This is a genomic window from Rhodococcus sp. NPDC076796 (assembly GCF_040702765.1).
Lineage (GTDB): Bacteria > Actinomycetota > Actinomycetes > Mycobacteriales > Mycobacteriaceae > Rhodococcoides.
This window is the reverse complement of record NZ_JBFBMS010000008.1, coordinates 1-201223: the sequence shown is the minus strand read 5'-3', so window position 1 is coordinate 201223 and position 201223 is coordinate 1. Positions and strand designations below refer to the sequence as shown.

The following is a 201223-nucleotide window of genomic DNA, read 5'->3' as shown; positions in this document are numbered from 1 at the left end:
TACGCCTCGACGGCCTGAGCCCGGTGCGATACCGAGCGCAGGCCCTCGCGGCCTAGGATTTCTATTAACGGTCCAACCCACGGGGTCCAGTGCAACTGGAATCCACATTGATCCCGGGGGAGACGGGCGTACCGGTCAGATGTTGACCGGGTACTCCGGTTCGGCGATCTGCGGCACGATGCGCTTCTCGACGAAGATCCCGTGCCACACCATGAAGATCAGCAGCGTCCACAGTCGACGGCTGTGATCGGACTTGCCGGCGCGGTGGTCGTCGAGCATGGCGACGACGGCGGCCTTGTTCAGCAGGTGATCGGTCTGCGAATCGGCGATCTGCTGGTGCGCCCAGTCGAAGAGTTCCGTGCCACGCAGCCAATGGCGCAGTGGCACAGGGAATCCCAGCTTGGCGCGATGCAGTACATGACCGGGAACGATTCCCTCGAGTGCCTGACGCAGAGCGTACTTGGTGGTGCTCTTGGTGATCTTCTGCTCGAGCGGGAGCTTCTCGGCGACCTTGTAAACCTCGGAGTCCAGGAACGGGACTCGCAGCTCGAGTGAGTTCGCCATGGTGATCTTGTCTGCCTTGACCAGAATGTCGCCGCGCAACCAGGTGAACAGATCCAGGTGCTGCATACGAGCCACCGGATCCCATCCCTGCGACTGCGCGTAGATCGGCGCGGTGACGTCCTGATGGGTCCACTCGGATCGGAACTCGCGCAACACCGAACGCAACTGCGCGTCGTTGAAGCTGCGAGCGTTGCCGTAGTACCGCTCTTCGAGAGTCATCGACCCACGGTTGAGCAGGCTCTTGCCGCGCGTGCCCTCCGGGATTCGCTCGCTCAACGAGCCGGCCGCACGTCGAAGGAAGGCGGGAAGCGACTCGAACGGCTTCAACGACAGCGGTTCGCGGTAGATGGTGTAGCCGCCGAACAACTCGTCCGCACCTTCACCGGAGAGCACGACCTTCACGTGCTTGCGTGCTTCCTTGGCGACGAAGTACAGCGGCACCAACGCGGGGTCGGCCACAGGATCGTCCAGATACCAGACGATCTCGGGGATGGACGCTGCGAACTCTTCGGGCCCGACGACCTTCACGATGTGCCGGGCACCGATGGCGGCCGCCGACTCCGCTGCCACGTCGACCTCGGAGTAGCCCTCGCGCTCGAATCCGGTGGTGAACGTGATCAGGTCGGGATTGTGACGAATCGCCAGAGCCGCGATGGCCGTCGAATCGATGCCGCCGGAGAGAAACGAGCCGACGGTGACGTCGGCGCGCATGTGTTTGGCAACCGAGTCCTCTAGTGCCTCGGCGATCTCCTGGTAGCGCGCCTTCTCGCTGCCGGGCGCGAAGGGCTGCACCGGAAACTTCGGTGTGAAGTACCGGGTGACCTTCGCCGGTGTACCGGGGGACAGGGTGGCATAGCAGCCGGATTCGAGCCGACGAACGCCTGCGTGCAGGGTTTCGGGCTCGGGGACGTACTGCAGCACGGTGTAGTGCTCGATGGCGCGCGGGTCGAGATCTGTGTCGACTCCGAGCAGCTCCATCAGCTCGAGCACGCTCTTCTTCTCACTACCGAACGCGGTGCCGCCAGGCCCGGTGGCCAGGAACAGCGGCTTGATGCCGAAGGGATCGCGGGCGATGAACATCTCGCGGGTCTCGGTGTCCCAGACGGCGAATGCGAACATGCCTCGCAGTCGCTGTACTGCAGCAGGGCCCCAGTAGTGGAACGCCGCGACGATCGACTCGCTGTCACCCTCGGTGGTGAACTCGGCACCGTGGTCGCGAGCCAGTTCGGCACGCAGTTCCAGATAGTTGTAGATCTCGCCGTTGAAGACGAGTGCGTACCGGTTCGGGGACTCGGGCGGACCCCAACGCATCGGCTGATGGGAGTGTTCGATGTCGATGAAGGACAACCGATTGAAGCCGTAGACGACGTCGTCGTCATGCCAGGTGCCACCGGGCTCGTCCGGACCGCGGTGTCGCATGCAATGGGTCGCCGAAGCGACGAGTTCGACTCCGGCGGCGGTCGTTCCGTGAGACGTGAGTACTCCGAGCAGTCCACACACAGCGTCTGCTACCTCTTCTCGCAGTTGGGGACAGTGCAGGGGTCCTGGTCTCCGCGAGTGTCGTCAGCGGGACTGTAGATCAGGATCCGAGTATGCCGCAGACACGCTCGGACGTAGGTAACGACCCAAGGGTGGTTCTCCGGCGGCTTTGGTCTACGCTGCGTAGTACTCGGGCATCTCCATGTGGAAGCCCTTATTCTTCAGTGGTGGGCAATCAGGAAGGCGTGAACGTGGCGCAGAGTCGGATCCTTCGGCGAGCGGGGCTGACAGCATTTCTCGGTGTAGCCGCGTTGATGCTGTCGGGCTGTTCCATCAGCAGCGACAACGTACTCAATTTCGGTTTCGCCTCGGGCGTCACCCCTCAGGGGCGACGCATCGGCGACCTGTGGACGTGGTCGGTCATTGCAGCCCTGGTCATGGGCATCATCGTGTGGGTTCTCATCTTCTGGGTGGTGCTGTTCCACCGCAAGAAGAAGAGCTCACCGGAGTTCCCCCGCCAGACGGCCTACAACGTACCGCTCGAGCTGTTCTACACGGCGGTTCCGTTCGTGATCATCGCCGTGCTGTTCTACTTCACCGTCGTGGTGCAGAACTACGTCGACGAGAAGCAGGCCGATCCCGACGTCCAGGTCGACGTCACGGCGTACCAGTGGAACTGGAAGTTCGGGTACCGGACCATCGACCTCAAGGACGGTGCCGCGAAGTACGAGGGCACCGACGAGGAAGAGCAGGCTGCCGCCGAGGCCGCCGCCACCCCGGGTGAAGGTGCCGAGGGCAGCGAGGACGGCGAGTTCGTTCCAGGACCGATCAACGGAGCATCCACGCAGGATCTGTCGTACCTGCACTACAACAAGATCGAAACGGTCGGCTCCAGCGAAGAGATCCCGGTGCTGGTTCTGCCGACCGGCAAGCGCATCGAGTTCGTGCTCGCGTCCTCGGACGTCATCCACGGATTCTGGGTTCCGGAATTCCTGTTCAAGCGTGACGTTCTCCCGAACCCCGAGGAGAACCACTCCGACAACGTCTTCCAGATCAGCGAAATCGAACGCGAAGGCTCCTTCGTCGGACGGTGCACCGAGATGTGTGGCACCTTCCACTCGATGATGAACTTCGAGGTTCGTGCCGTCTCTCCGGAGCGGTTCGAGCAGTACATCGAGCTTCGCAAGCCCCTGTCCGAAGGCGGAGAAGCGCTGACCAACGCGCAGGCACTCGAAGCCATCGGCGAGAGCCCCCTCGCAACGAGCACCGCGCCGTTCGCGACCGACCGCACCCTCCGAACAGCCGCTGTCGCTGAAGGCAACTGACCAAGGAAGCATGCTGATATGAAAATCGAAGCCAAGATCTTCGAAATCCTCACTGTCTTCTTCCTCCTGGTCGGCATCGTGTACACGTTGTTCACGGGCCTGAGCCGCACAGGAGTGGAGTGGGCAGGAGTCACCGCGATCTTCCTGTCGGTGGGTCTGACACTGATCATCGGTACCTACTTCAGGTTCGTCGCCCGACGCCTCGACACACGTCCCGAGGACTTCGACGACGCCGAGGTGAGCGACGGTGCAGGCGACTTGGGCTTCTTCAGCCCCGGCAGCTTCTGGCCGATCGTGCTGGCAGCCTTCGCAGCCGTCACCGCCATCGGCTTCGCCTTCTTCCAGCCGTGGCTCATCGCGCTGGGCGTCGTGTGCGTCATCGTTGCGGCGGCAGGTTTGGTCTTCGAGTACCACGTAGGTGCCGAGCGCCACTGACTCCACCAGTTGCACCCGAAAAGGGCCCCGGTCGTTCTCACGAGCGACCGGGGCCCTTTTCTGCTGTATGGACCACGGGCCGACGGAATGGCCGACTCACGGCGCTGTGAGGTGAACGGGAGAGGTGGGGCCCTCAGGAGACGTCGGCCTCCGAGTGGGGCCGAACGGAGCTGGACGTCGAATCGGCAAGCGAATCGAGAGAGATGTTCAGCGCACCGCACAACGCGGCGACGGTGAAGAATGCAGGCGTCGGAATTCGGCCGGTCTCGATCTTCCGCAGAGTTTCGACCGAGATGCCGGCCGTATCGGCGACGTCGGTCATGGTTCGGCCACCACGGGCATGACGGAGAGCAGAGCCGAGCCTGGCACCTCGGGCGAGTTCGCCGGGGGTGAGGGGAATACGGACCATGAGACCGATAGTAATACCGGTTGTCGCGAACCCCTGAGCCGAGATCGGTCGATACACCGGGCGGGTCATCCGCCGGTGGGGGAGGGGAGGGGCCGTCAGGTCTTCCCGCCCACGTGGAGCCGTACTGCCCCAGAGGGTTCGCGAGGGGTCGACCCCGGAATGATGTTCGTAGACAAGAAAAGAGGGCGACACCGTTGCCGGTGTCGCCCTCTTTTCGGACTCTGTCAGATGTCAGCGTTCTCTGTCGTTGTCGCTTCGGCCCGAAGCGATTGCAGTGTCCTCGTCCGAGTGGAGTCCATTGCCGTTGCCGTTCGAGTGGCCGTTGCCGTTCGAGTGACCGTTACCGTTCGCGTGGCCATTACCGTGAATGCCCGCCTGGTAGTTGCGGAGCATCGTGAGCTGCTCGTGTTCGCCCTTGTGAAGGGCGTCTTCGAGAGCCTTGCTCTGTGCCACCGGATCCGGACTGAACAGCGATCCCGAGCCGGGCTTTCCGGCCGAGCCGAGCTTGTTCATCTTCTTGGGAACGGGTGCGCCCTGGTAATCGAGGGGGATCGGGTGTCCGTGATCGTCGACCGGTCCGAGCGGCTGGTGGATTTCCACGTACTGGCCGTGCGGGAGTCGCTTGATGATTCCGGTTTCGATGCCGTGCTCGAGAACTGCCCGGTCACTGCGCTGCAAGCCGATGCAGAATCGGTATGCGATGAAGTACGCGAGCGGAGGCATGGTGAGAATTCCGATACGACCGATCCACGTCATCGCGTTGAGCGAGATGTCGAACTTGTACGCGATGAGGTCGTTGATGCACGAGAGCGTGAGGATCACGTAGAACGTGAGAGCCATCGCGCCGATCGCGGTACGCACCGGAACGTCGCGGGGACGCTGCAGCAGGTTGTGATGCGCAGTGTCTCCGGTGAGACGCTTCTCGATCCACGGGTAGGCGATCATCACGGCGAAGACGAGACCCATGATCACGGCCACCCAGAACACTGCTGGGATCGTGTAGCGGCCGGCGATGTATATCTCCCAGGCAGGCCACAGTCGCGCCATACCGTCGGTCCACATCAGATAGAAGTCGGGCTGAACACCTGCCGACACTTGCGACGGGTTGTACGGTCCGAGATTCCAGATCGGGTTGATCTGAAGCAGTCCGCCCATTGCTGCCAGCACACCGAAGGTGACGGCGAAGAAGGCACCGGACTTGACTGCGAAGACCGGGAGAATACGAACGCCGACGACGTTCTGCTCTGTGCGGCCGGGTCCGGGGAACTGGGTGTGCTTCTGGTACCAGACCAGGGCCAGGTGGGCTGCGATCAGCGCCAGAATGATGGCCGGTAGAAGAAGAACGTGAGCGACGTACAGGCGCGGGATGATGATCGTGCCGGGGAAGTCGCCGTCGAAGATGAGCCAGTGCATCCACGTACCGATGATCGGGATGCTCATCGTGATGCCACCGAGAGCTGCGCGGAGGCCGGTGCCGGAGAGCAGATCGTCGGGGAGCGAGTAGCCGAAGAAGCCCTCGAACATCGCGAGGATGAGCAGCAGGCAGCCGATGACCCAGTTGGCCTCACGCGGGCGACGGAACGCGCCGGTGAAGAAGATGCGCATCATGTGCACGATGATCGAGGCCGCGAACATCAGGGCGGCCCAGTGGTGAATCTGCCGCATGAACAGACCGCCGCGAACCTCGAACGTGATGTCGAGAGCGGTCGCGTATGCCTTGGACATCGTCACGCCGTTGAGCGGGGTGTACGCACCTTCGTACACGACCTCGCTGAGCGACGGATCGAAGAACAGGGTGAGGAACACGCCCGAGATCAGCAGGATGACGAAGCTGTACAGCGCGATCTCACCGAGCAGGAACGACCAGTGGGTGGGGAACACCTTGTTGATCTGGCGTCGCAGTCCAGGTGCCAGGTGATAGCGACTGTCTACGCCGTCGGCCTGCTTGGCGGCGAGGGTTTGCAATGTACTCATGAGTCACGCTCCGGACGACGTTCCCAGAAGGCGGGTCCCAGTGCTTCGGTGAAGTCTCCCGAAGCGACGAGGAATCCCTCTTCGTTGACAGTGATGGGAAGTTGGGGCAGCGCACGCGCAGCCGGTCCGAAGATCGGCTTGCCGTACTCGAGCGCGTTGAACTGCGACTGGTGGCAAGGGCACAGAATTCGGTTGGTCTGCTGCTCGTACAACGATGTCGGGCAACCCAGGTGCGTGCAGATCTTGGAGTAGGCGAAGTAATCGCCGTAATTGAAGCTTTCCTGGCCCTTGCGTTTGACGACCGTGCTGGCGTCGTCCGAGCGAAGGCGGATGAGCATGACCGAGTTACGAATTCCACGCAGAGAAACGAGCAGATCGTGCTCGCTCTCGCGGTCCGCTTCACGGAACGGGAATACGGTCTCCATGGCACCAGCGTCCAAGTCCTCGGGCCGAACGAGAACGACATCTTCCGGTCGCCCGGTGTCTCGTCGGAGGTAGATGGTCTCTCCATCGTAGCGAGGAGTCCAACCGGATACCCACAACGGCGAATCTTCGCCCTTGGCCCAGGGGTTCTTGATCAGTCCGCCGAGGGGAAGCAGTGCCATGATGCCCAGCGCGCCGCCGCCGAAGTAGAGCGAGCGCTTGATCACCTTGCGACGACCGATGGTCGACGTGTCGAGGGAGTCGCCGAGCTGCGCCACGAGCGTCTTGCGGTCCGTCTCCGACGAACCGCCGTCGTGACGGTCCTGGATGGAGACCTCTTCGGGGATGAACTTCTTGGTGAACTGCACCGCACCGATACCGACGGCGAGGATCGCCAGGCCCATCGTTCCGCCGATGAGCGGGGTGTACAGCGAGTACGCGATGTAGTTCTCTTCGCCGATACCGGCGTACTGCCACGGCCAGAACAGGTAGATGCCGATGAAAGCGACTGCGGCGAGGCCGGCGATCGCGAACCAGATCGCGACGCTGCGCTCGGCACGCTTCTCGGCGCGAGTACCTTCCACAGCCCAACGGTTACGGCGGAAAGCGACGTCGACACCGTCGAGGTTGGTGCCGAGTTTGACCAGGTCGTCGCGGCTGAGCGCGGCGAGTTCCTCGTCGGTGTACTTCTTGTCCGCGTTCACGCCCTCGGCGCCGGGTGCGTCCTTGCGTCCGGCTTCGTCGTCGTTGTTCGCGTCCTTACGGCCGGAATCGCCGTCGGTCATGATCTAGCTCCGATCCACAAAGTTGCTCCGACGACGGCGATGATGCCGACCGTCCAGATAGCGATCATCTCGGTACCGGGACCGAATCCGCCGATGCTCCAACCGCCTGCGGGCAGCGTCTCGGTGGACGACTTGATGTAGGCGATGATGTCCGACTTCTCTTCCAGCGTCAGCTGGCGATCGGAGAACTTCGGCATGTTCTGCGGACCGGTGACCATCGCGGTGTAGATCTCCTGCTCGTTCGCGGGTCCGAGCGGGGGTGCGAACTTGCCCGAGGAGAGAGCTCCGCCGAGGCCGGTGAAGTTGTGGCAGGAGGCGCAGTTGAGACGGAACAACTCGCTTCCGCGTCCGATGTCGTTGCCGCGCAGCGACTCCTGAGCGATCTCGCCGTTCTCGTCGAGGAGCACCGTCGGTCCGCCACCGTTGGCCTGGATATAGGCACCGAGGGCGTCGATCTGCTTGTCGTCGAACTTCGGTGGCTTGCGGATCGCCTGTGCCTCGTTGCGAACGGCAGGCATACGACCACTCGACACCTGGAAGTACACGGCCGCTTCGCCGACGCCGATGAGGCTCGGTCCGCGATCCTGAACACCCTGCAGGTTGGCACCGTGGCACGTGACGCAGGACGTGTCGTAGAGCTGCTTGCCCTCGCGGATCAGCGCTGCCGAATCGGTATCGGCGGTCGCGACCTGCGGAGTCGGCGTCAGAGCCGAAGCGAGGAATCCTGCGCTCAGAAGGCCCATCATCAGAACGAGCGCACCGGTGATGCGTCGGCGCGTCTTACGCTGCCGTCTCGTCTTGGAGGCGGCGTTGTCGTCGGATGCTGCTGGGGGAGATGAACTCATCTTCTATCCCTTGTCGTGTCGGGACGGACCGAACGTCGGGGGCTGAATCCGGTCGCTCGTTATCTTTGGCGTGCTGACTGTCACTAGCGGATGAAGTAGATAGTTGCGAAGAGGGCAATCCAGACGATGTCGACGAAGTGCCAGTAGTACGAAACGACGATGGCGGCGGTGGCCTGCGCGGGCGTGAACTTGCTGACCAGAGTTCTGGTGATCAGGAAGACGAAGGCGATGAGTCCGCCGATCACGTGCAGTCCGTGGAAGCCGGTCGTGATGTAGAAGACCGAGCCGTACACGCTGCTCGAGATCGTCGTGCCCTCGTGGACCATGTGGTAGTACTCGTACGCCTGGCCGGCCACGAAGAACGTGCCCATCACCAGAGTGATGATGTACCAGCGGCGCAGTCCGAAGACGTCACCTCGCTCGGCGGCGAACACACCCAGCTGGCAGGTGAACGACGATGCGATCAGCACCGCAGTCACCGGCACAGCGAGAGCGAGGTTCAGCTCCGTCGGCTCCGGCGGCCAGATTCCATTCGCTTGGGCGCGTGCGACGAAGTACATCGCAAACAGCCCGGCGAAGAACATGAGTTCACTCGACAGCCACACGATCGTGCCGACGCTGACCATATTGGGACGGTTCAGCGAGTGCACGCGTTGGGTGATTGCCGATCCTTGAGTCCCTACAGCGCTCGTCACAAAGAGAAGTATGACCCGTCGTAGTACGGAAGGCATATCCGGGTCCGCTCTTGGCGCGTCGCGTCGGAACGAATCCGGGTGCGTCCTTGTTCCCGTGCTGGTCAGAGGACCTGTACGGGCCGGTAGGGTCCAGTCGTGCAAGGCTGGCCTCATGGCAAAGCGCACCGAGGGTGGATGGTTTCGGAGACTGTTCTCGCGATCGACGGTAGAACCTCTGGACCCCGCCCGCGACGACCTCGTGACAGTGGCGAGTTGCTTCGACGATGCACAGGCATGTTCGGCCGTGCTCGATGAAGCAGCGAGGACCCAGCCGGCGTGGACGGAAGCGGCAGACGTGGTGCTCCGCCATCATCTGGTGTTGCCCTCCAACCAAGTCGAGGACGCTGCGGCGGTTGCGGCTCAGGACGGCTACGAAGTGGGACCGGCCGCCGAACTACCGGAGAGCACCGGCTACCGCCCTCGGGTGGACGACGGTGTGCCTCTGGTTCTGCAACGGGTTCAAGTGCTCGACGCCTTGCACTGCTCGCAGGAGCGTTCTCGCATGGCGGGCCTCGCCCAGCGTCGAGGGGGAGCCGTGCTCGGGTGGGACGCACTGCAGCCCGCACAGCCCGACGCGGCGTCTGGCTAAGCTTCCACGGCACCGAGTGCATCGACGGCAGAAGGGCACGGCAGAACCACCATGACCGCAGCGATCAGCGACGAACAGCCGCGTACCTGGCGTCGAATTCTCGGCGCGTTGACGACGCACACCGACCTGTCCAGCGCCGACACCGGCTGGGCCATGGACGAGATCATGGCCGACAATGCGAGCGCCGCCCAGATCGCTGCCTTCGGGGTCGCACTCAGGATGAAAGGGCCGACTCCGGCCGAGGTGAGCGGTCTGGCCGAGTCCATGCTCGCGCATGCGGTGCTGGTGGATACCGACACCGACGCCGTCGACGTCGTGGGCACCGGAGGTGACGGGGCAGACACCGTCAACATCTCCACGATGGCCGCGATCGTCGTGGCCGCCAGCGGGGTGCGAGTGGTCAAGCACGGCAACCGCGCAGCGTCGTCCAAGAGCGGCACGACCGATGTCCTCGAAGCACTGGGTGTGCGGGTGACTCTCGGAGCCGACGCGGTCGCGTCGAGCGTCGAACAGGTCGGTATCGGATTCTGCTTCGCGCCGATCCACCATCCTGCACTGCGCTTCGCCGCGGCACCGCGCAAAGAGATCGGCATCCCGACGGTGTTCAACGTGCTGGGGCCACTGACCAACCCCGGCCGCCCGCGCGCAGGCCTGATCGGCTGCGCGTTCGAGAGTCTGGCTCCCGTGATGGCGGACGTGTTCGCCGGACGCGGCAGCTCGGTCCTGGTCGTCCGCGGCGACGACGGACTGGACGAGATCACCCTGTCCACCACCACGACCGTGCACGTGGTGTCCGGTGGTTCGGTGACCGTCGAGACGATCGACCCCCTCGATTACGGCATCGCCCGAGCGCCCATCGAAGCACTCAGAGGCGGAGACGCAGAATTCAACGCGGCCGTGGCGCACCGCGTGTTCGCCGGTGAGCACGGCCCCGTCCGCGACGCAGTACTGCTCAATGCCGCCGCAGCGATGGCAGCGCACCATGGCGTGTCCGACGACCTCCACGCCCGGATCGAAGCCGGATTGGCCACTGCCGCAAAGGCAGTCGATTCAGGCGCGGCAGCACGGTTACTCGCCGACTGGGGTCGGTGCACCACCGAACTCGCCGACTGACACCTCACCGACCGACACAGAGCGCGCCTACTCGCCTATCGAGAACCCCGCATCGACATCGGAACTCGAATAGGACTGGAACGCAATGTGAGTGGTGGTGCTGCGTACACCCCGCACACGATTGATGTGCTTGGTGATGACCTCTGCGATCGAAGCATGATCGCGAACCTTGACGATGGCGATCAAATCGACATCCCCAGCACACGAATAGACCTCCGACACCCCGTCGACATCGGCAACGGCCTGGGCCGCCTCCGGAATCAAGTCGGCCTCGGCGTCGATCAAGACGATGGCATTGATCATCTGTGCTCCTCAAGCATCTCGAGCTCGGTGTCCGACGCGAGCTACCCCAGACCCTAGTGGCTGCCATTCCCCGAGAGCTGCTCCACAGGCTCCACTCCTGCCCTGAATGGTCGTTCCGCAGGCTCCACTCCTGCCCTCGCTGCTTCTCTCGCCGTCCGACACCACGACTCCCACGAACCCGCCGACCGTGCCGGGCTGCAGTACCCACTGCTCGTCCGCACGATCCGGACTCCGTCCGTGCGCAGCCAGGCCGCGATCAGTCCCACTTCCTCCGGCGGCGCGCCGCGAAGCGGGGTCGTATCGGGCAGCACCGTTTCGGCCGACGCGGTGATGGCGTCGACAACGGGCATCGGATGCACTCCGCGCGGTGCGACGGCAGCGCCGGCCAGACGGCCGAAGCGCACCACGATCAACTCCCACCCGCCGTCGGCCGTCCGCTTCGCCGCAACGAGTTCGGCAATGGCGGCCACCGCTGCCGATCGGTGCATCCTGCGCAGTGCATCGACGGTGATCGCGATTCGATCGCGCAGACGAGCAGCCGTCTCGTACAGCTCCTTGTCCGCGAGCTCGGCGACGCGGCGGCGCATGGAATAGAGAACGGCGTCGTCCTGACCGCACACGAGCGCGAGAAACTGCGTCGGGGCATCCGAGTACTCGTCGGCCGTCAACGGGCCGGACAGAGCCGCAGGGCAGCCTCCGACGTCGATTGCCGGGCAGTGGTCACCGTGACGAACCGAGCGAGCCAGACGGCGCGTGCACGTTCGTAGGCGGCAGAACTCCGCGACGAGCGCCGCGGCCTCTGCGGCGTCGCCGCGAACCGAGAACGGTCCGAGACTGTTCGGTGCCGGTGTGCGAACGATCGACAGGCGAGGGAACGCCTCGTCGGTCAGCGTGATCCACCACCCCTTCCTGGGGAACTTCGAGCGGCGGTTGTACGGCGGAACGTGCGCCGAGAGCAGGCGTAGCTCGCGGACCCCGGCCTCGAGCGCGTGCGCACACTCGACGTGGTCGACGCGGGTGGCCAGTGCGACCATCTCCTTCATCCGGCCTCTCGTCTCCGAGCCGGTGAAGTAGTTGCGCACGCGTCGCTTGAGGTTGTTGGACGTACCGACGTAGAGGACCTCGTCGGACGGGCCGCGGAACAGATAGACGCCGGGCGTACCGGGAAGATGAGCAGCCAGCCCACGTTTGGCGCGCTGGCCGGCCGACACCGCGGGAAGGTAGTCGACCAACTCGGCGTAGCTGTGAACCCCCTGATTGCCCACCCGTTCGATGAGGCCGTGCAGGACGTCGACGGTCGCCCGGGCGTCGTCGAGTGCGCGGTGGGTCGGCCTGGTGCCGGATCGGAACAGAGTCGAGAGTGCGGACAGCTTCACCGACGGGGCTTCGTCGCGGGTCAGAACTCGACGAGCCAGCTTGACCGTGCACAGCACCTGAAACCGTGGCCACGCAATGTCGAGACGACTTGCGGCGGCCTTGAGGAATCCCGTGTCGAAGCCGGCGTTGTGTGCCACCAGCACCGAACCTCGGGCGAATTCGAGGAAACCGGGGAGAACCCGCTCGATGCGCGGCGCGCCGATGAGCATCGCCGATGTGATGCCGGTCAGCTCCACGATGTACGGCGGGATGGACCTGCCCGGGTCGATCAGGGTGGCGAACTCACCGAGAATTTCGCCGCCTCGAACCTTGACTGCCCCGATTTCGGTGATGGCCTCGGTGTCTGCGCTGCCGCCGGTGGTCTCGAGGTCGACGACGACGAACGTGGTCTCGTGCAGCGGAGTATCGAGTTCGTCGAACGTCAGCTGGATGGGCAGGCTCACCGGGACGACGTTAGGGCCGACCTCCGACAAGAACGCGCATCGCGCCCTCGAACGTCGTCGTGTCACGAAACCTGTCGGTGCCCGACGTTATCTTTCGCTTCGTCGGCCGATTCGGCCGCCGGAAACCGCAAAGAGACAAGGATCACAATGATCATCGACTGCAGTGACTGCCTGGTCCGTGACATCGCCTGCGCGGACTGCGTCGTGACGGTGCTTCTGGGGGCTCCGGGGATGCCGTCGAGATCGGACGGGCGGTGGGTCGGACCGCCGTCTCGTATCACTCTCGAGCAGGAAGAACTCGGTGCCATGGGTGTGCTCGCCGATGTCGGTCTCGTGCCGACCCTCAAGCTCGTGGTGAACGACGACGACACCGCCGAGGTTCCGTTGTTATCGACTCGTGACACACCGGGAGATCAGCGCGCCGGCTAGCGAGAATCGAGCCGAATCCGCTCGCCTCGGCGAGTTGGGGTCGACACGGGGGTATGCCATTTCGTAACCTTCCTGAGACCTTGCGGAGTCTCGCCAATCCAAACCGGAGTGGCGTCGCAAGTCACCGCCTAATCGTTCACTCGCGAGAGTGTTCGTACCGGGAACCCGATATCTACTGGGGTGAATCCCGCTGAGCCACCACACGGTGGCCGGTGGGTAGGGCTGCTCTTCCCAGCCCGAACCCGTCAGCTAACTCGGTCGGCGGACGATAGGAAGAAACGGAGCACCATCTTTCGTGGCGTCACAACTTTCCAACCGATCATTGCGGCGAGTCCTCGTAGCCGGAGCGCTCACGGCAGGCGTGGTCATCCTTCCCGCTGCACCCGCAATGGCGGCCCCCCTCACCATTCCCGGCGTCGGAACCTTCGAGATTCCTGACATCCCGGGCCTCCCTCCCCTCAACATTCCGGGTGCGCCTGCACCGGGTGCGCCATTGGCACCGCAGGTCACCCCGGCAGCGAAGGCCGTTCAGGCCGCAGAATCCAAGATCGGAGCACCGTATGTGTACGGCGCTTCGGGTCCGGATTCGTTCGACTGCTCGGGGCTGATTCAGTGGGCCTACAAGCAGGCCGGCGTCAGCCTGCCCCGTACGAGCTACGACCAGGCAGCCGCGGGCACTCCGGTCTCGCGCGACAGCCTGGCCCCCGGTGACGTCGTCTCGTTCTACGACGGCTCGCACTCGGGCATGTACATCGGCAACGGCAACGTTGTGCACGCATCCACCTCCGGTGTGCCGGTCAAGGTCGCGCCCGTCGACTCGATGCCGTTCGACGGTGCTCGCCGTTACTGACTCGAGCAACCGACGTTCGTTGTGAACCGACCGACAGGGTCGAGCCGTGTATCGGCTCGACCCTGTCGTCGTATCCGGACACGGACCGCGCGACACGCCGGTCCGGTGGACAGGGAAGCATCCAGTTCGTAATCTGATCGAGACCTGGTCGATGTTTACTTTGTGACCTGTCACCTAGAACCCCCATCGATTTCGGACCGTGTTCACGTCCGCGCCCGTAAGAGCATGGGTATGGTTCGTTTTCGGTCTACTTTTCAAGCCGTTGCCTCGGACGAGGTGACATGTGTGAGGACGGAGAGTCGCTTTCCGTGGCGATATCGAGATCTACCCGTGCGTTGCGGCTTGCCCGCAATTCGGCGGTTGCTGTCGCACTGACCGCATGCATGGCCGTGGTGCCGATGACGCCGGCGACCGCACAGCCGGGATTCGACTCCGCGTCCGACGCGCAGACCGAGCTCGCCGAGCTTTCTCGCCAGTCCGAACAGACCACCGAATCTCTGCACAATGCTCAGATCGATCTCGACGCCAAGAACCAGCAGCAACTCGACGCACAGGTCGCCGTCGACCAGAGCCGTGCAGCCCTGGACGCAGCGCAAGCGCAGTTGGCGCAGCTCAAACCGGCCATGGACAAGGTTGCCAACGTCAACTATCAGGGTGCGCGGACCAACCGACTGTTCGCCGTCATGGTCAGCGACTCGCCACAGCAGTTGCTCGACCAGATGTCGGCACTGGACGTGATCTCTGCGGAGACCGCCGACCAGGTCGCTCGATTCAAGCAGGCCAGCTCGGATGCAGTGACGGCCGAGCAGGCCGCAACGACGGCCGCAGACCAGGCACGCGTCGCCGCCGAACAGGCCAAGGCCGTCAGCGACGACCTTCAGGCCAAACAGAGCGAGCTGCAGGGTCAGATAGCCGAGGTCATGGCCGCCTACAGTGCGCTCTCGTCCTCGGAGCAACTGGCTCTGGCCGGTTCGGCCCTGCCCGACGGCTTCGACCCCTCGACGATTCTGCAGAACCTGACGCCAGGATCGGGGGCCAGCGCGTTGCAGGCCGGCCTGACGCAGATCGGCAAGCCGTACGTCTGGGGCGCAACCGGCCCGGATGGCTTCGACTGCTCCGGTTTGGTCGTCTGGGCGTACAAGCAGGTGGGCAAGACGTTGCCGCGGTCGAGCCAGGCGCAGGCAGCAGGCGGAACTCCGGTGGATCAGAAGGATCTGCAGCCGGGTGACGTCGTCCTGTTCTATCCGGACATCTCACACGTCGGTATCTACGCCGGAAACGGCAACGTGCTGCATGCCTCCACGTTCGGTGTTCCCGTGAAGGTGCAATCGATGGCCTCGTTCCCGTACTACGGGGCACGCCGATACTGAGGGTGTGTCTCGACGATCGACGAATGGCGGCATGAGCGCCTCCAACCGGCCATCCGGGTTGCATGTTCTCCTCCGATCGTCACGGTTGCGCTGGCTTGCAGTCGTGGTCGTCGTGGTCGTGGCCGCCTCGGTCGTCCTGATTCACCGATTCGACGGCACGTCCAGCACTGGGACCGCCGACGTGACAGCCGCTCCGAACCCGCCGACCTACGATCAGCAGCGCCGTGCCGATGTGACCGTTCTCCTCGACCAATGGGCGCGTGCGGTTCGCTCCGGCGATCTCGATGCACTGCGTGAATCGATGGATCCGCAGGCCGACCCCGACTTCGTGGAGGCACAGATGCGCCGGGCTGCGGTGGTGCCGGGCGTCCCCTTCTCCGAGTTCGGCTACGACCTGGGTGACGAGCCCGAAACTCCGGTTCCGCCGCCGATCGCCGAGGCGCTGGATGCCACCGATGTCTGGGCACCCCCTGTGTATCTGCGGTACGCGGTCACCGGGCCGGACGCATCGCCGACGCGTCGGCCGGTCTCACTCGTCGTCGCCGAGCGGGACGGTCGATGGCGGCTGGTCGACGATGCGGACCTGACCGAGTACCGCCGCCACACCTGGCGTGGGCCGTGGGATTTCGGTCCTTTGACCGTTCGTTCGGTGCCCACCGCGGCCGGGACATCGGTGGTCATGGGGCATCCGGACCGCGAGCAGTTCGTCGAGAGCCTCGCGGCCGAACTTCCGTCGGCAATCGCGGCCGTCACCGATTTCTGGGGAGACGACTGGGCGCGCGACGGGCTGGTGTTCGTCGCGTCCTCCGCGCAGGAGTTCGCCGAACTGACGGGGTCCGATCCGTCCACCGACGTGGCCGCGGTGACGGTGTCCGACGCGGTTGCGGGCGACGGCTCCCGTCCGACGGGTCAGCGGGTGGTGTTCGGTCCTGACGCCGCGACGCGGTTGACGCCGTTCACCGTGCGCTCGGTTCTGCGACACGAGTTGACCCATGTGGCGGCGAGGGCGCAGACGTCCGACGGTACGGAGTTGTGGGTGTCGGAGGGGTTCGCAGACTATTCCGGGTACCGAAATTCCGGTGCCGAGTTCGCGCAACTCGCGCCCACTCTCGCGGCGATCGTGGCGGCCGGTGGGCCGCCGACGGTGCTGCCGAAGAACGAGGATTTCGGTGCCGGGGGTGCCAGGTCGAGTGTGGCCTACGAATCGGCGTGGTCGGTGTTCGCATTCGTGGCCGATCGGTTCGGGGAGCCGACGCTGCGCACTCTGTACGAAGCGCTCGTGTCCGAGAGCTCCACCGACTCTGCCTTCGCGTCGGTGTTGGGGATGAGCCAGGCGCAATTCGTGGCCGCGTGGGGCGACTGGGTGGCTCTCCAGGCCCGCTGAGACGGGGCGCTACGGTTGACGCCATGCGTCGTACTCTGCTCGTGACGAACGACTTTCCTCCTCGCCCGGGTGGTATTCAGTCCTATCTGCACAGCTTCGCCTCGCAGCTCCCGGCCGACGAGCTGGTGGTGTACGCACCTCGGTGGCGCGGCGACTCGCACGAGAAGTTCGACGCCAGACAGCCTTTCGAGGTGATCAGGCATCCGACGACACTGATGTTGCCGACTCCGCTCGTTGCGCGTCGTGCGGCTCGAATCCTGAAGTCCCGAGGCTGCGATTCGGTGTGGTTCGGTGCCTCGGCTCCGCTGGCGGTGATGTCGTCGTACCTGCGCAAGGCCGGGGCCGACCGCATCGTCGCGAGTACACACGGTCACGAGGTCGGTTGGTCGATGGTGCCGGGCGGGCGGGCGACCCTGCGCACGATCGGCGAGAACACCGACGTGGTGACCTACGTCAGCAAGTACACCCGGGGGCGCTTCAGCTCGGCGTTCGGTCGGTCTGCCGCCCTCGAACATCTGCCGCCCGGTGTCGATACCGATCGCTTCGTGCCCGACGACGCCGCGCGAGCGGAATTACGCGCGCGCTACGGCCTCGGTGATCGCCCCACAATTCTGTGCCTGTCCCGGCTCGTTCCGCGCAAGGGTCAGGATTTCCTGATCCGGGCGCTCCCGGGGATCCGCCGAGCCGTCGACGGAGCGGTCCTGGTGATCGTCGGCGGCGGGCCGTACGAGAAGACTCTGCGCGAGCTCGTTCGATCCACCGGGATGGAACAACACGTGGTGTTCACCGGCACCGTGCCGTCGGCGGAGCTCGCCGCCCACCACACCATCGCCGACGTGTTCGCGATGCCGAGCCGAACCCGAGGCGCAGGCCTCGATGTAGAAGGTCTCGGCATCGTCTACCTCGAAGCGTCCTCCTGCGGTGTACCCGTCGTTGCCGGCATGTCCGGGGGTGCGCCGGAAGCGGTGCAGCACAACAAGACCGGCCTCGTCGTCGACGGGACGTCGGTCTCGGACATCACCGACGCGATCGTGAAGATCCTCTCCGATCGCACGCTGGCCACGCAGATGGGCAACGCCGGCCGCGCATGGGTGGACGCGGAATGGCGCTGGGACGTGCTGACCGAGAAGCTGCGGTCGCTGATCTGACGTTCGTCACCGCGATGCGGTGCACCTACCGGGCGTAGATCGATTCGATCTCGTCGGCGTAGGCCGCGGTGATGACGTTGCGCTTGAGCTTCATGGTGGGAGTCAGCTCGCCGTTCTCCTCCGAGAAGTCGTGGGGGAGAAGTCGATACTTCTTGATCGACTCTGCATGCGAGACGGACTTGTTCGCGTCGGCGACGGCGGCGTCGATCTCCGCGACGAGCTCGGGGTCGGTCTGCAGATCGGCTGCGGTGGCGTCGGCGGCCTTGCCGTGGGAGGACTTCCAGCGATCGAACGCATCCGGATCCAGGGTGATGAGCGCGCCGATGAAGGGCTTCTGATCGCCCACGACGACTGCCTGGCTGATCAGCGCGCCCGCCCGCAACTGGTCTTCCAGTCCGGCCGGTGAGACGTTCTTGCCGCCTGCGGTGACGATCAGTTCCTTCTTGCGACCCGAGATGGTGATGTATCCGTCGTCGTCGACGGAACCGAGATCGCCGGTGCGGAACCAGCCGTCGTCCAGCGACTCGGCGGTCGCGACCTCGTTGCGCCAATAGCCGTCGAACACGACCGGTCCGCGGAGTTGGATCTCTCCGTCCTCGGCGATACGCACGGTGTTGCCGGGCAAGGGGCGCCCGACGCTGCCCACGCGCTGGAATCCGATGGTGTTGACCGCGAACGCCGCGGTGGTTTCGGTCAGCCCGTAGCCCTCGTAGATCGTCACGCCGATGCCCCGGTAGAAATGGCCCAGACGGGAACCGAGAGGCGCTCCGCCGGAGATGGCGAGTTCGCACTTGCCGCCGAGCGCTGCCCGAAGCTTGCCGTAGACCAACTTGTCGAACACGGTGTGCTTGGCGCGCAACACGATTCCCGGTCCGCCGGTGTCCTGGGCTTCACTCCATGCCACTGCGCATTCGGTGGCGAGGTCGAAGATCTTTCCCTTGCCGTCTGCGTGCGCCTTTTGCTTTGCGGTGTTGAAGACCTTCTCGAACACTCGCGGAACCGAGAGGATGAAGTCCGGCTGGAACGTGCCGAACGTCGCGACGAGGTTCGGGATGTCGTTGGTGTGGCCGAGAGTGACTCCGGCGTCGAACGACGCGATGCTCACTGCGCGTGCGAGAACATGCGCGAGCGGAAGGAACATCAGCGTGCTACGGCCCTGCCTCATCAGTGATTTCAGTGAGGTCTCGCGAATCCCGAGTGATTCGGCGAGCAGATTGGCATGGGTGAGTTGGACGCCCTTGGGGCGACCGGTGGTTCCCGAGGTGTAGATCAAGGTTGCCGGGTCCGACGAGGCGAGTGCTGAAACACGTTGATGCACCTGGTCTTCGGAGACCGCAGCACCGCCGTCGATCAGCGCCTGCACTGCGTCCGTGCCTGATGCGTTCTCGATGACGAACGTCGTGCGGACCGACGGGGCCGCTGCCACAACGTCCTTCGTCTCCAGCACGTGTGCGTCGTTCTCGAGGATCAGCAGGACCGGCTCGGCGTCTTCGAGAATCCATTCCACCTGCCCGGCCGAGGACGTCTCGTAGATCGGTACCGTCACGCCGCCCGCGGCCCAGATCGCGTAGTCGAGAACCGACCACTCGAATCGCGTCGACGACATCAGAGCGACGCGATCGCCCTGCTCGATGCCGGCGGCGATCAGGCCCTGTGCCACTCCCACCACCAGTTGCTCGAACTCGGCGGCGGTGACGTCGAGCCACTGCTCATCGACCTGGCGGCGGAACACTGTTGCGTTCGGTGAGTTGCGGGCGCGGACGAAGACGGTATCGACAGCCGAGTCGGTGTCCGCGATGTCGTATTTTGCGGCGACGGTGAACTCGCGCACGGGATTACCTCCGGATAGAACGGGGAGAACGAAAGTCGATAGCTCGGCTTCACAGATACTCTAGACCCGGGCTCGGGGCCTTCGAAGACACCTCGACGCGCACGGCCGGGGACGCGGTATGTGAAGCTCTGTCGATGAGCAGTATTCAAGTTGCGGATCAGACGTTCGTGGCCGCCCCCGGCGAGCGGGTGGCTCACGCGTTCGCCTCGCCCGAGCGGTGGCGTCGATGGTGGCCCGATCTGAATCTGACCGTAACCGAGGACCGGGGTGAGAAGGGGATCCGCTGGGCGGTGCGCGGCGGTGTCGTCGGAACGATGGAACTGTGGCTCGAGCCTGCGCTGGACGGTGTGATCGTGCATTACTTCCTGCACGCCGAACCCACCGCAGACGCCGACGTCGCGGCGCATCAGCACGCCCGGCGGGTGGCCGGACGTGCGATGACATTCGAGCTCAAACGAGAGCTCGAGGCCGGTCGGTCGGCAGGTGAGGCACCCCACCACGTAGCGTCGACTTCGACTCGCGAATGAACCGCGCGGTACGGTCGGCCGGTTCGCGTTGTGCGTCGGCGGACCGATCGTGTGAGATAGGCCTGCGCGAGTTCGACGGCACCGAAGCGAACCGAGCTGATCGATGTACCCGAGAGGAAGCGGACCAGTAGTCATGGCGGAGAAAACCCAGAGGTCGATCGTCGTCGAAGCCCCACCGAGCCGGGTCATGGACGTCATCGCCGATTTCGACGCGTACCCCACGTGGGTGTCGGCCGCGAAATCCGTCGAGGTCCTCGAGGTCGGTGCGGACGGCCGCGGAAAGCGCGTCAAGTTCGTGTTGGACGCAGGGATGGTGAAGGACACCTACGAGCTCGAGTACGACTGGGCTGCCGACGGCAATTCGGTCTCGTGGAACCTCGTATCGGGTGAGATGCAGAAGTCGCAGAACGGCTCGTACACGTTGAAGGAGACCGGCAGCGGCACCGACGTGACGTACGAGCTCACCGTCGATCTCAACATCCCGATGATCGGTCTGTTCAAGCGCAAGGCAGAGAAGGTCATCACCGACACCGCGCTCAAGGAATTGAAGAAGCGGGTCGAAGGCTGAGCGAAGCTCGCACCGAAGCCCGCACCACGGTGTTGCTGTTCCTCGGCAAAGGTGGCGCGGGTAAGACGACGCTGGCGGCTGCGTCCGGGCTGCGACTGGCCCAGGCCGGTGAACGGGTACTGATCGCCTCCGTCGACCAGGCGCACTCGCTGGCCGACGCATTCGCGGGGGACGCCGAGGCCGAGGGCCCGTCCGGTGTTCGTTCGATCGCGCCCGGCCTCGACATCGTCGAGATCGACACGTTGACGTTGCTCGAAGCGCGGTACCGGGGGTTGGGCTCGTTGATGGCCGTGGCGTCCACGGGACACGAGCACGGGGTGAGCTTCGGAGCGATCGAACCGGAGGAGCTGCTCGGTCTGCCCGGAGTCGAAGAGCTGCTCGGAATGCACGAGATCTGCCGTCTTGCCGACGAGAATCGCTGGGACACAGTGATAGTCGACCTTCCCGCGTCGGCGGATGCCCTGCGAACGCTGCAGCTGCCCGATACCGTCGCCGCGTACGTCGAGCGGATCTGGCCCCTGCATGCTCGAATGGTCGCCGGCACCGGCTCCGATGTACGTCTGACCCTCGTGGTGGCGATGATCGAGCGAATCCTCGCGCAGGTCGACTCCGTCCGGTCCCTGATCACCGACTCCGCCCGTACCGGGGCGACCGTGGTCGTCACTGCCGAACAGCTCTCCATCGTCGACGCGGAAAGAACGCTGTCGGCAGCTGCTCTGCTCGGAATCAGAATCGATCGTGTTCTGGTCAACAGAATCCTGCCGAAGCTCAACGCGTCGTCGATCGGTCTGGTGGGCGCTCATCCGGCGGTGTTCTGGTTCGAGAGGTGGCGGGCGGCGCAGCTCGACGCGGTCGCCGAGCTGCGCCGACGCATCGGTACGGTGCCGGTCGTGGAGGTGGAGCACGCTCCCGGTGAACCGGTAGGGTTGGGGCCCTTGCAAGATGTGGCCGATCGCCTCGAACCGGACTCCCTCGAACGGCGCGCGCCGGGCTGGGGTGAGCAGCCTTCGGTGGTACTCGAGTCGGGTAGCGGACTCGAATCCGTGTACGCGATGAGAATGCTGCTGCCGGTGGTGGATTCGACGACCTTGGGCCTGGGGCGAGTGGAGGACGACTTGATAGTGAGTGCCGACGGGAGGCGACGGCGCATCAGATTGGCGTCGGTGCTGCGTCGGTGCGTCGCCGACTCCGCCGAACTCGACGGACCGTGCCTGGTGGTGCGTTTTCGTCCGAACCCCGACGTGTGGCCACTGTGACTCCTACGACCCTGGCGGCCGGGGTGTGTCGATGAACTCGGACCATTCCGAGCTGGGGGCGGACCTGCTGGCCCTGGCCGACACCGTGCTGACGCGACTCGAGCCCATTATGCGTCGCGTCGCCGAGACGCAGCAGGATCGGGACCAACAGGGATGCAGTTGGTGCCCGGTCTGCGCACTCGCGGCTCTGGTGCGCGGGGAGCGCCACGATCTCGTCGAGCTGGTGGCCTCCGAGAGCGCCGTGGTGATCGCGCTGTTGCGTCAGCTGCTCGCCGATCACACGACCTCCGGGGCGGCGCACTCCGCAGCGCAGGCTCAGACCACCCCGCCGTCATCTGGGACCGCGGCCGAATCCGGGCCCGGCAGTGCCGGCACCCCCGCGGACCCGGCGGAGGTCGCGGACGTGTCGGTCGACACGAAACTTCAGGATGACCGCCCCGCGTCGTTCGTTCCGATTACCGTTCGAGTGAAGAATTCGCGTTCGGACGAGCAGGAGCGTCCGTGAGCGGAGCGACTCGGGTGCAGGCCGCGTGGGGGACGGCCGAGGAAGGCATGAACGAATGAAGCGGCACCACCAGCGGCTGACGGTAGGCATCGACGTGGGCGGGACCAGCTTGCGGGCGTCCGTCGTCGACGAGGACGGTCAGGTGCTCGACTCGACGGCCGCTCCTACTCCGCACACTGCTCGCGCGCTCGAACGCGGTCTCGACCGGGCCGTGCAGGAGCTGGCCGGGCGACACGACATCGCGGCCGTCGGGCTCGCCGTCGCCGGGTTCATCGACTCCGATCGCACGACGGTTCTCTTCGCCCCGCACCTGCCGTGGGTGAACACCCCCGTGGCGACGGAGATGAGCATGCGCATCGGTCTGCCGGTGCTGCTCGAGCACGACGCCAATTCTGCGGCGTGGGCCGAGTATCGCTTCGGTGCCGCGTCCGGGGGCCGCAACGTGGTGATGGTGGCCATCGGTACCGGCATCGGTGCGGCGCTGCTGATCGACGGCAGGATCTATCGGGGTAGCCACGGCGTGGCACCGGAACTCGGTCACATCCAGGTCGTGCCGGACGGGCGGGCATGCCCGTGCGGCAAGCGCGGTTGTTGGGAGCGGTACTGCAGCGGCACCGCTCTGGTGGACACCGCAGTCGAGTTGCTGGCGGCGGACCCGGCGTCGTCGACGACCCTGGCACGGGAGGTGTTTCTCGATCCGGGTTCTCTGACCGGCCGCCGAATTGCCAGTGCTGCGCACGAGGGTGACTCGATCGCCCGCCGCACCATGGAAGACTTCGCGCAGTGGCTCGGAGTCGGGCTCTCGATGGTCAGCGACGTGTACGACCCCGATCTGATCGTGTTGGCCGGTGGAGTGGCGACGTCGTCGAGTCAGTTCCTGGCCCGCGCGACCGACAAGTACGCGGAGCTGGTGACCGGTGCGGGGCATCGACCCCTCGCCCGAATCCGCAGTACTCAACTCGGTGAGGCAGCAGGCATGATCGGGGCCGCGGAGTTGGCCCGGACGGTGTTCGTCACCGGGGTTCGCTGACCGTTCTTCGCTCGCTTCCTGTGACCTCTGTCCCGGTGTCGGAGATGATGTGGCTGGTGTCATAAACCGTGGGTACAGTTCACTACGCGGCACGGTTCGAGGATGCACGACCGCAGTCGATTCGCTCCAGGGCGAGGCGGCACCAAACGATTTCCCGACCACCATCAGGGAGCATGTCAATGTGGTACTGGCTGGTTAAGTACATTTTCGTCGGCCCCCTTCTCATCGCCCTGGGTCGGCCCACGATCGAGGGTGCGGAGAACATCCCGACGGAGGGTCCGGTCATTCTGGCCAGCAACCACAAGGCTGTTCTCGATTCTTTCTATCTCCCGCTCAAGACGCCCAGGCGCATCACGTTCCTCGCCAAGAGCGAGTACTTCACCGGACCGGGCCTCAAGGGCGCGTTCCAGAAGTGGTTCTTCACCGCGGTCGGGCAGGTACCGATCGATCGCACCGGAGCCGACGCGGCACAGGACGCACTCAACGCAGGCGTGCGCGTGATCGAAGCAGGCAAGGTTCTCGGTATCTACCCCGAGGGCACGCGGTCACCCGACGCTCGGCTGTACAAGGGCAAGACCGGGATGGCGCGTCTGGCACTGCAGACCGGGGTCCAGGTGATTCCGGTCGCGATGATCGGTACCGAGAAGATGAACCCGATCGGTTCGCGTGTGTGGCGTCCGGCGAAGGTCACCATTCGGATCGGAAAGCCCATCGACTTCTCGCGCTTCGAAGGTATGGCCGGCAACCGTTTCGTCGAGCGCGCCGTCACCGACGAGGTGATGTACGACCTGATGTTGCTCTCCGGTCAGGAGTACGTGGACGTGTACGCCGCATCTCTGAAGAAGACTGCACCCGAAGCGGAGTCGGCTCCGACGGCGCAGCGTATCCCGGATTCCAAGGCCAGCTGAATCTCTGCCGGCCAGCTCCGCGATCAGAGTGCGGAACGGGTGCCGGCTGTCGTATCGGTTCGGTCGGTCCACCCGATCGCGGCCAGCGCGACGATCGACGCGAGCGCCCACCACACGTAGCCCGAGGCAGCGAACTGATCCACGAGCGGCCAGCCCAGACCGCTCCATCGGCCCTCGCCGAGCTTCCAGTGCGGCGGATAGAGCATCAACGCCAGCCCGACGGCCACCAGAGTCGCCAGCAACGCACTGCGGCGGCGGTAGCCGAGGACGGCGAGCACCACTGTGAACGGGATGGCCCACACCCAGTGGTGTGACCACGAGACCGGCGAGACCAGCAGACCGAACATGGCGTTGATCGTCAGCGCGAGCGCAGTCTCGCCTGCGGCGAACGCTTTTCGCATCGCCACCGCCGCAATGGCGAGTACCACCACCGACAACGCGAGCCACAGGATCGACCGGGGCAATTCGTCCAACCCGAGCCGCGCGAGCACTCCGGTGATCGACTGGTTGGGCGGGTAGGCCGGGCCGCCGATTCGGTCGGAATCGACGATCGTCTCGGTCCAGTACTTCACCGAGTCGGACCACGTCAGCGCGAAACCGATCGCGGTGAACACCGCAAAACTCAGTACCGACACCACTGCAGCTCGAAAGTCCTTGCGCAACAAGAAGAACAGTACGAACACCGCGGGTGTGAGCTTGACGGCGGCCACGAGACCGATCAGCACTCCTCGGGGCCACGGCGTCTTCTTCGGCAGGCAGTCCAGTGCAACGAACGCCATCAGCACGATGTTGATCTGCCCGTAGTTCAGCGTCGAGGTGACCGGCTCGAGCAGCAGCACGGCCACCGCGAACACCGCTCCGGCAGACCACCATACGAGCGTGCGGGGACGCAGACCCAGCGAGGTGAGGGTCACCACGACGGTCACCAGCAGCAAGAGCATCGACAGCACGGTGACCGCGATCGACGCGGCGTACAGCGACACCGACGACAGCGGGCTGAAGATCGCCGCGGCGATCGGGGGATAGGTGAACGGCAGCGTCGTACCGGTCGCGATCGGTGGCAGCTGACCGTAGAGATCCCCGCCCTCGGCGAACACCTGACCGCCGAGTCGATACACGTCCAGATCGAGTCGGTAATGCTCACCGATCGTGCGCAGACCCGGAAAGCCGTTGAGATGGAACAGCACACCGACGACGGCACCGATCAGGACCAGGACCCTGCTCGACGCCACCGCCCAACTCGGCCACCGGCGTCGCGTCGGCGCGGCAGGCTCCGATGCTTCGGCGACCGGACGGTTGGTGTCGGGCGAGGTCACAACGTTCCCTTTCAGGGCTGTTCGGATCGGGGCTACCGGTACGTGGGGGGCGTGTCGGGTACGCGCTAGGGTGAGCCGCGTGCGCTACTTCTACGACACAGAGTTCATCGAGGATGGTCGCACAATCGAGTTGGTCTCGATCGGTGTGGTGTCGGAGGACGGTCGCGAGTTCTATGCGGTGTCCTCCGAGTTCGATCCCGAGCGCGCCGGCCGCTGGGTCCGCCGCAACGTGCTTCCCAAGCTGCCACCGTACTCGTCGCCGCTGTGGATGAGCCGGTCACGAATCCGAGACGAACTGCTCGAATTTCTCGTTCCGCACTACGGTGCCGAGGTCGAACTGTGGGCGTGGGTGGCGGCTTACGACCACGTGGCGCTCTGCCAGCTGTGGGGCTCGATGACCGAATTGCCGCGTTCGTTGCCACGGTTCACCCGTGAGCTGCGCCAGCACTGGGAGGATCGCGGCAGTCCCGAGCTGCCGTCGGTGCCGGACGACGCGCACGACGCCCTCGCCGACGCGCGGCACAATCTGGCGAAGTTCCAGGCGATCGAGGAGTACTCGTACCGCGGGTGAACACCCGTTGTCCTGCGGCTTCGGCGGTGCGAATATCCTGTAGCGGTGAACTGGACTGTCGACGTACCCATCGATCGCTTGCCCGACCTGCCGCCGTTGTCACCGACGTTGCGCTCTCGATTGGACGATGCGTTGGCCAAGCCGGCTGCGCAGCAACCGCAGTGGGATCCCGAGCATGCTGCCGACATGCGCAAGGTGCTCGAGAGCGTTCCGCCGATCACCGTCGCTGGTGAGGTGGAGGCGTTGTCGGACAAGCTCGCCGCCGTCGCTCGCGGTGAGGCCTTCCTGCTGCAGGGTGGCGATTGCGCCGAGACGTTCGTCGACAACACCGAGCCGCACATCAAGGGCAACATCCGCACGCTGCTGCAGATGGCGGTGGTGCTCACCTACGGCGCGAGCATGCCGGTGGTCAAGGTCGCCCGTATCGCCGGGCAGTACGCCAAGCCGCGTTCGTCGAACATCGACGCGCTCGGTCTGCAGTCCTACCGCGGCGACATGATCAACTCCCTCGTCGCCGACGAGAGCGTCCGCGGCCACGATCCGTCGCGACTGGTGCGCGCCTACGCCAATGCAAGCGCGGCGATGAACCTGGTCCGCGCACTGACCGGTGCCGGTATGGCGGATCTGCACAAGGTGCACGACTGGAACCGCGAGTTCGTCGCCCAGTCGCCCGCCGGTGCCCGCTACGAGGCGCTCGCGGGGGAGATCGATCGCGGACTGCGCTTCATGGATGCCTGCGGCGTCTCGGACCCCAACCTGCACACCGCGCAGATCTTCGCCAGTCACGAAGCACTCGTGCTCGACTACGAGCGTGCGATGCTGCGCCTGGACAACACCGACGATCACCCCAAGCTGTACGACCTGTCCGCGCACTTCCTGTGGATCGGCGACCGCACCCGCCAGCTCGACGGGGCGCACATCGCGCTGGCCGAGCTGATCTCCAACCCGATCGGTCTCAAGATCGGGCCCACGACCACGCCCGAGATGGCCGTCGAGTACGTCGAGCGTCTCGACCCGACCAACAAGCCGGGACGTCTGACGCTGATTTCACGCATGGGCAACGGCAAGGTGCGCGACATCCTGCCCGCCATCATCGAGAAGGTTCAGGCCACCGGCCACCAGGTCATCTGGCAGTGCGATCCGATGCACGGCAACACCCACGAGGCCTCGACCGGCTACAAGACGCGGCACTTCGACCGCATCGTCGACGAGGTGCAGGGATTCTTCGAGGTGCACAACGGCCTCGGAACGCATCCGGGCGGAATTCACGTCGAATTGACCGGCGACAACGTCACCGAGTGCCTCGGTGGCGCCCAGGACATCTCGGACCTCGACCTCGCCGGTCGGTACGAGACCGCCTGCGACCCGCGCCTGAACACGCAGCAGAGCATCGAACTGGCGTTCCTCGTAGCCGAGATGCTCCGCGACTGATCAAGGCAGTGAGACGACTCAGGGCAGTGAGACGACCATGACCTCGGAGCCCGGTTCCACCCGAGAACCGGCTCCGGGGCTCTGGGTGATGACCAGAGACCCGTCGGTGTCCACCACCTGACGGACGTCGATCGTCAGGCCCAACGTCTCTAGGGTGGTCCGGGCCGACCCGACCGACCGGCCCAGCAGCGACGGCACCGTGACGGCGTTGGACACCTCGAGCACCGCGGTTGACCCGGATCGTACGGTCTGTCCGGCTTCGGGCGTCGATCCGATCGCCTTGCCGCCGTCGGTGTCCTCGTCGAAGGTCTCCCGAACCTCGCCGACGGTGATGCCCACCGATTCCAGCGTCGTTCGGGCCTGGTCGACGCTCTGCCCGCGTACGTCGGGAACTTCGACCGGCGGTGCTCCCTTGCTGCGCAGCACCGTGACCGCGGTACCGGTCGACAGCACGGTGCCGGGCGGTGGGTCCAGTGCTGCGACTCCGCCGATCGGTGCGGAGGTGCTGAAGGCCTCGCCGCCGTCGACGGGTGTGAAAGTCCGGTCTCGCAATTGTTGTTCCATGTCTTCGACGGATGCGTCCGCGTCGATGGAGGGAACGGTGGGGCGACCCAGCGATACCAAGAGAGACACCGTGTCGCCCTTGGCGATTCGCGATCCGCCGGTGGGGTCGGTGCCGATGAGAAGATCGGTGTCCACCGAGTCGGAGTAGGTTCCGCGCACCGCGGCCTCGAGACCGGCGGCTTCCACAGCGCTGGTGGCACCGGTGGTGTCGAGTCCGTCCACCATCGGGACGGCGGTGTAACGACCCGAGCCCATCCACCATCCGCCGAGCCCGACGAGTACGGCGAGCAGGGCGACGACGAGGAGCCAGATGACGATCGCTCGGCGCGAGCGTTGGCGATCGGCGTCGAAGTCGGGGAATTCGTAGTGTCGTCGGCCGGTCGGGGGTGGTCCGGCGGGCGGCGCATCGAACGGTTCCTGGCGGTCGTCTACGCCTCGGGACGTCGGCGAGGTGACCACTCGGGTGTGCTGCACCCCGTGTTGCGGAGGTGGGGGCGGCGAAGTGTCCACGACCTGGGTGCGAGCGGACGGCGGACGGTTTCCTGCGACCGTCGTCGGTGCTCCGGCTGCGGCCGAGCTCAGGTGCTCCGCCGAGCGCTTGGGTGCGGGCACTCGGTACTCGGGCAGCGCGAGCGCCGACGCGGCAGCGCGTAGGGCGCGGGCCATGTCGTCGGCATTGCGGTACCGGTGTTCCGGGGCGCGGACGGTGGCGCGTTGGACCACCTCGTCGAACTGCGGGGGGACGCCGGCGATGAGGGTGGAGGGGAGCGGTACGTCGTTGTCGATGCGCTGGTAGGCGATGGACAGTGAGGTGTCGCCGGTGAACGGTGTGCGTCCGGTCAGCAGCTCGAACAGCACGACACCGACGCCGTAGACGTCGCTGCTCGCGGACGCGGATCCGGTGGTGACCTGCTCGGGAGACAGGTACGCGGCGGTGCCCAGAATCACACTGCTCGATGTCACGGTGGAGGCCGCTATGGCTCGGACGAGGCCGAAGTCGGCGATCTTGACGTCGCCGTCGTCGCTGATCAGGATGTTCTCGGGCTTGATGTCGCGGTGCACCAGACCGGCTCGATGGGCGACGGCGAGTGCGTCGAGAACCGGCCGGATGACGGCCGCTGCAGCATGCGGGGGCATCGGTCCACGCTCGCGCAGCAGTTCACGCAGCGTTCCGCCCTCGACGAGTTCCATGACGAGGAAGGCGTGTTCGCCGTCGCGCCCGTGGTCGTAAACGGCGACGAGGCCCGGGTGGCTGAGCCTGGCCACTGCCCGCGCCTCGAACTCGAAGCGCTGGACGAACTGCGGGTCCTCGGCGAACTTCGGGTCCATGATCTTCACCGCTACGGGGCGGTCGAGCCTGGTGTCGAGTCCGCGGTAGACCGTCGACATACCGCCGCGCGCGATCGGTGCGTCTATTCGGTATCGACGATCGAGCATCGAACCCGGTATCACCGAACCTCCCCTCGTCGTCCACTCGTCTTCCGGCTCGGTCGCCGGACGCTGAAGACGATCGTATCGGTGCCGGGGATGCCGACCGACGATCGTGGCTTGTGTCTTCGGTCCGGCGTGGCCGGCTGCACAGGAGTGGAGCCTGCGGAACGACCCGGCGGCAGGAGTGGAGCCTCCGGAACGACCCGGCTGTCACGCTTTTGAAGTCTGGACGCCGGACCCGTTAACGTTACCTGCGTGAGTGCCATTCCCTATGCCGACGACGTGCTCGATCCGTCGGAGTCTGTGCTGCAGTTCGCCGATGTCGCGAAGATCCTCGACATCCCCAAGACCCGCGTCGAACAGCTCGTTCGAGATCGCCAGTTGCTCGCCCTGAAGCGCTCGCGCGTGCCCGTCGTGCCGGAGCAGTTCCTGGATACGAGCAAGGGCACCATCGTCAAGGGGCTGCCCGGTCTGCTGGCCGTGCTGCACGACGGCGGGTACGAGGACGAGGAGATCCTGCGGTGGCTGTTCACCGAGGACGAGAGCCTGCCCGGTGCACCCGTCGCCGCTCTGCACGGCGACCTGATGCGCGAAGTGATCAGGCGCGCACAGGCGATGGCCTTCTAGCGAACCGTCGCGCGCTTCCAGCCGGTGACGGCGAACTGCGGAAGCGCGATGCGCGCTCGGGTCCACTGCGGCACCGTCGCCCGCTGGGAGAGCACCCGGTAACCCTGTGCCTCGACCTCTGCGAGTATGCGGCCGTACAGGATCGACGCCGTGCGCATCGACGGTCGCACTCGCGGATCCAGCATCTCGATGCCTGCATCGGACGTGCGGTAGATCGAGCGGGTGACGGCGATCAGGTGTGCGAGGGCGCGGGTGACCCGGGCGTCGACGTTCCCCGTGGTGCGGCACCACCGGAGTAGTTCCTCGTCGACGCCGAACGCCGCGAGTTCGTCGGTGGGCAAATAGATGCGGTCGCGGTCGAGGTCCTCACCCATGTCGCGGATGAAGTTGGTGAGCTGGAACGCCTCGCCCAGGGCTGCGGCGGGGGGCTCGGCCTCGGACCGCTCGACGACCGTTCCCAGGATCGGCAACATCTGCAGTCCGATCACCGCAGCGGAGCCGTACATGTACTCGCGCAACTGCTCCATCGTGCGGTAGCGCGAGACGAACATCGGGCTCCCCGGAATGTCCATGCGCATCGAGTGCATGAACGCGAAGAAGTAGTCGTGCGGAATGTCGTAGCGCGCCACGGTGTCGCACAAGGCGCTCAATACCTGATCGGACACGCTGTCGGACAACGGTTTTCCCGCCAAGGCGTCGCGCACCCGGGATTCGATCACGTCGAGTTCGACGATGCGACGGGCGTTGAGCTCGTCCGATCCCACGGCGATGTCGGTGCCCTCGAGGTCGACGATGTCGTCGACCATCCGGGCGAACCCGTACAGCGCGTGCACGCCGGCTCGCTTGTCGGTGGGGAGCAGGCGAGTGGCGAGGAAGTATGTCTTGCCGTGCTGAGCGTTGAGTTCACGACAGATGCGGTACGCCTCGTGCAGCTCCGGATCGATACCGTCCAGTTCTCTCATCACGTGGGCCTTCATGACGTGGATTCGTCTCCGGTCGGTTCCGTTGCTGGGGTCTTGGGTGCGTTCGGCACGGCACGGTGTTCCCTGGATCGGTCCGATCGTAAACGCAGCGGATCGACGCGCGTCAGAGCCAGAGCTGCGACGACCGCGGCGAAGATCGCCAGTGCGACGTGTCCGAACGTGTACAGGCCGATCGATCCGTCGGGTTGGAAGACGAGCATGAGCCACGTCGACAGACCCGTCAGGATCATCAGGGTCGTGCGCGAGAGTGCGAAGCCTGCGGCGATCGCCAGTGGCCACGAGTAGTACCAGGGCAGGGCTGCGGGGGAGAGGACGACGGTGGCGACCAGGGCGATCAGGATGCCCTTGACTGCATCGCGTTCGGATCTGCGGCCCAACCACCAGGCCGCCGCAAGAACGACCACCAGTGCGATCGCGCACAGCAGACGGGTGACATCCAGAACGGGTCCGAGGCGAAGATCGAGGAACCACGAGGTGCTGACGGTCACCAGGTGCGCCAGGATCGTGGGCAGCGAGAGCCAATTGATGATCTTTGCCGATCCGGAAAGCGCCGTCAGCCAACCGATTCCGACTCCGGCGATCACCGATGCCACGACGAACACGGCGACGAAGACGGCGGCACCGATACCTGCGGTCTTGATGAATGCGAGGCCGGGCGACATCGGCGTTCGACCCTCCGCCCGCGCCTTCTCGCGCAGATGGAGCATCCAGATCCACACCAGGAAAGGCAGCGCCAGGCCTGCTGTGGCCTTGATCGCCACCGCGATCGCAACCAGTGCGATGCCGCCCACGTGTCGATGTTCGAGCGTCAGCACGATCCCCGCGGTCATCAGGCCCACCATGAGTAACTCGTTGTGCACTCCGCCGATCAGGTGGATCAGAACCAGAGGGTTGAGTACGGCGAGCCACACCGCGGTGGTCGCTCGGCCGCCGAGGTGCTTCGCCAGCCGCGGAACCGCCCACATCATCAGGGCCAGGCCGGGCAACATCGTCAGGCGCAGCAGCATGGTTCCGGCGATGACGTTGTCACCGGTGAGGCTGGTGATTCCGCGAGCGAGCAGTAGGAACAACGGACCGTACGGCGCAGTGGTCGTGGTCCACACATTGCTGACGTTGTCGAGTAGAACTCCCGGATTGGCAACGGGGCCAACGGCATACGGGTCGAATCCGTCGCGGAGCAGAGCGCCCTGCGCCAGGTAGGAGTACGCGTCGCGGCTGAACATCGGCACCGACAGCAGCAGTGGTGCGGTCCATGCCGGGACGATCCAGCGCAGTTCGCCAACCGTGGTGCGGCCGTGCAGGGTCGCGCGTCCGAGTCGAACCCAGGCGGTGATCATCAGCAGTACGCCGACCCAGACGATGATGGTCGAGAGTACGAATCCGTGGCCGAATCGCAGCCACGACAGGTGCATCTCCTCGAGCAACGGATCGCGTCGGCGCACGCTGCCCGCACCGAATCCGCCGAACACGATGCAGACGGCACCGACCACACCGAGCAGTGCGGCCTTGCCCTCGGGACTGCGCAGGAAATTGCCCGTTGCGGTCAGTCTCGACGGTCGTCGCGAAGCCGAGGACGGGGGGTCGCCGTCCGACGATCGATCCTCGGAGGTGGAGTGCGACGAAATCGAAGACATTGCCGCCTGCTCCTCCTCTGCAACGAGTTGTGGGTCGAGATCTGTACGCCGGCCGCTGGTTCACGCCGATCACCGAACGATCATGGTCGCAGCAATGAGCGCGACCGGCAAACGATCGCGCTCAGCTTAGTTGGTCGACGCAGTGAATCGAACGAACCTACCGTCCCGTGCGCCCCGTCACCCGCTCTGCGGCGAGCTTTCCCGACACCAGAACCGTGGGAACGCCCACTCCGGGCGTCGTGCCCGAGCCGGCGAGAACCACGTTGTCGAGCCCGGCGACCATGTTCTTGCGTCGGAACGGCCCGGTCTGCCGAAACACGTGGGCGGACGAGAACGGAGAACCCTCGATCATGCCCTTGCGTGCCCAGGTCTCGGGTGTGTCGATGTGGTCGAGCGTGAATCCGTCGAGCAGGCCCTTGTATCCGCGAGCCTCCAGAGTCGTCAGGATTTCACGGAGGTACGGCTGCGCCAGCTCGTTCCACGGCAGTGGAGCGCTGTCGAGATTGGGGCACGGTGCGAGGATGGACACCGGCTCGCTGCGGACTCCGCCGCGCACCACTTCGAGATCGGGATCGCTCACCGACGGTCGGGTTATCAGCAGGGACGGATCGGCCATCAAGGATCCCTTGCCCGATCGTGCGGTGATGCGGCGGAAGGTCTCGGCCCATTCGTCGCCGAAGTCGATGGTGTGGTGCGCGCGAGCGGGCCACGTCTCCGTCAGCTCTACGGGAACGGTTCCGTGCGCGACGACCGCCGACGGCGAGACGACGCCGTAACCGTTGCGTCGGCCCTTCTTCGATACCGACGCCCGGTCGAGGAGTCGATCGACGACGGGCAGGTCTGCGGTGAGAACGAGTGCGTCGCAGGCGATTCGGCTGCCGGCTGCAGTGATCACGGAGTCGGTACGACCTCGATCGACGGTGATGTCGACGATCTCGGTGCCGAGTTCGAGTGTGCCGCCCGCGGTGACGAACGCGTCGGCCATCGCCCTGGCGATGGCTGCCATGCCGCCTTCGGGGAAGAACACCCCGAGGGAGGTGTCCATGTGCGCGATGGCTCCGTAGACCGCGAGGGCCTTCTGGGGTGCCATGCCTGCGTAGAGCGCCTGGAACGTGAACACGCGGCGCAGGCGGGTGTCCTTCAGGAACTTGTCGACGCGTGGGCCGAGGCGGCCGAAGCCGCCCAGTTTCGTCAGCGTCGCGGTGTCGGAGATCGCGGCTTTCGATCCCACGAGATCGAGCGGTGAATCGAAGTTCGAGTCGATGAAGCGGTCGAACTCGGCGTCGAATATGTCGGCGAGCCAACGCCGCAGTTCGCGATATCCCTGCGCCTCGGCTGGACCACAGGTGCGTTCGACCTCGGCCGCCATCGCCTCGGGATCGGAGTAGACGTCGATGGACGTGCCGTCGGCGTAGCGCGTGTGATAGGACGGCGACAGCGTGGTCAGCCGAATCGGCGGCGTGGTCGACTCGAAGTCGGCACCCACGGCGGCGAGCGCCTCGAGCACCAGGTTCGGCATCGTGAGCACGCTTGCGCCGTTGTCGATGTCGTACAGGTGCGATCCATCGGCGTCCGATACCGGGTACACCCCGACGCGGCCGCCCACGGTCCCGTCGCGCTCGACGATGGTGACTTTCCTGCCTGCTCCCAGCAGATGCAGACCGGCGGCCAGGCCTGCCAATCCGGCTCCCACGACGACGACGGTGTCGGTGGTGCCGGAGACCGTGCGGATCGAAGACATGACGCTCTCTTTCAGTACTGCCGTTGGATGGCGGCGGTTGCCATGGCGCGCAGGTGCGCGGCAGCGACCGGTTCGATCGAACTGTTGTCGAGGGCTGCGACGGCCCGGGTCCCGAGCTCGTCGATCTGCTTCTCGACCGCGTCCACCGCGCCGAGTTCGACGAGGATGGAACGGATGTCGGCCACTTCGTTAGCGTCGAGTTCGGTTCCGAGACTGGCCCGGATCGTGGCTGCACGATCCGGCCGGGTCTCGTCCGCTCTCTGCAGTGCCAGCGCGATCAGCACGGTGCGTTTGCCCTCGGTAATGTCGTCTCCCGACGGTTTGCCGGTCACCTCGGGATCGCCGAACACTCCGAGGAGGTCGTCGCGCAGTTGGAACGCGATTCCGATGTCTGCACCGAAGTTGCGGTAGGCCGAGATCAGGTTCTCGTCGGCATCGGCGAGGGCTGCACCGAGATGCAGTGGCCGCTCGACGGTGTAGGCAGCGGTCTTGTAGCGGTTCACGCGCATTGCAGCGGCGACACTTTCGTCGGTACCTGCCTCGGCTTCGATGTCGAGCAACTGGCCGCCGAGAACCTCTGTGCGCATAGCCGACCACACCGGCTGGACTCGCCGCGCGGCATCGGCGTCGATGCCCGACTCGCGCAGTAGATCGTCGGCCCAACACAGGGCGAGATCGCCGACGAGGATCGCTGCCGATTCGCCGAAATGGTCCGCGCAGCCGGACCAGCCCGCCTCCCGGTGCCGCTGAGCGAAGCCGACGTGCACGGTCGGGAAACCGCGTCGTGTGCTGGACGAGTCGATGATGTCGTCGTGGATCAGGGCGCAGGCCTGGATCAGTTCGAGCGCCGAGCACGCCCGCAGCACTGACTCCGCGCGGGCACCGGTGGATTCACCGCCTGCGCCGAGCCACGCGGTCCAGGCGAACGCGGGACGCATGCGCTTGCCGCCGCGAAGCACGAACGCCTCGAGGTCGGCCACCGCGGCGGGATAGCCGCCGCCGACGGTGTCGACGACCTCTCTGCGTGAGGCGAAGAACTCGGCGAGCGTCGCGTCGACCGCCGTGCGCATCGCCTTCGGGTCGTTCGCGGCGGCGGGGGTGTCGACTACGGGCGAAGAAAAGTCTCCGGACAGGACGATCCTCCAAGGTTGCTGTGGATTGCGTGGACCTACGATTCCCACAGTAATAGCCGTGGAAACCCTGGACCGACGTCCAGCGAACATCTTTCGTCAGGGAGGCCCGACGGGCTTCGGTGGGGCGCAACCTATGATCTTCGGGTGAGCGAAGAATCCGTCAGGGGGCGGTCGAGTCGAGGATTCGTGACGAGAACGCCGTCCATCGTCGACCGGCTACGGACAGAACCCGAGGCCAGGATCCCGTTCTCGGTGGAGTTCTCGCCTCCACGAGACGCGGCCGCCGAGGCCAGGCTGTGGCGGGCGGTTCGTGAGTTCGAACAACTTCAACCCGCATTCGTGTCGATGACCTACGGCGCGGGCGGCTCCACCCGCGATCGGACGGTGCGCGTCACCGGGCAGATCGCCGAGGAGACCACCCTTCTTCCTGTGGCGCATCTCACTGCCGTCTCGCACAGTGTGGACGAACTCCGATCCATGGTCGGGTCGTACGCGGACCGCGGCATCACCAACATTCTCGTGCTGCGCGGAGATCCCCCCGGAGATCCACTCGGCGACTGGGAGAAGCATCCGGACGGCGTCGAGTACGCGGAGGAGCTCGTCCGGCTTGTGCGCGATCTCGGCGACTTTCACGTCGGCGTGGCGTCGTTCCCCGAAGGACACCACCGCGCCGCCGACCTCGAGCAGGACACCCGATGCCTGGTCGGCAAGTTGCGGGCGGGGGCGGAGTACTCGATCACCCAGATGTTCTTCGATGTGGACGACTACCTGCGCCTACGGGATCGCGTGTGTGCGTTCGACGCCGAGCAGGGTGCCAAGCCGATCATTCCCGAGATCATGCCCATCACCTCGCTTCGGTCGGTTCGCCGGATGCTCGAGCTCTCGGGTACGACGCTCCCGTCGCACCTGGACGAGAAGTTCACTCGCGCAGCGGGGTTCGGTCCCGAAGAGGACCGCGCCGCCGTTCGAGAGGTGGGCATCGAACTCGCGACGAACATCGGCGAGCGCTTGATCTCCGAGGGTGCGCCCGGACTGCACTTCATCACTTTGAACTTCGCGCGCGCGACGCGTGAGGTGCTGAGCAACCTGGGGCTTGCGGCCGCGCGAGTGTGAGACGGGTCAGGTGTGCGGCGCGGGCATCGGGCGGGACTTCCACGACAGCGAGCCGCGACGCCTGCGCACATGGGATTCCGCCACGAGTCCGACGAACGCGAAAATCGACACCGGGTGCAGTGCAGCGTCGACGGCGTCGCCCACCCCGAACCGCGATCCCACCTCGCGCCGCCGCACGGCCACCCGCGACCCTGCCCCCGCGAGGTAGCCGGCCCAGCCGAGGCGACGCGCAGAACCCGAGCCGGTGAGCGCCGCGACCGGTGGCAACACGTATACGGCGGTCAGTGCCAGGGCCGCCGCAGTCGAACCGGCCGGTCCACCGAACTCGTTCCACAGCCACCTGCTGTACCCGGACCGCAACTCCGCGGCCGAGCGGTACATCCGGCAGCGGACGAACCCCGCACCCGACGCCACCGCCGTCGAAAAACCCCGCCGACGCAGAGCGCGTGCCAGATCCAGGTCCTCGGTTGCGCTCGCCGCAACGCAGCCGTGGCCTCCGACGGCGCGATAGGCAGCGGCGTCGAACGCCATGAACTGCCCGCAGGCGACCGCCATCGACGGTGCGAGCGTCGCGTTGCCCAGAGGTACGGGAAGCGTGGACATCCACGACCACGCGAGCAGGGGCTGGACGAGTCGCTCGACGGTGCTCTCGGCCAGTTGCTCCGGCCACGGGCACAGCAGCGAGGCGCCGCGCCGTCGCAGCATCCGGGCCGCCGCCGCCACGGCCTCCGGTTCCAGTCGCACATCGGCATCGACGAACACGATCAGCGACGTCATCGTGTCGTCCTCGTCGGCCAGTCTCGCGAGCTCGGCGCACGCTGCGGCCTTGCCGGTCCAGCCGGCCGGGGGAGCGGCACCGGAGGTCACGACGCGAATCCTCGGATCACCGTTCGCAGCCGCGCGGGCAGCGGACGCCGTTCCGTCGGTCGAGTCGTCGTCGAGGACGATGACTCGCAGATCTGTGCACGATCGTTGCTGCGCGAGATCGCCGATCAGCGCAGGAAGCGTCGCGACCTCGTTGCGGGCGGGAATGCAGACGACGACGCGCTCGGTGACGTCCTGCTCCGGAGATCGCAGGCTCGGCATGAACCGAGAGTTGAACACCGATACCGCGGCCGACGCCGTCGCGAGGACGGTTGCGGTCTCCGTCATTCGCGCGAGCAGGCGGTCTCTCACACAGACGTTCTGTCGCTGGAGCTTCCGGACTCGGTTCCGCGCGCCCCGCGGCCCCGCAGCGGTGGGTTGCGCGACACCCAGGCCATGGCCCCGACGATTGCTGCGACGCCGACGGTCACGCCGCCCACGATGCCGGCCCAGCCGGCGAAGCTTCGGGTGTTGGGATCGGGATAGTTGACCTCGGCGCGCATCGAGGTGACCTCGCCTGCCGGCAACTTCCACGAGATCGAGTTGTCGCTCTCGCGAGTGCCGTTGGTGGTGCCGATGCGGGCCGGGAACGCGATGGTGAACTGTACGTCCGAGCCTTGAACCGGAACGGAGGACAGATCGGCGTTGCCTGCCAGAGTGACGGTGTCACCCGAGCGCTGCAGCGTCAGCTGGAACGATCCGGCCGCGTTCTGGAAGATCGAGCCGAGGGTCTGCACGTCGCCGAACGAGAGATCGTCGAAGATCGCCTGCGACCCGACGTATCCGTCCTGGTTGTACGGCTCGACGCGAACCTTGTCCTCGATCGAGGAGGGAACCACCAGTTCCGGGCCGGTGTCGGAGTCCGAAGTCGGCACATTGGCAGCCACGATCTGACCTGCGACACGGTCGTTCGCCGACACGCCCATCGTGACCTGCACGCGCAGGCAACCGGCCAGCAACGGCGCGACCAGCAGCGCCAGTGCGACCACCGAGAGAACACGGCGGCGGTGGGTTCGATGAGATGTTCGCGATGTCGACTGCACAGCGACATCGTGCCAGGGCATCGAGGTGCTGTCAGTCAGCAGGGGTTGTCAGCGAGGCGCGTCGGGCATTCCACCACAGGCGGGCATTCCACAACAGGGGTATGCCGACGACGCCCATGACGACGAACCCGTACACCGCCGAGTAGCGAAGCTCCGGACCGTCGAGGAATACCGCGTGCGCGAGCGCCGACCCGAGCCACGTCCACAGGAACAAGCCGATGGGCACCGCGTCGTTGGACGGCCGTGGGCGACCGACGGCGCGGTCGAGCGATTCCATCACCGCAGCCATCAGCGTGGCCACCACCAGCCAGCCGAGGTAGTTGGTCAACGGAATCGACGGCACTCCTGGTAGCCCGACGGAACCGGCGGTCCAGGTCCACTGTCCGTCGGTGACCATCTGTGGATCGAGGTAGAGGTCCCAGCCGACCATCCCCACTGCCACCGCCACGATTCGGAGTGCGGTGGCGCGCGCCTGCGTCGTGTCGAGACGTCCGACGACGAAGGTCACTGCGCACCAGATCGGGTAAAACCCCGCCGTCCAGGCCAGGGGAACCACGACAGGCACCTCGAACAGGCTCGGGCCCAAGCGATTCTGCGCGTAGAAGTACTCGCCGAACGGGATGCCGGTGGCCGTGCCGACGAGTTCGGATGCGAACCCGGTTCCGGCGGTCACGACGACGAGAATGGTGGCCCACACGACACCGCGGTTCAGCGCCGCGTGCAGGATCGACGCGAGCGCGAGCAGCGCCACCACCGCCACCGTCACTGCGTCCCTCGTCGACCCCGACACCAGTGGGTAGACGATCTGGCAGCCGACAGCAGCGGCCGCGACGACGATCGGAACGACCTTCATTCCCGTTTCCTTCCGAAGAACGTGCGACGGCGGGCTGCGCGGGCGTCGGCAATCGCGATTCGCGCCGCCGACCGACCACTGGCCGCAGTGACTCCTCCGCCGGGGTGGGTCGATGCGCCGGTGAGATAGAGCCGGTCGGCACCGGGGACCCGATGCCCGGCCAGTTGAGGATGCGGCCGCCACATCATCATCTGGTCCAACGACATGTCCAGGTGCATGATGTTGCCTCCGATCAGACCGAGCTCACGCTCGATGTCCGGCGGCGATTGAACGAACCGATCCAACACCGATGCCGCGAAACCGGGTGCGTACCGGTCCAGTTCGGCGACGATCCGATCCGCCTCGAACTCGGCCAACGAGCGCTCGCCCGGGACGTTCGATCGCCACTGTCTGCCGTCGGCGAGGGTGTGGGGATGCCACTGCGACCACAGTGAGATCTGGTGCTGTCCCGGCGGCGCGATGGTGGGATCGAGTGCGCTGAAGGACATCCCCAGCACAGCCGGGGTGGGCGGCAGGTCGCCGGCCAGCGCGTGCCCGTGCGCCAACCGCAACTGGCTGCGGTCGCGTACCAGCAGCGCCAGACCATGGGTGCCGTCCTCGATCCGGTCGGCGCTCGGGTACGTCGGTAGGGCGTCGGTGGCCAGCCTGACCGCGGTACCTATTCCTGGCCCAACCCGAATCGTGCTGCGCCACCGCGCGATCTGCGCCGAGTCGTGTCCGCCGGCTTCGAGAAGGTCGAGGGTGGTCACGATGTGGCAACCGGCCACGACGATGCGGCTGTCTATCTCCCGTCCCGACGCGGTCCTGGTGGTCCAGCCGTGCGGTCGGCGTACGAGCGAGGTCACGGCGTCGTCGAGTGTCAGTTCGGCACCGTCGCGCTGCAGCCGAGCGATCATCGCCTCGGTCAGTGCGCCACTGCCGCCGACCGCGCGGCCCGGCGGAAGGGTGTGCATGAGGGCAGCGAAGCCGACCATCGGAGCGGTACCCGGCTCGGACATCGGCGGACCCGACTGTGCGCCGAACCAGGCGAGCGCGGCCTTGAGTCGTTCGCTCGAGAACATCTCGTCCAGCAGGGAATCGCCGGTGGCAAGAAATTCACGCGAGAGCATGCTGCCGCCGTCGGGCGCGCCGAGGCCCCAGAAGGATCGGAGCAGTTTCGGGCCGGTGGGTGGCCCACCGAACGCACGCATGGTGCGTTCGCTGCGGGGACCCCACACGGAGACGAAGGTGCGGTAGGCGCGCGCGTCGGCTGCGCCGCAGGCGGCCGCGATGGAGTCGCAGGTTCGGTCGAGGTTGCGGTGGAAGACGATGCCGCGTTCGTCGGTGTCGACGGCTCCGGGCGCGAACGCCCAGGGATCGCAGTCGATGTAGCGAAGTCCGAACTCGGCGAGTCCGAGCTCCTCGATGATGCCGGTGTGCCGAATCATGATGTGCGCCGACGAACCACGGTCGACCCGGTGGCCGGGAAAGCGCTCCACCGTCGAGACCGCGCCACCCGCGACGGAGTCGCGCTCGAGAACCTCCACCGACATACCGGCATCGGTCAGGTAACAGGCAGAGGTCAGGGCATTGTGGCCGGAGCCCACCACCACAGCATCGATCACATCTTCAGGCTACTGGCCCGTCGAGGGGCAACCGGCGGCCCAGGACGGCGAAGGGGCGTCGGTCGCCGGCGAAGGTGAAGTCGCGCAGCACGTCTGCGAAGCCGAGCCGCCGGTACAGCCGCCAGGCTCGGTTGTCCTCTTCCGCCACCTCGGGTGTGGACAACATCACTTTGTCCGCGGAGACGCCGCCCAGCAGTCGGCTGCACAGTCGTCCGCCGAGGCCGTGCCCCTGAGCGCTCGGGAGGACGTGCAACTCGGTGAGTTCGAAGTAGTCGCCGAGGGTGGCTTCGACGCTGTGCGGAGAATGCCCCGTGCGCCGCAATCCCTCGCGAACCTGTTGATGCCACCACTGGTGCGCGGCACCGTGATAGCCGTAGGCGACGGCCACCAGAGAATCGGGCTGTGTCGGGTCGGTGTTCGGCAGCAGCGCACCGACTGCTCGCCAGCCCGGCCGGTGCAGGTGTTCGCTCCACATCGGGGCTCTGCTCTGTTCGGTTCCGCGCGGATAGCCCATGGCCTCGACGTAGATGGACAGTGCCTCGAACAGCCGCTGGCGGAATTCCGGGGGCGTCAGATCGACCAGGTACGGCGTTGTCTGCGCATCGGTGACGACTGTTCTCAACCTTTCTTCGGCAACTTGTCGGTGGGCACGGCTATATTGAATGTGTCGAACGGGTGTTCGACAATCGGGGCCGAGTGCACCGGTGGCTTCGGCTCGGATCGTCGAGTCGGATTCTCCGGAGTTCGACTGTAAGGCTTCGCCACGGTTCCGGCCGCGCCAGGTGCGCGCCGGAGATTCGAACTGGAGGTGTTCGAGTATGACGATCACGAAGGCATTCGATGCCGGAGTGCGGTCGCCGGTGTCGCGTCAGGCTCAGGTTCTGCTGGGCCGGGCCGATGCTCTGCTGTCCGAGTCCATCGGGGAGAGCGATGCCGGAGATCGATTTCTCGGCAGCTATGCCGCCGCACTGAAAGGCGCGGCAGCTGTGTTGGCGTCGTTGCCGAATTCGATCGGAGCGCGTCCTCGTTCACGCAGTGCTTGGGTGTTGATGGCAAAGGCGGCACCGGATCTCGCTGTCTGGGCCGACTATTTCGCGTCCTTCTCGGCCACCCGGGCGGCGGTCGAGGCCGGTGCGTCGAGCACGATCGCCGATCTCGATTCCGACGATTTCCATCGCCACGTCGGTCGTTTTCTGAACTCGGTCGAGGATCGACTCGGCGGGCAGGCTCGATTCGCGTCCGTAGATCCGATGACGGCACCCTTGTCGGCGTAGCTCACCGAGCTGGACTCCAGGTGACAATCGCCACGTCATACGGTGTTCGCTGGAAGTTTTCGGGACGTGCGTCTCGAAAACTTCGGTGTTTCTCAGGAACACATCGACCGAGTAGGTGGTAAGCGGCCGATTCAGCTCGTATCATCGACAGTAGGTAGCCGCCAAGGTCAGCTTCCCGTCGTTTCGCAACCGAAATGACCTTCAATATCTGTGCAGGGGGAGGTACCGTGCCACTCTCCGAGCACGAGCAGCGCATGCTCGATCAAATCGAGAGCGCTCTCTACGCCGAGGATCCCAAATTCGCGTCTCATGTGAGGGGCGGTCGCGTACGCGCGGCGTCGAGCAGGAGGCGCTTTCAGGCTGCCGCGCTGTTCGTAGTGGGACTCGTGTTGCTCGTCGCCGGTGTTGCATTGTCGACGAACAGTCTGGCTTTTCTCGTCGTCAGTCTCATCGGCTTTTTGTTCATGTTCGGTGCCGGGGCACTGTTCCTGTTCGGCGGTTCCGACAAGGGAGCCGCAGCGTCGCAGGACGAAGGCAGCACAGCCAACGATGCTGCCGAAACGTCCGGGCGTAGTACCGGGCAGAAATCGAAGGGTGGTCGCAAGGGCGGCAGCTTCACCTCTCGCATGGAAGATCGGTTCCGTAAGAGGTTCGAGCAGGACTGAGTCGACCGGGTTTCACCGAACCGACCCATACCGGCTCGTCTCCACAACTTCACGCGTCAACGTAGAACAGCATCTCACCTTCGGGTGAGGTGCTGTTGTCGTTTCTGCCCTGGAGCAGACGCCGCTCGATCGCCCGCAGCCCTCCGCTCCGCGTCGAGGGCCGGCTCGACTGTCCCCGCACGGGAGTTCTGGGATGCCGCGCCCCACTTCGACCCACTTCCCCCACTTCTCCCCACCTGGGCCCCACTGGAGGGCTGAGTTCGAGCGTCGCTCACCACTCCACGTGCTGAGCTGCTGCTCAGGCCGATGCGGTGCTGGACTCGTGATTCGTGGCCTCCGAACGGAAGCTGCGACGTCGCCCGCGGCATCGCCGTCGAAAGTATCGATCTTCTGCTCTTGACCAGCACAGATATCGGATTCTCCAAAGTTTTCCGGCCGTGGATGGTTCGAAGTGGGGGAGAGTGGGGTAAAGTGGTCCGCAGCGGAGAGTCGAGGCTGGAGGTGGCGAGTGTTTCTCGGTACCTACACGCCGAAGCTCGACGACAAGGGTCGACTCACGTTGCCGGCCAAGTTTCGGGACGCGCTTGCAGGAGGGGTCATGGTGAGCAAGGGGCAGGATTTCAGCCTCGCTGTCTACACCGCGGCCGACTTCGCGGAGCGCTCTCGGAAGTTGACGGCGGCTTCTCGTGCCAACCCCAAAGCCCGTGCCTACGTTCGCCAGTTCTTTTCGGGAACCGACGAACAGCGGCCGGACGGACAGGGTCGAATCACCATCAGTCCCGAGCATCGCCGCTATGCGGGGCTCGAACGAAACTGCGTGGTGATCGGTTCGATGGATTTCATCGAGATCTGGAACGACGAAGCGTGGGCGCGCTACTCCGCTGAGAACGAGCAGGATTTCTCCGACGCTTTCGACGAGTCCCTCGGAGGGATCTTGTAGCCCGACCAGGTCGCCTGCGAGTGCAGCGAGGCCTCTGCCCGATCAGAACCCTGACGTTCTTCCCCAACGCCAGGTTTCGCAGATCAGGACCCTGACGTTCTTCCCCAACGCCAGGTTCCCTATCGGACAGGGACCTCGATGCATTCGCACCGGCTTCGGTGGGCGACCCGCACGGCCCGGACCCGGGCGAGAAGTACGTACGCGCGACCGGGAGGAACCATGACGGAGGGCACCGGACCGGACGAGAGCGACTCGTCCGCCGACCGAACCCACCGTCGGTCCGCAGGCCCGGTCCACGTTCCGGTTCGTCTCGAACGAGCCGACGAATTGCTCGGACCCGCAATCGAATCCACTGGCGCTACCCGAGTCATGATCGACGCAACACTCGGACTCGGCGGTCACGCCGAACACTTCCTACGGACCTATCCGCACCTGCATCTCATCGGACTCGACCGGGATCCCGACGCGCTCGAGCTGGCCGGAGCCCGGTTGGCTCCGTTCGCCGATCGAATCACGTTGGTGCACACGACCTACGACGGCATCGCCGAAGCGCTCGACGAGGCCGACCTGCCTGCGGTCGACTCCGTTCACGCCATCCTGTTCGATCTCGGAGTCTCGTCCATGCAGTTGGACGAATCCGATCGCGGATTCGCGTACTCCATCGACGCCCCACTGGACATGCGAATGAATCCGACCGTGGGAATCACCGCAGCAGACGTCCTCAACACGTACTCCCACGGCGACATCGCACGGGTCCTGAGCATCTACGGCGAGGAACGGTTCGCCGGCAAGATCGCCTCCGCTGTACTGCGTCGCCGCGAGCACACGCCCTTCACCACGAGCGGCCCGTTGGTCGAATTGCTCTATGCCGCAATTCCGGCCGCAACGCGGCGTACCGGCGGACACCCCGCCAAGCGCACCTTCCAAGCCCTGCGCATCGAGGTCAACGGTGAGCTGGAGTCGTTGAAGGCGGCGGTTCCTGCCGGGCTCGACGCGTTGGCTGTCGGAGGTCGGGTGGTCTTCATGTCGTATCAGTCGCTCGAAGACCGAGTTGTGAAGCAGGAGTTGGCACCTCGAATCAAGTCGCGCAGTCCCGAGGGACTGCCGGTCGAGCTACCCGGAATGGGTCCGGAGTTCCGGCTCCTGACCAGAGGTGCCGAGCGTGCCTCGGATGCAGAAATAGACGTCAACCCACGCTCGGCTCCGGTGAGATTGCGCGCCGCCGAACGGATTGCAAGGAGAGCGGAATGACGGTTCCAGACACAACCGTTGGAACACAACGCAATCGGGTTCCGGCCCCGCGGCGCAGGGGCGTTCCGCAGGCTCCACTCTCGCGCCCCGAGCGTACGGGTAAGGGCGGTGGACGATCCGGTGCAGCACTGCGCGCATACGAGCGCAGGCAGCAGCGCGCGTCGATCCACACCTCGGATTCTGCGCATGGTTCCGGAGCCGGTGCGCGGCCCTCGCTGAACGGAAGCGCTATTGCTGCGCGAATTCCGTTCGTCGCCTTGATCATCGGCCTGCTCGCCATCGGTCTCGGTCTGACGTTGCTCCTGACCACTCGGTCCGCCGGAGACTCCTACGATCTGAGCGCCGCCAAGGCCGTCAACGCCGAACTGGCTCAGCAGCGGGCGTCGTTGCAGCGTGATGTGGAGTTGGCGGAGTCGGCTCCGGAGTTGGCGCGCAAGGCCGCCGAGCTCGGAATGGTCCCGGCGAAGAACCCCGCGCGTCTGATCGTCGCGCCGGACGGCGGCGTCCAGGTCGTCGGTACCCCGGCTCCGGCCGACGGTGCACCGGTGGCACCGCTCGATCCGGTGTCGCCGGCGGCCGCAGGCGAGGGCACCGTCGCGAATCCGAGCACGCAGTCACCGCAGCAGCAGACGCCGAGAAGTGCGTCGCAGCCGAATCGAACGTCGGGCACGATCGACACCCGCGCCGCCACGCCGAATTCGAGCAATGGAGCTGGAAACACCGCGCTTGCTGAACAATTGGTTCCCATGAGCATCCCCTCGCTCGAAACACCTGCGGTCGAAGCCCCCGAGCCCACCGGCGAAGCATCGGGTGACGGGCAGTGACCAGGCCTTCGCCTGCTCCACGCCGTCGGCCACCGAGCCGAAAGCGTCTCGACTCCTCCACCTTTCGGTTTCGTCACGGCACCGGCCGCGTCCTGATGTATCTGGCGCTGGCCGTCGCGGCGGCACAGCTGCTGTGGATTCAGGGATTCGATGCACCGAGGTTGTCCGCCGAGTCGGCGTCGCAACGCACCACCACTCTCGTCGATCCGGCGATGCGTGGATCCATCCTGGACCGCAACGGCAATCCGATCGCGTTCACTATGGAAGCCAAAGCGTTGACGTTCCAACCGGTTCGGGTTCGCAAGGAACTCGACGAGGCCCGGGCGAAGGACCCGACCGAGCCGGAGACCGAGCAGTACCTCGAGGACATCGCCGCCCGCATCCACAGCGACCTCGGCGACGTGATCAGCGAGAAGGATCTGCTCGCGAAGCTGAAGAGCAACGACGAATTCACCTACCTCGCCCGCGGAGTGGACGCCACCGTGGCGTCGAAGATCAGCAAGGATTTCAAGCAGGTCGGACTCGAGCGTCAGGACATCCGTGAGTACCCGGGCGGATCACTGGCCGGCAACATCGTCGGTGCCACCGGATGGGACGGACACGGTCTGCTCGGTCTGGAGGATTCGCTCGACGCCACCCTGGCCGGAACCGACGGTTCGCAGACCTACGACCGCGGATCCGACGGTGCCGTCATCCCCGGAAGCTGGCGGGACAAGCAGCCGGCGGTCAACGGTTCGAGCGTAGAACTGACCATCGATGCAGATCTGCAGTACTACGTGCAGCAGCAGGTGCAGTTGGCGAAAGACCTTTCGGGAGCGAAGAACGCCTCGGCGTACGTGCAGGATTCGCACACCGGCGAGGTGCTCGCCATGTCGAACGACAACACCTTCAACCCCGGCATCGGAGTCGGCAACAACGAGCGCACCAAGGAAATGGGCAATCTGCCCGTCACCACGCCGTTCGAGCCCGGTTCGGTGAACAAGATCATCACCGCGGCCGCCGCCATCGAGTACGGACTCACGACTCCCGACGAGGTACTTCAGGTACCGGGCAGCATCTTCATGTCCGGCGTGTCGGTCAAGGATGCGTGGGACCACGGTGTCGCGCCGTACACGACGACCGGCGTGTTCGGTAAGTCGTCCAACGTCGGCACGCTGATGCTGGCGCAGCGCGTCGGTGAGGACCGCTATGCGGACATGCTCACCAAGTTCGGTCTCGGCCAACGCAGCGACGTCGGTCTGCCCGGCGAGAGCGCGGGAAATGTACCGAGCCGCGATCAGTGGTCGGGCGGTACGTTCGCCAACCTCCCCATCGGCCAGGGACTGTCCATGACGCTGCTGCAGATGACCGGGATGTATCAGGCCATCGCCAACGACGGGGTTCGCATCCCGCCGCGGATCGTCGAAGCGACGGTGGACGCCAACGGTCAGCGAACCGAGACCCAGCAGCCCGACGGGGTGTACGTGGTCAGTCCCGATACCGCGAAGACGGTCCGCAACATGTTCCGATCCGTCACCCAGGACGACACCGGAAACCAGCGCGGTACCGGAGTTGCCGCAGGGGTCGAGGGTTACCAGATCAGTGGCAAGACAGGTACGGCTCAGCAGGTCGACCCCGAGTGCAAGTGCTACTCGAACTCGAACTACTGGATCACCTTCGCCGGCATCGCGCCCGCCGACGATCCCCGCTACGTGATCGGGATCATGCTCGACGCCCCGACCCGCAGCGCCGACGGTTCCGGCGGCCAGTCGGCAGCACCGCTGTTCCACAACATCGCCAGCTGGATGCTGCAGCGGGACAGCGTGCCGATGTCAGCCGACCCCGGACCCAAGCTGGTTTTGCAGGCGGACTGAGATCCCGACCCGCCGGTCCGCGAGTCGGGGCGGCGACATCATGATCCCGGACGCCGGTAATCTGACACATCGGCTCGGGCGTGTTCGTTCGGCTGCCGCCACGGCGTGATCGAGCTGTGGCAGGCGCGCGGCCGGCAGTAGAGAGGAAGGGAGCAGGAGTGACTGTGTCATCGGATTCACAACCGGCTCCGGGTTCACGTCCGGCGCATCCACCGCACACCGAAGTCCGGGAGGTGGCGTCCGCGGTCGGTGCAACGATCGGCGAGGGCGACCCCGCCGGTGTGAGCGTGACCGGTATCGATCTGCGCGCACAGTCCGTTCTTCCCGGCGATCTCTTCGCAGCACTGCCCGGATCGTCACGACACGGTGCCGAGTTCGTCGCCGACGCAGTAGAGCGTGGTGCGGTGGCGGTGTTCACCGACCCGGCCGGACTCGAGATCGTGCGGGGAGCCCTCGCAGGTACGGATCGACAGGTTCCGGTACTCGTGCACGATCGTCCGCGCCAGGTGTTAGGGGCGGTCTCCGCTCTGGTCTACGGCAACCCGTCGTCGAAGATGACCGTCATCGGCATCACCGGTACGTCGGGAAAGACGACGACGTCCTATCTGCTCGAAGCCGGCCTGACCGCAGCCGGTCGTCGGTGCGGTCTGATCGGCACCATCGAGACACGGGTGCTGGGCCGGCATGTTCCGAGCGCGCTCACCACGCCCGAGGCTCCGCAACTGCATGCGCTCTTCGCCGTCATGGTCGAGGAGGGTGTCGACACGGTGGTGATGGAAGTGTCCTCGCACGCGTTGTCACTCGGCCGGGTCGACGGCACGCGCTTCGCGATCGGCGCGTTCACCAATCTTTCGCAGGACCACCTCGATTTCCACGATTCTCTCGAGGACTACTTCTCGGCCAAGAGTCGCCTGTTCGCGGCCGACTCGGCGGTTCGTGCCGACACCGCCGTCGTCTGTGTCGACGACGCGTGGGGCGTGCGGATGGCAGACATCGCTCGATCGGCCGGTTCGACCGTGGTGACCGCGTCGACCGGTGCCGATTCACAGTGGACGGTCTCGGACTGGGCCAAGCACGACGACGGCACGCAGTCGTTCACCGTCGCCGATCCGCAGGGTGCGTCGCTGCCGGTCTCGGTCCGGTTGCCGGGTCGCTACAACGTCGCGAACACCGTGCTGGCCTTGGCTACCTGCGCGGTGGCCGGGGCCGATGTGCGCAGCGCCGTGACCGGGGTCGCGACGGTCGACGTGCCGGGTCGCGTACAGCGGATCGATCGTGGGCAGAACTTTCTGGCGGTGGTCGACTACGCGCACAAGCCTGCGGCCGTCGAGGCCGTGCTGGCGACCCTGCGCGAATCCTCGCGCGGACGGATCGCAGTGGTGCTCGGAGCAGGTGGCGACCGCGACACCGCGAAGCGTCCCCTGATGGGTGCCGCCGGAGCACGCGGTGCCGAGCTGTTGGTGGTGACCGACGACAACCCGCGAAGCGAGGATCCGGCCACCATTCGGCAGGCCGTCGAGGACGGCGCGCTGTCGGTGCCGGACGAGGCCCGCGGTGAAGTACGGAACGTGGCAGGCCGCGCAGCGGCGATCGAACAGGCCGTGGCGTGGGCACGCGAAGGGGATGTTGTGTTGATCGCAGGTAAAGGGCACGAAACCGGCCAAGAGGTAGCGGGCGTGAAGCATCCGTTCGACGACCGAGTGATACTCGCCTCGGCCATCGATGCGCGCCGGGTCGGCACGAGCGCGGGCGTACGGTGATCCCGCTCTCGATCGACCGCATCGCCGAGATCGTCGGAGGCACGGTGCACGACGTGCCTGATCCGGCGGTCGTGGTGCCGGGACCGGTGGAGTTCGACTCCCGCAAGGTGACCCCCGGCAGTATCTTCCTGGCCCTTCCCGGAGCCAAGGTGGACGGTCACGACCATGCCGCCGACGCGGTGGCCGCAGGTGCGGCACTGGTGTTGGCCGCGCGCCCGGTGGGCGTACCGGCCGTGGTCGTGCGTCCGGTTCCGCACGACAGTCGCGCGATGGCACTCGAGAACGACCCGGACGGCTCCGGTTCGGCAGTGTTGACCGCACTCGGCGCTCTGGCCAGGGCATCGGTGGTCGAGCTGACCGCCGAGCACGGCCTGACCGTCGTCGGCGTGACGGGATCCTCGGGGAAGACCTCCACCAAGGATCTGATCTCTGCAGTTCTCGAGCCCCTGGGCTCGGTGGTGGCACCGCCCGGATCGTTCAACAACGAACTGGGACATCCTTGGACGGCGCTGCGAGCGGATGCCGAGACCGATTTCCTCTGTCTCGAGTTGTCGGCCCGAGGAATCGGTCACATCGCCGAACTCGCCACGCTCGCCCCGCCCCGGATCGGGGTGGTCCTCAACGTCGGAACCGCGCACCTGGGCGAGTTCGGCTCTCGCGCGGCCATCGCACTGGCGAAAGGCGAACTGGTCGAAGCTCTGCCGAGTGCTGCCGACGGGGGAGTGGCGATTCTCAACATCGACGACCGACTCGTCGCCGAAATGGCAACGCGCACAACGGCATCCGTCGTCACGGTGGGACGCAACGCAGATGCCGACATCAGAGCACTCGACGTGCAGGTCGACACCGACGCCAGGGCGTCGTTCACGCTCGAATGTGCAGCGGGCTCGGTACCGATCACCCTGGCGGTCCACGGCGAGCATCAGGTCGGCAACGCCCTTGCGGCAGCAGCCGTCGCACTCGAGTGTGGAGCGACGCTGACCCAGGTTGCCCAGGCGCTCGGGGCCGCCGCACCGACGTCGATCAGGCGGATGGACGTGCGCACCCGCGCCGACGGCGTCACCGTCGTCAACGATTCGTACAACGCCAACCCCGATTCGATGCGCGCCGCACTCAAGGCTCTGGTGTCGATGTCGCGTCGCGACGACGGACCGAAACGCCGCAGCTGGGCTGTGCTGGGGGAGATGGGCGAACTCGGTTCGGACTCGGTGGTCGAGCACGACGCGATCGGCCGCCTCGCCGTCCGCCTCGACGTCGATCGCCTGATCATCGTCGATTCCGGCCGTCCCACTCGGGCGCTGCACCAGGGTGCGGTCATGGAGGGTTCGTGGGGCGAGGAATCGATGCTGGTCCCCGACCGGGAATCGGCGATCGAAGTGCTGCACGAGGAGGTGCGTCCAGGCGACATCGTGCTGGTGAAGGCCTCGCAGTCCGGGGCGATGTGGACCGTCGCAGACGCCCTGCTGGCCGATGCGTCGAACGGCACTGCGGAGGGTGAGCAGTGAGGCAGATCCTGTTCGCCGGAGGTATCGCACTCGCGGTCGCGATCCTGCTGACCCCGGTGCTGATCAAGACCTTCTCGAAACAGGGCTTCGGCCAGGAAATTCGAGTGGAGGGCCCGGCGAGCCACCAGTCCAAGCGGGGCACACCGACAATGGGCGGCGTCGCAATTCTGGTCGGCATCTGGGCCGGCTACTGGGGCTCGCACCTGATCGGCATCGGCTACGACGCAGACGGTCCGTCGGCCTCGGCCTTGCTCGTTCTCGGCCTGACCACGGTGCTCGGTCTCGTCGGCTTTCTCGACGACTTCATCAAGATCCGCAAACAGCGCAACCTGGGACTGAACGCCACCGGCAAGTACGTCGGTCAGATAACGGCGGCCGTGCTCTTCGCGATCCTGGTGTTGCAGTTCCGTAGTGAGAGCGGGCTCACGCCGGGCAGCACCCAACTGTCGTACGTTCGCGACATCGCCACCTGGTCGATGTCCGCGGTGGTCTTCGTGTTCTTCGTCTGCTTGCTCGTGATCGCGTGGTCCAACTCGGTCAACCTCACCGACGGACTCGACGGACTCGCCGCCGGGTCCATGACGCTTGTGCTCGGTGCATACACCGTCATCACCTTCTGGCAGTATCGCCAGGCGTGCGCAGGCCCAGCCGGGCCTGCCCCCGGCTGCTACGACGTTCGAGACCCCCTCGACCTGGCCCTGGTCTGTGCGTCGGCCGCGGGAGCCTGCATCGGCTTCCTGTGGTGGAACGCCGCGCCGGCCAAGATCTTCATGGGTGACACCGGATCCCTGGCCCTCGGCGGTCTGATCGCAGGCCTGTCGGTGGTGACCAAGACCGAGCTGATCATGGTGGTCATCGGTGCGCTGTTCGTCGCCGAGGCCGCGTCGGTCGTGATCCAGGTCGCGGTGTTCCGATCCAGTCGCCGACGCGTGTTCCGCATGGCACCGTTCCATCATCACTTCGAGTTGGCCGGATGGGCCGAGACGACGGTGATCATCCGGTTCTGGTTGTTGGCCGCCATCTCGTCGGCCGTCGGACTCGCCCTGTTCTACAGCGAGTATCTCGCTGCTGTCGGCGGATAGGGCATGGACGAATCTGTGCACGACTCTCGGACCGACCTGACCTGGTTGCGTGGCAGTTCGGTGCTGGTGACCGGAGCCCGCATCTCGGGACTCGCCGTCGTGCAACCACTGCTGGATCTCGGTGCCATGGTCACGGTCACCGACTCGAATCGCGCCGCGCTGGACGAGGCGTCGAACTCCGGTGCTGCGGTGGTGCTGCAGGACGACCTGCTCGCCGATCCCGCGGCGCTCGAAGCGTTCTCGCTCGTCGTCACCAGTCCCGGTTTCCGTCCCGACTCTCCGGTGTTGGCGGCCGCCACGAAACAGGGTATTCCGGTGTGGGGCGACGTCGAGTTGTCCTGGCACGTGGACCGGGCCGAGCTGTACGGACCCCGGACTCGCTGGCTGGTGGTCACCGGTACCAACGGAAAGACGACCACCACCTCGATGCTGGCGTCGATACTCGACGCCGCCGGCATCGAATCGGTGGCCTGCGGCAACATCGGACTCCCCATCGCCGACGCGTTGCGTGGTACCCCACATCCGAGTGTGCTCGCTGTGGAGTTGTCGTCGTTCCAGTTGTTCTGGGCTCCGTCGGTGCGTCCGGCAGCGGGGGTGGTGCTCAACATCGCCGAGGATCATCTCGATTGGCACGGCGGTATGGATGGTTACGTCCAGGCGAAGGCTCGTGCGTTGACCGGCGATGTCGCGGTGGTCGGTCTCGACGACTCCAGGGCGGCGGGCTTGTCGGCCGGGTCTGCGGCGTCCACCGTCCTCGGTTTCCGGTTGGGTGAGCCGGCGTCGGGTGAGTTGGGAGTGCGGGCAGGGATGCTCGTCGACAACGCGTTCGGCGAGGATGTCGATCTTCTCGCTGCGGACGACGTGGAGCCGAGTGGCCCGTCCGGCGTCCTCGACGCGCTCGCGGCGGGCGCGCTGGCTCGGTCGATCGGGGTGGAGCCCGACGCTGTGCGGGTGGGACTGCAGACCTACCGGGTGGGACCGCACCGGGCGGCAGTGGTGCGCGAGCTCGGCGGGGTGACGTTCATCGACGATTCGAAGGCGACGAACCCGCACGCCGCGCGTTCGTCGATCATGGCGCACGATCGCGTCGTGTGGATCGCGGGTGGGCTGTTGAAGGGTGCGGTGATAGACGATCTGGTGGTCGAGATCGCCGATCGGCTCGTGGCTGCGGTCGTTCTCGGGCGCGATGGGATGCAGATCGCAGAGGCTTTGGCGCGACACGCGCCCGATGTTCCGGTCGTCAGGCTCCCTTCGGGAGACGATGCTGGTGTGACTCATGGTGCTGAAGATGCTGATGCGGTGATGCGGGCGGTCGTGGCCCATGCGGCCGAACTCGCCGCGCCGGGGGATACGGTCCTGTTGGCCCCGGCCGCCGCGTCACTGGACATGTTCGCCGACTACGGCCACCGTGGCCGCAGCTTCGCCGAGTCGGTCCAGCGCCTCGATGCCACCGACATCGGATCGCCGCGATCGTGACCGCCCCCGGTCAGCCGCCGCGTCCGCCTCGCCGCACCGCCGCTCCACGCACCCGAATCGGCCTGTGGTTCGGCAGGCCGCTCGCGTCCTTCCACCTCGTCGTCACGATCGCAGTCCTGCTCACGGTGCTGGGCCTGGTGATGGTGCTGTCGGCGTCGTCCGCCGAATCCTTCGCAGCCGACGAGTCCGGGTACGCGCTCTTCACCCAGCAGCTGATCGGTGTCGCGCTGGGAGTCGTCGCGTTCTACGTCGCTCTCCGGCTGCCGGTTCGGTACCTCAGGAAGCTGTCGTTTCCGCTGTTCCTGGTCTCGATCACCATGCTGATGCTGGTGCTGATTCCCGGTATCGGTGCCGAGCGCCAGGGCGCGCGCCGCTGGTTCGACTTCGGCGTCGTGTCCTTCCAGCCGTCGGAGCTCGCCAAGGTGGCACTGGTTCTGTGGGGCGCGCACCTGTTGGCCTCGCGTCGCAGCGAACACGGCAACATCAAGTCGCTGTTGGTGCCGCTGCTGCCTGCGGGTCTGCTGATGTGTCTGCTCGTCGTGCTGCAGCCGAACCTCAGTACCGCCATTGCCCTCGGCATCATCCTGGTGGCGCTGCTGTGGTTCGCCGGCCTCAACGCCCGGTTGTTCGGTGCGGTGCTGATGACCGGTCTGGCGCTGGCAACGGTGCTCGCGTTCACCGCCGGTTACCGATCCAACCGCGTCAAGGCCTGGCTCAATCCGGGCGAGGACACCCAGGGTCTGTCGTACCAGTCCACCCAGGCGAAATACTCACTGGCCGACGGCGGAATGTTCGGTCGCGGGCTCGGGCAGAGCCGCGCGAAGTGGAGTTACCTGCCCAACGCGCACAACGACTTCATCTTCGCCATCATCGGCGAGGAACTCGGGATGATCGGCTGCCTGGCAGTCATCGGATTGTTCGGCCTCTTCGTCTACACCGGCCTGCGCATCGCCATGCGTTCGGTCGATCCGTTCCTGCGTCTGCTGACCGCAGGTGCCACGTGCTGGGTGTTCGGTCAGGCCATGATCAACATCGGCTACGTCGTCGGGCTGCTGCCGGTGACCGGTCTGCAGCTGCCGCTGGTGTCCTACGGTGGTACCTCGACCGCGATCACGCTGCTGATGTTCGGCATCATCGCGAGCGCCGCCCGGCACGAACCGGAGGCGATCGCGGCCCTGCACGCGGGGCAGGAGGGCCGAATCGCGCGAGCTCTGAAGCTGCCGCTGCCCGCCGTGTTCTCGCCCAAGCGAGCTGCGATGGCGCGCTCGAAGTCCACTCGCCCCACGCTGGCGGCGCAGGATCGCAAGCGCCTCGAGTCCCGTAAGGGCCAGGGCAAGGACGGACGTGCAGCGAGGGCTGCCGAGCCCGGCCGGACTCGCACGCGAGTCTCCAGTTCACGGACCGACACGATGTCGCCCAGATCGGCTGCGTATCGGGGCGAGTCACCCCGCGGCAACCCCCGTCGGAGCGAACCTGTCCGGCGAGAGCCCGCCGCAGGATCGCGGTCGGCGTACCGTCCGCGACCGGAACCGCAACCCGGTCGCCCGCCCGTCCGCTCGGGTGAGCGAGGATATCGACGGTGAAGCAGACATCTCGACCGATTTCCGTCGTGGTTGCCGGGGGCGGAACGGCCGGGCACATCGAGCCTGCGCTCGCTGTGGCCGACGCCTTGCGTGTCCTCGACCCCACCGTCACCGTCACCGCTCTCGGCAGCAGCCGTGGTCTGGAGACGACGCTCGTCCCGGCTCGCGGGTACGCGCTCGAACTCATTCCGCCGGTTCCGCTGCCCCGTAAGCCCACCGTCGACCTGCTCAAGCTGCCGCTGCGCGTCGTGCGATCGGTGCGCCGCACCCGAGAGATCTTCGCGGCCGTCGAGGCGGACGTACTCGTCGGATTCGGCGGCTATGTCGCGTTGCCGGCCTATCTCGCGGCCCGCGGTCGACTGTTCGGCCGTGGCGGCCGAATTCCTGTGGTCATCCACGAGGCCAACGCGCGAGCGGGCATCGCCAACAAGGTCGGTGCCCGGTCGGCCGAGCGGGTACTCGCCGCGGTCGCGGGCTCGGGGATCGCCGCGCGCGGTGCTGCCGACGCGGATGTGATCGGAATTCCCGTGCGCCCCACCATCACCGGACTCGACCGGGCTGCCGTCCGCGCAGAGGCTCGCGCGCACTTCGGCCTGCCCGAGAGCGGCCCGGTGCTGCTGGTGTTCGGCGGCTCGCAGGGGGCCCGATCGCTCAACGACGCGGTGTCCGGAGCCTCGGCGGCCCTCGCCGGTGCCGGTATCTCGGTTCTGCACGCGCACGGTCCGAAGAACTCGCTCGACGTCGAGCAGCGCAATCCGAATGCGCCGTACGTCGCGGTGCCGTACATCGACCGGATGGATCTGGCGTATGCGGCCGCGGACCTCGCGATATGCCGGTCCGGTGCCATGACGGTCGCCGAGGTTTCCGCGACCGGTCTGCCTGCCGTCTACGTGCCCCTGCCGCACGGCAACGGCGAGCAGGAACTCAACGCCCGTCCTGTGGTCGACGCCGGAGGTGGCATCCTGGTATCCGATGCGACACTGACCGAGCAGTACGTGAGCGAGACGGTGGTCGCGCTGCTGGCCGACACCGAAAAAATTGCCACCATGTCTCGGGCCGCCGCCGGTGCCGGGCACAAGGGCGCAGCAGCTGCCGTCGCGCAGATCGTGCTCGATACCGCGCACGCGGCGCGGCGCTGAGCTGGGCGGCGTCGAGCATGAGAAGAGAACGAGGGAGACGTCCGCGTGACAACTGAGGGTGCGATGTCGGATCTGCCGACAGAGCTCGAACGAGTACACATGGTGGGCATCGGTGGTGCCGGAATGTCCGGCATCGCGCGGATCCTGCTGGCTCGCGGGGGACAGGTGTCGGGTTCGGATGCCAAGGAATCGCGCGGCGTACTCGCACTGCGCGCACGCGGTGCCCAGGTCCGCATCGGTCACGACGCGAGCGCGCTGGACATGATCGACGGCGGACCCACCGTGGTGGTGACGACCCACGCCGCGATTCCCAAGACCAATCCAGAACTCGTCGAAGCTCGTGAACGCGGAATCCCGGTGGTGCTGCGTCCGGCCGTGCTGTCTTCTCTCATGCAGGGATACCGCACGTTGTTGGTCTCGGGTACGCACGGCAAGACGTCGACGACCTCGATGCTGGTCGTCGCCCTCCAGCACTGCGGGTTCGATCCCTCGTTCGCCGTCGGGGGAGAGCTCAACGAGGCCGGGACCAACGCTCATCACGGCAGCGGCGACGTGTTCGTGGCCGAGGCGGACGAGAGCGACGGCTCGCTGCTTCAGTACACGGCCAACGTCATCATCGTGACCAACATCGAGGCCGATCACCTGGACTACTTCGGCACCACCGAGGCCTACGTTCAGGTGTTCGACGATTTCGCCGCGCTCCTCGGTCCCGGCGGTGTGCTCGTGGCCTGCATGGACGACCCGGGTTCGGCGGCGCTCGCTCGACGCGTGGTCGAGCGCAACCTCCCCGGCGTGAAGGTGCTGGGTTACGGGTCCTCGGACGTCGACGCCGGGCCGGTCGAGATGGCCGTTCGCCTGCTGGCGTGGGAGCCCGAGGACATCGGCGGCGTCGCGCAGTTGCAGATCGCAGGAGAGGACGCGGCGCGCACCGTACGGCTCGGCGTCCCCGGCCGGCACACCGCACTCAACGCGCTGGCGGCGTTCGTCGCGGCGCGCCAGGTCGGTGCCGGAGTCGAGGAACTGCTGGCCGGGCTCACCGGTTTCGGCGGAGTGCATCGGCGTTTCCAGTTCACCGGACGTGAGCACGGCGTGCGCGTGTTCGACGACTACGCGCACCACCCGACGGAGGTGCGCGCGGTGTTGACGGCTGCCCAGGCTCTCGTGGCGGGTCAGGACCACGGCCGCGTCGTCGTCGTGTTCCAGCCGCACCTGTACTCGCGGACCGCGACGTTCGCCGAGGAGTTCGGTGCCGCGCTGTCCTTGGCCGACGAGATCGTCGTGCTCGACGTCTACGGCGCGCGCGAGGAGCCGTTGCCCGGTGTGACGGGGGCGCTGGTTGCGGCTTCGGTGACCAAGCCGGTGAACTATCAGCCGGATCTGTCGTTGGTGGCCAAGCAGGTCGCCCATCTGAGTGTGCCCGGCGATGTCGTGATCACCATGGGTGCCGGTGACGTGACGATGCTCGGCGGACCGATTCTCGATGCGCTTCGCTCGAAGACCGATTTCGGTGCTGCGACCGGCCGCGGAGTACCGAAGGATCGGCCGTCGACGTGACCCGCCGCTCCGATCGAGTCCGTTCTTCGAGGTCGGGAACAGCTGCAGGAGAGGGTGATTCGCCGTCCGCGGTCACCGACAAGCAGGCGCGTGCGCTGGCGCGTGAAGAAGAGCGCGCCCGGGTGAAGCGGTCGCGGCGCAAGGCCCTGGTCATCGCGCTGGCCGTGGTGGTCGTCGTGGTGGGATCGGCTGCGCTGGTGTACTTCACGCCGCTGTTGTCCGTTCGCACCATTGCGGTCGCGGGGGCGTCCTCGGTGTCCGAGGAGGAGATCCTGGATCGGCTGGACGTACCCGTCGGTCTTCCGCTGGTTCGAGTGGACACGGCGGCCGCGGCGCAGCGGGTGGCGACGATTCCGGCGCTGGCGACGGTTCGTGTGCAACGGAAGTATCCGTCCACCGTGCAGGTGACGGTGGAGGAGCGAACACCGGTGGCGTTCTTCGATTCTCCGGACGGCACACATCTTCTCGACTCCTCCGGGGTCGATTTCGCGATCGCGCCGCCACCGCCCGGGGTGGTGCGTCTGGTGACCGACAACCCGGTGTTCGGTGATCCGGTGACGAAAGATGCACTCGCGGTTCTCGATACGTTGCCACCGCTGCTGCGCGATCAGGCAGGCGAGCTGCGCGCGAGCACGCTGTCCGACATTTCGATTCTGCTGCTCGACGGGCGCACCGTGGTGTGGGGCAGCAAGGACGACTCGCAGCGCAAGGCCGCGGTGGCGATCGCGTTGCTGTCCCAGCCCGGTCAGATCTTCGACGTGTCGAGTCCGGATCTGCCCACCACCAAATAGTTTCGACGTGGTCGACGGGAATTTCTCGCGCGGCGTCGGCGCGCCTAATGGCGATAGTCGTCGGCGATGAATAGCGTTTCGACCAGTTCAGTACTTGACATAACTCTAAGCCTGTGGTTTAGGTTGAGGGTTTTCCACATTTCACGCAACAATCCACGGAAGGCGAGAGCCCATGACGCCCCCGCACAACTACCTCGCCGTAATCAAGGTCGTCGGCATCGGCGGCGGCGGCGTGAACGCGGTCAACCGCATGATCGAACAGGGACTCAAGGGAGTCGAGTTCATCGCGGTCAACACCGACGCTCAGGCCTTGCTGATGAGTGACGCAGACGTCAAGCTCGACGTGGGTCGCGAGCTGACCCGCGGACTCGGCGCAGGTGCCGATCCCGAGGTCGGCCGACGCGCAGCAGACGATCACAAGGACGAGATCGAAGAGGTGCTCAAGGGTGCCGACATGGTGTTCGTCACCGCAGGCGAGGGCGGCGGCACCGGTACCGGTGGTGCTCCCGTCGTCGCCAACATCGCTCGCAAGCTCGGTGCACTGACCGTCGGTGTCGTCACTCGGCCGTTCTCGTTCGAGGGCAAGCGGCGCGGTGGACAGGCCGACACGGGCATCCAGCAGCTCCGTGAGTCCTGCGACACGCTCATCGTCATCCCGAACGATCGACTGCTTCAGCTCGGCGACGCGGCCGTCAGCCTTATGGACGCATTCCGCAGCGCCGACGAGGTATTGCTCAACGGCGTTCAGGGCATCACCGACCTGATCACCACTCCAGGCCTGATCAACGTCGACTTCGCCGACGTCAAGGGCGTCATGTCCGGCGCGGGCAGTGCGTTGATGGGCATCGGATCCTCCCGCGGTGAGGGTCGTGCCATCAAGGCAGCCGAATCGGCGATCAACTCGCCGCTGCTCGAAGCTTCGATGGAAGGTGCACGCGGAGTGCTGCTCTCCATCGCCGGTGGATCCGACCTCGGACTGTTCGAGATCAATGAGGCCGCCTCGCTGGTGCAGGAAGCCGCACACATCGACGCCAACATCATCTTCGGCACCGTCATCGACGACTCCCTCGGCGACGAGGTCCGCGTGACCGTCATCGCCGCAGGCTTCGACGGCGGAACCCCGACGCGGCGTCCGGTCGAAGCGGCCACCTCCACACGTGGCCCGATCGGATCGGCTCGCTCGGGCGAGGTGTCCTCCAGGTCGAGCGACAGTTCCGACGGCGCCGTGTTCCGCGACCCGGTCGGCGCACCGAGTGGTAGCAGTCTGCCGCCGCTGAACTCGTCGAGCTCGTCCAACCGCGAATCGTCGAGCCGCGAATCCGCAGCCGGTCACGGCCGTGACTCGGGCGGCCAGGGCCGCGAGTCCGTCGGTTCCGGCCGTCGCGTGCCGATCGCCGAGGACGAGGGCGAAGACGAAGTCGATGTGCCGTCCTTCATGCGGCGGTGACCGACACCGCATCCGCCGGTCCGTTTCGTGTCCGACGCGTCTCGACGACGCGGGACGGCGGCGTCTCGGCACCGCCGTTCGACACGTTCAATCTCGGCGACCACGTCGGTGATGACCCCGCTGCGGTGGAGGCCAACCGTCGACGCCTCGGCGATCGATTGGGCATGGGACTCGAATGGCTCGTCTTCATGGAGCAGGTCCACGGACGCACCGTCACGGTGGTCGACGGTCCGGTGTCCGAGCCGCTACCGATGACCGATGCGTTGGTGACGACGCAACGTGATCTCGGTCTGGTGGTGTTGACTGCCGACTGCGTGCCGGTCCTGCTCTCCGACGAGGAGGCCGGAGTGATCGCCGCCGTGCACGCAGGACGGGTCGGAGCCCGCATCGGCATCGTGCCTCGCGTGTTGGCCGCCATGGTCGAGCTCGGTGCGGTCCCGGCGCGCATCGGTGCGTTTCTGGGTCCGGCCGCGAGTGGTCGCCAGTACGAGGTGCCCGCGTCCATGCGAGCGGACGTCGACAAGCATCTCCCCGGCAGCGCGACGACGACCGTCCGCAACACCCCAGGGCTCGACATCCCCGCCGGTATCCGAGCCCAACTGCTCGCCGCGGGAGTGTCCGGCGTGGCTCAGGATCCGCGATGCACCATCGAGGACCGGACACTGTTCAGTCACCGTCGCGAAGGATCGACCGGCCGAATCGCCAGTGTCGTATGGATGGACAGCACATCCCCAGATGATCGGCCCGAATCGGCCGATCGGTGAACCGGCAGAGAAGGTTGTCATGAGCGAACTCAGCGGCAGCGCGTCGGGCACGGACCGGGCGCGAGAGATCGAGACGGCGTTGACGTCGGTGCGTGAGCGGTTGCATCGCGCATGTCTCGACGCGGGTCGGTCGCCCGCCGATGTGGCTCTGCTGCCGGTGACCAAATTCTTCCCTGCCTCGGATGTGCGGATCCTGTACGACCTCGGGTGCCGCGACTTCGGAGAGTCCCGCGAGCAGGACGCGTCGCCCAAGGTCGTCGAGACGGCCGACGATTTCAGCGGCGACCCGCCCCGGTGGCACATGATCGGACACCTGCAGCGAAACAAGGCGAAGTCGGTGGCCGCCTGGGCGCATTCCATTCATTCCGTGGACAGTGCGCGGTTGGTGACTGCGTTGTCGAAGGCGACGACGGCGGCACTGGACGAGGGTGTCCGTCGGACCGAACTCGACGTGATCGTTCAGGTCAGCCTCGACGGGGATGTGCATCGCGGAGGCGTCGAACGCGAGGAACTGCGCGAGCTTGCGGACGCGGTGTCGAATGCCTCCGGGTTGCGTCTGGCGGGGTTGATGGCGGTGCCACCGCTCGATGCAGATCCGGACGCAGCATTCGCCGACCTCGAGAGTCTGCACGCGCGACTTCTCGTGGACCATCCCGGAGCGCTCGAGCTGTCCGCGGGCATGACCGGAGACCTGGAAGCTGCTGTGCGGCACGGATCGACGTGCGTGCGTGTCGGTACCGCAATACTCGGCGCGCGGCCGATAACCTCGCAATAACAGTCCATGGATCACATCAGTCACAACAGACACTTGCGAACCTGGAGATGGACAGTAGACACACCGCCACGGAAGGCAGAACGATGAGCACCCTGCACAAGTTCAAGGCGTACTTCGGCATGGTTCCGCTCGCCGACTACGAGGACGACTACCTCGACGATCCGGACACGCGACGCAGCTCCCGTGGTGGTCGCGACAGCTACGACGACATCGACGAGCGTGACTTCGTGAAGCCGTCCTTCGGCGGATCGCGGCACGCACAGGTCGAGGACGACTACGACGATTACGAGGCACCCCGTCCGGCGGCCACGCTGGCACCGATCGGCGGACGAGGACGCGGCGCGGCACCGACCACGCGCGGTGCGGCAACCAGGGGAGCGCTTGCCATGGACACTCGGATGGACGTGCGCGCAGAGACCCGACGCAGCCCGATCGTGGACGACGGCGGCCCGCTCTCGAAGATCACCACGCTGCGACCGCGTGACTACAGCGAGGCCCGCACCATCGGTGAGCGCTTCCGCGACGGCACGCCGGTCATCATGGACCTGGTCGAGATGAGCAACGCGGACGCCAAGCGGCTGGTCGATTTCGCTGCCGGGCTCGCTTTTGCACTCCGCGGTTCCTTCGACAAGGTGGCCACGAAGGTCTTCCTGCTCTCGCCGGCCGACGTCGACGTCTCGCCGCAGGAGCGCAGGCGGATCGCCGAGACCGGTTTCTACAGTCAGCAGTGAGATATTCACTGTTCGGGGTGGTAGTTCAGGGCTGTGACCAGCGCGCTTTGCTCAGCCCGGCGAAGTCAGGCAGAGTATAGCCGTGATCGTGTTCACGGTGATCAACATCGTATTGTTTCTTTTTTGGCTCCTTCTCATCGGTCGAATCATCGTCGAGTTCATCAGGACTTTCGCGAGAGATTGGCAACCGACCGGGTTGGTCGTCATCATGCTCGAGGCGATCTTCACGGTGACAGACCCGCCGGTGAAGTTTCTCCGGAAGATAATTCCGCCGCTCAACCTCGGTGGAGTGCGACTGGACCTGTCCATCATGGTCCTGTTGTTCGTCGTCTTCATCGCGTGGAATGTGACCAGCGGTCTCGCGGCCTGAGGCCGAAGTTGAATGTTAGAACGCGGGACCCAGCGCATGCTGCGTGTCCCGTGTGACAGAATGGACGCCAGTTACAGTTTGATTGTTCTGCACTCGCGCGGAATGGCATATAACTGAATGCTTGCTCTACCGCCCCAAGACGCGTGAAGGGATCCTTCCATGCCGCTGACTCCAGCTGATGTGCACAATGTCGCGTTCAGCAAGCCGCCCATCGGTAAGCGCGGTTACAACGAAGACGAGGTCGACGCTTTTCTCGACCTCGTCGAACAAGAGTTGTCGCGACTGATCGAAGAGAACGCCGACCTACGCCAGCGGGTCGGTGAGCTCGATCAGGAGCTTGCGGATTCCAAGAACGCTGCGCGGCAGAGCCCGCAGTCGGCTCAGGTCGCGGCACCGAAAGCCGAGCCACAGCGTCCGGTCGATCCCCCCAAGCCGCCGCCCGTGGTGCAGCAGCCCGCACCGGTCGCACCCGTTGCAGCAGCCCCGCAGCAGAGCGGCGACTCCAACATGCAGGCCGCCAAGATTCTGGGCCTTGCTCAGGAGATGGCCGATCGTCTCACCGGCGATGCCAAGTCGGAGTCCGAGCAGCTGCTCGGCAACGCGCGCACCAACGCCGAGCGTTTGGTGTCGGATGCACGTACGCGTTCCGAGTCGATGATGTCCGAGGCGCGGCAGAAGTCCGAGTCGCTGTTGTCCGACGCGCAGACCCGGTCCGAGACCCAGCTGCGTCAGGCCAAGGAGAAGGCCGACGCACTGCAGGCCGACGCCGAGCGCAAGCACACCGAGATCATGGCGACGATCAACCAGCAGCGCTCCGTGCTCGAGGGGCGTATCGAGCAGCTCAAGACGTTCGAGCGTGAGTACCGTGTGCGGCTCAAGTCCTACCTCGAATCGCAGCTCGAAGAGCTCGAGAACCGTTCCTCGGCTCTGCCGGTGGACAACGGGCAGGACAACTTCAACCAGGACAATCAGTCCTCGGGGTACAGCCAGTCGTACGCCAAGGGCAACTGACGCACCACCGTCCTCCGACGCCGACGATTGCGGCAGCGTCGGGACCAGGTTGTCGCGTCGAGTGGTGAGCGAGGAATCGGTGTGTTGGTCCTGACTCTCGGCGCAGCAGCGATCGGCTTCGGCTTTCTGGTCCTCGCCCTGATGACGGGTTCCGTCGTCTGGGCGTGGGCCTGCATAGTCGTCTGTATCGTGGGTGCAGTTCTTCTCCTGGTCGGAGCGCTTACGGGCCGACGGCCTCCGCCCGAGCTCGACAGGTAGCATCACGAATCAGGCAGTCGTATTTCAGGCGTCGATCCGGCCATCACCGGGGAGCTTTCGGAAGAACGATGCCGGGACGACGCGCTCAGGTGTATCGGAACGGCGTTCAGTAGAACCGAACGGGTGAGCCCGTCACAGCTCAACTGGAGTGGCGCGCTCCGACGGCAGGGTCGTCGAGAGTGTGCAAGCGGGGTGGTACCGCGGTGTCGGGCGAACGGATCGCCCGGATGTCGTCCCCGTGCCAACTTTGCGTCGCGTCTCGCACGCGGCCGGCACGGAGGAGACATGACATGACAGATGCAACCGCACGTCCGAACTCGGGGTCGTACCCGTTGGTCGACCTGGCCGAGGGCCGATCGGGCAGCGTCCCGTTCCCCGATCTCGAGCGCATCGTTCTGCACGAGTGGGCCGAGGACGGCACCTTTCGAGCCAGCATCGACAATCGGGCAGGTGCCGAGGAGTTCGTCTTCTACGACGGCCCGCCCTTCGCGAACGGTCTGCCGCACTACGGCCACCTGCTCACAGGCTACGTCAAAGACCTCGTTCCACGATTCCAGACGATGCGGGGCAAGAAGGTCGAGCGTCGCTTCGGGTGGGATTGCCACGGTCTGCCCGCGGAGCTGGAAGCCGAGAAGCAGCTCGGCATCAAGGACAAGTCCGAGATCGACGAGATGGGCCTGGCGAAGTTCAACGCCTACTGCAAGCAGTCGGTACTCCAGTACACCGACGAGTGGCGCGACTACGTCACCCGGCAGGCGCGGTGGGTCGACTTCGACAACGACTACAAGACCCTCGACGTCGACTTCATGGAGTCGGTCATGTGGGCGTTCAAGACGCTGCACGACAAGGGCCTGATCTACCAGGGCTACCGAGTGCTGCCGTACAGCTGGTACGAGCAGACGCCCCTGTCCAATCAGGAGACCCGCCTGGACGACGCGTACAAGATGCGTCAGGATCCCGCGGTCACCGTCACGATGCCGTTGACGGCTCCGGGCTCGCCCCTGGACGGCGCGAACGCGCTGATCTGGACCACCACGCCGTGGACCCTGCCGTCGAACCTGGCGATCGCGGTGCACCCCGAGGTGCAGTACGTGCAGGTGCGCGGAACCGACGATAAGCGTTACGTCCTTGCCGCGCAGCGACTCTCGCACTACGCGAAGGAACTCGGCGAGGAGCCGGAGGTGCTCTCGGAGCACACCGGCGCCGAGTTGGTCGGACTGTCCTACACGCCTCCCTACGACTTCTTCCTCGGCCACGAGAACGCGCACCGCGTGCTCGAGGCCGACTACGTCACCACCGATTCGGGCACCGGAATCGTCCACCTCGCACCGGCTTTCGGTGAGGAGGACATGGACGTCGCCACCGCCAACGGAATCGAGGTGGTGCAACCGCTCGACGCAGGCGGCAAGTTCACCTCGCTGGTGCCGCCGTACGAGGGCCTGATGGTGTTCGACGCCAATCCGGTGATCATCAAGGACCTCAAGGCCTCGGGTCGGTTGCTGCGGCACGAGACCATCGAGCACTCGTACCCGCACAGCTGGCGCAGTGGTCAGCCACTGATCTACATGGCGGTGCCGTCGTGGTTCGTCGCGGTAACCAAGTTCCGTGATCGCATGGTCGAGCTGAACCAGGAGATCACCTGGGTTCCCGAGCACATCAAGGACGGCCAGTTCGGCAAGTGGCTCGAAGGTGCCCGCGACTGGAACATCAGTCGAAACCGGTACTGGGGCAGCCCTATCCCGGCGTGGACGTCCGACGACCCGGCGTACCCGCGCCTGGACGTGTACGGCAGCCTGGACGAGCTCGAGCGTGACTTCGGCGTGCGACCGACCGATCTGCACCGCCCCTACATCGACGAGTTGACCCGGCCCAACCCGGACGATCCGACCGGCAAGTCGACGATGCGGCGCGTCCCCGAGGTGTTGGACTGCTGGTTCGAGTCCGGTTCGATGCCGTATGCGCAGGTGCACTTCCCGTTCGAGAACGAGGAGTGGTTCTCCACGCACAACCCGGGCGATTTCATCGTCGAGTACAACGGGCAGACGCGAGGGTGGTTCTACACGCTGCACGTGCTGGCGACCGCACTGTTCGATCGCCCGGCGTTCAAGACCGTTGCCGCACACGGCATCGTGCTCGGTGAAGACGGCTTGAAGATGAGCAAGTCCAAGGGCAACTACCCGGACGTCAAGGAGGTCTTCGACCGCGACGGTTCCGATGCCATGCGGTGGTTCCTGATGTCCTCACCGATCCTGCGCGGCGGCAACCTCATCGTCACCGAGCAGGGCATCCGCGAGGGCGTGCGCCAGGCGTTGCTGCCGATCTGGAATGCGTGGAGCTTCCTGCAGCTCTACGCGTCGAAGCCCGGGCAGTGGCGAACCGATTCGTCGAACGTGCTCGATCGCTACGTGTTGGCCAAGCTGTCGGCCACCCGCGATGCCATCACCGATGCGCTCGAGGGCAACGACATCGCCGGTGCCTGCGACGAGCTGCGCACGTTCTGCGATGCGTTGACCAATTGGTATGTGCGACGGTCTCGTTCGCGGTTCTGGAGCGAGGACGCCGACGCCATCGACACCCTGCACACCGTGCTCGAGGTGCTCACTCGCATCGCCGCCCCGCTGTTGCCGCTGATCAGCGAAGTGGTGTGGCGTGGATTGACCGGCGGCCGCTCGGTGCACCTGACCGACTGGCCCGAGGCAGGCGAACTGCCGTCGGATCCCGAACTGGTCGAGAGCATGGACGAGGTCCGCACCGTGTGCTCCACCGTGCTGGGTCTGCGCAAGGCACAGAACCTGCGCGTGCGGTTGCCGTTGCCCGAGGTGACGGTCGCAGCCGCCGATGCGGAGCGCCTGCGCCCGTTCGTCGACATCATCTCCGACGAGGTCAACGTCAAGAAGGTCGATCTGACCGAAGACGTTGCCGTACACGGAAAGTTCGAGCTCGTCGTCAATGCCCGTGCTGCGGGCCCTCGTATCGGCAAGGACGTCCAGAAAGTGATCAAGGCAGTCAAGGCAGGCGATTGGGAAGAGGATGCCGACGGAGTCGTGAGCGCCGCAGGCATCGCGTTGTTGCCGGAGGAGTACACGCGCAAACTCGTTGCCGCCGAGCCCGAATCGACGGCACCGCTGCCCGGAAACGCCGGACTGGTCGTGCTCGATTCCGCTGTCACCGAGGAGCTCGAAGCGGAGGGTTGGGCCAAGGACCGCATCCGCGAACTGCAGGACGCGCGACGCAATCACGGATTCGACGTCTCGGATCGGATCGACATCGTCATCGAGGTCCCCGAGCATCGGCAGGCGTGGCTCGACACCCATCGTGATCTGATCGCAGGCGAGGTGCTCGCACTCTCGCTCGTCGACGGCCGCGTCGGGGACGACGGCAGCGATCTCGGTGAGGGAGTGCGGGCCGCGATCACCAAGTCGTCATGATCGATGGCGACGTATCGGCCGACTCCGTCCGTGAGCTTCTCGCCGAAGCTCACGGCGGCGTCGTGCCGATCGTCGCCGCAGGCCACCCGGTTCTGCGGGCCAGGGCTGCGCCGTATGCCGGGCAGCTCGACTCCGAGACGTTCGCGGAGTTGATCGAGGTGATGCGCGCGACCATGCACGACGCACCCGGTGTCGGTCTGGCCGCACCGCAGATCGGCATCCCGCTCCAGATCGCAGTGATCGAGGATTGCCACGACGTCGGAGCGGATGTCGCGCGCGCCCGGGAGCGCACACCGCTTCCGTTCCGCGTACTGGTCAATCCCCGGTACACCCCGGTCGGACCGCGGACCGCCGGCTTCTACGAGGGATGCCTCAGTGTTCCCGGCTACCAGGCCGTCGTGACGCGAGCGGCCCAGGTGCGGCTCGAGTGCACCGACGAGACCGGCCGCGAGATCGACGAGGTGGTTCGTGGCTGGCCGGCCAGGATCGTGGCCCACGAAACCGATCATCTGCACGGCACCCTGTACATCGACTCAGCGCACATGCGGTCGCTGACGACGAGCGAGATGTACGGCGAGCTGTGGTCGGATCCGACACCCGAACGCGCCGCGCAGGCTCTCGGATTCGCCACCGACGACCGCCGTTGACCACCGTGCCCGATATCGCCGACGACACCCTGCGGAGTCGTCGTTGGGTGCTGCACCTGGACATGGACGCGTTCTTCGCCTCCGCCGAACAGCTGACTCGCCCCACGTTGCGGGGCCGTCCGGTTCTCGTCGGCGGCGCGGGCGGGCGGGGCGTGGTGGCCGGTTGCAGCTACCAGGCCCGCGCGTTCGGAGCCCGTTCGGCCATGCCGATGCATCAGGCTCGCCGACTCGTGGGAGCCGGGGCCGTGGTGTTGCCGCCGCGGTTCGTTCTCTACTCGGAGCTGAGCCGACGAGCCTTCGAGGCACTACGGGGACCTATGCCCGTCCTCGAACAACTTTCGATCGACGAGGCGTTCGGTGAGCCGCTCGAACTCGCCGGAGCGACGGTGCACGAGGTCGAGCAGTTCTGCGCGGGCCTGCGCGCACTGATACTCGCCGAGACCGGGCTGGTCGCCTCGATCGGTGCCGGGTCCGGAAAACAGATCGCCAAGATCGCGTCGGGACTGGCCAAGCCCGACGGCATCACCGTCGTCGCTCCCGGAATCCAGGCCGAGCTGATGGCGGCTCTTCCGGTGCGGAAACTGTGGGGGATCGGACCGGTGGCCGGCGAGCGCCTGCGGCGCTTGGGCATCGACACCATCGGCAAGTTCGTGGCCACGCCCGAGTCCGAGGTGGCGTCGATTCTCGGGGCCACGATGGGACCGAGCCTGCATCAGCTCGCACGCGGAATCGACAACCGCGTCGTGGCCGAGCGGGCCGAGGCCAAGCAGGTCAGTGCCGAGACGACGTTCGCACAGGACCTGATCTCGCTCGCTCAGCTCCGCCCGGCCATCGAGTCCATCGTCGACTCGACGCATCGCCGGTTGCTGAAGGACGGCCGGGGTGCCAGGACGGTGGTGCTCAAGCTGCGCAAGTCCGACATGAGCATCATCACTCGATCGGCTACGTTGCCCTACGCGACGGTGGACAAGCAGACCATCGTGGCCACGGCCCAGCGACTTGCCGTCGATCCGGTCGACGTCGGTCCGATCAGGCTGGTCGGGGTCGGATTGGCCGGGCTGTCGGCCGTGCGGCAGGGGTCGCTGTTTCCCGAACTGGAGCACGAGCCGGTCGCCGATGCGACCGAGGAGTCGCCCGCCCCGATCGAGGCCGCCGCGGATGTCGTCGTCCAGGAAGGCCCACGGTGGCAACCGGGTATGGACGTCCGGCACCCCGACTTCGGTCACGGCTGGGTGCAGGGGGCCGGTCACTCGGTGGTGACCGTCCGATTCGAGACCAGAACCAGTGGGCCGGGAATCGCACGCACCTTCGCCGAATCGGACGAGAACCTGGTCGTTGCCGACGTTCTCGACAGCCTGAGGTGAGTTGTGGCGTGGCTGAGGAAACTCTGTGAGGTTTCACAGGTATGCCGATCGCGTTGTGACTCGGGCGTGTCGAGCTGACATAGTGGACCAGGTCCGAGACGACCCCATTCCAGACGACCGACGAGTCACAGAACGATCGAGACGTGACTCAGAGTGAAAAGGACAAGCACTTGAAGCTTCGCAACACCCGACGGGCAATGGTTGCCGGCATCGCCATCGCCGCAGCGCTCACCATGACCGCCTGCAGCTCCGGCGGCGACGAAGAGCCCGCCGCGACGACGACGGCGGTTACCACCTCTGCGTCTGCCGCTCCCGACGCCGGTGCGTACCCCCCGGTCCCCACTGTCGAGGAGCTCAACGGTCAGCTCGCGCGCGGGCTCGACCCCAACGTTCCGGTCGAGGAGAAGGCTGCCCTGATCCAGGGTGCGTCCGCCGATCCGGAGCTGATCAACCAGGTCGCCGCCGCTGCGGTCGCAAACAACGCGCAGATCGAGATCACCAGCATCGACGACCTCGGTACCGGAGTCCTCAACGCCGGCATCACGATCACGCTCAACGGTCAGGCCAACCCCGGCACCTTCCAGTTCGTCCCCGAGGACGGCGTCTGGAAGCTCTCCAAGGACAACGCCTGCGGCATCGTCTCGCTCGCGCAGCTGACCAGCCCGGCGTGCCCCGCACCCTGAGTCCTGCCGATCGTCTCTGACCGACAGAAAACTGCCGGTGACATGTCCCCTCGGGGATGTGTCACCGGCAGTTTTTCGTTGGCCGACCGGCCCGATTCACATGCTCGGCGTCACCGATCGAATGCGCTCGACGGCCGCCTCGGCGACAGCGGTGACGGCCTCGGGCTCGAGGCCGCTCTGATCGGAGACGACGATCTGGACGACTGTCGAGTCGACCACGGCCACCACCACATCGGAGATCAAGGTGAACCCTTCACTGCTGGTGGTCAGGCGTACCGAGGCCGATGCGTCACCGACCGACGACTGCTCTCGGCCCGCCAACGCGTAGTCGACGCTCACCCCGTCCGCATCCGTGCCGCTGAACGTCGTGCACCCCGCCCACGCCTGCTGAATCGCAGTGAAGGCCTCGGCCGTGCCCGTATCGGAGTAGCTTGCCGCATCCTCGTCGATCGACGAGAAGTTCGGTCCCGAGAAGCGGGCGACTGCGTTCGACGCCGCACCGCCCTGCTGCTCCGAGATCGGGGCCAGTACTGCGGCACACTCGGCCGGGTCGGTACCGGACTTGTCGGGGGAGTCGTATTCGGGAGCCGGGTCGAGTCCCAGATCCCTGACCGGGTCGGGGATCGAGGAGAACCCGTCCGGGAGGTCGCCGAGACCCAACATCGCTGCGGCCAGGACGCCGGAGTCGGTGATGGGGGCACCGAGCAGGGGATCGGGCGCGGCGACGGAGCTGGGCGCGACTGCAGGGGTCGGGGCCGGCTCGTCCGCGCTGCACCCGGTTGCGGCGATGCCGACGAGCGACAGCGCCGCCAGCAGCTGCGTCGTGGTCCGCGCCGTCATCGGGCAGCCCAGGTGATCGAGTCTCCGACGGTCTGGCGCAGCACGGTGGTGCTGTCGGGGTCGGTGTACATCTGCTCGCCACCTGCGGTGATCGACCCGCCGACGGGAAGCGGTCGTGCCAGATCCATCTCCAGAGTTCCCGAGCCGGTGAAGGTGTACGTCGCGATGTTCAGCGTGCCGGCTCCGTCGGGCAGGTTCCATGTGGTCGATTCGGGCGTCTGGGTGATCGCGACGTCCAGGGTCGCTCGGTCACCGTCGAGCGCTCGCAGCGTGACCGTGGTGCGCTGGTTCAACGTGATGCCGCTCAGTACCTGCTGATCGACGGTCCATACCGCGCCCACTCCCACCTCTGCGTCGGGGAAGTCGACGGAGCGGTACACCGCGGCGTTCAACGAGCGTTCGATCGCCGCGCGGGCGGTATCGAGCGCGGCGTCGGCGGGGGTGATGTGCAGTGCCGTGATCGCCCCCGAGTCGGTGGTCGCCAGCCGCGCCGACGAGCCCTCGGAGGCGGAGAGTGCGTCGGTCAGTCCTTCGTCGGGTGACGTCGCGGCTCCGATGGTCAGATCGACGGAGCGTGTCGCGCCGGTCGCGGCGTCGTCGTCCGGCACGGTGTCGGACGTCGACGCCGACAGGGGCACGGTCAGTTCGGGACTGGAGAAGTCCTGCGGAGCCCCGTTGTCGATCTGCTGCGAGACGGTGGAGGTGGTGGTGAGGTCGACGTTCTGCTCCTCCGAGTCGGAGGTGTCGAAAGCCAGCACGCGCCGTGGCTCGGCACCGGGGTCGACGACCGTGGTGGTCGTCGGCGTCACGGCGATGGTCACCTCGTTGGAGGACGCGGCCTGCTCGGGAGCGGGCTCGGTGTCGGTGTCGGTGCTCGAACATCCGGCGACGAGAGCCACTGCACAGCAGGCAGCGAGAAAACCGGAGCGGACGGTGCCGGAGCGGACGGTGCGGTTTCGATCGGTCGACTTCACGGGCACCAGGCTACTGACACCGCCCGCGGTGATCGGTGGTGCGCGGCACGGATGAGGACCCGCCGCCGTCCATACGCCATGATGGACAGGTGAGTGAAGACCGCGCCGACGATCCGCCAGCCGAGACGAGTAGTGTTCCGGCACCGAACGAGACCGCGGACTCGCAGGTGACCGAGACCGACAGCGCCGGGAATCGGCTTCCGAAGCCGCTCAAGACGCGGTTGCTGATCGCGATCGCGGCCGTGATTCTTCTGTTCGATCTCGTGACCAAGATCGTGGTCGTTCACTACGTCAAGCCCGGCAACCCGATCGCGATCGTCGGAGACGTCGTGACGTTGCGGCTGGTACGCAACCCCGGTGCGGCGTTCTCGATGGCCACCGGCATGACCTGGTTGCTCACTGTGGTGGCCGTTGCGGTCGTCATCGGAGTGATCAAGATCGGTCGGACGCTGCGATCGCCGTGGTGGGCACTGGGATTGGGTCTGGTTCTCGGCGGGGCACTCGGCAACCTGATCGACCGCTTCTTCCGTGCACCGGGGCCGTTCCAGGGACACGTCGTCGACTTCGTGTCGGTGGGTTGGTGGCCGGTGTTCAACGTGGCCGACTCGTCCATCGTCTGTGGCGCGATCCTGCTCGTTGTCCTGAGCCTGTTCGGGTTCGAGCCGAACGGCGAACGGGTCACCAAATCGAGTTCCGACGCCGCAGGCGAGGCCGACAAGTGAGGGAATCGCGCTCGATGCCGGTGCCCGACGGCCTGGACGGAATGAGGGTGGACGCCGGTCTCGCTCGGCTGCTCGGGCTCTCGCGTACCGTCGCCGCGACCCTGGCCGAGGAGGGCTCGGTTCTGGTCGATCACGGTGCCGTCGGCAAGTCCGATCGGCTGGCCGCTGGTTCGTGGCTCGAAGTGACGCTGCCCGAGCCCGCCCGTGAGTTGACGATCGAGGCGGAGCCCGTCGAGGGGATGGAAATTCTCTACGCCGACGACGACATCGTGGCCGTGGACAAGCCCGTCGGGGTCGCCGCGCACGCCAGTGTCGGCTGGACCGGCCCCACCGTCATCGGCGGTCTCGCGGCCGCCGGTTTCCGGATTTCGACCTCCGGTGCGCACGAGCGGCAGGGCATCGTCCACCGCCTCGACGTCGGTACGTCGGGGGTCATGGTGGTCGCTACGTCCGAGCGGGCGTACACCGTGCTCAAGCGGGCGTTCAAGGCGCGGACCATCGACAAGCGTTACCACGCACTGGTGCAGGGCCACCCGGATCCGAGCAGTGGAACGATCGATGCCCCGATCGGTCGACACGGCAGCAACGATTGGAAGTTCGCCGTGCGTGCCGACGGCAAGCCCAGCGTCACCCATTACGACACGGTCGAGGCGTTCCAGGCGGCGAGCCTGCTGGACGTGCACTTGGAAACCGGTCGTACACACCAGATTCGGGTGCACTTCTCGGCTCTGCGGCATCCGTGCTGCGGCGATCTGACCTACGGAGCCGATCCGCGGCTGGCCGAACGGTTGGGGCTGGAACGACAGTGGCTGCACGCACGCTCGCTGGGTTTCGCGCATCCCTCCGACGGCCGCTGGGTCGAGATCGAGAGCAAGTATCCGGCCGACCTCGAGCATGCACTCGAGGTGCTTCGGAAGGCGTGATGCGCACCAGGGGAGTGTCCGGTGTGCTCGGCGGCGTCGTTGTCGCTGCACTCGTGATCGGGGCCCTCGCCCTGATCGGGCACCTGAATCCGGTACGACTGCCGAGCGTGAGCACCGACCGGCTCGGCCCGGACAGCGGCGAGCAGGTGACCGATTACCTGGCCCGCGCCGAGGCGAGCCTGCGTAGCGACAACGCCGAACCTCGATGGGGCTCGGTGTCGTTCGATCGCGAGCTCACCGCCGAACAGGCTTATGCCGTCGCCGACGGGGTCCGGATCTCGCAGGTGCTGCTGCGTGTTCCGCTCGATCGCGTGCAGACTCCGATACTCACCGTGGGTGTACCGGGCAGTGAACGCTCGGTGCTGAATTCGACCGCGCGTGCAGCGAGCCTGGCGGAGGAATCGTTCGGGGCGGGGGACCGGCAGGCCCGGATCGCCGCGGTGTCGCAGCGACGTCTGCTCGACGGGTGTGCGTGTGTGGCGACAGTGGTGGTGCGCGGTACCCCTGCCGAGTTGACCGAGCTGGCCGGCCGTGCCGATGTGCGAGCGGTGCAGGCGCTTCCGCCGGATGCAGTGTCCGGCAAGTTCGCGGTCGAGCCGCTCCTGCCGGAGTACGTCGACGTCGTCGGACCGCTTCCGGACGACGGCCCGGTGCCGACCGAATGAGGCCACTTCAGTCTCGTTCGTCACACCCGTCACGTCCTCCCAGGACACACCGTCGGCCTGAAAAATCTGTCGGTTTCACCGCCTAGAGTGAGTACATTCGCGGCTCGTATTTCGATAGCGCACGACCTTCAGGAGAACCTTCGTGGCCGATTCGTTCGTTCATCTGCACAACCACACCGAATATTCGATGCTCGACGGTGCCGCCAAGATCGGGGCCATGTTCGCCGAGGCAGCACGGTTGGAGATGACGGCAGTCGGCATGACCGACCACGGCAACATGTACGGGGCCAGCGAGTTCTACAACGAGGCCAAGAAGGCCGGCATCAAACCGATCATCGGCATCGAGGCATACATCGCCCCCGAGTCCCGGTTCAACAAGAAGCGCGTGCTGTGGGGCGATCGGAGTCAGAAGTCCGACGACGTCTCCGGTAGCGGTGCGTACACGCACATGACGATGGTCGCCGAGAACGCCACCGGAGTCCGGAACCTGTTCAAGCTGTCCTCGCTCGCCTCCATCGAGGGGCAGCTGGGCAAGTGGGCCCGGATGGACGAGGAGATCATCGCCTCCCACGCCGAGGGCATCATCGCCACCACCGGCTGCCCGTCGGGGGAGGTGCAGACTCGGCTGCGTCTCGGCCAGGATCGTGAGGCGCTCGAGGCCGCCGCCAAGTGGCGCGAGATATGGGGCCCGGAGAACTTCTTTCTCGAACTGATGGATCACGGCCTGTCCATCGAGCGACGCGTCCGCGAAGGCCTGCTCGACATCGGCAAGAAGCTCTCGATTCCGCCGCTGGCCACCAACGACTGCCACTACGTCACCAAGGACGCCGCCGAGAACCACGAGGCGCTGCTGTGCATCCAGACCGGTAAGACGCTCAGCGATCCCACTCGCTTCAAGTTCGACGGTGACGGCTACTACCTCAAGTCCGCCGCCGAGATGCGCGAGCTCTGGGACGATCAGGTGCCCGGTGCCTGTGACAGCACCCTGCTCATCGCCGAGCGAGTGCAGCCCTACGACGAGGTGTGGGCGCACCGCGACCGGATGCCGATCTTCCCCGTGCCCGAGGGTCACACTCAGGGCACCTGGTTGCGCCACGAGGTCATGACCGGGCTCGAGCGTCGGTTCCCCGACGGGCCGGCCGAGGACTACCTCGCGCGCGCGGAGTACGAGATCAAGGTCATTCTCGAGATGGGCTTCCCGGCCTACTTCCTCGTGGTCGGCGACCTGATCAACCACGCCAAGGCCGTCGGCATCCGCGTCGGGCCCGGCCGAGGGTCCGCTGCCGGATCGTTGGTCGCGTATGCCATGGGCATCACCAACATCGACCCACTGCCGCACGGTCTGCTGTTCGAGCGATTCCTCAACCCCGAGCGTGTGTCGATGCCCGATATCGATATCGACTTCGACGATCGTCGCCGCGGTGAGATGGTCCGCTACGCCACCGAGAAGTGGGGCAGCGATCGAGTGGCCCAGGTGATCACGTTCGGCACCATCAAGACCAAGGCCGCCATCAAGGACTCCGCACGAGTGCAGTTCGGCCAGCCCGGCTTCGGAATCGCCGATCAGATCACCAAGGCACTTCCGCCGCCCATCATGGCCAAGGACATCTCCGTCGCGGGCATCACCGACCCTGCGCACGAGCGCTACAAGGAAGCCGTCGAGGTCAGGGCGCTGATCGACTCCAACCCCGACGTCGCGACCATCTACAAGACGGCCAAGGGCCTCGAGGGCCTGATCCGCAACGCAGGCGTGCACGCCTGCGCGGTCATCATGTCCTCCGAGCCGCTCACCGACGCCATTCCGGTGTGGAAGCGTGCGCAGGACGGCGCGATCATCACCGGCTGGGACTACCCGTCGTGCGAGGCCATCGGCCTGCTCAAGATGGACTTCCTGGGGCTGCGCAACCTCACCGTCATCGGCGACGCCATCGACAACATCAAGGCCAACCGCGGCATCGACATCGACCTCGACGCACTCCCGCTCGACGACCCGGCGACCTTCGACTTGCTTTCTCGCGGAGACACTCTCGGCGTCTTCCAGCTCGACGGCAGCGCCATGCGCGATCTGCTCCGCCGTATGCAGCCCACCGGCTTCGAGGACATCGTCGCCGTCCTGGCCCTGTACCGGCCGGGTCCGATGGGCATGAACTCGCACAACGATTACGCCGACCGCAAGAACGGTAGGCAAGAGGTCAAGCCGATTCACCCGGAGCTCGAAGAGCCGCTCAAGGTGATTCTCGGCGAGACATACGGTCTGGTGGTCTACCAGGAGCAGATCATGCAGCTGGCGCAGAAGGTGGCCGGCTACACCCTCGGCCAGGCCGACTTGCTGCGTCGCGCCATGGGCAAGAAGAAGCTCTCCGAGCTGGAGAAGGCCTACGCCGGATTCCGACAGGGCATGTTGGACAACGACTTCTCCGAGGCGGCCATCAAGGCGCTGTGGGACACCGTGCTGCCCTTCGCGGGCTACGCGTTCAACAAGTCTCACTCCGCGGGCTACGGCCTGGTGTCGTACTGGACGGCATACCTCAAGGCCAACTACCCGGCCGAGTACATGGCCGGACTGCTCACCAGCGTCGGTGACGACAAGGACAAGGCCGCGATCTACCTCGCAGACTGTCGCAAGCTCGGCATCACGGTGCTGCCACCGGACGTCAACGAATCCGAACTCAACTTCGCGTCGGTGGGCAAGGACATCCGGTTCGGTCTCGGTGCCGTCCGCAACGTCGGTACCAACGTGGTCGCGTCGATCATCAGGGCGCGATCGGAGAAGTCCAAGTACACCGACTTCTCCGACTACCTCGGCAAGATCGATGCGATCGCGTGCAGCAAGAAGGTCACCGAATCCCTTATCAAGGCAGGTGCTTTCGACTCACTCGATCATCCTCGCAAGGGGTTGATGCTCATTCACGCCGACGCGATCGACGCGGTGATGGGCACCAAGAAGGCCGAGGCGATCGGTCAGTTCGACCTGTTCGGCGGCGAGGATGCCGACGAGTCCATCTCCGCCGTGTTCAACGTCCGGGTACCGGACGAGGAGTGGGAATCCAAGCATCGGCTCGCCCTCGAACGCGAGATGCTCGGCCTCTACGTCTCGGGCCACCCGCTCCTGGGCATCGAGCACATGCTGGCCGCGAAGTCCGACTGCAACATCCCCACCATCCTCGAGGGTGACATCAAGGACGGCACACAGGTCACCGTCGGCGGCATTCTGGCTTCGGTGAATCGTCGGATCAACAAGAACGGCCTGACGTGGGCTTCGGCTCAGCTCGAGGACCTGGCCGGCGGTATCGAGGTGCTGTTCTTCCCGCAGGCGTACTCGGTGTTCGGTGCCGATGTCACCGAGGACTCGGTGGTGCTCGTCAAGGGCCGTGTGTCGGTGCGCGACGATCGAATCTCGTTGATCGCCAACGATCTTGCGGTACCCGATCTGTCCGCGATCGGCATCGACAAGCCACTTGCGGTGAGTCTGCCGACTCGGTTGTGCACGGCGGACAAGGTCGGTGCCCTCAAGCGGGTGCTGTCGAGCCACCCGGGAACCTCGGATGTGCACCTGCGGTTGGTCAGTGGCGACAAGATCACCACGATGAAGCTGGACGACAGTCTGCGCGTCACGCCGACGTCGGCGTTGATGGGAGACCTGAAAGCGCTACTCGGGCCGGGCTGCCTGACGGGCTGACGTCGGCCCGGTCGAACCCAGCTCGATCAGGCGCAGCGTCCACCAGGCGACGACGGCGACCGCTGCGCCGGCCAGTACTGCTGCCTGCAGGGAGCCGGCAACGACGAGGGTCGCGGCGAATACGAGAAATCCGAGTGCGAGGGCTTCGAGCTTGTAGACGGGCCAGGCGATGCCGGCCACGTCCGCGGTGCGCAGGGCAGGAGCGGGTCGACGGCTCACCTGGGTGCTCGTGTAGGTCATCGCGTTCTCCTCTGGTGCCACCGGCAGGTTCGGGTGTCCTCTGCGGGAAGTTCAGACTATACCCAGCAAAAGATTCGGTCCACCGAACTTGAGGTCCGGGCCTGGCAATGTTGCCGATCTCGTGGCGTCTCGAAGCCTGGAGGTGTTGACTGAAAGTCATGCCATTGACAGGAGAATACGAACCGAGTTCATCCGACTGGGCCCGCGAGCAGGCCGAGCTGTACGAGAACTCCGGCGGGACCGAAGGCACGATGATGAACGGTATGCCGGTAGTGCTGCTGACCACGAAGGGAAACAAGAGCGGAAAGCTGCGCAAGTCACCGTTGATGAAGGTCGAACACGATGGTGAGTACGCCATCGTCGCCTCCCTCGGCGGCGCACCGAAGCACCCGGTCTGGTACCACAACGTCAAGGCCGAGCCGCTCGTCGAGCTGCAGGACGGTCCGGACAAGCACGACTACATCGCACGTGAGGTGACCGGCGACGAGAAGGCCTTGTGGTGGGAACGCTCGGTTGCCGCGTACCCCGACTACGCGGAGTACCAGAAGAAGACCGATCGTGAGATTCCGGTCTTCGTCCTTTCGCGCGCCTGAAAGCGGTATCGAGCGTGTCTGCCCACCGAGTATTCAGATGCCCACCTGTCCAGGTAGGCATCTGAATATTGGGTGGGCCAAAGCTGAAGATCAGCACCGGTCGCCGTTCACCCGGTCCCGGATGGGCAACCGTTCCACGCTGGTGGCAGCATGTCCTGGTGTCTTCATCCCCTGAACTCGCCTCCCAGCACTCATCGTCGGTAGCCGTCACCGCTGCCGACATCGATGCCGCTGCGGTGCGAATTTCTTCGGTGGTGGCCGCGACACCCCTGCAGCTGTGCGAGCGGCTGTCGGCCGAGACGGGCGCGAAGGTCTACCTCAAGCGCGAGGACCTGCAGATCGTGCGGTCGTACAAGATTCGCGGCGCGTACAACCTGATGGATCAGCTGACCGACGCCGAGCGCTCCGTGGGCGTGGTGACGGCGAGCGCCGGAAACCACGCGCAGGGCGTCGCCTTCGCATGCCGCACGATGCAGGTCCGCGGTCGCATCTACGTCCCGGCCAACACTCCCAAGCAGAAGCGTGACCGCATCCGGGTGCACGGTGGCGAGTTCGTCGATCTCATCGTCATCGGCGATACGTTCGACGCGGCAGCTGCCGCGGCTGCCGAGGATGTCGCTCGTACCGGTGCCACGATGGTGCCGCCGTTCGACGATCCCCGTACCGTCGCCGGCCAGGGCACCATCGCCGCCGAGATAGTCGACCAACTCGGTAGCGCACCGGACGTCGTCGTCATGCCCGTCGGCGGCGGCGGATGCATCGCAGGCATCTCGAGTTACCTGCGCGAGCGCGCACCGCAGACCTCGCTGGTGGGCGTCGAGCCGTCCGGAGCCGCGTCGATGACCGCCGCACTCATCGCCGGTGGTCCGGTCACGCTCGCCGACATCGATCCGTTCGTCGACGGCGCTGCCGTCCGCCGCATCGGGGACGTGCCTTACGCCGCGCTGCGGTCGCTGGGGGCGAGTGTGGTTTCGCACGCCTCCCTGCCACTGCTCACTGCGCCGGTGTTCGACAGTGCGGGCCCCGGTGCGTTTCTGATCACGCAGATCGACGAGGGCGCGATCTGCACTGCGATGCTGGCGCTCTATCAGAACGAGGGCGTCATCGCCGAGCCCGCAGGGGCGCTCGCCGTCGCCGCGCTCGAGCACCTCGACATCGCCCCCGGCAGCACCGTTGTGTGCCTGGTCTCGGGTGGCAACAACGACGTCTCCCGCTACGGCGAAATCCTCGAGCGCTCGCTGGTTCACCTGGGGCTCAAGCACTACTTCCTGGTGGACTTCCCGCAGGAACCCGGGGCGCTGCGCCGATTCCTCGACGAGGTCCTCGGCCCCGAGGACGACATCACGCTGTTCGAGTACGTCAAGCGCAACAACCGCGAGACCGGTGCTGCTCTGGTCGGCATCGAACTCGGGTCGGCGGGCGGGCTCAGTCCGCTTCTCGAACGCATGCGTGATTCGCACCTGCAGGTCGAGCAGCTCGAGCCAGGCTCGCCGGTGTACCGCTACCTGACGTGAGCTACCGACCGAGCAGGCGATCGACCACGCGTCGATGCAGGTCGGGGTCCACCCCCGGGAGATCGAGAAGGGCTCCGAGGTAGATGCCGTCACCGACGAGTCGGATGATCTCGGCCTGAACCGGATCGTCGATTTCGGTGCGCAGACCCTCGTCCCACAACCGCATCATCTCGGTGACGGCGTCCTGCACCTCGCCGGAATTGCCGTCGACGCTGCGCAAGGCGGCCAGGGTCGATCGATACAGGGCGATCTCCTTCTCGGAGATGGAGCCGGGCGGTTGCAGATACCACTCGGCCACCGAGGTGCCGCCTGCTGCGGCGTCGGCGCGCTGCTGATCGGCCTGGGCGCCGAGTCGTCGCACCATGGCGGCAATCAGCGCGTCCTTGGTCTTGAAGTGGTAGAGCAGTCCGCCCTTGGAGACGCCTGCGGCGGCGGCGACGCTGTCGAGGGTCACTTTGGTCATGCCGTGTTCGATCAGCATCGATTCGAGAGCGTCGAGTATTCGGTCGCGGGTGTCCGATGACATGAAACTCACTTTACCGGCTGGACGGTTCGCGGTACTCTCGATCACTGTACCGGCTGGACGGTCGGTACTCGTCGTCGCTTCGGGCCGTCTCGCACGGTCATCGAGCGCAGAACGTAGGAGATCGTCGTGAGTGACGTGAGCACCGGTTCGGTGCACGAGGTCGCCGGAGCGTCCGAGCATCGGGCCGGCCCCCGAGATTGGCTCGGGTTGGTGGTGCTGGCGTTCGCGGTGCTGCTCATCGCTGTTGACGGCACGGTCCTCGATCTGGCTCTGCCCTTCGTCAGCGCGGATCTGGCACCGACCAGCAATCAGCTGCTGTGGATCATCGACGTCTACTCGTTCGTCCTGGCCGGCCTGCTCATCACCATGGGCACGCTCGGCGATCGGATCGGTCGGCGTCGACTGCTGTTGATCGGAGCAGCGGGTTTCGGTATCGCCTCGCTCGTCGCCGCTGTCTCGACCAGCGCCGAGATGCTCATCGCCGCCCGGGTGCTGCAGGGCATCTCCGGCGCAACGCTGATGCCCGCGACGCTGGGCTTGATCAGGACCATCTTCTTGAACCCGCGTCAGCGCGTCGCCGCGATCGGAGTGTGGGGCGCGATGGCCGGCGGCGGTGCCGCAGCCGGGCCGCTCGTGGGCGGCTGGCTGCTCGAGCACTACTGGTGGGGATCGGTGTTCCTGATCAACATCCCCGTGATGATCGTGCTGATCGCTCTCGGGCCGTTGGTCATCCCCGAGTCCAAGGATCCGAACCCGGGGCGCTTCGACCTGACGAGCTCGGCACTGTCGATGCTCGCCATCGTCCCCGTGGTGTTCGCGGTGAAAGAGACTGCGGCACACGGATTCGACGTGGTCTACCTGCTCTCCGCGGTGGTCGGCGTCATCGCCGGATTCGTGTTCGTCCGTCGGCAGCGAACTCTTGCCGCCCCGATGATCGACCTACGACTGTTCGCCAACCGGGCATTCTCGACGGGCGTGGCCACGAACTTCCTGTCGGTGTTCGCACTCGCCGGCGTGTTGTTCTTCGGCTCGCAGTACCTGCAGCTCGTACTCGGCAACAGTCCACTCGAAGCCGGACTGTTACTGCTGCCGGGTACCGCCGCCAGTATCGTCACCTCACTGCTGGTCGCGGTCCTGGTTCGATACTTCAGCGCGGGAACGGTTCTCGGTGTCGCGATGTTCGTCGCGGCTGCGGGCGCAGGCATCCTGGTCGGCTTGGCCACGGACAGTGGTCCGGCGCTCTTCATCGCCGGGTTCGTGCTCGTGGGAGCCGGCGTGGGTGTCGCGCTGACGCTCACCTCCGAACTGGTGGTCAGCGCGGTCGAACCCGAACGAGCGGGAGCTGCCTCGGCAGTGTCGGAGACCGCGTACGAGCTGGGTATCGCATTGGGTGTCGCCGTACTCGGCACCGTGGTCATGGCCATCTTCCGTCGCGGAATCGACGTCACCCAGCTGACCCCCGAGCTCGGAGCAAAGGCAGGCGAAACACTCGGCGGCGCGGATGCGGTGGCTCGTGAGTTGCCGGACTCGGTGGCGACGGTTCTGCTCGATTCCGCTCATGCTGCGTTCGTGTCGGGCATGCATGTCGCGGCCGTCGCCACCGCGGTGGTGCTGGCGATCACCGCCGTATTCGTCCTGGTCAACCTACGTAGGCGTCAGGACTCCAGTACGACGACGGAGTGACCGGGAACCGTGGTGGCAGAGCGGGTTTCGTTCGAGGTCGTCGGCTCCCATTCGAGCAGTGTGGAGCCGCCGACCGGTACTGTCACCGCGGATTCGGACAGGTTGGACACCACGCTGATGCGGCCTCGGCGTACGACGATCCACTGCGCGTCCTCGTCGTACTCCACCTTCACGTGGTCGAGCCACGGATCGGTCAGTTCGGTCCGGTCACGGCGCAGCCGGAGCAGATCGCGGTAGAAGGCCAGCAGCCGCGCATGATCGCCGTCGCCGAGCTCCGACCAGTTCAGCTTCGACCGTGTGAACGTCTCGGGATCCTGCGGATCGGGGATATCGCTCTTGTCCCAACCGTGCTCGGCGAACTCCGCCTTGCGCCCCTCTGCGGTCGCCTTGCCCAGCTCGGGCTCGGGGTGCGAGGTGAAGAACTGGAACGGCGTCGACGCTCCCCATTCCTCGCCCATGAACAGCATCGGAGTGTAGGGCGAGGTCAGCACCAGGGCGGCCTTGATCGCGAGCTGGCCGGGGGAGAGGTAGAAGCCCGGTCGGTCACCGATCGCGCGGTTGCCCACCTGGTCGTGTGTGGTCGTGTAGGTCACCAGGGAACTGGCCGGGATACGCCGGGTGTCCAGTGGGCGACCGTGGATGCGACCACGGAAACTCGAGTACGTACCGGCGTGAAAGAAGCCCTGCCGCAACGTGTTCGCAAGCCCCTGCAGCGAACCGAAATCCCCGTAGTAGCCCTGCCGCTCACCGGAGACCGCGGCGTGGATCGCATGGTGGATGTCGTCGTCCCACTGGGCATCGAGTCCGTAACCGCCACCCGACCGAGCAGTGATCAGCATCGGATCGTTGAGATCGCTCTCGGCGATCAGGGTCAATGGCCGACCCAGATGTGCGGAGAGGCTGCGAGTTTCGATCGACAGCTGTTCGAGCAGGTGCACCGCAGTGTGGTCGACGATCGCGTGCACCGCGTCGAGTCGCAGCGCGTCGATGTGGAATTCGGCGAACCAACGCAGCGCGTTGTCGAGGGCGTAGCGGCGCACCTCACCCGAGTCGGCCTCGGCGTAATTGATCGCCTGGCCCCAGCTGTTGGCACCCTCGGTCATGTACGGGCCGAAGCGGTCCAGGTAGTTGCCGGACGGTCCGAGGTGGTTGTAGACCACGTCCAGAACGACGCCGATGCCGCGGCCATGGCAGGCATCGACCAAGCGCTGCAACCCTTCCGGGCCGCCGTATCCCTCGTGCACGGTGTACCAGAGAACACCGTCGTAGCCCCAGTTGTGCACGCCGTTGAACCCGTTGACCGGCATGATCTCGATGAACGTCACGCCGAGATCGACGAGGTGATCGAGCTTGGTGATGGCCGCGTCGAACGTGCCCTCGTCGGTGAACGTGCCGATATGGAGCTCGTAGATCGACGAGCCGGGCAGTTGCCGTCCGGTCCAGGCCGCGTCGGTCCACAGCGTCGGATCGATCTCGAAGACCTGGGACAGCTCGTGTACCCCGTCGGGCTGCCGGGGTGACCGCGGATCCGGGAGCGCCTTGTCTGCGTCGTCGAGCAGGAAGCCGTAACGACTCGTCGGGCTGCAGTCGACGTCCGCGTGCCACCACCCGTTCGAGGAGCGCTGCATCGGATGCACCGCGTCGTCGAGCTGGAGGCGGACGGTCTTCGGGCTCGGTGCCCAGACCTGGAACCGACGAGTCGCTGCCGGTGATGTCGCTGCCGGTGATGTATCTGCGGAGGACGTCACTGTTTCACCGTTCCTTCGTTGTCGCGCACCAGAAGTGCGACCGGGAGTGAGGCGAACACCTCGGCCACCGACACCGTGCCGGTGTGTTCGACGTCGGTGATGCGGTCGAGCCAGCGGCCGTCGGGCAGGGTCACGGTTGTCTCGCCCCAGCCCTTCTCCGATACGCCGAGCGAAAGCCTCGTCGCGAGTGCGAGCACGTCGGCGTGGCCGGCCACCGGGCCGCGCGCGAATCCGACGAGGTGCTCGGCCGCGGATCCGTCCGCGACGATGGGTGTGTAGGTTCCGCCGACGAAACTCTCGGGCCGCTCGCGTCGCACGTGCAGTGCGGAGCGAACGACGGCGAGCTTGGCAGCGCCGGTGTCGATCGAGAGCGCAGCGGAATTCGAGGCGGCGAGCATCGATCGACGGACCGAGTAGTCGACGGGCCTGCGGTTGTCGGGGTCGACGAGCGAGTCCTCCCACAACTCGGTGCCCTGGTAGACGTCGGGGATGCCGGGCCCGGCCAGGTTCAACAGCTTCTGACCCAGTGCGTCGGAATGGCCGTGCGGGGCGAGCTTCTCGACAAGCATCGACATCGAACGCGCGACGGCACCGTCGAAGATCGCGTCGAGCCAGCTGTGCACCGCGGACTCGAATTCCTCGTCCGGGTTGGTCCACGTCGTGCGAAGGGCAGCCTCGCGGATCGCCTTCTCCGCGTAGGCGTGGACGCGTTCACGCAACGAGGACGTGACCACTCCGTCGGTAGGCCAGACTCCGAACAGGTTCTGCCACAGGAACATTCCGGTTGTACCGTCCGGACTCGGGGTCAGTTCTTCCCAGTCGGTGATGCATCGGGCCCACAGTTCGGGGGTCTGCGACAGCACGCCGATGCGCGCCCGCACGTCCTCGCCTCGCTTGGTGTCGTGAGTCGACAGCGTGGTCATCGCCGCCGGCCAGCGCTTCGCGCGGTCTGCGTTGGTGAGATGGAAGAACTCTGTGCTGCAACCGAATCGGCTGGGATCGCCGCCGACCTCCTGCAAGGAGATGAGTCGGTTCGCGCGGTAGAACAGGCAGTCCTCGACGCCCTTGGCGGTGACGGCACCGCACACCTGATCGAATCGCACCGGCGATTCGGCACCACTGATCAGAGCCGTCGTCAACGCGCCGAGGCCGGCTGCAAGCTCGGGCTGCTCCTCGCCGATCTCCGCGATCACGCCGGGCAGTACGCGCGCGAGCGGCGCGTAGTCGGTTCGGTACACGGGGACGGCCGCGACGACGGCGACGATCGCGTCGATGACGGACTCGAGATCGACGGTGGTGCCGGACTCGCGCACGACGGCCCGCGCGAGGCGTCGCACCTCCGGGGACAGATCGCCGCGGGCGACACCGGTCTTGAGGTCGAGTTCGGTCTCGTGCAGCGTCTCGCTGTCGTAGGCGATGCCCGAACGAACCTGGGACAACGCGGTGAGTGCGTGCACGCCCTCGGGATCGACGAACACTCCGCCGACCGCGGCCAAGGCGTCGTATCCGGTCGTACCGTCGACGGGGAGCGATTCGTCCAGCGGTTCGCCGTCGGCCAGGATCTTCTCGATGACCAGCCATCGGTCCGGGCCGAGAAGTCCGCGTAGTTCGGTGAGATAGCCGGCGGGGTCGGCCAGGCCGTCGGGATGGTCGACGCGAAGTCCGTCGATCAGACCGTCCTCGATCCAGCTGGCCACCTGACGATGCGAGTCGGTGAAGACGTCGAGGTCTTCCTGCCGGATTCCCGCCAGACCGTTCACCGAGAAGAACCGGCGGTACCCGATCAGCCCGTCGGACCAGCTCACCAGACGGTACGACTGACGGTCGTGCACGGCCTGGGCGTCGCCGCTGTCGGTGCCGTCGGCGATGGGGAAGCGGTGCTCGTAGAACGCGAGCAGAGGCTGATCCTCGGAGCGGTCGACGGTCAGCTCGCCGACGTCGCTCGCGCTACCGAGGACGGGGATGGCGATCTTGCCATCGACCCCGTTGTCGGCTCCGAAGTCGATGTCGAAGTACGTCGCGTACTCGGAGTCGCGACCACGACGCAGTACGTCCCACCACCATCCGTTCTGCCGCGGATCCTCCACTCCGACGTGGTTGGGCACGATGTCGACGATGATCCCCATGCCTAGTTCGGCGGCACGAGAATGCAACTGCGTCAACGCTTCTCGGCCCCCCAGTGCAGCCGAGACCGCCCCGGTATCGGTGACGTCGTAACCGTGCGTCGACCCGTCCGTTGCCGTCAGGATCGGTGACAGATAGAGGTGGGTGACCCCGAGGTCGTGCAGGTAGTCGACCACGTCGGAGGCGTCGGACAGGGTGAAGGCATCGCCCCGCAGTTGTAACCGGTATGTACTGGTGGGCAGCGGCATGTGTCAGGCAGTCTTTCGTAGAACGAGCAGGGAACGAGCGGTGACCTCCACCGGTGTACCCGCTTCGATCGTTTTCTCACTTGCCCCGGTTCGCGACGCGGTGTTCAGCGCCACCGTCCATTCCTTTGCGTAGTTTCCGTCGGGGGTCACGAACTCGATGGTCTCGTGATGTGCGTTGAAGCACAACAGGAACGAGTCGTCGATGACGCGCTCGCCGCGCTGATTCGGTTCCGGGATTCCGTCACCGTTGAGGAACACCGTGAGTGATTTGCCGAATCCGCTGTCCCAGTCCTCGGGAGTCATCTCCTCGCCCGCGGGGGTGAGCCAGGCGATGTCTCGGGCCTGCTCGCCGGTTCGAATGGGACGGCCCTCGAAGAACCGACGACGCCGGAACACCGGGTGGTCGGCGCGCAATGCGATGGCGTTGCGCGTGAACTCGATCAGTTCGGCGTTCTTCTCTGCCAACGACCAGTCCATCCAGGCCAGTTCGGAGTCCTGGCAGTAGACATTGTTGTTGCCCTGCTGAGTGCGCGCCATCTCGTCGCCGTGGGCGATCATCGGCGTGCCCTGGCTGAGCAGCAACGTCGCCATGATGTTGCGGATCTGGCGGGCACGCAGATCCAGGATCTCCGGATCGTCCGTCGGGCCTTCCACGCCGCAGTTCCACGAGCGGTTGTGGCTCTCGCCGTCGTTGTTGTCCTCACCGTTGGCGTCGTTGTGCTTGTCGTTGTACGACACCAGATCGTTGAGGGTGAACCCGTCGTGCGCGATGACGAAGTTGATGCTGGCACCGGGGCGACGGCCGGTGGCCTCGTACAGATCCGAGGATCCGGTCAGTCTGGATGCGAACTCGCCCAGCGTGGCCGGCTCGCCCCGCCAGTAGTCGCGCACGGTGTCGCGGTACTTGCCGTTCCACTCCGTCCACAGGCCGGGGAAGTTGCCGACCTGGTAGCCGCCTTCGCCCACGTCCCAGGGCTCGGCGATCAGCTTCACCTGGCTGACGACCGGATCCTGTTGCACCAGATCGAAGAACGCGCTCAGGCGATCGACGTCGTGCAGTTCGCGGGCCAGGGTGGACGCGAGGTCGAATCGGAATCCGTCCACGTGCATCTCGGTGACCCAGTAGCGCAGTGAATCCATGATGAGCTGGAGGGTGTGCGGGTGTCGCGCGTTGAGGCTGTTGCCGGTACCGGTGTAGTCCATGTAGTGCTCGAGGTCGCCGTCGACGAGCCGGTAGTACGCGGCGTTGTCGATGCCGCGGAAGCTGATGGTCGGGCCCATGTGGTTGCCCTCGGCGGTGTGGTTGTAGACCACGTCGAGGATCACCTCGATGCCGGCGGCGTGGAACGCACGAACCATGGCCTTGAACTCGGTGACCGCGGCACCGGGAGACTGCAGCGAGGAGTACTCCGCATGCGGGGCGAGGAAGCCGAAGGTGTTGTAGCCCCAGTAGTTTCGCAGTCCCTTGTCCAGCAGAACCTGATCCTGCATGAACTGGTGCACCGGCATCAGCTCGATGGCCGTGACACCGAGGTGGTTGAGGTGGTCGATGATCACCGGATGCGCCAGGCCCGCGTAGGTGCCGCGCTCGGATTCGGGGATGTCGGGATGGTTGATCGTCATGCCCTTGACGTGGGCCTCGTAGATCACCGTCTCGTGATACGGGCGCTTGGGGGCGCGATCGGCCTGCCAGTCGAAGAAGGGGTTGATCACGACGGTGGTCATCGTGTGTCCGAGCGAATCGTGCTGGGGGAAGTCGTTGTTCGGCACGTCGTCGTGCGCGACGGGAGCTTCCTCGATGATCTCGTTTTCGGGATCGGCGAGATCGGTGGCGTCCTCGAACGGGGCCTCGGAGTCGAGTGGATCCGCGGATTCCTCGTCGACCTGTAGCTCGGTCTCGGGTTCGGGAGCCGGCGCGTCCATGTTGTACGAGAACAGCGATCGATCGCCGTCGAACGATCCCTCGAACGCCTTGCCGTACGGATCCACGAGCAGCTTGCTCGGGTCACAGCGATGCCCGGCTGCCGGATCCCACGGGCCGTGAACGCGGTAGCCGTAGCGCTGACCGGGCACCACCGTGGGCAGATATGCGTGCCAGACGTAGCCGTCGGACTCCTCGAAACGGATGCGGGTCTCGGTTCCGTCGTCGGCGATCAGGCACAGATCCACGGCCTCCGCGACCTCGGAAAACAGTGCGAAATTGGTTCCTGCTCCGTCGTAGGTCGCGCCGAGCGGATAAGCGGATCCCGGCCATACTGCGATGGCTGGCGTGTCGTCGGAGGCTTCGTGCAGCATGGATCAACCCTACTGTGGCGGGTGGGCCCGGGCTTACCGAGCGCGAGCCGCATGCCCCTGGCCTTGGACCGACTGGATCACGGTCCGGCCCACCAGCCGGTGGCCGATCCGATCTGTCGGCCCAGCTCGGTGGTGAGGGTTCGCACGTAGGTCGCGGTGAGATGGTGTTCGTCACGGTAGATCAGAACGTTGCCCTGCTCGGCGCGGCACATGGTGTCGTCGCACACCGCATCGGACAGGTCGAGAGCGGAGAACCCGCGCAGCTGAAACGAGGAGGCCAAGGCCGGGTTGACGGGGTCCAACGCCTCGTCCCTCGGGATACCGCAGGAAGTGGCCGTGCCGCCGTCGGCGAGGCAGTCGATGGCCCGATACGCGAGCCACGGCGTGTCTCGGATGCCCAGAACTCCGACGCCGTCCGCGGTCAGTTGCTGCCACACCGAGGCGTACCAGGGGGGCGTGAAGTCGCCGGGGGCGTCCTCCCGAGGCCGAGTGGCAGTGGTGAACACGTAGTCCGGCTTCATGTCGGCGATGTCGGCGAGCACGGTCTGCGTCCAGTCCAGGCAATCCGGGTACTCGTTCGGACCGAGCATCGGCATCGTGTTCGCGCTCAGCGGGCATCCCATCTTCAGGAAGGTGACCACCGCGAAGCCGTGCTGACGTCCCAGGGCGTCGAGGGCCGTGACCCAGTGCTCGGCGTGCGAGCTGCCGGCCAACACGATGGTCCGGGTCGCGTCGACATCGCCGTAGGAGCACGAGATCGCGTCCCGGGTCTCGAAGTCCGCGATGCAGCCCTCGAGGGTGGTGGCCGGCAGGTCCTCGGGTGCGGAGTAGAGGGGCGGGCTCAGGTCGGCAGGGTCCGAGCGAATTCCGTCGGTCAATTCGAGCGCCCCCGGGTGGGTCAGCTCGTCGACCGATCCATCGGCCTGCACGGCGTTGATCGATTGGCTGATGTAGGCGTTCCATCCGATCGAACTCGCGGTGACCGCGATCGCGGCCACCACTGCGCAGGCGGTCACCGCGATGCGTCCCGGGGTGAACGTCGTCGACTGCGTGGGTCGCTCGACCAGTCGGACGGTGAGGAACGCGAGTGCGATGGAGGCAGCCACGATGCCCAGGCCGCCGAGCATGTCGACGTGGGACCGACCGGTGGCCGAAAGGTAGAAGATCAGCAGCGGCCAGTGCCACAGGTAGAGCGGAAACGCGATGGATCCGAGCCAGGCGAAGAACCGGTTGGAGAGCGTGGTCGCTACGGCGGTCTCGGAGCCCGCGACGATCAATGCGAGGGTGGCCAGTACCGGAACGAGGGCCAAAGGGCCGGGAAATGCAGCCACACCGTCGACGAGAAAGCCACACGCGACGATGGCTGTCATGCCGACAACGGCAAGGGCACCGCGTGCGGTCGACCACTTTCGGGTGTCGTGGGCCGCCGGCTCGTCGCTGCGTGCGGCGAACACGGCGGCGACTGCGGCACCGAGCATGATCTCCCACAGCCGCGCCCCGGTGTCGTAGTAGTTCCACGCCTGGTGGCGTCGAACACCGTCCGCTGCATAGACGAAGGACAGCACGGCGACGATCGCGAAGATCACGGCAAAGGTGTGCGGTCGGAGACTTCGTGGTCCCTCCGGTCGCGCGATGCGTCGGACCCACGCGAGACCAAACACGACGGCAATGGCCAGTAGATAGAACTGGAATTGCACGGCCACCGACCACAGATGCTGAACGGGACTGACCGAGGGGTCGGCCGCCAGGTAGTCGTTGGCCGTCGTCGCCAGCTGCCAGTTCACGAAGTAGAAGACACCGGACACCAGTTGATCGCCCAGGTCGGCCCATCGGGTCCGCGGAAGCAGGAACACCGATGTGACGGCCACCGCGAACAAGGTGATCAGCAACGGCGGGCCGAGTCTGCGCAGTATCCGCGAGATGCGAGTGATCGGGTTCAGGCTTGCGCCGGACTCGGCCGATCTCAGCAGAGATGCGGTGAAGAAGAAGCCGGACAGGGTGAGAAATACATCGACGCCGCCCGACACTCGACCCATCCAGATGTGGAAGACCACAACGAGGGCGATGGCGACACCACGCAGGCCGTTGAGATCATGCCGCTGCGGTGGCCGACGCGGCCCGCTGGGTGGCGGAGCTGTGGCCCCCTGAGCCGGAACAACCGGGGCCGAGGTATCGGCGACCGAATCGGTATCGGCGCTGCTCTGGGGTGCGTGCATGGTGGAGAAGTGACTTCCCGGCTGTGTATCGACCACTCGGTCGGGGGTCGCGGACGGTGGTACCCGATTCAGGTGAGATCGGGGATTCAGGGGCAAACAATACGTGTACATGAGGTGAAGTACCCCTCGGAGTCTGCTTTGCGGCGATAGTCCCAGTTCGCGGACGGTTTCGGGCACATCCTCGCGTTGATCGGCTTGCGCATGTATGGGGCGTGTGCAAGCCTTTATCAGGCGCGTGCAACTACGCGCGACAGCTCGATAATTGCGTACGCATATTCCATTCAGGAGTTCAGACATGCCACTCGGCTTGCTCGCCCTCGCCATCGGGGGATTCGGAATAGGTTTGACCGAATTCGTCATCATGGGCCTACTGCCCGAAGTCGCGGCCGATTTTGCGGTCACCGAGGCCACCGCCGGTTGGCTCATCACCGGCTATGCGCTGTCCGTCGTCGTCGGGGCCCTGGTCGTCACCGCCGCCGTGACACGGTTTCCTCGCAAGAACGTCTTGCTCGCACTGATGTGTCTGTTCATCGTCGGCAATCTCGTCTCCGCACTGTCGAGCAGTTACGAGATGATGCTGCTAGGCCGTGTCGTCGCAGCGCTGTGTCACGGAGCGTTCTTCGGCATCGGTGCCGTCGTCGCGGCAAGCCTGGTCGAGCCGGCGAAGAAGGCAGGAGCGATCGCGATGATGTTCGCCGGCCTGACCGCCGCCAACGTGCTCGGAGTTCCGTTCGGGACGTTACTGGGGCAGAACCACGGTTGGCGCTCGACGTTCTGGGCGATCACGGTGATCGGCGTCGTCGCGCTGATCGGAATCGCCGCCCTCGTTCCTCGCAACACCGGGAGCGGTGAGGTGAGCAATCTGCGTCGAGAATTGCGAGCGTTCCGGTCGGTGCAGGTATGGCTCTCCATCGCGGTCACGGTGCTCGGTTACGGCGGCATGTTCGGTGCGTTCACGTACATCGCGTTCACGCTCACCGACGTCAGTGGCTTCGCGTCGAGTTCGGTGCCGTGGCTCCTCGTGTTGTTCGGCGGCGGACTGTTCGTCGGCAACTACCTCGGCGGAAAGGCGGCAGACCGCAACCTCACCGGCACGCTGACGATTCTGCTCGGTGCACTGACCGTCGTACTCGTCTTCTTCGCGCTCACCGCGGACAGTCGCCCGGCGACGATCGCATCTCTCGTGCTCATGGGTGCGTTCGGCTTCGCGACGGTCCCGGGGCTGCAGATGCGGGTGATGTCGTTCGCATCCGACGCTCCGACGATGGCGTCCGGCGCGAACATCGCCGCGTTCAATCTCGGAAACGCGTTGGGCGCGTGGCTCGGCGGTGTGACGATCTCGGCCGGTCTCGGCTACACCTCGCCCATCTGGGCCGGATCCGCCATCACCTTGCTGGCCTTGATCGTTCTGGTGTTCGCGACCGGTCTGCTCCGACGCGCCGACGCGGATCCGGTCGCGGGGGCGGGCCGAGTGAGCGCTGCAACCAGTGCTGCGGGATCGTCCACCTGAAGGCCGAAGGACTGGGCACTGCCGTCGACCCTCCATCGTTTCAGGGGTGCGGGCACGCTGACCGTTGTGGCGCAGGACAAGTCGATGTCGACGATGGTGCCGTCCTGATTCGGTAGCACGAGCCGACCGCCGTCGAGAGTCGGCGACACGACGCCGTAGCGGCGGTGGATTCGGGCGGAGACGATGCTCGCTCGGTCCACCGTCGCGACGACCTTCCCGGAGGTTCGCAGAGTGAGCGTCGTCGGCGAGAGAACGTGAGGATGGACGCGGGTCAGTGCGACCGACGAGGTGAGCATCACCAGTGACGCCACCGACAGGGCTGCAATCACTGCGCTGATCCACAGCACCGGAATCAGCAGGTGCAGAACGACCATCTCGATGACGGTGACGACGCCGAACATCACCGGCATCGCAAGGGTTCCACGTACTGCCGTGAACGTTGCCGAGTCCGCGCCGATCGGCGCATGCCGTCCCCGCGCCCACAGCAGCAGCGCGCGCCATCTGCCGACCTGGACCGGGGTGTGGACCGTCATCGAGCAGCACCAGCGCGGCTCGGTTCGCTGGTCTGCAGCCGTGCGATGGCTTCGATGATCACTGCGCGCTGAGCGGGATCGGGCACGATGTCGTCGATACTCAGCGGGCCGCTCTCGTGGGCAGTGACCTCGGGCTCCGCCGAGGCGAGAGCCTGGATATCGAGCACCGACGCCAATTCTGCTGCGAGCGAATCGATGTCACCTGCGGCATCGTCGACCCCTCGGCCTTCGAGCGCGCTGAATCTGCGCAGGAGCGACAGATACTTCAGCCGGGTGCCGGGGTCGGCCAGGGTCGCGGTGATCGACTCGAAGAACGACGCGGGGACGGTGCCCGAGATCGCCATCACCTCGAGCAGGTCACGCTCACGGAGCAGCGCTTCTCGGTCGGTCTCGGCAGCGGCATCGATCAACGCGGCCAGTGTGTCCGCCGCATCGCGCGGCAGGGCCGTCATTCGGCGATGCTCGACGGCGTCGTCGAGCAGAGCCGACAAACGAGCGTGCTTGTGCGCCAAAGCTTTTTGCTCCGTTTCGATACCCGCGAGGAGAGCGCGCAGATCGGCGACCACGTCGCTCTCGTCCGGTGCGGACCGGTCGAGGGCGGCCGCGATCGCGCCGAGGGGCATTCCGGCATCGGCGAGCCAGCGGATTCTCATCAGTCGAACCACGTCGTCGATCGTGTACTCGCGATAGCCGTTGGACAGACGGCGTGGCTCACCGAGCAAGCCGAGACGGTGATAGTGACGCACTGTTCGAGGTGTCGTTCCGGCGGCGTCGGCCAGGGATCCGATTCTCATGTGTTCAGTGTGAACCTTGACGCTACGTCAAGGTCAAGATCGGCCACACCGTGCTCGAGAGCAGCCCGGTACGACGCACCGCGTATTCTCGGTGGTCTGTGCGATTCGACGTGGCTCGCACTGTTCGAGGAAGAGACCCGGCTGAAGATGGTCGACACCGATCGTTGGTATCGGGAGATGTTCGAGGCCAGCACGGTCGGATTGGCGTTGGCCGACGAGAACGGATTGTTGGTTCTCGCAAACGAGGCGTACGCGGCCATCGTCGGTTGCCCGCGCCATCTGTTGGCCGGCCGGTCCTCTCGCGAATTCACCCATCCCGACGATCTGGCCCAGCACGCTGCCATGGAACAGATCATGGCCGACGCCAAGGCGCGCGGGGAATCGGTTCACCTCGAGAAGCGCTATCTGCACGCCGACGGCACGGTCCGGTGGGGGTGGATCTCGGCCAGTGAGGTTCCCGGTCCCGGGGGTCTTCGGTGGACGATGGCCGTCGTGCACGACACCACCGATCGTCGGCGCATCGAGGACGACCTCCGCCAGGCCGCGCAGACCGATGCCCTCACCGGATTGCTCAACCGGCGTGGATGGCGCGATCGGCTGCATCAGTGGACGACACCGCGTGGTGCCGATGTGGCGTTGGCTCTGGCCATGGTCGACTTCGATCGGTTCAAGTCGTACAACGACAACTACGGGCACGGACGCGGAGACCGGCTGTTGATTCAGTTCTCGGCTGCTGCCGAGGACCTGCTCGGCGGCCGCGCCTCCATCGCGAGGTGGGGCGGCGAGGAGTTCGCACTCGCGATGCCCGGTGTGGGTTCGACGACCATGTCGGCTGTGCTGGCCGAGTTGTCGGCGGTCGTGCCCGACGAACAGACCTTCTCTGCCGGCTACACGACATTGCGTGTGGGGGAGTCCGTCGACGATTGCTTCGACCGCGCCGACATGTTGCTCTACCGAGCCAAACGAGACGGCGGTGCGCGTTCGTACGGCGACGCAGACGCCATCCCGACGTAGCGAGCATCAACCCTGCAGGCGACCGAATCCGACGACTCCGGAATCGGATGCGTAGTGCAGCGTGTGCACCCTGATCTTGCCTGCTTCGTTGCCGCCGACGGTGATGGCCTCGTCGCCTTCGACCGCCACGATCACGTTGGTGTGCTGGCCGGCCCAGCTGGTGTTGTCGTAGAGCACCACATCGCCCACCGATGGCGTGTAGTCGCCGACGGCCTCGTAACGTCCCTGCTCCTGGTAGTACTCCTGAAGGGTGTAGACGCCGGGAATGCGCCACGAACCCGAATGGGGATTCGACAGCGGCAGGCCCGCCTCCTTCATGATCCAGCTGACGAAATCGGCACACCAGGCCTCGTCTATTCCTTCGGCGTAGAACGTTCCCGGCCGCTGCAGCTCGTGCTCGGTGCGCAGGAGTTCGACCACCCGGGCCTGATCGGTAGTCAGCTCGCCGGCGTTCACCTCCGGAAATGCTTCGGTGTCCCACGGGAGGTACCGGCTCGGTGCCAGCCACAGAACCCCGGCCACTGCGACCACGACGACGGCCGTGCAGGCTGCCATCCACAGCGGCCACCGTCGTCGGGTTCGCGCGGTGGTGTCGATGCTCATGCGACCACGGTAGCGCGACGTGGCACACCGCTCGGCACAATGACCGGGTGACCACTTCCGCGAATCAGTCGCCCGTTGCCGTTCCGAAGCCCGTCGTGGACGCCGCGCGAGAGGCTTCGCGGATCACCGTACTCACCGGCGCAGGCATGTCCGCCGAGTCGGGGATCGCTACATTTCGGGACGCCCGGAGCGGGTTGTGGAAGGACTTCGATCCCAAGGATCTCGCCAGCCCCGAGGGGTGGCTGGCCGACAGCGATCTGGTGTGGGGCTGGTACCGGTGGCGAGCCGAATTGGTCCGACGCTCCGAGCCCAACGCCGGTCACGTGGCACTTGCGCAATGGCAGCAGCGGGCGCACGTCGACATCGCCACCCAGAATGTCGACGACCTGCACGAGAGGGCCGGGGCCACGGTTCTCTCGCACGTGCACGGGTCTCTGTTCGAGCCGTACTGCAGCGATTGTGGGACTCGAGCGCAGTTCGACGCTGCCGGTGACGCTCCGGCCGAGGCGGACCAGCGGGTTCCGCCGCCGGAGTGTCCGCTGTGCGGTGGGATGATCAGGCCGGGAACGGTGTGGTTCGGCGAATCCCTGCCCGAGGCCGCGTGGGAGGCGGCCAAGGACGCGGTTCGCGCGGCCGACCTGGTTCTCGTCGTCGGCACGTCGGGAGTCGTGTACCCGTTCGCCGGACTGCCTGCGATCGCCCGCAGCGCCGGAGCAACGGTGGTCGAGATCAACCCGGTCGAGACGGAGGTCTCGGACATGGCCGATCACCGGTGGCGCACCACGGCCGCGACGGGATTGCCTGCGTTGGTTGCGCAACTCTGAATCTGGTTGTCACCCGCAGCTTCGCATAGTGGCGAACCTGTCATCACGGCCGCAGGCGCCGAACCAGGAGCAGCGACAGCCCACCGAACAGAGCAGCGATCACCAGGGTCAGGGCCGTCTCGATCGCCTGGAATCGCCAGAACAGCCGATCCTCGTGGTACTTCGTCTCGAAAGCCTCGGCACCCTGTTCGCGGATGCAGTCGATCTCGATTCGGGCGTTGTCCGCGCGCTGACGGTCGGAGTACTGCTCGTATTCTGCGACCGTCTCGAATTCGCTCATGTCCCGGTAGTTGTCGAGCCAGTTGCACCGCTGCCAGTCGACGGCTACGGCATCACCGCGTCGATCGACGTAGTCCGACGAGACGTTCCACCGCGGATAGATCCTCATCGAATCCATCGGCAGATAGAAGTCCGGGGTGCCGCCGTACATGTCGCCCACTTTCTGCTCTACCGTCTGCCGCTCGACCTCGGGGCTCGCGTAGTGCTCGCGGATCTGAGTCGGCAGCAGCGCCAGTAGCGCAGTGGACACGACGATGGTCGTGATCATCGCGGCGATCGTGTTCCTCATGGCGAGTGCGCACGCTGCGCCGAGCATCAGTCCCACGGCCGTGTACGCGCCTGCTCCGAATCCTGTTGCGCCGAAGGTGGGGAAGTCCAAGCGGGACTCACCGGTGCTCATGAAGGTGAACGACCCCGGGGAGGTGCGGTATTTCGCCCAGTAGAGCGCGCAACCGAGCAACGCCATGGCGAGGATGGTCGGAACGAACACGACAAGTACGCGCACTCCGTACCACCGGCGTCTGCTCACCGATTGGGTCAGACCCAGGACATGGGAACGGCGTTCGAGGTCGCGGGAGAACACGGTGACCCCGACAAAAGTGCCGAGTACGACCGGAAGGGCGATGGTGAGAAGAATCGCCATGGTCTGCGCGGTCTCTGCCGTGCAGTAGTCCTCTCCGATCCCGAGGCAGCCCTGGAGCGCGGGAATCGGTGCCACACCACCGTCGATCAGTGTGATGGCAATCGTGATGGCCGCCAACAACAGTGGGCTCAGCACTCCGAACAGAATCGTTGTGCGGAACTGTCTCCACGTCACCCAGATCATGCCGCCACCGCCGCTCCGAGGTGGGCGAGCACGACGTCGTCCAGGGTGGCGTCTTCGACGGTCCAGCCCGGTCGCACGGTCTGCGGTCGGCTGCCGTGGACGACGAACACTGCTGCGCTGGAAGCGGATACGTCGGAGACGATGGTCCCGTCGTCGACGGTGGGTTCGGCATCGGAGCTACCGACGAGGAGGTAGTGCTCGGCTGTGATGGTGTCGAGTTCGCCGTCGAGTCGAATTCCTCCGTCGCGCAACAGCAGTAGTCGATCGGCGACGTCCACCAGTTCGGACAGCACGTGCGAGGACAGGACGATGGTTGTTCCGTTCTCGGCTGCGTCGCGCATCAGTGTGCGGGCCACGGCGCGTCGGGCAACGGGATCGAGGTCTGCGAGAGGCTCGTCGAGCAGAAGTACTTCCGGTCGTCGTCCCAACGCGAGTGCGAGGGCGACGCGGGTGCGGTGGCCGGGAGACAGTGATTTCACTCGCGCCGAGACGGAGATTCCGGCCGCATCGACCAGCTCGGCGGCGTAGGCATCGTCCCAGTGCACGTTTGTGTTTCGGCCGAATCGCAGCATGTCGTCGACGGTGAAGTTGGGATACAGGGGCTTGTGCTGGGCGAGATAGGACAGGCCGGAAGCGATCCCGCCTTGGCCCACCACTTCACCGAGAACTCGGACGGTTCCGGCGTCCGGTGCGAGTAGTCCGACGGCCAACGACATCAGAGTCGATTTGCCTGCACCGTTGGACCCGACCAATGCTGTGACGCTTCCTCTTTCGACGGCGAACGAGCATCGGTCGAGTACGGTCTTGCGTCGGAACGACTTGACCACCTCGTCCATGGTGAGAACCGCGTCGGTCATGATTCTTCTCTTTCGGGTCGGTCGAATTGTGTGTCGAGGGCTGCGGCGACGATCGCTTCGAGGTCCGGTCTGTCCAGTCCCGCTGCGAGACAGTGGCGAATCCAGCGGCCGAGTTCGGCCTCGAGTGCCGATCGTTCGGCCATGCCGGGTTTTGCCAGCGAGGCGACGACGAAAGTTCCCGATCCGGTCCGTGGTTCGACAAGGCCTTCTCGTTCGAGCTCGCGGTAGGCCTTGAGCACGGTGTTCGGGTTGATGGCGAGTGCCGTGACCACGTCCTTCGCCGTCGGGAGTTTGTCGCCGACAGCGAGTGATCCGAGGCGCAGGGCCTGTTTGGTCTGCAGTATCAGTTGGACATAGGTGGGGATGCCGGACTGACGATCGATGCGATACGCGATCATCAAGACCCTTTCACTAGTTGATTAGTGGAAGACGGTAATGCGAACGCGTCGGTTTGTCCAGGTTTCGCGGTCAAGGTGTATCGGCCCGCGACATCGTCACCGAGGCAGAGGTGCCGGGTATCCGGGTCGGGCATCTTCTTCTGGAGAACCTCGACTCCGACGGTTCGCCGGTGGGAACCGAGCGCAATGCCTATCAGGTGGTGACGCTGGACGACGGTACGCGCCGGATCGCAGTGACGACGCCGCTCGATGCCTAGAGCTGGGCGGAGCCGCACTCGGTACTGTGGGCGGGAACGGTTTTTCTTTCTCAGGTAGGGATAACAGATGGCTTTGGGCTCCGACCGATTCTGGCGTGTACTCGGCCGCTCCGCGCAGAAGGCGCAGAGCACCTCGCGTCGACGCGTCGACCGAGCCCAGGAGCATGCGGAGTGGGCAGCTGCCCTGAGCGAGACCGAGTTGGCGACCGAGGCGACCGCGCTGCGGGTCGACAACGCCGACCGTCTCGATGTTCCGCGGTATCTGGCGTTGACGCGCGAGGCGAGTGAGCGTGCCCTGAAGCTACGGCCCTTCGATGTGCAGCTGCACGGTGCCGTGCGATTGCTCGCCGGTGACGTGGTGGAAATGGCAACCGGCGAGGGCAAGACGTTGGCAGGCGCGATCGCTGCCGTCGGATACGTGTTGTCCGGGCGTTCGGTGCACGTCATCTCGGTCAACGACTTTCTCGCGCAACGTGACGCGCAGTGGATGCGTCCGCTGTTCGACTCCCTCGGCATCACCGTCGGTTCCATCGGCGAGTCCTCGACGGCGCAGGAGCGGCGCACCGCCTATGCCTGCGACATCACCTATGCCTCGGTCAACGAGATCGGTTTCGATGTTCTGCGTGATCATCTGGTGAACGACCGAGACGATCTGGTCGCGCCCGTGCCGGACGTTGCCCTGATCGACGAGGCCGACTCCGTGCTGGTCGACGAGGCGCTCGTTCCGCTGGTGTTGGCCGGTTCGGTCTCCGGCGACGTTTCGACGTCGACGGTCATGGATGCAGTCCGGTTGTTGGACAAGGGTGTCGATTTCGACACCGACGCCGACGGACGCAACGTGTTCCTCACCGACGAGGGCGCGCTGCGGATGGAGAAGGAACTGGGCGGAATCGACCTGTACTCCGAGCATCACGTCGGGACGACGTTGGTGGCAGTCAACGTGGCACTGCACGCCCAGGTGCTGGTCCAGCGCGACGTCGATTACATCGTCCGTGACGGCCGAGTGCAGCTGATCAACGCCTCGCGTGGCCGGGTGGCCGAACTGCAGCGCTGGCCGGACGGGTTGCAGGCCGCGGTCGAGATCAAGGAAGGGCTCGCCGCCACCGAGACCGGTGAAATTCTCGACACGATCACCGTGCAGGCGTTGATCAATCGATACGCAACGGTGTGCGGTATGACCGGCACCGCCATGGCGGCGGGGGAGCAGCTCCGCACGTTCTACGGCCTCGGTGTCTCGGTCATCGAGCCCAATGTGCCGACGGTGCGCGTCGACGAAGACGACCGTGTGTACGACACGATCGAGCACAAGAACGCCGCAATTGCGCTGCATGTGAAGGACATTCACGAGACCGGTCAGCCGATTCTCATCGGCACCCACGATGTGGCCGAGTCCGAGGCGCTTGCCGAGACGCTCACTGCGGCGGGCGTGGAGGTGGTGGTGCTCAATGCCAAGAACGACGCCGAGGAGGCGGCGGTCATCGCGGCGGCGGGCGTACACGGCGCGGTGACGGTATCGACGCAGATCGCCGGACGCGGAACCGACATCAAGCTCGGGGGTCCCGACGGCACCGATCGCGAACGGATTGCCGAGCTCGGCGGACTGTTCGTTCTCGGCACCGGTCGCCACACCACCGAGCGGCTCGACAATCAGCTGCGAGGGCGTGCAGGTAGGCAAGGAGATCCAGGCCGTTCGCTGTTCTTCGGCAGTTGGGAGGACGACGTCGTCAAGAACAACATCGGCGACAAGGATGCACCGAAGGGCATCGACGAGAGCGGAATGTTCACCTCGTCTGCCGCGGCCGACCGCGTCGATCATGCGCAACGCATCGCCGAAGGACAGATGCTCGAAATACATTCGCGCACGTGGCGTTACAACCAGTTGACGGCTCAGCACCGTGAGATCCTCGATCGCCGCCGGGCCACGTTGCTCGACTCCGACGAGGCGTTGACGCTGCTCGAGCAGCACGCACCGACGCGCTCGAAGGAGTTGCGCGAGACCGTGTCCGAGGAGACTCTGGTCGAGGTCGCCCGCCAGATCGTCCTGTACCACCTCGATCGGTCGTGGTCGGACTACCTGGCGCACCTCGCCGACGTGCGCGAGAGCATTCACCTGCGTGCCTTGGGGCGGGAGAACCCGCTGGACGAGTATCACCGGATCGCTGTCGAGGCGTTCAAGACGGTGTCCTCCAAGGCGATGGATCTCTCGCACGCTACGTTCGAGTCGGCCGAGATCACCTCGGACGGAATCGATCTGGACGAAGCCGGCTTGCATCGACCGACATCGACCTGGACGTACATGGTGCACGACAACCCATTCGCGTCCCGCGGAAATGCCGGTGCGGCCGGTTTGGGGCCGATTTTCGGTGGCTGACGCACGCCGCGCGCTGGCCGCACTCGCGTTCGGAGCGAGCGTGGTGGCCTCCGGGTGTGCCGACTCGTACGGCGAATTCCCGGCAGGCAAGACGTACTCGTCGGTCGACGCACCCGACTCCTACACGCCGGTCGCCGGAACGACGGTCGGGCTCGAATTCGTCGACGACCGAATCTCGGCCGAAGCAGGGTGCAACAGGTTGTTCGGCACCGTGGACACCTCGCAGGGCAGGATCACCATCGACGCTCTCGGGTCGACGCGGATGGCCTGCCCGGAGGCGCTGATGGAGCAGGATCGGTGGCTGTCGGCGTTCCTGACTTCCACACCACAGTGGTCTCGGGACAACGGCACCATGACCCTGGACAACGGGAGCGAGCGCATCGTCTTCGCGGAATTCTGACCGATCAGCGGCGGATGCGGTCGGCCGCAGTGTGGCGTGCTCCGTCGAGGAAGAGCTTCAGTCCGAAATCGAATCTGCTCGTCGGGTCGGGACTTTCGAAGAGCGGCGACGCGTCGGGCGTGAGGGCTCCGGCGGAGTCCATCTGGAGTCGCGCCTGCTCGTCCACGGTCTGACCGAGGATGTAGTAGAGCAACGTGTCGGCGGTGAGTTCCGCGTCGCGGCGCGGCAGTCCCGCTCGGATGCACACGGCGGCGATACGTTCGCGAATGTGGTTGGTGGTCAGCCTCGATGCGTAGGTCGCGGCCACCAATTCGGCACCGTCGCGTCGGGAGAGAAGGGCGTCGCGCAATCGGTGCGCGATCTGCGCGATCTGTGCGTCCCACGAGTCCTCGGTGGACGGTGCATCGGCACCCGAGAGTATGTGGTCGGCAATGGCACCGAGCAGCGTCTGCTTGTTGGGAAAGTGCCAGTACAGCGCGCCCGGCTGGACGTGCAGGGACGTCGCCAGACGCCGCATCGTCAGGTCTGCCAGGCCGTACTCGTCGAGAATGGCGATCGCGCCGTCCAGGACGTCATGCCTGTTCAGTTGCACGTACTTCCCCCAAGTCGTTCGACGCCTCGTCGCTTTGACAGTAGCCGAGCGTGGTGCCTAACGTGAACACCGTTCAACTTGAACGGTGTTCAATGGCGATGCCGTTCGACTACGAGGGGACCCGGAATGGACATTTTGCACACGGCGCGTACACAGGTGCTCGGCGACGGCATCGCGCTCGATCGATCTCAGGTTCTCGAGGTTCTCGAGCTCGGTGACGACCGTCTCGAGGAGACGATGCTGTTGGCTCACGAGGTGCGGATGAAGTGGTGCGGGCCCGAGGTCGAGGTGGAAGGAATCGTCAGCCTCAAGACCGGCGGGTGTCCCGAGGACTGTCACTTCTGTTCGCAGTCCGGGCTTTTCGCTTCCCCGGTTCGTGCTGCATGGCTCGACATCCCGTCGCTGGTGGAAGCGGCGAAGCAGACCGCGAAGACCGGAGCGACCGAATTCTGCATCGTCGCCGCGGTACGCGGACCCGACGCTCGGCTGCTCGCGCAGGTCGCCGCGGGTATCGAAGCCATTCGAAACGAGGTCGAGATCGATATCGCCTGCTCGTTGGGCATGCTCGATCAGGAGCAGGTTGATCAGCTCGCGGCGATGGGTGTGCATCGCTACAACCACAATCTCGAGACCTCTCGCTCGTACTTTCCGAACGTGGTGACCACCCATACCTGGGAGGAGCGGTGGAACACCCTGCGGATGGTGCGCGAGGCAGGCATGGAGGTGTGCTGCGGCGGAATTCTCGGCATGGGGGAGACGCTCGAGCAGCGGGCCGAGTTCGCAGCCGATCTCACCGCTCTCGAACCCGACGAGGTGCCCCTGAACTTCCTCAACCCCCGACCGGGAACCCCGTTCGGAGACCTCGATGTGCTGCCGGCATCCGATGCTCTGCGCGCCGTCGCGGCGTTTCGTCTCGCTCTGCCGCGCACCATTCTGAGATTCGCCGGCGGCCGCGAGATCACCCTCGGTGATCTGGGTGCCAAGCAGGGCATTCTGGGCGGTATCAATGCGGTCATCGTCGGCAACTACCTGACGACGCTCGGTCGTCCGGCAGAACAGGATCTCGATCTTCTCGGCGAGCTGCAGATGCCGATCAAAGCGCTCAACTCGACTATCTGATGGGCGTATTAGGGTGGGTCGAATGACGAGCGAGACCCATTACGACCCGCACACCGGTCGGCCTGTCGAAGCAGGAGCCGAGGTGGGCACGGATTCGTTGTCGGTCGCCGTCCGGCTCGGGTTGGAGCCGCCGCGGTTCTGCGCCGAATGTGGCCGCCGCATGGTGGTGCAGATCGTCCCCGACGGGTGGACGTCGTTGTGCTCGCGCCACGGCCTCGTCGACTCGGCCGCGACGGTTAGGCGCTAGGTGGTCATGTCGGAAGATCTCGAAGTCCTACCGCGTAGCAGCACCGTTCGTGTGCTGTCGGTGGTTGTCGGAATCTCGGTGGCAGTGTCGGCCCTGGGCGGGATGCTGTGGGGGTTGTTGGCACCGGCGCAGCAGCTGCTCGTGGTGGCGCAGGACCGCGGGGCGGCCCTGACCGGGGAAAGTCTGCACCGCTTCGACGGCCTCGCGCTGTTCTCGTTCGTGTCCTTGGCCCTCGGTCTCGTCCTCCCGATCGGGTTTTGGCTGTGGAGGTCGGAGCGAGGTCCGCGGCTGTTCGGTGCCGTCTTCGTCGGCGCTCTCGCCGGCTCGGTCGCTGCGACCCTGGTAGGCAACGGGATTGCTGCTCTACGGTTTCCGAAGGCCACCGATCCTCCAGTCGGGTCGATCGTCACCATTGCGCCGAGTATCGAGACTCCGCTGGTGCTGATCGTTCAGGCGCTGACGGCATCGCTGGTGATCCTGCTGCTGGCGGCGATGAATCCGAACGACAATCTGCAACACACCGAACCCGAACCGGACGACCTCGATTCCGAGTTCTTCCCGCCGCCACCGTCGTTCGACTCGAATCGGGCCGACTGACCTAAGCCGTTCACGTCTGCGGCGGGCGCAATGCGGCGAACTCGTCGGTGACTCGAATGCTGTTGTCGGCAAAACGGAACAGCGCAGGCGGTCGGCCACCTGCCTTGCCCGACGGTGCGCGCCGCCCGGTGGGTTCGATGACACCACGCCGGCTCAGTACGCGCTGCAGGTTGGTGGCATCGACCTGATATCCGAGTGCGGCACCGTAGATCTCGCGCAGCGACGAGATCGCGAAATCGACCGGTGCGAGTGCGAATCCGATGTTGGTGTACGAGAGTTTCGCGACCAGTCGATGTCTCGCGTGCGCGACGACGGTTCCGTGATCGAACGACATGTCGGGCAGTGCCGAGACCGGGTGCCACATCGTGTCCGCAGGCAGTGTCGGTTCTGTCGAGATCGGCACCAGGCCGAGGAAGGTCGACGCGATCCGTCGGTCGCCGGGTACGCGTTCGGGTTCGCTGAAGACGGACAACTGCTCGAGGTGCGCCACCGAGCGCACGTCGACCTTCTCGGCGAGCTGACGGCGCGCGGACGTGGCGAGATTCTCGTCGCCACGCAGGGTGCCACCGGGCAGCGACCAGGTGCCGGCCTCCGGGTCGAGAGCGCGCTGCCACAGCAGCACCGCCAGTTCCGGGGCGTCGGGGTCGGAAAAGGCTCGAACTTGGAACACCGCAATGAGTACTTCGTGGACGGTGCTACGATGAATCATGTTTTCGATCATAGGTCGAAAACTCCCTCGGAGGAAATTCGGTCACCGACGACCGGATGATCGGTGAAGGAGAACCGTCATGACCAGCAGCGCTACCCGGGTGAACATCCTCGACTCGGCATTCGCCGGAGTTCGCGACATCGTCGACGGAGCAGGTGGCTACGGGGGAGTCGAGGCAACACCGGAATGGGCCGCCGAGGTCCGACGGCTCGCCGATCTGCGCGGTGCGACGCTGCTCGCACACAACTACCAACTGCCTGCGATCCAGGATGTCGCTGATCATGTCGGCGACTCCCTCGCGCTCTCGCGGATGGCAGCCGAGGTATCCGAGGACACCATCGTGTTCTGCGGAGTGCACTTCATGGCCGAGACGGCCAAGATCCTGAGCCCGCAGAAGACAATCCTCATCCCGGACCAGCGCGCCGGCTGCTCCCTCGCAGATTCCATCACCGCCGAGCAACTCCGCGAATGGAAGGCAGATTTCCCCGAGGCCGTCGTCGTCTCGTACGTCAACACCACGGCCGAGATCAAAGCGCTGACCGATATCTGCTGCACCTCCTCGAACGCCGTCGAGGTGGTCGAGTCGATCGATCCGGGCCGCGACATCCTGTTCCTGCCCGATCAGTTCCTCGGCGCGCACGTCAAGCGCGTCACCGGGCGCGAGAACCTGCACATCTGGGCCGGAGAATGCCACGTGCACGCCGGTATCAACGGCGACGAGTTGGCCGAGAAGTCTCGCACCCACCCCGATGCAGAGCTGTACGTGCACCCCGAATGCGGCTGCGCCACATCGGCTCTGTACCTCGCAGGCGAGGGATTCGTACCAGCGGACAAGGTCAAGATCCTCTCCACCGGCGGCATGCTCGACGCTGCCCGCACCACCGCGTCCAAGCAGGTTCTGGTCGCCACCGAGATCGGCATGCTGCATCAGCTGCGGATGGCGGCACCCGAGGTGGACTTCCTCGCCGTCAACGACCGCGCATCGTGCGGCTACATGAAGATGATCACCCCCGCTGCCTTGCTGCGCTGCCTCGTCGAGGGGCGCGACGAGGTGCACGTCGACCTCGAGACCGCACACATCGCGAGCAAGTCGGTGCAGCGGATGATCGAGATCGGCACCCCGGGCGGCGGCGAGTGAATCCATCGGTCGCATGGGAAACTGCGGCCGATCTCGTCGTCGTCGGCGGCGGAATTGCCGGACTGACCGCGGCCCGCACCGCGGCGGCTCGTGGCCTGCGGGTGATGACCGTCAGCAAGGGGCAGTCCACCGACACGGCGACGCAGTACGCCCAGGGCGGGATCGCTGTCGTCGGTCCCGAACTCGAGGATTCGATCGAATCGCATGTGGCCGACACCTGCGTTGCCGGTGCCGGTTTGTGCGATGAGGACACGGTGCGCTCCATCGTCGCCGGCGGACGCGCGGCGATCACCTCGCTCGAAGCTGCGGGCGCACGGTTCGACCTGGCGGCCGACGGCGCGGTAGCGAGGACCCGCGAGGGCGGCCACAGCGTTTCTCGCATCGTTCACGCCGGGGGAGACGCCACCGGGGCCGAGGTGCAGCGCACGCTGGACGCGTCCGTGCCCACGGTGCAGTTCGACACGACCGCGCTGCGGGTGCTGACCACCGACGGCGAGGTGGTCGGTCTACTCGTGCGCGGGCCTCGCGGCGTCGGCGTCGTTCATTGCCCGACGGTGCTGCTCGCCACCGGTGGACTGGGACAACTCTTTTCGTGCAGCACCAACCCACCCGGCGCGACGGCCGACGGTATTGCGCTCGCACTCGACGCCGGTGCCCGGATCGCGGATCTGGAATTCGTGCAGTTCCATCCGACGGTGCTGTTCGCCGCCGGGTCCACGGGCCGCCGCCCGTTGATCAGCGAGGCAGTGCGAGGAGAGGGAGCTCGGCTTCTCGATGTCGCAGGCAGGCCCTTCATGGCGGGAGTGCACCCGCTCGGTGACCTCGCGCCACGCGACGTGGTCTCGCGCGCCATCGCCGAACTGCTGCACGTCAGCGGTGACGACCACGTGCTGCTGGACGCCCGCACGGTCGAACGCGTCCACGAACGGTTCCCGACCGTGACCGCCTCGTGCCTTGGCGCCGGCATCGATCCGGCGACCGACCTGATTCCGGTGGCACCTGCAGCGCACTATTCGTGCGGGGGCGTGGCGACGGACACGTCCGGACGCACCTCGGTTCCCGGCTTGCTCGCCGCGGGCGAAGTGGCGCGCACCGGGCTGCACGGTGCCAACAGATTGGCGTCGAACAGTCTGCTCGAGGGTCTCGTCGTCGGCGAGCGTGCGGCCTACGTGGCTGCCGAACGGGTGGGACGCACCGGCAGCATTTCGGATGTCGCATTGCCCACGTATCGCCGTATCGACCGCGCGGTGCTGCAGCGCACCATGACCGCCCAGGTCGGCGTCGTACGAGATGCAACGGGTCTTGCTGCAGCGCAACGTATTCTGGCGCACGGCGTGGTATCGGAACCACCGGTCGATGCGCGCGCGGTCGAGGATGCAGCGTTGACCGCTGCGGCAGAGGTGATCGTGCTGGCCGCGTCCGAGCGCCGCGAGAGCCGAGGGTGTCATACCCGACGCGATGTCACGGAGAGTGATCCGGCGCAACGCCGGAGTCTGTTCGTCGAACGAGATCAGGGCGGGCAGTTGACGATAGTGAACGACGATGTGATGACGGGAGCGCACTGACATGACCGACACCCCGAACGAGGTGAACCCGGGCGTCGATCGCGCCGAGGTACTCGCACTGATCAGGACCGCGCTCGACGAGGACCTGCGGTACGGACCCGACATCACCACGCTGGCAACGGTTCCCACCGATGCCGTCGCCACGGCATCGGTGGTCTCGCGTCAGTACGGCACGATCGCCGGGATCGACGTCGGCCTCCTGGTTCTCGACGAGGTGATCGGAGCCGACCAGTACTCCGTCGTGCACCGCATCGAGGACGGATCCGAGGTCGAACCGGGACAGGCCGTTCTCACGGTCGAGGCCCCGACTCGGGGTTTGCTCACTGCCGAACGCACGATGCTCAACATCGTCTGTCACCTTTCGGGGATCGCCACCGCGACGGCCGGCTGGGTTGCCGAGGTCGCCGACACCGAGTGCAAGATCCGGGACAGTCGAAAGACGTTGCCGGGGTTGCGTTCACTGCAGAAGTACGCCGTTCGGGCCGGCGGCGGCGTCAATCATCGGATGGGTCTGGGCGATGCCGCGCTCATCAAGGACAATCACGTGGCGGCTGCAGGTTCGGTCGTCGCTGCCTTGAACGCGGTGCGGGCTGCGGCTCCCGACATCGCGTGCGAGGTCGAGGTCGACAGCCTAGAGCAACTCGACCAGGTGCTCGGCGAGAACGTAGAACTGGTTCTGCTGGACAATTTTCCGCTGTGGCAGACGCAGATGGCAGTGCAACGTCGCGACACCCACGCGCCGCAGACGAAGCTGGAATCCTCGGGCGGCCTGACCGTCGACGTGGCTCGGGACTACGCGCGCACGGGGGTCGACTTCCTCGCGGTGGGCGGTCTGACACACTCGGTGACAGTGCTCGATCTCGGCCTGGACATGTAGTCGAGCCTCGCAATGTGAGGAATGCTTTCGAAAATGGAAGTACAGAGTGTCCGCCTCGACAGTTGGATCTGGGCGGTTCGGTTGTTCAAGACGCGGTCTGCTGCGGCTGCTGCCTGCCGCGGCGGACACGTCCGCGTCAACGGAACTCCCGCCAAACCCGGGCATCGCATCGGCCCCGACGACGAGATCAGGCTGCGGGCCGACGGGGTGGAGAAGATCGTCGTCGTGGTGCGGGCCATCACCAAACGTGTCGGCGCAGCGGTCGTTCCCGAGTGCTTGATCGATCGCAGTCCGCCGCCGCCACCGAAAGAAGTTCTGGCCTCCGTACCGAGGCGTGATCGAGGGGCGGGCAGGCCCACCAAGCGCGATCGGCGTGAGATCGATCGACTGCGGGGCCTGGGCCTCTAGTGCTCCCGGCTCCTTTCAGTTACCCATTCTGTTTCTGGCCATCGACGCTTCCCTTGTCATCGCCGCACCGCTTCTGTTGATGTCAGTGGGACTCGGAACAGCTGTTCTGACTCACAATCGAAAGCGTCACCCGGTTCGCTGAAAGATCCCTACGCGCGTGTAGGCAGGGCTGTGCCCTGACGCTTGTGTGGGTCGTCAGGCGGGTTGTCGTGGTTCTTCGTAACCGGTTTCGTCGGGCTGGTCGGGTGGGTACAGCACTTCCTCGGGGTGGTGTGCGTGATTGATCAGCCCGCGCCTGCGTGGGTCCATTCCGGTGGGTGGATGCCACAGGGTGCGACCCGGATAGCGATGTCCTGCTCCGGTTTTGGTGGTCGCCCACTTTCCTGGTCCGGTGCCGACGAGTGCGTGGTGTATGTCGCAGCCGAAGGTCAATCCGTCGATGTCGGTGTAGCCGCCGTCGACCCAGTCGGTGACGTGATGGGCTTGGCACCACGTTGCCGGGCGGGTGCAGGAGGGGAAGCTGCAGCCACGGTCGCGGGCGATGAGCACGATGCGTTGATCGGCGGAGGCGATGCGTTTCGAGCGGCCGAGGTACAACGCCCTGCCGTGGTCGTCGAAGATCGTCAGGTAGTGGTGGGCGTGGGAGGCCATGCGGATTGCGTCGCGAATCGAGACGCGGGAGCCGGTGCCGGTCATCGCGTAACCGCAGCCAGCTTCGAGATCTTTCAGTGTCATGGTGACGATAGCGGTGACGGGCAGGCCTCGATGTGTGCCGAGGGTGCCGGAGGCGAGTGTCTGCCGGAGCGCCAGTTTCAGGGCGTCGTGATGGCGTTCGCGTTGGGTGCGGATATCCCGCGCGGCGGCAGTGCCGCGTGCTGCAGCCTTACCCAGCGCTTCGTCGCCGCCGCCGTCTGTATCGGCATCGGCTGTGTCGTCGGGTTCGGCTGTGTCGTCGGGCCCTGTGCCGCAACTGCAGTCGATGCCGTCGCCGGACGAGCCGTCACCGTCGCATGGACCGTCGCCCCACAGTCCCGCATCGCTCGTCGGACCGTCGTCCGGCTGTCGGTGCGGTGGGGTCTCGGTATCGCAGACACCACCCGATGGAGGCGAATCCGGTTCAGCTACTGCAGGATCGGGACGCGCACCGTCACTCTCGGCACCAGGGGTCGTGCTGTCCTTGCCGCCGGAAGTGCTGTCGGTCTCGTCATGGACGACGGACGTCGGGTCCGCGGGGTTGTTGACGCCAGGTTTCGCGGCTTTGGAGAACAGGGCTTCGAGGTAGGCGCGTAGTTCGGGGTCGACGCAGAACTTTCCTTCCGACATACCGTCGGCACCCTGCTCACCGAGGTAGAAGAACGCATCCCTCCGCTTCCGTGGCCTCGGCTTTCCGTCCTCGTCTTCGTCATCGTCGTCGTGGTCGCCGTCGGGGTTGAGGATCGAGTCCAAATGCGCGACGACCGGCGCGAAGTCGTCGGGCCGGAACTTCTTCGCATCTGTCACCAATTGCTGTTCGGCGAGATCGCGGGTTTGCGGATCGACACTCGAGGGGAGATGTCTGAAGAATTCGCGGATCATCTGCACATGCTTGGCATCGAGCAACCCCGACCGCAGTGCTTCGGCAGTTCGCGGCAGCAACGGCGGCAGGACTTCACCCGAGAACGCGGTCCGGTCACCCAACTCCGCCGCCAGACGCACTCGTGCACCCGCTGCTCGTGGGGTGATCCGCAGCATCCATGCCACCGACGACGGCACCGACCCCGGATACACATCGAGGCCGTGCTGACCGATGAGTTCGTTGAGCCAGGTGTACAAGTACGCCGACAGGGATCGGGTCAGCATCTCCATCCGTTGGATCACCGCACGCCGATCCGCATTCGTCCACGACACCGACGCCTGTTCCGCCAACTCCGCCACCGCGGACTCGACCCGGTCGACCAACATCGACAACTTCGGATCGGACACCTCAGGGGTGGGCGGCACCGTATCGATCCCGTCCACCCCTGATCCGCCGTCCCCCGAAAGCATGAACAGAATCTACCGCGACCCACCGACACACTCTCGAACACACGTTCTCATGGATTCGGGGCGGCGCGAGATGCAGACGTCAGCGACGCTTGCCGCTGCGTCGGGCGTTCGTCTTCGTCTTGGCAACGGGGCGAGCAGGTTTCGAGGGGTGCGCTTTCTTCTTCTTGACCGGTGTTTCGTCCGACGGTCCGCGTGAGCTGCGGGTCGAGCGGCCGCGGACGATGCCGATGAATTCCTCGATGCGGTCGTCCTCGCGTTCGGCGACCCAGGCCAGTGCAATCTGCGACTGCTCGACGTCGGTCACGGGGCGGTAGACGAGGTCCTTACGGGCGTTGAATCGGGCGACCGAGTGCGGCACGATCGCCACGCCCAGCCCGGCGGCCACGTACTCGAACGTCTCTGCAACGGAATTCATCGGCGGCAGTTCCGGTCTATTGCCGACCACGAGTTCGGTTGCCACCGCTGCCCATTCGGGCACCGTCGCTGGTTCGGCGAGCAGATGCTCGTCGGCGAGATCGGTTGCGGTGACCGAATCGAATGCGGCGACCGCGTGGTCTTTCGGGACCACCACGACCTGCACTTCTTGATACAGACCGATTGCGTTGAGGCCATCGCGGTCGATCGGCGGTCGAACGAAGCTCACATCGACTGTGCCGTCGTGCAGGGCCGACCCTTGTGTCTCGGGCGTTGTCGCCACCACGGACAGCGTGACGTCCGGAAAACGATCCGCCCAGATACGCGTCCACTTCGTGAGCGTCACACCGTCGGCGTATCCGATGGTGAACGTCGTCGGCTCGGCAGCAGCAACCTGCGCGAGTTCCGAGAGCCGATCGTCCTCGGCGATCTCGACCAGCGCCCGCTCGAGCAGATCGCGGCCGTCGGCAGTGAGTTCGGTGGGGGAGGCGCCCGGTACGAACAGGTCGACGCCGAGCTGTTCCTCGAGTTCCACGACCGTCTTGCTCAAGCGGATTCGCGAGATTCCCAGCGACTGAGCAGCGCGCGCGAAATGCAGTTGCTGCGCTACCGCCGCGTACCAGCGCAGTGTCTGCACATCGATGTTCACAGTGTCGAGCCTATGGGACGAGGAGGGCAGTGAGGGACGGTGGCGTCGAGAGCGCCGACGGCCGGATAAGCTGGTCCGGTGAGCCCGGAGAACAAGCAGCAGACCATGAAGCCATTGACCGCGGCGAACAAGCTCGGCATCTACCTTCCCGCAGCACCCGAAGAATTCCAGAACTCGATGATCAGCCGGTCCGACCTGGACGCACTGCGCAGCGATCCGCCGCAGTGGTTGACCGACCTGCAGACCAACGGACCCTTCCCGCGCGACGTCATCGCGAAGAAGCTGGGCGTATCCATCGCAGGGCTGGCCCGTGGCGGTGTCACCGAAGCGCTGACCAGCGAGGCGATCGACGAACTCGTCGCCAGCCCGCCCCAGTGGCTCGTTCGCGAGCGTCGCACCCAGGTTCAGGTGCGCAAGGATGCCGAACGCATCAAGGAGAAGCAGGAAGCGCGTCGTACCTCGGGCAACCGTCCGACAAAGCTGCGCAACCTCTAGCGCGAGACGATCCCGTCGAGGTAGAGCCACCGGCCGTCCACTCGGACGAAGCGGCTCACCTCACTCATCGAGCCCGCCCCGTCGGGATGCTTGTACCGGGCCTTGAACTCGACGGTTCCCGCGTCGTCGAACAAGCCACCGGCCTCGGTTGCGAGAATGTCGAGTCGATACCACCGCTGATCGGGGTCCAACTCCAGTTCGGCCGGTGCAGTGTCGGGATGCCACGATGCGCGGAGATAGTCCACGTCTGCGACGGCGAACGCGGTGAATCGCGATCGCATCAGCTTCTCCGCCGTCGGCGCGTTCGCCACACCGAGCAGATACGGCGCACAACAGGCGTCGAACGTGTCACCACTCGAACACGGACACCGTCCACTCACTCGTCGACTACTTCGACCGTATAGGTCCCCAGTTCGTGCTCGTCACGCTTGCCGACGTCCTGGATCCAGGTGTTGGCCTCGAGAAGAGTGTCGAACAGTCCCAGTGGAATCGGATCGCCGCCGAGGGCATTTTTCATGATCACGCGGTACTTCCTCACGGAGTCACGCGCCGAACGGTCGCCAAGAACGTTGCCGCGGCAAAGAACAGCCCGGCGAACGTGCGGTTCATCGTCTTCTGCTGGCGCTGCGATTTCATCAAGCGCAGCACCCGCGAGGCCAGCGAGGTGTACCCCGTCATCACGAGCATGTCGACCGCCACCATCGTCGCGGCGATCACCAGGTACTGAACGACGAGAGGTCGCGTCGGATCGAGGAACTGGGGGAGCACCGCAACCATGAAGACGACGGCTTTCGGGTTGCTGGCATTGACGAGGAAGCCGCGGGCGAGCATCGTCGTGCCACGGTCGGCCACTGCCGGGGCGTCGGCGACGTCGGCCGGGGCTGCCCGCCACTGCCGAACGCCGAGGTAGACGAGGTAGGCAACGCCGAACCACTTGATGGCGGTGAAGGCCAGTGCAGAGTTCGCCAGAACGGCTCCCAGTCCGACCGCGACGATGCCGATCTGAATCAGCAGACCGATCTGCAGCCCGAAGATGTTCCAGTATCCGCGGCGCAGGCCGTAGCGGAGCCCGGTGGACATCGACGCAATGGCACCGGCGCCGGGGGAGAGACTGATGACGATGCTCGCGCCGAGGAAGGCGAGCCACACTGACCAGGACATGCGTTCATTGAACTACGGCCGTCAATTCCTATTCGTCTCGACCAGGTGTGTCGAACAAGGCGCTGTGGGGTAGGCCGTGAAGATGGCAGACATCAGAACGATCGATACAGGCCCGCAGCAAGTCACCCGTCAGACCGAGGTGCGGGCACCGGCGTCGGAGCTGTTCGACATCGTGGCCGATCCCACCCGGCACGGTGAGCTCGATGGGTCCGGCACGGTCAAGGACACCGTTCGCGGTCCCGATCGCCTCAGCACCGGTGCGAAATTCTCCGTCGGCATGAAGCAGTACGGCGTGCCGTACAAGATCACCAGCACGGTCACCGAGTTCGTTGACGCCGACAAGCACAAGGTCGTCGAGTGGCAGCACCCGATGGGCCACAGCTGGCGCTGGGAGTTCGAGGAGAAGCAGCCGGGGCTGACCACGGTCACCGAGAGCTTCAAGTACGGCACCGCCAAGGTCCCCAAGGTGCTCGAACTGTTCAAGATGCCGCAGAAGAACGCGCAGGGCATAAAGAGCACGCTGCACAACCTGGCTGCCCGCTACGCCTGACCTGAATCTATTCTGACCGGCATGCCGATCGATCCCGACACCAAGAACTGGACCTGGGTACTCGAGCGAGCGTGCCCGGACTGCGGGTTCGACTCGAGTGCCGTCGACTACGACGACATCCCGGACCTGATCCGCGCCGACGTCGAGCGTTGGGAGGCGGTGCTGCGGCGCGACGACGTAGCACTGCGTCCCGACGACTCGACATGGTCTGCGCTCGAGTACGCCGCTCACGTACGTGACGCGCACCGCATCTTCCGCACCCGTCTGGCGCTGGTGTTGACCGAGGACGATCCCGAGTTCGCGAACTGGGATCAGGACGCCACCGCGCTGGCCGAAAACTACAACGCACAGAATCCCGCGACAGTCGCAACGGAACTCGGTGACGCCGCGCGCACCCTGGCCGACGATTTCGCCGCTGTACCGCCGGAGGATCGGCATCGGACCGGTCGGCGTAGCGACGGGTCGAACTTCTCCGTCGAATCACTGGCCGCCTACTACATTCACGACCCCATCCATCATCTGTGGGACGTGCGGGGCTGAGCCGAATTCGGTGGAACTATCCTGGGTGTTCGAACCACACTGTTACGACCGAACCCCGGCACCGAACCGACTTCACGAAGGGGCCCACTATGCCTGCCCGCATCGAGCTCGCCCGCGTCGATCTACGCGGACGAACTCCATCCACCGCCGAACTACGCGGCGCACTTCCCCGAGGCGGAGTGGATGTCGATTCGGTGCTGCATCAGGTTCGCCCCGTCGTCGACGCCGTCCGCGAACGCGGCACCGAGGCTGCGCTCGAGTTCAGTGAGAAGTTCGACGGCGTCCGGCCGGACCGCGTTCGCGTCCCGCAGGAAGAACTGGTCAAGGCACTCGCAGAGCTCGATTCCGATGTTCGGGCCGCCCTCGAGGTCGCCATCGAACGTACGCGCCTGGTGCACTCCGATCAGCGCAGAAAAGACCACACCACCCAGGTGGTACTCGGCGGCACCGTGACCGAACGCTGGATCCCCGTCGATCGCGTCGGCCTGTACGTGCCCGGCGGCAACGCCGTGTATCCGTCGTCGGTCGTGATGAACGTGGTGCCCGCGCAGATCGCCGGTGTCGGATCCCTGGTGGTGGCCTCGCCGCCGCAGAAGAACTTCGGCGGATTGCCGCACCCGACGATCCTGGCTGCGGCGCAGCTGCTCGGCGTCGACGAGGTCTGGGCCGTCGGCGGCGGTCAGGGTGTTGCGCTCCTCACCTACGGCGGCGTCGACACCGACGGCGGCGAGTTGGCTCCGGTCGATCTGATCACCGGTCCCGGCAATATCTATGTCACAGCTGCCAAGCGCCTGTGTCGATCGCTCATCGGAATCGACTCCGAGGCAGGGCCCACCGAGATCGCGATTCTCGCCGACGCCACCGCGGACCCCGTTCACGTGGCAGCGGACCTCATCAGCCAGGCCGAGCACGACGTCATGGCAGCCAGCGTGTTGGTCACCGACAGCATCGAACTGGCCGATGCCGTGGACCAGGCCGTCAACGCACAGATGGCGTCCACCAGGCATGCCGAGCGCGTGGCCACCGCACTGAACGGTAGCCAGTCCGGCATCGTGTTGGTCGACGACGTCACGCAGGGATTGGCCGTGGTCAACGCCTACGCCGCCGAGCACCTCGAGATCCAGACGAAGGACGCGTCCGACGTCGCATCCCGGGTGCGCAGCGCCGGTGCCGTGTTCGTCGGAGCGTGGTCGCCGGTGAGCCTCGGTGACTACTGCGCCGGTTCCAACCACGTACTGCCGACGGCAGGATGCGCTCGGCACTCGTCCGGCCTGAGTGTGCAGACGTTCCTGCGCGGCATCCATGTGGTGGACTACAGCAAAGCTGCGCTGAAAGACGTTGCAGCGCACGTGATTGCACTGGCCAATGCCGAGGATCTGCCGGCCCACGGCGAAGCGGTGCGGCTGCGGTTCGAAGGGTTACGTACCGGTGACGCGTCATGAGTGATGCGTTGGGACAGTCGGTCTCGCTGGACGACCTCCCGCTGCGCGAGGCCCTGATCGGCAAGTCGCCGTACGGTGCGCCGCAGCTAACCGTGCCGGTTCAGTTGAACACCAACGAGAATCCGCACCCGCCGACGCAGGCGTTGATCGACGATGTGGCGGACTCCGTTCGCGTCGCCGCCGGGCAGCTGCACCGCTACCCGGATCGCGATGCCGACGCGCTGCGGGCCGACCTCGCGCGCTACCTCACCGAGCAGACCGGCTTCGCCGTCGACACCGCCAATGTGTGGGCGGCCAACGGCTCCAACGAGATTCTGCAGCAACTGCTGCAGGCCTTCGGGGGACCGGCTCGCACCGCGCTGGGCTTCGTGCCGTCGTACTCGATGCACCCCATCATTTCGTCCGGGACGCAGACCGAATGGCTTCCGGCGAAGCGTCGGGCAGATTTCTCTCTGGACGTCGACTACGCCGTCGGTGCCATCGAAGAACGTAAACCCGACGTCGTGTTCGTCACCAGCCCCAACAATCCGACGGGCCACAGCATCGACGAGGCGGACCTGCGCCGAATCCTCGACGCTGCACCGGGAATCGTGGTGGTCGACGAGGCCTACGCGGAATTCTCCTCGGCACCCAGCGCGATCGGGTTGATCGAGAGCTACCCCAGCAAGATCGTGGTCAGCCGAACCATGAGCAAGGCGTTCGCGTTCGCCGGCGGTCGGTTGGGATATCTGGTGGCTGCCCCGGCCGTCGTCGACGCAATGTTGTTGGTGCGCTTGCCCTATCACCTCTCGGTCGTCACGCAGGCAGCTGCGCGGGCGGCGCTGCGGCACGCTTCGGACACTCTCGGGAGCGTGGCCGAACTCTCCGCCGAACGAGATCGAGTGGCAGCGGCCCTCGGCCGCCAGGGTTACGACGTGGTGCCGTCCGACGCCAACTTCCTGCTCTTCGGCCGGTTCTCCGATGCGGCCGCGACGTGGCAGCGATACCTGGACGACGGCGTGCTCATCCGGGACGTCGGAATTCCCGGCTATCTACGCGTCACCATCGGACTGGCACACGAGAACGACCGATTCCTCACCGTCAGCGCAGCACTCGCATCGACCGAAACAGCAGAGGCATCGAAGTGACCACACCCGCTCCCCGCATCGCCAAGATCGAGCGCACCACCAAGGAATCCGACATCTCGGTCGAGTTGAATCTCGACGGCACCGGAATCGTCGACATTTCCACCGGCGTTCCGTTCTACGACCACATGCTCACCGCGCTCGGTACCCACGCTCGCTTCGACCTGACAGTGCGCGCGAAGGGCGACATCGAGATCGAGGCGCACCACACCGTCGAGGACACCGCGATCGTGCTCGGCCAGGCGCTCGGTCAGGCCCTCGGTGACAAGGCGGGCATCACCCGGTTCGGCGATTCGTTCATTCCGATGGACGAAACGCTCGTGCACGCGGCCGTCGACGTGTCCGGTCGTCCGTACTGCGTGCACACCGGTGAGCCCGACTACATGGTGCACTCCGTCATCGGCGGCTACCCCGGCGTTCCGTACTCCACGGTGATCAACAAGCACGTGTTCGAGACGCTGGCGTCCAACGCACGGATCGCACTGCACGTCCGGGTGATCTACGGCCGCGATCAGCATCACATCACCGAAGCCGAGTTCAAGGCAGTGGCTCGGGCACTGCGTCAGGCCACCGAGTACGACCCTCGCGTGACCGGTGTGCTGTCCACCAAGGGAAGTCTGTGATCGGTCGATCGGCGCTCGTGCGTTGAGTGGCCTGAGCTCCATCCGTGGTCTTCCGGCCGCGATGGCCATGGGCGCGGCCTCGTTCGGCGGCTGGGGACTGCTGCTCCCGGTGGTTCCCCTCGCGGTGTCCCAGTCGGGGGCATCGGACGCGGTGGCAGCGGCCAGCACCGCGATCTTCATGGCCACGACGGTGATCACTCAGCTGTTCGTGCCGAGCATGCTGAGGCGAGTCGGCCACCGCGCGGTTCTGGCCGCCGGGTGTCTGCTCCTCGGGTTGCCCGCGCTGCTGTTCATCGTCTCCGTCGAGGCCGTACCGGCGCTGGCGGTGTCCGCGCTGCGGGGCACCGGTTTCGGAATGTTGACGGTCGCCGGTGCCGCCATTGTCGCCGAACTCGCTCCGACAGCGCTGCTCGGCCGGGCCACGGGCGCGCAGGGGATCGCTGTCGCCTTGGCTCAGATGGTCACGCTGCCACTGGGTCTGGTGATTTTCGCGGCGAGTCCGACGGCCGTGTTCGTACTCGGTGCTCTGGTTCCCGCAGCAGGCCTGATCGGCGTGGCGCTGTTGCCGCCCACCCGGCCCGCCCCGCAGCCGCCCAGGATCGAGCGAGTTCGCCTAGACAAACGCCAATTTCTGGTGCCGTGTCTTGTCGTGGCCTCGGTGTCCGCGGCGTACGGGGGAATCACCAGTCTGTTGCCGATCGCCGAATCGAATCGAGCCGCGATGATCGGACTCGCACTGGCCGTCGTCAGTGCCTCGATGCTCGTCGGGCGTTACGCCGCGGGGTCGGTGGCGGACCGAATCGGAATCGGACGCTCGGTGTTTCCGGCGCTGGTGTCGGCGGCGATCGGTATCGCTCTGTTCGCGATCGCCGCGCTCGGCGGCATGCCCGCGGCGCTGTTCTTCGTCGCAGCAGTCCTGTTCGGAATCGGGTACGGCGCATGCCAGAACGACAGTCTCGTGATGGCATTCGACGCAGCCGGTCCCGCCCGCTACAGCAGTGCGAGCGCCGTCTGGAACATCAGCTTCGACGCGGGTACCGGGGCGGGCGCACTCGCCCTCGGTGTCCTGGCGACGAGTGTGGGTTACACCGCGGGATTCACCGCAGCCGCTGCCACGGTGGTCGTCGTCGCGGCGGTGGCGCTCGTCGCGAGACCACGCCCCGATAGACTTGCCGCATGACTTCTGTGGTGTTGCTCGATTACGGCTCGGGCAATCTGCACTCGGCGAAGCGGGCTCTGGCCCGGGTCGGTGCCGATGTGACCGTGACCTCGGACTTCGACGAGGCCTTGAATGCAGAAGCGCTGGTCGTTCCCGGTGTCGGTGCATTCGCCGCCTGCATGGAGGGCCTGCTGGCGGTGAAGGGCGAACGCATCATCGGGCGGCGTCTGGCCGGCGGACGCCCCGTGCTGGGCATCTGTGTCGGAATGCAGATCCTCTTCGACCGCGGGGTCGAGTTCGGTGTCGAAGCGGACGGGTGTGGGGAGTGGCCGGGAACGGTCGAGCGTTTGCAGGCCGAGGTGCTGCCTCACATGGGGTGGAACACCGTTGAGGCACCGGAGAAGAGCGTGCTGTTCGACGGCATCGATCCCGAGACCCGGTTCTACTTCGTCCACTCCTACGCCGCGCAGCAGTGGGAGCTCGAACCCAGCGACACCATCGCAGCCCCGTTGCTCACATGGGCCGATCACGGCGGACGGTTCCTCGCGGCGGTAGAGAACGGCGCGCTCTCGGCCACCCAGTTCCACCCGGAGAAGTCCGGTGACGCCGGGGCCGCGCTGCTGGAGAACTGGGTCCGATCGGTGTGAGCGACCGTGAGTTCTCACTCGGGCGCTTGGCCTTTCGAGCCCTCGGTGCGGCGGTGGCCGTGCTGGCCCTCGCGACGGCACTGATCGCGGTGCTGCAGCCGGGCCCCGGGGTGGGTCTGGTCATCGCGTTGGCCGGTGTGGTCGGCGCGATCGCGGCCATGGGTGTGGTGTCCACCCGCATGACGCGCAAGGAACTCCGGTAGGACCACAGGCGACCCGTTTTGAGTTCACGGCCGCTCGGCCCGTAGCATAACCGCACGTGAGCCTGGTCTTATTGCCTGCTGTCGATGTCGCAGGCGGCGAAGCTGTCCGTCTCGTTCAAGGAGAAGCAGGAAGCGAAACGAAGTACGGGTCGCCTCGCGACGCCGCACTCGCGTGGCAGAACGACGGTGCCGAGTGGGTCCATCTCGTGGATCTCGACGCTGCGTTCGGACGCGGCTCCAACCGCGAGCTCCTGGCGTCGGTCGTCGGTGAGCTCGACGTCAAGGTGGAGCTGTCGGGCGGAATTCGTGACGACGAGTCGCTGCGCGCAGCGTTGGCGACCGGTTGCGCGCGAGTCAATCTCGGCACCGCAGCCCTCGAGGATCCGCAGTGGTGCTCCCGCGCGATCGGTGAGTTCGGCGATCGCGTCGCCGTCGGCCTCGACGTGTTGATCGTCGACGGAGCACCGCGGTTGCGCGGTCGCGGCTGGGTGAGCGACGGCGGCGATCTGTGGGAGGTTCTGGGGCGGCTCGAGCGCGACGGGTGCTCGCGCTACGTCGTCACCGACGTCACCAAGGACGGCACGTTGACCGGACCCAACCTGGAACTGCTCGCCGACGTGTGCGCCAAGACCGACAAGCCGGTCATCGCATCGGGCGGCGTGTCCACGATTGCAGACCTGGAAGCGATCGCCGGACTGGTCGACCGCGGTGTGGAAGGTTCCATCGTCGGAAAAGCCCTGTACGCCGGACGTTTCACGCTCCCGGACGCCCTCGCTGCGGTGTCTCGGTAACCCAGGAATGACCCTTCCCGAGGAACCGACCCGTCTGCTCGAGATCGCCGGTGGTTTGCTCGACGGCATCCACGATCGGTTCGTCGCCGGCGTCGGCGCACCGAGCGCAGTGCAGAAGGGCCCCGACGACTTCGCCACTGCAGTGGACCTGGAACTCGAGCGTCGGCTGAGTGCGGAATTGCACGAGTCCACCGGAATCGCCGTTCACGGTGAGGAGTTCGGGGGACCGGATCTGAACTCGGGACTCGTCTGGGTGCTGGACCCGATCGACGGCACCTTCAACTACTCGTCGGGATTGCCTTCGGCCGGAACGTTGTTGGCGTTGCTCGACGATGGCGAGCCGGTCCTCGGGCTCACCTGGCTGCCGTTGGTGGATCAGCGTTTCGCCGCTGTGGCAGGCGGACCCCTGTTGCTCAACGGCGTCGCCCTTCCGGCGCTGCAGCCGAAACCGTTGCGCGAATCCATGATCGGGTTCGGTGCGTTCAACGTCGCCAGCCGCGGTTCGCTGCCGGGTCGGTTCCGATTCCGCATTCTCGAAGAATTGTCGATGCACTCCTCGCGACTGCGGATGCACGGTGCCACCGGAGTCGATCTGGCCTACACCGCCAGCGGAGTTCTCGGCGGCGCGGTGGTCTTCGGTCATCGTGCCTGGGACAATGCAGCCGGTGCGCTGCTGGTACGTGCGGCAGGCGGAATCGTCACCGACCTCGCGGGCGAACCCTGGACGGTCGACTCCGCGTCGGTCCTCGCAGCCGGACCAGGAGTGCACGACGAACTGCTGAAGGTGATCACCGAACTAGGTGATCCCGTCGACTATCTGGAAGGACCGGTGCGATGAGCGTCGCGGTCAGAGTGATTCCGTGCCTGGACGTCGACGCCGGACGCGTCGTCAAGGGAGTCAACTTCGAAAACCTCCGCGACGCAGGCGATCCCGTGGAGCTCGCGGCCGCCTACGACGCGCAGGGGGCGGACGAATTGACCTTCCTCGACGTCACCGCGTCGACGTCGGACAGAGGCACGATGCTCGACGTCGTCAGCCGGACCGCCGAGCAGGTGTTCATCCCGCTCACCGTCGGCGGGGGAGTGCGCACCGTCGCCGACGTCGATCGACTGTTGCGAGCCGGGGCGGACAAGGTCAGTGTCAACACCGCTGCGATCGCCCGACCGGAGTTGCTCCGCGAGCTCAGCGAACGGTTCGGCTCACAGTGCATCGTGCTGTCGGTCGACGCACGCACCGTCCCTCAGGGGCAGCAGGACACCCCGTCGGGCTGGGAGGTCACTACTCACGGCGGCAAACGTGGCACCGGCATCGACGCCGTCGAATGGGCGGTTCGTGGTGCAGAACTGGGCGTCGGGGAGATCCTGCTCAATTCGATGGACGCCGACGGAACGAAGGCCGGATTCGATCTGCCGATGATCGCCGCCGTCCGGTCCGCGGTGCACGTGCCGGTGATCGCCAGCGGCGGAGCGGGTGCGGTGGAACACTTTTCGCCGGCAGTGCACGCCGGAGCGGACGCGGTTCTTGCCGCGAGCGTCTTCCACTTCGGCGATCTCACCATCGGCCAGGTCAAGGACGCGATGCGCGCCGAGCACATCGTCGTTCGATAACGAAGAGGATTTCCGATGACACTCGACCCGAGTCTGTCCGCGCGGCTCAAGCGCAACGAAGCCGGACTGTTCAGCGCCGTCGTGCAGGAACGGTCGACCGGTCAGGTACTCATGGTCGCCTGGATGGACGACGAGGCGCTCTCTCGAACCCTCGAAACCCGCAAGGGCACTTACTATTCGAGGTCCAGGCAGCAGTACTGGGTCAAGGGTGAGACGTCGGGTCACACGCAGTACGTGCACGAGGTTCGGCTCGATTGCGACGGCGACACGGTGCTCCTCGTCGTCGATCAGACCGGCGCGGCGTGCCACACCGGCGCGCACACCTGCTTCGATGCCGACGTCCTGTTGGGCCCCGACACTCAGGCGTGACCGGTTCCCGCTGCTATTCCCTTGTCCAACTGCGCCAATAGAGTCGAGCTCAGGGTGGCGAGCTCGCCGACCTCGGAGTCGGACAGACCGTCGAAGATCAGCGCCTGCACGGTGGCGACGTGACCCGGTGCCGATCCGACGACCTTGTCCATTCCGGCGTCGGTCAGCACCGCGTAGGATCCCCGGCTGCCCGGGATGCTCTCGCGTCTGACCCACCCGGCTTTCTCCAGCTTGGTGACCACGTGTGACAGACGCGAGAGTGACGCGTTGGCGTACTCGGCCAGGTCCCGGAGCTGGATGCGGCGCTGCGGATTCTCACTGACCACCGCGAGGACGAAGTAATCGAAGTGAGTCAGCTGCGCGTCGCGTTGCAGCTGCGCGTCCAGAGCTGCAGGCAACCGAGTGACCAGAGCGACGAGTGATCGCCACGCCTGCTGTTGGCTCTCGGTGAGCCAGCGGGGATCCACCGAATCCTCCGGTGTCGCCTCCTGCGGTGTGGCCGACGTATCCATCGCGGGGAACCTCTCGATCAAGTTAGTTGTTGCCTGCACATGATGCCTCGAGGGTCCCCCCACCCGAGGCATCGCGTCGGTCACTGCTCTACGTGCGATGTGCCCGCAGATACTCCAGAGCCTTGTCCGCATGGGCTTCGAACCGTACTTCGCTCGAGAAGGTCTCGAGGACCTTCCGGTCGGTGCCGATGACGAATGTGGCGCGCTTGACCGGGGAGAGCTTGGCCAGCAGACCGCGCTTGACGCCGAACGCGGTGGCGACGGTGCCGTCCTCGTCGGAGAGCAGCGGGTAGTCGAAGGACTTGGCGGCGGCGAACTCTGCCTGCTTCGCGACGGCATCGGCACTGATGCCGACGCGGGTTGCTCCGACCTCGGCGAACTCCGATGCCAGGTCCCGGAAGTGGCAGGCCTCGGCGGTGCAACCCGGGGTGAACGCAGCAGGGTAGAAGAACAGCACTATCGGACCGTTCGCCAGCAAATCGGTCAGCGTTCGGGTCTCTCCGGTCTGGTCCGGCAGGGAAAAATCGGGAACGAGCTCGCCTGGTTTCATGCTCGGCAGGTTACCGCGAGCGCCGACGCTCGTGCCGAACCTGGGAGGATGGTGGCATGCACGGCGAGACGACCACCGATCCCAGCCCCACTCCCGACACCGAGAACTCGGACTCGACCACCTCGCGTGAGGTGTTCCGGCATCTCGCCGCAGAGCACCGCGTGGTGCCCGTGACGCGAAAGGTGCTCGCCGACTCCGAGACTCCTCTGTCGGCGTACCGCAAGCTCGGTGCCGACCGACCCGGAACCTTCTTGCTCGAGTCCGCACAGAACGGCAGTTCGTGGTCGAGGTGGTCGTTCATCGGGGCAGGCGCTCCGGCGTCGCTCACGGTCATCGACGGTGAGGCCGCGTGGCGCGGCAACGTCCCCGCGGGGGTGCCGAGCGGCGGTGATCCTCTCGAAGTGCTGGCGCGGACCCTGGAGCTGTTGCATTCGGAGCGGCTGCCCGGTCTGCCCCCGTTGACCGGCGGCATGGTCGGCTACCTCGGATACGACTCGGTGCGGCGCATCGAGAAGCTGCCCGAGCATGCGCAGGACGACCTCGGTGTGCCGGAGCTGGTCATGCTGCTCGCGACCGATCTTGCGGCCGTCGACCATCACGAGGGCGCGATCACCCTGATCGCGAACGCGGTGAACTGGAACGGCACCGACGAGCACGTCGACGAGGCGTACGACGACGCCGTGCGGCGTCTGGACCGTATGTGCGCGGACCTGTCGAAGCCCGCCGACTCCACCGTGTCCACCGTGTCCAGGCCCGCGCCGCAGTTCCGCCGACAGCGCACGTCCGAGGGCTTCGGGGCCGACGTCGCTCGCCTGGTGGAGGAGATCGAAGCAGGTGAGGCGTTCCAGGTGGTGCTCTCACAGCGTTTCGAGATGGACACCGATGCGTCACCCCTCGACGTCTACCGGATGCTGCGAGCTTCCAATCCCAGCCCGTACATGTATCTGATGCACGTACCGGGGGAGAACGACGAGACGGCCTTCTCCATCGTCGGATCGAGCCCCGAGGCATTGGTGACGGTGGTCGACGGTCTCGCCACCACGCATCCCATCGCGGGCACGCGTTGGCGCGGCACGTCCGAGGAAGAGGACGTGCTGCTCGAGAAGGATCTGCTGGCCGACGAGAAGGAGAACGCCGAGCACCTGATGCTCGTCGATCTGGGCCGCAACGATCTCGGACGCGTCTGCGCTCCCGGCACCGTAAGAGTGAGCGACTACCGCCACATCGAGCGATACAGCCACGTCATGCACCTGGTGTCGACGGTCACCGGCCGGTTGGCCGAAGGCAAACGCGCCCTCGACGCGGTCAAGGCCTGCTTCCCGGCAGGCACCCTGTCCGGGGCGCCGAAGGTGCGCGCGATGGAACTGATCGACGAGCTGGAGCCGACGCGACGCGGCATCTACGGCGGCATCGTCGGCTACCTCGATTTCGCGGGGGACGCCGATACCGCCATCTCGATTCGCACCGCCCTGATCAAGGACGGCACCGCCTACGTTCAGGCCGGGGCAGGGGTCGTGGCCGACTCGGTTGCGGAATACGAGGACGACGAGGCGCGGAACAAGGCGATGGCGGTGCTGGGAGCCGTCGCCGCTGCGGAATCGCTCCGTGAGGTCGGCGGCCGATGACCGAGCGATCCGGTCGCCGCGGGTCGGCGGCTCTACCCGTCGCCCTTCTGGTCGTTGCCGCGGCGTGCCTGTGGGGCGCGTCGAGAATGACGTGGGTTCGGGTGACGTCGTTCGACGGCCTCGGAGAGAGCCGTACCGACGAGCTTCTCGGTAGCACCTGGGCTGCTGCCACGACGCCGCTCGCGCTGGTGCTCGTGGCGGCGATCGCCGCGTCGTTCGCCGTGCGCGGGTGGGCCTCTCGGGTGCTGGCCCTGTTGATCGCCGTGGTGGCCGTGGCGGCCGCGATTCCGGCGGTTCGATTGCTCACTGCCGGGGCATCCGATTCGGAGTCCGCGGCGCTGGCGGAGCTTCCGGCACGCGCCCAGGTGTCGATGACGGACGTCTCGGTTCTGCCGGCGATCGTCACCCTCGTCGGTGCAGTCTGCGCCTTCGCTGCTGCCGTGGTGTCGATTCGGAAAACGTTTGCCCCGCAAGTACTCTCGTCCAAGTACGACGCCCCGGCGGTGCGACGCGACGAGGTCGCTCGACGTGCGCGCACCACGGCATCCGGTGCCGGTGTGCAGGACGAGGGAGAGGACCTCACCGAACGCATGATGTGGGACGCGCTCGACGCCGGTGAGGACCCTACCGACGAGTCCGGTACCCGGCGTTCGTCGGATTGAAACGGACCTCTACGCTAGATCCGACCCCGATGAGATTCCTCACATCGGACGTCGACGCTCAGAAAGGACTGGGGGCACCATGACCGTTCTCGACTCGATTCTCGACGGTGTACGAGCCGACGTGGCCGCGCGTGAATCGGTGGTCGATTTCGCCGCCGTGAAAGCAGCAGCGAAGGCAGCCCCGGGCCCCCTCGACGCGGCAGCAGCCCTCCGTGAGGACGGCATCGGCGTCATCGCCGAAGTGAAGCGGGCGAGCCCGTCCAAGGGCGCGCTGGCAGACATCGGTGATCCGGCCGTTCTGGCCCGCGCCTACGAGCAGGGCGGCGCTCGCATCATCAGCGTTCTCACCGAGGAGCGTCGGTTCCACGGGTCTCTCGCAGACCTCGACGCGGTCCGTGCCGCCGTCTCAATTCCAGTGCTGCGCAAGGACTTCATTGTCGGTCCGTACCAAATTCACGAGGCTCGGGCGCACGGTGCAGACGTGATCCTGCTGATCGTCGCGGCGCTCGAGCAGGACGCGTTGACGTCGTTGCTCGACCGCACCGAGTCGCTGGGTATGACGGCGCTGGTCGAGGTGCACACCGAGGCCGAGGCGGACCGTGCCCTCGAGGCCGGTGCCAGCGTCATCGGTATCAACGCCCGCAATCTGAAGACACTCGAGATCGATCGTGACAGCTTCGGCCGCATCGCGCCCGGGTTGCCCAGCGAGATCATTCGTATCGCGGAGTCCGGGGTGCGTGGCACTGCAGATCTGCTCGCCTACGCCGGTGCCGGTGCCGACGCGGTACTCGTCGGCGAGGGCTTGGTCACCGCAGGTGATCCGCGCACGGCCGTCTCGGACCTGGTGACGGCGGGAACGCATCCGTCGTGCCCCAAGCCTGCACGCTGACCCGAGCGCGGCGGCGGTCCGCCGTTGGGGCACACTGGACCGGTGAGCACCAGCAATTCTTCTTCCATCACGGACGCCCCGCAGGCAGTCCGTTTCAAGGGCGCTGATCTGCCGCAGAGCAGCATCGGCCTCACCGATCGCAGCGCGCACGAGCCCGATGTGGGCGGCCATTTCGGTGTCTACGGTGGCAGATTCGTGCCCGAGGCGCTGATGGGTGTGATCGAGGAAGTCACCGCCGAGTACGAGAAGGTGCGCAGCGACAACGAGTTCCTCGGTGAACTCGACCGACTGCAGCGCGACTACACCGGTCGCCCCTCGCCGGTCTTCGAGGCGACGCGGTTGTCCGAGCACGCAGGCGGCGCTCGGATTCTCCTCAAGCGAGAAGACCTCAACCACACCGGTTCTCACAAGATCAACAACGTCCTCGGCCAGGTGCTCCTGGCCAAGCGTATGGGCAAGACACGGATCATCGCCGAGACCGGCGCGGGCCAGCACGGAGTGGCCACCGCCACGGCGTGCGCGCTCCTCGGACTCGAGTGTGTCGTGTACATGGGCGAGGTCGACACCGAACGGCAGGCGCTCAACGTCGCTCGGATGCGTCTGCTCGGGTCCAGTGTCGTGGCCGTGAAGTCCGGATCGCGCACCCTCAAGGATGCCATCAACGAGGCGCTGCGCGACTGGGTCACCAACGCGGACAACACGTACTACTGCTTTGGTACCGTCGCCGGACCACACCCCTTCCCGGTGATGGTGCGCGATTTCCAACGCATCATCGGCCTCGAGGCGCGGCAGCAGGTGCTCGCGTCCACGGGCAGGCTGCCCGACGCCATCGCCGCCTGTGTCGGTGGTGGCTCCAACGCAATCGGAATCTTCCACGCCTTCATCGACGACGCCGATGTTCGGCTGATCGGCTTCGAGGCGGCAGGCGACGGCGTCGAGACCGGCCGCCACGCGGCGACGATCAGCGGTGGAAGTCCAGGAGCCCTGCACGGTGCGTACTCCTACCTGCTGCAGGACGAGGACGGTCAGACCGTCGACTCTCACTCCATCTCAGCGGGATTGGACTACCCGGGCGTCGGTCCGGAGCACTCGTACCTGCACGACATCGGGCGGGCCGAGTACCGCGGCATCACCGATACCGAAGCCATGAACGCCTTCAAGCTGCTGTGCCGCACCGAAGGCATCATCCCGGCCATCGAGTCCTCGCACGCCATCGCCGGCGCGCTCACCCTCGGCAAGGAGTTGGGCAAGGACGCGATCATTCTGGTCAATCTCTCCGGACGCGGCGACAAGGACGTCGACACCGCAGCCGAATGGTTCGGTCTGATCGACGGAGACGGCGAAGCGAACGTGGACGACGAAGCAGGTATCAAGCCATGAGCAACAACGACTCTCGCCTTTCGGGGACCTTCGCGCAGTGCCGTGCCGAAGGGCGCGCAGCACTCGTCGGATACCTGCCGGCTGGTTTTCCGACGGTGCCGCGATCGGTCGAGGTGTTCAAGACGATGGTCGACGCCGGATGCGACATCGTCGAGGTGGGCATTCCGTATTCCGATCCGGTGATGGACGGGCCCACGATCCAGGCCGCAGCAGATGTGGCGCTGCGAGCTGGCGCACGGGTGAAGGACGTCTTCGCCGTCACCGAGCAGGTCGCTGCAGCGGGCGGAAAAGCGGTCGTCATGACCTACTGGAACCTGGTGCTCAAGTACGGCATTGAGAACTTCGCCCGTGACCTCGCAAATGCGGGTGGGCTCGGAATCATCACCCCGGATCTCATTCCCGACGAGGCGCAGGAATGGATCGAGGTCTCGAATCGCTACGAACTCGATCGAATCTTCCTCGTCGCCCCGTCGTCCACCGAGGAGCGGCTCGTCAGCACCGTCGAAGCCAGTAGTGGCTTCGTCTACGCGGCCTCGACGATGGGCGTCACCGGTGCACGCGACGCTGTGTCCTCGATGGCCCCCGCACTCTCGGCGCGCATCCGTCAACACTCCGACATTCCCATCGGCGTGGGGCTGGGGGTCCGCTCGGGCGCGCAGGCTGCGGAAATCGCCCGCTATGCCGACGCGGTGATCGTCGGTTCGGCATTGGTCAGTGCCGTCGACAAGGGACTCGACGCCGTGCGCGACCTGACGACGGAACTCGCCGAGGGTGTCCGTTCGGCTAACGTAGCGTCGTGACTTCGACCGCGATCCTGGCCTACATTCCCAGTCCGCCGCAGGGGGTGTGGCACGTCGGACCGCTGGCTCTGCGGGCCTACGCCCTGTTCATCATCATCGGCATCGTCGTTGCCGTCGTGTGGGGTGATCGACGCTGGGTGGCCCGAGGTGGAACCAAGGGCACAGTCCTCGACATCGCAGTCTGGGCCGTCCCGTTCGGTCTGCTGGGCGGGCGTCTGTACCACGTGGCAACCGACTGGAAGACGTACTTCGGTCCCGGCGGAAACCCGATCGAAGCGCTGTACGTCTGGAACGGCGGGCTCGGAATCTGGGGAGCGGTGTTCCTCGGTGGCGTCGGTGCCTGGATCGCCTGCCGTCGACGCGGAATTCCGTTGCCCGCGTTCGGTGACGCCGTCGGCCCTCCGATTCTGCTGGCCCAGGCGATCGGCCGCATCGGCAACTACTTCAACCAGGAACTGTACGGCCGCGACACCACACAGCCGTGGGGTCTGGAGATCTACGAACGGGTCGACGCCAATGGACGGCTCGATCCACTCAACGGAGTCTCGACCGGCTTCGTGGAAAAAGTGGTGCATCCGACCTTCCTGTACGAGCTGCTGTGGAGCGTGGCAGTCGTCGTGCTTCTGGTTCTCGTCGACCGCAAGTACACGATCGGCCACGGTCGACTGTTCGCGCTGTACGTGGCCGGATACTGCGCCGGGCGGTTCTGGGTGGAACTCATGCGCGACGACTTCGCCACGACGATCGCAGGCATACGCATCAACACCTTCACCTCCGCCATCATCTTTGTGCTGGCGCTCGCGTACTTCTTGATCGCCACCAAGGGCCGTGAAGAACCGGCGACACTGAGATCGAACGACGACGTGGATCACGAGACTGCTTCCGAGGACGCCTCCTCGGATGCGGAAGGCTCGGGCCCGACGCCGATCGACGACACCACGGACGCAGGCACCGTCGATGCGCAGCCCACTCAGGCGTCCGACAAGAAAGCCGAGGAAGAAGGCAGTACGCGTGGTTGATTTCGACAAGACCCCTCAGCCCGACCCCGAACCGGATTCCACCGCCGATTCGAGCGACAGCGGGTCGAATCCGACCGCGTCGTTCGGCACGCCGTTCGACTACGACGCCACCGCCGAAGCGTCGCTCTCGGAGCCACCCGGAACCTCGGAGTCCGCGCCCTCGCACGGTCCGACCGGTCCGACCGGCCCGGGGTGGGACACGTACTCCGGCATCGGAAACGGCCCGGGTTGGTCCAGCACGCCGAGCTACCCGGCGCCGAGCGCGGACGGCAGTACCGACAATCCGCTCGGTGGATTTCCGGCACCCCCCGGCTACCCACAGCAGGGTTACGGCCAGCAGCCAAATTACGGTCAGCAGGGCTACCCACAGCAGGCTTACGGGCAGCAAGGCTTTGGGCAACAGCAGAGTTACGGGCAGCAGGGCTACCCGCAGCAGGGTTACGGCCAGCAGGGCTTCGGTCAACAACAGGGGTACGGCCAGCAGGGCTTCGGTCAACAACAGGGGTACGGCCAACAGGGTTACGGCCCGCAGGGCTACGGCGTACCCGCCGGCTATCCGGGTGGACCCGCGTTCGGCGTTGGCCCCGATGCACCGTACGGGCGCGATCCGGTGACCGGCGTGCCGTTGTCGGACAAGTCCAAGATCGTCGGCGGCCTGCTGCAGCTGTTTCTCGGTTGGTTGGGAGTCGGCCGGTTCTACATCGGAAGTACCGGAATCGGCGTCGCGCAGTTGCTTCTGTTCTTCGTCGGATTTCTCCTCACCGCGGTGTTCGGCCTCGGAGTGATCCTGCTGTTCGGGCTCTTCGTGTGGCACGTGGCCGACGGCGTGCTGATACTGGTGGGCAATGTGACGGACGCTCAGGGGCGAAAACTGAGAGACTGATGCCCTTGCTGATACTGCATCGGACGTAAGGGAGCTCGACGTGAGTGACTCAGGTACATCGTCCTCGGACGGATCCTCGGGCGACGGATCCACTCCGTCGGAGCCGACCATCTCGTTCGACAAGGGCTCTCCCGCAGGTTCGGGTCCCGTGTACGGGGCTCCCGACCCGAACTACACCACTCCGAACTACAGCACCCCCAACTACGGCACTCCAGACGCCGACGATCAGGGGCAGTTCGGACCTCCGCCCGGTGCCGGTTACCCACCACCATCCGACGGTTCCGGACAGTACGGTGCGCCGCCGCCCCCGCCGTATGCGGGCGGGCAGTACGGCGCTCCCCAGTACGGCGGTCCCCAGTACGCAGGCGGGCCCGGCTACATGGACCCGATGGCTCCGTACGGTAGGCACCCGGTCACCGGTGAGCCGTTCTCCGACAAGCAGAAGCTGACGGCAGGTCTGCTCGGCATTCTGTTGGGCGCCTTCGGAGCCGGGCGCTTCTATCTCAACCAGCCGGGCATGGCGGTGGCGCAGATCGCCGTTACGTGGCTCACCTGCGGTATCGGCGGAATCTGGCCGTTGATCGATGGCATCATGATGCTCACCGGCAGCGTGCGTGATCAGCACGGGCGACCGCTGCGCGACTGACGATGGCATTCGTCGCAGCCGGCATTCGCGATTGCATCGATGCGAATGCCAGCTGCTACGATTTCGCCATCCGGGAGAGATCCCGGTTTCTTTCGCGGGCCAGAGCTGTCCCGGTGAATTCCCGACAGGCAGTTCAATTCGGCTCATCCGACCGTTTCGGTCGACTCGAGCCGACCAGCCGGCGGGGTTGCCGAGACCTCCGGTGCAGGGTCGATGACACTGCACCGCCCTTCACGCACCCCACCGGCCTACGTGGAGGTGATCGTGGTGCTGTTTTCTCGGATGCCTGCGGAGCAAGGTCTGTACGACCCGAGCTCGGAGAAGGATTCCTGTGGCGTGGCGATGATCGCCGACATCGCCGGTCGCCGCTCCCACGCGATCGTCGCCGACGGGGTTCTGGCACTGGAGAACCTGGAGCATCGCGGAGCTGCCGGTGCCGAGCCCAACAGTGGTGACGGCGCGGGCATTCTGATTCAGCTGCCGGTCGAACTCCTCGCCTCCCTTGCACCCTTCGATCTGCCCGCTGCCGGAGCCGACGGCGACAACACGTTCGCGGCCGGGGTGTGTTTTCTGCCGCAGGGCATCCGTGAACGAGCGATGGCGGTCGAGCGTGTCGAATCCGTTGCGGCCGAAGAAGGTCTGGACATCCTGGGCTGGGTTCCGGTCGAGGTCGATCCCGATCGAGCCGACGTGGGCCTCACCGCCCTCGGCTGCATGCCGTACATGAGCTACCTCTACGTCGCCGCCCCCGAGGTCGACGGCACGCGTCCGGCCGGTCTCGCCCTCGACCGTCTCGTGTACGGACTACGCAAGCGTTCCGAGCGAGTCACCCCCGAGATCGAGGCCGAGGGATCGGGGCTGTTCTTTCCGTCGTTGTCCTCGCGCACGATCGTCTACAAGGGCATGCTCACCACGATGCAGCTGCCGCTTTACTTCCCGGAACTGCGTAACCCCTTGTGCAAGAGCGCCATTGCCATCGTGCACAGTCGCTTCTCGACCAACACGTTCCCGTCGTGGCCGCTGGCGCATCCGCATCGCTACGTTGCGCACAACGGTGAGATCAACACCGTCAAAGGCAACCGAAACCGGATGCGGGCTCGCGAAGCGCTGCTGTCGAGCGACCTGATCCCCGGGGACCTGGAGCGTTTGTTCCCCATCTGCAACCCCGATGCCTCGGACTCGGTGTCCTTGGACGAGGTGCTCGAACTGCTGCACCTGGGCGGGCGCAGCGTGCCGCACGTGGTGATGATGATGGTGCCCGAGCCGTGGGAGAACCACCGCACGATGGATCCACGGGTACGAGCGTTCTACCAGTTCCATTCGTCGATGATGGAAGCCTGGGACGGTCCGGCCTGCGTGACGTTCACCGACGGTAGCTACGTCGGAGCCGTGCTGGACCGCAACGGCCTTCGCCCCGGTCGCTGGTGGCAGACTGCGGACGGCCGCGTGATCCTCGCCAGCGAGGCAGGCGTGCTCGACGTGCCGCAGTCCGAGGTCGTCGCCAAGGGTCGCCTCGAGCCCGGAAAGATGTTCCTGATCGACACCGTCGCCGGACGTCTGGTGCCGGACGAGGAGATCAAACTCCAACTGGCAACCGAACATCCGTACCAGGAGTGGCTGCACGCCGGCCTGCTCGAGATCAAGAGCCTGCCCGAGCGTGCTCACATCCAGTACAACCACGACTCGGTGGTGCGCCGACAGGTCGCCTTCGGCTACACCGAGGAAGACCTACGCGTCGTATTGACGCCGATGGCCGCATCGGGGGGCGAGCCGCTCGGATCGATGGGTACCGATACCCCGGCCGCAGTGATGTCGCAGCGGTCGCGTCAGCTCTACGACTACTTCATCGAACTGTTCGCGCAGGTCACCAACCCGCCGCTCGATTCGATCCGCGAGGAGATCGTGACCTCGCTCGCGCGGGTGATGGGTCCGGAGCAGAACCTGCTCGAGCCCACCGCAGCGTCGTGCAGGCAGATCGTGTTGCCGTGGCCGGTGCTCGACAACGACGAGCTCAACAAGATCATTCACATCAACGACGACGGCGACCATCCGGGACTGTCGGCCACGGTGTTGCGTGGGCTGTACGAGGTCGAGCGCGGCGGCGAAGGTCTCGCCGAGGCCATCGAGGAGTTGCGTGCCCGGGCGTCGGAGGCGATCGCTGCGGGGTACACCACGCTGATCATCTCCGATCGCGATTCGGACCACACTCGGGCCCCGATCCCGTCCCTGCTGGCCACCTCGGCGGTGCACCATCACCTGGTTCGCACCAAGGAGCGCACCAAGATCGCACTCGTCGTCGAATCCGGCGACGCGCGCGAGGTGCATCATCTGGCCCTGCTCATCGGCTTCGGTGCCGCAGCGGTCAACCCGTATCTGGCGATGGAGTCGATCGAGGATCTGGTCGGCGAGGGCGAACTCACCGGAGTCGAAACGACGATCGCGGTACGGAACTATCTGTACGGCCTCGGCAAGGGCGTACTGAAGGTGATGTCGAAGATGGGCATCTCCACCGTCGGGTCCTACACCGGCGCACAGGTTTTCGAGGCAGTCGGTCTCGACCGCGAGGTGGTGCGCGAGTACTTCAAAGGCACGGTCAGCAAGCTCGGCGGCGTCGGTCTCGACGTGCTCGCCGAGGAGGTCAAGCTACGCCATCGTCGGGCGTACCCCGAGAATCCGACCGACCGTGTCCATCGCCGGTTGGAGATCGGCGGCGAATACCAGTTCCGGCGCGAAGGCGAGCTGCACCTCTTCACCCCCGAGACGGTGTTCCTGCTGCAGCACGCAACGCGTACCGGCCGATACGACGTGTTCCAGAAGTACACCGACGAGGTGGACCGGCTCGCTCGCGAAGGCGGTGCACTGCGCGGTCTGTTCGAGTTCAAGGACGGTGTGCGACAGCCGGTTCCGCTCGACGAGGTGGAATCTGTCGAGTCGATCGTCACGCGGTTCAACACCGGCGCGATGAGCTACGGATCCATCTCCGCCGAGGCGCACGAGACGATGGCCGTCGCGATGAACAATCTCGGCGGACGGTCCAACTCGGGTGAGGGCGGTGAGGACGTCGACCGGCTCTACGACCCGACGCGGCGCAGTGCCGTCAAGCAGGTCGCCAGTGGTCGGTTCGGTGTCACCAGCGACTACCTGGTCAATGCCACGGACATTCAGATCAAGATGGCGCAGGGTGCCAAGCCGGGCGAGGGCGGTCAGCTGCCCGGCTACAAGGTGTATCCGTGGGTGGCCAAGACCCGACATTCGACGCCCGGTGTCGGCCTCATCTCGCCGCCCCCGCACCACGACATCTACTCGATCGAGGATCTCGCACAGCTGATCCACGATCTCAAGAACGCCAACGAGAAGGCGCGCGTCCACGTCAAGCTCGTCAGTTCCGTCGGCGTCGGCACGGTGGCGACGGGCGTGAGCAAGGCACACGCCGATGTCGTCCTGATCTCCGGATACGACGGCGGAACCGGTGCTGCGCCGTTGACATCGCTCAAGCATGCAGGCGCTCCGTGGGAGATCGGCCTCGCCGATGCCCAGCAGACGCTGGTGCTCAACGGCTTACGTGATCGCATCACGGTGCAGTGCGACGGCGGCATGCGCACCGGACGCGACGTCATCGTTGCGGCGCTGCTCGGCGCGGAGGAGTTCGGATTCTCGACCGCCCCGCTGATCGTGGCGGGATGCATCATGATGCGCGTCTGCCACCTCGACACCTGCCCGGTCGGTGTCGCGACGCAGAACCCGGAGCTGCGCAAGCGGTTCACCGGTAAGCCCGAGTTCCTCGAGGACTTCTTCAAGTTCATCGCCGAGGACGTGCGAAAGTACCTCGCGCAGCTCGGTTTCCGGAGCATCGACGAGGCGGTCGGTCACGCCGATGTGCTCGAGACGGCAGCCGGAGTGGCGCACTGGAAGAGCAAGGGACTCGATCTCGCGCCGATCTTCGCGATGCCCGTCGACCGCCACGGTGCCCCGATGACGCAGCGTCGACGCCTCCGCGCGCAGGATCACGGTCTCGATCTCGCGCTGGACCGGACGCTGATCCAACTGGCCGAGGGAGCGCTGGAGGACGCCCATCCGGTGAAGCTCGAGCTGCCGGTGCGCAACGTCAATCGCACGGTCGGAACTCTGCTGGGGTCCGAGGTCACCCGGCGCTACGGTGCGGTCGGGTTGCCGGACGACACCATTCGCATCGCGTTCACCGGATCGGCCGGTCAGTCTCTCGGGGCCTTCCTGCCGCCGGGTATCACCATCGACCTGGTCGGTGACGCGAACGACTATGTCGGCAAGGGATTGTCGGGCGGCCGAATAGTCGTGCGGCCAGCTGACGATGCGCCGTTCGTCGCAGAGGACAACGTGATCGCAGGAAACACAATTCTCTACGGTGCCACCTCGGGCGAGGTGTACCTGCGCGGTAAGGCAGGGGAGCGGTTCGCGGTCCGTAACTCGGGGGCGATCGCGGTGAACGAGGGCGTGGGCGACCACGCGTTCGAGTACATGACCGGCGGTCGTGTGGTGGTGCTCGGGCCCACCGGTCGCAACATGGCGGCGGGTATGTCCGGCGGCATCGCGTTCGTCCTCGGTCTCGATCCGGCGGACGTGAACATGGCGATGGTCGAACTGCAGGTGCCAAACCCGGATGATCTGGTGTGGCTGCGTGAGACCGTCGAGAATCATCAGCGCTGGACCGGTTCCACCGTCGCGACCTCGTTGCTGGCCGACTGGCCCCGCCGGTCTGCGTTGTTCACCAAAGTCATGCCCGTCGACTACCAGCGAGTGCTGGAAGCGACAAGAATGGCGCGCGCCGAAGGGCGCGACGTCGATGCTGCGATCATGGAGGCTGCACGTGGCTGATCCACAGGGATTTCTGAAAGTCGTCAAGCGCGAGGCCGTCAAGCGTCCGATCGGCGAGCGCGTCAAGGACTGGAACGAGGTGTACTCGCATCAGCCCAAGAGCGAGCGTGCCGCCGAGGTCGCCGATCAGGCGCGTCGCTGCATGGACTGCGGTATTCCGTTCTGCCACTCGGGAACTGCGGGCTGCCCGCTGGGAAATCTGATTCCCGAGTGGAACGACCTGGTGCGCCGCGGCCGCTGGGATGCCGCCAGCGACCGACTGCATGCGACAAACAATTTTCCGGAGTTCACCGGTCGGGTGTGCCCGGCCCCGTGTGAGTCGGCGTGTGTGCTGTCGATCTCCGAGGCGGCCACCGGCGGAAGCGTGACGATCAAGCGGGTCGAGCAGACCATCGCGGACCTGGCCTGGGAGGACGGCAGCATCGTTCCGCAGCCGCCGACGATCACCACCGGCAAGCGGGTCGCGGTCGTCGGATCCGGTCCTGCGGGATTGGCTGCGGCGCAACAGCTCACCCGCGCCGGGCACGACGTCACCGTGTACGAGCGAGACGATCGTCTCGGCGGACTGCTCCGCTACGGCATCCCCGAGTTCAAGCTCGAGAAGTCCGTGCTCGATCAGCGCCTCATGCAGATGCGCGCCGAGGGAACACATTTCGTCACCGACTGCGAGGTCGGCATCGACTTCACCGTCGAGCAACTACGCGAATCGTTCGACGCAGTCGTTCTCGCGGTCGGCGCTCTGCGGGCCCGTGACAATGCCGAGGTCATCGGTCGCGAGCTCGACGGTATCCACCTGGCCATGGAGCATCTGGTGCCGTCGAACAAGGAATGCGAGGGCGACGGTCCCACCTCCATCTCCGCTGCGGACAAGCATGTGGTCATCATCGGCGGTGGCGATACCGGAGCAGACTGCCTGGGAACGGCTCACCGACAGGGTGCTGCGTCGGTGACGCAGCTCGACTACAACCCGGCTCTGCCCGGGGCTCGCGACGAAAGTCTCTCGCCGTGGCCGTCGTGGCCGCTGGTGCTGCGCACCTCACCCGCGCACGCCGAGGGTGGCGTCGTGCGTCATCAGGTCGCCGTCCAGCGATTCCTCGGCGACGAGCGCGGGCACGTTCGCGCGATGGTGCTCGCCGAGGTGGAGGTGCAGCGCGACGCGGACGGTCGACGCATCGTCACGCCCATCGGGGAGGAGATCGAATTGCCCTGTGATCTGGCGTTGTTCGCCATCGGTTTCGAGGGCGTCGAGCACGGTCCACTACTCGACGAGTACGGACTCACGTTGACCAAGCGGGGCGCACTCTCGTGTGGTCCCGATTGGCAGACCAAGGCACCCGGGGTGTTCGTGTGCGGGGATGCGCATCGCGGTGCGTCGCTGGTCGTGTGGGCGATTGCGGAGGGTCGTTCGGCGGCCAACGGTGTCGATGCTTTCCTCACCGGGCACTCGGAATTGCCGTCGCCGGTACACCCGACTGCACTGCCCCTGGCGGTCGTGTGACCCCCGTCTCTGAACCGGTACAGACCGTCCCAGCAGCAGGGTAGCGTGGCTACCGATCGGTAGTATTCGGGTGGATGCGTCTGCGATAGAGAACGCGGCGTCCAGCGGCTAGGCTCGCTTTCGTGAGCCGACGTACTAAGATTGTCTGCACCCTTGGACCCGCAACCGCAACCACAGAGCGCATCCGCGAACTCGTCGAGAGTGGAATGGATGTCGCACGACTGAACTTCAGCCATGGTGATCACCCCGATCATCAGGCCAACTACGAGAGGGTTCGAGCAGCATCGGACGCCACCGGCAAAGCCGTGGGCATTCTGGCCGATCTGCAGGGACCGAAGATTCGTCTCGGGCGTTTCGCCGAGGGCTCGACCACCTGGGCGGCCGGCGAGCTGATCCGCATCACCGTCGAAGAGTGCGAGGGCACTCACGACCGGGTGTCGACCACCTACAAGGAGCTGGCCCAGGACGCCAAGGAAGGCGATCGCCTGCTCGTCGACGACGGCAAGGTCGGCCTCGTGGTCACCGGCGTCGAGGGCAACGACGTACTGTGCCGTGTCACCGAAGGTGGGCCGGTCAGCAACAACAAGGGTGTGTCCCTGCCGGGCATGGACGTGTCGGTTCCCGCCATGAGCGAGAAGGACATCGCCGACCTCGAGTTCGCCCTCGCTCTGGGATGCGACTTCATCGCGCTGTCGTTCGTGCGCTCTCCCGCGGACGTCGAACTCGTCCACGCCGTGATGGACCGCGTCGGTCGCCGAGTTCCTGTCATCGCCAAGCTCGAGAAGCCCGAGGCCGTCGACAACCTCGAGGCCATCGTGCTCGCCTTCGACGCGATCATGGTCGCCCGTGGCGACCTCGGCGTCGAGCTGCCCCTCGAGCAGGTGCCGCTGGTGCAGAAGCGCGCCATCCAGATCGCCCGCGCCAACGCCAAGCCCGTCATCGTCGCGACCCAGATGCTCGAATCGATGATCGAGAACTCCCGCCCGACGCGCGCCGAGGCGTCCGACGTCGCCAACGCCGTGCTCGACGGTACCGACGCGGTCATGCTCTCCGGTGAGACCTCGGTCGGTAAGTACGTGATGGAAACCGTTCGGACCATGGCCCGCATCGTCGAGACGGTCGAGACCGAGGGTGACAGTGTTCCTCCGCTGACGCACGTCCCGCGCACCAAGCGTGGCGTCATCTCCTACGCCGCTCGTGACATCGGCGAGCGCCTGGACGCGAAGGCACTCGTGGCGTTCACCCAGTCGGGTGACACCGTTCGACGGTTGGCTCGTCTGCACACCAAGCTTCCGTTGCTCGCCTTCACCTCCATCTCCGAGGTCCGCAGCCAATTGTCGCTGAGCTGGGGAACCGAAACGTTCCTGGTTCCGGATGTGGGTTCCACGGACGCGATGGTCAAGGAAGTGGACCGGGCGCTGCTCGAGCTGGGTCGATACAGCAAGGGCGATCAGGTCGTGATCGTGGCCGGTGCCCCTCCCGGCACAGTAGGCTCGACCAACTTGATCCATGTGCACCGAATCGGAGAAGAGGACCGGTAAGTGGTCGAAGCGGGGGGAACCGGCGTCAGCGAAAGCGCGTCGAGCAGTACAGCGGTGAAGACCGATCTCGAGACGCTCCTCGATCTCCTCGCACTGGAGGAGATCGAGGAGGACGTGTTCGTCGGCGTTCACCCCGAGCAGGTGGGCAGCCGTACGTTCGGGGGGCAGCTCGTTGCTCAAGGCCTGATCGCGGCCGGCCGCACCGTCTCCGGTACCTCGCGGGACGTGCATGCGATCAATGCGCACTTCATCCGCGGCGGCGACGTCAAGAAGCCCATCGAGTACCGGGTCTCTCGGCAACGTGACGGTCGCGCTTTCGCCAACCGCCAGGTCACCGCACTGCAGGACGGCAACGAGCTGTTCGTCATGCTCGCCGCCTTCCAAGATTTCGGTAAGGGGCTCGAGCACAGCGTTGAGGTGCCCGAGGTTCCGTACCCCGACGCACTGCCACCGCTCGGCGATCACTTCGTCGGGTACGAGGACCGGCTGCAGATGTTCGTCGACGCCCTCAAGCCGATCGACATGCGCTACGCGAACGATCCGGCGTGGATCATGCACGGCACCGGCGAGAAGCTCAACCACAATCGGGTCTGGATGAAAGCCGACGGCGATCTGCCCGACGCCTCGATCTTTCACGCCGCGACCATGGGCTACGCGTCGGACACCACGGTGCTCGACTCGATCATCACCACCCACGGTCTGTCCTGGGGACTCGATCGCATCGTCGCGGCGACGGTCAACCATTCCATCTGGTTCCACCGCCCGTTCCGATTCGACGAGTGGGCTCTCTACGCCACCGAATCACCGGTTGCGGCCGGGTCTCGTGGCCTGGCCACCGGACGGTTCTTCTCGATGGACGGCCAGTTGCTGGCCACCGTCGTGCAGGAAGGTCTCATTCGGCACTTCCCGAAGCGGGTGCGGGCCTGAGGGCAGTCGACCACGCCTGCGTCTTCGCGGCGAGATCGAGCGAGGCGAGCGCAGGGCTGGTCGACGGTAGTCGAGTGAATGTCACGTGGGGTGTCACCGTCTTCACGTGGCGACGGTAGCTCTCGTCTGCCTTGGCTCCGTTGAAGAACACCCTGTCGATGCCGGGATTCTCGGCGAACATCTTCTCGAAATCGTTTGTCTCGATGGAGGATTCGACGATCGCCGAATCCAGGCTTCCCTCTCGCGTGCACAGCTTCAGCACATCCCACACCGCGACGCCATGGCTGCGCAGACGCTCGGTGCGATCGGCGTAGAGAAGTTCGGGACCCGCACCGAACAGCGTTCCCATGATCGGCCAGAACGCATTTCGCGGGTGCGCGTAGTACTGCTGAGCGGCCAGCGACGCCACGCCGGGCATGGAGCCCAGGATCAAGGTGGTTGCGCCTCGGCCGAGAATCGGTGCGAAGCTGTGCACGACGTTCATGACAGCGATTACAGCAAATCCCCGCGGACGCACCGGACGGGGGACCACAATGGGGGTCATGTTGGATCCACGCGTACTCGACAACAACGAACTCGAAGCCGAACTCGCCGCACTGCGTCGGGGACGTGACGCCGCGATGGACGAAGGCGCGCGGGATGTCTCGACTGCCGACACCGACCACCTCATTGCGCGGTTCGAGGAAGAAATTCGCAAGCGGCACGAGGATTCGGTGTCCGATCAGCCCAGTGCCGATCTGCCCTGACCGAGGATCAGGACGGCACAGGCGGCAGTCGCAGCAACCGTCCTGACGTTGTTCCATCGCGTCCATTTCTCGCGGAAGTTCTGCCACGCGTCGGCACCCGCAACGCTACCGGGATCCACACCGGCCAACGCGTCGTTGAGGGGGACGTTCGCAACGGCCGTGATCGCGAAGCATCCGAGAACGTAGAGAACGGCTCCGCTCACGACGAGCACGGGTGAACCCCCACCGGCCGATAGGGTGAGAATCGCTGCGAGAGTGCAGGATCCGGCCGTTCCGAAAAACAAGCCGAGAAACACCGGATCGATAATCGCCTTGTTGAAGCGCTGCATCGCGGCGATCGCGTCGGGCACCGGCAGTGTTGCCAGGCCGGGGAGCACGCTGATCGAGAAGGCGAGCAGCACTCCTGCCACCAGCCCGCATCCGACGGCGGCAACGGCGGTGGTGACCGCGAGCATTCGGTCCAGCACGGTGGTTCCCTTCGGTCGGCTATATCCTGTTCTCCACTGTGGCCTCGAGAAGCTGGATGGACAATGCCCGAAAGGCCGCATTCGATGTCCGATCGTCCAACTCGTGAGACGATCGGGGCATGCGCGGCGCGGATCCCTGGAAGTCGTCCGACCCCCTGGGTGAAGCGCTGCACTTTCTACGGATGACCGGATCGTTCTACGTGCGCTCCGAGTTGAGCGGATCCTGGGGTCTCGCACTGCCCGCCATGGAGGATGCGCTGTGGTTTCACACGGTCGTCGACGGTGACTGCGTGTTGTCGGTTCCCGGCGAGCCGACGCGTGAGTTGGTGCCCGGCGATTTCGCGTTGGTACCGCACGGGCGAGGGCACGTGCTCGCCGCAGGCGTCGACGCGTCTGTTCGTGCGACGAGCGTCCACGACCTCCCGCACGAGTACGTCAGCGATCGCTACGCGGTGATCACTCACGATGCGGGCGGTGTCGGCCGTGTTGCGACTCTCGTCTGCGGGGCGGTGCGACTGGATCATCCGGCAGCGCAGAAGCTCGTTCGCCTGCTGCCCGCGCTGGTGGTGGTCGACGTCGATCCCGGCCCGAGGCAATCGAGGATGCAGAACATTCTGGCCATGGTCGCGGACGAAGCGCGCGTGCTCGAGCCCGGGGGAGAAGCGGTGATCACCCGGCTGTCCGACATTCTGGTGATCCACGCGTTGCGGTCGTGGATCGCGAACACGCCGGGCGCGCAGTCGGGTTGGCTCGGAGCATTGCAGGACGATCGGATCGGAACGGCGTTGGCGCTGATCCATCGACACCCTCACGAGCGGTGGACCGTTGCGGATTTGGCGTCGAGGGTGAACATGTCCCGTTCGGCGTTCTCGGCACGTTTCACCGAGCTGGTCGGCGACTCCGCGATGAGCTATCTGGCAACGTGGCGGATGCAGGTCGCATACGAGACGTTGCGATCCGAGGACGTGGTGTTGGCCGAATTGGCCCGGCGCAGTGGGTATCTGTCGGAGGCCGCGTTCGGTAAGGCCTTCAAACGCGCGACGGGCGTCTCCCCGGGACGTGTGCGTCGCCGAGAAGCGGTGTCGATGGCCGGTCAGTCGAGCAGGTGACGGAGATAGCTGTTCGGGTCGTCCAGGTAGCGACGCCAGTGCTGTACCAATTCGAGTTCGTCCCAGGTACTTCGGCGTAGTCCGTGTTCGCCGACTTCGACGATGTCCGCACCGGGGGTCGACGCCAGAATCGGTGAGTGCGTGGCGCAGACGATCTGCGCGCCCTCGTCGCCCAGCTCGGACATCAGTGCAACGAGTTGCAGGCTCGCGGTGAACGACAGGGCCGATTCCGGCTCGTCCAGAACGTAGAAGCCGGGTTCGGCCAACATCGCACCGAACATGGTCAGGAACCCTTCGCCGTGACTCATCTCGGCGGTGTTCTCGTCCCAGAAACCCGGTATGCCGCCGAGGTTCTCGGCCATGTCGAACGCGGTCTCGGCGCGCAGGAAGAAGCCGCGCTTGTTCAGTCGTGGGCCACGAAGCATTCGAGAACCCCGCGGTGTGGTCTCGAGTTCGAGTACCTCACCGAGGGCGCTGGTCACCTCGTCGAGGCGACGCGACTGCTGCGCCGCTCGACCGCCGCGGGCATCGATTCCGAAACCCTCGGCGATCGCCTCGACGAGGGTCGATTTACCGGAACCGTTGTCGCCGACGAGAATTGTCACCGGTGCCAGGAACTCGAGTCCGTCGCTAGCGAGGTCGGCGACAGCAGGCACGGTGAAGGGCCAGTCCGATCCGACATCGTCGGCGTGGACGTAGGCGCGTTCTACGAACATGATTCAGGCAGTGACCAGGCGGTCGACGTAACCGGTCTCGTGGGAGGAATCGGCGCTGCAGGTGTAGTAGACCCACTGCGCAGACTGGTCCGCCGAATCCCCGAACCGATGGTCGACCTTCGCTGCGCACAAACTGCCCGCACTGGTGTCATGGCAACGAAGACTGCTGGGTATGTACATCACTCCACTGTAGGCGCGATCGACGGAGACCATTACCGACGTCGCGAACGGAGCTACATTCACGTGGTGCCCTCGGTGAGACTCGAACTCACACTGGACGGGTTTTGAATCCGTTTCCTCTGCCAATTGGGATACGAGGGCTGGCGTCTTTCAAGCAACGATTGACGAGTTTAGAAGATGCGCTTTCGGCGTCGCGCACCGGTACCCTTCAGATGCTCGACGGCCCTGATGGGCGATGACAGTCAAAGGAGACCGATACAGATGAATGCTCCTGGTGCGCACGGTACTGGCAAGCCCCCGCTTCGCGTGGTGGTGGCAGAGGACGAATCCCTGATCCGATTGGACCTCGTGGAGATGCTCCGCGAGGAGGGCTACGACGTGGTCGGTGAAGCGGCCGACGGTCAGCAGGCGGTGGAGTTGGCCGTCGAACTGCGTCCCGATCTGGTCATCATGGATGTGAAGATGCCGCGGCGGGACGGAATCGATGCCGCGTCTGAGATCGCCGAGAAGCGCATTGCGCCCGTCGTGATTCTCACCGCGTTCAGTCAACGCGAGCTCGTGGAGAAGGCTCGCGATGCCGGTGCGATGGCGTATCTGGTCAAGCCGTTCACCAAGGCCGATCTGATGCCTGCGGTGGAGTTGGCCGCCAGCCGTTTCGGTGAGATCTCCGCGCTCGAAGCCGAGATCGTGGATCTGCAGGATCGGCTCGAGACGCGCAAGCTCATCGAGAAGGCCAAGGGCATCCTGATGGAATCGCAATCGCTCACAGAACCGCAGGCGTTCAAGTGGATTCAGCGCGCCGCAATGGATCGCAGGACGACGATGAAAGCCGTCGCCGAAGTAGTGATCGAGACACTCGGTACTCCTGCGAACAAGCCTGCGGCAGAGGGGTGATCGGCTCCCGAAAGCTACGGCCACGTAAAACTTCGACTCCCTAGGTCACAGTCAGGTCACGAGCCTCGTTCTAGGCCTTGCGAATCGGCTCCGAGCGTTAGCGTCTGATCCACACGTGAGCCACATGCAACTCAGGTGCGCTTCAACGACGAGCAATTTCAAGGAGAACCTAGATGGCAATTCGGACCTATGTCCGCACGGCTGCGGTGGTGAGCGTTACCTCGCTCGCACTGTTCGGCTGTTCGTCGAGCGACGACTCGGGCTCGACCGACTCCACCACGGCCAGCGGCGGCACTGCAGCCGCGGAAACGACCGTCTCCACCGATTGCGAGCCCGAGCAGGCCACAGCAGGGGCCACGCCCGTCACCGATCCTCTGGTCGTCGGAACCTTGCTGCCCAACACCGGCAGCCTGGCCTTCCTCGGACCGCCCGAGGTCGCTGGTGTCCAGCTCGCAGTCAACGACATCAACGCTGCCGGTGGTGTCTTGGACCAGCCGGTCACGCTGATCCCCGGCGACTCCGGTGACACCACCACCGACACCGCCAACACCACCGTCGACCGCCTGCTCGCAGGCGGTGCCGACGTCATCGTCGGTGCAGCGTCCTCGGCAGTCTCCCTGCAGGTCATCGACAAGATCACCAGCGCGGGCGTCGTGCAGATCTCGCCGGCCAACACGTCCGACCAGTTCGTCTGCTACCCGGACAGCGGCCTCTACTTCCGCACCGCTCCCACCGATGTGCTGCAGGCTCAGGCCCTCGCGGACCTCATCGCCCAGGACGGTGCCCAGCGGGTGTCGATCCTCGCCCTGAACGACCCGTACGGAACGGGCTTGGCCAACAACACGGTCGAGAACCTCGAAGCCGCGGGAATCGCGTCCGATCAGCTTCAGACGATCATCTACGATCCCAACGCTCAGTCGTACAACGCCGAGATCGACGACGTGAACAACTTCGCACCCGATGCTGTCGCCGTGATCGGATTCGACGAGTCCGCTCGCATCATCACCCGTATGCACGAGCTCGGAATCGGACCGTCCGACGGCACGTTGGTCTACGGCGTCGACGGCAATATGGGTAACGCACTCGGCGAGTCGATGGCTCCGGGTCTGCTCGACACGATGCGGGGCACCACGCCGCTGACCGACGTCGGTACCGCGTTCCAGGACCGACTCAAGACCGTCGATCCCGCGCTCGTCGACTTCAACTACGCGGGTGAGTCCTACGACGCCGTGGTGATTCCTGCGCTGGCAGCAGTTCAGGCCGGATCGACTGCGGGCGTGGATATTGCGGCCAACATCAACAGTGTCACCAAGGACGGCGAGAAGTGCACGACGTTCGAGGAATGCCTCCCGCTGCTGCAGGCCGGCACCGACATCGACTACGACGGTGTCACCGGTGCACTCAACTTCAGTGACGCAGGCGAACCGGCAACCGGTTCGTACGGCAACCTGGTCTTCGGGCCGGACAACACCCTCACCACGGATGGATACATCGTCGTCGGTGAGTGATCTGTAACTGTCACACAGCCACTGGGCCCGAGTCCTCGATCAGGACTCGGGCCCAGTGGCTTGCGTACGCGCCGCACGTTCGACGCCAGCGAGAAGGCCCCGGTTCGATGTCGATCGAACCGGGGCCTTCGTCGCTGTCGAGCAGCTACTTCTTCTCTTTGCTTCCTGCCAGTGTGCCGAGATACAGCTCGATCACCTTCGGGTCGTTCATCAACGCCGGACCGGTATCGGTGTAGGCGTTGCGGCCCTGATCGAGAACGTATCCGCGGTCGCAGATCTGCAGGCATCGACGCGCATTCTGCTCGACCATGATGATCGAGACACCGGCCGCATTGATCTTCTTGCAGCGGATGAACACCTCGTCCTGGAACATCGGAGACAACCCGGCCGACGGCTCGTCGAGCAGCAGTACCGATGGCTCCATCATCAGCGCGCGGCCCATCGCCACCATCTGGCGCTCACCGCCGGAGAGAGCGCCGGCTTTGACCTTGCGGCGGTCGCTCAGAAGCGGAAAGAGCTCGCTGACGAAATCGAAGCGCTCGTTGAACTTCTTGGGACGCAGATAGATTCCCATTTCGAGGTTCTCTTCGATGGTGAGCGACGGGAACACATTCTGCGTCTGCGGGACGTAGCCGACGCCTTTCGTCACCAGCACGTGCGCCTCCGCGGACGTAATGGTGTCTCCGCGCAGTTTGACGCTGCCCTCCCGAACGGCAACGAGCCCGAACAGCGTCTTCAGCAGAGTCGACTTGCCGGCCCCGTTGGGGCCGATGATCCCGACGATCTCCCCGTCGTTGAGGAAGAAGTTGCACTCACTGAGGATGTTCACACCGGGGATGTACCCGGCGACCAAGCCGTCGGCGCGCAGTAGAGCACCTTCGGCGAGGCGGGCGTGTTCCCCGGGCGTGGCCGCGAACTCCGCGGGCGTCAGTTGCTGCTTCTCGGTGGTCGGTTCGCTCATCAGTTGACCTCCTTGGCCCGGTGGGATCCACCGTGGGTGGTGTCGGGCTTCACGAATTCCGGTTCCGACAGATCGCCACCGGCCGCAAGTTCCTCGACCTCGGCTTTCTTCAGTACCTCTGCCAGTTCGGCAGTGGCACCGACGGGATTGCCGTCGGCATCGAATTCGAGAGCCTGATCGTGGTGACTGCCGAGATACGCATCGACGACGGCACCGTTGTTCGAGAGCTCCTCCGGCGTCGATTCAGCGATCACACTGCCCTGCGCCATCACCACCACCCAGTCGCTGATGTCTCGGATGACGTCCATGTCGTGTTCGACGAACACCACCGTCATGCCGTCGTCGCGCAGTGACTTGATGTGCCCCAGAAGTGATTGCGTCAGTGCGGGATTGACCCCGGCCATCGGCTCGTCGAGCATCACCACGGACGGGTCGGTCATCAGCGCGCGGGCCATCTCGAGCAGTTTGCGCTGGCCGCCGGACAATGATCCGGCGAGGTCGTCGGCCTTGGCATCGAGTTTGAAGCGAGCGAGCAGCTCGTTCGCGCGCTCGGTGACCTCACGCTCCTGTGCCTTCCAGGTCCACGGGAGAAAGGTGTTCAGAATGCGTTCGCCGCGTTGCCCGGTGGCACCGAGGCGAACATTGTCCAGCACGGTGAGCTTCGACAGTGCTTTGGTGAGCTGGAACGTTCTGACGACACCCTTGCGGGCCACCTGGTGCGGATGCATCTTGCCCAGTTCCTGACCGTCCATCGACCAGGTGCCGGTGTCGGGTCGATCGAACCCGGTGAGCAGATTGAAGAGCGTCGTCTTGCCTGCACCGTTCGGGCCGATCAGACCGGTGATGCAGCCGCGTTGTATCTCGAGATGCGCTACGTCGACGGCCTTGAGACCGCCGAACGTGCGCGAGATGCCATCCACCACGAGAGTCGGATCGGGTTTCGCCGAGCCGGGTTCACCTGCCACTCCGGCGAACAGCGCCGCACGCTGATCGGCGTCGAGGGCCATGGCCGCCCGTGATTCGAGGGTGCTGGGATTCTTGTTCGGCGAGTTCTTCGCGTCAGGCATTGAGCTGAACCTCTCGCTTGTTGCCGAGAATGCCCTGGGGTCTGAACACCATCAGTAGTGCGATCAGGATTCCCAGGAGGACGAAACGGGTGGCACCGACCTGCTGCTCGGTGAGGTCGAGCAGCGGATCCGGCCCCGAGATGGCTTGACGCAGAATGGCGTCCGGGATCGAAAGCAGGAACCAGAACAGCATGGCTCCGACGACGGGACCGAACACAGTAGCCGCGCCGCCGAGAATCAGGGCTCCGAAAGCGAAGAACGTCTGCGCCGTGGAGTAGAAGTCGGGGTTGATCGACTTGGTCTGCAGTGCGTTGAAGACACCGCCCATGCCGCCGATCACACCACCGAGCACGAGCGCCTGCATCTTGTACACGAAGACGTTCTTACCGAGCGAGCGTGCCGCATCCTCGTCTTCGCGCACCGCTTTCAGGACGCGACCCCACGGGCTGTGTGTCAGGAGATAGACGACGCCGCAGAGGATGAGGACCAGCGACCAACCGACGACCATGGCCCACAGATCGTCACCGTAGAACTTCACCCCGACGAAGTCGTATTGCTTGCCCGAATCGAACGGGCTGAGCGAGGTGAACGGATCGGCAAATCCGAACAGGCCGTTGGTCGATGCGGTCACCGAGTCGCTGGCCGTGGATCTGAACACGAGACGAAGGATTTCCGAGGCGGCGATCGTGACGATGGCCAGGTAGTCGGCGCGCAGTCGTAGCGTGGGAATGCCCAGCACCAGAGCCAACAGACCGGCGGCACCGAGGCCGACCAGAATGCCCAACCACAGCGGTTGCTCGTAGGTGATGGTCATGATGCCAACGCCGTAGCCGCCGAGCAGCGCGAAGCCGATCTGACCGAAGTTGAGCAGGCCGGCGTAGCCGAAGTGCAGGTTCAGGCCGATGGCGAGCAGCGCGTAGAAGATCGCGGACGGCCCGACGAGTTGAGCGAGGGAAACCTGGAGTGCTCCGAGAATATCCATGAGGTCACCCGATCCTTTGCCGCGAGCCGAGTATGCCCTGCGGCCTGACGATGAGGATGAGTATCAAGACGAGCAGTCCTCCGATGTACTTGAGATCGGGATTGATGATCAGCGTCGACCACTGCACGAGCAGACCGACGATGACGCAGCCGAGGAAGGCCCCGTACGCGGTTCCCAGTCCCCCCAATGTGATTCCGGCGAACATCAGCAGTAGGAGCTTGAAGCCCATCTCCCACTGCACGCGACCGGCGAGTTCGGAGAGACCGAACAGAACACCGCCGAGGGCGGCGAGACCGCCGCCGAGGCACCAGACGAACGTCACGACACGCTCGACATTGATGCCCGAGGATGCGGCGAGGTCGCGATTGTCGGCGACGGCGCGCATGGCCTTGCCGATTCGCGTGCGCTGCAACATGAGTGCCACACCGACGAGGACCACCACGCTGATGATGATGCACGCGAGGTTGACGTTGGTGATGGCGAACGGGCCCCACTCGTTCTGAGTCTGAGCCTGGTAATCCGCGAACGGCTCGGCTCGGTCCGAGAAGAAGATGAGGATCAGGTAGCGGAGCGCGATCGCGAGGCCGATGGACACCACGAGCTGAGCAATGAGGCCGGTTCGACGTTTTCGCAACGGTTTCCAGATGGCCGCATTGTTGAGCCAGCCGATCGCGACGCCGACGATGATCGCGAGGATCGTGGCCGGGATGAGTTGGATACCCATCGTGACGTTGAAGACCCAGGCCGCAACCGCGCCGAGCGTGACCAGCTCACCGTGCGCGAAGTTCGTCAGTCCGGTGGTTCCGAAGATCAGGCTCAGGCCGACGGCCGCGAGCGCGATGACGAGTCCGAACCGGAAGCCGTCCACCGTGGTTCGCAGGAACTGCTCCCAGACCGGGACGCTGGTGGCGGTTCTGGCCTCACCGAACGAGAAGATGACGGTGTTGGAGCGCCCGGCCTGCACATCGCGCTGGACCTCGCCCTGGACGCTGACACCGTCGGGGAGCGTTTCCTCGACGACCTGGAATGTGTATGTGCCGGGGGACAATTCGAGGGTCCACCGGCCGCCGGTTTCACTGGTGGTGCGGGCGACTTCGGAGCCGGACGCGTCGAGCGCAGCGACGTCGACGCCGATGAGTCGTTCGCCACCGTTGTTGAGAGATCCGGCGACGCTGACCGCGTCCGCGGGCGGTGCCTGTTCGGCACTGGTCCCCGGTGCTGCCGGGGGAGAGGGGGTAGGTTCCTGGGCCAATGCCGGCGCACTGAACAGCAGCGCGGCAATGGAACTCAGAACGGCGAGTAGGAGTGTTCGCTGGAAGAGCCGAACGGCAGATCTTGCGCGCAACCTCGGCGGTTGCACCTTTCTGGTCCATCGAACATTTGGAGCCACGCACGTCCTCCGGACGGTTGTCGTTGTGCCACGGGAATGGGGTTTTCTGCAATTGTCGGACTCTATCCGCTGAAACGACGCAAAATCGGCGACTGAGATTTCCGGAAAGTATCGGTTGTGTTTCGCGGTGCGCGACGCTCGCCGTGAGTGCGATCGCGGCTGCCGCATGCATCCGGCTACGAGTTGTCGGACCGGCTCCCTAGACTGGTCAACCGTGAGCCCAGTAACCGAGAAAAGTGCAGCGCCCGCAGCCGAGACCGATGCGAAAGCAGGCGGGGAGCGGCCCACGTTGCTGCTCATCGACGGCCACTCGATGGCGTTCCGTGCCTTCTTCGCGTTACCTGCGGACAACTTCAAGACCACCAGCGGTCAGTCCACCAATGCCGTGTACGGGTTCACCTCGATGTTGATCAATCTGCTGCGGGACGAGAAACCGACGCACATCGCGGCGGCGTTCGACGTCTCACGGCAGACCTTCCGCGCCGAGCGGTTCCCCGAGTACAAGGCCAACCGCAGCAAGACGCCGGACGAGTTCGCCGGCCAGGTCGACATCACCAAGGACGTACTCGGGGCCATGGGTATCCCGGTGATGGCAGAGGCGGGCTTCGAGGCGGACGACATCATCGCCACCCTGGTGACCCAGGCGGAGGCGCTCGGCTACCGCGTTCTGGTGGTCACCGGCGACCGCGATGCGCTCCAGTTGGTGACCGACAACGTCACGGTGTTGTATCCGCGCAAGGGTGTCTCGGATCTGACTCGGTTCACCCCCGACGAGGTCGCCACCAAGTACGGATTGACGCCGTCGCAGTACCCGGACTTCGCGGCCCTGCGCGGCGACCCGAGCGACAACCTCCCCGGCATTCCCGGGGTCGGCGAGAAGACGGCGACCAAGTGGATCATCGAATACGGTTCCCTCACCGCTCTCGTCGACAACGTGGACAAGGTCAAGGGCAAAGTGGGAGATGCACTGCGCGCCAACCTGTCGAGTGTGGTGCTCAACCGCGAGCTCACCGAGATGGTGCGCGACGTGCCGTTGCCCTACACCCCCGATCAGCTCGAACTGGCTCCGTGGGATCGCGAGAAGATCCATGCCTTGTTCGACGATCTGGAGTTCCGCATTCTGCGGGACCGTTTGTTCGAGACTCTCGCGTCGGTCGAACCCGAAGCAGAGGAGGGTTTCGACGTCCGCGGCGGCATCGTCGCGCCGGGCGAACTGGCCGCGTGGCTCGCAGAACACGCAGCCGACGGCCGGCGCAGCGGGTTGTCGATCCTCGGCCCGCGTCGGCCGTTCGACAGCGACGCGACGTCGGTGGCGATCGCTGCGGCCGACGGTGAGGGGGCGTTCGTCACGACGACTGCTCTGGACGAATCCGACGAGCAGGCACTCGCCGCCTGGCTCGCCGATCCGGCGCAACCCAAGGCGCTGCACGAGGCCAAGTGGGCTCTGCACGCGGTTCGTGGGCGCGGCTGGACCCTCGGCGGGTTGACCACCGACACCGCCCTGGCGGCGTACCTGGTGCGGCCCGGTCAGCGATCGTTCAACCTCGACGACCTGTCGTTGCGCTACCTCAAACGCGAACTCCGGGTGGAGGATGCGGGTGAAGGTCAGATGTCGTTGCTCGACGCCGAGGACACCGCCGATGCGGCGTTCGCAGAGGGCGAGATCCTCAAGGCGCGGGCCGTCATCGACCTGGCCGATGCACTGGACGCCGAGCTCGCCGCCATCGAGTCGACCACCCTGCTCTCCGAGATGGAGCTGCCGCTGCTGACGGTGTTGGCCGATGTCGAGGCAACCGGTATCGCCGTGAACGGTGATCACCTCCGCGCACTGCAGTCCGGATTCGCTGCGCAGGTGGACGAGGCCGCGAACTCCGCCTACGGCGTGATCGACAAGCAGATCAACCTCGGGTCACCGAAGCAGTTGCAGGTGGTGCTGTTCGAGGAACTCGACATGCCCAAGACGAAGAAGACCAAGACCGGGTACACCACCGATGCCGATGCGCTGCAAGGGTTGTTCGAGAAGACCGAGCACCCGTTCCTGAAGTTTCTGCTCGATCACCGGGACGCGACGCGGATGAAGGTGACGGTCGACGGCCTGCTGAAATCCGTTGCCGACGACGGACGCATTCACACGACGTTCAATCAGACGGTCGCGGCCACCGGACGACTGTCGTCCACCGAGCCGAACCTGCAGAACATTCCGGTTCGCAACGAGGCGGGCCGGCACATCCGGGACGGCTTCGTCGTCGGGGCGGGGTACGACACCCTGCTCACCGCCGACTACAGCCAGATCGAGATGCGCATCATGGCGCACGTCTCCGGCGACGAAGGGCTGATCGAGGCGTTCAACACCGGCGAGGATCTGCACAGCTTCGTCGGTGCCCGGGCATTCGGCGTGCCGATCGAGGAGGTCACCCCCGAACTGCGCCGCCGGGTCAAGGCGATGTCCTACGGACTGGCCTACGGGCTCAGCGCTTTCGGTCTCGCCGCGCAGCTCAAGATCTCCACCGACGAGGCGAAGCAGCAGATGGAGGCGTATTTCGCGCGGTTCGGAGGCGTCCGTGACTATCTGCGCAACGCCGTCGAGGAAGCGCGCAAGGTGGGGTACACCTCCACGCTGTACGGCAGGCGCCGCTACTTGCCCGATCTCAACAGCGACAATCGTCAGCGTCGCGAGGTGGCCGAGCGGGCCGCACTCAATGCCCCGATCCAGGGCACTGCCGCAGACATCATCAAGGTTGCGATGATCGACGTACACAAGTCGCTGGCGGAGTCGACGCTGAAGTCACGAATGCTGTTGCAGGTACACGACGAATTGGTGCTCGAGGTCGTCGAATCCGAGCGCGAGGAAGTCGAGGCACTGGTACGCGACAAGATGTCCTCGGCCATCGAACTGTCGGTGCCCCTCGAAGTCTCGGTCGGCACCGGGCGCAGCTGGGATGCCGCAGCACACTGATTCGACCTGTGGCCAGGCGAAGGGCCGCTCACCGAATTCGGTGAGCGGCCCTTCACTCAATGTGCAGCGACCAGAAATTACTCCGCCGCGGGAGCCTGCTCGGCGATCTGCTGGCGCACGACGTCCATGTCGAGTGCCTTGATCTGACCGACGAGGTCCTCGAGCGCCGGTGCAGGCAGTGCGCCGGGCTGTGCGTAGACGAGAATTCCTTCGCGGAACGCCATGATCGTCGGGATCGACTGGATCTGCGCTGCCGCAGCAAGGCCCTGCTCGGCCTCGGTGTCGACCTTGGCGTGCACGACGTCGGGGTGCGCGTCGGACGACTTCTCGAAGGTGGGAGCGAACTGGCGGCACGGTCCGCACCAGGACGCCCAGAAATCGACCAACACCACGTCGTTGCTTGTCACGATCTCGTCGAAATTCTGCTGGGTCAAAGTCTGAGTGGCCACGCGGTCCCTTTCGATTGATTGCGCTTCTGGTGTGTCTCAACGCAGGTACTCGCCGGAATCATCCCGGCTGTGTACGGCCCCCTGCTCAGGCGGGCTGGGGTGCGGCACGGAACGTGCGGCGATACGAATTGGGCGTGGTGCATCGCAATCGCACGAAATGCTGACGGAGGGCCGCGGCGTTTCCGAAGCCGACCACCTCGGCAATCGAATCCATCGGCAGGTCGGAGTTCTCCAACAGCTGCTGCGCAGCCAGTACTCGTTGGTCGTTGAGCCAGCGTGCGGGAGTCGTTCCGATCTCGGCCGCGAACTTGCGGGCGAAGGTTCGCGCAGACATGTTCACCCGCGCCGCCAATCGACCGATGGTGAGCTCGGAGTCGAGATTCTCGGTCATCCAGTCCAGCAGCGGAGCCAGTGTCTCGGTGCGAGTGGCGGGCAGGGGACTGGCGACGAATTGAGCCTGGCCGCCGTCACGATGCGGAGGAACGACCATCCTGCGGGCGATGCCGTTCGCCACGACACTGCCCTGGTACTTGCGCACGATGTGCAGGCACAGGTCGATGCCGGCTGCCGTGCCGGCGCTGGTGAGTACGTTGCCGGCATCGACGTAGAGGACATTCGGATCCACCTGTGCCAGCGGGTATTTCGCGGCCAATGAAGCAGAGTGCCGCCAATGCGTCGTGCAGGGTCGGCCGTCGAGGAGTCCCGCCTTGCCGAGTACGAAGGCGCCGTTGCAGAGGCTCGCGACCATTGCGCCTCGTTCCACCGCCGCGCGTAGTTTGGCCAGCAGAGGTTCGATGGATGCGTCGTATTCGGTGCCGCAGACGTAGCTGCCGTCGACTGCCGCCTCGGTGCCCCCGGCCGGGATGATGATCAGGTCGGCGCTGTCGAGACTGTCGAGATTGTGTGGCACGTCGATGGTGTAACCGACGCGGGTGCGGATCGGTTGGGGGACACCCGCGATCAGGGAGAAGTCGTAGGTGGGAAGGCCCTCGTCCGAGCGATCGAATCCGAACACCTCGCAGGCGACGCCCAGCTCGAAAGGTTCGGTCAACGGCATCAGCGCGACGACCACTCGTTTCAGCATGCGTAGAAGTATGGCAGAAAGTCGTCGATATGTGGCGTTACTGCCACTCGTGCACTGTCTCTGCAGGTTGGAAGCTAGCGGCATGACAATTGTATTGGTGCTTGTGCTGCTTTTCCTGGCCCTCGACGCCCTCGTGCTCGCAGGCTTCGCTCCCGATACCCACGCGGAGGTGACTCAGTTCGGTGACTATCGGTTCTGACGTTCGCCGATCATCCGATTCGCCATTCACGTTTGCCCTCGCCGTCCCATCTGCGCAGCGCAACTGCAGATCCGACCAGATCGTCGACGTCCACCGAGAGCAGGCGCACCGCTGCTCCTGCCTCCTCGGGCGTCAACCGTCGGGCGACCGTCACGTGAGGTGTCCAACGGCCGGGTTCGAGGTGGTCGAGCGATCGTTCGCCCACGGTCTCGTACAGCCGGGCGTGCAGATCGAGCAACTCTCTCGACGGAACGACCAGTCGCGCCAGCGTGATCGTTCGACCACCGAACACGACGAGCCCACCGAGACGCACATCGAACGGATCGAAGCGGACCGCATCGCCGTCGTCCACCGCGGCCGGCATCGACGATGCCACCGCGACGGTGACGTGCGGGCGGTTCGACTCACCGAGGTGGCGGTCCTGGCTCGGGAGGCCGGCTTCGGACAGTGCCGCCCACTCGCGGCGAACCGCGGCGTCGAGGCCGGCGTCGAGGAGAAGTTCTGCGGACTGCACCATGGAGGCCATGATGTCGCAGACGGACGGCCGGAATGCAACGGCGCTACGGATCGGGGCCATGCCCGGCGACGGGATAGGCCACGAGATCGTGCCCGCAACGATCCGGGTGGTCGACGCGGCCCTGGCAGCCGTCGGTGGACCGGCAGTCGATTGGGTGCACCTGCCGCTGGGCCTAGGTGCCATCGACGAGCACGGGACGCCCATGCCCGATTCCACGCTCTCGAAGTTGGGCGAGCTCGAAAGCTGGATTCTCGGACCGCACGACAGCGCGTCCTATCCGGACCCGTTCCGGTCACAGCTGACTCCGGGCGGACGGATTCGCAAGAATTTCGATCTGTTCGCCAACATCCGGCCGGCTAGAACGCTGCCCGGCGTGCGGGCGGTGTCCCCGCGGATGGATCTGGTGGTCGTGCGGGAGAACACCGAGGGGTTCTACGCCGATCGCAACATGTTCGTCGGCAGCGGGGAGTTCATGCCCACTCCCGATGTGGCACTGGCGGTCGGAGTGTTCACGCGCGCGGCCTGCGAACGCATTGCACGTGAGGCATTCTCGTTGGCCGAGCGCCGCAGCAGGAAGCTGACGATCGTGCACAAGACCAATGTGCTCTCGATGACGACGGGGCTGTTCCGCGATGCGTGCCGCGCAGTGGGAGAGCAGTTTCCGCACGTCGACGTGACCGAGGAACACGTTGACGCGCTTGCGGCGCACCTGGTTCGACGGGGCGAGGATTACGACGTCATCGTGGCCGAGAACATGTTCGGCGACATTCTGTCGGATCTGACGGGCGAGCTGTCCGGGTCGCTGGGCACCGCGCCGTCGATCAACTCCTCGGAAACCCAGGCGATGGCGCAGGCCTCGCACGGATCGGCCCCGGACATCGCAGGAAAGAACCGTGCCAACCCGACAGCGCTCTTCCTGTCGGCTGCGATGTTGCTCGAGTGGCTCGCCCCGCGGCATCGGGACGAACGGTTGGCCGCGGCCGCAGGCAGGATCCGACACGCCGTCGACGCCACGGTCGAATCCGGGGTCGCGACAGCCGACCTCGGCGGGCAGGCGTCGACCAGTGCCTTCACCGAGGCCGTCGAAGCCCGGGTGCACCGGCGCTGATCGCAGCGTTGTCGGTCAGAGCGGTTTGCGGCTACTGAAGATCGCGGTGCCGGGAAAGAGTTGCCCGCGCAGTGGGCTCCACTGACCCCACTCGCGGTCGAGCCACTCCGGCCAGTCCGGCTCGACGATGTCGCGCACTTCGAGACCTGCGTCGACCAGCTCGCGCACGCGATCACCGATCGTGCGGTGGTGCTCCACGTAATTGGGGGTCCCGTCGGCGTCGTACTCGACGTACGGGGTTCGATCGAAGTACGGAATCGTCGCGGTCAGACCGCCCACCCCGGGATCGTCGGGGAACACCCAGCGCATCGGGTGGTTGACCGCGAACACCCAGATCCCGCCCGGCCGCAGGACCCGCGCCACTTCCTTCATCACATTGGCGGAGTCCGCGACGAACGGCACGGCACCGAAGGCCGAGCAGACGATGTCGAACCGTTCGTCGGCGAACGGCAAGGACTCGGCACTGGCCTGCACCAGCGGAACCGTCGACCCGCCTGCGGTCATGGCATCGACGCCGCGCTGCAACATGCCCATCGAGATGTCGAGACCGATCGCGCGCGCACCCTGAGTCCCGAGCCAGCGGGCGCACGGTGCGCTGCCGCAGCCCACCTCGAGGACGTCCTTGTCCGCGACATCGCCCAGCAGATGCACGTCGCCCTCGTGCAGACCCTCCGGGCACCAGACGAACTCCCCGGATTCGGTCGATACTCCCAGAAACGCGCCGTGCGTACGGTGGTAGCTCTCGGCGTCGGAATCCCACCAGAGACGACTCGCGCGGTCGCTCGCGACCGAATCGATTCGGCCGCGGCCGGGAGTGGACGACGGTGTGGAAAGATCGGTCACACGCCGACTCTAACCGGGTTTGTGCTGGTACTGCGGCATCGCGTACCCTGTTCAACGCGAGTGTGTTCATGCTGCGCCCAGGTCGGGTTCGCTCGACGTCGGCGCACACGGATCCGGTGACGGATACGCCGAAGATGCTCGTGCTGCACACGTTTCACCAAGTCCGACCGAACATCCATCAACCGATACCCAACCCGTCCGGAGCAACTCAACACATGCCCTCAACCACAACCTCACCGCAGGTAGCCGTCAACGATATCGGCTCCGCAGAGGATTTTCTCGCCGCCATCGACGCCACGATCAAGTACTTCAACGATGGTGACATCGTCGAGGGCACCATCGTCAAGGTCGATCGTGACGAGGTTCTACTCGACATCGGTTACAAGACCGAAGGCGTCATCCCTTCCCGCGAGCTCTCCATCAAGCACGACGTCGACCCCAACGAGGTCGTCTCCGTGGGAGATGAGATCGAAGCACTCGTCCTCACCAAGGAGGACAAGGAAGGCCGTCTGATCCTGTCCAAGAAGCGAGCTCAGTACGAGCGCGCTTGGGGCACGATCGAGGAGCTCAAGGAGAAGGACGAGGCCGTCAAGGGCACCGTCATCGAGGTCGTCAAGGGTGGACTCATCCTCGATATCGGTCTTCGTGGCTTCCTCCCCGCCTCGCTCGTCGAGATGCGTCGCGTCCGCGATCTCCAGCCGTACGTCGGCAAGGAGATCGAGGCCAAGATCATCGAGCTCGACAAGAACCGCAACAACGTGGTCCTGTCGCGTCGCGCATGGCTCGAGCAGACCCAGTCCGAGGTCCGCAGCGAGTTCCTGCACCAGCTCCAGAAGGGCCAGGTCCGCAAGGGCGTCGTGTCCTCCATCGTCAACTTCGGTGCCTTCGTGGACCTGGGTGGCGTCGACGGACTCGTGCACGTCTCCGAGCTGTCCTGGAAGCACATCGATCACCCGTCCGAGGTTGTCGAGGTCGGCACCGAGGTCACCGTCGAGGTTCTCGACGTCGACCTGGACCGCGAGCGTGTTTCCCTGTCGCTCAAGGCAACTCAGGAAGATCCGTGGCGCCAGTTCGCTCGCACCCACGCGATCGGCCAGATCGTGCCCGGCAAGGTCACCAAGCTGGTTCCCTTCGGTGCATTCGTGCGCGTCGAAGAGGGCATCGAGGGCCTCGTGCACATCTCCGAGCTGGCCGAGCGCCACGTGGAGGTTCCGGACCAGGTCGTGGGTGTCGGCGACGACGCACTCGTCAAGGTCATCGACATCGATCTCGAGCGTCGCCGGATTTCGTTGAGCCTCAAGCAGGCCAACGAGGACTACGCAGAAGAGTTCGATCCGTCCAAGTACGGCATGGCCGACTCGTACGACGAGGGTGGCAACTACATCTTCCCCGAGGGCTTCGACTCCGAGACCAACGAATGGCTCGAAGGTTACGAGAAGCAGCGTGAAGAGTGGGAAGGTCGCTACGCCGAGGCAGAGCGTCGCCACAAGATGCACACCGCTCAGATGGAGAAGACGGCCAAGGACGAAGCTGCCGAAGCCGCCAACACCAACTACTCCTCCGAGTCGGGTCAGTCCCCCGCCGATGCAGAAGGCGACGCTCCCGCAGCGTCGGCTCCGGCCTCGACCGGTGGTTCGCTGGCCAGCGATGCGCAGCTCGCTGCACTTCGCGAGAAGCTGTCGGGCAACGCCTGATAGAAGTGGTCCACCCGTGAGGGTGTGACACCGAGCCCCGGTTCTCTCCATGAGAACCGGGGCTTTCTCGTTCGAATCAGGTGAGCAGAAACCCTGCGGAAACGACAATGGACCCGATTCGGATGAACCGGGCCCATGGTGGAGGGGGAGTGCGAACTACGCGGCGGTGGCTGGACTCCACTGGCCGACGCTCGCCGTCCGCTTGCGCATGGTGGCGAAGCTGTGGCGGGCGGGGGTCAGGAGGTTGGTGAACCAGTTACGCCGATGGTCGGCCAACGCCGAGGCTACTTCCGGGATGAGAATGCAATGAACGCCTGCATCCATGCCAAGGCGGTGCCGACCCGGTTGGATCTGATTGCTTCGCATGGGTGTCCTTTTCAATAGCTGTGGGTCGGCACATCGAGGTCGCGCTCGTCGAAGATAACCGACCGAACTCCGAAACCGGTGCATTTGAGGCTGGTGTGCTTCGGCGTGTTCGAGTGTCAGACTGGGGGCATGCTGAGACTGGGACTGACCGGTGGAATAGGTGCCGGAAAATCGACCGTTGCGAAGGTGCTGACCGAACTCGGGGGAGTGCTCGTCGACTCCGATGTACTGGCCCGTGAAGTCGTGGAGCCGGGAACACCTGGGCTGCAACGACTGACGGATACCTTCGGAGCCGACATTCTCGCACCCGATGGCTCGCTCGACCGTCCGGCCTTGGCGGCCAAGGCATTCGGCGACGAGGAATCCCGCAAGAAGCTCAACGCCATCGTTCATCCGTTGGTCGGTGCGCGTACCGCCGAGATCATCGACGGAGCAGCGCCGGATGCCGTAGTGGTGCAGGACATTCCGCTCCTCGTCGAGGGATCGATGGGCCCGTTCTTCCACCTCGTGGTCATCGTGTGGGTCGACGCCGAGGAACGGGTGCGTCGTCTGACGGGACAGCGCGGCATGCCCGAGGCCGATGCTCGCGCGCGGATCGCAGCGCAGGCAACCGATGATGCGCGCCGAGCCGCGGCAGACGTGTGGATCGACAACACCGGCGCACCGGGCAGCGTCGACGACGACGTCCGAACCCTGTGGAACGACCGTCTGATTCCCTTCGAGCGCAACATCAGGGAGGGTGTCATCGCACGTGTTCATCCGGAACAGGTGACGGCCGACCCCACGTGGGAATCCCAGGCCCGACGCATCATCTCGCGCCTGGCCCTTGCCTGCGCCGACAAAGCGGTCCGAATCGACCACATCGGCTCCACCGCAGTGCCCGGCCTCGACGCCAAGGATGTCATCGACATCCAGATCACCGTGCGAGGGCTCGACGACGCCGATTCCGTCGCCGAACAGCTGCGCGTGGCAGGGTTCCCCCGACGAGAGGCCAGCAACTTCGACCATCCGAAGCCTGCATACGGAATCGGCGGCGAAGCCGATCCGGCCGTGTGGTCCAAGCGTTTTCACGGCAGCGCGGACCCCGGCCGGCCTGCGAACGTACACATTCGCGTGGACGGCTGGCCGAATCAGACGTTCGCCCTGCTGTTTCGTGACTGGCTGCGGGCGGACGACAGCATCACCACCGAATACTCCGGAATCAAGCGACGCGCCTCCGAGGCCGCTGCCGGAATCACCGACTTCCGATCGGCCATCGAGGCCTACGAGAACGCGAAGGCCCCGTGGTTCGACGTGGCATACCGTCGGGCATGGCAGTGGGCGGAGGAAACGAACTGGACCGCGTGAATCGGGTCGGGGTGAATCGGGTCGGGCCCGATCAGGACGGTTTGCCGTTCCACTCGGTCGGCATGCCGACGGACGCGAGCCACGCATTCAGGTCGTAGTCGTGCCGCGTCAGTCCTTCGATGGCCGTGATGGATCTGGCCAGCGCGAGCTCCGCCGTCGGGGTGTCGAGGTGTTGCGCCACCCGAGCGTCGAACAACTCGTCGACGTCCAAGAGGTCGTAATCGCGGCCGGTGCGGACACTGAGGTCGAGATAGTGGTCGACGGATGTCCATCGGGTGGTGCCGGCGGTGTACTCGCCGATGTCGACGTAGTAGTCCTGATCGCGGGCGTGCGCGGGCAGGTAGTGGAACACCGAGGCCCGGAGCCCGAGGGCGGGCAACAACCAGGACTCCAGGTAGTCGAAGTGGGCATGGTCAGACGGGCGGGCCATGTACAGCCCCCACGGCTCGACGCGGTATTCGTCGACGACACGGACGAACCCCTTGGGATCCACGTTCGTCTTGGCGACGAGGTCGAACGTCTCGTGCTTGGGGGCATGAACGACGGTGTGCGCACCGGCTGACGTGTGAGCGACCATGCCTGTAGAAGCTACCGGGAACCGGCGTCCTGGGTCTGTCCGACGGAACTTGTCGGTGGTCGCGTCTACGCTTGTGAAATGGCGTTTGCATCCGAACATCCCGTTGTCGCGCACTCCGAACACCGTCCGGTGGGCGCAATCGAGCGCACCGGACCGGCGTTCGAGGTCGTCAGCGAACACACACCGGCAGGAGATCAGCCGACCGCCATCGCCGAGCTCGAACGCCGGATCAAGGCGGACGAGAAGGACATCGTGTTGCTCGGTGCCACCGGTACCGGCAAATCGGCCACCACCGCCTGGCTCATCGAGAAGCTGCAGCGCCCAACCCTGGTGATGGCACCGAACAAGACGTTGGCGGCGCAGTTGGCGAACGAGCTGCGAGACATGTTGCCCAACAACGCAGTCGAGTACTTCGTCTCGTACTACGACTACTACCAGCCCGAGGCGTACATCGCGCAGACCGATACCTACATCGAGAAGGACTCGTCGATCAACGACGATGTCGAGCGGCTGCGGCACTCGGCGACGGCATCGCTGCTCTCGCGCCGCGACGTGGTCGTGGTGGCGTCGGTGTCGTGCATCTACGGTCTCGGTACCCCGCAGTCGTACGTCGATCGGTCGATCGAGCTGGAGGTCAACGTCGAAGTGCAGCGTGACGCGCTGCTCCGGCTGCTGGTGGACGTGCAGTACACCCGCAACGACATGGCCTTCACCCGCGGATCGTTCCGGGTTCGCGGTGACACCGTCGAGATCATTCCGTCCTACGAAGAACTGGCGATTCGCATCGAGTTCTTCGGCGACGAGATCGAAGCGCTGTACTATCTCCATCCGCTCACCGGCGACATCGTTCGGCAGGTGGATTCGGTGCGCATCTTCCCGGCCACGCACTACGTTGCCGGTCCTGAGCGGATGGAACGAGCCGTCAAGGACATCGAAGCCGAACTCGAAGGTCGGCTCGCCGAGTTGGAGGGCAAAGGGAAGCTGCTCGAGGCTCAGCGGCTCCGGATGCGGACGCAATACGACCTGGAGATGATCAAGCAGGTCGGGTTCTGCTCGGGTATCGAGAACTACTCGCGGCACATCGACGGCCGTGGTGCAGGCACTGCGCCCGCTACGTTGATCGATTACTTTCCCGAGGACTTTCTGCTCGTCATCGACGAGTCTCACGTGACGGTGCCTCAGATCGGAGCCATGTACGAGGGCGACATGTCGCGCAAGCGCAACCTCGTCGACTTCGGGTTCCGCTTGCCGTCCGCGACCGACAACCGACCGTTGACGTGGGAGGAGTTCACTCAACGGATCGGTCAGACGGTCTACCTCTCGGCTACTCCGGGCAAGTACGAGCTGGGCCAGACCGGGGGAGAGTTCGTCGAGCAGGTGATCCGTCCGACCGGGCTCGTCGACCCCAAGGTCGTCATCAAGCCGACCAAGGGCCAGATCGACGACCTGGTCCATCAGATCCGAGAACGCGCGGAGAAGGACGAGCGTGTGCTCGTGACCACGCTGACCAAGAAGATGTCGGAGGATCTGACCGACTACCTGCTCGAACTGGGCATCCGTGTCCGCTACCTGCACTCGGACATCGACACCCTGCGCCGCGTCGAACTGCTCCGGCAACTCCGGCTGGGCGAGTACGACGTGCTGGTGGGCATCAACCTGCTCCGTGAGGGTCTCGACCTGCCGGAGGTCTCGTTGGTGGCGATTCTCGACGCCGACAAGGAAGGCTTCCTCCGCAGCGGTACCAGCCTCATCCAGACCATCGGCCGTGCCGCGCGAAACGTCTCCGGCGAGGTGCACATGTACGCCGACAAGATGACCGATTCGATGACCTACGCGATCGAGGAAACTGAGCGTCGGCGCGAGAAGCAGATTGCCTACAACAAGGAGCGAGGCGTCGATCCGCAGCCGCTGCGCAAGAAGATCGCCGACATTCTCGATCAGGTGTACCAGGAGGCGGAGGACACCGATTCCGTCGTCGAGGTCGGGGGATCCGGTCGTAACGCCAGCCGTGGACGGAGAGCGCAGGGCGAGGCGGGCAGGTCGGTCAGCACCGGTGTGTACGAGGGCCAGGACGTGTCGTCGATGCCGCGAGCCGAGTTGGCCGATCTGATCAAGAACATGACCGATCAGATGATGAACGCGGCACGCGAGCTCAAGTTCGAGCTCGCCGGCCGACTGCGCGATGAGATCCAGGATCTGAAGAAGGAACTGCGCGGGATGGACGCGGCCGGGCTCAAATAGGACCGGCCGGAGACGCGATACGGTTCAGTGATGGACGCAACCACCGCCGGCCGCACCTCTCGCTCGCTCGAACTGATTCACTCGATGACCTATTTCCTTCCGGAGACGCAGGATGCTCTGGTCGCCGCCGGGTTGCCGCCCCGGGCCTGCTATTTCGCGGGCCGAGCAGCGCCTCTGGGGCGCGTCGGCGCAGGTGTCGTGACCGCCACGTTCTACAACTTCAACCGAGAATTGGTGGCGCCGCTCATCCCGGCCGCCTGGGACATCGCGTCACCCGACGAGATCATGGCCATCCTCTATGACACTCTCGATGCCGCTTTCGCCCGGCTGCTCGGCTCCGAGGTTCTGACGTCTGCGGACATGGCCGAGGCTGCCGATCTGGCATCTATCGCGGCGCGTGGAATTCCCGGTGACGACGGTCGTCCCCTGTACGCCGCGTATGCCGAGCTCGACTGGCCGACAGCTCCGCATCTCGTGCTGTGGCACGCCCTGACCCTGATTCGCGAATACCGCGGCGACGGTCACATCGCGGCACTGCAGACGGCGGGCCTGAGCGGCTTGGAAGCGTTGATCACCCACACTGCCACCGGCTACGGCTTCGAGAAGGAATTCGCGCGCAAGCGTCGTGGATGGTCGACGGAGCAGTGGGACGCAGCGGTCGCGTCTCTGGCCGACCGAGAGCTGCTCTCGTCGGACGGTGCGCTGACTCAGGACGGCAAAGATCTCCGCACATTGGTCGAGGACATCACCAACGACCTCGCCGCCTCGCCGTGGGCAGCCCTCGGAGAGGACGGTGCCGCTCGGCTGGTCTCGCTCGCGACACCGTGGCGCGAGTCGATCGTCGGCCAGGGCGTCATTCCCGAGGGCGTCTTCGGGCCTGCGATCAAGAGAAAGTAGGCCGCCTCAGCTGGTGATGTCCTTGGTGCCGAAACGTCGCCACGCGATCAACCCGAACAGTGCCGCGTACGTGATGGCCGAGAACGAGCCGACCACCATGTCGTTCCAATCGATGCTCGTGCCGAACGCGTCGATCCACGAATTGGCGTAGTGCCCGGGCAGGTAGTTGCGCAGCGATCCCAGCGCCGTGATCTGATCCAGAATCTGCATCAGAATCGACGTCATCACCGCGCCGCCGACGGCCCCGAGAGGGGCGTCGGTGAGCACCGACAGCAGCATCGCCAGGCCGGCGACCCACAGCAGGTTGATGCCGATGTACGCGACCGCGATCAGCAGCCGTAGCAGCGAGGTGCCGTAGGGCAGTCCCTCACCCAGCGGCGTGATGAGCGACTCCGCCCCGTACATCACTGTGCCGATCAACAGGGACACCCCGACGAGCACCAGGATCGCAGCACTGGACAGCGTCGCAGACACCAGTGCTTTCTGCGTCAGCAGGCGACTCCGGGGCACGGGAATGGCCAGCAGGTATCGCAGACTCGACCACGAGGCTTCGCTTGCCACCGAGTCGCCGAAGAACAGGGCCACCACCACGATCAGCAGAAATCCCACGGACATGAACAGAGCGAAGACCGTGAAGTTCATGCCTCCGCGTGTGCCGAGCTCGATGAGCCCATCGGCATCGGAGTCCGCACTCGAGCTGCCGACGGTGAAGGCGATGGCCAGGATCACCGGGAGCAGGGCCAGGAAGCCGATGGCCAGCTGAGTGCGGCGACGTCCCAGTTGCCTGCGCAACTCGGTACGGAACGGCAAGGTGCTGCCGCCGGTGTATCCGGCAGCGCGCCCGTCTGCGTGTGTGGTGCTCATGATCGATCCTTGCTGGTGTCGGACCCTGGGTTGTCTCGGTGGACGAGGTCGAGGAACACGTCTTCGAGGCGCGTCGACTGCGAGAATCCGCGCACCGAGACCCCTGCGGTGACAAGCTCTCTGATCACGACGGCGGAGTCCGCGTCGGTCAGGTCGACGGTCACCGTGCCGTCGTCGACGATCACTGCACCGTCGTGGCCGGAGGCACTCAGCACCGATTGCGCGCGGGCGGCGTCGTCGACCCTGATCTCGGTCTGCCCGCCGGCGGCGGTCAGTTCGCGGACCGTGCCGGAACTGATCACCGATCCGCGATTCATGACGACCACGTGGGTACAGGTCTGCTCCACTTCGGCGAGCAGATGGCTCGACACCAACACGGTTCGACCGGTCTTCGCGTAGTTGATCAGCACATCGCGCATCGTCCTGATCTGGGGTGGGTCGAGTCCGTTGGTCGGTTCGTCGAGGACCATCAGATCCGGCAGCCCCAGCATGGCCTGGGCGATCGCCAGCCGCTGCCGCATGCCTTGGCTGTACGACTTGACCTTGCGTTCGATCGCGGTGCCGAGGTCGGCGATCTCGAGGGCTTCCTCGAGGTGAGCGTCCTCGATCGGGCGACCCGTCGCTTCCCAGTACAGCCGCAGATTCTGCGTTCCGGTCAGGTGCGGTAGGAAGCCGGATCCCTCGACGAACGAGCCCAACCTGGACAGCACCGGGGCTCCGGGCGTCACCTTGTGGCCGAAGACTCGAATGTCGCCGCCGGTGGGCGTGATCAGGCCCATCAACATGCGCAGGGTTGTGGTCTTTCCTGCACCGTTGGGCCCGAGAAGACCCAGAACCTGGCCCTGCTTCACCTCGAAGCTGACGCCGTCGACGGCGCGGAAGCCGTTGGAGTAGGTCTTGGCCAGATCGGTGATCACCAGGGGAGTGTCGATCAGGTCCTCGTCCACTTCGGCTACTGCGCGACGTCTGGTCCGCACGACACCGGCGACGATCGCGCCGGCGACCACGAGCAAGACGACACCGATGCCGATCAGCGGTGCCACCGGAACGGTGCTGTTGGCGCTCGCCTCAGCGGGGACGGTGGGCAACGCGATGGTGTTGTCGGTCATGGCCACGCTGAACTGTGCCGGTTCGAGAGGAACGGCATAGGCCTGATCGGTGGTGGAGATGCTCAGTTCGAGGCGATGACCCTGCTGCACGGTGTAGCTGATGCCGGGAAGCGCAACGGTGACGTCGACGGGATCGATGCCCTCGGTATCGGGTAGGCGAATTGCCGAGACCGCCCCGCCCGGAAGAGTTCTCGTGCCGTTCGGTGCTACGTCGTATAGCTTCGCGAACAGAACGGCTTGACCGGGTGAGGCCAGCGACGCCACGCGCAGGTTCACCCTCGGTGCACCGGTGATCGTCACCGACGAATCGACGGGATCGCTGGTGAACGTGGCCGACTGGCCCGGCAGGTCCGCGGTCAGGGCGGCTCCGGCCCCGGTCGATCCGATAGTCGAGAGCACCGAGCCCAAACCGGGTATCGACGAGATCGCCGACGGCGACGCTCCGGGCGGACGGATGATCGACTGGTTCTCCGCGGTCGGAGCGAACGTCACCGATTCGGTCTCCGTGGGATCGGCTGCGGAGGTCAGTCCCGGGTAGGCGGGAGCCGTCATCCGGCGGTCACGGTCGCCGCCGCGTTCGTCGGCTGCCCGCTGAGTGGAGTAGACGAACGGCTCGGTGCCGGTCGCGGCGTCGGTGTCACGCAACGTCGTGTCGAAGAAGTCGGCGATGGCTCGATCGCTCGTGCCGTCCGTTCCGCCTGCGTCGTGGCCGCCGTCGAACCATCGCACGGTGACGTTCCCACCGGCCGCGGCGATCTGACGCGCCGTCGCGTCGGCCTGATCCAGACCGAACAGTGTGTCCTGGGTGCCCTGAACCAGCAGGGTAGGCGCGGTGATGTTCGACGCCACCGCGACCGGCGAGTGGGCGGTCAGCAGATCGAGGAGTTGTTGGCTGGGGATTCCGGTCACCGCGGATTGGGTGTAGGCGTCGCAGAATTCGGGTGCGAATCGTCCGCAGGCCGAGGTGCTCTCGGCGGTGCTTGGATCGGTGCCTTCGTCGCCGTTTCCGCCGGGCGGTGCACTCGCTGCGCCCACTCCGAAGAACACTCCGGCCCAGCCGCGCTTGAGGACGCCGGGTCCGCCGTACTCGGCAGCTGCGGGAGTAGCGGTGTCGCCGAGGGCTTCTCGGCCTTCGGCGGAGGTGACGCCATAGTTGGGGAACAGTGCCTCACCCAGGTCGTTCCAGGTGATCGCTGCGGCTATCGAATCGATCCTGGGGTCGGTGCCGCCTGCGCTCAGTGCCAGTGCGCCGCCGTAGGAGCCGCCGGCGACTCCGACGTGCGGGTCGCCGGGAGCGTCGAGTTCCACCTCCGGTTGTTCGGCGAGCCAGTCGATGAGTCCGCGCGCGTCGGCGACCTCGCGATCGGGGTCGTTGAGCGAGATCGAACCCGTGCTGTCGCCGAACCCGCGTGCGCTGTAGGCGAGCACGGTGTACCCGCGCGTCGCGAGGTCACGTGCCTCACCGTCGACCGAGTCCTTGCTGCCGCCGAAGCCGTGGGCGAGCAGCACCGTCGGCGCGGGGGTGACGGCGGGGGCGTAGAGACGAGCGTCGATGTCGACGGTGCCCGTCGACCCGGGGCTGTCCGGTAGCGTGATGCGCGCATCACGAGTGGATGTGTCGGCGCTCGAATCCTGGGGGAGGAAGACGAATGCGAGGGCGGCTACCGCCAGAACCGCAATCACGGCGGCACCGACAGTCATGGCCCGTCTCGACAGTGGCGGGCGGGGAATCGGCATGGAAACCAATGTATGTGAGTGGCGCGGATCGTGTTGTTCCCCAAGTTCACGTGCCGATCGGCCGGTTCCGGCTAATGTCAGCGAATCAGTCCCCGGACCACGTCTTTCGGTCCTGTGACTTGCACCAATCGAGTTCGACCAGAAGTGTCACATCTGTGTGTGACCGACAAATGGAGGAATGAATGAGCGCCTACCGCACCGTCGTCGTCGGGACCGATGGCTCCGAATCGTCACTGCGGGCAGTGGAGAAGGCCGCGGCTCTGGCGGGAGACGCCGATGCCACCCTGGTGATCGCCTGCGCGTACTACCCGGCCGATCCGAAGGACACGTCCGCTGCCGCCGACGCATTGCGCGAGGACGCCTATCAGATCACCGGATCGGCACCGACGCGTGAGATTCTGCGCACGGCGCGCGAGCACGCCACCAAGGCCGGTGCGAAGAACATCGAGGAGAAGGCGATCGTCGGTGCTCCCGTCGAGTCGCTGCTGGCGCTCGTGGACGAGGTGAAGGGCGACCTGCTCGTCGTCGGCAACCGCGGCCTGAACTCGTTGACGGGCCGCCTGTTGGGATCGGTCCCGTCGGACGCCGCTCGCAAGTCCACGTGCGATGTTCTGATCGTGCACACCGTCCGCTGATCTCACCCCGTACACACCAACGGCCCGCTCCTCGAAGGGGAGCGGGCCGTTGGTGTGTACGGTGCTCTAGGCTTCCGGCTCGAACGGTTGCAGCGCCGAGAGTTCACCCGGCAGTGCGTCCACGTGCACCACGCCGAGTCGTTGCGTCGCTCGGGTGAGCGCCACGTACAGATCGTTCATGCCCTTGATCGACTCGGCCACGATGGCACCGGGTTCGACGATCAGCACCGAGTCGAACTCGAGTCCCTTGGCATCCTTGACCGTCGATACGGTGACCAGTTCCGATGCCAGATGGCGGAATCGGTCGACGTGGCCTGCGGGAACCAGCACGGCGCTCAGGCCAGGGCGCGGGTGATCGGCCACACGTTTCTCCACCGCAGTGACCAGATCGGCCGCTGCCACTCGTTGGGCCCACGGCCTGGCTCCGGTGCTGCGGATGGATCGCGGCTCGGACTGCTCGGGATCGATGGCAGCCAACACATCGTGTGCCACGGCCATGATCTCGGACGGTGTTCGGTAGTTCACCGTCAGTTCGGTTCGCTTCCAGCGCTTGGCCACATACGGTTCGAGAACCGAACCCCACGACGAGGTTCCGGCGGGATCGCCGGTCTGCGCCGTATCGCCCACCAGTGTCATCCACCGATTCGGTATGCGCCGCATCACCATTCGCCACGCCATCGCCGAGAGTTCCTGCGCCTCGTCGACGATCACGTGCCCGTAGGTCCACGTTCGGTCACCGGCGGCCCGTTCGGCCGTGGTCAATCGCTGACCCGAATTCTGCCGTCGCGCAAGCTGATCGGCATCGATGAGGTCGTAGGCCATCAGAATCTCCGGATCGAGTTCGTCCTCGAGGTCCTGAGGTGCCGAACCGGTCAGGATGTCCAACGCGCCCTGGGCATCGGCGATCTGACCGCGCCACTGACGTTGTGCCTGTTCACGTTCGGCTGCGTCGTCGACGCCGAGCAGCTCGGCGAGTTCGTCGAGCAGGGGAGCGTCGGCCGACGAGAAGCCGTGGCCCCGACGAACGAGGGCCTCACGCTCCACCTCATCGAGTGCCGGCGCCGCCGAGGCGATCTTCTCGGGCGATGCGAAGAGGTCGCGGAGAACCTGCTGGGGAGACAGATCCGGCCACAGTTCGTCCACAGCCGCCATGACGTCCTGGTCCTCGCGCATCTCGTCGCGCATGTCCGCGATGTCGTCGGCGCTGAGCAGGCTGGACCCGTCGACGAGGTTCTGTCCGAGTTTCGCCGCCAACTGGTTGGCCAACTGGTCGATGACCGAGGACACGAACAGCGGCCGAGCCAGGTTGTGTGGTCGCCGGGACGAGCGGGCACGACCGCGAGCCCTGGTCACGATCTTGCGATCGAGCGTGATGTCGTAGGTGTCGAACTTCAGTCGACGGGGCTGCGCGGGGACTTCCTGACGGTCGCGTACCGCTTGGGTCAGCACCTCGACCATCGACAGTCTGCCCTTGACCTCGGTCGCCACGGCCGAGTCCTCGCGTTGGGCACGGACTCCCGGATAGAGATCGCCGATCGTGGACAGCAGTACACCCGTCTCGCCGAGTGACGGCAGCACCTGCCCGATGTAGTCGAGGAACGTGGCGTTGGGTCCGATGATGAGTACACCGCTCTTACCGAGCTGCTGGCGGTAGGTGTAGAGCAGGTAGGCGGCGCGGTGCAGCGCGACGGCCGTCTTGCCGGTGCCCGGTCCGCCCTGAACCACCAACACACTGCGATGCTGCGATCGGATGATCGCGTCCTGCTCGCTCTGAATCGTCTCGACGATGTCGTTCATCTGGCCGGTACGTGCGGCGTCGAGTGCCGAGAGCAGCGCACCTTCGCTCGCGACACCGCCCGCCACGGCGGCATCGCTCGACGATCGGGCAGAGTTCAGGTCGAGGAATTCGTCGGCGATCGACGTCACTCGACGACCGCGGGTGCGAATGTGCCTGCGCCGCAACACGTTTTCGGGTGCGGCGGGAGTCGCCAGGTAGAACGGCCGGGCCATCGGTGCTCGCCAGTCCAACAGCAGCGTCTCGTAGTCGTTCTTGTCGTCGAGAATTCCCACGCGACCGATGTAGCGCTCGGGCCGGTCGTCGACCTTGGGGTCGAGGGAATCGGGATCGAGGTCGATGCGTCCGAAGCACAGTCCGTTCTCGGCTGCGTCGTACTTGGCGATGTCCTCGGTGTACATCTGGTTGAACGATTCGCGTTCGCTACGGGCCTGCGGGGTGCCGCCGGTCTCCAACAGCACCGCGCGCAATCGGTTCGCGGCGTACTCGCGCAGTGCGTCGAGCTGGGTGTACAGCCGCGTCAGGTGCGCCTGCTCGATGTCTTCTTCGATCGGCACATCGGAGTTTCTCGATGTGTGGCCGTCGTCCGGCAAAGGGTCTCCTCGGGAGTTCGGCCGAGGCGAAGATATCGCCTCGAAATCAGCCAGAGCAGTCTACGTCGCACAACGGCCCTGCCGCAGAACCGCTGGTTCCGGGGCAGGGCCGCGTCTGTTGCTGTGTTCTCGGCGAGAACTACTTCGCGTACTGCTGCAGCTTCTTGTCCAAGTTCTTCTGAGCCTTGGCAACTCGCTTCTCGAGCTTGGCGCGAGCCTGCTCGGTCACCTTCTCGAGTTCCTTGCTCTGCTTCTCCGCACGCTTGCGGGCCCGCTTGCTCAGCGTTTCCACACGATCGGACGCCAGATCGGCCCAGGTGACTCCGCGCTTCTGCGCTTCGTCGGCCAAGACCGAACCCCTCTCGGCAGCCAGATCGGCGAGCTTGGACGCGCGCTTCTGGGCCACGTCGGTCAATTCGTGGCGACGATCAGCGGCAACGTCGACGAGCTTGGATCCGCGCTTCTGCGCGATCTCGGCCAGGTCGGTTCCGCGGTGCGCAGCCTTGTCAGCGAGCTTGGAGCCGCGCTTCTGCGCCTCTTCGGCCAAGTCGCTACCGCGGTCGGCGGCGAGTTCGGCGAGCTTGGATCCACGCTTCTGTGCTTCCTCGGCGAGGACGGAACCCTTGTCGGCGGCCACGTGAGCCCAGCGGTTCAGTGCCGGCTGAGCGACCTCGGCCAGCTCCGAGCCCTTGTCGGTGGCGATGTCGGCGAGCTTGGCCAACTTGGGCTGGGCGGCGTCGGCGAACTTGGCCAGCTTCGGCTGTGCCGCTTCGGCGAGATCGGCGCTGCGGCTCGCGGCGACGGCTGCGATTTCCTTGACCCGCTCACCGGTCTCGTGGGTGGAGTGACCCGGCAGTGCCGAGACGACGCTCTCCTGAGCGCGGCGTGCTGCGCGCTTGCTACGCCATGCGACCGACGGCTTGCCCTCGGTGTCGACGGCCGCGATGAGCAGTCCGCCGAGCAGGCTCAGGTTCTTGAAGAAGTGGATACGCTGCGCAGCCTTTGCCTCCGGGTCCGTCTCGTTCCAGAAGGCGTGCCCGGCGAGTGTCGTCGGTACGAGACTTCCGGCGAGAGCGAGCGAGGCGATGCGCGGTGCCTTGCCGGTGGCCAGCAGAATGCCGCCGGCGACCTGGATTCCGCCATTGATACGGACCAACGTCTCCGGGTCGCTCGGCACGTTCGCGGTGACGTCGTTGGGGAGGACGTCCTTGCCCTGCTCGATCAGCGGAGTGGCGACCTGCGCCTTGCCGGTGGGATTACGGAGTGCGTCGACGCCCCCTGCGATGAAAATCGTAGACATCAGCGGACGGGCGATACGGCGGACCAGCATTGACAGCCTCCTGCGTAGTTTCTCGTGTCATCGGCGGTGGAACCAGGGACGGCACGGCGGTCCGAAAACCTACCGCTGTGCGTCCTTTTGTCACACTATTCATACCCCGTGGTTCACGGTCTCAAGCACGCCCATCGTCACCAGCCGCGTGTGCGCCATTCGTCCAGGTGAGGGCGCTCGGCACCGAGCGTCGTGTCCTTTCCGTGGCCCGGGTAGACGACGGTCTCGTCGTCGAAGCGGTCGAACAATTTCGCCGTCACGTCGTCGAGCAGATGGGCGAAATCCTCGGGGCTGCCCGTCTTGCCGACGCCACCGGGAAAGAGTGAATCTCCGGTGAAGAGGTGGGTGCGCGCGCCGTCGGCATCGGTCAGTGCGAGTGCGATGGAACCTGGGGTGTGTCCGGTCAGGTGCACCACGTCGAACGTGAGCTCGCCCACCGACACGGTGTCCCGATCGGCCAGCAGGCGGTTCGGAGCCACCGGTAGGGGGCCGGCATCGAGTTCGTGGGCTGCGGTCGGCGAGTCCGTACCGCCGGCGATGTCTGCCAGCGCCTGCCAGTGGTCGGCGTGCTGGTGAGTCGTCACGATGAGTGAGAGTGTCGGCGCATTCTCGTCGATGAGCAACGAGATGCGGTCGGCCTCGTTGGCGGCGTCGATCAGCACCGAGTGACCTGTTGCGGAACAGACGACAAGGTAGGTGTTGTTGTCCATGGGGCCGACCGACATCTTCGTGATCGTCGCGCCGGGAATCGTTCGCCGCTGCGGCTGCGAACCCTGGGAGACGACGCCGGTGTAATTGTCATCGATGACCATGAGGTGCTCGTCCATTTCGAGGACGCTACCGTCGTCGACGGCACGATGGGCGTCGGGGTCGCGCACGTGGAAAAGTCTGTCGGTGCCTGGATCTACCATTGCTACTGCGTGAGGTTCGTCCCTCACCACAACAGGTTTTCGACGTGGGGTCCACGGTTACACGACGGTGACCGGTGCGTCGGCATCACACGTCATCACGCGACTCGAAGGTCGTGCAGTGCTGCGCCCCGCAGCAACTCGGCTGGACGTGCTCGTTCGGAAAGAAGGGAACACAGTGGCGGATCGCCTGATAGTGCGAGGTGCACGGGAGCACAATCTGCGGGGAGTCGACATAGACCTGCCGCGGGATGCGCTGATCGTGTTCACGGGTCTGTCCGGCTCAGGCAAGTCGTCCCTCGCCTTCGACACGATCTTCGCCGAAGGGCAGCGTCGCTACGTCGAGTCGCTGTCCGCATACGCGCGGCAGTTCCTCGGCCAGATGGACAAGCCGGACGTCGATTTCATCGAGGGCCTCTCGCCTGCGGTCTCCATCGATCAGAAGTCGACCAACCGCAACCCGCGATCGACCGTGGGCACCATCACCGAGGTCTACGACTACCTCCGTCTGTTGTACGCGCGTGCGGGAACGGCTCACTGCCCCGTGTGCAGCGAACAGATCGCGAAGCAGACTCCGCAGCAGATCGTCGATCAGGTGCTGGACATGGAGGAGGGCCTGAAGTTCCAGGTTCTCGCCCCGGTGGTGCGTACTCGCAAGGGCGAGTTCGTCGACCTGTTCGATTCGCTCAACACCCAGGGCTACTCGCGTGTTCGGGTCGACGGCGTCGTACATCAGCTCACGAGCCCGCCGGTGCTCAAGAAGCAGGAAAAGCACGACATCGAGGTCGTCGTCGACCGCCTGACCGTCAAGTCGAGTTCGAAGCAGCGGCTGACCGATTCGGTGGAGACCGCCCTTCGGTTGGCCGACGGCATCGTGGTGCTCGATTTCGTCGACCGTGACGAGAATGCGTCGGACCGTGAGCGCCGGTTCTCCGAGAAGCTCGCCTGCCCCAACGGTCACCCGTTGTCGATCGACGATCTCGAACCTCGGTCGTTCTCCTTCAACTCGCCGTACGGTGCGTGCCCGGATTGCGTCGGGCTCGGCGTCCGCAAGGAGGTCGACCCGGAGCTGGTCGTTCCCGACGGCGATCTCAGCCTCGCGGACGGTGCCATCGCACCGTGGTCGATGGGCCAGACCTCGGAGTACTTCGGCCGCTTGCTGTCCGGGCTCGCCGACGCCATGGGATTCGACCTGAACGCGCCGTGGAACAAGCTGCCCGCCAAGGTCAAGCGTGCGGTCCTCGAGGGCAGCGATCACCAGGTGCACGTGAAGTACAAGAACCGCTACGGCCGCACGCGGTCGTACTACGCCGAGTTCGAGGGTGTGATGCCGTTCCTGCACCGCCGGTTGGAGCAGACCGAGTCCGAGCAGATGAAGGAACGCTACGACGGCTACATGCGCGACGTGCCGTGCCCCACCTGCAACGGTGCCAGGCTGCGGCCCGAGATCCTGTCGGTGACGATCGCGGCGGGCGACTTCGGGCCGAAGTCGATCGCCGAAGTGTGCGAGTTGTCGATCGCCGACACCGCAGATTTCCTGAACAGCCTCACTCTCGGTCGCCGCGAGGAAGCAATCGCGGGTCAGGTCCTCAAAGAGGTGCAGGCTCGGCTCGGCTTCCTGTTGGACGTCGGTCTGGAATACCTGTCACTGGCCAGGACGGCCGGCTCGCTGTCCGGCGGCGAGGCCCAGCGCATCCGACTCGCCACCCAGATCGGATCGGGACTCGTCGGCGTTCTCTACGTCCTCGACGAGCCCTCGATCGGACTGCATCAGCGCGACAACCGTCGGCTCATCGACACGTTGACGCGGCTGCGCGATCTCGGGAACACGTTGATCGTCGTCGAGCACGACGAGGACACCATCCGCACCTCCGATTGGATCGTCGATATCGGTCCATTGGCGGGTGAGCACGGTGGACGCGTCGTGCACAGCGGTTCGTACGAGGACCTGCTGACCAACGAGGAATCGTTGACCGGTGCGTACCTGTCCGGGCGGATGGAGATTCCGCTGCCCGACACCCGTCGTGTCGTGGACAAGAAGCGTCAGGTCACCGTGGTCGGTGCCCGCGAGCACAATCTCCGCGGCATCGACGTCAGCTTCCCGCTCGGCGTGCTGACCTCGGTCACCGGGGTGTCGGGTTCGGGCAAGTCCACGCTCGTCAACGACATCCTCGCGACCGTGATGGCCAACAAGCTCAACGGTGCCCGTCAGGTTCCCGGTCGGCACACGCGCATCAACGGACTCGATCAGCTCGACAAGCTCGTGCGGGTGGACCAGTCGCCGATCGGACGCACACCGCGCTCGAACGCGGCAACGTACACCGGGGTGTTCGACAAGATCCGCACGCTGTTCGCGGCGACAACCGAGGCCAAGGTGCGCGGCTATCAGCCCGGTCGATTCTCGTTCAACGTCAAGGGCGGCCGGTGCGAGGCATGCTCGGGAGACGGCACGCTCAAGATCGAGATGAACTTCCTGCCGGACGTCTACGTTCCGTGCGAGGTCTGTGAGGGTGCGCGGTACAACCGCGAGACACTCGAGGTCCATTACAAGGGCAAGACCATCGCCGAGGTCCTGGACATGCCGATCGAGGAGGCTGCCGACTTCTTCGAGGCCATCACCTCGATCCACCGTTACCTCAAGACGCTCGTCGAGGTCGGTCTCGGGTACGTCCGCCTCGGCCAACCGGCAACGACGTTGTCCGGCGGCGAGGCGCAACGCGTCAAACTGGCCGCGGAACTGCAGAAGCGGTCCACCGGCCGCACGGTCTACATTCTCGACGAACCGACCACCGGCTTGCACTTCGAGGACATTCGCAAGCTGCTCGGCGTCGTGAACGGCCTCGTGGACAAGGGCAACACGGTGATCGTGATCGAGCACAATCTCGATGTCATCAAGGTCTCGGACTGGGTCATCGACATGGGCCCCGAAGGTGGTTCCGGCGGCGGAATGGTTGTGGCGCAAGGGGATCCGGAGGCCGTGGCCGCGGTTTCCGAAAGCTACACCGGCAAGTTCCTGCAGGAGGCGCTCACCCGTGAGTCGGTCGTCGCCCCGCCGGTGAAGGTGGCTCCGAAGAAGCGCAGGCCTCGCAAGGTCGCCGCCGTCCGATAAGCCCGGCCGTCCGATAAGCGCAGCGGTCGAACAGGGGCAACAGCCCGCGCACGACGAAGCCGCATCCGGTACTCACCGGATGCGGCTTCGTGTGTGTCGACTTCGCTGGTGTTCTGCTCAGTGCACCGGGCCGGTGTACTTCTCGCCCGGGCCCTTTCCTGGCTCGTCCGGGTGGGCAGATGCTTCTCGGAATGCGCGCTGCAGTGCCTGCAGCCCGTCGCGAATGGGTCCGGCATGGGGGCCGAGGTATTCCACCGACGCGGTGACCAGGCCTGCCAATGCGGTGATGACGCGTCGTGCCTCGTCGAGGTCCAGGTAGGGGCTCTCCGCGGGATCCGGCTCGGAGAGACCCAACTTCTCGGCTGCAGAACTCATCAGCATCACCGCAGCGCGGCTGATGACCTCGACCGCGGGGACCTCGGCGAGTTCACGGACTTCGGGCTCGGCACCCAGGGGGTCGGCACCTGCGGCATCGTCGGGATTGGGGGAGCTGGTCATGCCTACGAGAATCCCACGCCGCCTTCGGCCGGCAGAATCGGGTGCCGACGCTGTCCGGGGCGATCGGGCTCGATTGTCGGTTTCTCGAATCGGCTGGTAGTGTGACTCGACGACCGTCTTCGGCGTGCGCTCCTCGATGGAGTTCACCGCACGGAGGCAGCAAGTGGAGCCCGACTCCCACCGGCACGTAGCCTTCAACAAGCTACTTCCGGTCCGGTCGCACGATGGAGATCTTTACCGATTTCCGCTGTGCTTCCTCCCAGTGAGGAGACTGTACGACGATGGTTGTCGTGCGGATCGACCGGTCGACATCGGGCCCTGCTATCGGATCACACCGAGAGCAGGGTTTTTTCGTTGCAGCGGTTCGCATCGCTGCGGGGAATGTCGAGGATCGACGGCGACGGGCTGTGCCAGTGGCAGGCGGTCGGGTTACACACCACACCGCACTACCTAGGAGGCCCCATCAGCACTGAGACCCGCATCAACGATCGCATCCGAGTTCCCGAGGTCCGGCTTGTCGGACCGGGCGGTGAACAGGTGGGGATCGTGCGTGTTGAAGATGCACTCCGCTTGGCTCTCGAAGCCGACCTCGATCTTGTAGAGGTAGCTCCCGACGCACGTCCGCCGGTCTGCAAGATCATGGACTACGGGAAGTTCAAGTACGAGGCTGCGCAGAAGGCGCGCGAATCGCGCAAGAACCAGACGCTCACCGTAATCAAGGAGCAGAAGCTCCGTCCCAAGATCGACGCACACGACTACGAGACGAAGAAGCGCAACGTCGTTCGCTTCCTCGAAGCCGGCTCGAAGGTCAAGGTCACCATCATGTTCCGCGGCCGCGAGCAGTCGCGTCCCGAACTCGGCTTCCGTCTGCTGCAGCGCCTGGGCGCGGACGTCGCGGAGCTCGGCTTCGTGGAGACCTCGGCCAAGCAGGACGGCCGCAACATGACGATGGTGTTGGCACCGCACAAGGGTGCCAAGACTCGCGTCAAGGCACAGGAGAGCGCAGCGGCTCCGCCCGCGCAGCGCGCACCGGCCCCCGCGCCGGAACAGCCCGCCGACGCAGCCCCGGCTGCCGAGGCACCGGCCGCAGCAGCTCCGGCTACTCCGGCGCAGACCAACTGAGCCTCGCGCTCTACCAGTAAGACAGCCCTACACCTGCTTCGGTGCACAGGTTTTCCGTAGCGATGTACGGCTGTGCCATGCACCACCGAAGAGCTATTAGAAGAAGAGGATTTCATGCCCAAGCAGAAGACCCACAGTGGTGCCAAGAAGCGATTCAAGGTGTCCGGCAGCGGCAAGATCCTGCGCCAGAAGGCCGGCCGTCGCCACCTGCTCGAGCACAAGCCCACCAAGGTGACTCGTCGCCTCGATGGTGTTGCCGTCGTCAAGAAGCCCGACGTCCCGCGGATCAAGCGCCTGCTCGGCATCTGATCTGGACCGGCCGCCGACCGATAACGGTCGGCTTCATCCCATTACCATTCGGGGTTTCACAAGCCCCCAGATCGACAGGATTTACCAGTGGCACGCGTAAAAAGGGCCGTCAACGCCCAGAAGAAGCGCCGTTCGATTCTCGAAGCGTCCAAGGGATACCGCGGACAGCGCTCACGTCTGTACACCAAGGCCAAGGAGCAGCAGCTCCACTCGCTGACCTACGCCTACCGGGACCGCCGCGCGCGTAAGGGTGACTTCCGCAAGCTGTGGATCACGCGTATCAACGCTGCAGCTCGGGCCAACGACATCACGTACAACCGCTTCGTCCAGGGCCTCAAGGCAGCGGGCGTCGAGGTCGACCGCAAGATCCTCGCCGAGCTCGCTGTGTCGGATGCTGCTGCGTTCGCCAGCCTGGTCGCCATCGCCAAGGCTGCATTGCCTGCCGATGTCAACGCTCCGGCCGGAGAAGCAGCCTGAGCGAGTCGACGTACGACGACTCAACACCGAAACGACCCGTGGATTCGCTGACCGAGCGAACTCCGCGGGTCGTTTCGGCCGTCAAGCTCGCTCGAGCCGCGGAACGCAAGAAGACCGGGCTCTTTCTCGCCGAAGGCTTCAATGCGGTGTCCGAGGCGGCGCAGTCCCGGTTGGTTCGTGAGCTGTTCTTCACCGCGGATGCCCTCGAGCGCCACCATGATCTCATCGCGTCCGTCGAGGCCGGCGGCGCACGAGTTCATCCGATCACCGACCGTGCTGCGAAGGCACTGTCCGACACCGTCACCCCGCAGGGCCTGATCGCAGTCACCGAGTTGGTCGACGTCCCGATCGACCGTGCGTTGGCCGGAACACCGCGGTTGGTGGCCGTACCGGTGGAGATGGCAGAGCCGGGCAATGCCGGGACGGTCATTCGTGTCGCCGACGCGGCCGGAGCGGATTCGGTCGTGCTGCTGGGCGACTCGGTGGACCCACACAACGGCAAATGCGTCCGCGCCTCTGCCGGCAGCGTGTTCCATCTGCCCATCGCTCGGGAGCGATCGATCGAGTCCGGAATCGACGCGTTGCGCAGAGCGGGTCTGACCATCGTCGCCACGGCCGCCGACGGCGAAGTGGACCTGGACGACGCCGACGAACTGCTCACGCAACCGACCGCGTGGTTGTTCGGCAACGAGGCGCACGGGCTCCCCGAGTCGGTGACACGCGACGCCGATCACCGCATTCGAATCCCGATCCACGGCCGCGCCGAGAGCCTCAACCTGGCAACCGCCGCGGCGATCTGCCTGTACGCCAGTGCCAGGGCGCAGCGACGCTCCGAAACTCCGTGAGCAGGTCTCGCCTAGGATCGATACCTGTCTGCTCCGCGCAGGAGTGAAGCCTGCGCAACGACCCTTGTTGCGCAGGAGTGAAGCCTGCGCAACGACCCTTCGTGGCAGACACCGACTATTACTCGAGGAGTGCAGCTGTCGTGGCGAAGAAAGATGTCGGAACCGAGCCGGTAGATCCGAGCGTTCTCGAGGAGTCCGCGCTCGGATCCGCAGTGGACTCGGCCGAGCAGGCGTTCGCCGACGCGTCGGACCTCGATGCTCTGACCAAGGTCAAGATCGACCATGTGGGCGGCAAGGCTCCGTTGGCGCTGGCGCAGCGCGCACTCGGTGCGATCCCGGGGGACCAGAAGGCCGACGCGGGCAAACGCGTCAAGGCAGCGCGAGACCGAGTGCAGAAGGCCTTCGACGAGCGACGCGCCGTGCTGTCGGCCGAGCGTGACGCCGCCATCCTGGTCGCCGAAACCATCGACGTCACACTGCCGACCGACCGCGCTCCCGTCGGTGCCCGGCACCCCATCACGATCATCGCCGAGCAGGTTGCCGACGTGTTCGTCGGAATGGGCTGGGAGGTCGAAGAAGGCCCCGAGGTCGAGACCGAGCACTTCAATTTCGATGCGCTCAACTTCCTGCCCGACCACCCGGCACGCACGATGCAGGACACGTTCCACATCGCACCGGAGGGTTCGCGGCAGGTATTGCGCACCCATACCTCCCCGGTGCAGGTCCGGTCGATGCTCTCGCGTGAGGTGCCGATCTACGTCGTCTGCCCGGGTCGGACGTTTCGCACGGACGAACTCGACACCACGCACACGCCGGTCTTCCACCAGGTCGAGGGTCTTGCCATCGACAAGGGCCTGACCATGGCGCATCTGCGCGGCACACTCGATGCGTTCGCCAAGGCGCTGTTCGGCAACGACACCCGTACTCGCATGCGGCCCAACTACTTCCCGTTCACCGAGCCGTCGGCCGAGGTCGACGTGTGGTTCCCCAAGAAGAAGGGCGGGGCCGGTTGGGTCGAGTGGGGTGGCTGCGGAATGGTCAACCCGAAGGTGTTGCAGGCCAGCGGTATCGACCCCGAGGTCTACACCGGATTCGCTTTCGGCATGGGCCTCGAGCGGACGCTACAGTTCCGCAACGACATCCCGGACATGCGCGACATCGTCGAGGGCGACATCAGGTTCACGTTGCCCTTCGGTGTCCAGGCCTGACGGAAGCTTCTCACCCGACCCACTTCTTCTCGGATACAAGAAAGAGCTGAGCACACGTGCGAGTCCCACAATCCTGGCTGACCGAGGTCCTGCACGCGGGGTCTCCCGACTGGGCCGTGTCGCCCGAGGAGCTCGACGCCGGTTTCGTGCGGGTCGGGTTCGAGGTCGAGGAACTCGACTCGCTGGACAACGTGACCGGCCCACTGGTGGTGGGTCGGGTGAGTTCGATCGAGGAGCTGACCGAGTTCAAGAAGCCGATTCGCTTCTGCCTCGTGGACGTCGGAGCCGCCGAGCCGCAGGAGATCGTGTGCGGTGCCAGGAATTTCGCCGAGGGTGACCTGATCGTGGCCGCTCTGCCGGGCAGCATCCTGCCCGGGGGATTCGCCATCGCGTCGCGCAAGACGTACGGCCGCAACTCCAACGGCATGATCTGCTCGACGCTCGAACTCGGGTTGGGTAAGGATCACTCCGGAATTCTGGTGCTGCCCGAGGGGACGGCCGCTCCGGGCGACGACGCCAAACCCGTTCTGGGTCTGCAGGACTCGGTCATCGAGCTCAACGTGACCCCCGATCGCGGGTACGCCTTCTCCGTCCGCGGCCTCGCCCGTGAACTGGCCTGCAGTTTCGATCTCCCGTTCGTGGATCCGGCGCGCACGGTCCCCACCGAGGTCACCGGTGACGCATGGTCGGTCACCGTCGAACCGGCCTCGAACGCATCGCGATTCGCGTTGCGCAAGATCGTCGGCATCGACCCGACGGCGACGACACCCTGGTGGATGCAGCGTCGACTGCTGCTCGCAGGCGTGCGCCCGATCTCGGCGGCCGTCGATGTCACCAACTACGTGCTCCACGAGCTCGGCCAGCCGCTGCACGCGTTCGATGCGGCCAAGCTCGACGGCGATCTGGTCGTCCGCCGCGCGAATGCGGGGGAGAAGCTGACCACGCTGGACGGCGTCGAGCGTTCCCTCGATCCCGAGGACGTCGTCATCGCCGACGGATCGGGAGCGATCTCGTTGGCCGGTGTCATGGGCGGCGCGTCCACCGAAGTCGACGATTCGACCACCGCGGTCGTGCTCGAAGCGGCATCGTTCGATCCTCTCGCGGTATTCCGTACCGGTCGTCGCCACAAGCTCTCCAGCGAGGCGAGCAAGCGCTTCGAGCGGACCGTGGATTCGGCTCTTCCGGTGGCGGCGCTCGATCGGGCAGCACAGTTGTTGGTCGAGATCGCCGGCGGCCGGATCGAGCCCGTGTTGACCGATATCGGCGAAGCCGCCGAATATCCCACGGTCACGATGGACTTCGACCTGCCGGACCGCATCGCCGGAGTGCAGTACCCCAACGGAACCGCTGCCCGACGGTTGACTCAGATCGGCTGCGGAGTCGAGGTGTCGGTCGACGACGGCGGGCACGGCCAGCTCATCGTCACCCCGCCGTCCTGGCGACCGGACCTGGTGCAGCGCGCCGACCTGGTGGAGGAGGTGCTGCGGCTCGAAGGGCTCGAACAGATTCCGTCGGTCCTGCCGTCGGCCCCGGGAGGTCGTGGCCTCACCGCCGAACAGAAGCGCAGGCGCGCGGTCGGTAAGGCACTCGCGTTCGCCGGGTACGTCGAGGTGTTGCCCCCGGTGTTCTTGCCCAAGGGCGTGTTCGACACGTGGGGTCTCGGCGCGGACGACCCGCGGCGCGCGACCACCTCGGTTCTCAATCCGCTCGAGGCCGACCGTCCCGAGCTCGCGACCACTGTGCTTCCGGGATTGCTCGAGATGCTGAGCAGGAACATCGCCCGCGGCCAGCGAGACGTCTCGTTGTTCGGCATTGCCCAGGTGGTGCTCCGACACGACGCCACCGCTGCCGTGGACGCGTTGCCGGTCGATCGTCGTCCCACCGACGACCAGATCGCCATGCTTCGCGGTTCGTTGCCTGCGCAGCCGGTGCACGTGGGCATGGTGCTCACCGGTCAGCGTGAGTTGGCGGGTCCGTGGGGTCCCGGCCGCGCGGCCGAGGCCACCGATGCGTTCGCTGCGGTGCGCACCGTTGCCGAGGCGTCCGGAGTGCACGTCGATCTTCGGGCAGCACAGCATCTTCCGTGGCATCCGGGTCGGTGCGCGGAGGTCCTGCTCGACGGCGAGGTCGTCGGATACGCGGGCGAGCTGCATCCGGCGGTGCTCGAGCGGGTGGGCTTGCCGCCGCGTACGTGTGCCGTGGAGTTGAGTCTGAGCGCTCTGCCCGTCGTCGAATCGCTCCCTGCCCCCGAGGTGTCGCCGTATCCGGCGGTGTTGCAGGACGTGGCCGTGGTGGTCGACGCGTCCGTGCCGGCAGCGTCGGTGCAAGCCGCGCTCACGATCGGCGGCGGCGACCTGCTGGAGTCGATTCGGCTGTTCGACGTCTACGAGGGTGAACAGGTCGGTGAGGGTCGCAAGTCGCTGGCGTTCGCGCTGCGCTTCCGCGGAGCCGAGGGCACTTTGACCGAGGATCAGGCGACGGCTGCCCGCGATGCGGCGGTCGAAGCGGCATCGAAGGCCGTCGGAGCGCACCTGCGCAGTTGACTCAGAGCAGTTGCGCAGTTGATCCGTGCACGTCCGGGCTCGGGTGTCCGTAGCGTGGAGTCACGAGTGACCACGGGTGACGGGAGCAGCACATGAGTGAATTCGGAACAGACGGTGCGGCGACGGATCTGCAGGTGATCGAGGAGATCCTTGCCGCCGTGGCAGGTCGACCGCGCCTCGCCCCGGTGGCAGCTGCCGCGTCGGCTCTGGCGGCCGAGCTGGGTACTGCAGAACCGGAGCCGGTCACCCCCGATCGCGGAGCGCCTCCTGGGACGGTTCCCGATGTCGACGTTCCGCAGGTGACCAAGCCGCGGATCGACCAGCCTCTCGGTGATCCACCGCCGGGGGCTCCGCTGGGCGGCACGGTGCCGGGGATCATCGACGCGGAGCTGGTCGATGACCTGCCCGGCGGTACCGGATACGGTGCCGGGTCGGTGAGCGCACCGATCGGTGACTTCAGCGATTCCGGTGTGCCCACCTGGGACGGTGTGCGCGACAAGGTGGAACAGCGATCGGGCACAGCCGTCGGTGCGGAGGAGTTGGACCGCGAGTCCAGGGCGGGACGTGACCTCGACGAGCAGTGGAACGAACGGCAGGAAGCCGGCCGCAGAAAGCTCGACGAGATCCGCAAGTCCATGGGTGGACGCTGACACACCGGACCCGTTCATGAATGAGCTTGCATGATGCTGCATAATAAACCGCATGACTATTTCGGAGGCGACGCCGAGGCGCATCGCGGTGGCGGGCGCAAGCGGATACGCCGGCGGTGAGATTCTCAGGCTGCTACTCGGGCACCCGGGCGTGCGCGACGGTTCGTTGGTCATCGGCTCTCTGACCGCGGGTGGCAACGTCGGTGCGACGCTGGGTGAATTCCATCCACATCTGTTGCCACTGGCAGATCGTGTTCTGGCCCCGACCACCGTCGACGAACTCGCCGGGCACGACGTCGTGTTCCTGGGGCTGCCGCACGGCAAGTCCGCCGAACTCGCGCTGCAGCTTCCCGAGTCCGTGGTGATCATCGATTGCGGTGCCGACTTCCGCCTCACCGACGGTGCGGCATGGGAGAGGTACTACAAGAGTCCGCACGCGGGCAGTTGGCCGTACGGATTGCCCGAGTTGCCGGGCTGCCGCGAGCGGTTGGTCGGTGCCACTCGCATCGCGGTTCCCGGGTGCTACCCGACGGTGTCGTCTCTCGCGCTCGCACCTGCCGTCGCCGCAGGCATCATCGAGCCTCGCGTCAATATCGTTGCCGTCAGCGGTAGTTCGGGTGCCGGCCGCGCTCCCAAGGCCGATCTCCTCGGTTCGGAGGTGATGGGTTCGGTTCGGGCGTACGCCGTTGCCGGCGCGCACCGCCACACTCCCGAGATCGTGCAGAACCTCTCGGCCGTCGCCGGTAGCGCGGTGGCGGTGTCCTTCACACCGGTTCTCGCGCCGATGCCTCGCGGAATCCTGGCCACCTGCACCGCGATCACCACTGCAACGCAGGAGCAGGCCGTCGACGTCTACGAGAAGGCCTACGCCGCAGAGCCGTTCGTGCACGTTCTTCCGGCCGGTCGCCTTCCGCAGACCGGTGCGGTCATCGGATCGAACGCCGTGCAGATGAGCGTGTCGGTCGATGCAGACGCCGGCTTGCTCGTCGTGATCGCGGCCATCGACAACTTGGCCAAGGGCACGGCGGGAGCTGCGGTCCAATCCATGAATCTTGCCCTGGGAATCACCGAGACCGAGGGTCTCTCTACCGTAGGAGTAGCACCATGAGCAGCGTCGGGAGCCAGGCGGAGGCCGTCGGCACGGTTGCGGGCAAGCTCGTGCGCACACAGGGTGTCACCGCTCCCGCGGGTTTCCGCGCCGCCGGCATTCCGGCCGGGATCAAGGCAAGTGGCAAGTCCGATCTGGCCTTGGTGTTCAACGAGGGCCCCGATTTCGCTGCGGCGGGTGTGTTCACCCGCAACAAGGTCAAGGCTGCGCCGGTGTTGTGGTCGCAGCAGGTGCTCTCCACTGGGCGGCTGCGTGCGGTAATCCTCAATTCCGGTGGTGCCAATGCCTGCACGGGTGCGCCGGGCTTTCAGGATTCGCACCGCACGGCCGAGGAAGTCGCATCGGCACTGAGCAATTGGGGTTCGGAGACCGGGGCGATCGAGGTTGCCGTGTGCTCGACGGGTCTCATCGGTGACCGGCTCCCGATGGACAAGCTGCTGCCCGGCGTGACCGAGGTGGTACACGAACTCGCAGGCGGCATTTCCGGTGGTACCGATGCGGCGTACGCGATCATGACCACCGACACCGTGCCCAAGCAGGCGGCTGTTCATCACGCCGACAAATGGAACGTCGGCGGCATGGCCAAGGGGGCAGGTATGTTGGCACCGTCGTTGGCCACGATGCTCAGCGTCATCACCACCGATGCCGTTGCCACCGCAGACCAGCTGGACAAGGCGCTGCGCGCGGCGACCCGGTTGTCCTACGACCGGCTCGACGTCGACGGCGCGTCGTCGACGAACGACACCGTGCTGCTGCTCTCCTCCGGGGCCAGCGGAGTTGCACCGTCGCAGGAAGAACTCGACGCGGCCGTTCTGGCGGTGTGCGACGACCTGGCCGACCAGATGATGGCCGACGCGGAGGGTGTCACCAAGCGGGTACGGATCACCGTGTCGGGTGCGATGAGCGAGGACGACGCCCTGATCGGCGCGCGCGCGGTCGCCAGGGACTCTCTGACCAAAACGGCCCTGTTCGGTTCGGATCCCAACTGGGGTCGCGTGCTCGCAGCGATCGGCATCGCCCCGATCGAGCTCGACCCCGATCGAATCGCCGTGTCCTTCAACGGTAATCCGGTGTGCATCGACGGCGTGGGAGCACCGGGGGCTCGTGAGGTCGATCTGTCCGGCGTCGACATCGCGGTGACCATCGATCTCGGTCTCGGCTCCGGCTCGGCCACCATTCGAACCACGGATCTCTCGCACGCGTACGTCGAAGAGAATTCGGCGTACTCGTCATGACCTCGGCCGCACAGCAGTTGACGGCCGCGCAGAAAGCCTTCACCCTCGCCGAAGCTCTGCCCTGGCTGCAGCGATTCTCGGGCAAGATCGTCGTCGTGAAGTACGGCGGAAACGCCATGATCGACGACGACCTCAAGCGGGCGTTCGCGGCCGACATGGTGTTTCTGCGCACCGTCGGCATTCATCCGGTCGTCGTGCACGGCGGTGGGCCGCAGATCTCGGCCATGCTGACCAGACTCGGCCTGGCAGGTGAATTCCGCGGCGGATTCCGCGTCACCACGCCCGAGGTCATGGACGTCGCGCGGATGGTGCTGTTCGGTCAGGTCGGGCGCGAGCTCGTCGGCCTGATCAACGGCCACGGTCCGTATGCCGTCGGAATCTCCGGTGAAGACGCGCACCTGTTCACCGCGACGCGTCGTACCGTGCAGGTCGACGGCATCGAGACCGACATCGGCCTCGTCGGCGACGTCACCTCGGTGAACCCCGCAGCGGTCTTCGATCTCATTGCAGCAGGACGTATTCCGGTGGTGTCCACCATCGCTCCGGACAGCGACGGCGTGGTACACAACATCAACGCCGACACTGCGGCCGCGGCGCTCGCCAGCGCCATCGGTGCCGAGAAGATGGTGGTGCTCACCGATGTCGAAGGCCTGTACACCGATTGGCCCGATCGCAGCTCGTTGACCTCCGAGATCGACGCGTCCACGCTCGAGGCGTTGCTGCCCTCGCTCGACGCCGGGATGGTGCCGAAGATGGAAGCGTGCCTGCGTGCGGTTCGAGCGGGTGTTCCGTCGGCGCATGTCATCGACGGTCGCGTCGAACATTCCGTTCTGGTGGAGCTGTTCACCGGTGAGGGGATCGGCACCATGGTCACCCCCGATCATTCTTCTACGTCAGGAGTCACGCCATGACCGGCACCGAGTCCACCCTCGATCTGCAACAGCGGTGGTCGAATTCGTTGATGGACAACTACGGTGTTCCGCGCGTGGCGCTCGTGCGCGGTGAGGGTGCGGTGGTGACGGACGCCGACGGAAAGCAGTATCTGGACCTGCTCGCGGGTATCGCCGTGAACATCCTCGGACATGCCCATCCGGCGGTGATCGAGGCGGTCACCACTCAGCTGTCCACCCTCGGGCACACCTCGAATCTCTATGCGACAGAACCCGGTATCGCGCTGGCCGAGCAATTGCTCGCGCACCTCGGTGCCGGATCCACCGGCCGGGTGTTCCTGTGCAATTCGGGAACCGAGGCCAACGAGGCGGCCTTCAAGATTGCTCGCCTGACCGGCCGCCCCAACATCGTGGCAGCCGAGAAGTCCTTTCACGGACGGACGATGGGTGCTCTCGCACTGACGGGTCAGCCGGACAAGCGGATCCCGTTCGAGCCGATGCCTGCAGGAGTACACCATGTTCCGTACGGCGATGTCGCCGCGTTGGAAGCCGTCGTCGATTCCGACACCGCCGCAGTGTTTCTCGAACCGATCATGGGCGAGGGCGGTGTGGTGGTTCCGCCCGAGGGGTACCTTCTTGCGGCGCGGGAGATCACCGCGAAGCACGGTGCACTGTTGGTCCTGGACGAGGTGCAGACCGGTATCGGCCGAACGGGATGGTTCTACGCCCACCAGTCGGTCGGCATCGTGCCCGACGTGATCACGCTCGCCAAGGGTCTGGGCGGTGGCCTGCCCATCGGGGCCTGCATCGGCATCGGTGCGGCAGGAGAGTTGCTGCATCCGGGCAAGCACGGCACCACGTTCGGTGGTAACCCCGTATGCGCTGCGGCGGCTCTGGCCGTCCTGCGCACCATTGCCGACGAGGATCTGATTTCGCACGCGGACAGCATCGGCAAGACCATCGCGCACTCCATCGAGGGTCTCGATCACCCTCTGGTGAGCCATGTGCGGGGTTCGGGTCTTCTCCTCGGCGTTGTCCTCACCGCCGCAGTCGCACCGGCGGCCGAAGCGGCGGCGCGCGAGGCAGGCTTCCTCCTCAACGCGGCACAGCCCGACGTGCTCCGGCTCGCGCCACCGTTGATCATCACCGAAGAGCAAGCCGCGTCGTTCGTGACGGCGTTACCGGCAATTCTCGACGCAGCACAGGAGGCTCATCAGCCATGACCGTTCAGCATTTCCTCCGGGACGACGACATCACGCCTGAGCAGCAAGGCGAAATCCTTGCTCTGGCAGCAGAGCTCAAGCGTGCACCGTTCTCGAAGCGTCCGCTCGAGGGCCCAAAGGGGATCGGTGTCATCTTCGAGAAGAACTCGACGCGTACTCGCTTCTCGTTCGAGATGGGCATCGCTCAGTTGGGTGGTCATGCCGTCGTCGTGACAGGCCGCGACACCCAGCTGGGTCGCGAGGAGACGCTGCAGGACACGGGGCGGGTTCTCTCGCGCTATGTCGAGGCGGTCGTGTGGCGCACGTTCGGGCAGAAGCGGCTCGAGCAGATGGCCACCGGCGCAACGATTCCGATCGTCAACGCCCTCTCCAACGAGTTCCACCCCTGCCAGGTTCTGGCGGATCTGCAAACCCTGATCGAGCACAAGGGGAATCTGCGGGGCCGCACCTTGGCCTACTTCGGTGACGGTGCCAACAACATGGCGCACTCGCTGCTCATCGGCGGAGTGACGGCCGGGCTGAACGTGCGGATCGCCGCGCCCAAGGATTTCGCTCCGCTCGGCTACGTTCTCGACGCGGCGCATGCGCGCGCCGAGCAGACCGGGGCCACCATCACCATCACCGAGGACCCGGTCGAGGCGGCGAGCGGTGCCGATGCGCTCGTCACCGACACCTGGACGTCAATGGGTCAGGAGAACGACGGCCTCGATCGCGTCGCTCCGTTCCGGCCGTATCGCATCGATTCCGATCTGCTCTCGAAAGCCCAGTCGGACGCTGTTGTGCTGCACTGCCTCCCCGCACATCGCGGCGAGGAGATCACCGACGAGGTGCTCGACGGTCCCCAGAGCGTGGTCTGGGACGAGGCCGAGAACCGCCTGCACGCGCAGAAGGCGCTGCTGGTGTGGCTCCTCGAACAGGCCCGACGACCATGAGCGAGGACGTCACTGCGGTGCCGTTGACCGCGTCGACCCGCGCGGGCAGGCAGGCACGGATCATCGCGTTGCTGGCCACGCATCAGGTGCGCAGTCAACCGCAGCTGGCGTCGTTGCTCGCGGCCGAGGGGATCGACACCACCCAGGCCACGCTCTCGCGGGATCTCGAGGAATTGGGTGCGGTGAAACTGCGCGCACCCGACGGTGGAGTGGGGGTGTACGTCGTGCCCGAGGACGGCAGCCCGGTCCGCGGAGTGTCCGGCGGCACCGACCGTCTCCTCAAGTTGCTGGGGGAGTTGCTGGTGTCCACCGATCACAGCGGGAACCAGGCCGTCCTCAGGACGCCACCCGGCGCGGCGCACTACCTGGCCAGCGCTCTGGATCGCGCGGCGATGCCCGAGATCGTCGGGACCATCGCCGGGGACGACACGATTCTGTTGATCGCCCGCGAGCCACACACCGGTGGCGAGGTCGCGGACAAGATCGAAAAGCTTGCTCGACGCGGTAACTGAGATCCGGTTACCCATCATGCGCAACAAGAACAACGAAGGAGCTTGAACACCATGGCTGAACGCGTCATCCTCGCCTACTCCGGCGGACTCGACACCTCCGTCGCCATCAGCTGGATCGGGAGGGAGACCGGCAAGGAGGTCGTCGCCGTCGCCATCGATCTGGGGCAGGGCGGCGAGGACATGGACGTCGTGCGACAGCGCGCACTCGATTGCGGCGCAGTCGAATCCGTCGTCGTCGATGCCAGGGACGAGTTCGCCGACGAGTACTGCTTGCCGACGGTGCAGTCCAACGCGCTGTACATGGATCGGTACCCGCTCGTGTCGGCCATCAGCCGTCCGTTGATCGTCAAGCACCTCGTGGAGAACGCGCGCGCGCACGGCGGAACCGTTGTCGCACACGGATGCACGGGCAAGGGCAACGACCAGGTTCGGTTCGAGGTCGGCTTCAACACCCTCGCCCCCGAGCTCGAGGTGTTGGCTCCGGTTCGCGATTACGCGTGGACGCGCGAGAAGGCGATCAAGTTCGCCGAGGAGAACGACATCCCGATCAACGTGACCACCAAGTCGCCGTTCTCGATCGACCAGAACGTCTGGGGGCGCGCGGTGGAGACCGGCTTCCTCGAGGACCTGTGGAATGCGCCGACCAAGGATGTCTACGACTACACCGAGGATCCGACGGTCAACTTCCAGGCTCCGGACGAGCTCATCGTCTCGTTCGACAAGGGTCGTCCCGTCGCGATCGACGGCCGGCCGGTCTCGGTACTCGAAGCGATTCAGGAGCTCAACACTCGTGCGGGTGCGCAGGGTGTGGGTCGCCTGGACGTGGTCGAGGATCGGCTCGTGGGCATCAAGAGTCGCGAGATCTACGAGGCGCCCGGTGCCATGGTGCTCATCCGCGCCCACGAGGAGCTCGAGCACGTGACCCTCGAGCGCGAACTCGGTCGCTACAAGCGCCACACCGACCAGAAGTGGGCCGAGCTGGTGTACGACGGCCTGTGGTACTCCCCGCTCAAGGGCGCTCTCGACACCTTCGTACAGCACACGCAGGAGCACGTCTCCGGCGACATCCGCCTGGTTCTGCACGCGGGCGGGATCATCGTCAACGGACGCCGCAGTGGCGAGTCGCTCTACGACTTCAATCTCGCCACCTACGACGAGGGCGACACGTTCGACCAGTCCGCGGCCAAGGGATTCGTTCAGCTGCACGGACTCTCGTCGAAGATCGCCGCGAAGCGGGACCTGGGCCTGTGACGAATTCGGAGACCTCGCACGGAACCAACGAAGGTTCGCTCTGGGGCGGCAGATTCGCATCCGGGCCGGCCGCCGCTATGGCAGCGCTGAGCAAGTCGACGCACTTCGACTGGGTTCTCGCGCCCTATGACATCCGCGCATCCATGGCGCATGCTCGTGTACTCAACGGTGCCGGACTGCTCACCCCGCAGGACCTCGAGACCATGCTCGACGGTTTGCAGCGCCTCGCCGACGATGTCGCCTCGGGCGAGTTCGTGGCAGCCGAGTCGGACGAGGACGTGCACGGCGCTCTCGAACGCGGGTTGATCGATCGCGTCGGACCCGAGGTCGGTGGTCGGCTGCGTGCGGGCCGGTCACGCAACGACCAGGTGGCCACGCTGTTCCGTATGTGGCTGCGCGACGCCGTCCGCCGGGTGTCGGTCGGCGTTCTCGATGTGGTCGACGCGTTGGCCACCCAGGCAGCGGCGCATCCGACGGCCGTCATGCCGGGCAAGACGCATTCGCAGGCGGCGCAGCCGGTGTTGCTGGCGCATCATCTGCTCGCGCACACCCATCCGCTGCTGCGTGATGTGCAACGCTTCGCGGATTTCGACACGCGAGCAGCGGTGTCGCCGTACGGTTCCGGTGCTCTCGCCGGTTCGTCACTGGGTCTGAGTCCGGAGAAGATCGCAGCGGAGCTCGGGTTCGACTCGTCCGCCGAGAACTCGATCGACGCCACCTCCTCGCGGGACTTCGCCGCCGAGGCGGCGTTCGTGTTGGCGATGACGGCGGTCGATCTGTCTCGGTTCGCCGAGGAGGTCATCTCGTGGAGCACTCCCGAGTACGGCTACGTGACCCTCGCCGATGCATGGTCGACGGGTAGCTCGATCATGCCGCAGAAGAAGAACCCGGACGTCGCGGAGTTGACCCGCGGAAAGACCGGCCGATTGATCGGCAATCTGACCGGCCTGCTGGCCACGCTGAAGGCGCAACCGTTGGCCTACAACCGTGATCTCCAGGAAGACAAGGAGCCGGTGTTCGATTCGGTGGCGCAGCTCGAGTTGTTGCTCCCGGCGCTCACCGGGTTGACGGCGACGCTCGAATTCCACACCGAGCGCATGGCCGAGCTGGCACCGGCCGGGTTCACGCTCGCCACCGATATCGCCGAGTGGATGGTGCGGCAGGGGATTGCGTTCCGCGTTGCTCACGAGGCTGCAGGTGCCTGTGTCCGGGCGGCCGAGGCGCGAGGCGTCGGGCTGGCGGATCTGACCGACGACGAGCTCGCCGCGATCGATCCGTCCCTCACCCCGGCCGTTCGTGAGGTGCTCACGGTGGAGGGCTCGATCTCGTCGCGTGACGCTCGCGGTGGCACCGCCGCGGTGCAGGTGGCGCATCAGCTCGGGGGCGTGCGAGCCACGGCGTCGACGCTGCGTACGTGGGCCGAGGAACCGGTGTTGCGGCACTGAGTGCGCAATCGATATCCGTGCCGGTTTCCCCGAGTGTGATGTGAGAAGCTTTCGTCACGCGAAGACCGATGCCGGTCGTTCCGTCGGGGCCGAACGCAGGAGTGTATTTGTGGGACTGAATGCAGACGCCGTACGTGGCCCACTGCGCCGTGCCATCGCCACGGCGCAGAACGGTCTCGAGGTCATCCGTCTCGGTGGTCTCGAGACCGAGGTGGACCCGTCACCGTTTCGGGTGATGGACCGCGAACCGATGTATCGGCTTCGTCGTTATTTTCCCGACGATGTTCCTGCGGACAGTCCTCCGGTGGTGCTGATTCCACCGATGATGGTCTCCGCGGACGTCTACGACGTCACGACCGAGCAAGGCGCGGCCGGAATTCTGCACGGCATGGGTCTGGATCCGTGGGTTGTCGATTTCGGTTCGCCGGATACCGAAGAAGGCGGTTGGGGCCGTACGCTCGCCGATCATGTCGTGGCGATCAGCGAGGTCGTCGACAAGGTGCACGAGCACACCGGTCGCGACGTCCACTTGGGTGGCTACTCCCAGGGCGGAATGTTCTGCTACCAAGCGGCTGCCTACCGAGGCGGCCGAAATCTGTCCAGCCTCATCACGTTCGGGGCTCCGGTCGACACGCTCGCCGGTTTGCCTCTCGGGATCCCGGCCGGAGTAGCCACGCGGGGCGCCGAGTTCCTGGCCGACCACGTGTTCACCCGGCTTGCGGTGTCGGGGTGGATGGCGCGGACAGGATTCCAGTTGCTCGACCCGGCGAAGACCGTGCGGTCGCGCTTGGATTTCCTGAGGCAGTTGCACGACCGCGAGGCGCTGTTGCCACGCGAGCCGCAGCGACGCTTTTTGGCGATGGACGGGTGGGTGGCCTGGTCCGGCCCGGCCGTGGCGGAGTTGCTGAAGCAGTTCGTCGTGCACAACCGCATGATGACCGGTGGGTTCGTCATCAAGGACAGATTGTTGACGCTGGCCGAACTCACGGTGCCGGTGTTGGCCTTCGTCGGCGAGGTGGACGACATAGGTCAACCGTTGGCCGTGCGCGGCATTCAGCGCGCTGCCCCGCGTGCGCAGGTGTTCGAAACCACCTTGCGTGCAGGCCATTTCGGCTTGGTTGTGGGCAGTACCGCCGCCGCTCAGACGTGGCCGACGACGGGAAACTGGATTCGGTGGCGTGAGGATCTCGGACCGAAGCCGGAGGCGGTCCGCGTGATGGAGCGCGAGGACCACGGCGATTCCGACAGCGGTGTGTCGATCACCAATCGACTGATCCACACTGCAGCCTCCATTGCCGAGGTGGGCGTCGGTGTCGGCCGCGGGCTGGCATCGGCGGCGACCGGCGCGGTGCGCGGTACCCGCGAAATCTCGTCCGAGGCCGTGCGTACGTTACCGAGGCTCGCCCGCCTCGGGCAGATGCAGCCGCACAGTCGAGTCTCGTTGGGCCGCTTGATTGCCGAGCAGGGACGTAAGTCTCCGAACGGCGAGTGCTTCCTGTTCGACGACCGAGTCCACACCTACGACGCGGTCAACGTTCGCATCGACAACGTGGTGCGCGGTCTGATCAGCGTCGGAGTGCGACCTGCGTCGCGCATCGGTGTGCTGATGGAGACTCGTCCCAGCGCGTTGGCCGCGATGGCGGCGCTCTCGCGGATCGGGGCAGTACCTGTTCTGCTGCAGCCGGGCAGCGACCTGACCGCAGCCCTGCGAACCGTCGACGTCGACACGGTGATCGCCGATCCGGAGAATGCTGCCGCGGCGGTCCCGGTGGCACCGAACGTCCTGGTACTCGGCGGCGGAGAGACTCGGCGACTCGACATCCCGTCCGGCTACGAGGTCATCGATCTCGAGGGCATCGATCCCGACGCGGTGCGTTTGCCTCAGTGGTACGAGCCCGATCCGGGTCGTGCCCGCGAACTGGCGATGATCCTGTTCACGACGACCGATCGCGGTCTCGAACCGCGGTACATCACCAATCATCGTTGGGCTCTGTCGGCCTTCGGTACCGCGACCACAGCCGCCCTCGGACCCGGCGATACTGTCTATTGCCTTGCCCCGCTGCATCATTCGGCCGGTATTCTCGTCACGATCGGTGGTGCGCTCGCGGGCGGGTCACGCATCGCACTCTCCCGTGGTCTCGAACCCGAGCGGTTCAGCGAAGAGGTGTACCGCTACGGCGTCACCGTCGTGAGCTACACGTGGACGATGATGCGGCAGATCCTCGACGACGGTCGGTTCCCGGTCGACTCCGGTCACCCGGTGCGGCTGTTCATCGGCTCCGGTATGCCGGTGGGGCTGTGGCGTCGCACGCTGGCGCGGTTCAGCCCGGCTCGGGTGCTCGAGTTCTACGCATCCACCGAGAACGACGTGATTCTGGCCAACGTGGCCGGCTCGAAGATCGGCTCCAAGGGCCGTCCGTTGCCCGGCAGTGCACGGGTTGCGCTGGCGGCCTACGACCCGATCACCGGCCGCCTCGAAGAGGACGACGACGGCTTCGTCCGACAGTGCCGCGACGACGAGATCGGGCTGCTCCTCGGTCGACCGAGCGGAGACGGCGAAGCGACCAGTCACGTCATGCGCGGAGTCTTCGAGCCCACGGACGCCTGGATCCCCACCGAGAACCTGTTCCGTCGCGATTCCGACGGCGACTACTGGCTAGTCGACCGCAAGGACACCGTGGTGCGTTCGGCGTGCGGTCCGGTGTACACCCAGCCGATCGTCGACGCGGTAGGTGACCTGGATCAGGTCGATTCGGCTGTGGTCTACGGAGTGCGGGTGACGTCCGATCGGCCGCGATCGGTGCGCGTCGAGGCGTCGGCCACCGAGGTGGCCGTCTGCGCCATCTCGCTGCAACCGGAGGCGGTGATCACCGCTCGTGCATTGACCGACGCGCTCGGAGTATTGCTTCCGGCCGAGCGTCCGGCGATCGTGCACGTGGTGCCCGAGATTCCGGTGGGACGCGCGTACCGACCGACCGCGACGGCGTTGAAGCAGGTCGGCATTCCGACGCCGAGTGCGCGTTCGTGGTACTACGACTCCGAGTCGAACAGCTACCGACGAATGACGAAAGCTGTTGTGGCCGAACGGTTCGTCGGACGTGAGGCTCCCGCCGAACAATCGTCGTAGGAAAGAGTCCGCACAGAATTGAACGTGTTCGGTAGCGTAAGCGAGTACACCATTCCGGTTCGACCGGATCAGAACGAAGGACACCTGTGGCAATCGATTCGACACTGCTTTCCATTCTCGCGTGCCCAGTGGACAAGGGCCCGCTGCTGTTGATCGAAGGGGAATTGCTCTACAACCCGCGACTGCGGCGTGCGTATCCCATCGAGAACGGAATCCCGGTGTTGCTCGCCGACGACGCCCGCGATGTCGACGACGCCGAGCACGAGTCGATTCTGTCGCGCGCCACGTCCTAGAACTTTCGGCCGGTCACCGGCTTCGTCGACTACTGGGTTCGTCGACGCAATGTGGCGGCGGCTCCGGTCAGCGCGGCAACGGTGAACGCCGTGACCACGGCGATGTCGGTCCACATGCGCCCGGTGACTCCGGCGTACTGGGATATCTCCTGGAGCGCATCGACCAGGTAGCTCAGCGGCAGAACATTGCTGATCGTGCTCAGCCAACTCGGCATCTGGTCACGCGGCACCAGGAGTCCGCACAGAAACAGCTGTGGAATCACGACGACCGGCATGAACTGAACGGCTTGAAATTCGGTGCGAGCGAATGCGCTGCACAGTAGTCCGATGGCGACGCCGAGCATCGCTCCCAGGACTGCGATCACCAGAACCCAACCGACCGAGCCCTCGATGTCGAGCCCGAGAAATCCGAACGCGACGGTGCACGCGAGCAGCGCCTGTGCAATGGCGGCGAGCGAGAAGGCGGACCCGTAGCTCGCGAGCAGGTCCAGTTTGGACATCGGTGTGGTCAGCAGGCGTTCGAGCGTTCCCGAGGTGCGTTCACGCTGCATCGAGATCGACGTGATCAGGAACATGACGACGAACGGCAGGATGCCGAGCATCGTGATGGCGATCCGATCGAACAACGACTGCTGATTCGGCGGGGTCGGCACGTCTCGGTACAGGTAGTACAGCAACACCATCAGCAGGGACGGAACGAGCAGAACCATGGCGACCGATCGATGGTCGGCTCTGAGCTGTCGCAGGATGCGGCCCGTGCCGGCTGCGTAGATCCGCGCGTTCACGATGCCTGCTCCGTAGATCTGATGAGGGACAGGAATGCGCGATCGAGGGTCGTTTCGTTCGTGCGCGCGAGTAGCGCGTCCGGGCTCGATTGGGCGAGCACGGTGCCGTCGCGCATCAGAACGAGACGGCTGCAGTGCTCCGCTTCCTCCATCACATGGCTCGAGACCAGCACCGTTGTATCGCTTGCCGCGATATCGGCGAAACGCGACCACAGCTCCGAGCGCAGCACGGGATCCAAGCCGACCGTCGGTTCGTCGAGGACGATCAGCTCGGGTTCGGCAACCAGCGCGCTGGCCAGGGAGACCCTCCCCAGCTGACCACCCGAGAGTTCGCCCGCCCGCGACGACGCGTGGTCGGCCAGTCCGACCGAGTCGATGGCGGAAGCGACGTCCGCACGCCGGCGACCGTACAGCGACGCGAAGTACTGCACGTTCTCGCGAACGGTGAGATCTCGGTAGACGCTCGGTGCCTGGGTCACGTAGCCGACTGTGCGGCGCAACGGCGGCGAGCCGGCCGGCGATCCGAGAACTGTCACGGTTCCACTGCTCACGATCTGAGTGCCGACGATCGCACGCATCAGAGTCGTCTTGCCGCAGCCCGAGGGACCGAGAAGCCCGGTGATGGCACCACGAGGGATCGTCAGGGACAGGCTGCGCAGCACCGTTCGCTTGCCGCGGCGAACCGTCAGCCCCGTGATCTCGACGGCATGTTCACCGGTGAACGCCATATCGGCCTCCAGCCTCATCGGATATTGAAGTCATAGCCCCGTCTGCGCTCGTTGGTCAAGGGCGAAGCATCATGGGAGGGATGAATGCCGCTGACTTGGAGATCGGGGAGCCCGACGACGCAGCCCGACGCATCCTCGGTGGAACCGTCACCGTGGGCGACGTGTCCGTGCGCATCGTGGAAGTCGAGGCCTACGGCGGCCCGCTCGACGGTCCGTGGCCCGATCCGGCCGCGCATTCCTTCCGGGGGTCGACTGCTCGCAACGAGGTGATGTTCGGTCCTGCAGGGCGTCTCTACGTCTACCTGAGTTACGGAATGCACCTCTGTGTGAACGTGAGCTGTGGCCCGGACGGCACGGCCGCTGCCGTGTTGCTTCGAGCGGGGGAAGTGGTGGCGGGCCACGACGTCGTCGAGAGCAGGCGCACCGGCCGCGGTCGATCGGCACGGGTCGAGGCAGGTTGGGCCCGAGGGCCGGGCAATCTCGGTCGAGCCGTGGGCGTCTCGCTGGCAGACAACGGAACGGACGTGTTCGACGCGTCGTCGGCCGTCACCCTCGAACTTCTCGAGCGCCCGCTCCACGACAAGGCAGTCGCGTCGGGGCCACGGGTAGGGGTGAGTGCGGCGGCCGATCGTCCGTGGCGCTTCTGGGTGCTCGGGTCGCCGGCGGTATCGAGCTACAAACGCAGTCCCCGCGCCGCCGCTCCAGGTGCCTCGGAGGCCTGACCGACGCCTGGATGCGTCCATGCAGGAGAATCGACGTCGTGAGTGAGAACATCATCGACGAAATGACCTGGCGTGGACTGATCGCGCAGTCCACCGATGTGGACGCGCTGAAGAAGGCCACATCCGAGGGCCCGATCACGCTGTACTCCGGTTTCGATCCGACAGGTCCCTCGCTGCATGCAGGGCACCTCGTGCCGTTGCTGGCACTCAAACGTTTTCAGCGGGCAGGCCACCGCCCGATCATTCTCGCCGGCGGTGCGACAGGACTCATCGGTGACCCTCGCGACGTGGGGGAGCGGACCATGAATTCCCGCGAGGTCGTCACCGAGTGGGCGTCGCGCATCCGTGGCCAGCTCGAGCGATTCGTCGATATGGACGAGAGCCCGACGGGCGCAGTGGTGGTGAACAATCTGTCCTGGACGGGGGAGCTGTCCGCGATCGATTTTCTTCGGGACATCGGTAAACACTTCTCGATCAACGTGATGCTTGCTCGCGAGACGGTGAAGAACCGGCTCGAAAGCGACGGAATGTCGTACACCGAGTTCAGCTACATGCTGCTGCAGGCGAACGACTACGTGCAGCTTCGCCGGCAGTACGGCTGCAGCCTCCAGATCGGTGGCTCCGATCAGTGGGGAAACATCATCGCCGGGGTGGAACTGAACCGGCGCAAGGACGCAGAGTCGGTCCACGCCATGACGGTTCCCCTGGTCACGTCCGCCGATGGCAAGAAGTTCGGAAAATCCACCGGAGGCGGCAGTCTGTGGCTCGATCCGGAGATGACGAGCCCGTACGCCTGGTACCAGTACTTCGTGAATACCGGTGACGCGGACGTGGTGAAGTACCTGCGCTGGTTCACCTTCCTGTCCAAGGACGAGTTGGCAGAACTCGAGTCGGCGACCACCGAGCGTCCGCATGCGCGCGAAGCGCAGAAGCGCCTGGCCGCCGAGATGACGACGCTCGTCCACGGTGAAGCGGCGACGCGATCGGTCGAACTCGCCAGCCAGGCACTGTTCGGGCGGGCCGAACTGACGGAACTCGACGAGAAGACGCTCGCCGCAGCGCTGCAGGAAGCGTCCGTCGCGGACATCGAAGCCGGTGCACCGAACACCATCGTCGATCTGCTCGTCGCGACGGGGTTGAGTGAGAGCAAGGGCGCTGCCCGACGCGCGGTCAAGGAGGGCGGCGCGTCGGTCAACAACGTCAAGATTTCGGACGAAGAGTGGACGCCCGGTGCGGACGATCTCCTGCACGGCCGGTGGTTGGTGGTCCGACGCGGAAAGCGGAACTTCGCGGGTGCCCGAATCGCCGGCTGAATCTCGGTCGTTATCAGTGGCCGGAGTCACATCCATGTAATTTGGTTACGAGGCCCGTCAGGTGGGTAAGTGACCGGTTGCGACCAGGCTGTTCACGCGAATCACGCGTGAACGACCTGGGGATTTGACGCGTTGTTATCCGCGGCGTAACTTTGTCCAGGTCAGAGCGACACGGACGCCAGCCCAGACCGCAAGGCCTGAGCAACGCGGAATTCGCTCCCGACACAATGAAGGTAGATGAGCCGCAAGGTTCGACTCCTTCACGGATGAGAAGCCAGTTTGACTGTGCTCGATCATCTGATCTAAGCTGGAACGGTTGCCCCGGACACCCACGAGCTTCAGCTCGAAGGTGAATGGTGTGTGCGTGTTCTTTGAGAACTCAACAGTGTGTCGATGAATGTCAGTGCCGAAATTATTTGTTTTGGTGAATGCATTCGATGTATCAGCTGCC

Annotated in this window: 183 protein-coding genes, 1 tRNA gene, 1 pseudogene and 1 riboswitch; of the genes and pseudogenes, 120 read left to right on the top strand and 65 right to left on the bottom strand. The window is 65.5% G+C overall.

The features are described from left to right. Positions 1-135 precede the first annotated feature (135 nt). A complete protein-coding gene (asnB, locus tag AB0366_RS21735; protein ID WP_121869587.1) occupies positions 136-2064 on the bottom strand; it encodes an asparagine synthase (glutamine-hydrolyzing) in 1929 nt (642 codons plus the stop codon). A 224-nt stretch (positions 2065-2288) separates the two neighbouring features. Here asnB and AB0366_RS21730 point away from each other — a divergent pair, with 224 nt between their 5' ends. Beyond that, a complete protein-coding gene (locus AB0366_RS21730; protein WP_183130390.1) occupies positions 2289-3368 on the top strand; it encodes a cytochrome c oxidase subunit II in 1080 nt (359 codons plus the stop codon). A gap of 18 nt (positions 3369-3386) precedes the next feature. Next, positions 3387-3803 carry a cytochrome c oxidase subunit 4 gene (locus AB0366_RS21725; RefSeq protein ID WP_121869588.1) on the top strand — a complete coding sequence of 139 codons (417 nt, stop codon included), beginning with the start codon at positions 3387-3389 and terminating at the stop codon, positions 3801-3803. A gap of 133 nt (positions 3804-3936) precedes the next feature. Here the strand turns inward: AB0366_RS21725 and AB0366_RS21720 are convergent, their stop codons facing one another. From AB0366_RS21720 to AB0366_RS21700, 5 genes are all read right to left on the bottom strand, one after another. After that, positions 3937-4212: a helix-turn-helix transcriptional regulator gene (locus tag AB0366_RS21720; RefSeq protein WP_121869589.1), complete on the bottom strand. Its 276-nt coding sequence runs from the start codon at positions 4210-4212 to the stop codon at positions 3937-3939. A gap of 231 nt (positions 4213-4443) precedes the next feature. Further along, entirely contained in the window at positions 4444-6186 is a 1743-nt protein-coding gene (locus AB0366_RS21715) for a cytochrome bc complex cytochrome b subunit (RefSeq protein ID WP_366245756.1), read from the bottom strand. After that, a complete protein-coding gene (locus AB0366_RS21710) occupies positions 6183-7394 on the bottom strand; it encodes a ubiquinol-cytochrome c reductase iron-sulfur subunit (protein ID WP_366245754.1) in 1212 nt (403 codons plus the stop codon). Before AB0366_RS21710 ends, AB0366_RS21715 begins: the two co-directional genes overlap by 4 nt. After that, positions 7391-8239, bottom strand: coding sequence for a cytochrome c (locus AB0366_RS21705; RefSeq protein ID WP_121869591.1), 849 nt, complete (start codon positions 8237-8239; stop codon positions 7391-7393). Before AB0366_RS21705 ends, AB0366_RS21710 begins: the two co-directional genes overlap by 4 nt. Before the next feature lie 83 nt (positions 8240-8322). Then, positions 8323-8934, bottom strand: coding sequence for a heme-copper oxidase subunit III (locus AB0366_RS21700; protein WP_094612701.1), 612 nt, complete (start codon positions 8932-8934; stop codon positions 8323-8325). Between the two features lie 151 nt (positions 8935-9085). Here AB0366_RS21700 and AB0366_RS21695 point away from each other — a divergent pair, with 151 nt between their 5' ends. Beyond that, entirely contained in the window at positions 9086-9562 is a 477-nt protein-coding gene (locus AB0366_RS21695; RefSeq protein ID WP_366245753.1) for a hypothetical protein, read from the top strand. 51 nt (positions 9563-9613) lie between these two features. Continuing rightward, positions 9614-10675, top strand: coding sequence for an anthranilate phosphoribosyltransferase (gene trpD / locus AB0366_RS21690; protein ID WP_121869593.1), 1062 nt, complete (start codon positions 9614-9616; stop codon positions 10673-10675). 27 nt (positions 10676-10702) lie between these two features. Here trpD and AB0366_RS21685 read toward each other — a convergent pair whose 3' ends face one another. Both AB0366_RS21685 and AB0366_RS21680 read right to left on the bottom strand, forming a co-directional pair. Next, complete coding sequence (locus tag AB0366_RS21685; RefSeq protein ID WP_121869594.1) at positions 10703-10978, bottom strand: Lrp/AsnC ligand binding domain-containing protein; 276 nt, start codon at positions 10976-10978, stop codon at positions 10703-10705. Positions 10979-11031: 53 nt separating this feature from the next. Beyond that, complete coding sequence (locus AB0366_RS21680; RefSeq protein WP_366245751.1) at positions 11032-12798, bottom strand: DEDD exonuclease domain-containing protein; 1767 nt, start codon at positions 12796-12798, stop codon at positions 11032-11034. 147 nt (positions 12799-12945) lie between these two features. Between AB0366_RS21680 and AB0366_RS21675 the strand changes: the two genes are divergently transcribed. From AB0366_RS21675 to AB0366_RS21655, 5 genes are all read left to right on the top strand, one after another. Continuing rightward, positions 12946-13227 (top strand): hypothetical protein, encoded by a 282-nt coding sequence (locus AB0366_RS21675; protein WP_094612697.1) that lies wholly within the window; start codon positions 12946-12948, stop codon positions 13225-13227. Between the two features lie 115 nt (positions 13228-13342). Continuing rightward, positions 13343-13504: riboswitch (cyclic di-AMP (ydaO/yuaA leader) on the top strand. 18 nt (positions 13505-13522) lie between these two features. Continuing rightward, positions 13523-14077, top strand: coding sequence for a C40 family peptidase (locus AB0366_RS21670; RefSeq protein ID WP_366245750.1), 555 nt, complete (start codon positions 13523-13525; stop codon positions 14075-14077). Between the two features lie 383 nt (positions 14078-14460). Then, positions 14461-15447: a C40 family peptidase gene (locus AB0366_RS21665; protein ID WP_121872347.1), complete on the top strand. Its 987-nt coding sequence runs from the start codon at positions 14461-14463 to the stop codon at positions 15445-15447. 31 nt (positions 15448-15478) lie between these two features. Further along, positions 15479-16831: a hypothetical protein gene (locus AB0366_RS21660; RefSeq protein WP_366245749.1), complete on the top strand. Its 1353-nt coding sequence runs from the start codon at positions 15479-15481 to the stop codon at positions 16829-16831. 23 nt (positions 16832-16854) lie between these two features. After that, positions 16855-17979, top strand: coding sequence for a glycosyltransferase family 4 protein (locus AB0366_RS21655; RefSeq protein WP_366245748.1), 1125 nt, complete (start codon positions 16855-16857; stop codon positions 17977-17979). A gap of 25 nt (positions 17980-18004) precedes the next feature. On the opposite strand, the gene AB0366_RS21650 is transcribed toward AB0366_RS21655, so the two are convergent. Further along, a complete protein-coding gene (locus AB0366_RS21650; protein WP_366245747.1) occupies positions 18005-19810 on the bottom strand; it encodes a long-chain fatty acid--CoA ligase in 1806 nt (601 codons plus the stop codon). A 134-nt stretch (positions 19811-19944) separates the two neighbouring features. On the opposite strand from AB0366_RS21650, the gene AB0366_RS21645 reads away from it, so the two are divergent. The 6 genes from AB0366_RS21645 (at position 19945) to AB0366_RS21620 (ending at position 24604) form a co-directional block, all read left to right on the top strand. Next, entirely contained in the window at positions 19945-20337 is a 393-nt protein-coding gene (locus tag AB0366_RS21645) for a polyketide cyclase / dehydrase and lipid transport (RefSeq protein WP_366245746.1), read from the top strand. Positions 20338-20470: 133 nt separating this feature from the next. Further along, positions 20471-20905: an SRPBCC family protein gene (locus tag AB0366_RS21640; RefSeq protein ID WP_366245745.1), complete on the top strand. Its 435-nt coding sequence runs from the start codon at positions 20471-20473 to the stop codon at positions 20903-20905. A gap of 29 nt (positions 20906-20934) precedes the next feature. Beyond that, entirely contained in the window at positions 20935-22161 is a 1227-nt protein-coding gene (locus tag AB0366_RS21635) for an ArsA family ATPase (RefSeq protein ID WP_366245744.1), read from the top strand. Between the two features lie 31 nt (positions 22162-22192). Beyond that, positions 22193-22666 (top strand): hypothetical protein, encoded by a 474-nt coding sequence (locus AB0366_RS21630; protein ID WP_366245743.1) that lies wholly within the window; start codon positions 22193-22195, stop codon positions 22664-22666. A gap of 55 nt (positions 22667-22721) precedes the next feature. Beyond that, the gene (locus AB0366_RS21625; protein ID WP_121869603.1) at positions 22722-23696 is read left to right on the top strand and encodes an ROK family protein; all 975 of its coding nucleotides are present in this window, start codon (positions 22722-22724) and stop codon (positions 23694-23696) included. 179 nt (positions 23697-23875) lie between these two features. Next, entirely contained in the window at positions 23876-24604 is a 729-nt protein-coding gene (locus tag AB0366_RS21620) for a lysophospholipid acyltransferase family protein (RefSeq protein WP_121869604.1), read from the top strand. A gap of 23 nt (positions 24605-24627) precedes the next feature. Here AB0366_RS21620 and AB0366_RS21615 read toward each other — a convergent pair whose 3' ends face one another. Next, positions 24628-25836 (bottom strand): glycosyltransferase 87 family protein, encoded by a 1209-nt coding sequence (locus AB0366_RS21615; protein WP_366245776.1) that lies wholly within the window; start codon positions 25834-25836, stop codon positions 24628-24630. Positions 25837-25999: 163 nt separating this feature from the next. On the opposite strand from AB0366_RS21615, the gene AB0366_RS21610 reads away from it, so the two are divergent. Then, positions 26000-26491: a polyadenylate-specific 3'-exoribonuclease AS gene (locus tag AB0366_RS21610; protein ID WP_027497365.1), complete on the top strand. Its 492-nt coding sequence runs from the start codon at positions 26000-26002 to the stop codon at positions 26489-26491. A gap of 45 nt (positions 26492-26536) precedes the next feature. After that, positions 26537-27922: a class II 3-deoxy-7-phosphoheptulonate synthase gene (locus AB0366_RS21605; protein WP_032394396.1), complete on the top strand. Its 1386-nt coding sequence runs from the start codon at positions 26537-26539 to the stop codon at positions 27920-27922. Between the two features lie 18 nt (positions 27923-27940). On the opposite strand, the gene pknB is transcribed toward AB0366_RS21605, so the two are convergent. Next, a complete protein-coding gene (gene pknB, locus AB0366_RS21600) occupies positions 27941-29923 on the bottom strand; it encodes a Stk1 family PASTA domain-containing Ser/Thr kinase (protein WP_366245775.1) in 1983 nt (660 codons plus the stop codon). A 249-nt stretch (positions 29924-30172) separates the two neighbouring features. Between pknB and AB0366_RS21595 the strand changes: the two genes are divergently transcribed. Further along, positions 30173-30544, top strand: coding sequence for an Rv2175c family DNA-binding protein (locus tag AB0366_RS21595; RefSeq protein WP_183130129.1), 372 nt, complete (start codon positions 30173-30175; stop codon positions 30542-30544). Here AB0366_RS21595 and AB0366_RS21590 read toward each other — a convergent pair. The 4 genes from AB0366_RS21590 to AB0366_RS21575 all read right to left on the bottom strand — a co-directional run bounded on the left by AB0366_RS21590 (position 30541) and on the right by AB0366_RS21575 (position 35972). Continuing rightward, on the bottom strand, positions 30541-31506 hold the full coding sequence (locus AB0366_RS21590; RefSeq protein ID WP_366245774.1) for a phytoene/squalene synthase family protein: 966 nt from the start codon (positions 31504-31506) through the stop codon (positions 30541-30543). The two genes, AB0366_RS21595 and AB0366_RS21590, sit on opposite strands and share 4 nt — an antisense overlap. A gap of 11 nt (positions 31507-31517) precedes the next feature. Then, complete coding sequence (locus AB0366_RS21585; protein WP_183130130.1) at positions 31518-33161, bottom strand: alpha-(1->6)-mannopyranosyltransferase A; 1644 nt, start codon at positions 33159-33161, stop codon at positions 31518-31520. Positions 33162-33318: 157 nt separating this feature from the next. Then, entirely contained in the window at positions 33319-34902 is a 1584-nt protein-coding gene (gene crtI / locus AB0366_RS21580) for a phytoene desaturase family protein (protein ID WP_366245742.1), read from the bottom strand. 11 nt (positions 34903-34913) lie between these two features. Beyond that, the gene (locus tag AB0366_RS21575) at positions 34914-35972 is read right to left on the bottom strand and encodes a polyprenyl synthetase family protein (RefSeq protein WP_366245741.1); all 1059 of its coding nucleotides are present in this window, start codon (positions 35970-35972) and stop codon (positions 34914-34916) included. Between the two features lie 249 nt (positions 35973-36221). Between AB0366_RS21575 and metF the strand changes: the two genes are divergently transcribed. Further along, a complete protein-coding gene (gene metF / locus AB0366_RS21570; RefSeq protein WP_366245773.1) occupies positions 36222-37148 on the top strand; it encodes a methylenetetrahydrofolate reductase [NAD(P)H] in 927 nt (308 codons plus the stop codon). Between the two features lie 6 nt (positions 37149-37154). On the opposite strand, the gene AB0366_RS21565 is transcribed toward metF, so the two are convergent. The 5 genes from AB0366_RS21565 to AB0366_RS21545 are packed head-to-tail and all read right to left on the bottom strand — an operon-like array spanning position 37155 to position 42134. After that, positions 37155-38300, bottom strand: a complete 1146-nt coding sequence (locus tag AB0366_RS21565; RefSeq protein ID WP_366245740.1) for a glycosyltransferase — start codon at positions 38298-38300, stop codon at positions 37155-37157. 20 nt (positions 38301-38320) lie between these two features. Further along, positions 38321-39076: a DUF3153 domain-containing protein gene (locus tag AB0366_RS21560; RefSeq protein WP_366245739.1), complete on the bottom strand. Its 756-nt coding sequence runs from the start codon at positions 39074-39076 to the stop codon at positions 38321-38323. 10 nt (positions 39077-39086) lie between these two features. Further along, a complete protein-coding gene (locus AB0366_RS21555; protein ID WP_366245738.1) occupies positions 39087-39908 on the bottom strand; it encodes a carotenoid biosynthesis protein in 822 nt (273 codons plus the stop codon). Beyond that, the gene (locus tag AB0366_RS21550) at positions 39905-41512 is read right to left on the bottom strand and encodes an NAD(P)/FAD-dependent oxidoreductase (RefSeq protein WP_366245737.1); all 1608 of its coding nucleotides are present in this window, start codon (positions 41510-41512) and stop codon (positions 39905-39907) included. The genes AB0366_RS21555 and AB0366_RS21550 overlap by 4 nt, the downstream gene beginning before the upstream one ends. A gap of 4 nt (positions 41513-41516) precedes the next feature. Further along, positions 41517-42134, bottom strand: coding sequence for a GNAT family N-acetyltransferase (locus AB0366_RS21545; RefSeq protein WP_121872353.1), 618 nt, complete (start codon positions 42132-42134; stop codon positions 41517-41519). 196 nt (positions 42135-42330) lie between these two features. On the opposite strand from AB0366_RS21545, the gene AB0366_RS21540 reads away from it, so the two are divergent. From AB0366_RS21540 to AB0366_RS21420, 25 genes are all read left to right on the top strand, one after another. Next, entirely contained in the window at positions 42331-42786 is a 456-nt protein-coding gene (locus AB0366_RS21540; RefSeq protein WP_366245736.1) for an SAV_6107 family HEPN domain-containing protein, read from the top strand. A 227-nt stretch (positions 42787-43013) separates the two neighbouring features. Continuing rightward, on the top strand, positions 43014-43451 hold the full coding sequence (locus AB0366_RS21535; RefSeq protein WP_121872354.1) for a DUF3040 domain-containing protein: 438 nt from the start codon (positions 43014-43016) through the stop codon (positions 43449-43451). A 508-nt stretch (positions 43452-43959) separates the two neighbouring features. Continuing rightward, positions 43960-44391: a division/cell wall cluster transcriptional repressor MraZ gene (mraZ, locus tag AB0366_RS21530; RefSeq protein ID WP_027497352.1), complete on the top strand. Its 432-nt coding sequence runs from the start codon at positions 43960-43962 to the stop codon at positions 44389-44391. Positions 44392-44610: 219 nt separating this feature from the next. After that, on the top strand, positions 44611-45642 hold the full coding sequence (rsmH, locus tag AB0366_RS21525; protein ID WP_366245735.1) for a 16S rRNA (cytosine(1402)-N(4))-methyltransferase RsmH: 1032 nt from the start codon (positions 44611-44613) through the stop codon (positions 45640-45642). After that, on the top strand, positions 45639-46466 hold the full coding sequence (locus tag AB0366_RS21520; protein WP_366245734.1) for a hypothetical protein: 828 nt from the start codon (positions 45639-45641) through the stop codon (positions 46464-46466). Before rsmH ends, AB0366_RS21520 begins: the two co-directional genes overlap by 4 nt. After that, positions 46463-48319, top strand: coding sequence for a penicillin-binding protein 2 (locus AB0366_RS21515; protein ID WP_366245733.1), 1857 nt, complete (start codon positions 46463-46465; stop codon positions 48317-48319). Before AB0366_RS21520 ends, AB0366_RS21515 begins: the two co-directional genes overlap by 4 nt. Before the next feature lie 158 nt (positions 48320-48477). Further along, entirely contained in the window at positions 48478-50079 is a 1602-nt protein-coding gene (locus tag AB0366_RS21510) for a UDP-N-acetylmuramoyl-L-alanyl-D-glutamate--2,6-diaminopimelate ligase (RefSeq protein ID WP_366245732.1), read from the top strand. After that, positions 50076-51584 (top strand): UDP-N-acetylmuramoyl-tripeptide--D-alanyl-D-alanine ligase, encoded by a 1509-nt coding sequence (gene murF / locus AB0366_RS21505; protein WP_366245731.1) that lies wholly within the window; start codon positions 50076-50078, stop codon positions 51582-51584. The genes AB0366_RS21510 and murF overlap by 4 nt, the downstream gene beginning before the upstream one ends. Beyond that, positions 51581-52666: a phospho-N-acetylmuramoyl-pentapeptide-transferase gene (mraY, locus tag AB0366_RS21500; RefSeq protein ID WP_366245730.1), complete on the top strand. Its 1086-nt coding sequence runs from the start codon at positions 51581-51583 to the stop codon at positions 52664-52666. The genes murF and mraY overlap by 4 nt, the downstream gene beginning before the upstream one ends. Before the next feature lie 3 nt (positions 52667-52669). Further along, positions 52670-54142 carry a UDP-N-acetylmuramoyl-L-alanine--D-glutamate ligase gene (murD, locus tag AB0366_RS21495; RefSeq protein WP_366245729.1) on the top strand — a complete coding sequence of 491 codons (1473 nt, stop codon included), beginning with the start codon at positions 52670-52672 and terminating at the stop codon, positions 54140-54142. Then, positions 54139-55725, top strand: coding sequence for a putative lipid II flippase FtsW (ftsW, locus tag AB0366_RS21490; RefSeq protein ID WP_366245728.1), 1587 nt, complete (start codon positions 54139-54141; stop codon positions 55723-55725). The genes murD and ftsW overlap by 4 nt, the downstream gene beginning before the upstream one ends. Further along, positions 55722-56864 (top strand): undecaprenyldiphospho-muramoylpentapeptide beta-N-acetylglucosaminyltransferase, encoded by a 1143-nt coding sequence (murG, locus tag AB0366_RS21485; RefSeq protein ID WP_366245727.1) that lies wholly within the window; start codon positions 55722-55724, stop codon positions 56862-56864. The genes ftsW and murG overlap by 4 nt, the downstream gene beginning before the upstream one ends. Before the next feature lie 63 nt (positions 56865-56927). Continuing rightward, a complete protein-coding gene (murC, locus tag AB0366_RS21480; protein ID WP_366245772.1) occupies positions 56928-58418 on the top strand; it encodes a UDP-N-acetylmuramate--L-alanine ligase in 1491 nt (496 codons plus the stop codon). Continuing rightward, positions 58415-59209, top strand: coding sequence for an FtsQ-type POTRA domain-containing protein (locus AB0366_RS21475; RefSeq protein ID WP_121869621.1), 795 nt, complete (start codon positions 58415-58417; stop codon positions 59207-59209). Before murC ends, AB0366_RS21475 begins: the two co-directional genes overlap by 4 nt. 172 nt (positions 59210-59381) lie before the next feature. Next, positions 59382-60656 (top strand): cell division protein FtsZ, encoded by a 1275-nt coding sequence (gene ftsZ, locus AB0366_RS21470; protein WP_121869622.1) that lies wholly within the window; start codon positions 59382-59384, stop codon positions 60654-60656. Then, complete coding sequence (pgeF, locus tag AB0366_RS21465) at positions 60653-61420, top strand: peptidoglycan editing factor PgeF (protein ID WP_366245726.1); 768 nt, start codon at positions 60653-60655, stop codon at positions 61418-61420. Before ftsZ ends, pgeF begins: the two co-directional genes overlap by 4 nt. 19 nt (positions 61421-61439) lie before the next feature. Further along, positions 61440-62195, top strand: a complete 756-nt coding sequence (locus tag AB0366_RS21460; protein ID WP_366245725.1) for a YggS family pyridoxal phosphate-dependent enzyme — start codon at positions 61440-61442, stop codon at positions 62193-62195. Positions 62196-62278: 83 nt separating this feature from the next. Beyond that, entirely contained in the window at positions 62279-62926 is a 648-nt protein-coding gene (locus tag AB0366_RS21455) for a cell division protein SepF (RefSeq protein ID WP_094612668.1), read from the top strand. Between the two features lie 82 nt (positions 62927-63008). After that, complete coding sequence (locus AB0366_RS21450) at positions 63009-63296, top strand: YggT family protein (RefSeq protein WP_366245723.1); 288 nt, start codon at positions 63009-63011, stop codon at positions 63294-63296. Between the two features lie 159 nt (positions 63297-63455). Further along, entirely contained in the window at positions 63456-64307 is an 852-nt protein-coding gene (locus AB0366_RS21445; RefSeq protein ID WP_121869626.1) for a DivIVA domain-containing protein, read from the top strand. A gap of 81 nt (positions 64308-64388) precedes the next feature. Beyond that, positions 64389-64565 (top strand): hypothetical protein, encoded by a 177-nt coding sequence (locus AB0366_RS21440; protein WP_179273334.1) that lies wholly within the window; start codon positions 64389-64391, stop codon positions 64563-64565. A 290-nt stretch (positions 64566-64855) separates the two neighbouring features. After that, complete coding sequence (gene ileS, locus AB0366_RS21435) at positions 64856-67993, top strand: isoleucine--tRNA ligase (protein ID WP_366245722.1); 3138 nt, start codon at positions 64856-64858, stop codon at positions 67991-67993. Further along, positions 67990-68640 (top strand): peptide deformylase, encoded by a 651-nt coding sequence (locus AB0366_RS21430; RefSeq protein WP_366245720.1) that lies wholly within the window; start codon positions 67990-67992, stop codon positions 68638-68640. The genes ileS and AB0366_RS21430 overlap by 4 nt, the downstream gene beginning before the upstream one ends. 5 nt (positions 68641-68645) lie before the next feature. Further along, positions 68646-70004 carry a DNA polymerase IV gene (locus AB0366_RS21425; RefSeq protein WP_366245771.1) on the top strand — a complete coding sequence of 453 codons (1359 nt, stop codon included), beginning with the start codon at positions 68646-68648 and terminating at the stop codon, positions 70002-70004. 143 nt (positions 70005-70147) lie between these two features. Next, positions 70148-70687 (top strand): hypothetical protein, encoded by a 540-nt coding sequence (locus AB0366_RS21420; RefSeq protein ID WP_366245719.1) that lies wholly within the window; start codon positions 70148-70150, stop codon positions 70685-70687. Positions 70688-70783: 96 nt separating this feature from the next. On the opposite strand, the gene AB0366_RS21415 is transcribed toward AB0366_RS21420, so the two are convergent. After that, positions 70784-71527 (bottom strand): hypothetical protein, encoded by a 744-nt coding sequence (locus AB0366_RS21415; RefSeq protein ID WP_366245717.1) that lies wholly within the window; start codon positions 71525-71527, stop codon positions 70784-70786. Then, on the bottom strand, positions 71524-72501 hold the full coding sequence (locus tag AB0366_RS21410; RefSeq protein ID WP_366245716.1) for a hypothetical protein: 978 nt from the start codon (positions 72499-72501) through the stop codon (positions 71524-71526). The genes AB0366_RS21415 and AB0366_RS21410 overlap by 4 nt, the downstream gene beginning before the upstream one ends. A 167-nt stretch (positions 72502-72668) precedes the next feature. On the opposite strand from AB0366_RS21410, the gene lspA reads away from it, so the two are divergent. The 4 genes from lspA (at position 72669) to dnaE (ending at position 78490) form a co-directional block, all read left to right on the top strand. Further along, positions 72669-73223, top strand: coding sequence for a signal peptidase II (gene lspA / locus AB0366_RS21405; RefSeq protein WP_220709138.1), 555 nt, complete (start codon positions 72669-72671; stop codon positions 73221-73223). Then, positions 73220-74146, top strand: coding sequence for an RluA family pseudouridine synthase (locus AB0366_RS21400; RefSeq protein WP_032394372.1), 927 nt, complete (start codon positions 73220-73222; stop codon positions 74144-74146). Before lspA ends, AB0366_RS21400 begins: the two co-directional genes overlap by 4 nt. Beyond that, positions 74146-74811, top strand: a complete 666-nt coding sequence (locus tag AB0366_RS21395; RefSeq protein ID WP_366245769.1) for a hypothetical protein — start codon at positions 74146-74148, stop codon at positions 74809-74811. The genes AB0366_RS21400 and AB0366_RS21395 overlap by 1 nt, the downstream gene beginning before the upstream one ends. Positions 74812-74953: 142 nt before the next feature. Continuing rightward, positions 74954-78490 (top strand): DNA polymerase III subunit alpha, encoded by a 3537-nt coding sequence (gene dnaE / locus AB0366_RS21390; RefSeq protein ID WP_366245713.1) that lies wholly within the window; start codon positions 74954-74956, stop codon positions 78488-78490. Here dnaE and AB0366_RS21385 read toward each other — a convergent pair. Beyond that, on the bottom strand, positions 78461-78730 hold the full coding sequence (locus AB0366_RS21385; protein ID WP_366245712.1) for a hypothetical protein: 270 nt from the start codon (positions 78728-78730) through the stop codon (positions 78461-78463). The genes dnaE and AB0366_RS21385 overlap by 30 nt on opposite strands. 158 nt (positions 78731-78888) lie before the next feature. On the opposite strand from AB0366_RS21385, the gene AB0366_RS21380 reads away from it, so the two are divergent. Both AB0366_RS21380 and ilvA read left to right on the top strand, forming a co-directional pair. After that, positions 78889-79323: a nitroreductase family deazaflavin-dependent oxidoreductase gene (locus AB0366_RS21380; RefSeq protein ID WP_366245710.1), complete on the top strand. Its 435-nt coding sequence runs from the start codon at positions 78889-78891 to the stop codon at positions 79321-79323. Between the two features lie 158 nt (positions 79324-79481). Continuing rightward, positions 79482-80837: a threonine ammonia-lyase IlvA gene (ilvA, locus tag AB0366_RS21375; protein ID WP_366245709.1), complete on the top strand. Its 1356-nt coding sequence runs from the start codon at positions 79482-79484 to the stop codon at positions 80835-80837. A 1-nt stretch (position 80838) separates the two neighbouring features. Here ilvA and AB0366_RS21370 read toward each other — a convergent pair whose 3' ends face one another. Further along, entirely contained in the window at positions 80839-81363 is a 525-nt protein-coding gene (locus tag AB0366_RS21370) for a TetR/AcrR family transcriptional regulator (RefSeq protein WP_366245707.1), read from the bottom strand. A 135-nt stretch (positions 81364-81498) separates the two neighbouring features. On the opposite strand from AB0366_RS21370, the gene AB0366_RS21365 reads away from it, so the two are divergent. After that, on the top strand, positions 81499-83046 hold the full coding sequence (locus tag AB0366_RS21365) for an MFS transporter (protein ID WP_366245768.1): 1548 nt from the start codon (positions 81499-81501) through the stop codon (positions 83044-83046). On the opposite strand, the gene treZ is transcribed toward AB0366_RS21365, so the two are convergent. From treZ to AB0366_RS21345, 4 genes are all read right to left on the bottom strand, one after another. Next, positions 83019-84794: a malto-oligosyltrehalose trehalohydrolase gene (gene treZ / locus AB0366_RS21360; protein WP_366245706.1), complete on the bottom strand. Its 1776-nt coding sequence runs from the start codon at positions 84792-84794 to the stop codon at positions 83019-83021. The genes AB0366_RS21365 and treZ overlap by 28 nt on opposite strands. Then, on the bottom strand, positions 84791-87166 hold the full coding sequence (treY, locus tag AB0366_RS21355; RefSeq protein WP_366245705.1) for a malto-oligosyltrehalose synthase: 2376 nt from the start codon (positions 87164-87166) through the stop codon (positions 84791-84793). Before treY ends, treZ begins: the two co-directional genes overlap by 4 nt. A 3-nt stretch (positions 87167-87169) precedes the next feature. After that, positions 87170-89461 (bottom strand): glycogen debranching protein GlgX, encoded by a 2292-nt coding sequence (gene glgX, locus AB0366_RS21350; protein ID WP_366245704.1) that lies wholly within the window; start codon positions 89459-89461, stop codon positions 87170-87172. A gap of 77 nt (positions 89462-89538) precedes the next feature. Beyond that, positions 89539-91677, bottom strand: coding sequence for an acyltransferase family protein (locus AB0366_RS21345; RefSeq protein ID WP_366245703.1), 2139 nt, complete (start codon positions 91675-91677; stop codon positions 89539-89541). Positions 91678-91972: 295 nt separating this feature from the next. Here AB0366_RS21345 and AB0366_RS21340 point away from each other — a divergent pair, with 295 nt between their 5' ends. Next, positions 91973-93187, top strand: coding sequence for an MFS transporter (locus AB0366_RS21340; RefSeq protein ID WP_366245702.1), 1215 nt, complete (start codon positions 91973-91975; stop codon positions 93185-93187). A 529-nt stretch (positions 93188-93716) separates the two neighbouring features. Here the strand turns inward: AB0366_RS21340 and AB0366_RS21335 are convergent. Beyond that, positions 93717-94514, bottom strand: a complete 798-nt coding sequence (locus AB0366_RS21335; RefSeq protein ID WP_366245701.1) for a MerR family transcriptional regulator — start codon at positions 94512-94514, stop codon at positions 93717-93719. Positions 94515-94661: 147 nt separating this feature from the next. On the opposite strand from AB0366_RS21335, the gene AB0366_RS21330 reads away from it, so the two are divergent. Then, on the top strand, positions 94662-95528 hold the full coding sequence (locus tag AB0366_RS21330; protein ID WP_366245699.1) for a sensor domain-containing diguanylate cyclase: 867 nt from the start codon (positions 94662-94664) through the stop codon (positions 95526-95528). 6 nt (positions 95529-95534) lie between these two features. Here the strand turns inward: AB0366_RS21330 and AB0366_RS21325 are convergent, their stop codons facing one another. Continuing rightward, on the bottom strand, positions 95535-96131 hold the full coding sequence (locus tag AB0366_RS21325; protein ID WP_366245698.1) for a CHAP domain-containing protein: 597 nt from the start codon (positions 96129-96131) through the stop codon (positions 95535-95537). Between the two features lie 47 nt (positions 96132-96178). Between AB0366_RS21325 and AB0366_RS21320 the strand changes: the two genes are divergently transcribed. Further along, positions 96179-96955 (top strand): NAD-dependent deacylase, encoded by a 777-nt coding sequence (locus AB0366_RS21320; protein ID WP_366245696.1) that lies wholly within the window; start codon positions 96179-96181, stop codon positions 96953-96955. A 43-nt stretch (positions 96956-96998) separates the two neighbouring features. Here the strand turns inward: AB0366_RS21320 and AB0366_RS21315 are convergent, their stop codons facing one another. The 3 genes from AB0366_RS21315 to AB0366_RS21305 are packed head-to-tail and all read right to left on the bottom strand — an operon-like array spanning position 96999 to position 99315. Beyond that, on the bottom strand, positions 96999-98060 hold the full coding sequence (locus AB0366_RS21315; RefSeq protein ID WP_366245695.1) for an ABC transporter permease: 1062 nt from the start codon (positions 98058-98060) through the stop codon (positions 96999-97001). Then, positions 98057-98917 (bottom strand): ABC transporter ATP-binding protein, encoded by an 861-nt coding sequence (locus AB0366_RS21310; protein WP_366245694.1) that lies wholly within the window; start codon positions 98915-98917, stop codon positions 98057-98059. Before AB0366_RS21310 ends, AB0366_RS21315 begins: the two co-directional genes overlap by 4 nt. Next, on the bottom strand, positions 98914-99315 hold the full coding sequence (locus tag AB0366_RS21305; RefSeq protein ID WP_121869647.1) for a GntR family transcriptional regulator: 402 nt from the start codon (positions 99313-99315) through the stop codon (positions 98914-98916). Before AB0366_RS21305 ends, AB0366_RS21310 begins: the two co-directional genes overlap by 4 nt. Positions 99316-99368: 53 nt before the next feature. Between AB0366_RS21305 and AB0366_RS21300 the strand changes: the two genes are divergently transcribed. The 3 genes from AB0366_RS21300 (at position 99369) to AB0366_RS21290 (ending at position 102343) form a co-directional block, all read left to right on the top strand. Then, the gene (locus AB0366_RS21300) at positions 99369-99572 is read left to right on the top strand and encodes a hypothetical protein (RefSeq protein ID WP_366245692.1); all 204 of its coding nucleotides are present in this window, start codon (positions 99369-99371) and stop codon (positions 99570-99572) included. Between the two features lie 67 nt (positions 99573-99639). Beyond that, positions 99640-101943: an accessory Sec system translocase SecA2 gene (gene secA2 / locus AB0366_RS21295; RefSeq protein WP_366245690.1), complete on the top strand. Its 2304-nt coding sequence runs from the start codon at positions 99640-99642 to the stop codon at positions 101941-101943. Beyond that, positions 101936-102343: an META domain-containing protein gene (locus AB0366_RS21290; RefSeq protein ID WP_366245689.1), complete on the top strand. Its 408-nt coding sequence runs from the start codon at positions 101936-101938 to the stop codon at positions 102341-102343. Before secA2 ends, AB0366_RS21290 begins: the two co-directional genes overlap by 8 nt. Positions 102344-102347: 4 nt before the next feature. Here the strand turns inward: AB0366_RS21290 and AB0366_RS21285 are convergent, their stop codons facing one another. After that, positions 102348-102935, bottom strand: a complete 588-nt coding sequence (locus AB0366_RS21285) for a TetR/AcrR family transcriptional regulator C-terminal domain-containing protein (protein ID WP_366245687.1) — start codon at positions 102933-102935, stop codon at positions 102348-102350. A 126-nt stretch (positions 102936-103061) separates the two neighbouring features. Here AB0366_RS21285 and bioB point away from each other — a divergent pair, with 126 nt between their 5' ends. From bioB to AB0366_RS21270, 3 genes are read left to right on the top strand one after another with little or no spacing between them, the layout of a single operon-like run. Continuing rightward, positions 103062-104054, top strand: coding sequence for a biotin synthase BioB (gene bioB / locus AB0366_RS21280; RefSeq protein WP_366245685.1), 993 nt, complete (start codon positions 103062-103064; stop codon positions 104052-104054). 22 nt (positions 104055-104076) lie between these two features. After that, complete coding sequence (locus tag AB0366_RS21275) at positions 104077-104301, top strand: hypothetical protein (RefSeq protein ID WP_366245684.1); 225 nt, start codon at positions 104077-104079, stop codon at positions 104299-104301. A 6-nt stretch (positions 104302-104307) separates the two neighbouring features. Next, the gene (locus tag AB0366_RS21270) at positions 104308-104898 is read left to right on the top strand and encodes a DUF2567 domain-containing protein (protein ID WP_366245682.1); all 591 of its coding nucleotides are present in this window, start codon (positions 104308-104310) and stop codon (positions 104896-104898) included. Between the two features lie 10 nt (positions 104899-104908). Here AB0366_RS21270 and AB0366_RS21265 read toward each other — a convergent pair whose 3' ends face one another. Beyond that, the gene (locus tag AB0366_RS21265) at positions 104909-105607 is read right to left on the bottom strand and encodes an NUDIX domain-containing protein (protein WP_121872363.1); all 699 of its coding nucleotides are present in this window, start codon (positions 105605-105607) and stop codon (positions 104909-104911) included. Between the two features lie 79 nt (positions 105608-105686). On the opposite strand from AB0366_RS21265, the gene nadA reads away from it, so the two are divergent. From nadA to AB0366_RS21245, 4 genes are read left to right on the top strand one after another with little or no spacing between them, the layout of a single operon-like run. After that, positions 105687-106745, top strand: coding sequence for a quinolinate synthase NadA (gene nadA, locus AB0366_RS21260; RefSeq protein ID WP_366245680.1), 1059 nt, complete (start codon positions 105687-105689; stop codon positions 106743-106745). Continuing rightward, positions 106742-108310, top strand: coding sequence for an L-aspartate oxidase (locus AB0366_RS21255; RefSeq protein WP_366245679.1), 1569 nt, complete (start codon positions 106742-106744; stop codon positions 108308-108310). The genes nadA and AB0366_RS21255 overlap by 4 nt, the downstream gene beginning before the upstream one ends. Before the next feature lies 1 nt (position 108311). Next, positions 108312-109187: a carboxylating nicotinate-nucleotide diphosphorylase gene (gene nadC / locus AB0366_RS21250; RefSeq protein ID WP_366245678.1), complete on the top strand. Its 876-nt coding sequence runs from the start codon at positions 108312-108314 to the stop codon at positions 109185-109187. Between the two features lie 33 nt (positions 109188-109220). Continuing rightward, positions 109221-109595 (top strand): RNA-binding S4 domain-containing protein, encoded by a 375-nt coding sequence (locus AB0366_RS21245; protein ID WP_032394350.1) that lies wholly within the window; start codon positions 109221-109223, stop codon positions 109593-109595. A 195-nt stretch (positions 109596-109790) separates the two neighbouring features. Here AB0366_RS21245 and AB0366_RS21240 read toward each other — a convergent pair whose 3' ends face one another. Both AB0366_RS21240 and AB0366_RS21235 read right to left on the bottom strand, forming a co-directional pair. Next, positions 109791-111620 (bottom strand): DUF222 domain-containing protein, encoded by a 1830-nt coding sequence (locus AB0366_RS21240; RefSeq protein WP_366245677.1) that lies wholly within the window; start codon positions 111618-111620, stop codon positions 109791-109793. A gap of 79 nt (positions 111621-111699) precedes the next feature. Next, complete coding sequence (locus tag AB0366_RS21235; protein ID WP_366245676.1) at positions 111700-112683, bottom strand: LysR substrate-binding domain-containing protein; 984 nt, start codon at positions 112681-112683, stop codon at positions 111700-111702. Between the two features lie 105 nt (positions 112684-112788). Between AB0366_RS21235 and AB0366_RS21230 the strand changes: the two genes are divergently transcribed. Continuing rightward, entirely contained in the window at positions 112789-113178 is a 390-nt protein-coding gene (locus AB0366_RS21230) for a DUF5997 family protein (RefSeq protein ID WP_183130394.1), read from the top strand. On the opposite strand, the gene AB0366_RS21225 is transcribed toward AB0366_RS21230, so the two are convergent. From AB0366_RS21225 to rhtB, 3 genes are read right to left on the bottom strand one after another with little or no spacing between them, the layout of a single operon-like run. Beyond that, complete coding sequence (locus AB0366_RS21225; protein ID WP_366245674.1) at positions 113175-113558, bottom strand: YchJ family protein; 384 nt, start codon at positions 113556-113558, stop codon at positions 113175-113177. The genes AB0366_RS21230 and AB0366_RS21225 overlap by 4 nt on opposite strands. Beyond that, positions 113555-113701 carry a hypothetical protein gene (locus AB0366_RS21220; RefSeq protein WP_155292933.1) on the bottom strand — a complete coding sequence of 49 codons (147 nt, stop codon included), beginning with the start codon at positions 113699-113701 and terminating at the stop codon, positions 113555-113557. Before AB0366_RS21220 ends, AB0366_RS21225 begins: the two co-directional genes overlap by 4 nt. Positions 113702-113712: 11 nt before the next feature. Continuing rightward, a complete protein-coding gene (gene rhtB / locus AB0366_RS21215; protein WP_366245673.1) occupies positions 113713-114339 on the bottom strand; it encodes a homoserine/homoserine lactone efflux protein in 627 nt (208 codons plus the stop codon). A gap of 82 nt (positions 114340-114421) precedes the next feature. On the opposite strand from rhtB, the gene AB0366_RS21210 reads away from it, so the two are divergent. The 12 genes from AB0366_RS21210 (at position 114422) to hisI (ending at position 123395) form a co-directional block, all read left to right on the top strand. Next, complete coding sequence (locus tag AB0366_RS21210; RefSeq protein ID WP_121872365.1) at positions 114422-114889, top strand: SRPBCC family protein; 468 nt, start codon at positions 114422-114424, stop codon at positions 114887-114889. A gap of 21 nt (positions 114890-114910) precedes the next feature. Further along, the gene (locus AB0366_RS21205) at positions 114911-115429 is read left to right on the top strand and encodes a DinB family protein (protein ID WP_366245672.1); all 519 of its coding nucleotides are present in this window, start codon (positions 114911-114913) and stop codon (positions 115427-115429) included. An 89-nt stretch (positions 115430-115518) separates the two neighbouring features. Further along, positions 115519-116871: a histidinol dehydrogenase gene (hisD, locus tag AB0366_RS21200; RefSeq protein WP_366245670.1), complete on the top strand. Its 1353-nt coding sequence runs from the start codon at positions 115519-115521 to the stop codon at positions 116869-116871. Beyond that, positions 116868-117998: a histidinol-phosphate transaminase gene (locus tag AB0366_RS21195; protein WP_366245669.1), complete on the top strand. Its 1131-nt coding sequence runs from the start codon at positions 116868-116870 to the stop codon at positions 117996-117998. The genes hisD and AB0366_RS21195 overlap by 4 nt, the downstream gene beginning before the upstream one ends. Continuing rightward, positions 117995-118618 (top strand): imidazoleglycerol-phosphate dehydratase HisB, encoded by a 624-nt coding sequence (gene hisB, locus AB0366_RS21190; protein WP_032394340.1) that lies wholly within the window; start codon positions 117995-117997, stop codon positions 118616-118618. The genes AB0366_RS21195 and hisB overlap by 4 nt, the downstream gene beginning before the upstream one ends. A 61-nt stretch (positions 118619-118679) precedes the next feature. Beyond that, positions 118680-119798, top strand: a complete 1119-nt coding sequence (locus AB0366_RS21185; RefSeq protein WP_366245766.1) for an MFS transporter — start codon at positions 118680-118682, stop codon at positions 119796-119798. Further along, a complete protein-coding gene (gene hisH / locus AB0366_RS21180; RefSeq protein ID WP_094612626.1) occupies positions 119795-120424 on the top strand; it encodes an imidazole glycerol phosphate synthase subunit HisH in 630 nt (209 codons plus the stop codon). Before AB0366_RS21185 ends, hisH begins: the two co-directional genes overlap by 4 nt. Beyond that, positions 120421-120627, top strand: coding sequence for a hypothetical protein (locus AB0366_RS21175; protein ID WP_366245668.1), 207 nt, complete (start codon positions 120421-120423; stop codon positions 120625-120627). The genes hisH and AB0366_RS21175 overlap by 4 nt, the downstream gene beginning before the upstream one ends. Positions 120628-120683: 56 nt before the next feature. Then, the gene (gene priA / locus AB0366_RS21170; RefSeq protein WP_366245666.1) at positions 120684-121418 is read left to right on the top strand and encodes a bifunctional 1-(5-phosphoribosyl)-5-((5-phosphoribosylamino)methylideneamino)imidazole-4-carboxamide isomerase/phosphoribosylanthranilate isomerase PriA; all 735 of its coding nucleotides are present in this window, start codon (positions 120684-120686) and stop codon (positions 121416-121418) included. 7 nt (positions 121419-121425) lie between these two features. After that, on the top strand, positions 121426-122256 hold the full coding sequence (locus AB0366_RS21165) for an inositol monophosphatase family protein (RefSeq protein WP_366245665.1): 831 nt from the start codon (positions 121426-121428) through the stop codon (positions 122254-122256). Further along, positions 122253-123026 carry an imidazole glycerol phosphate synthase subunit HisF gene (gene hisF, locus AB0366_RS21160; protein WP_121869669.1) on the top strand — a complete coding sequence of 258 codons (774 nt, stop codon included), beginning with the start codon at positions 122253-122255 and terminating at the stop codon, positions 123024-123026. Before AB0366_RS21165 ends, hisF begins: the two co-directional genes overlap by 4 nt. A gap of 15 nt (positions 123027-123041) precedes the next feature. Further along, positions 123042-123395, top strand: coding sequence for a phosphoribosyl-AMP cyclohydrolase (gene hisI, locus AB0366_RS21155; RefSeq protein WP_121869670.1), 354 nt, complete (start codon positions 123042-123044; stop codon positions 123393-123395). On the opposite strand, the gene AB0366_RS21150 is transcribed toward hisI, so the two are convergent. Then, positions 123386-123907 (bottom strand): MarR family transcriptional regulator, encoded by a 522-nt coding sequence (locus AB0366_RS21150; protein WP_366245663.1) that lies wholly within the window; start codon positions 123905-123907, stop codon positions 123386-123388. The genes hisI and AB0366_RS21150 overlap by 10 nt on opposite strands. Before the next feature lie 88 nt (positions 123908-123995). Then, positions 123996-124457: a peroxiredoxin gene (locus AB0366_RS21145; protein WP_366245662.1), complete on the bottom strand. Its 462-nt coding sequence runs from the start codon at positions 124455-124457 to the stop codon at positions 123996-123998. Between the two features lie 56 nt (positions 124458-124513). Here AB0366_RS21145 and AB0366_RS21140 point away from each other — a divergent pair, with 56 nt between their 5' ends. The 12 genes and pseudogenes from AB0366_RS21140 (at position 124514) to AB0366_RS21085 (ending at position 141178) form a co-directional block, all read left to right on the top strand. Further along, on the top strand, positions 124514-126082 hold the full coding sequence (locus AB0366_RS21140) for an anthranilate synthase component I (protein ID WP_366245660.1): 1569 nt from the start codon (positions 124514-124516) through the stop codon (positions 126080-126082). After that, entirely contained in the window at positions 126079-126744 is a 666-nt protein-coding gene (locus tag AB0366_RS21135; RefSeq protein ID WP_366245659.1) for a TIGR02234 family membrane protein, read from the top strand. The genes AB0366_RS21140 and AB0366_RS21135 overlap by 4 nt, the downstream gene beginning before the upstream one ends. A gap of 79 nt (positions 126745-126823) precedes the next feature. Beyond that, the gene (trpC, locus tag AB0366_RS21130; RefSeq protein ID WP_366245658.1) at positions 126824-127633 is read left to right on the top strand and encodes an indole-3-glycerol phosphate synthase TrpC; all 810 of its coding nucleotides are present in this window, start codon (positions 126824-126826) and stop codon (positions 127631-127633) included. Between the two features lie 66 nt (positions 127634-127699). Beyond that, entirely contained in the window at positions 127700-129013 is a 1314-nt protein-coding gene (trpB, locus tag AB0366_RS21125; protein WP_183130395.1) for a tryptophan synthase subunit beta, read from the top strand. Beyond that, on the top strand, positions 129010-129813 hold the full coding sequence (gene trpA, locus AB0366_RS21120; protein ID WP_037192689.1) for a tryptophan synthase subunit alpha: 804 nt from the start codon (positions 129010-129012) through the stop codon (positions 129811-129813). Before trpB ends, trpA begins: the two co-directional genes overlap by 4 nt. Further along, the gene (lgt, locus tag AB0366_RS21115) at positions 129810-130832 is read left to right on the top strand and encodes a prolipoprotein diacylglyceryl transferase (RefSeq protein ID WP_366245657.1); all 1023 of its coding nucleotides are present in this window, start codon (positions 129810-129812) and stop codon (positions 130830-130832) included. The genes trpA and lgt overlap by 4 nt, the downstream gene beginning before the upstream one ends. Continuing rightward, positions 130825-131715 carry an NINE protein gene (locus AB0366_RS21110; RefSeq protein ID WP_366245656.1) on the top strand — a complete coding sequence of 297 codons (891 nt, stop codon included), beginning with the start codon at positions 130825-130827 and terminating at the stop codon, positions 131713-131715. Before lgt ends, AB0366_RS21110 begins: the two co-directional genes overlap by 8 nt. A gap of 379 nt (positions 131716-132094) precedes the next feature. Next, positions 132095-132361 (top strand): annotated as a pseudogene (locus AB0366_RS21105) (TM2 domain-containing protein); the annotation flags it as partial. A gap of 267 nt (positions 132362-132628) precedes the next feature. Beyond that, on the top strand, positions 132629-137212 hold the full coding sequence (gene gltB, locus AB0366_RS21100) for a glutamate synthase large subunit (RefSeq protein WP_366245764.1): 4584 nt from the start codon (positions 132629-132631) through the stop codon (positions 137210-137212). Continuing rightward, positions 137205-138710 (top strand): glutamate synthase subunit beta, encoded by a 1506-nt coding sequence (locus AB0366_RS21095; protein ID WP_366245654.1) that lies wholly within the window; start codon positions 137205-137207, stop codon positions 138708-138710. The genes gltB and AB0366_RS21095 overlap by 8 nt, the downstream gene beginning before the upstream one ends. Before the next feature lie 122 nt (positions 138711-138832). After that, positions 138833-140251, top strand: coding sequence for a pyruvate kinase (gene pyk / locus AB0366_RS21090; RefSeq protein ID WP_082323730.1), 1419 nt, complete (start codon positions 138833-138835; stop codon positions 140249-140251). After that, complete coding sequence (locus AB0366_RS21085; RefSeq protein WP_366245652.1) at positions 140252-141178, top strand: acyl-CoA thioesterase II; 927 nt, start codon at positions 140252-140254, stop codon at positions 141176-141178. Here AB0366_RS21085 and AB0366_RS21080 read toward each other — a convergent pair. Continuing rightward, positions 141144-141662, bottom strand: coding sequence for a DNA-deoxyinosine glycosylase (locus AB0366_RS21080; RefSeq protein ID WP_366245763.1), 519 nt, complete (start codon positions 141660-141662; stop codon positions 141144-141146). The genes AB0366_RS21085 and AB0366_RS21080 overlap by 35 nt on opposite strands. A gap of 58 nt (positions 141663-141720) precedes the next feature. Here AB0366_RS21080 and AB0366_RS21075 point away from each other — a divergent pair, with 58 nt between their 5' ends. After that, a complete protein-coding gene (locus tag AB0366_RS21075; RefSeq protein ID WP_366245650.1) occupies positions 141721-141924 on the top strand; it encodes a hypothetical protein in 204 nt (67 codons plus the stop codon). Here the strand turns inward: AB0366_RS21075 and AB0366_RS21070 are convergent. Then, positions 141900-142391, bottom strand: coding sequence for an anthrone oxygenase family protein (locus tag AB0366_RS21070; RefSeq protein ID WP_366245649.1), 492 nt, complete (start codon positions 142389-142391; stop codon positions 141900-141902). The genes AB0366_RS21075 and AB0366_RS21070 overlap by 25 nt on opposite strands. Positions 142392-142510: 119 nt before the next feature. On the opposite strand from AB0366_RS21070, the gene AB0366_RS21065 reads away from it, so the two are divergent. Next, positions 142511-143500, top strand: coding sequence for an AraC family transcriptional regulator (locus AB0366_RS21065; RefSeq protein WP_366245647.1), 990 nt, complete (start codon positions 142511-142513; stop codon positions 143498-143500). On the opposite strand, the gene AB0366_RS21060 is transcribed toward AB0366_RS21065, so the two are convergent. The 3 genes from AB0366_RS21060 to AB0366_RS21050 form a co-directional block, all read right to left on the bottom strand. Beyond that, complete coding sequence (locus AB0366_RS21060; protein ID WP_366245646.1) at positions 143485-144216, bottom strand: AAA family ATPase; 732 nt, start codon at positions 144214-144216, stop codon at positions 143485-143487. The two genes, AB0366_RS21065 and AB0366_RS21060, sit on opposite strands and share 16 nt — an antisense overlap. 3 nt (positions 144217-144219) lie before the next feature. Beyond that, positions 144220-144396 carry a hypothetical protein gene (locus tag AB0366_RS21055; RefSeq protein ID WP_366245644.1) on the bottom strand — a complete coding sequence of 59 codons (177 nt, stop codon included), beginning with the start codon at positions 144394-144396 and terminating at the stop codon, positions 144220-144222. A 64-nt stretch (positions 144397-144460) separates the two neighbouring features. After that, positions 144461-144537 (bottom strand) — tRNA-Leu (locus AB0366_RS21050). A gap of 120 nt (positions 144538-144657) precedes the next feature. Here AB0366_RS21050 and AB0366_RS21045 point away from each other — a divergent pair. Together AB0366_RS21045 and AB0366_RS21040 are read left to right on the top strand one after the other, a co-directional pair. Next, on the top strand, positions 144658-145290 hold the full coding sequence (locus tag AB0366_RS21045) for an ANTAR domain-containing response regulator (RefSeq protein ID WP_121869701.1): 633 nt from the start codon (positions 144658-144660) through the stop codon (positions 145288-145290). A gap of 173 nt (positions 145291-145463) precedes the next feature. Next, complete coding sequence (locus AB0366_RS21040) at positions 145464-146798, top strand: ABC transporter substrate-binding protein (protein WP_347871091.1); 1335 nt, start codon at positions 145464-145466, stop codon at positions 146796-146798. Between the two features lie 145 nt (positions 146799-146943). Here the strand turns inward: AB0366_RS21040 and AB0366_RS21035 are convergent, their stop codons facing one another. From AB0366_RS21035 to AB0366_RS21020, 4 genes are read right to left on the bottom strand one after another with little or no spacing between them, the layout of a single operon-like run. Next, a complete protein-coding gene (locus AB0366_RS21035; RefSeq protein WP_121869703.1) occupies positions 146944-147759 on the bottom strand; it encodes an ABC transporter ATP-binding protein in 816 nt (271 codons plus the stop codon). Further along, positions 147759-148766: an ABC transporter ATP-binding protein gene (locus AB0366_RS21030; RefSeq protein ID WP_347871092.1), complete on the bottom strand. Its 1008-nt coding sequence runs from the start codon at positions 148764-148766 to the stop codon at positions 147759-147761. Before AB0366_RS21030 ends, AB0366_RS21035 begins: the two co-directional genes overlap by 1 nt. A gap of 52 nt (positions 148767-148818) precedes the next feature. Then, on the bottom strand, positions 148819-149808 hold the full coding sequence (locus tag AB0366_RS21025; RefSeq protein ID WP_121869704.1) for a branched-chain amino acid ABC transporter permease: 990 nt from the start codon (positions 149806-149808) through the stop codon (positions 148819-148821). Between the two features lie 4 nt (positions 149809-149812). Further along, entirely contained in the window at positions 149813-151153 is a 1341-nt protein-coding gene (locus AB0366_RS21020; protein WP_366245643.1) for a branched-chain amino acid ABC transporter permease, read from the bottom strand. A 259-nt stretch (positions 151154-151412) separates the two neighbouring features. Between AB0366_RS21020 and polA the strand changes: the two genes are divergently transcribed. Then, positions 151413-154154, top strand: coding sequence for a DNA polymerase I (polA, locus tag AB0366_RS21015; protein WP_121869705.1), 2742 nt, complete (start codon positions 151413-151415; stop codon positions 154152-154154). A 77-nt stretch (positions 154155-154231) separates the two neighbouring features. Here the strand turns inward: polA and trxA are convergent, their stop codons facing one another. The 3 genes from trxA to AB0366_RS21000 all read right to left on the bottom strand — a co-directional run bounded on the left by trxA (position 154232) and on the right by AB0366_RS21000 (position 156403). Continuing rightward, positions 154232-154603, bottom strand: a complete 372-nt coding sequence (gene trxA / locus AB0366_RS21010; protein WP_032394311.1) for a thioredoxin — start codon at positions 154601-154603, stop codon at positions 154232-154234. An 85-nt stretch (positions 154604-154688) separates the two neighbouring features. Further along, on the bottom strand, positions 154689-155687 hold the full coding sequence (locus AB0366_RS21005) for a helix-turn-helix domain-containing protein (RefSeq protein WP_366245641.1): 999 nt from the start codon (positions 155685-155687) through the stop codon (positions 154689-154691). A gap of 209 nt (positions 155688-155896) precedes the next feature. Beyond that, the gene (locus AB0366_RS21000) at positions 155897-156403 is read right to left on the bottom strand and encodes a 2'-5' RNA ligase family protein (RefSeq protein WP_366245640.1); all 507 of its coding nucleotides are present in this window, start codon (positions 156401-156403) and stop codon (positions 155897-155899) included. 10 nt (positions 156404-156413) lie between these two features. Between AB0366_RS21000 and AB0366_RS20995 the strand changes: the two genes are divergently transcribed. Continuing rightward, entirely contained in the window at positions 156414-157511 is a 1098-nt protein-coding gene (locus tag AB0366_RS20995; RefSeq protein ID WP_366245761.1) for an isocitrate/isopropylmalate family dehydrogenase, read from the top strand. A gap of 15 nt (positions 157512-157526) precedes the next feature. Here AB0366_RS20995 and AB0366_RS20990 read toward each other — a convergent pair whose 3' ends face one another. After that, positions 157527-158354, bottom strand: a complete 828-nt coding sequence (locus tag AB0366_RS20990; protein WP_121869709.1) for a class I SAM-dependent methyltransferase — start codon at positions 158352-158354, stop codon at positions 157527-157529. A gap of 215 nt (positions 158355-158569) precedes the next feature. On the opposite strand from AB0366_RS20990, the gene rpsA reads away from it, so the two are divergent. Beyond that, complete coding sequence (rpsA, locus tag AB0366_RS20985) at positions 158570-160048, top strand: 30S ribosomal protein S1 (RefSeq protein ID WP_366245639.1); 1479 nt, start codon at positions 158570-158572, stop codon at positions 160046-160048. 156 nt (positions 160049-160204) lie between these two features. Here the strand turns inward: rpsA and AB0366_RS20980 are convergent, their stop codons facing one another. Beyond that, complete coding sequence (locus AB0366_RS20980) at positions 160205-160414, bottom strand: hypothetical protein (RefSeq protein ID WP_121869710.1); 210 nt, start codon at positions 160412-160414, stop codon at positions 160205-160207. 129 nt (positions 160415-160543) lie between these two features. Between AB0366_RS20980 and coaE the strand changes: the two genes are divergently transcribed. Beyond that, entirely contained in the window at positions 160544-161761 is a 1218-nt protein-coding gene (coaE, locus tag AB0366_RS20975) for a dephospho-CoA kinase (protein ID WP_128645896.1), read from the top strand. A gap of 31 nt (positions 161762-161792) precedes the next feature. On the opposite strand, the gene AB0366_RS20970 is transcribed toward coaE, so the two are convergent. Then, positions 161793-162338 (bottom strand): DUF402 domain-containing protein, encoded by a 546-nt coding sequence (locus AB0366_RS20970; RefSeq protein WP_094612596.1) that lies wholly within the window; start codon positions 162336-162338, stop codon positions 161793-161795. 78 nt (positions 162339-162416) lie between these two features. Between AB0366_RS20970 and uvrB the strand changes: the two genes are divergently transcribed. Beyond that, a complete protein-coding gene (gene uvrB / locus AB0366_RS20965) occupies positions 162417-164579 on the top strand; it encodes an excinuclease ABC subunit UvrB (protein WP_128645895.1) in 2163 nt (720 codons plus the stop codon). A 30-nt stretch (positions 164580-164609) separates the two neighbouring features. Then, positions 164610-165476, top strand: a complete 867-nt coding sequence (locus tag AB0366_RS20960) for a hypothetical protein (protein WP_366245637.1) — start codon at positions 164610-164612, stop codon at positions 165474-165476. A 6-nt stretch (positions 165477-165482) separates the two neighbouring features. On the opposite strand, the gene AB0366_RS20955 is transcribed toward AB0366_RS20960, so the two are convergent. After that, complete coding sequence (locus AB0366_RS20955) at positions 165483-166340, bottom strand: ABC transporter permease subunit (RefSeq protein WP_121869714.1); 858 nt, start codon at positions 166338-166340, stop codon at positions 165483-165485. Continuing rightward, positions 166337-169186 carry an alpha/beta fold hydrolase gene (locus AB0366_RS20950; protein WP_366245636.1) on the bottom strand — a complete coding sequence of 950 codons (2850 nt, stop codon included), beginning with the start codon at positions 169184-169186 and terminating at the stop codon, positions 166337-166339. The genes AB0366_RS20955 and AB0366_RS20950 overlap by 4 nt, the downstream gene beginning before the upstream one ends. Positions 169187-169368: 182 nt before the next feature. Between AB0366_RS20950 and AB0366_RS20945 the strand changes: the two genes are divergently transcribed. After that, positions 169369-169821 (top strand): universal stress protein, encoded by a 453-nt coding sequence (locus AB0366_RS20945; RefSeq protein WP_032378962.1) that lies wholly within the window; start codon positions 169369-169371, stop codon positions 169819-169821. Positions 169822-169887: 66 nt separating this feature from the next. Here AB0366_RS20945 and AB0366_RS20940 read toward each other — a convergent pair whose 3' ends face one another. From AB0366_RS20940 to AB0366_RS20930, 3 genes are all read right to left on the bottom strand, one after another. After that, complete coding sequence (locus tag AB0366_RS20940; RefSeq protein ID WP_366245634.1) at positions 169888-172209, bottom strand: ATP-binding domain-containing protein; 2322 nt, start codon at positions 172207-172209, stop codon at positions 169888-169890. A 139-nt stretch (positions 172210-172348) separates the two neighbouring features. Beyond that, positions 172349-173539: a DoxX family protein gene (locus AB0366_RS20935; protein WP_121869717.1), complete on the bottom strand. Its 1191-nt coding sequence runs from the start codon at positions 173537-173539 to the stop codon at positions 172349-172351. A 137-nt stretch (positions 173540-173676) separates the two neighbouring features. Then, on the bottom strand, positions 173677-174366 hold the full coding sequence (locus AB0366_RS20930) for an MBL fold metallo-hydrolase (RefSeq protein ID WP_366245759.1): 690 nt from the start codon (positions 174364-174366) through the stop codon (positions 173677-173679). Between the two features lie 259 nt (positions 174367-174625). On the opposite strand from AB0366_RS20930, the gene uvrA reads away from it, so the two are divergent. Beyond that, entirely contained in the window at positions 174626-177556 is a 2931-nt protein-coding gene (uvrA, locus tag AB0366_RS20925; protein WP_366245758.1) for an excinuclease ABC subunit UvrA, read from the top strand. Between the two features lie 117 nt (positions 177557-177673). On the opposite strand, the gene AB0366_RS20920 is transcribed toward uvrA, so the two are convergent. After that, positions 177674-178054 (bottom strand): DUF1844 domain-containing protein, encoded by a 381-nt coding sequence (locus tag AB0366_RS20920; RefSeq protein ID WP_045199679.1) that lies wholly within the window; start codon positions 178052-178054, stop codon positions 177674-177676. A gap of 390 nt (positions 178055-178444) precedes the next feature. On the opposite strand from AB0366_RS20920, the gene infC reads away from it, so the two are divergent. The 17 genes from infC to AB0366_RS20835 all read left to right on the top strand — a co-directional run bounded on the left by infC (position 178445) and on the right by AB0366_RS20835 (position 197224). Further along, entirely contained in the window at positions 178445-179176 is a 732-nt protein-coding gene (infC, locus tag AB0366_RS20915) for a translation initiation factor IF-3 (protein WP_170946008.1), read from the top strand. 114 nt (positions 179177-179290) lie between these two features. Further along, a complete protein-coding gene (gene rpmI, locus AB0366_RS20910; protein WP_032394297.1) occupies positions 179291-179485 on the top strand; it encodes a 50S ribosomal protein L35 in 195 nt (64 codons plus the stop codon). 87 nt (positions 179486-179572) lie between these two features. Further along, the gene (gene rplT / locus AB0366_RS20905) at positions 179573-179962 is read left to right on the top strand and encodes a 50S ribosomal protein L20 (protein ID WP_032378959.1); all 390 of its coding nucleotides are present in this window, start codon (positions 179573-179575) and stop codon (positions 179960-179962) included. Between the two features lie 38 nt (positions 179963-180000). Next, a complete protein-coding gene (locus tag AB0366_RS20900) occupies positions 180001-180807 on the top strand; it encodes an RNA methyltransferase (protein WP_094741808.1) in 807 nt (268 codons plus the stop codon). 140 nt (positions 180808-180947) lie between these two features. Continuing rightward, positions 180948-182015, top strand: a complete 1068-nt coding sequence (pheS, locus tag AB0366_RS20895) for a phenylalanine--tRNA ligase subunit alpha (protein WP_094612909.1) — start codon at positions 180948-180950, stop codon at positions 182013-182015. A 56-nt stretch (positions 182016-182071) separates the two neighbouring features. Continuing rightward, positions 182072-184558, top strand: a complete 2487-nt coding sequence (gene pheT, locus AB0366_RS20890) for a phenylalanine--tRNA ligase subunit beta (RefSeq protein ID WP_366245632.1) — start codon at positions 182072-182074, stop codon at positions 184556-184558. 92 nt (positions 184559-184650) lie between these two features. Continuing rightward, positions 184651-185208: a hypothetical protein gene (locus AB0366_RS20885; RefSeq protein ID WP_366245631.1), complete on the top strand. Its 558-nt coding sequence runs from the start codon at positions 184651-184653 to the stop codon at positions 185206-185208. A 52-nt stretch (positions 185209-185260) separates the two neighbouring features. Continuing rightward, positions 185261-186316 (top strand): N-acetyl-gamma-glutamyl-phosphate reductase, encoded by a 1056-nt coding sequence (argC, locus tag AB0366_RS20880; protein WP_366245629.1) that lies wholly within the window; start codon positions 185261-185263, stop codon positions 186314-186316. Further along, positions 186313-187551, top strand: a complete 1239-nt coding sequence (gene argJ, locus AB0366_RS20875) for a bifunctional glutamate N-acetyltransferase/amino-acid acetyltransferase ArgJ (RefSeq protein WP_366245628.1) — start codon at positions 186313-186315, stop codon at positions 187549-187551. The genes argC and argJ overlap by 4 nt, the downstream gene beginning before the upstream one ends. Beyond that, positions 187548-188462, top strand: coding sequence for an acetylglutamate kinase (gene argB / locus AB0366_RS20870; protein WP_366245627.1), 915 nt, complete (start codon positions 187548-187550; stop codon positions 188460-188462). The genes argJ and argB overlap by 4 nt, the downstream gene beginning before the upstream one ends. Continuing rightward, positions 188459-189664: an acetylornithine transaminase gene (locus tag AB0366_RS20865; RefSeq protein WP_366245626.1), complete on the top strand. Its 1206-nt coding sequence runs from the start codon at positions 188459-188461 to the stop codon at positions 189662-189664. Before argB ends, AB0366_RS20865 begins: the two co-directional genes overlap by 4 nt. Beyond that, on the top strand, positions 189661-190596 hold the full coding sequence (gene argF / locus AB0366_RS20860; RefSeq protein ID WP_121869725.1) for an ornithine carbamoyltransferase: 936 nt from the start codon (positions 189661-189663) through the stop codon (positions 190594-190596). The genes AB0366_RS20865 and argF overlap by 4 nt, the downstream gene beginning before the upstream one ends. Beyond that, positions 190593-191108: an arginine repressor gene (locus tag AB0366_RS20855; RefSeq protein WP_037192611.1), complete on the top strand. Its 516-nt coding sequence runs from the start codon at positions 190593-190595 to the stop codon at positions 191106-191108. Before argF ends, AB0366_RS20855 begins: the two co-directional genes overlap by 4 nt. A gap of 51 nt (positions 191109-191159) precedes the next feature. Next, entirely contained in the window at positions 191160-192359 is a 1200-nt protein-coding gene (locus tag AB0366_RS20850; protein WP_032378949.1) for an argininosuccinate synthase, read from the top strand. Next, the gene (gene argH / locus AB0366_RS20845) at positions 192356-193804 is read left to right on the top strand and encodes an argininosuccinate lyase (protein ID WP_366245624.1); all 1449 of its coding nucleotides are present in this window, start codon (positions 192356-192358) and stop codon (positions 193802-193804) included. The genes AB0366_RS20850 and argH overlap by 4 nt, the downstream gene beginning before the upstream one ends. A gap of 109 nt (positions 193805-193913) precedes the next feature. Next, positions 193914-196931, top strand: coding sequence for an AMP-binding protein (locus AB0366_RS20840; protein ID WP_366245623.1), 3018 nt, complete (start codon positions 193914-193916; stop codon positions 196929-196931). A gap of 86 nt (positions 196932-197017) precedes the next feature. Continuing rightward, positions 197018-197224: a Trm112 family protein gene (locus tag AB0366_RS20835; protein WP_032394286.1), complete on the top strand. Its 207-nt coding sequence runs from the start codon at positions 197018-197020 to the stop codon at positions 197222-197224. 29 nt (positions 197225-197253) lie between these two features. On the opposite strand, the gene AB0366_RS20830 is transcribed toward AB0366_RS20835, so the two are convergent. Together AB0366_RS20830 and AB0366_RS20825 are read right to left on the bottom strand one after the other, a co-directional pair. Further along, positions 197254-198009: an ABC transporter permease gene (locus tag AB0366_RS20830; RefSeq protein WP_366245621.1), complete on the bottom strand. Its 756-nt coding sequence runs from the start codon at positions 198007-198009 to the stop codon at positions 197254-197256. Then, a complete protein-coding gene (locus AB0366_RS20825) occupies positions 198006-198737 on the bottom strand; it encodes an ABC transporter ATP-binding protein (protein WP_366245619.1) in 732 nt (243 codons plus the stop codon). The genes AB0366_RS20830 and AB0366_RS20825 overlap by 4 nt, the downstream gene beginning before the upstream one ends. A gap of 80 nt (positions 198738-198817) precedes the next feature. On the opposite strand from AB0366_RS20825, the gene AB0366_RS20820 reads away from it, so the two are divergent. Both AB0366_RS20820 and tyrS read left to right on the top strand, forming a co-directional pair. Next, the gene (locus tag AB0366_RS20820) at positions 198818-199459 is read left to right on the top strand and encodes a DNA-3-methyladenine glycosylase (RefSeq protein WP_366245618.1); all 642 of its coding nucleotides are present in this window, start codon (positions 198818-198820) and stop codon (positions 199457-199459) included. Positions 199460-199497: 38 nt separating this feature from the next. Further along, positions 199498-200772, top strand: a complete 1275-nt coding sequence (gene tyrS, locus AB0366_RS20815) for a tyrosine--tRNA ligase (RefSeq protein WP_366245616.1) — start codon at positions 199498-199500, stop codon at positions 200770-200772. The last annotated feature ends 451 nt before the right edge of the window (positions 200773-201223 follow it).

What these genes read in the sequence shown, in the direction of transcription:
- AB0366_RS21560 (WP_366245739.1), bottom strand. Translation starts at nt 39,076, where the DNA reads ATGCCCTGGCACGATGTCGCTGTGCAGTCGACATCGCGAACATCTCAT.
- AB0366_RS21025 (WP_121869704.1), bottom strand. Translation starts at nt 149,808, where the DNA reads ATGGATATTCTCGGAGCACTCCAGGTTTCCCTCGCTCAACTCGTCGGG.
- hisF (WP_121869669.1), top strand. Translation starts at nt 122,253, where the DNA reads ATGAGCGTCGCGGTCAGAGTGATTCCGTGCCTGGACGTCGACGCCGGA.
- AB0366_RS20955 (WP_121869714.1), bottom strand. Translation starts at nt 166,340, where the DNA reads ATGAGCACCACACACGCAGACGGGCGCGCTGCCGGATACACCGGCGGC.
- pknB (WP_366245775.1), bottom strand. Translation starts at nt 29,923, where the DNA reads ATGCTCGATCGTCGATACCGAATAGACGCACCGATCGCGCGCGGCGGT.
- AB0366_RS21575 (WP_366245741.1), bottom strand. Translation starts at nt 35,972, where the DNA reads ATGCGCACGGCGGTCGACGCGACGCTCGCCGAGTTCTTCGCCTCACGC.
- AB0366_RS20995 (WP_366245761.1), top strand. Translation starts at nt 156,414, where the DNA reads ATGTCGCAGACGGACGGCCGGAATGCAACGGCGCTACGGATCGGGGCC.
- AB0366_RS21030 (WP_347871092.1), bottom strand. Translation starts at nt 148,766, where the DNA reads ATGGCCCTCGACGCCGATCAGCGTGCGGCGCTGTTCGCCGGAGTGGCA.
- AB0366_RS20970 (WP_094612596.1), bottom strand. Translation starts at nt 162,338, where the DNA reads ATGGTCGCTCACACGTCAGCCGGTGCGCACACCGTCGTTCATGCCCCC.
- AB0366_RS21035 (WP_121869703.1), bottom strand. Translation starts at nt 147,759, where the DNA reads ATGAGCGAACCGACCACCGAGAAGCAGCAACTGACGCCCGCGGAGTTC.
- murD (WP_366245729.1), top strand. Translation starts at nt 52,670, where the DNA reads ATGGACGAATCTGTGCACGACTCTCGGACCGACCTGACCTGGTTGCGT.
- argJ (WP_366245628.1), top strand. Translation starts at nt 186,313, where the DNA reads ATGAGCAGCGTCGGGAGCCAGGCGGAGGCCGTCGGCACGGTTGCGGGC.
- AB0366_RS21645 (WP_366245746.1), top strand. Translation starts at nt 19,945, where the DNA reads ATGAGCAGTATTCAAGTTGCGGATCAGACGTTCGTGGCCGCCCCCGGC.
- AB0366_RS21370 (WP_366245707.1), bottom strand. Translation starts at nt 81,363, where the DNA reads ATGTCATCGGACACCCGCGACCGAATACTCGACGCTCTCGAATCGATG.
- AB0366_RS21640 (WP_366245745.1), top strand. Translation starts at nt 20,471, where the DNA reads ATGGCGGAGAAAACCCAGAGGTCGATCGTCGTCGAAGCCCCACCGAGC.
- AB0366_RS21075 (WP_366245650.1), top strand. Translation starts at nt 141,721, where the DNA reads ATGTTGGATCCACGCGTACTCGACAACAACGAACTCGAAGCCGAACTC.
- AB0366_RS21675 (WP_094612697.1), top strand. Translation starts at nt 12,946, where the DNA reads ATGATCATCGACTGCAGTGACTGCCTGGTCCGTGACATCGCCTGCGCG.
- argC (WP_366245629.1), top strand. Translation starts at nt 185,261, where the DNA reads ATGACTATTTCGGAGGCGACGCCGAGGCGCATCGCGGTGGCGGGCGCA.
- AB0366_RS21695 (WP_366245753.1), top strand. Translation starts at nt 9,086, where the DNA reads ATGGCAAAGCGCACCGAGGGTGGATGGTTTCGGAGACTGTTCTCGCGA.
- rsmH (WP_366245735.1), top strand. Translation starts at nt 44,611, where the DNA reads ATGACGGAGGGCACCGGACCGGACGAGAGCGACTCGTCCGCCGACCGA.
- AB0366_RS21165 (WP_366245665.1), top strand. Translation starts at nt 121,426, where the DNA reads ATGACCCTTCCCGAGGAACCGACCCGTCTGCTCGAGATCGCCGGTGGT.
- AB0366_RS21140 (WP_366245660.1), top strand. Translation starts at nt 124,514, where the DNA reads ATGCACGGCGAGACGACCACCGATCCCAGCCCCACTCCCGACACCGAG.
- AB0366_RS21080 (WP_366245763.1), bottom strand. Translation starts at nt 141,662, where the DNA reads ATGAACGTCGTGCACAGCTTCGCACCGATTCTCGGCCGAGGCGCAACC.
- hisH (WP_094612626.1), top strand. Translation starts at nt 119,795, where the DNA reads ATGACTTCTGTGGTGTTGCTCGATTACGGCTCGGGCAATCTGCACTCG.
- AB0366_RS21270 (WP_366245682.1), top strand. Translation starts at nt 104,308, where the DNA reads ATGTCGGAAGATCTCGAAGTCCTACCGCGTAGCAGCACCGTTCGTGTG.
- AB0366_RS21415 (WP_366245717.1), bottom strand. Translation starts at nt 71,527, where the DNA reads ATGACGGCGCGGACCACGACGCAGCTGCTGGCGGCGCTGTCGCTCGTC.
- trpA (WP_037192689.1), top strand. Translation starts at nt 129,010, where the DNA reads ATGAGCAACAACGACTCTCGCCTTTCGGGGACCTTCGCGCAGTGCCGT.
- argF (WP_121869725.1), top strand. Translation starts at nt 189,661, where the DNA reads ATGACCGTTCAGCATTTCCTCCGGGACGACGACATCACGCCTGAGCAG.
- AB0366_RS21630 (WP_366245743.1), top strand. Translation starts at nt 22,193, where the DNA reads ATGAACTCGGACCATTCCGAGCTGGGGGCGGACCTGCTGGCCCTGGCC.
- AB0366_RS21340 (WP_366245702.1), top strand. Translation starts at nt 91,973, where the DNA reads ATGCCACTCGGCTTGCTCGCCCTCGCCATCGGGGGATTCGGAATAGGT.
- AB0366_RS21000 (WP_366245640.1), bottom strand. Translation starts at nt 156,403, where the DNA reads ATGGTGCAGTCCGCAGAACTTCTCCTCGACGCCGGCCTCGACGCCGCG.
- bioB (WP_366245685.1), top strand. Translation starts at nt 103,062, where the DNA reads ATGGACATTTTGCACACGGCGCGTACACAGGTGCTCGGCGACGGCATC.
- AB0366_RS21325 (WP_366245698.1), bottom strand. Translation starts at nt 96,131, where the DNA reads ATGAGCATCGACACCACCGCGCGAACCCGACGACGGTGGCCGCTGTGG.
- AB0366_RS20855 (WP_037192611.1), top strand. Translation starts at nt 190,593, where the DNA reads ATGAGCGAGGACGTCACTGCGGTGCCGTTGACCGCGTCGACCCGCGCG.
- rpmI (WP_032394297.1), top strand. Translation starts at nt 179,291, where the DNA reads ATGCCCAAGCAGAAGACCCACAGTGGTGCCAAGAAGCGATTCAAGGTG.
- AB0366_RS21455 (WP_094612668.1), top strand. Translation starts at nt 62,279, where the DNA reads ATGAGCACCCTGCACAAGTTCAAGGCGTACTTCGGCATGGTTCCGCTC.
- AB0366_RS21305 (WP_121869647.1), bottom strand. Translation starts at nt 99,315, where the DNA reads ATGATCGCGTATCGCATCGATCGTCAGTCCGGCATCCCCACCTATGTC.
- nadC (WP_366245678.1), top strand. Translation starts at nt 108,312, where the DNA reads ATGACCGACACCCCGAACGAGGTGAACCCGGGCGTCGATCGCGCCGAG.
- AB0366_RS21585 (WP_183130130.1), bottom strand. Translation starts at nt 33,161, where the DNA reads ATGTCTTCGATTTCGTCGCACTCCACCTCCGAGGATCGATCGTCGGAC.
- AB0366_RS20865 (WP_366245626.1), top strand. Translation starts at nt 188,459, where the DNA reads ATGACCGGCACCGAGTCCACCCTCGATCTGCAACAGCGGTGGTCGAAT.
- AB0366_RS21665 (WP_121872347.1), top strand. Translation starts at nt 14,461, where the DNA reads ATGGCCGTGGTGCCGATGACGCCGGCGACCGCACAGCCGGGATTCGAC.
- ftsZ (WP_121869622.1), top strand. Translation starts at nt 59,382, where the DNA reads ATGACGCCCCCGCACAACTACCTCGCCGTAATCAAGGTCGTCGGCATC.
- AB0366_RS21720 (WP_121869589.1), bottom strand. Translation starts at nt 4,212, where the DNA reads ATGGTCCGTATTCCCCTCACCCCCGGCGAACTCGCCCGAGGTGCCAGG.
- AB0366_RS21310 (WP_366245694.1), bottom strand. Translation starts at nt 98,917, where the DNA reads ATGACCGACGCGGTTCTCACCATGGACGAGGTGGTCAAGTCGTTCCGA.
- AB0366_RS21380 (WP_366245710.1), top strand. Translation starts at nt 78,889, where the DNA reads ATGCCATTGACAGGAGAATACGAACCGAGTTCATCCGACTGGGCCCGC.
- AB0366_RS20885 (WP_366245631.1), top strand. Translation starts at nt 184,651, where the DNA reads ATGAGTGAATTCGGAACAGACGGTGCGGCGACGGATCTGCAGGTGATC.
- AB0366_RS21385 (WP_366245712.1), bottom strand. Translation starts at nt 78,730, where the DNA reads ATGACCTACACGAGCACCCAGGTGAGCCGTCGACCCGCTCCTGCCCTG.
- AB0366_RS21430 (WP_366245720.1), top strand. Translation starts at nt 67,990, where the DNA reads ATGATCGATGGCGACGTATCGGCCGACTCCGTCCGTGAGCTTCTCGCC.
- AB0366_RS21040 (WP_347871091.1), top strand. Translation starts at nt 145,464, where the DNA reads ATGGCAATTCGGACCTATGTCCGCACGGCTGCGGTGGTGAGCGTTACC.
- AB0366_RS21150 (WP_366245663.1), bottom strand. Translation starts at nt 123,907, where the DNA reads ATGGATACGTCGGCCACACCGCAGGAGGCGACACCGGAGGATTCGGTG.
- AB0366_RS20920 (WP_045199679.1), bottom strand. Translation starts at nt 178,054, where the DNA reads ATGACCAGCTCCCCCAATCCCGACGATGCCGCAGGTGCCGACCCCCTG.
- AB0366_RS21195 (WP_366245669.1), top strand. Translation starts at nt 116,868, where the DNA reads ATGAGTGATGCGTTGGGACAGTCGGTCTCGCTGGACGACCTCCCGCTG.
- AB0366_RS21330 (WP_366245699.1), top strand. Translation starts at nt 94,662, where the DNA reads ATGGTCGACACCGATCGTTGGTATCGGGAGATGTTCGAGGCCAGCACG.
- AB0366_RS21620 (WP_121869604.1), top strand. Translation starts at nt 23,876, where the DNA reads ATGTGGTACTGGCTGGTTAAGTACATTTTCGTCGGCCCCCTTCTCATC.
- rpsA (WP_366245639.1), top strand. Translation starts at nt 158,570, where the DNA reads ATGCCCTCAACCACAACCTCACCGCAGGTAGCCGTCAACGATATCGGC.
- AB0366_RS21565 (WP_366245740.1), bottom strand. Translation starts at nt 38,300, where the DNA reads ATGACGGAGACCGCAACCGTCCTCGCGACGGCGTCGGCCGCGGTATCG.
- ileS (WP_366245722.1), top strand. Translation starts at nt 64,856, where the DNA reads ATGACAGATGCAACCGCACGTCCGAACTCGGGGTCGTACCCGTTGGTC.
- AB0366_RS21655 (WP_366245748.1), top strand. Translation starts at nt 16,855, where the DNA reads ATGCGTCGTACTCTGCTCGTGACGAACGACTTTCCTCCTCGCCCGGGT.
- AB0366_RS20850 (WP_032378949.1), top strand. Translation starts at nt 191,160, where the DNA reads ATGGCTGAACGCGTCATCCTCGCCTACTCCGGCGGACTCGACACCTCC.
- AB0366_RS21520 (WP_366245734.1), top strand. Translation starts at nt 45,639, where the DNA reads ATGACGGTTCCAGACACAACCGTTGGAACACAACGCAATCGGGTTCCG.
- AB0366_RS21055 (WP_366245644.1), bottom strand. Translation starts at nt 144,396, where the DNA reads ATGTACATACCCAGCAGTCTTCGTTGCCATGACACCAGTGCGGGCAGT.
- AB0366_RS21710 (WP_366245754.1), bottom strand. Translation starts at nt 7,394, where the DNA reads ATGACCGACGGCGATTCCGGCCGTAAGGACGCGAACAACGACGACGAA.
- AB0366_RS20930 (WP_366245759.1), bottom strand. Translation starts at nt 174,366, where the DNA reads ATGGACGAGCACCTCATGGTCATCGATGACAATTACACCGGCGTCGTC.
- murC (WP_366245772.1), top strand. Translation starts at nt 56,928, where the DNA reads ATGTCGGATCTGCCGACAGAGCTCGAACGAGTACACATGGTGGGCATC.
- AB0366_RS21245 (WP_032394350.1), top strand. Translation starts at nt 109,221, where the DNA reads ATGGAAGTACAGAGTGTCCGCCTCGACAGTTGGATCTGGGCGGTTCGG.
- AB0366_RS20960 (WP_366245637.1), top strand. Translation starts at nt 164,610, where the DNA reads ATGGACGCAACCACCGCCGGCCGCACCTCTCGCTCGCTCGAACTGATT.
- hisD (WP_366245670.1), top strand. Translation starts at nt 115,519, where the DNA reads ATGCCTGCCCGCATCGAGCTCGCCCGCGTCGATCTACGCGGACGAACT.
- crtI (WP_366245742.1), bottom strand. Translation starts at nt 34,902, where the DNA reads ATGTCTTCGATCCGCACGGTCTCCGGCACCACCGACACCGTCGTCGTC.
- AB0366_RS21395 (WP_366245769.1), top strand. Translation starts at nt 74,146, where the DNA reads ATGCGCACCAGGGGAGTGTCCGGTGTGCTCGGCGGCGTCGTTGTCGCT.
- AB0366_RS20825 (WP_366245619.1), bottom strand. Translation starts at nt 198,737, where the DNA reads ATGGCGTTCACCGGTGAACATGCCGTCGAGATCACGGGGCTGACGGTT.
- trpD (WP_121869593.1), top strand. Translation starts at nt 9,614, where the DNA reads ATGACCGCAGCGATCAGCGACGAACAGCCGCGTACCTGGCGTCGAATT.
- uvrB (WP_128645895.1), top strand. Translation starts at nt 162,417, where the DNA reads ATGGCGTTTGCATCCGAACATCCCGTTGTCGCGCACTCCGAACACCGT.
- AB0366_RS21445 (WP_121869626.1), top strand. Translation starts at nt 63,456, where the DNA reads ATGCCGCTGACTCCAGCTGATGTGCACAATGTCGCGTTCAGCAAGCCG.
- AB0366_RS20820 (WP_366245618.1), top strand. Translation starts at nt 198,818, where the DNA reads ATGAATGCCGCTGACTTGGAGATCGGGGAGCCCGACGACGCAGCCCGA.
- AB0366_RS21715 (WP_366245756.1), bottom strand. Translation starts at nt 6,186, where the DNA reads ATGAGTACATTGCAAACCCTCGCCGCCAAGCAGGCCGACGGCGTAGAC.
- AB0366_RS21045 (WP_121869701.1), top strand. Translation starts at nt 144,658, where the DNA reads ATGAATGCTCCTGGTGCGCACGGTACTGGCAAGCCCCCGCTTCGCGTG.
- AB0366_RS21135 (WP_366245659.1), top strand. Translation starts at nt 126,079, where the DNA reads ATGACCGAGCGATCCGGTCGCCGCGGGTCGGCGGCTCTACCCGTCGCC.
- AB0366_RS21335 (WP_366245701.1), bottom strand. Translation starts at nt 94,514, where the DNA reads ATGAGAATCGGATCCCTGGCCGACGCCGCCGGAACGACACCTCGAACA.
- AB0366_RS21205 (WP_366245672.1), top strand. Translation starts at nt 114,911, where the DNA reads ATGCCGATCGATCCCGACACCAAGAACTGGACCTGGGTACTCGAGCGA.
- trpC (WP_366245658.1), top strand. Translation starts at nt 126,824, where the DNA reads ATGACCGTTCTCGACTCGATTCTCGACGGTGTACGAGCCGACGTGGCC.
- hisI (WP_121869670.1), top strand. Translation starts at nt 123,042, where the DNA reads ATGACACTCGACCCGAGTCTGTCCGCGCGGCTCAAGCGCAACGAAGCC.
- AB0366_RS21705 (WP_121869591.1), bottom strand. Translation starts at nt 8,239, where the DNA reads ATGAGTTCATCTCCCCCAGCAGCATCCGACGACAACGCCGCCTCCAAG.
- secA2 (WP_366245690.1), top strand. Translation starts at nt 99,640, where the DNA reads ATGGCTTTGGGCTCCGACCGATTCTGGCGTGTACTCGGCCGCTCCGCG.
- AB0366_RS21005 (WP_366245641.1), bottom strand. Translation starts at nt 155,687, where the DNA reads ATGCTGAAACGAGTGGTCGTCGCGCTGATGCCGTTGACCGAACCTTTC.
- AB0366_RS21315 (WP_366245695.1), bottom strand. Translation starts at nt 98,060, where the DNA reads ATGATCTGGGTGACGTGGAGACAGTTCCGCACAACGATTCTGTTCGGA.
- AB0366_RS21590 (WP_366245774.1), bottom strand. Translation starts at nt 31,506, where the DNA reads ATGAGAGAACTGGACGGTATCGATCCGGAGCTGCACGAGGCGTACCGC.
- rhtB (WP_366245673.1), bottom strand. Translation starts at nt 114,339, where the DNA reads ATGTCCTGGTCAGTGTGGCTCGCCTTCCTCGGCGCGAGCATCGTCATC.
- AB0366_RS21725 (WP_121869588.1), top strand. Translation starts at nt 3,387, where the DNA reads ATGAAAATCGAAGCCAAGATCTTCGAAATCCTCACTGTCTTCTTCCTC.
- AB0366_RS21275 (WP_366245684.1), top strand. Translation starts at nt 104,077, where the DNA reads ATGACGAGCGAGACCCATTACGACCCGCACACCGGTCGGCCTGTCGAA.
- AB0366_RS21145 (WP_366245662.1), bottom strand. Translation starts at nt 124,457, where the DNA reads ATGAAACCAGGCGAGCTCGTTCCCGATTTTTCCCTGCCGGACCAGACC.
- treY (WP_366245705.1), bottom strand. Translation starts at nt 87,166, where the DNA reads ATGCCGCTGCCCACCAGTACATACCGGTTACAACTGCGGGGCGATGCC.
- AB0366_RS21185 (WP_366245766.1), top strand. Translation starts at nt 118,680, where the DNA reads ATGGCCATGGGCGCGGCCTCGTTCGGCGGCTGGGGACTGCTGCTCCCG.
- AB0366_RS21685 (WP_121869594.1), bottom strand. Translation starts at nt 10,978, where the DNA reads ATGATCAATGCCATCGTCTTGATCGACGCCGAGGCCGACTTGATTCCG.
- AB0366_RS21555 (WP_366245738.1), bottom strand. Translation starts at nt 39,908, where the DNA reads ATGAAGGTCGTTCCGATCGTCGTCGCGGCCGCTGCTGTCGGCTGCCAG.
- AB0366_RS21230 (WP_183130394.1), top strand. Translation starts at nt 112,789, where the DNA reads ATGAAGCCATTGACCGCGGCGAACAAGCTCGGCATCTACCTTCCCGCA.
- AB0366_RS21540 (WP_366245736.1), top strand. Translation starts at nt 42,331, where the DNA reads ATGACGATCACGAAGGCATTCGATGCCGGAGTGCGGTCGCCGGTGTCG.
- AB0366_RS21210 (WP_121872365.1), top strand. Translation starts at nt 114,422, where the DNA reads ATGGCAGACATCAGAACGATCGATACAGGCCCGCAGCAAGTCACCCGT.
- AB0366_RS21240 (WP_366245677.1), bottom strand. Translation starts at nt 111,620, where the DNA reads ATGCTTTCGGGGGACGGCGGATCAGGGGTGGACGGGATCGATACGGTG.
- coaE (WP_128645896.1), top strand. Translation starts at nt 160,544, where the DNA reads ATGCTGAGACTGGGACTGACCGGTGGAATAGGTGCCGGAAAATCGACC.
- AB0366_RS21065 (WP_366245647.1), top strand. Translation starts at nt 142,511, where the DNA reads ATGCGCGGCGCGGATCCCTGGAAGTCGTCCGACCCCCTGGGTGAAGCG.
- AB0366_RS20935 (WP_121869717.1), bottom strand. Translation starts at nt 173,539, where the DNA reads ATGCTGGTCCGCCGTATCGCCCGTCCGCTGATGTCTACGATTTTCATC.
- AB0366_RS21265 (WP_121872363.1), bottom strand. Translation starts at nt 105,607, where the DNA reads ATGATTCATCGTAGCACCGTCCACGAAGTACTCATTGCGGTGTTCCAA.
- AB0366_RS21345 (WP_366245703.1), bottom strand. Translation starts at nt 91,677, where the DNA reads ATGCACGCACCCCAGAGCAGCGCCGATACCGATTCGGTCGCCGATACC.
- AB0366_RS20980 (WP_121869710.1), bottom strand. Translation starts at nt 160,414, where the DNA reads ATGCGAAGCAATCAGATCCAACCGGGTCGGCACCGCCTTGGCATGGAT.
- nadA (WP_366245680.1), top strand. Translation starts at nt 105,687, where the DNA reads ATGACCAGCAGCGCTACCCGGGTGAACATCCTCGACTCGGCATTCGCC.
- AB0366_RS21060 (WP_366245646.1), bottom strand. Translation starts at nt 144,216, where the DNA reads ATGTTCGTAGAACGCGCCTACGTCCACGCCGACGATGTCGGATCGGAC.
- AB0366_RS20945 (WP_032378962.1), top strand. Translation starts at nt 169,369, where the DNA reads ATGAGCGCCTACCGCACCGTCGTCGTCGGGACCGATGGCTCCGAATCG.
- glgX (WP_366245704.1), bottom strand. Translation starts at nt 89,461, where the DNA reads ATGCTGCACGAAGCCTCCGACGACACGCCAGCCATCGCAGTATGGCCG.
- AB0366_RS21625 (WP_121869603.1), top strand. Translation starts at nt 22,722, where the DNA reads ATGAAGCGGCACCACCAGCGGCTGACGGTAGGCATCGACGTGGGCGGG.
- AB0366_RS20950 (WP_366245636.1), bottom strand. Translation starts at nt 169,186, where the DNA reads ATGCCGATTCCCCGCCCGCCACTGTCGAGACGGGCCATGACTGTCGGT.
- AB0366_RS21660 (WP_366245749.1), top strand. Translation starts at nt 15,479, where the DNA reads ATGAGCGCCTCCAACCGGCCATCCGGGTTGCATGTTCTCCTCCGATCG.
- AB0366_RS21460 (WP_366245725.1), top strand. Translation starts at nt 61,440, where the DNA reads ATGAGCGAACTCAGCGGCAGCGCGTCGGGCACGGACCGGGCGCGAGAG.
- argB (WP_366245627.1), top strand. Translation starts at nt 187,548, where the DNA reads ATGACCTCGGCCGCACAGCAGTTGACGGCCGCGCAGAAAGCCTTCACC.